220 protein-coding genes, 1 tRNA gene, 7 pseudogenes and 1 riboswitch (2 of these 229 cut by a window edge) are annotated in these 225,337 nt (G+C 64.8%); of the genes and pseudogenes, 121 read left to right on the top strand and 107 right to left on the bottom strand.

Going from position 1 to position 225,337, the window contains the following annotated elements:
• The 3 genes from PSC72_RS12140 to PSC72_RS12130 form a co-directional block, all read right to left on the bottom strand.
• Window positions 1–436, bottom strand: partial view of an NAD-dependent epimerase/dehydratase family protein gene (locus tag PSC72_RS12140; protein ID WP_274326134.1) — the 5' end (the start) only. 584 nt of this gene lie to the left of the window's left edge; the window shows 436 of its 1,020 coding nt (coding positions 1–436); it begins with the start codon at window positions 434–436; the stop codon falls past the left edge of the window.
• Window positions 433–1,461, bottom strand: coding sequence for an NAD-dependent epimerase/dehydratase family protein (locus PSC72_RS12135; protein ID WP_274326169.1), 1,029 nt, complete (start codon window positions 1,459–1,461; stop codon window positions 433–435). Before PSC72_RS12135 ends, PSC72_RS12140 begins: the two co-directional genes overlap by 4 nt.
• Before the next feature lie 155 nt (window positions 1,462–1,616).
• On the bottom strand, window positions 1,617–2,978 hold the full coding sequence (locus PSC72_RS12130; RefSeq protein WP_274326133.1) for a sulfatase: 1,362 nt from the start codon (window positions 2,976–2,978) through the stop codon (window positions 1,617–1,619).
• Between the two features lie 332 nt (window positions 2,979–3,310).
• Here PSC72_RS12130 and PSC72_RS12125 point away from each other — a divergent pair, with 332 nt between their 5' ends.
• On the top strand, window positions 3,311–5,080 hold the full coding sequence (locus tag PSC72_RS12125; RefSeq protein ID WP_274326132.1) for a hypothetical protein: 1,770 nt from the start codon (window positions 3,311–3,313) through the stop codon (window positions 5,078–5,080).
• Between the two features lie 36 nt (window positions 5,081–5,116).
• On the opposite strand, the gene PSC72_RS12120 is transcribed toward PSC72_RS12125, so the two are convergent.
• The 4 genes from PSC72_RS12120 to PSC72_RS12105 all read right to left on the bottom strand — a co-directional run bounded on the left by PSC72_RS12120 (window position 5,117) and on the right by PSC72_RS12105 (window position 10,467).
• Complete coding sequence (locus PSC72_RS12120) at window positions 5,117–6,622, bottom strand: oligosaccharide flippase family protein (RefSeq protein ID WP_274326131.1); 1,506 nt, start codon at window positions 6,620–6,622, stop codon at window positions 5,117–5,119.
• A gap of 115 nt (window positions 6,623–6,737) precedes the next feature.
• Window positions 6,738–7,841, bottom strand: coding sequence for a glycosyltransferase family 4 protein (locus PSC72_RS12115; RefSeq protein ID WP_274326130.1), 1,104 nt, complete (start codon window positions 7,839–7,841; stop codon window positions 6,738–6,740).
• A 1-nt stretch (window position 7,842) separates the two neighbouring features.
• Window positions 7,843–8,973, bottom strand: coding sequence for a glycosyltransferase (locus PSC72_RS12110; RefSeq protein ID WP_274326129.1), 1,131 nt, complete (start codon window positions 8,971–8,973; stop codon window positions 7,843–7,845).
• 180 nt (window positions 8,974–9,153) lie between these two features.
• Window positions 9,154–10,467, bottom strand: coding sequence for a glycosyltransferase family 2 protein (locus tag PSC72_RS12105; RefSeq protein WP_274326128.1), 1,314 nt, complete (start codon window positions 10,465–10,467; stop codon window positions 9,154–9,156).
• A gap of 994 nt (window positions 10,468–11,461) precedes the next feature.
• On the opposite strand from PSC72_RS12105, the gene PSC72_RS12100 reads away from it, so the two are divergent.
• Window positions 11,462–12,106 (top strand): hypothetical protein, encoded by a 645-nt coding sequence (locus tag PSC72_RS12100; RefSeq protein WP_274326127.1) that lies wholly within the window; start codon window positions 11,462–11,464, stop codon window positions 12,104–12,106.
• A gap of 62 nt (window positions 12,107–12,168) precedes the next feature.
• Window positions 12,169–13,233: an NAD(P)/FAD-dependent oxidoreductase gene (locus tag PSC72_RS12095; protein WP_274326126.1), complete on the top strand. Its 1,065-nt coding sequence runs from the start codon at window positions 12,169–12,171 to the stop codon at window positions 13,231–13,233.
• Window positions 13,234–13,341: 108 nt separating this feature from the next.
• On the opposite strand, the gene PSC72_RS12090 is transcribed toward PSC72_RS12095, so the two are convergent.
• The 5 genes from PSC72_RS12090 to PSC72_RS12070 all read right to left on the bottom strand — a co-directional run bounded on the left by PSC72_RS12090 (window position 13,342) and on the right by PSC72_RS12070 (window position 18,272).
• Window positions 13,342–13,707 carry a PIN domain-containing protein gene (locus PSC72_RS12090; protein ID WP_274326125.1) on the bottom strand — a complete coding sequence of 122 codons (366 nt, stop codon included), beginning with the start codon at window positions 13,705–13,707 and terminating at the stop codon, window positions 13,342–13,344.
• Entirely contained in the window at window positions 13,708–13,938 is a 231-nt protein-coding gene (locus PSC72_RS12085) for an AbrB/MazE/SpoVT family DNA-binding domain-containing protein (RefSeq protein ID WP_274326124.1), read from the bottom strand. It lies immediately after the preceding gene.
• A gap of 123 nt (window positions 13,939–14,061) precedes the next feature.
• A complete protein-coding gene (gene melA / locus PSC72_RS12080; RefSeq protein ID WP_274326123.1) occupies window positions 14,062–15,381 on the bottom strand; it encodes an alpha-galactosidase in 1,320 nt (439 codons plus the stop codon).
• A 90-nt stretch (window positions 15,382–15,471) separates the two neighbouring features.
• On the bottom strand, window positions 15,472–17,538 hold the full coding sequence (locus PSC72_RS12075) for an alkaline phosphatase PhoX (protein ID WP_274326122.1): 2,067 nt from the start codon (window positions 17,536–17,538) through the stop codon (window positions 15,472–15,474).
• Window positions 17,539–17,834: 296 nt separating this feature from the next.
• Window positions 17,835–18,272 carry a hypothetical protein gene (locus PSC72_RS12070; protein WP_274326121.1) on the bottom strand — a complete coding sequence of 146 codons (438 nt, stop codon included), beginning with the start codon at window positions 18,270–18,272 and terminating at the stop codon, window positions 17,835–17,837.
• Window positions 18,273–18,579: 307 nt separating this feature from the next.
• Here PSC72_RS12070 and PSC72_RS12065 point away from each other — a divergent pair, with 307 nt between their 5' ends.
• The 6 genes from PSC72_RS12065 (at window position 18,580) to PSC72_RS12040 (ending at window position 30,588) form a co-directional block, all read left to right on the top strand.
• Window positions 18,580–20,358 (top strand): type II/IV secretion system ATPase subunit, encoded by a 1,779-nt coding sequence (locus PSC72_RS12065; protein ID WP_274326120.1) that lies wholly within the window; start codon window positions 18,580–18,582, stop codon window positions 20,356–20,358.
• Between the two features lie 3 nt (window positions 20,359–20,361).
• Window positions 20,362–22,548 (top strand): type II secretion system F family protein, encoded by a 2,187-nt coding sequence (locus PSC72_RS12060; protein WP_274326119.1) that lies wholly within the window; start codon window positions 20,362–20,364, stop codon window positions 22,546–22,548.
• A gap of 2 nt (window positions 22,549–22,550) precedes the next feature.
• Entirely contained in the window at window positions 22,551–24,194 is a 1,644-nt protein-coding gene (locus PSC72_RS12055; protein ID WP_274326118.1) for a hypothetical protein, read from the top strand.
• 579 nt (window positions 24,195–24,773) lie between these two features.
• Window positions 24,774–27,446: a sugar-binding domain-containing protein gene (locus tag PSC72_RS12050; protein ID WP_274326117.1), complete on the top strand. Its 2,673-nt coding sequence runs from the start codon at window positions 24,774–24,776 to the stop codon at window positions 27,444–27,446.
• A 96-nt stretch (window positions 27,447–27,542) separates the two neighbouring features.
• Window positions 27,543–29,462, top strand: coding sequence for a glycoside hydrolase family 127 protein (locus PSC72_RS12045; RefSeq protein ID WP_274326116.1), 1,920 nt, complete (start codon window positions 27,543–27,545; stop codon window positions 29,460–29,462).
• 169 nt (window positions 29,463–29,631) lie between these two features.
• A complete protein-coding gene (locus tag PSC72_RS12040) occupies window positions 29,632–30,588 on the top strand; it encodes an aldo/keto reductase (RefSeq protein WP_274326115.1) in 957 nt (318 codons plus the stop codon).
• 182 nt (window positions 30,589–30,770) lie between these two features.
• Here PSC72_RS12040 and PSC72_RS12035 read toward each other — a convergent pair whose 3' ends face one another.
• From PSC72_RS12035 to PSC72_RS11970, 14 genes and pseudogenes are all read right to left on the bottom strand, one after another.
• Window positions 30,771–31,535 carry an IclR family transcriptional regulator gene (locus tag PSC72_RS12035; protein ID WP_274326114.1) on the bottom strand — a complete coding sequence of 255 codons (765 nt, stop codon included), beginning with the start codon at window positions 31,533–31,535 and terminating at the stop codon, window positions 30,771–30,773.
• Window positions 31,536–31,771: 236 nt separating this feature from the next.
• Window positions 31,772–32,632 (bottom strand): fumarylacetoacetate hydrolase family protein, encoded by an 861-nt coding sequence (locus tag PSC72_RS12030; protein ID WP_274326113.1) that lies wholly within the window; start codon window positions 32,630–32,632, stop codon window positions 31,772–31,774.
• Window positions 32,633–33,382: 750 nt separating this feature from the next.
• On the bottom strand, window positions 33,383–34,063 hold the full coding sequence (locus PSC72_RS12025) for a hypothetical protein (RefSeq protein ID WP_274326112.1): 681 nt from the start codon (window positions 34,061–34,063) through the stop codon (window positions 33,383–33,385).
• The gene (locus tag PSC72_RS12020) at window positions 34,060–34,926 is read right to left on the bottom strand and encodes a carbohydrate ABC transporter permease (RefSeq protein ID WP_274326111.1); all 867 of its coding nucleotides are present in this window, start codon (window positions 34,924–34,926) and stop codon (window positions 34,060–34,062) included. Before PSC72_RS12020 ends, PSC72_RS12025 begins: the two co-directional genes overlap by 4 nt.
• Window positions 34,919–35,860 (bottom strand): carbohydrate ABC transporter permease, encoded by a 942-nt coding sequence (locus tag PSC72_RS12015; protein ID WP_274326110.1) that lies wholly within the window; start codon window positions 35,858–35,860, stop codon window positions 34,919–34,921. The genes PSC72_RS12020 and PSC72_RS12015 overlap by 8 nt, the downstream gene beginning before the upstream one ends.
• A 35-nt stretch (window positions 35,861–35,895) precedes the next feature.
• Window positions 35,896–37,290 (bottom strand): extracellular solute-binding protein, encoded by a 1,395-nt coding sequence (locus PSC72_RS12010; RefSeq protein ID WP_274326109.1) that lies wholly within the window; start codon window positions 37,288–37,290, stop codon window positions 35,896–35,898.
• A gap of 146 nt (window positions 37,291–37,436) precedes the next feature.
• Entirely contained in the window at window positions 37,437–38,588 is a 1,152-nt protein-coding gene (locus PSC72_RS12005; protein ID WP_274326108.1) for an ABC transporter ATP-binding protein, read from the bottom strand.
• A 76-nt stretch (window positions 38,589–38,664) separates the two neighbouring features.
• The gene (locus PSC72_RS12000) at window positions 38,665–40,263 is read right to left on the bottom strand and encodes a GMC family oxidoreductase (RefSeq protein ID WP_274326107.1); all 1,599 of its coding nucleotides are present in this window, start codon (window positions 40,261–40,263) and stop codon (window positions 38,665–38,667) included.
• Complete coding sequence (locus tag PSC72_RS11995) at window positions 40,260–40,817, bottom strand: gluconate 2-dehydrogenase subunit 3 family protein (protein WP_274326106.1); 558 nt, start codon at window positions 40,815–40,817, stop codon at window positions 40,260–40,262. The genes PSC72_RS12000 and PSC72_RS11995 overlap by 4 nt, the downstream gene beginning before the upstream one ends.
• Window positions 40,818–41,442: 625 nt before the next feature.
• Window positions 41,443–41,757, bottom strand: a pseudogene (locus PSC72_RS11990) (RtcB family protein); the annotation flags it as partial.
• A 13-nt stretch (window positions 41,758–41,770) separates the two neighbouring features.
• Complete coding sequence (locus PSC72_RS11985; RefSeq protein ID WP_274326104.1) at window positions 41,771–42,595, bottom strand: hypothetical protein; 825 nt, start codon at window positions 42,593–42,595, stop codon at window positions 41,771–41,773.
• Between the two features lie 35 nt (window positions 42,596–42,630).
• Window positions 42,631–42,993, bottom strand: a complete 363-nt coding sequence (locus tag PSC72_RS11980; RefSeq protein WP_274326103.1) for an RtcB family protein — start codon at window positions 42,991–42,993, stop codon at window positions 42,631–42,633.
• Between the two features lie 279 nt (window positions 42,994–43,272).
• Window positions 43,273–44,952, bottom strand: coding sequence for a PKD domain-containing protein (locus tag PSC72_RS11975; RefSeq protein ID WP_274326102.1), 1,680 nt, complete (start codon window positions 44,950–44,952; stop codon window positions 43,273–43,275).
• Window positions 44,953–45,284: 332 nt separating this feature from the next.
• Window positions 45,285–46,307 (bottom strand): hypothetical protein, encoded by a 1,023-nt coding sequence (locus PSC72_RS11970; protein ID WP_274326101.1) that lies wholly within the window; start codon window positions 46,305–46,307, stop codon window positions 45,285–45,287.
• A 43-nt stretch (window positions 46,308–46,350) separates the two neighbouring features.
• On the opposite strand from PSC72_RS11970, the gene PSC72_RS11965 reads away from it, so the two are divergent.
• Both PSC72_RS11965 and PSC72_RS11960 read left to right on the top strand, forming a co-directional pair.
• The gene (locus PSC72_RS11965; protein ID WP_274322795.1) at window positions 46,351–47,343 is read left to right on the top strand and encodes a transposase; all 993 of its coding nucleotides are present in this window, start codon (window positions 46,351–46,353) and stop codon (window positions 47,341–47,343) included.
• A 41-nt stretch (window positions 47,344–47,384) separates the two neighbouring features.
• Entirely contained in the window at window positions 47,385–47,813 is a 429-nt protein-coding gene (locus tag PSC72_RS11960; protein WP_274326100.1) for a tyrosine-type recombinase/integrase, read from the top strand.
• Between the two features lie 254 nt (window positions 47,814–48,067).
• Here PSC72_RS11960 and PSC72_RS11955 read toward each other — a convergent pair whose 3' ends face one another.
• On the bottom strand, window positions 48,068–48,715 hold the full coding sequence (locus PSC72_RS11955) for a hypothetical protein (RefSeq protein ID WP_274326099.1): 648 nt from the start codon (window positions 48,713–48,715) through the stop codon (window positions 48,068–48,070).
• Window positions 48,716–49,472: 757 nt separating this feature from the next.
• Here PSC72_RS11955 and PSC72_RS11950 point away from each other — a divergent pair.
• The 6 genes from PSC72_RS11950 to PSC72_RS11925 all read left to right on the top strand — a co-directional run bounded on the left by PSC72_RS11950 (window position 49,473) and on the right by PSC72_RS11925 (window position 51,847).
• Window positions 49,473–49,643 carry a hypothetical protein gene (locus PSC72_RS11950; RefSeq protein WP_274326098.1) on the top strand — a complete coding sequence of 57 codons (171 nt, stop codon included), beginning with the start codon at window positions 49,473–49,475 and terminating at the stop codon, window positions 49,641–49,643.
• Between the two features lie 29 nt (window positions 49,644–49,672).
• Window positions 49,673–49,897, top strand: a complete 225-nt coding sequence (locus PSC72_RS11945) for a hypothetical protein (RefSeq protein WP_274326097.1) — start codon at window positions 49,673–49,675, stop codon at window positions 49,895–49,897.
• The gene (locus PSC72_RS11940; protein WP_274326096.1) at window positions 49,890–50,153 is read left to right on the top strand and encodes a hypothetical protein; all 264 of its coding nucleotides are present in this window, start codon (window positions 49,890–49,892) and stop codon (window positions 50,151–50,153) included. Before PSC72_RS11945 ends, PSC72_RS11940 begins: the two co-directional genes overlap by 8 nt.
• Window positions 50,153–50,839, top strand: a complete 687-nt coding sequence (locus PSC72_RS11935; RefSeq protein WP_274326095.1) for a hypothetical protein — start codon at window positions 50,153–50,155, stop codon at window positions 50,837–50,839. The genes PSC72_RS11940 and PSC72_RS11935 overlap by 1 nt, the downstream gene beginning before the upstream one ends.
• Window positions 50,840–50,912: 73 nt before the next feature.
• Window positions 50,913–51,554 (top strand): hypothetical protein, encoded by a 642-nt coding sequence (locus tag PSC72_RS11930; RefSeq protein ID WP_274326094.1) that lies wholly within the window; start codon window positions 50,913–50,915, stop codon window positions 51,552–51,554.
• Complete coding sequence (locus PSC72_RS11925) at window positions 51,551–51,847, top strand: hypothetical protein (protein WP_274326093.1); 297 nt, start codon at window positions 51,551–51,553, stop codon at window positions 51,845–51,847. The genes PSC72_RS11930 and PSC72_RS11925 overlap by 4 nt, the downstream gene beginning before the upstream one ends.
• 1,137 nt (window positions 51,848–52,984) lie before the next feature.
• On the opposite strand, the pseudogene PSC72_RS11920 reads toward PSC72_RS11925, so the two are convergent.
• Both PSC72_RS11920 and PSC72_RS11915 read right to left on the bottom strand, forming a co-directional pair.
• Window positions 52,985–54,025 (bottom strand): annotated as a pseudogene (locus tag PSC72_RS11920) (ABC transporter transmembrane domain-containing protein); the annotation flags it as partial.
• Window positions 54,026–54,126: 101 nt separating this feature from the next.
• Window positions 54,127–54,642, bottom strand: coding sequence for a DUF192 domain-containing protein (locus tag PSC72_RS11915; protein ID WP_274326092.1), 516 nt, complete (start codon window positions 54,640–54,642; stop codon window positions 54,127–54,129).
• Between the two features lie 89 nt (window positions 54,643–54,731).
• Between PSC72_RS11915 and PSC72_RS11910 the strand changes: the two genes are divergently transcribed.
• From PSC72_RS11910 to PSC72_RS11865, 10 genes and pseudogenes are all read left to right on the top strand, one after another.
• A tRNA-Val gene (locus PSC72_RS11910) sits at window positions 54,732–54,805 on the top strand.
• Window positions 54,806–54,998: 193 nt separating this feature from the next.
• A complete protein-coding gene (locus tag PSC72_RS11905; RefSeq protein WP_274326091.1) occupies window positions 54,999–55,235 on the top strand; it encodes a hypothetical protein in 237 nt (78 codons plus the stop codon).
• Entirely contained in the window at window positions 55,232–55,432 is a 201-nt protein-coding gene (locus PSC72_RS11900; protein ID WP_274326090.1) for a sigma factor-like helix-turn-helix DNA-binding protein, read from the top strand. Before PSC72_RS11905 ends, PSC72_RS11900 begins: the two co-directional genes overlap by 4 nt.
• A complete protein-coding gene (locus PSC72_RS11895; RefSeq protein ID WP_274326089.1) occupies window positions 55,429–56,298 on the top strand; it encodes a deazapurine DNA modification protein DpdA family protein in 870 nt (289 codons plus the stop codon). Before PSC72_RS11900 ends, PSC72_RS11895 begins: the two co-directional genes overlap by 4 nt.
• A complete protein-coding gene (locus PSC72_RS11890; RefSeq protein WP_274326088.1) occupies window positions 56,295–56,438 on the top strand; it encodes a hypothetical protein in 144 nt (47 codons plus the stop codon). Before PSC72_RS11895 ends, PSC72_RS11890 begins: the two co-directional genes overlap by 4 nt.
• Window positions 56,439–56,440: 2 nt before the next feature.
• On the top strand, window positions 56,441–58,081 hold the full coding sequence (locus PSC72_RS11885; RefSeq protein WP_274326087.1) for a DUF7845 domain-containing protein: 1,641 nt from the start codon (window positions 56,441–56,443) through the stop codon (window positions 58,079–58,081).
• Between the two features lie 524 nt (window positions 58,082–58,605).
• A complete protein-coding gene (locus PSC72_RS11880) occupies window positions 58,606–59,031 on the top strand; it encodes a hypothetical protein (RefSeq protein ID WP_274326086.1) in 426 nt (141 codons plus the stop codon).
• A 551-nt stretch (window positions 59,032–59,582) separates the two neighbouring features.
• The gene (locus tag PSC72_RS11875) at window positions 59,583–59,831 is read left to right on the top strand and encodes a hypothetical protein (protein WP_274326085.1); all 249 of its coding nucleotides are present in this window, start codon (window positions 59,583–59,585) and stop codon (window positions 59,829–59,831) included.
• 418 nt (window positions 59,832–60,249) lie between these two features.
• Window positions 60,250–60,837 (top strand): hypothetical protein, encoded by a 588-nt coding sequence (locus PSC72_RS11870; RefSeq protein ID WP_274326084.1) that lies wholly within the window; start codon window positions 60,250–60,252, stop codon window positions 60,835–60,837.
• A gap of 235 nt (window positions 60,838–61,072) precedes the next feature.
• Window positions 61,073–62,069 (top strand): annotated as a pseudogene (locus tag PSC72_RS11865) (transposase).
• Between the two features lie 57 nt (window positions 62,070–62,126).
• Here PSC72_RS11865 and PSC72_RS11860 read toward each other — a convergent pair.
• Window positions 62,127–62,405 carry a hypothetical protein gene (locus PSC72_RS11860; RefSeq protein ID WP_224338373.1) on the bottom strand — a complete coding sequence of 93 codons (279 nt, stop codon included), beginning with the start codon at window positions 62,403–62,405 and terminating at the stop codon, window positions 62,127–62,129.
• Between the two features lie 182 nt (window positions 62,406–62,587).
• Here PSC72_RS11860 and PSC72_RS11855 point away from each other — a divergent pair, with 182 nt between their 5' ends.
• Window positions 62,588–63,463, top strand: coding sequence for a hypothetical protein (locus tag PSC72_RS11855; RefSeq protein WP_274326083.1), 876 nt, complete (start codon window positions 62,588–62,590; stop codon window positions 63,461–63,463).
• A 157-nt stretch (window positions 63,464–63,620) separates the two neighbouring features.
• Here PSC72_RS11855 and PSC72_RS11850 read toward each other — a convergent pair whose 3' ends face one another.
• From PSC72_RS11850 to PSC72_RS11830, 5 genes and pseudogenes are all read right to left on the bottom strand, one after another.
• Window positions 63,621–64,847 carry a phage integrase SAM-like domain-containing protein gene (locus tag PSC72_RS11850; protein WP_274326082.1) on the bottom strand — a complete coding sequence of 409 codons (1,227 nt, stop codon included), beginning with the start codon at window positions 64,845–64,847 and terminating at the stop codon, window positions 63,621–63,623.
• Complete coding sequence (locus tag PSC72_RS11845) at window positions 64,844–65,302, bottom strand: hypothetical protein (protein WP_274326081.1); 459 nt, start codon at window positions 65,300–65,302, stop codon at window positions 64,844–64,846. Before PSC72_RS11845 ends, PSC72_RS11850 begins: the two co-directional genes overlap by 4 nt.
• A gap of 3 nt (window positions 65,303–65,305) precedes the next feature.
• On the bottom strand, window positions 65,306–65,887 hold the full coding sequence (locus PSC72_RS11840) for a DUF7342 family protein (protein WP_328518191.1): 582 nt from the start codon (window positions 65,885–65,887) through the stop codon (window positions 65,306–65,308).
• 505 nt (window positions 65,888–66,392) lie between these two features.
• On the bottom strand, window positions 66,393–68,006 hold the full coding sequence (locus PSC72_RS11835) for a transposase (RefSeq protein ID WP_274326079.1): 1,614 nt from the start codon (window positions 68,004–68,006) through the stop codon (window positions 66,393–66,395).
• A gap of 112 nt (window positions 68,007–68,118) precedes the next feature.
• Window positions 68,119–68,340, bottom strand: a pseudogene (locus PSC72_RS11830) (low molecular weight phosphatase family protein); the annotation flags it as partial.
• A 53-nt stretch (window positions 68,341–68,393) separates the two neighbouring features.
• Here PSC72_RS11830 and PSC72_RS11825 point away from each other — a divergent pair.
• Entirely contained in the window at window positions 68,394–68,969 is a 576-nt protein-coding gene (locus PSC72_RS11825) for a plastocyanin/azurin family copper-binding protein (protein ID WP_274326078.1), read from the top strand.
• A gap of 101 nt (window positions 68,970–69,070) precedes the next feature.
• Window positions 69,071–69,847 carry a DUF7260 family protein gene (locus tag PSC72_RS11820; protein ID WP_456071269.1) on the top strand — a complete coding sequence of 259 codons (777 nt, stop codon included), beginning with the start codon at window positions 69,071–69,073 and terminating at the stop codon, window positions 69,845–69,847.
• 118 nt (window positions 69,848–69,965) lie between these two features.
• On the opposite strand, the gene PSC72_RS11815 is transcribed toward PSC72_RS11820, so the two are convergent.
• Both PSC72_RS11815 and PSC72_RS11810 read right to left on the bottom strand, forming a co-directional pair.
• The gene (locus tag PSC72_RS11815) at window positions 69,966–71,120 is read right to left on the bottom strand and encodes a multicopper oxidase domain-containing protein (RefSeq protein ID WP_274326076.1); all 1,155 of its coding nucleotides are present in this window, start codon (window positions 71,118–71,120) and stop codon (window positions 69,966–69,968) included.
• Between the two features lie 209 nt (window positions 71,121–71,329).
• Window positions 71,330–72,079 (bottom strand): CPBP family intramembrane glutamic endopeptidase, encoded by a 750-nt coding sequence (locus PSC72_RS11810; protein ID WP_274326075.1) that lies wholly within the window; start codon window positions 72,077–72,079, stop codon window positions 71,330–71,332.
• Window positions 72,080–72,228: 149 nt separating this feature from the next.
• Between PSC72_RS11810 and PSC72_RS11805 the strand changes: the two genes are divergently transcribed.
• From PSC72_RS11805 to PSC72_RS11790, 4 genes are all read left to right on the top strand, one after another.
• Window positions 72,229–73,197, top strand: coding sequence for a transcription initiation factor IIB (locus tag PSC72_RS11805; protein ID WP_274326074.1), 969 nt, complete (start codon window positions 72,229–72,231; stop codon window positions 73,195–73,197).
• 99 nt (window positions 73,198–73,296) lie between these two features.
• Window positions 73,297–73,674 carry a winged helix-turn-helix domain-containing protein gene (locus PSC72_RS11800; protein WP_274326073.1) on the top strand — a complete coding sequence of 126 codons (378 nt, stop codon included), beginning with the start codon at window positions 73,297–73,299 and terminating at the stop codon, window positions 73,672–73,674.
• On the top strand, window positions 73,671–73,949 hold the full coding sequence (locus tag PSC72_RS11795; RefSeq protein WP_274326072.1) for a DUF7521 family protein: 279 nt from the start codon (window positions 73,671–73,673) through the stop codon (window positions 73,947–73,949). Before PSC72_RS11800 ends, PSC72_RS11795 begins: the two co-directional genes overlap by 4 nt.
• A complete protein-coding gene (locus PSC72_RS11790) occupies window positions 73,946–74,524 on the top strand; it encodes a hypothetical protein (RefSeq protein WP_274326071.1) in 579 nt (192 codons plus the stop codon). Before PSC72_RS11795 ends, PSC72_RS11790 begins: the two co-directional genes overlap by 4 nt.
• Before the next feature lie 87 nt (window positions 74,525–74,611).
• On the opposite strand, the gene PSC72_RS11785 is transcribed toward PSC72_RS11790, so the two are convergent.
• The 7 genes from PSC72_RS11785 to PSC72_RS11755 form a co-directional block, all read right to left on the bottom strand.
• Entirely contained in the window at window positions 74,612–74,794 is a 183-nt protein-coding gene (locus PSC72_RS11785; protein WP_274326070.1) for a hypothetical protein, read from the bottom strand.
• A gap of 52 nt (window positions 74,795–74,846) precedes the next feature.
• On the bottom strand, window positions 74,847–76,262 hold the full coding sequence (locus PSC72_RS11780) for an aryl-sulfate sulfotransferase (RefSeq protein WP_274326069.1): 1,416 nt from the start codon (window positions 76,260–76,262) through the stop codon (window positions 74,847–74,849).
• A 44-nt stretch (window positions 76,263–76,306) separates the two neighbouring features.
• Complete coding sequence (locus PSC72_RS11775) at window positions 76,307–77,764, bottom strand: aryl-sulfate sulfotransferase (RefSeq protein ID WP_274326068.1); 1,458 nt, start codon at window positions 77,762–77,764, stop codon at window positions 76,307–76,309.
• 127 nt (window positions 77,765–77,891) lie between these two features.
• On the bottom strand, window positions 77,892–79,088 hold the full coding sequence (locus PSC72_RS11770; protein ID WP_274326067.1) for a hypothetical protein: 1,197 nt from the start codon (window positions 79,086–79,088) through the stop codon (window positions 77,892–77,894).
• Between the two features lie 342 nt (window positions 79,089–79,430).
• Window positions 79,431–80,354 (bottom strand): cation diffusion facilitator family transporter, encoded by a 924-nt coding sequence (locus PSC72_RS11765; protein WP_382261729.1) that lies wholly within the window; start codon window positions 80,352–80,354, stop codon window positions 79,431–79,433.
• 7 nt (window positions 80,355–80,361) lie between these two features.
• Window positions 80,362–82,953, bottom strand: coding sequence for a heavy metal translocating P-type ATPase (locus tag PSC72_RS11760; RefSeq protein WP_274326065.1), 2,592 nt, complete (start codon window positions 82,951–82,953; stop codon window positions 80,362–80,364).
• Window positions 82,954–83,640: 687 nt separating this feature from the next.
• Entirely contained in the window at window positions 83,641–83,901 is a 261-nt protein-coding gene (locus PSC72_RS11755) for a hypothetical protein (RefSeq protein ID WP_274326064.1), read from the bottom strand.
• A 127-nt stretch (window positions 83,902–84,028) separates the two neighbouring features.
• On the opposite strand from PSC72_RS11755, the gene PSC72_RS11750 reads away from it, so the two are divergent.
• Together PSC72_RS11750 and PSC72_RS11745 are read left to right on the top strand one after the other, a co-directional pair.
• Window positions 84,029–85,420 carry a hypothetical protein gene (locus tag PSC72_RS11750; protein ID WP_274326063.1) on the top strand — a complete coding sequence of 464 codons (1,392 nt, stop codon included), beginning with the start codon at window positions 84,029–84,031 and terminating at the stop codon, window positions 85,418–85,420.
• Between the two features lie 475 nt (window positions 85,421–85,895).
• Window positions 85,896–87,098 (top strand): hypothetical protein, encoded by a 1,203-nt coding sequence (locus PSC72_RS11745; RefSeq protein ID WP_274326062.1) that lies wholly within the window; start codon window positions 85,896–85,898, stop codon window positions 87,096–87,098.
• Between the two features lie 161 nt (window positions 87,099–87,259).
• On the opposite strand, the gene PSC72_RS11740 is transcribed toward PSC72_RS11745, so the two are convergent.
• The 3 genes and pseudogenes from PSC72_RS11740 to PSC72_RS11730 all read right to left on the bottom strand — a co-directional run bounded on the left by PSC72_RS11740 (window position 87,260) and on the right by PSC72_RS11730 (window position 90,144).
• Window positions 87,260–88,594 (bottom strand): aryl-sulfate sulfotransferase, encoded by a 1,335-nt coding sequence (locus tag PSC72_RS11740; protein ID WP_274326061.1) that lies wholly within the window; start codon window positions 88,592–88,594, stop codon window positions 87,260–87,262.
• Between the two features lie 79 nt (window positions 88,595–88,673).
• A complete protein-coding gene (locus tag PSC72_RS11735) occupies window positions 88,674–89,027 on the bottom strand; it encodes a hypothetical protein (protein WP_274326060.1) in 354 nt (117 codons plus the stop codon).
• A 120-nt stretch (window positions 89,028–89,147) separates the two neighbouring features.
• Window positions 89,148–90,144 (bottom strand): annotated as a pseudogene (locus tag PSC72_RS11730) (transposase).
• Window positions 90,145–90,182: 38 nt separating this feature from the next.
• Between PSC72_RS11730 and PSC72_RS11725 the strand changes: the two are divergent.
• A complete protein-coding gene (locus tag PSC72_RS11725; RefSeq protein WP_274326059.1) occupies window positions 90,183–92,093 on the top strand; it encodes an Eco57I restriction-modification methylase domain-containing protein in 1,911 nt (636 codons plus the stop codon).
• Between the two features lie 18 nt (window positions 92,094–92,111).
• Window positions 92,112–93,143 (top strand): PDDEXK family nuclease, encoded by a 1,032-nt coding sequence (locus tag PSC72_RS11720; protein WP_274326058.1) that lies wholly within the window; start codon window positions 92,112–92,114, stop codon window positions 93,141–93,143.
• A gap of 247 nt (window positions 93,144–93,390) precedes the next feature.
• Here PSC72_RS11720 and PSC72_RS11715 read toward each other — a convergent pair whose 3' ends face one another.
• Window positions 93,391–97,200, bottom strand: a complete 3,810-nt coding sequence (locus PSC72_RS11715; RefSeq protein WP_274326057.1) for a helicase-related protein — start codon at window positions 97,198–97,200, stop codon at window positions 93,391–93,393.
• A 31-nt stretch (window positions 97,201–97,231) separates the two neighbouring features.
• Window positions 97,232–97,516: a hypothetical protein gene (locus PSC72_RS11710; RefSeq protein WP_274326056.1), complete on the bottom strand. Its 285-nt coding sequence runs from the start codon at window positions 97,514–97,516 to the stop codon at window positions 97,232–97,234.
• A gap of 105 nt (window positions 97,517–97,621) precedes the next feature.
• Here PSC72_RS11710 and PSC72_RS11705 point away from each other — a divergent pair, with 105 nt between their 5' ends.
• The 5 genes from PSC72_RS11705 (at window position 97,622) to PSC72_RS11685 (ending at window position 99,249) form a co-directional block, all read left to right on the top strand.
• Window positions 97,622–97,906: a hypothetical protein gene (locus PSC72_RS11705; RefSeq protein ID WP_274326055.1), complete on the top strand. Its 285-nt coding sequence runs from the start codon at window positions 97,622–97,624 to the stop codon at window positions 97,904–97,906.
• Window positions 97,907–98,022: 116 nt separating this feature from the next.
• Window positions 98,023–98,373 (top strand): hypothetical protein, encoded by a 351-nt coding sequence (locus tag PSC72_RS11700; protein WP_274326054.1) that lies wholly within the window; start codon window positions 98,023–98,025, stop codon window positions 98,371–98,373.
• Window positions 98,374–98,482: 109 nt separating this feature from the next.
• Window positions 98,483–98,713 (top strand): hypothetical protein, encoded by a 231-nt coding sequence (locus PSC72_RS11695; RefSeq protein WP_274326053.1) that lies wholly within the window; start codon window positions 98,483–98,485, stop codon window positions 98,711–98,713.
• A gap of 136 nt (window positions 98,714–98,849) precedes the next feature.
• Entirely contained in the window at window positions 98,850–98,993 is a 144-nt protein-coding gene (locus PSC72_RS11690; protein ID WP_274326052.1) for a hypothetical protein, read from the top strand.
• Entirely contained in the window at window positions 98,980–99,249 is a 270-nt protein-coding gene (locus PSC72_RS11685; RefSeq protein WP_274326051.1) for a hypothetical protein, read from the top strand. Before PSC72_RS11690 ends, PSC72_RS11685 begins: the two co-directional genes overlap by 14 nt.
• Before the next feature lie 136 nt (window positions 99,250–99,385).
• On the opposite strand, the gene PSC72_RS11680 is transcribed toward PSC72_RS11685, so the two are convergent.
• Entirely contained in the window at window positions 99,386–100,036 is a 651-nt protein-coding gene (locus tag PSC72_RS11680; RefSeq protein WP_274326050.1) for a tyrosine-type recombinase/integrase, read from the bottom strand.
• A gap of 379 nt (window positions 100,037–100,415) precedes the next feature.
• Window positions 100,416–100,670 carry a hypothetical protein gene (locus PSC72_RS11675; RefSeq protein WP_274326049.1) on the bottom strand — a complete coding sequence of 85 codons (255 nt, stop codon included), beginning with the start codon at window positions 100,668–100,670 and terminating at the stop codon, window positions 100,416–100,418.
• A gap of 1,048 nt (window positions 100,671–101,718) precedes the next feature.
• Here PSC72_RS11675 and PSC72_RS11670 point away from each other — a divergent pair.
• From PSC72_RS11670 to PSC72_RS11660, 3 genes are all read left to right on the top strand, one after another.
• Entirely contained in the window at window positions 101,719–102,369 is a 651-nt protein-coding gene (locus PSC72_RS11670) for a helix-turn-helix domain-containing protein (RefSeq protein ID WP_274326048.1), read from the top strand.
• Window positions 102,370–102,429: 60 nt separating this feature from the next.
• Window positions 102,430–104,196 (top strand): hybrid sensor histidine kinase/response regulator, encoded by a 1,767-nt coding sequence (locus tag PSC72_RS11665; protein ID WP_274326047.1) that lies wholly within the window; start codon window positions 102,430–102,432, stop codon window positions 104,194–104,196.
• Between the two features lie 269 nt (window positions 104,197–104,465).
• Window positions 104,466–105,458 carry a transposase gene (locus PSC72_RS11660; RefSeq protein ID WP_274322795.1) on the top strand — a complete coding sequence of 331 codons (993 nt, stop codon included), beginning with the start codon at window positions 104,466–104,468 and terminating at the stop codon, window positions 105,456–105,458.
• Between the two features lie 29 nt (window positions 105,459–105,487).
• On the opposite strand, the gene crcB is transcribed toward PSC72_RS11660, so the two are convergent.
• Window positions 105,488–105,838 (bottom strand): fluoride efflux transporter CrcB, encoded by a 351-nt coding sequence (crcB, locus tag PSC72_RS11655; protein WP_274326046.1) that lies wholly within the window; start codon window positions 105,836–105,838, stop codon window positions 105,488–105,490.
• The gene (locus PSC72_RS11650) at window positions 105,838–106,248 is read right to left on the bottom strand and encodes a fluoride efflux transporter FluC (RefSeq protein ID WP_274326045.1); all 411 of its coding nucleotides are present in this window, start codon (window positions 106,246–106,248) and stop codon (window positions 105,838–105,840) included. Before PSC72_RS11650 ends, crcB begins: the two co-directional genes overlap by 1 nt.
• Before the next feature lie 5 nt (window positions 106,249–106,253).
• Window positions 106,254–106,318: riboswitch (Fluoride riboswitch) on the bottom strand.
• Window positions 106,319–106,455: 137 nt separating this feature from the next.
• Between PSC72_RS11650 and PSC72_RS11645 the strand changes: the two genes are divergently transcribed.
• From PSC72_RS11645 to PSC72_RS11610, 8 genes and pseudogenes are all read left to right on the top strand, one after another.
• Window positions 106,456–107,454: a transposase gene (locus tag PSC72_RS11645; protein WP_274321708.1), complete on the top strand. Its 999-nt coding sequence runs from the start codon at window positions 106,456–106,458 to the stop codon at window positions 107,452–107,454.
• Window positions 107,455–107,473: 19 nt separating this feature from the next.
• Window positions 107,474–107,917, top strand: a pseudogene (locus PSC72_RS11640) (ABC transporter substrate-binding protein); the annotation flags it as partial.
• Window positions 107,918–107,919: 2 nt separating this feature from the next.
• Entirely contained in the window at window positions 107,920–108,870 is a 951-nt protein-coding gene (urtB, locus tag PSC72_RS11635; protein ID WP_274326043.1) for an urea ABC transporter, permease protein UrtB, read from the top strand.
• Window positions 108,860–110,002, top strand: a complete 1,143-nt coding sequence (locus tag PSC72_RS11630; RefSeq protein WP_274326042.1) for an ABC transporter permease subunit — start codon at window positions 108,860–108,862, stop codon at window positions 110,000–110,002. The genes urtB and PSC72_RS11630 overlap by 11 nt, the downstream gene beginning before the upstream one ends.
• Window positions 109,999–110,799 (top strand): ABC transporter ATP-binding protein, encoded by an 801-nt coding sequence (locus tag PSC72_RS11625; RefSeq protein ID WP_274326041.1) that lies wholly within the window; start codon window positions 109,999–110,001, stop codon window positions 110,797–110,799. Before PSC72_RS11630 ends, PSC72_RS11625 begins: the two co-directional genes overlap by 4 nt.
• On the top strand, window positions 110,796–111,497 hold the full coding sequence (locus tag PSC72_RS11620; RefSeq protein WP_274326040.1) for an ABC transporter ATP-binding protein: 702 nt from the start codon (window positions 110,796–110,798) through the stop codon (window positions 111,495–111,497). The genes PSC72_RS11625 and PSC72_RS11620 overlap by 4 nt, the downstream gene beginning before the upstream one ends.
• Window positions 111,498–111,629: 132 nt before the next feature.
• Window positions 111,630–111,851, top strand: a complete 222-nt coding sequence (locus PSC72_RS11615; RefSeq protein ID WP_274326039.1) for a phage terminase large subunit family protein — start codon at window positions 111,630–111,632, stop codon at window positions 111,849–111,851.
• Between the two features lie 88 nt (window positions 111,852–111,939).
• A complete protein-coding gene (locus PSC72_RS11610; protein WP_274326038.1) occupies window positions 111,940–113,868 on the top strand; it encodes a PINc/VapC family ATPase in 1,929 nt (642 codons plus the stop codon).
• Between the two features lie 231 nt (window positions 113,869–114,099).
• Here PSC72_RS11610 and PSC72_RS11605 read toward each other — a convergent pair whose 3' ends face one another.
• A complete protein-coding gene (locus PSC72_RS11605; RefSeq protein WP_274326037.1) occupies window positions 114,100–114,945 on the bottom strand; it encodes a formate/nitrite transporter family protein in 846 nt (281 codons plus the stop codon).
• 243 nt (window positions 114,946–115,188) lie between these two features.
• Window positions 115,189–117,408: a PQQ-dependent sugar dehydrogenase gene (locus tag PSC72_RS11600; protein ID WP_274326036.1), complete on the bottom strand. Its 2,220-nt coding sequence runs from the start codon at window positions 117,406–117,408 to the stop codon at window positions 115,189–115,191.
• 251 nt (window positions 117,409–117,659) lie between these two features.
• On the opposite strand from PSC72_RS11600, the gene PSC72_RS11595 reads away from it, so the two are divergent.
• The gene (locus tag PSC72_RS11595) at window positions 117,660–118,790 is read left to right on the top strand and encodes a hypothetical protein (protein WP_274326035.1); all 1,131 of its coding nucleotides are present in this window, start codon (window positions 117,660–117,662) and stop codon (window positions 118,788–118,790) included.
• Between the two features lie 60 nt (window positions 118,791–118,850).
• Here the strand turns inward: PSC72_RS11595 and PSC72_RS11590 are convergent, their stop codons facing one another.
• A complete protein-coding gene (locus PSC72_RS11590) occupies window positions 118,851–119,117 on the bottom strand; it encodes a winged helix-turn-helix domain-containing protein (protein ID WP_274326034.1) in 267 nt (88 codons plus the stop codon).
• 260 nt (window positions 119,118–119,377) lie between these two features.
• Between PSC72_RS11590 and PSC72_RS11585 the strand changes: the two genes are divergently transcribed.
• Together PSC72_RS11585 and PSC72_RS11580 are read left to right on the top strand one after the other, a co-directional pair.
• Window positions 119,378–119,680, top strand: coding sequence for an EMC6-like membrane protein (locus tag PSC72_RS11585; RefSeq protein WP_274326033.1), 303 nt, complete (start codon window positions 119,378–119,380; stop codon window positions 119,678–119,680).
• A gap of 2 nt (window positions 119,681–119,682) precedes the next feature.
• The gene (locus PSC72_RS11580) at window positions 119,683–121,512 is read left to right on the top strand and encodes a ribosome biogenesis/translation initiation ATPase RLI (protein ID WP_274326032.1); all 1,830 of its coding nucleotides are present in this window, start codon (window positions 119,683–119,685) and stop codon (window positions 121,510–121,512) included.
• 43 nt (window positions 121,513–121,555) lie between these two features.
• On the opposite strand, the gene PSC72_RS11575 is transcribed toward PSC72_RS11580, so the two are convergent.
• Entirely contained in the window at window positions 121,556–122,182 is a 627-nt protein-coding gene (locus tag PSC72_RS11575; protein ID WP_274326031.1) for a hypothetical protein, read from the bottom strand.
• A 222-nt stretch (window positions 122,183–122,404) separates the two neighbouring features.
• Between PSC72_RS11575 and PSC72_RS11570 the strand changes: the two genes are divergently transcribed.
• Window positions 122,405–123,358, top strand: a complete 954-nt coding sequence (locus PSC72_RS11570; protein WP_274326030.1) for a TIGR03557 family F420-dependent LLM class oxidoreductase — start codon at window positions 122,405–122,407, stop codon at window positions 123,356–123,358.
• Window positions 123,359–123,413: 55 nt separating this feature from the next.
• Here PSC72_RS11570 and PSC72_RS11565 read toward each other — a convergent pair whose 3' ends face one another.
• Window positions 123,414–124,166: a hypothetical protein gene (locus PSC72_RS11565; protein ID WP_274326029.1), complete on the bottom strand. Its 753-nt coding sequence runs from the start codon at window positions 124,164–124,166 to the stop codon at window positions 123,414–123,416.
• Window positions 124,167–124,393: 227 nt separating this feature from the next.
• On the opposite strand from PSC72_RS11565, the gene PSC72_RS11560 reads away from it, so the two are divergent.
• The 4 genes from PSC72_RS11560 to PSC72_RS11545 all read left to right on the top strand — a co-directional run bounded on the left by PSC72_RS11560 (window position 124,394) and on the right by PSC72_RS11545 (window position 128,232).
• Window positions 124,394–125,347: an ABC transporter ATP-binding protein gene (locus PSC72_RS11560; protein WP_274326028.1), complete on the top strand. Its 954-nt coding sequence runs from the start codon at window positions 124,394–124,396 to the stop codon at window positions 125,345–125,347.
• Window positions 125,344–126,183 (top strand): ABC transporter permease, encoded by an 840-nt coding sequence (locus tag PSC72_RS11555; protein WP_274326027.1) that lies wholly within the window; start codon window positions 125,344–125,346, stop codon window positions 126,181–126,183. The genes PSC72_RS11560 and PSC72_RS11555 overlap by 4 nt, the downstream gene beginning before the upstream one ends.
• Before the next feature lie 186 nt (window positions 126,184–126,369).
• Window positions 126,370–127,167 carry an SDR family NAD(P)-dependent oxidoreductase gene (locus PSC72_RS11550; protein ID WP_274326026.1) on the top strand — a complete coding sequence of 266 codons (798 nt, stop codon included), beginning with the start codon at window positions 126,370–126,372 and terminating at the stop codon, window positions 127,165–127,167.
• Window positions 127,168–127,248: 81 nt separating this feature from the next.
• Window positions 127,249–128,232 (top strand): WD40/YVTN/BNR-like repeat-containing protein, encoded by a 984-nt coding sequence (locus tag PSC72_RS11545; protein ID WP_274326025.1) that lies wholly within the window; start codon window positions 127,249–127,251, stop codon window positions 128,230–128,232.
• A gap of 12 nt (window positions 128,233–128,244) precedes the next feature.
• On the opposite strand, the gene PSC72_RS11540 is transcribed toward PSC72_RS11545, so the two are convergent.
• Both PSC72_RS11540 and PSC72_RS11535 read right to left on the bottom strand, forming a co-directional pair.
• The gene (locus PSC72_RS11540; protein WP_274326024.1) at window positions 128,245–129,573 is read right to left on the bottom strand and encodes an ATP-binding protein; all 1,329 of its coding nucleotides are present in this window, start codon (window positions 129,571–129,573) and stop codon (window positions 128,245–128,247) included.
• Between the two features lie 94 nt (window positions 129,574–129,667).
• Window positions 129,668–131,032, bottom strand: a complete 1,365-nt coding sequence (locus PSC72_RS11535) for an aspartate aminotransferase family protein (protein WP_274326023.1) — start codon at window positions 131,030–131,032, stop codon at window positions 129,668–129,670.
• 207 nt (window positions 131,033–131,239) lie between these two features.
• Between PSC72_RS11535 and PSC72_RS11530 the strand changes: the two genes are divergently transcribed.
• The gene (locus PSC72_RS11530; RefSeq protein ID WP_274326022.1) at window positions 131,240–132,007 is read left to right on the top strand and encodes a PHP domain-containing protein; all 768 of its coding nucleotides are present in this window, start codon (window positions 131,240–131,242) and stop codon (window positions 132,005–132,007) included.
• A gap of 12 nt (window positions 132,008–132,019) precedes the next feature.
• Here PSC72_RS11530 and PSC72_RS11525 read toward each other — a convergent pair whose 3' ends face one another.
• Both PSC72_RS11525 and PSC72_RS11520 read right to left on the bottom strand, forming a co-directional pair.
• Window positions 132,020–132,220: a hypothetical protein gene (locus PSC72_RS11525; protein WP_274326021.1), complete on the bottom strand. Its 201-nt coding sequence runs from the start codon at window positions 132,218–132,220 to the stop codon at window positions 132,020–132,022.
• 135 nt (window positions 132,221–132,355) lie between these two features.
• Window positions 132,356–132,877 (bottom strand): archaemetzincin family Zn-dependent metalloprotease, encoded by a 522-nt coding sequence (locus PSC72_RS11520; protein ID WP_274326020.1) that lies wholly within the window; start codon window positions 132,875–132,877, stop codon window positions 132,356–132,358.
• Window positions 132,878–132,917: 40 nt separating this feature from the next.
• Here PSC72_RS11520 and PSC72_RS11515 point away from each other — a divergent pair, with 40 nt between their 5' ends.
• The 3 genes from PSC72_RS11515 (at window position 132,918) to npdG (ending at window position 135,038) form a co-directional block, all read left to right on the top strand.
• Window positions 132,918–133,307: a UPF0146 family protein gene (locus PSC72_RS11515; RefSeq protein ID WP_274326019.1), complete on the top strand. Its 390-nt coding sequence runs from the start codon at window positions 132,918–132,920 to the stop codon at window positions 133,305–133,307.
• 113 nt (window positions 133,308–133,420) lie between these two features.
• Window positions 133,421–134,299 (top strand): TIGR01548 family HAD-type hydrolase, encoded by an 879-nt coding sequence (locus tag PSC72_RS11510; RefSeq protein ID WP_274326018.1) that lies wholly within the window; start codon window positions 133,421–133,423, stop codon window positions 134,297–134,299.
• A 70-nt stretch (window positions 134,300–134,369) separates the two neighbouring features.
• Window positions 134,370–135,038, top strand: coding sequence for an NADPH-dependent F420 reductase (npdG, locus tag PSC72_RS11505; RefSeq protein WP_274326017.1), 669 nt, complete (start codon window positions 134,370–134,372; stop codon window positions 135,036–135,038).
• A 20-nt stretch (window positions 135,039–135,058) separates the two neighbouring features.
• On the opposite strand, the gene ribH is transcribed toward npdG, so the two are convergent.
• Together ribH and PSC72_RS11495 are read right to left on the bottom strand one after the other, a co-directional pair.
• Window positions 135,059–135,463: a 6,7-dimethyl-8-ribityllumazine synthase gene (ribH, locus tag PSC72_RS11500; protein WP_274326016.1), complete on the bottom strand. Its 405-nt coding sequence runs from the start codon at window positions 135,461–135,463 to the stop codon at window positions 135,059–135,061.
• Between the two features lie 142 nt (window positions 135,464–135,605).
• Complete coding sequence (locus tag PSC72_RS11495) at window positions 135,606–135,872, bottom strand: thioredoxin family protein (RefSeq protein ID WP_274326015.1); 267 nt, start codon at window positions 135,870–135,872, stop codon at window positions 135,606–135,608.
• A gap of 140 nt (window positions 135,873–136,012) precedes the next feature.
• On the opposite strand from PSC72_RS11495, the gene PSC72_RS11490 reads away from it, so the two are divergent.
• From PSC72_RS11490 to PSC72_RS11480, 3 genes are all read left to right on the top strand, one after another.
• Window positions 136,013–136,171, top strand: a complete 159-nt coding sequence (locus PSC72_RS11490) for a preprotein translocase subunit Sec61beta (RefSeq protein WP_274326014.1) — start codon at window positions 136,013–136,015, stop codon at window positions 136,169–136,171.
• A gap of 102 nt (window positions 136,172–136,273) precedes the next feature.
• The gene (locus PSC72_RS11485) at window positions 136,274–136,648 is read left to right on the top strand and encodes a DUF7532 family protein (RefSeq protein WP_274326013.1); all 375 of its coding nucleotides are present in this window, start codon (window positions 136,274–136,276) and stop codon (window positions 136,646–136,648) included.
• Window positions 136,645–138,162 carry a DUF402 domain-containing protein gene (locus tag PSC72_RS11480; RefSeq protein ID WP_274326012.1) on the top strand — a complete coding sequence of 506 codons (1,518 nt, stop codon included), beginning with the start codon at window positions 136,645–136,647 and terminating at the stop codon, window positions 138,160–138,162. The genes PSC72_RS11485 and PSC72_RS11480 overlap by 4 nt, the downstream gene beginning before the upstream one ends.
• A gap of 9 nt (window positions 138,163–138,171) precedes the next feature.
• Here PSC72_RS11480 and PSC72_RS11475 read toward each other — a convergent pair whose 3' ends face one another.
• Window positions 138,172–139,764 (bottom strand): LVIVD repeat-containing protein, encoded by a 1,593-nt coding sequence (locus PSC72_RS11475; protein WP_274326011.1) that lies wholly within the window; start codon window positions 139,762–139,764, stop codon window positions 138,172–138,174.
• A 46-nt stretch (window positions 139,765–139,810) separates the two neighbouring features.
• Window positions 139,811–141,547, bottom strand: a complete 1,737-nt coding sequence (locus PSC72_RS11470) for an LVIVD repeat-containing protein (protein ID WP_274326010.1) — start codon at window positions 141,545–141,547, stop codon at window positions 139,811–139,813.
• 172 nt (window positions 141,548–141,719) lie between these two features.
• Here PSC72_RS11470 and engB point away from each other — a divergent pair, with 172 nt between their 5' ends.
• Window positions 141,720–142,337, top strand: a complete 618-nt coding sequence (engB, locus tag PSC72_RS11465) for a GTP-binding protein EngB (RefSeq protein ID WP_274326009.1) — start codon at window positions 141,720–141,722, stop codon at window positions 142,335–142,337.
• Between the two features lie 361 nt (window positions 142,338–142,698).
• Here the strand turns inward: engB and yciH are convergent, their stop codons facing one another.
• The 6 genes from yciH to PSC72_RS11435 form a co-directional block, all read right to left on the bottom strand.
• Window positions 142,699–142,992, bottom strand: coding sequence for a stress response translation initiation inhibitor YciH (gene yciH, locus PSC72_RS11460; RefSeq protein WP_274326008.1), 294 nt, complete (start codon window positions 142,990–142,992; stop codon window positions 142,699–142,701).
• 164 nt (window positions 142,993–143,156) lie between these two features.
• Window positions 143,157–145,409: a transglutaminase TgpA family protein gene (locus PSC72_RS11455; RefSeq protein WP_274326007.1), complete on the bottom strand. Its 2,253-nt coding sequence runs from the start codon at window positions 145,407–145,409 to the stop codon at window positions 143,157–143,159.
• Window positions 145,406–146,446 carry a DUF58 domain-containing protein gene (locus PSC72_RS11450; protein ID WP_274326006.1) on the bottom strand — a complete coding sequence of 347 codons (1,041 nt, stop codon included), beginning with the start codon at window positions 146,444–146,446 and terminating at the stop codon, window positions 145,406–145,408. The genes PSC72_RS11455 and PSC72_RS11450 overlap by 4 nt, the downstream gene beginning before the upstream one ends.
• Window positions 146,446–147,414, bottom strand: coding sequence for an AAA family ATPase (locus PSC72_RS11445; protein WP_274326005.1), 969 nt, complete (start codon window positions 147,412–147,414; stop codon window positions 146,446–146,448). Before PSC72_RS11445 ends, PSC72_RS11450 begins: the two co-directional genes overlap by 1 nt.
• Window positions 147,415–147,658: 244 nt before the next feature.
• Window positions 147,659–148,090 carry a DUF7573 domain-containing protein gene (locus PSC72_RS11440; protein ID WP_274326004.1) on the bottom strand — a complete coding sequence of 144 codons (432 nt, stop codon included), beginning with the start codon at window positions 148,088–148,090 and terminating at the stop codon, window positions 147,659–147,661.
• A gap of 76 nt (window positions 148,091–148,166) precedes the next feature.
• Window positions 148,167–148,817 (bottom strand): bifunctional 4-hydroxy-2-oxoglutarate aldolase/2-dehydro-3-deoxy-phosphogluconate aldolase, encoded by a 651-nt coding sequence (locus tag PSC72_RS11435; protein WP_274326003.1) that lies wholly within the window; start codon window positions 148,815–148,817, stop codon window positions 148,167–148,169.
• A 96-nt stretch (window positions 148,818–148,913) separates the two neighbouring features.
• On the opposite strand from PSC72_RS11435, the gene PSC72_RS11430 reads away from it, so the two are divergent.
• Entirely contained in the window at window positions 148,914–150,776 is a 1,863-nt protein-coding gene (locus tag PSC72_RS11430; protein WP_274326002.1) for a S9 family peptidase, read from the top strand.
• Between the two features lie 69 nt (window positions 150,777–150,845).
• Here PSC72_RS11430 and PSC72_RS11425 read toward each other — a convergent pair whose 3' ends face one another.
• The 3 genes from PSC72_RS11425 to PSC72_RS11415 form a co-directional block, all read right to left on the bottom strand.
• The gene (locus PSC72_RS11425) at window positions 150,846–151,229 is read right to left on the bottom strand and encodes a cupin domain-containing protein (RefSeq protein WP_274326001.1); all 384 of its coding nucleotides are present in this window, start codon (window positions 151,227–151,229) and stop codon (window positions 150,846–150,848) included.
• A gap of 59 nt (window positions 151,230–151,288) precedes the next feature.
• Window positions 151,289–152,197: an AEC family transporter gene (locus PSC72_RS11420; protein ID WP_274326000.1), complete on the bottom strand. Its 909-nt coding sequence runs from the start codon at window positions 152,195–152,197 to the stop codon at window positions 151,289–151,291.
• A 130-nt stretch (window positions 152,198–152,327) separates the two neighbouring features.
• A complete protein-coding gene (locus PSC72_RS11415; protein WP_274325999.1) occupies window positions 152,328–153,299 on the bottom strand; it encodes a hypothetical protein in 972 nt (323 codons plus the stop codon).
• Between the two features lie 136 nt (window positions 153,300–153,435).
• On the opposite strand from PSC72_RS11415, the gene PSC72_RS11410 reads away from it, so the two are divergent.
• The 7 genes and pseudogenes from PSC72_RS11410 (at window position 153,436) to PSC72_RS11380 (ending at window position 162,909) form a co-directional block, all read left to right on the top strand.
• Window positions 153,436–154,146 (top strand): twin-arginine translocation signal domain-containing protein, encoded by a 711-nt coding sequence (locus tag PSC72_RS11410; protein WP_274325998.1) that lies wholly within the window; start codon window positions 153,436–153,438, stop codon window positions 154,144–154,146.
• Window positions 154,147–154,334: 188 nt separating this feature from the next.
• The gene (locus tag PSC72_RS11405; RefSeq protein ID WP_382261858.1) at window positions 154,335–156,107 is read left to right on the top strand and encodes a spermidine synthase; all 1,773 of its coding nucleotides are present in this window, start codon (window positions 154,335–154,337) and stop codon (window positions 156,105–156,107) included.
• Window positions 156,104–156,715, top strand: coding sequence for a hypothetical protein (locus tag PSC72_RS11400; RefSeq protein WP_274325996.1), 612 nt, complete (start codon window positions 156,104–156,106; stop codon window positions 156,713–156,715). Before PSC72_RS11405 ends, PSC72_RS11400 begins: the two co-directional genes overlap by 4 nt.
• Window positions 156,716–156,783: 68 nt before the next feature.
• On the top strand, window positions 156,784–159,030 hold the full coding sequence (locus tag PSC72_RS11395; protein ID WP_274325995.1) for a pentapeptide repeat-containing protein: 2,247 nt from the start codon (window positions 156,784–156,786) through the stop codon (window positions 159,028–159,030).
• A gap of 152 nt (window positions 159,031–159,182) precedes the next feature.
• A pseudogene (locus PSC72_RS25620) lies at window positions 159,183–159,371 on the top strand (LLM class F420-dependent oxidoreductase); the annotation flags it as partial.
• Window positions 159,372–159,541: 170 nt separating this feature from the next.
• Window positions 159,542–161,218, top strand: a complete 1,677-nt coding sequence (locus tag PSC72_RS11385; RefSeq protein ID WP_274325993.1) for an alpha-amylase family protein — start codon at window positions 159,542–159,544, stop codon at window positions 161,216–161,218.
• A complete protein-coding gene (locus tag PSC72_RS11380; protein ID WP_274325992.1) occupies window positions 161,215–162,909 on the top strand; it encodes a glycoside hydrolase family 13 protein in 1,695 nt (564 codons plus the stop codon). Before PSC72_RS11385 ends, PSC72_RS11380 begins: the two co-directional genes overlap by 4 nt.
• Window positions 162,910–162,930: 21 nt before the next feature.
• Here PSC72_RS11380 and PSC72_RS11375 read toward each other — a convergent pair whose 3' ends face one another.
• The gene (locus PSC72_RS11375) at window positions 162,931–163,998 is read right to left on the bottom strand and encodes a phosphotransferase family protein (RefSeq protein WP_274325991.1); all 1,068 of its coding nucleotides are present in this window, start codon (window positions 163,996–163,998) and stop codon (window positions 162,931–162,933) included.
• A 169-nt stretch (window positions 163,999–164,167) separates the two neighbouring features.
• Between PSC72_RS11375 and PSC72_RS11370 the strand changes: the two genes are divergently transcribed.
• The gene (locus tag PSC72_RS11370) at window positions 164,168–164,287 is read left to right on the top strand and encodes a hypothetical protein (RefSeq protein ID WP_328518190.1); all 120 of its coding nucleotides are present in this window, start codon (window positions 164,168–164,170) and stop codon (window positions 164,285–164,287) included.
• 27 nt (window positions 164,288–164,314) lie between these two features.
• On the opposite strand, the gene PSC72_RS11365 is transcribed toward PSC72_RS11370, so the two are convergent.
• Window positions 164,315–165,859: a Coenzyme F420 hydrogenase/dehydrogenase, beta subunit C-terminal domain gene (locus tag PSC72_RS11365; RefSeq protein WP_274325989.1), complete on the bottom strand. Its 1,545-nt coding sequence runs from the start codon at window positions 165,857–165,859 to the stop codon at window positions 164,315–164,317.
• Entirely contained in the window at window positions 165,849–167,555 is a 1,707-nt protein-coding gene (locus PSC72_RS11360; protein ID WP_274325988.1) for a nitrite/sulfite reductase, read from the bottom strand. The genes PSC72_RS11365 and PSC72_RS11360 overlap by 11 nt, the downstream gene beginning before the upstream one ends.
• A 431-nt stretch (window positions 167,556–167,986) precedes the next feature.
• On the opposite strand from PSC72_RS11360, the gene PSC72_RS11355 reads away from it, so the two are divergent.
• The 3 genes from PSC72_RS11355 (at window position 167,987) to PSC72_RS11345 (ending at window position 169,288) form a co-directional block, all read left to right on the top strand.
• A complete protein-coding gene (locus tag PSC72_RS11355; protein ID WP_274325987.1) occupies window positions 167,987–168,142 on the top strand; it encodes a hypothetical protein in 156 nt (51 codons plus the stop codon).
• A 46-nt stretch (window positions 168,143–168,188) separates the two neighbouring features.
• Entirely contained in the window at window positions 168,189–168,854 is a 666-nt protein-coding gene (locus tag PSC72_RS11350; RefSeq protein ID WP_274325986.1) for a helix-turn-helix domain-containing protein, read from the top strand.
• Window positions 168,855–169,015: 161 nt separating this feature from the next.
• The gene (locus PSC72_RS11345) at window positions 169,016–169,288 is read left to right on the top strand and encodes a HalOD1 output domain-containing protein (protein WP_274325985.1); all 273 of its coding nucleotides are present in this window, start codon (window positions 169,016–169,018) and stop codon (window positions 169,286–169,288) included.
• A gap of 39 nt (window positions 169,289–169,327) precedes the next feature.
• Here the strand turns inward: PSC72_RS11345 and ftsY are convergent, their stop codons facing one another.
• Genes ftsY through rpl18a form a run of 3 tightly spaced genes read right to left on the bottom strand, consistent with a single transcriptional unit; the run spans window position 169,328 to window position 171,246 of the window.
• Window positions 169,328–170,605 carry a signal recognition particle-docking protein FtsY gene (gene ftsY / locus PSC72_RS11340; RefSeq protein WP_274325984.1) on the bottom strand — a complete coding sequence of 426 codons (1,278 nt, stop codon included), beginning with the start codon at window positions 170,603–170,605 and terminating at the stop codon, window positions 169,328–169,330.
• A 6-nt stretch (window positions 170,606–170,611) separates the two neighbouring features.
• The gene (pfdA, locus tag PSC72_RS11335) at window positions 170,612–171,076 is read right to left on the bottom strand and encodes a prefoldin subunit alpha (protein ID WP_274325983.1); all 465 of its coding nucleotides are present in this window, start codon (window positions 171,074–171,076) and stop codon (window positions 170,612–170,614) included.
• On the bottom strand, window positions 171,073–171,246 hold the full coding sequence (gene rpl18a / locus PSC72_RS11330) for a 50S ribosomal protein L18Ae (protein WP_274325982.1): 174 nt from the start codon (window positions 171,244–171,246) through the stop codon (window positions 171,073–171,075). Before rpl18a ends, pfdA begins: the two co-directional genes overlap by 4 nt.
• 170 nt (window positions 171,247–171,416) lie before the next feature.
• Here rpl18a and PSC72_RS11325 point away from each other — a divergent pair, with 170 nt between their 5' ends.
• Window positions 171,417–171,767, top strand: coding sequence for a DUF7344 domain-containing protein (locus PSC72_RS11325; RefSeq protein WP_274325981.1), 351 nt, complete (start codon window positions 171,417–171,419; stop codon window positions 171,765–171,767).
• Window positions 171,768–171,789: 22 nt separating this feature from the next.
• On the opposite strand, the gene PSC72_RS11320 is transcribed toward PSC72_RS11325, so the two are convergent.
• Genes PSC72_RS11320 through PSC72_RS11310 form a run of 3 tightly spaced genes read right to left on the bottom strand, consistent with a single transcriptional unit; the run spans window position 171,790 to window position 172,885 of the window.
• Window positions 171,790–172,455: a translation initiation factor IF-6 gene (locus tag PSC72_RS11320; RefSeq protein ID WP_274325980.1), complete on the bottom strand. Its 666-nt coding sequence runs from the start codon at window positions 172,453–172,455 to the stop codon at window positions 171,790–171,792.
• Window positions 172,456–172,457: 2 nt separating this feature from the next.
• A complete protein-coding gene (locus PSC72_RS11315; protein WP_274325979.1) occupies window positions 172,458–172,736 on the bottom strand; it encodes a 50S ribosomal protein L31e in 279 nt (92 codons plus the stop codon).
• The gene (locus tag PSC72_RS11310) at window positions 172,733–172,885 is read right to left on the bottom strand and encodes a 50S ribosomal protein L39e (protein ID WP_274325978.1); all 153 of its coding nucleotides are present in this window, start codon (window positions 172,883–172,885) and stop codon (window positions 172,733–172,735) included. The genes PSC72_RS11315 and PSC72_RS11310 overlap by 4 nt, the downstream gene beginning before the upstream one ends.
• 203 nt (window positions 172,886–173,088) lie before the next feature.
• Between PSC72_RS11310 and PSC72_RS11305 the strand changes: the two genes are divergently transcribed.
• Entirely contained in the window at window positions 173,089–173,595 is a 507-nt protein-coding gene (locus tag PSC72_RS11305) for a hypothetical protein (RefSeq protein ID WP_274325977.1), read from the top strand.
• 36 nt (window positions 173,596–173,631) lie between these two features.
• On the opposite strand, the gene PSC72_RS11300 is transcribed toward PSC72_RS11305, so the two are convergent.
• Window positions 173,632–174,459 carry a ZIP family metal transporter gene (locus tag PSC72_RS11300; RefSeq protein WP_274325976.1) on the bottom strand — a complete coding sequence of 276 codons (828 nt, stop codon included), beginning with the start codon at window positions 174,457–174,459 and terminating at the stop codon, window positions 173,632–173,634.
• A gap of 211 nt (window positions 174,460–174,670) precedes the next feature.
• Between PSC72_RS11300 and PSC72_RS11295 the strand changes: the two genes are divergently transcribed.
• A complete protein-coding gene (locus PSC72_RS11295; RefSeq protein WP_274325975.1) occupies window positions 174,671–174,946 on the top strand; it encodes a hypothetical protein in 276 nt (91 codons plus the stop codon).
• A gap of 28 nt (window positions 174,947–174,974) precedes the next feature.
• Here PSC72_RS11295 and thpR read toward each other — a convergent pair whose 3' ends face one another.
• Window positions 174,975–175,532, bottom strand: a complete 558-nt coding sequence (gene thpR, locus PSC72_RS11290; protein WP_274326168.1) for an RNA 2',3'-cyclic phosphodiesterase — start codon at window positions 175,530–175,532, stop codon at window positions 174,975–174,977.
• An 81-nt stretch (window positions 175,533–175,613) separates the two neighbouring features.
• On the opposite strand from thpR, the gene PSC72_RS11285 reads away from it, so the two are divergent.
• The 9 genes from PSC72_RS11285 to PSC72_RS11245 all read left to right on the top strand — a co-directional run bounded on the left by PSC72_RS11285 (window position 175,614) and on the right by PSC72_RS11245 (window position 180,166).
• Window positions 175,614–175,862, top strand: a complete 249-nt coding sequence (locus PSC72_RS11285; RefSeq protein ID WP_274325974.1) for a hypothetical protein — start codon at window positions 175,614–175,616, stop codon at window positions 175,860–175,862.
• Between the two features lie 61 nt (window positions 175,863–175,923).
• Window positions 175,924–176,214 carry a hypothetical protein gene (locus tag PSC72_RS11280; RefSeq protein WP_274325973.1) on the top strand — a complete coding sequence of 97 codons (291 nt, stop codon included), beginning with the start codon at window positions 175,924–175,926 and terminating at the stop codon, window positions 176,212–176,214.
• Window positions 176,215–176,294: 80 nt separating this feature from the next.
• The gene (locus tag PSC72_RS11275; protein ID WP_274325972.1) at window positions 176,295–176,579 is read left to right on the top strand and encodes a hypothetical protein; all 285 of its coding nucleotides are present in this window, start codon (window positions 176,295–176,297) and stop codon (window positions 176,577–176,579) included.
• A gap of 46 nt (window positions 176,580–176,625) precedes the next feature.
• A complete protein-coding gene (locus tag PSC72_RS11270) occupies window positions 176,626–177,354 on the top strand; it encodes a tetratricopeptide repeat protein (protein ID WP_274325971.1) in 729 nt (242 codons plus the stop codon).
• Between the two features lie 3 nt (window positions 177,355–177,357).
• A complete protein-coding gene (locus tag PSC72_RS11265; protein ID WP_274325970.1) occupies window positions 177,358–177,648 on the top strand; it encodes a DUF424 domain-containing protein in 291 nt (96 codons plus the stop codon).
• A gap of 58 nt (window positions 177,649–177,706) precedes the next feature.
• Window positions 177,707–178,036 carry a hypothetical protein gene (locus PSC72_RS11260; RefSeq protein ID WP_274325969.1) on the top strand — a complete coding sequence of 110 codons (330 nt, stop codon included), beginning with the start codon at window positions 177,707–177,709 and terminating at the stop codon, window positions 178,034–178,036.
• 40 nt (window positions 178,037–178,076) lie between these two features.
• On the top strand, window positions 178,077–178,376 hold the full coding sequence (locus PSC72_RS11255; protein WP_274325968.1) for an AbrB/MazE/SpoVT family DNA-binding domain-containing protein: 300 nt from the start codon (window positions 178,077–178,079) through the stop codon (window positions 178,374–178,376).
• A complete protein-coding gene (locus PSC72_RS11250; protein WP_274325967.1) occupies window positions 178,373–178,852 on the top strand; it encodes a type II toxin-antitoxin system VapC family toxin in 480 nt (159 codons plus the stop codon). The genes PSC72_RS11255 and PSC72_RS11250 overlap by 4 nt, the downstream gene beginning before the upstream one ends.
• Window positions 178,853–178,930: 78 nt before the next feature.
• Window positions 178,931–180,166 (top strand): aminotransferase class V-fold PLP-dependent enzyme, encoded by a 1,236-nt coding sequence (locus PSC72_RS11245; RefSeq protein WP_382261857.1) that lies wholly within the window; start codon window positions 178,931–178,933, stop codon window positions 180,164–180,166.
• A gap of 243 nt (window positions 180,167–180,409) precedes the next feature.
• Here the strand turns inward: PSC72_RS11245 and PSC72_RS11240 are convergent, their stop codons facing one another.
• Window positions 180,410–182,185 (bottom strand): site-2 protease family protein, encoded by a 1,776-nt coding sequence (locus PSC72_RS11240; RefSeq protein ID WP_274325965.1) that lies wholly within the window; start codon window positions 182,183–182,185, stop codon window positions 180,410–180,412.
• 346 nt (window positions 182,186–182,531) lie between these two features.
• Here PSC72_RS11240 and PSC72_RS11235 point away from each other — a divergent pair, with 346 nt between their 5' ends.
• The 3 genes from PSC72_RS11235 (at window position 182,532) to PSC72_RS11225 (ending at window position 185,177) form a co-directional block, all read left to right on the top strand.
• Window positions 182,532–184,547: a heme-binding protein gene (locus tag PSC72_RS11235; RefSeq protein ID WP_274325964.1), complete on the top strand. Its 2,016-nt coding sequence runs from the start codon at window positions 182,532–182,534 to the stop codon at window positions 184,545–184,547.
• A 110-nt stretch (window positions 184,548–184,657) separates the two neighbouring features.
• Window positions 184,658–185,014, top strand: coding sequence for a VOC family protein (locus PSC72_RS11230; RefSeq protein ID WP_274325963.1), 357 nt, complete (start codon window positions 184,658–184,660; stop codon window positions 185,012–185,014).
• Window positions 184,995–185,177, top strand: a complete 183-nt coding sequence (locus tag PSC72_RS11225) for a hypothetical protein (RefSeq protein WP_274325962.1) — start codon at window positions 184,995–184,997, stop codon at window positions 185,175–185,177. The genes PSC72_RS11230 and PSC72_RS11225 overlap by 20 nt, the downstream gene beginning before the upstream one ends.
• A 1-nt stretch (window position 185,178) precedes the next feature.
• Here PSC72_RS11225 and PSC72_RS11220 read toward each other — a convergent pair whose 3' ends face one another.
• Complete coding sequence (locus PSC72_RS11220; RefSeq protein ID WP_274325961.1) at window positions 185,179–186,459, bottom strand: MFS transporter; 1,281 nt, start codon at window positions 186,457–186,459, stop codon at window positions 185,179–185,181.
• A gap of 324 nt (window positions 186,460–186,783) precedes the next feature.
• Between PSC72_RS11220 and PSC72_RS11215 the strand changes: the two genes are divergently transcribed.
• Window positions 186,784–187,113: a hypothetical protein gene (locus tag PSC72_RS11215; RefSeq protein ID WP_274326167.1), complete on the top strand. Its 330-nt coding sequence runs from the start codon at window positions 186,784–186,786 to the stop codon at window positions 187,111–187,113.
• A gap of 71 nt (window positions 187,114–187,184) precedes the next feature.
• Here PSC72_RS11215 and sufU read toward each other — a convergent pair whose 3' ends face one another.
• Window positions 187,185–187,616: a Fe-S cluster assembly sulfur transfer protein SufU gene (gene sufU / locus PSC72_RS11210; RefSeq protein WP_274325960.1), complete on the bottom strand. Its 432-nt coding sequence runs from the start codon at window positions 187,614–187,616 to the stop codon at window positions 187,185–187,187.
• 191 nt (window positions 187,617–187,807) lie between these two features.
• On the opposite strand from sufU, the gene PSC72_RS11205 reads away from it, so the two are divergent.
• Entirely contained in the window at window positions 187,808–189,061 is a 1,254-nt protein-coding gene (locus tag PSC72_RS11205; RefSeq protein ID WP_274325959.1) for a PH domain-containing protein, read from the top strand.
• A gap of 94 nt (window positions 189,062–189,155) precedes the next feature.
• Here PSC72_RS11205 and PSC72_RS11200 read toward each other — a convergent pair whose 3' ends face one another.
• From PSC72_RS11200 to pyrH, 4 genes are all read right to left on the bottom strand, one after another.
• Complete coding sequence (locus PSC72_RS11200) at window positions 189,156–189,923, bottom strand: SAM-dependent methyltransferase (RefSeq protein WP_274325958.1); 768 nt, start codon at window positions 189,921–189,923, stop codon at window positions 189,156–189,158.
• A gap of 61 nt (window positions 189,924–189,984) precedes the next feature.
• Window positions 189,985–190,674, bottom strand: coding sequence for a ferredoxin Fer (fer, locus tag PSC72_RS11195; RefSeq protein ID WP_274325957.1), 690 nt, complete (start codon window positions 190,672–190,674; stop codon window positions 189,985–189,987).
• A gap of 689 nt (window positions 190,675–191,363) precedes the next feature.
• Window positions 191,364–193,235 carry a lysine--tRNA ligase gene (lysS, locus tag PSC72_RS11190; protein WP_274325956.1) on the bottom strand — a complete coding sequence of 624 codons (1,872 nt, stop codon included), beginning with the start codon at window positions 193,233–193,235 and terminating at the stop codon, window positions 191,364–191,366.
• A gap of 16 nt (window positions 193,236–193,251) precedes the next feature.
• Entirely contained in the window at window positions 193,252–193,971 is a 720-nt protein-coding gene (gene pyrH, locus PSC72_RS11185) for a UMP kinase (protein WP_274325955.1), read from the bottom strand.
• Window positions 193,972–194,363: 392 nt separating this feature from the next.
• On the opposite strand from pyrH, the gene PSC72_RS11180 reads away from it, so the two are divergent.
• Both PSC72_RS11180 and PSC72_RS11175 read left to right on the top strand, forming a co-directional pair.
• Entirely contained in the window at window positions 194,364–194,612 is a 249-nt protein-coding gene (locus PSC72_RS11180; RefSeq protein WP_274325954.1) for a DUF7123 family protein, read from the top strand.
• A 346-nt stretch (window positions 194,613–194,958) separates the two neighbouring features.
• On the top strand, window positions 194,959–196,137 hold the full coding sequence (locus PSC72_RS11175; protein ID WP_274325953.1) for a site-2 protease family protein: 1,179 nt from the start codon (window positions 194,959–194,961) through the stop codon (window positions 196,135–196,137).
• Between the two features lie 22 nt (window positions 196,138–196,159).
• Here the strand turns inward: PSC72_RS11175 and thiL are convergent, their stop codons facing one another.
• Window positions 196,160–197,071: a thiamine-phosphate kinase gene (thiL, locus tag PSC72_RS11170; RefSeq protein ID WP_274325952.1), complete on the bottom strand. Its 912-nt coding sequence runs from the start codon at window positions 197,069–197,071 to the stop codon at window positions 196,160–196,162.
• Window positions 197,072–197,224: 153 nt separating this feature from the next.
• Between thiL and PSC72_RS11165 the strand changes: the two genes are divergently transcribed.
• The 4 genes from PSC72_RS11165 to PSC72_RS11150 all read left to right on the top strand — a co-directional run bounded on the left by PSC72_RS11165 (window position 197,225) and on the right by PSC72_RS11150 (window position 200,049).
• Window positions 197,225–198,247 carry a lysylphosphatidylglycerol synthase transmembrane domain-containing protein gene (locus tag PSC72_RS11165; RefSeq protein ID WP_274325951.1) on the top strand — a complete coding sequence of 341 codons (1,023 nt, stop codon included), beginning with the start codon at window positions 197,225–197,227 and terminating at the stop codon, window positions 198,245–198,247.
• Window positions 198,248–198,374: 127 nt separating this feature from the next.
• A complete protein-coding gene (locus tag PSC72_RS11160) occupies window positions 198,375–198,836 on the top strand; it encodes a 30S ribosomal protein S19e (protein WP_274325950.1) in 462 nt (153 codons plus the stop codon).
• A gap of 227 nt (window positions 198,837–199,063) precedes the next feature.
• Window positions 199,064–199,420, top strand: a complete 357-nt coding sequence (locus PSC72_RS11155) for a DNA-binding protein (protein ID WP_274325949.1) — start codon at window positions 199,064–199,066, stop codon at window positions 199,418–199,420.
• A complete protein-coding gene (locus PSC72_RS11150) occupies window positions 199,420–200,049 on the top strand; it encodes a DUF7411 family protein (RefSeq protein ID WP_274325948.1) in 630 nt (209 codons plus the stop codon). Before PSC72_RS11155 ends, PSC72_RS11150 begins: the two co-directional genes overlap by 1 nt.
• Window positions 200,050–200,068: 19 nt before the next feature.
• Here the strand turns inward: PSC72_RS11150 and galT are convergent, their stop codons facing one another.
• From galT to galK, 3 genes are all read right to left on the bottom strand, one after another.
• Window positions 200,069–201,052, bottom strand: coding sequence for a galactose-1-phosphate uridylyltransferase (galT, locus tag PSC72_RS11145; protein ID WP_274325947.1), 984 nt, complete (start codon window positions 201,050–201,052; stop codon window positions 200,069–200,071).
• Entirely contained in the window at window positions 201,045–201,182 is a 138-nt protein-coding gene (locus tag PSC72_RS11140; protein WP_274325946.1) for a hypothetical protein, read from the bottom strand. Before PSC72_RS11140 ends, galT begins: the two co-directional genes overlap by 8 nt.
• Window positions 201,183–201,250: 68 nt before the next feature.
• Window positions 201,251–202,423 (bottom strand): galactokinase, encoded by a 1,173-nt coding sequence (gene galK / locus PSC72_RS11135; protein ID WP_274325945.1) that lies wholly within the window; start codon window positions 202,421–202,423, stop codon window positions 201,251–201,253.
• Window positions 202,424–203,061: 638 nt separating this feature from the next.
• On the opposite strand from galK, the gene hisS reads away from it, so the two are divergent.
• From hisS to PSC72_RS11115, 4 genes are all read left to right on the top strand, one after another.
• On the top strand, window positions 203,062–204,372 hold the full coding sequence (gene hisS / locus PSC72_RS11130; RefSeq protein WP_274325944.1) for a histidine--tRNA ligase: 1,311 nt from the start codon (window positions 203,062–203,064) through the stop codon (window positions 204,370–204,372).
• A 4-nt stretch (window positions 204,373–204,376) separates the two neighbouring features.
• Window positions 204,377–205,192, top strand: coding sequence for a tRNA pseudouridine(38-40) synthase TruA (gene truA / locus PSC72_RS11125; protein ID WP_274325943.1), 816 nt, complete (start codon window positions 204,377–204,379; stop codon window positions 205,190–205,192).
• Window positions 205,193–205,291: 99 nt separating this feature from the next.
• Window positions 205,292–206,029: a class I SAM-dependent methyltransferase gene (locus PSC72_RS11120; RefSeq protein WP_274325942.1), complete on the top strand. Its 738-nt coding sequence runs from the start codon at window positions 205,292–205,294 to the stop codon at window positions 206,027–206,029.
• Window positions 206,030–206,099: 70 nt separating this feature from the next.
• Window positions 206,100–206,999 carry a hypothetical protein gene (locus PSC72_RS11115; protein WP_274325941.1) on the top strand — a complete coding sequence of 300 codons (900 nt, stop codon included), beginning with the start codon at window positions 206,100–206,102 and terminating at the stop codon, window positions 206,997–206,999.
• 8 nt (window positions 207,000–207,007) lie between these two features.
• Here the strand turns inward: PSC72_RS11115 and PSC72_RS11110 are convergent, their stop codons facing one another.
• Entirely contained in the window at window positions 207,008–208,378 is a 1,371-nt protein-coding gene (locus PSC72_RS11110) for a M28 family metallopeptidase (RefSeq protein WP_274325940.1), read from the bottom strand.
• A gap of 134 nt (window positions 208,379–208,512) precedes the next feature.
• Between PSC72_RS11110 and PSC72_RS11105 the strand changes: the two genes are divergently transcribed.
• From PSC72_RS11105 to PSC72_RS11095, 3 genes are all read left to right on the top strand, one after another.
• Complete coding sequence (locus PSC72_RS11105; protein WP_274325939.1) at window positions 208,513–209,856, top strand: TIGR00341 family protein; 1,344 nt, start codon at window positions 208,513–208,515, stop codon at window positions 209,854–209,856.
• A gap of 74 nt (window positions 209,857–209,930) precedes the next feature.
• A complete protein-coding gene (pepF, locus tag PSC72_RS11100) occupies window positions 209,931–211,721 on the top strand; it encodes an oligoendopeptidase F (protein WP_274325938.1) in 1,791 nt (596 codons plus the stop codon).
• 91 nt (window positions 211,722–211,812) lie between these two features.
• Window positions 211,813–212,151, top strand: coding sequence for a hypothetical protein (locus tag PSC72_RS11095; RefSeq protein WP_274325937.1), 339 nt, complete (start codon window positions 211,813–211,815; stop codon window positions 212,149–212,151).
• Between the two features lie 17 nt (window positions 212,152–212,168).
• On the opposite strand, the gene PSC72_RS11090 is transcribed toward PSC72_RS11095, so the two are convergent.
• Both PSC72_RS11090 and PSC72_RS11085 read right to left on the bottom strand, forming a co-directional pair.
• Window positions 212,169–212,462, bottom strand: a complete 294-nt coding sequence (locus PSC72_RS11090) for a HalOD1 output domain-containing protein (RefSeq protein ID WP_274325936.1) — start codon at window positions 212,460–212,462, stop codon at window positions 212,169–212,171.
• Between the two features lie 112 nt (window positions 212,463–212,574).
• On the bottom strand, window positions 212,575–213,033 hold the full coding sequence (locus PSC72_RS11085; RefSeq protein WP_274325935.1) for a DUF5812 family protein: 459 nt from the start codon (window positions 213,031–213,033) through the stop codon (window positions 212,575–212,577).
• 132 nt (window positions 213,034–213,165) lie between these two features.
• Here PSC72_RS11085 and PSC72_RS11080 point away from each other — a divergent pair, with 132 nt between their 5' ends.
• A complete protein-coding gene (locus PSC72_RS11080; protein WP_274325934.1) occupies window positions 213,166–213,597 on the top strand; it encodes a hypothetical protein in 432 nt (143 codons plus the stop codon).
• Between the two features lie 25 nt (window positions 213,598–213,622).
• Here the strand turns inward: PSC72_RS11080 and PSC72_RS11075 are convergent, their stop codons facing one another.
• Window positions 213,623–214,180, bottom strand: coding sequence for a hypothetical protein (locus PSC72_RS11075; protein ID WP_274325933.1), 558 nt, complete (start codon window positions 214,178–214,180; stop codon window positions 213,623–213,625).
• Window positions 214,181–214,392: 212 nt separating this feature from the next.
• Here PSC72_RS11075 and PSC72_RS11070 point away from each other — a divergent pair, with 212 nt between their 5' ends.
• The 3 genes from PSC72_RS11070 (at window position 214,393) to PSC72_RS11060 (ending at window position 216,771) form a co-directional block, all read left to right on the top strand.
• Window positions 214,393–215,688 (top strand): glucose-6-phosphate isomerase, encoded by a 1,296-nt coding sequence (locus PSC72_RS11070; protein ID WP_274325932.1) that lies wholly within the window; start codon window positions 214,393–214,395, stop codon window positions 215,686–215,688.
• Window positions 215,689–215,785: 97 nt separating this feature from the next.
• A complete protein-coding gene (locus tag PSC72_RS11065; RefSeq protein WP_274325931.1) occupies window positions 215,786–216,541 on the top strand; it encodes a CPBP family intramembrane glutamic endopeptidase in 756 nt (251 codons plus the stop codon).
• A gap of 83 nt (window positions 216,542–216,624) precedes the next feature.
• Window positions 216,625–216,771: a CopG family transcriptional regulator gene (locus PSC72_RS11060; protein ID WP_274325930.1), complete on the top strand. Its 147-nt coding sequence runs from the start codon at window positions 216,625–216,627 to the stop codon at window positions 216,769–216,771.
• A gap of 200 nt (window positions 216,772–216,971) precedes the next feature.
• Here PSC72_RS11060 and PSC72_RS11055 read toward each other — a convergent pair whose 3' ends face one another.
• Both PSC72_RS11055 and PSC72_RS11050 read right to left on the bottom strand, forming a co-directional pair.
• Complete coding sequence (locus PSC72_RS11055; protein WP_274325929.1) at window positions 216,972–217,436, bottom strand: NOB1 family endonuclease; 465 nt, start codon at window positions 217,434–217,436, stop codon at window positions 216,972–216,974.
• Window positions 217,437–217,676: a PRC-barrel domain-containing protein gene (locus PSC72_RS11050; protein WP_274325928.1), complete on the bottom strand. Its 240-nt coding sequence runs from the start codon at window positions 217,674–217,676 to the stop codon at window positions 217,437–217,439.
• 260 nt (window positions 217,677–217,936) lie between these two features.
• Here PSC72_RS11050 and PSC72_RS11045 point away from each other — a divergent pair, with 260 nt between their 5' ends.
• From PSC72_RS11045 to PSC72_RS11030, 4 genes are all read left to right on the top strand, one after another.
• The gene (locus tag PSC72_RS11045) at window positions 217,937–218,482 is read left to right on the top strand and encodes a plastocyanin/azurin family copper-binding protein (RefSeq protein WP_274325927.1); all 546 of its coding nucleotides are present in this window, start codon (window positions 217,937–217,939) and stop codon (window positions 218,480–218,482) included.
• Window positions 218,483–218,585: 103 nt separating this feature from the next.
• Window positions 218,586–219,161, top strand: a complete 576-nt coding sequence (locus PSC72_RS11040; protein ID WP_274325926.1) for a plastocyanin/azurin family copper-binding protein — start codon at window positions 218,586–218,588, stop codon at window positions 219,159–219,161.
• Window positions 219,162–219,307: 146 nt separating this feature from the next.
• Window positions 219,308–221,122: a translation initiation factor IF-2 gene (gene infB / locus PSC72_RS11035; protein ID WP_274325925.1), complete on the top strand. Its 1,815-nt coding sequence runs from the start codon at window positions 219,308–219,310 to the stop codon at window positions 221,120–221,122.
• Between the two features lie 88 nt (window positions 221,123–221,210).
• Window positions 221,211–221,432: a hypothetical protein gene (locus PSC72_RS11030; protein WP_274325924.1), complete on the top strand. Its 222-nt coding sequence runs from the start codon at window positions 221,211–221,213 to the stop codon at window positions 221,430–221,432.
• Between the two features lie 46 nt (window positions 221,433–221,478).
• On the opposite strand, the gene PSC72_RS11025 is transcribed toward PSC72_RS11030, so the two are convergent.
• Together PSC72_RS11025 and PSC72_RS11020 are read right to left on the bottom strand one after the other, a co-directional pair.
• On the bottom strand, window positions 221,479–221,832 hold the full coding sequence (locus PSC72_RS11025; protein WP_274325923.1) for a DUF5811 family protein: 354 nt from the start codon (window positions 221,830–221,832) through the stop codon (window positions 221,479–221,481).
• A gap of 96 nt (window positions 221,833–221,928) precedes the next feature.
• The gene (locus PSC72_RS11020; RefSeq protein WP_274325922.1) at window positions 221,929–222,414 is read right to left on the bottom strand and encodes a pyruvoyl-dependent arginine decarboxylase; all 486 of its coding nucleotides are present in this window, start codon (window positions 222,412–222,414) and stop codon (window positions 221,929–221,931) included.
• Window positions 222,415–222,525: 111 nt separating this feature from the next.
• Between PSC72_RS11020 and PSC72_RS11015 the strand changes: the two genes are divergently transcribed.
• Window positions 222,526–223,101 (top strand): hypothetical protein, encoded by a 576-nt coding sequence (locus tag PSC72_RS11015; RefSeq protein WP_274325921.1) that lies wholly within the window; start codon window positions 222,526–222,528, stop codon window positions 223,099–223,101.
• Between the two features lies 1 nt (window position 223,102).
• Here the strand turns inward: PSC72_RS11015 and PSC72_RS11010 are convergent, their stop codons facing one another.
• Both PSC72_RS11010 and pan2 read right to left on the bottom strand, forming a co-directional pair.
• The gene (locus PSC72_RS11010) at window positions 223,103–224,005 is read right to left on the bottom strand and encodes an NAD+ synthase (protein WP_274325920.1); all 903 of its coding nucleotides are present in this window, start codon (window positions 224,003–224,005) and stop codon (window positions 223,103–223,105) included.
• Window positions 224,006–224,285: 280 nt separating this feature from the next.
• Window positions 224,286–225,337: the 3' portion of a proteasome-activating nucleotidase Pan2 gene (gene pan2, locus PSC72_RS11005; protein WP_274325919.1), read on the bottom strand. It continues 169 nt past the right edge of the window; only the last 1,052 of its 1,221 coding nucleotides appear in the window; its start codon lies off the right edge, out of view; the stop codon is at window positions 224,286–224,288.

Here is a 225,337-nt window from a genome sequence, read left to right as displayed (position 1 = left end):
AGCTGACCATGTCTTCGCTCAAACGCTGCTTCTCCTGCTGGATATCCGTCGGATAGGTGCAGGCACTCGAGGCGAACGTGATCCGTTCGACGCCGTTCTGTGCCGCCGCCTCGTAGACGACGTTGTCGAGCGCCATGTTCGTGGCGCAGTTAGCGGGGTAGTTCGAGATATATCCGCGTCCGCCGTGGTCCGCAGCGAGGTGGAAGACGGTATCGATGTTTTCCGTCGCCGTCTCGGCGAAAGACATCCGTTTGAGATTGCCCTCTACGATCTCGATCTCGTCATCCACAGCCGCGAGGTTTTCCGGTTCGCCGCTGGAGAGGTCGTCAGCAACGCGGACGTCAGCTCCCTCTGCGACGAGATCTTCGACAAGGTGGCTCCCGATGAAGGAAGCGCCACCCGTAACGAGGACGCGTTCGCCGGACCACCCGCTCATTGCCGCTCACCCCCGTCGGCGGTAGCGGTGGGAGCTGCCGCATCGAGTTCTGTCTGCGCGTACTCGTAGACCTCGCGGAGTCCATCTTCGAGCGATACCTCGGGTTCCCAGTCGAGTTCGTCTTTCATCTTGGCCATGTCGCACGCGTACTTGTCCGTCCCGGTCGGCTTCGAGAGGTCGTGTTCGATCGAGAGATCTTTGCCCGATATCTCGATGATCTGCTCCGCGAGCTCGTTCATGCTGACGACCTCCTTCGAGTTGCCGAGGTTGATCGGTTCGCCGTCGGCCTTCTGTTCGATAGCGACGAGCATCCCCTCGACGAGATCCGTCACGTGAATGAACCCGCGTTCCTGCGTTCCATCACCGAACAGTTCGATAGACCCACCGGGTGGTTCTTCGATAGCTTTCCGGCAGAGCGACGGGATGACGTGACTGCTGTCTGGGTCCAGGCTCTCTCGAGGCCCGTAACAGTTGAAAATGCGGACACTGCTCGTTTGCAGGTCAGTATCCGTCTGGTATGCGTCACAGGCTACCTCGCCGAGTACTTTCGCCCAGCCGTACGTGCTGTGCGGGTTCGCCGGGATCGCCTGATCCTCGCTGAATAGGTTCAGGTCGTCGTGTTGTTGGCGGTAAATACAGGCGCTCGAAGCGAAGAGGAAGCGGTCCACGTCGTTGATGCGGGCCGCTTCGAGCATGTGCTGGTTCATCAGCACGCTCGGAGTCAAGCCGTTCACATTCTCTCGTTTGATGTAATGGATGCCTCCCACACTGGCCGCGAGATGAAAGACGTAGTCCACGCCCTCCGTCGCTTCGACACAGCCTTTGTGTGTCGTCAGGTCCAGCGACCGGAATTCGATATCGTCGAGCAGGTGTTCGATCTTCTCTAACCCGCCACGTGAGAGGTTATCCGCGACAACTACGTCCGCGCCTCGATCGACTAGTTCCTCAGTGAGGAACGAGCCGATAAAGCCCGCACCACCGGTGACGAGGACGGATTTATTTGTCCAATTAATGTCCATTCGCACAGATAGCAAATCGCGGTCGGCTTTGTAATAGTTTTCTATCTGAACGAATTTCTATACATCCTGAAATACCAATAGAGAAGGGTTTGGGGGCGAGGGTAATTAAGTATGAGGGCTGCTCGACCTGCCCAGTGAATACACTACACAAGAAGAGACCCTCATTCTATATACCCCAGATCAGACAGTTTCGACTCCATCTGCTCGTCCATTTCCCTGTGAATATTCTGCTTATCTTCGAGCCAAGCAATCTTTTCTTCCGAGAGCTGCCGGAGTTCGTCTAGGATCTCCGGTTTTTTCCCGGCGACGTCTCGCTCCATTCTTGGATCGTTTTCTATATCGTACAACTCAGAGTTCTCAACAGTATCACCGTCACTGTCATACCTGTGGATGTACCTCCATTTCCCTTGCGTGACACTAACTGAATGGATGGGGTCCATCCTATTCATCGTCCAGAGGTCACGTCCCTGGAAGTCGCGTACTTCTGCGTCCAACAGCGAATCGCCCATACATTCGCTCGAGACGTCGACATCGAACCAGTCTCCGATAGTCGAGACGATGTCTAAATGACTAGACGGAACGCCGCCCTCAATATCGGTAGAGGGTGCCCGCAGAATACTTGGAATGTGAGTGGTCTCAGCATAAAGGTTCTCAGGGGCACCTAAGTGACTGTGTCCGATGAACCCCCTCTCCCCCAATTCTTCGCCGTGGTCGGCAACGATCCACGTGAGCGAATCATCGTAGTAACCGTGCGAATCGAGTAGATCGAGTATCTCTCCGATATGCTCGTCCGTAGATTCGACCCGAGATCTATAAAGTCGGCTCACGAATTTTCGGTCTTCTTCGGATAGCTTCTGCTGGTTCGTCTCTAAAATCCCGTGTATTTTTGCTACCCTGAGATCGTTGTACTCGTCTCTCCTAGATACAGGAAGGAACGGAGAATGCGGATCCATCAGATGTACCCAAACGAAAAACGGCGGAGATACGCCGCTAAGAACGTCATCCAGCTTCGGAACAATGACGTCCGGCTGCGGAAACGGGAGCTCGCCCTGTTTCATCGAACGATACCGGTCGATAGTCCTCACCAGCTGATCGAACGACGTCGGCAAATTTCTCATCAACTTAGCAGCACGCTCTCGGAGATGAGAGTTCGAGACACCACTATCAGTCTCCGTAAGATCTATAAACTCGTCCCACCCGCGATCCCAGCCGTTTGCTTCGGAAGTGTGTATATTTGTATTTATCCCCACCGTGGTCACGTCGTCCCCTAGAACAGATGGCAAATAGGGGAGTTCGGATGGCAACGGGCCATAGTCGTAATGGGATTGATCGTAGACCCCCGTCAGTGCGACTTTCATCGACGGGGTGGTAGAGACACCGCCACTCCAGAAGGAGTTTAACACCGTGGCATCGTTGGAGAATTCCGCGATGTTTGGAGTCTCTGCAGGCGATTTCTCACTATAGGGAGTGAGATGATCTCTCCGCAACGAATCGACTGTGATTAGGACGGCATTCTCTTTCATGGCGTGTGCCCTTCCTGATATTTATCCATCAGAATTCATTACCACACTCCAAGAACATAAATTCGTTGTCCTTACGCCCCATAATTATAATACAAGATGTATAAACTGGAGCGGCCCACTATAGGCAATTCTCTCCTCGGTCAGAAACGGATATACGATACAGAGAAGCAGCCAATCAGTTCACCTATCCAGACAATCACGTACGCTTATGTTCTCCGGACCACATATTCCGCAAAGATAGGCTGCATGCGGGGGGTAACTGGCGATATGACCGGGGATGAGCGAAGTCAGCGACCGTCTAATTTCGGAATTCCATTCGCCCGACTTCACCGATGAGACGTGCAAAGTGGTTTTGGAAACTTTGTGTGATCTGTTCAGGGCTGTTTGTAACTTCTGTCGCGCTAACACCGGATGCAAAGGCGTTCGATGTATCCATTTACGCAGGGGTTCCATCGGTAACGCTGGTTCTATTCGGATTGCTAATTTTCCTGTCAATAGCGGCGATATCTACTTCCATAGTCGAAGGGAGCAGATCACACCTCTGGAAGGGGCTGTCGATAGCTGCGGTCGCTTACGCTGGCTTCTTTCACTTACCACTCGCTCGTGGATACGTTCTTGCCACTGGCTTCGGCGCAGACACGCTCGTTCACCTGGGATATATCAAAGACATCATATCGTCAGGTGCGCTCACGCAGTTCGAATATCCGGCGACCCACCTACTATTCGCAGAAGGAACACTGCTGACCGGACTTCGGCCAAAGACCATCATGTGGCCGATTTCCTGGATGTTTTTTGTAGTCTTCATGTTGTCGACCGTCGTGTTTGCACAAAGGATGTCTGGGAGCCGAAGGCTGGCCGCCGCTACCGGGCTTGCCTCGCTGACCCCAATATTCGGGGTCTACCGCGTTTCAATCATGCCGTGGTTATACTCCCTCTCACTCCTGTTTCTCGCGCTGACCGCTTTGGAATCGTACGTGCGCGATCGGCGTGAGTGGTTCTACTGCCTTCTCTTTCTCGTTCTTAGTATCTCGATTTACCACCCCTACACGTCCGCCATCGTCGGGATCACTTTCTTCTGGTACGCGATTTTCAAGAAAAACCAGTCTCCTTCTACCCACACCCACGATCCAACGATCGCTGTGGCCTTTGCATTTCTCGTCTTAGTGGGTACGCATCTACTTCTCGGGACCGTCGATGGGTACATAAGCGCAGCAGTTCTGAACTTGCTTACGACCGACGGGGGCGGAGTGACTACAGCTCAACAGGCTTCGACGACGAGTTATTCTCTTCTACAGTTAGTAACCCGATTCGTCATACAAGTCTGGGGAGTTTTGCTCACCTACTTTGTTTTTGCCGGCTTCACTGTATTGTATTTGAGCTTCAAGTGGCTGAGGAGCGACACGGGATTTTACGAGAAGTACATCTCCTTCCAATTCATATTCGCGGGACTACTCAGCTCTGGGATCCTCGTCGTCGGCATATTTGCCGATAACATCATTCGAGTGACGCAGTATCTCATCATATTCAGTGTACTCGCTGTCGCAATCGGAATCGCGAGATCCAGCGAGAAACTCCAGAGTTACACGTCTCCTCGGATTGCCTTAACTATCGTCGTTCTGTTGACTCTACCCGTTATCGGGCTAGACCTATCAACTACGTACCAGCCGAACGACCATATAACGGAAAAGACTGCAACCGGGTACGAATGGCATCTCGACACGAAGGACATGGATAGAGAGACGGCCCTCAATAGCGGTCGAGACAGGTTCGCTGATTACGTCTATGGGCATTCGAATACCGATAGCGCGATAGAAAGTGGCGATCGTATTTTGAGTACTCTTCGTCCCCCAAGGATGCTCGGTTACGAGGAACACGAGGAGGTATCCAACGCGTTCAGGACCCGAAGGGCGCTGTACCTCGTGACACGAGTTTCAGATCGGCGGTGGCACCGTTCAGAACCAGCGTGGCGTTACGCGGATTTAAATTACCACACGACGCAGCAACTCGAGTTGCTACGGAACGACAAAACCGCCGACAGGGTCTACAACAACGGCGGGCTTTCGATCTGGTCTGTTGATGCAGCAAATCGGAGCGCGAACTAAACCCGGTTCCTGTCGTATATTCGGGAGTTCGCCTACTTACTTCGCTGCGTTTGAAGAAAACAAGGTTGTAATTCGAGAGGGTACATATTCCCATACCGACGAAACGTCGTCAGGATCTACAATTCGAAGGCGGTATGCGAGGTAAGCGTAGATGATCAATCCGGTTGGGGGAACGAGCAGGAGAGAAACGATCTTCCCGTCAATGATCTCTGAGAGGCCGAAAATAGAGACCGAAGAGACGCCGCCCGCTACGAAGATACGGAGCAACCGCAGGTCCGCGAAGGGATTAAACCCGATTCGAAGGGCCGCGAAACCGTGGAATATCAGCATCGAACCGTAGCCGATGCTCGTTGCAATTGCCGCACCGACCATACCGTACTTCGGAATTAGTACTAAGTTGAGAACGATATTGATGAGAGCCGAAAGGCCTGACGCGAGTATCAACGGTTTCATGTCTCCTTTGCCTTGACTGATAGAATATATCGGTCGCGCTACCGCGAAGCCAAGACTGCCAGGAAGCAGGAAGAGGAGAGGTAGTATGGCGGAGGTGAATTCCTCACCGTAATAGAGGGGGATCAATTCATCCGCTAAAGCCCATAGTCCGAGTACCAATAACAACGTAAATAGAAGCGAATACCTGGTTACTCGACTAGCTACTTCGGTGACCCTGGAATTTTGACCCTTCGACCACATCTCAGAGGTCGAATGCAAAAGTGCGGTCTGTAACGCGACGGGTACGAACCAGAGGAACTCTGCGAGTTGGAGTGCGGCCTTGTAGTACCCTGTCTGTGAACTGCCGGCCAGGGGCTGCAACAAGAGAATATCCGTATGGTAAAGTGAAGCGCTGAGTAATATGAACCCTGCAGAATAGGAATTAAACTTCAGGAGATCCAATTTTGGGAACGATTGAGGTGTCGGCTTGATGGCGAAGCTAAGCTCGAATTTATTAGAGACGAAATAGAGGACGACAGCTGCAGCGAAGATAGTCGCGGCTAATTGCCCGATCAAGACGCCGATCGCGCCGTATTCGTAAAAAGCCAGGAGGAGGGCTAGGCTTGTAAATACGAATTTTTGCGCAACGTGGACCTTCTCCGAGATGTTTTCCAAACCTAGCCCCATCAACGAGTTGCGACCGATCGAATACAATTCTCTGGAGACGATTAACGGGGCCAATATAATGACGTAATTCGTAAAACGAGCGCCCAGAATTGCTTCAACGAGACCCGCGGCATCGACTGCTAAGTATAGTACTGCAGCAGTCACCGAAAGTGCGATTCCGAGTCTTAGATAGAATCCGAAGACGTGATCAGACCACGAAGGTTGGGATCTGTTTTCCGCAACGAACTTTCGGATTCCATCGTTGATGCCGAAGTTAACTACCATCATTGTGACTCCCAACAGAGAGACTACGAACGTGTATTCCCCATATTGAGAACTGCCGATCAGGCGAACCAGCAGTGGGTGGAAAATAATTGTGAGTGCGAGAATCGCGGCTTTTCCAGTTACGATAGAAAGGAATCCGCGGACTAGATTCGTCTGCATTGGTAATCCCCCATCTTGGCCACCGATCGTAGATCATAACTCTGTACTCGATAGTAGAGAATCGTTGATATGAACGGGATGGAATCGACTAACGCAGTACGGTTTCTCTTCATATTTACTCCTTGGATATCGAAGATCTATCTTCTCGCACTATTTCGTCGACAGCCGTCATCAGCTGCTCCCCGACCCGTTCATGAGAATTCTCAGTGCGGACCTTGGAATGGCCCTCTTTGCCCATCTTTTCCCGTTTTTCCGGGTCATCGATTAACTCGGTTAAGCGTCTTTCAATTTCACCATCGTCGGAAATATCCACCAGGAAACCCGTAGCCCCGTCGGTGACTTGCTCTTTCATACCAAAATCCGCGTTCGTAACGACCGGAAGGTTACAGAGCATCGCTTCCAGTACGACGTTCGGATATCCGTCGAGATACGAGAGATAGAGAAAGACATCGGACGAGTGATATTCTCTGCTGACGTCATCGACGTACCCCAGGAGATCGATCCGGGCTTGAACGTCCGATGGATATTCGGAATCTACGTGCCTCCGTAGCGAGGAGAAATACTTCCCGCCTCCCGCAACCCTGTATTCTACCTCCGGGTTTTCCTCCAGAACCGACGCGACGGCATCTAAAGACTTCTTGACACCCCTGAATTTCTCTTCAAAATCGAGATTTGTGACAGTCAAGACCGAGGTCCTGTCACTCGAGCGTGTTCGATTTGACTCGAGGAGGGATTCATCGAGCGGCACGCGGACTACTTTGATCTGGTCGTCGTTTACCGGTACCCTCTCTTCCAGATCCATCTTCAATTTGGTCGAAACAACGACGACCCCCGTAGATCTTTCCAAGATAAAGATAGTAATCTTGTAGAAGATCAGATATACGAGGTACTCAGAGATGCCCTCTTCTCGTTTGTCGTGTAGCTTCCCTTTCTCTACTTGATACGGATCTCCGCCGAGGCGGTAAATGAGTGGCAGGGAGAAGAGTTCTGAAAGCAAAAAAGCGAGGATTGCAGTAAACCCGTTTCCTGCTACCAGGACCGCGTCTATCTCTTTCCGGTGGAGAATCGGCAGACTTCGAGAGACGATGCGATGGACTCTCTTGAGTGTCCCGTCGATCGCGGAAACGTCCACGCAATACGTTTCCTCAGACACACGCTCCAACGGGGTGATCGTCTTTTCAGACCGGTTATCAGACAGGGCCAAGATCGTATTGGACATCTTATTCGACCTCGTATGCGGACAATATGGTGTCTGTATAATTCTCTAGAGAATACTGATGCAACGTTCGCTGACAAACGCCGCTCGGGTCCTCTTCGGTACAGGTCCTCTCTCCTTCGAGGTACGCTCGTTGAAGGGCCTGTGGAAGCTCAGCCAGTTCTGCTAATCGAAGCCGCTGGTGCTCGATATTGGGGAGTACCCCAACAGGCCTCGAAAAAACCGGAGTTCTTAGGCTCAAGGCCTCAAAAACCACGGTCGGGTACGATTCAGTTTTCGACGTCAGAATGAGTCCATCCGCTTCGGATATCGCTTTTAACGTATGGAGGTGCTCTCGCTCTCCTAATACGTGAACCCTCTGTTCAGATCGGGCCATCTGTTCGATCTCGTCTCTTAAGTGCCCGTCGCCGATCATCGTGAGATGGAATTCGTCGGGTAAGCCGGTTACTAGTTCGACGGCCGATCTTGGGGCTTTTACGTCGGCTAACCGACCTACGAAAACGAGTGAGATCCGATCGTCTGTCGCTTCGGGCAGGATCTGATCAGGGACCTCAACTGCGTTTTTGATCTTGCTTTTATTCACTACCCCGTGAATGAGCGCTACGTCTGAATTGGAGTTTGTTTTGGCGATGGTAGCTATGGCTTCATTCCGGCAGAAGACGTGCTGTCCCATGAAAAATTTGAAGCTGAGGGATTCTAACACACTCTCGGCGGTACTGTCACTATTCGGCTTCAACGAGGGCGTGAATCCGACGAAGTTCGTCAACGGAATCCCAAATATCACGGCCAGAGATTTTGCCACCCAGTTTAAAGTATGTGAGTCAGAATGGATGCCGTCCGGATCGTTTTTGACCATCCATACAAAGGCGGAGACGAATATCTTCACAGTGGTAAGGATCCTGGAAAACGGAGTGAGTAAGTCCTGGTTCTGTACTTCGACGAACGAGTCAAACCTCGCAGGACGAAATATTTGGACACCAGCCACCGTCTCTTTTTTCGGCTCTCCGCGTGCTCTGGGAGTGAAGACGGTGACGTCATGCCCTTTCGATTCAGCAAGCTTGCAAAAACGCCATCTCGCGTGAGCGCCCCCACTGGTGTTTGGATAGAAATCCCAAGCGAAGACAACTAAGTCCATAGAGAGTGATTTCAGGTCAACCAAAAGAACCTAACGGAAATGTATTATTTTCAGATTGGCGGTTTGAAGATACTATCTTACTGATTCTGGCTTTGATTCGTGGCTGAACGTTGCATCAACAAGAGACTTCAGCGTCGATGCGGCCGAACCGTTCCAGATGAAGATGGATACGCTGGTGAACTAGCCTAGATACTGGTTCAACGAATGGAGGATTATCCCGGTGAACGCCGAAAAGATGCCTACGAGAGCGAAGAAGACCGAGGCGACAGCAAGCCCGATCGGGAAGGTCCCGCTATTGATGAAGTTCGAAAAGGTCCAATAACCGAACCCGATGCCGACGATAGTACTGGTGAACCCGGGGACTCCGAGGACCGAGATAGGCCGCTGACGTTCGACGGTCTTCAGGATGTTGTTCACCAGGTTGAGTCCGTGCGAAACGGGGTTGTGCGAACTTGCGTCCTCGACCTCGTAATCGATCGTCGTCCCCACCTCTTCGATCTCGAAGTTGTTCTCGTGAGCGTGATACAGGATGTCTGTACTGGCGCTCATCTGGTCGCCGATCTCGTCGTCTCTTGCCAGCGATTCCAACAACTTCGAATCGTACGCCCTGAATCCACTCTGCGTATCCTCCACTCGCGAGCGTGAGCGCACGACACCCATGCTCAAATTCGTCAACGTGTTCACGACCCACAATCCAAACCGGCGATACACTGGCGCATTCGTGTCACCATCACCGGCGAACCGACTCCCGATCACCAGGTCCGCTTCGTCTGCTTCCATTTTTCGAGCTAGCCGGGGGATATCCGCAGGGTCGTGCTGCCCGTCGGCGTCGATGATCACCAGCACGCCGATGTTACGGTCGGCGGCCTCGCTGAACAGCGTCTTGAGCGCCTGCCCGTAGCCCTGGTTCCGTTCGTGTTCGATGACCACTGCGCCGGCCTCACGAGCCAGTTCGGGAGTCTCGTCGGACGATCCGTCGTCGACGACCAGCACGGAGTCGGCATGGCGCCGCGCCTCGTACACGACATCAGCGATCGACTGAGCCTCGTTGTACGCCGGGATGCCGACCACGGTTTCACCGGAGAGTTTGGCCGTCCGCTCGGTCACTGGATCGACCTGGACTCCCGTTTCGTCGAGATCCGAGAGTGTTTCGTCGTAGTCGATCCGTTCACAGTCGGGCGAGGGAACAATGATGCTCTCGAAGTCTCTGACCGACGCGGCGATGGCCAGCTCTTCTTTGTACCGCTCTAGGTCCCCGCTCGCGCTCGTCTGGACGACGTCAACGTCGAACTGTCTGGCGAGACGAGTCGTCTCCATCTCCGGTTCGCCCGGTTGGAGGACGAAGACGTCGTGTCCGCGCTCGTTCGCTCGCACGATCGTCCGGAGCGCGTTTTCCGTGTTGTCTTCGGTCGCGATCACGCCGACGGCGACCTGTTGCGGCTGTACCTCTTCTTGGGGTTGGCTGCCCACCTGTTCGATCTGGTCACTGCTCATAGATATCCTGGATTTCGTCGCCACGACTCCGGATACCCAGTGTCGCCCAATTCCGACCGCTGTGTCGCACCTCTCCCGCTACTGCAAGTGGGCAGTACGAGTCGTCGCCACTCGCGCCTGTCTGGCGACTGCCGTGGAGAGGGCTAATACCCCGAATATCGAAACGCATTCTATCACCCATTTCGTTTGTTCGTCCCGGCCGATCGCTACCCTGCGAGCGTCCGGTAACGTGGTTTCGGCACTTGGCTCCGTCAGTAATGTTAGACGCGCAACGGTTTTACTTAAAACCGCAGGTTCGCGATCCAAATCCTCCGCGTTAGACGTTCTTGACAGTAAAATTGTGAAATTTTACAGGGAGTATGATCACGTGATCCGACGTAACTGTGATCGTTTCCGAACATTTGAATGAATTATCGTGATGGATGTCGTGCCACGAGACAGACTAACAGGGGAGTTCGTTTGGATGATGCAGTTCTGGCCTCTTTACCAGACCACGATTACGAAATCGCGGTAGGACGAGGGATCAAAGTGGCAGATAAAACCCGCCGCCCGCTCCGGACACAGTCACTGATCAAACACGGGTTGAGCGCCAGTTTGGTCCAGCGCCAGACTAGCAGCTGATTCAATATCAGTGTCACAAATACAGCGTGGAATAGGAGATAGTAGCGAGGACCGAACGTGATCGATTGAGGGGTGAAACGTTACATGTTCGTCGTGTAACGGAGTGTTTCACGACAGCGACGGGACCATCCGAGAGGGATAGACACTGTTTCAGGGTGTTCGTCTTCGTCAGCCCCGTTTATGACCTTCGAAGACGCGGAGATCCCTGCGGCGAGGTAACTATCGCCCGGAAAGCGCTCACGTGTCCGACTGAACTGTTGTTACAATCGTAATGCGCACAACACAGGTAAGCGACACATGAGCTGATCGCAGGCGCGCCATTACAATTCCTGCAGCGATCGATCCGCACAGTACGAGGACTCCGACGCAACTAATGACTACACCAGACGAAGGGGACACAACGGACACGCATAGCGCATCGTTCGACCGGCGAACCGTACTCAAGATGGCCGGAGGGACGGCGCTGACCGTCTCGCTCGTCTCAGGCACGGCCAGCGCACACCGGTCGAAGTTCTTCGGCTGCGAGCGCGTTTCCACCGGGACCGACGGCGACTTCGCGGTCGTCAGCGTCGACGGCGGCTACGAGTGCCGAGAGATGGAAAATGAAGGGCCGCTCGAGGACGTGCCTTGGAACTGGGACGCCCACAGTTACGTCGCTACAGAAGGCGAAGCCGTCGTCGGGTTCATGGCCGAGAACGAGGTGAGGGGCGACGACCGGGCGAACGAGGGGTGCTGGCTCTGCGTCAATCCGAACGCCTGCGCCGAGGACCGCTACGACAGTGCCGAACAGATCCGCGAGGAACTCGACAACATGACCTGTGGCCCCTGCGGGAGCGACGTGAACATCTCCGTTGGGTGCGAGCCGGCCGCCGAACCCGGTGACGACGAGACCGGATCGGAACCGGGAGACGAGTCGGGGGCAACCGACGACGCGACGGACTCCCCGGACGAGTTCCAGGGGCTCGTCCGGCAGCTGGAGCACCTGTTCAGGCAGGTCGGTTTCGAGTTCCGACGCTGAGTCGTGAGCCACCGGCGACAGAAGGCCGAGCACTGACAACCAGGCCGGTCCTAGCCGGGCCGATGCGTGACCGACTGTCCTACGACGTGGTCGTGGTGGGGGGCGGACCGGCGGGAGCGACGGCGGCGCTGTACACGACACGACTCGGGCATTCGACTGCCGTCTTCGAGAAAGAGGGCGGACGTCACGCCGCGGTGAACCACGTCCACAACGTCTACGGCGTCTCCGAGGACGTCTCCGGACGGGCGCTGTCGAGCCACGCCGTCGCCCAGCTCGAAGCGTACGGCGCCGACTACTACCTGGATCCCGTCGCGAACGTCCGGCGAGCCGACGGTAACGGCGACGGGTCGACCGACGGCCGGTTCGTCGTCGAGGCCGAGCACGCGACAGTCGCCGCCGAACGGGTCGTCCTCGCGACCGGGTTCACCGATCGGGAGCCGAGCGTCCCGGGACTCCAGACGTTCACCGGCCACGGGCTCCACTACTGCCTGCACTGCGACGGCTACCTCCTCGGTGACGCCAGCGCGTACGTCCTCGGGCACGGCGACCACGCGGCCGGCGTCGCGATGATCCTGCTCAACTTCACCGGCGACGTGGACCTCCTGCTGGACGGCCGCGACCCCGAGTGGAGCGACGACCGCGAGCGCCAGATCCGGGCCCACCCCGTCGAGCGCGTCGACACCGAGGTCACCCGGGCGTTCGCCGACGACGAGGACGACGACCGGCTCGGCGGCCTCGAATTCGCCGACGGCAGGGAGCGAGAGTACCGCGGCGGATTCGCCGTGTACGGCAAGTCCTACAACACCGGCCTCGCGGAATCGCTTGGCTGTGCGCTGGCCGACGACGGCGCGGTCGACGTCGACGAGCGCTTCGAGACGAGCGTCGACGGCGTCTACGCCGTAGGCGATCTCACGCACGGGCAGAACCAGACCGTCGTCGCGATGGGCGACGGTGCAAAGGCTGGGATGGCGATCGACAAGGACCTCCGCCGCTATCCCCGGCCACCGGGCGAGGAAGTCGACGAGTCGGCCGTCCCCAGTGCGCCCGCCGACCTCCGGTCGCGGATGCGACTGGTGCGCGAGCGCGACTCCCATCCCGGACTCGGGGAGTCCGAATCGGTCGAGTGATCAACGCCCGCCTCACGCCGACATCGACGGCGCTCGTCACGAGCGTCATTCCGGAGACCGACCGAAGGAAGTCGACGACAGAGCCGTTCTGAATACGACGACCGGTAACTACGCGTCTTCGAGCGCGAAGCGGTCGCTGAATCCGTCGTAGGAGCCGTCACTAGAGACGATCGTGTCGTCACTCGACTGGACGAGGTGGATCGCATCGAAGGGCGTGAACCCGTGGTCGGAAACGTAGGTCGCGGCAGCGAGGATGTCGTCCGGGTCTCCGTGCACGTCGAGCAACTCGATGGCGTTCGCGATGACCCGCTCGACGTCGCGGTCTTCGCGATAGGCGACCAGCAGGAGTTCGGCGAGCGTGAACTCGGAGGTCCAGAGGTCGTCGCGATGATCGCGGTAGACCGACTCGGCGGCGTCGCCGAGCCAGTCGTCGTCCTTGATGAGTGCGAGGAGAAAGTCGGTTTCCGCGTACATCTACGAGCCAGCCTCGTCGAGTGCCTGCTCGCGGGCGTCGTCGCGGAGTTCGTCGGCGGACTTATCCACGTCAGCGAACTCGTCGCGCAAGGCTTCGAGCGGATCTTCGGCAACGGGAACGAGTTTGAGACCGTCGTCGAGGCGGACGACCTGAAACCGGTCCCCGTACTCCTCGCGGAACTGCTTCGGGAGGGTGAACCGACCCCGGTCGTCGAGGGAAACTTCGGTCATTGCTTCGTGAGTAGAGTGGGCACGAACAAAAGTATTCCCACAACCGAGAAAATCGTGGGCGGTTTCGGATTTGGTGGCCCGAGACGCCATCCTCATCGACGACGACCGATCCGCGTCGGCCGATCAGTTCAGGTCGGGCAGGTATTCGGCGTTCGCCGCTAACAGGTCGTCGATCATCTCGTCGATCGCGTCCAGGTCCAGCGCCGCGGCGGTCAGGGGATCGAGTTTGATCGCCCGCCGGAGCGCGTCTTCGTCGTTATCGAGGCCGGCGCGGACGGCCTGCTCCTGGACGTTGACGTTCGTCCGGTTCAGCGCCGCCAGCTGGCCGGGGAGGTCGCCGACCGTCGTCGGGTGGATGCCGGTGCCGTCGACGAGACACGGCACCTCGACGCAGGCGTCGTCTGGGAGGTTGGCGATCGCGCCGGTGTCGTTGCGGACGTTGAGGTTCATCCGACGGACCGTGTCCGTCTCCCGCGAGTGGATGATGTGCGAGCCGTACTCCGAGGAGCGCTCCAGCGAGAGGTCCTCCTCGGCGGGGTCGAACTCGGCGTCGAGGTCGGGCTGGTAGGACTGCCAGTGCTCGAAGTACCGCCCGGTGGGCATCCACTCGATCGTGTAGTGGCCGAACGCCTCGGCAGGGGTGTACTCGTCGATGATATCCTGGTCGGTCCGGAAGTACGGCAGGTACTCGCTGAGGTGGTGACTCGACTCGGTGATGAACGCGCCGAAGTGCTCCATCACGTCGAATCGAACGGGGTCCTGCTCCCGAATCTCGGGGTCGTCGGCCGCCTCGCGGAGCGCGGGGTAGAGGTCCTCGCCGTCGTGGGTGAGGTCGAGGTACCACGCCATGTGGTTGATCCCGGCGACCTGGTGTTCGATCTCGTCGGCAGGGACGTCCAGATACCGGCCGATGGCTTCGGTCGTGTGCTGGACGCTGTGGCAGAGGCCGACCACCTCGACGTCGGTGGCCTCGTCGACGGCCCAGCACAGGATCGCCATCGGATTCGTGTAGTTCAGCAGGACGGCGTCGGGGCACAGCTCCTCCATCTCGCGGGCCATCTCCAGCAGCATCGGCATCGTCCGGAGCGCCCGGAAGACGCCGCCGGGACCGAGCGTGTCACCGACGGCCTGCTCGACGCCGTGTTCCTGCGGGATCCGTACCTCGTTCTCGAACGGTTCCTCGCCGCCGACGTTGACCATGTTCAGCACGTAGTCGGCGCCGTCGAGCGCCTCCCGGCGGTCGGTCGTCGCGCGGATCTCGGCGGGGAGGTCGTGTTCGTCGACGAGCGCCTCGCCGACCGCGGCCGTCCGGTCGAGTCGCCGCTCGTCGATGTCCATCAGCGTGATCGTGGCGTCCTGTAGCTCCTCGAAGGAGAGGATGTCCGTCATCAGGTTCTTCGCGAAGACGATGCTTCCCGCGCCGACGAAGGCGATCTCTGTCACGGATCGGTAGTCTGCGAGCGGCCACAAAGAGATTCTGAAGCGGGCAACAGTGCGACGAGCCCGGGAGTCAGTCGGCGCCGGACGCGCCGACTACCCCTGTCGCAGGGCCGTGTCGTCGTCGCGGAAGACGTACAGGCAGTCGTTGCTGTACGAGCGGCCGAACTGGTCTGCGTCTTCACAGCAGAGGACGCGGCCGTCCTCCATGACGAGGAGGTTGTCGACGTTGATGAGCGAGTCGTCGGCCACGTCGGCCGGGTCGCTGGCGTCCGGGCCGACGATGACGGGTTCGAGCGTCGAGACGTTGTAGTCGGATTCGAGCGTCCCGCGGTAGACCACGCCGCCGTCGACGCGGTCGAGGCCGAGGTCGCCGGTCTCGTCGGCCATGTCGTCGTTCAGCTCGGAGATGGCGAAGTAGACGTAGTCGCCGGGCGTCGCCTTGTCGACGCTGTCGACACCCTCGGCCTTGTTGAACTCGATGGTCGCGCCGATCTCCTTGGCCGCGGCGCGCGTCTCCAGGAACGGCACCTTCCGGAGGTCCTCGTCGACGTTGTCGGGATCGTTGGCGCTCCACTGCTCGGCCCACTGGACGATCTCCTCGTTCGAAATGTAGTTCTTGTTGCCGTTCTCGACGACCTCGCGGTCGGCCTCCTCGAGGACGGCCGCGGTGACCTCGTCGCCCTCCTCCCACGAGGAGTGGGCGGCGAGGTAGTCGGCCTGGGTCACGTCGTCGTACTCGGCGATCCACGACTCGACCTCCGCGTTCGTCGCGCTGCCGAGCGGCCACCACTCGATCTCGAGGGCGACCTCGGCGGGCGACTCCTGCCGCGCGGCGTCGGCGTTGGTGATCTTCGGCGCGTAGAGCGTCCCTTCGACGTCCATCGGGTCCTCGTAGCTGTGGATCGGACGCTCGGCCTCGAACTTGTAGACGCCCTTGCTGTCGCCGTCGGAGCACTCGTAGACCGTCTTCTTGTTCTGCTGGACGTCGGGCGCCTCCCAGGCGGCCCGACCCATCACGTAGTACTTCACCGGCTTCGGCGTCTCCGCCGTCGGCTCGCGGATGTCGAGGTGATAGCCGTAGCGGTACGGGTTCGGGTAGACGTCGGCGATGGGCTCGGTGGTGTTCTGCTGGTCGGCCCCGTCGGCGTACGGCGGCGCCGACTGGTCAACGCGCTCGGCGCCGAGGTAGTACGCCAGGAACTCGACGCCGGTCAGCGCCCAGTACCCCTGCACGAACCACGAGTTGTCGCCGTAGTACTCGTCTATCGCCGACTGGATCGAACTCGGGTTCGGCCGATTCCAGAACTGGCAGGCGCCGATGCGGCCCTTGCCGGTGCCCGCGTCGACGATGTCGCCGACGGTCGCGGTGAGCGAGACGCGCGTGTGAGCGTAGTTCTCCTCCGAGGAGAGCATCGTGCCCCACGGGCTCATGTCGCCGTAGCAGTTGATGCGGGTCCCGCCGATCTCCCGCATCGCGTCGGTGTTGGCGAGGTTCATCGCGTTCTCCAGGTCGGCGTGCCACTCGCCGTCGCTGTCCTGGCTGAGCGGGATGCGCGAGACGTTCCCGGGGCTGTTCTCCCAGTTGGTGAACAGGTACCCCTCGGTGCGCGCGCCGTTCGTCGCGACGAACTGGTTGCAGTCCGGGTTGAACCCGGCGTCGCCGTACTGCGTGCCGGCGAAGTTGTCCTGCGCGAGGTCCCACCCGTCAGGCGTCTGGACGACGCCGAGGCGCTCGCTCCCGTCGCCGATCGGGTCCTGCTCCCGGACGAGGAACGTGTACTCGCCCGCCGCGGCCCGGACGCGCCCGCGTTCTTCCTCCGTCGCGGGCGCCGGTAGCTCCTCGAAGTCGTCGTTCGTCCCGTCGAACTCGAACGAGAAGCCGCTGAAGTAGCCGATGCCCGCGCGGTTGTACTCGCCGGGGTTGTCGCGGCTCGGGTGCTGGAGGCTGTACAGCAGCGACCCGTCGTCGAAGACGTACGGGCCGGTCACCTCCGCGCCGAAGGCCGTCGACGAGAACCGCTTGAGTTCCCCCTTGACTGTCGGTGCGCCGTCTGTCTGTCCGTCGTCCGCCGCCGCCCCGCTCGCGACGCCGGACACGCTCGCGCCCAGCGCCGCCGCCGCGGACGACGCCAGGAGCGTTCGCCGGTTGAGATCGACCATGCGTCCGGGTGGTCCGCTGTTCGGAAGGTGAACGCTTCTAATAGTGATATATCCCGGTCTGTTGCGGGACGAGTGATATTGCGTGCTATGTAGTCACCCGACCGTCGCCGACAGCCCCTGCCCGAACCGAACGGTCACTGGACCGGATCAGGCTGGACCGGGACCAGCCTCGCCGAAGTTCGTGGCCAGCGCCCACCGGGTGAGCACGTCGAAACGATGGGAGGAGCGCGGACAGCCTCGAACAGAAGGCGAGAACGTGCGCGGTCTCGAACCGGTTCCCTGGTACCGCGGGCGTCTCAGGCGGGATCGGCGGCCCGCTCGACGTCGTCCGTCTCGACCGCCGACCGGATCTCCGAAGCGCGTCGGCGGACTGCGCCGACGTAGCGTTCGACCTCGCTCGGCCGCTTCCCGTAGAACGAGGCGACCCAGTTCGTGTCCGTCCCCGGCATCGTCAGGAAGTAGGCGGCGAGCGTGTCACGGCCCGCCTGAACCACCTCGGGTGGAACCCCTCGCTCGCCGGTTCCCGCTTCCTGGAACCCGTTCGTATCGAAGTAGACGTCGGCGTACAGCGTCGCCGTCCGCGGGTCGTCGAAGGTCATCGCGACGTGTTCCGGCGCCTCGAACCGGTACCGCGAGTCCGCGCCTTCCTCGGTCGCGACCTCGACGACGCGAACGTCGAGGACGTAGTCTTCGTACACGGTCTCCGTTCCGTCGGCGTGTTCGGGTCCTGTCATGGTGAATCGGTCGACGTGGTCGGTCGGCGCCCCGCGGCGCAGGCCGCGGGACCCGGACGTACGGGAGGCCGGTACCCCCGCGGAAGTGAACGTTGCTAGTAGCGGTGTGTCCCCCTACGTACCGCTCGGGAGTGCTACCGAGAGACGGGCCGGCCCCCTGAGAGACCTCGTCGGCGCCACGGCAACACCGCGATACTGTCTCCGTGCCCGATACGTCTTTGTCAACTACTTACCGGGACCGTACGGAACTGTCGTCGGATACTGCACTGTCTTTTTGACGCTCGATTCGAAACGTAGGGGCGATCGAATGAGCGACGAACCCGCGCCGACGGACTCCCCGGACACGAGGGAGTCGTTCGTCCTCGACGACATCGACGAGGCGGTCACCGAGGAAGCGATCGACCACACCCTCGACAGCGGCGCGGGCGAGGCGACGGTGTCCCGCGAGGAGGTCGAGACGGAGATCATGGGCGACATCGTCGAGTACTTCGAGTCGGTCTACGAGCCGGAGGCGCTGGGGATCGACGCGCCGACCGAGGCGGCCGTGCGCCAGCGGTGGTTCGACTTCGACTACCTCGAGGAGTACGACCTGGTCTCGTGGCGCTGGTCGCGCCGGCCCTACTCCTACACGGCCATCGTCTACGACCCGGCGGAGAACGAACACCGCTACCACGTCGACGCGCCGACGCTGACGGAGTTCGAGCAGTACGTCCGCGAGGACCTGACGCGGATCCTCCGCCAGGACCTCATGCACCGGGACATCGGCGCCGAGGAGGAGCGCGACGAGATCTTCGAACTGGAGGTCCAGCGCGTGTTCGACGAACACGCCGCGGCCGTGCCGCCCGCTCCGCTCCTGCGGATCCTGTACTACCTGCGCCGTGACTTCGTCCGCTACGGGAAGATCGACCCGCTGATGGGCGACCCCGCCATCGAGGACATCTCCTGTGACGGCGTGGACGTCCCGCTGTTCGTCTACCACGGCGCCTATCGCGACCTGGAGACGAACCTCTCGTTCACCGAGGCGCGCCTCGACGCGTTCGTGACGCGACTGGCCCAGCGGGCGGGCAAGTCGCTGACCGCGGCGGACCCGCTGCTCGACGCCAGCCTGCCCGACGGCTCGCGGGCGCAGTTCACGCTCGGGTCGGACATCAGCCTCCGCGGGTCGACGTTCACGATCCGGCGGTTCTCGGAGGACCCGTTCACCCCGACCGACCTCATCGACTTCGAGACGTTCAGCCTCGACCAGATGGCCTACCTGTGGCTGCTCGTCGAGAACGGCAAGTCCGTCGTGTTCGCCGGCGGGACCGGGTCGGGCAAGACGACCAGCCTGAACGCCATCTCCTATTTCATCCCGCCGGGCAACAAGATCGTCTCCATCGAGGACACGCCGGAGCTACGGCTCCCTCACGAGAACTGGGTGCGCAACGTCACCCGCTCGTCGTCGACCGCCGACGGACAGGGTGCGGTCACCATGTTCGACCTGCTGGAGTCGGCGCTGCGCCAGCGGCCGGAGTTCCTGCTGGTCGGGGAGATCCGCGCGAACCCGCAGGTCGCGTTCACGTTCTTCCAGGCCATCTCGACCGGCCACACCGCCTACACGACGTTCCACGCCGACTCCGCGGAGGGCGCGATGCGCCGTCTGGAGAACGAGCCGCTGAACATCCCGCGACAGATGATCGGGAGCCTCGACGTCGTCTCCATCCAGCGGCAGGTCACCAAGGGCCCCCGGCGCGTCAGGCGCAACCACAAGCTGGTGGAACTGACGCCCGCGCCCGACGCGGACGGCGGCGTCAGGACCCGCGACGTGTTCGGGCGCGACCCCGCGAGCGACTCGATGGAACAGCGGGCGCCGTCGGCGCTCCTCCAGGAGATCAAGTACGAGCGCGGCTGGGACGACAGGCAACTGCGGCGCGAACTCTCCCTGCGTCGGGAGGTGTTGCGGTACCTCCTCCGCGAGGACATCCGCCACCACGAGAGCGTCGGGCGCGTGATCCACACCTTCTACCGCAAGCCCCAGACCGTCCTCGAACAGATCCGGGCCGACGAACTCGACCCGGCCGACCTCCCGGCCCAGCGGAGCGAGTGACCGATGCCCGACGACGAAGCCCGACCGCCCGGAGCGGACTCGGACGTCGAGGCCGACCCGCGGGAGGAGTGGACCGCCCGCCGCGAGGAGACAGACGACCTCGGTGCGGACCACCCTGACGGCCGCTCGGATCGGGACACGGCAGTCACAGCCGACGGGGAGGCGCTCGGCGACACGGACACGGAGGCGACAGCCGCGCACAACCCCGAGGAGTCGTTCCTGCGACCGAGCGGCGCGACCGCCGGGTTCGAGTCCATCGACCGGGAAGACCTGCGCGAGCATTACGGCCCGATCCGGACGTTCTTCAAGCGCCGCGCGGGCCGGTACCAGGCGTTCCAGCGCCGGCTCACCCAGGCGTGGCTCCGCGACACCTACGACATCTACCTCGCGGCGATGGTCGGTCACATGATACTGATCGTCGCCGCCGCGGTCGCCCTCGCCCTCGTGGCGAGCGTCGGCCTCCTCGCGGCGGCCCACTTCTGGACGCTCTCGGGGCTCACCGGCGCGACCGGGCTCTCGGTGCCGGCGCTGGCGGGGAGCGTCGCCGGCGCGCTCGTGGCGGGCGGCGTCGTCGCCGCGGGGTTGTATTACCTGTGGCGACGGGTCTACCGGGTTCGGATGCGCATCGACCGGCGCCGCCGCGAGATCGATTACAACCTGCCCTACGCGCTGACGTTCATGTACGCCCTCTCGCGTGCGGGCGTCAGCTTCGACCGGATCCTCGTCCGGCTGGCGGACGCCGAGGAGACCTACGGGGCGGTCTCCCAGGAGTTCGACCGCGTGGTCCGCGACGTCGAGGTGTTCGGCAACAACCTCTACATCGGGCTGGAGAACCTCCGGGCGGTCACGCCCAGCACGGAACTGCGGCGGTTCACCGACGACATCACGACCGTCCTGGAGAGCGGCGGCGACATCTCCGGGTTCCTGCGTGACGAGGTCGACGACCAGCTCGACGCCGCGGTCGAGGCCCAGGAGGCCTACGTCGAGCGCCTCGAACTGCTGAGCGAGGTGTTCGTCGTCGGGTTCGTCGCCGCGCCGCTGTTCCTGCTGGTCGTGCTGATCGTCGTGAGCTTCCTCGGCGAGGAGACGCTGGACGCGATCCGGCTGCTGATCTACGTCGCGATCCCGCTGGCGCTGACCGGCTTCGCGGTGCTGATCGACGTCGTCAGCCAGCCGTTCCGGTCGACGCCCGTCGAGTTCTCGCCCGGCCGGGCGCGCCCCGCGCCGCCGGCCCCCGGCGAGGCCGACCCCGACTGGCGAGAGGAGTACCAGCGCACCAAGCGCCTGCAGGGCATCCGCACCCGACTCGTGAATCAACTCGTTCAGGTGCGCGAGGCGCCCGAGCGGGCGTTCCTCTTCTCGGTCCCGATCGCCGTCGCGCTGCCGGCCGCGGGCGTGCTGACCGGCGCCGTCCCGCTGGGCGTGGACGCGATGGTCGCGAACCCGGTCGCGGTGTCGACCGAACTCGTCGTCGCGCCGCTGGTCGTCGCGACCGCGCCGGTCGCGGTCGTCTACGAGTACCGGGCGCGCCAGGAGGCCGCCTTCCAGCGGCGCTTCCCCGACGTCCTCGACCTGCTGGCGGTGAGCAACCGCCGGGGGCTCTCGCTGACCGCGGCGCTGGCGATCGTCGCCGACTCGACGTCGGGCCGGATCGGGGCCGAACTCGAACGGCTCCGCAACGACATCCGGTGGAACTTCGACACCGCCGAGGCGTTCGAGGCGTTCGGCGACCGCATCGCCTCGCCCGAGCTGACGCGGACGGTGAAGCTCGTCGCCGAGGGGAGCCGCGCCACCAGCGACCTCCACACGGTCCTCGACGTCGCCGCCGCCGACACGGCCGAGCGGGCGCGCCGCCGCAGCCAGCGCCGACAGGCCCTCCAGTCGTACCTCGCGATCATCGTCATCGGCTTCCTCGTCTACCTGCTGGTCGTGTTGATGCTGTCGACGAGCTTCCTCGACCCGATCGAGACCTACGCCGCGGAACTCCCGCCCGCGGTCGACAGCGGGCCGGTGAGCCTCGCCGCGATCCCCGTCGACCAGTACCGGACGGTCCTGTTCCACTCCGCGCTCATCCAGGGCTTCGGGAGCGGGCTGCTCGCGGGGAAGCTCGCCGAGGACAGCCTCTACGCCGGCCTCAAGTACGCCATCGGACTGCTCGTCGTCGCCGTCGTCGCGTTCACCATCGTCTAACCATGCGAACACGAAAGCACACGCCAGCGCGGTCGTCGGTCTCGCTCCGGGCGGACACCCGAGCCGTCTCGCCGGTCATCGGCGCGGTGTTCCTGCTCGCCATCGCCGTCCTCTCGATCGGCGTCTTCCAGACGACGGCGATCCCGGCGCTGAACTCCCAGGTCGAGTTCGAACACAGCCAGGAGGTGCAGTCGGACGTCGTCGGGCTCGCGGCGACGGCCGACCGCGTCGCCGACGGCGGCCGCGCCCAGCGTACGACGGTCTCGCTCGGCCTCCGATACCCGACGCGGCTGTTCTTCGTCAACCCGCCGCCCGTCAGCGGGACGCTCCGGACGACGGAAGCCGGCACGGTCGCCCTCGAAAACGTCCGGGCGGCCGGCGAGACCGGCGACTACTGGAACGGGACGACGCGCACGGTCCAGACGCGCGCGGTCGTCTACGCCCCCGACTACAACGAATACGGCGCGGCGCCGACGACCGTCTTCGAACCGTGGGTCGTATACGACATCGCCGGCGACCGGAGCCTGGCGCGGACGGCGACCGACCTCGTCGACGGCCGGCGGATCTCGCTCGTCGCCCTCGACGGCCGGTTTTCGCGGTCTGCCCCCGGCCGGGTGAGCGTCTCCGTCAGCCCGGCGAGCGCGCCGGTCGAGACAGTGACCGTCGCCAACGGGACCGATCCCGTTACGCTCACCGTCCCGACGCGGCTGCGGAACGACACGTGGGCGGAGCTGCTCGCCGACGAACTCGACCGGGCGGGCGCCGAGGACGACCGCTACGTGACTGCGTTCAGTTGCGAACGGGAGCCGCCGTCCCCGTGCGGGAACCTCACGCTGACGCTCGAACGGGGCACCTACGAACTCGCGCTCGGCGAAGTGGCCGTCGGGGACCACGCGAGCGAGCCGTCGGCCGCGTACCTCACCGACAGCGACGGGAACGCGTCGAGCGTCCTCGAAACCGGGCGCCAGCGGCTCGCGGTCGCGGCGCGCGACCGCTTCGACAACCCCGTCAGCGGCGTCTCGGTGACCGCCGCAGTCACCGAGGGACCGGGGACCGTGCGGCCCGTCTCACCGGTGACCGACGGCGACGGCCGGGCAGCGTTCGTCTACGACGCGCCCGACGACGTCGAGGAGACGCAGTCGGTCACCGTCACGGCGCAGTTCGGCGCCGGCGACGCGCGGCGCACCGCGACGTTCGACCTGCGACTCGTCGACCGAGGTGCGGGAACGACGGAGCCGGGAGGGGACGAACCCGATCCCGGCGCAGGCGGGGGCAACGAGTCGACGAGCGCCGCGGCGGTCAGCACGGTCGGTGGGACCGTCGACAGCAGCAACGTCGGCGGCCAGGGCCGCGGCCGCGAGGTGTCGTTCGCACTCCGGGCCGACCGCTCGGTCACGGTCACCGGGATCTCGGTCGCGACGCGGAACGACCTCGCCGGCCGGCAGTACGTGGACAGGGACACCACCGTCGGCGGTTCGGTGCCCTCGACGACGGTCTCCGGGCAGTTCTCTGTCGCAATCCGCGACATCAGCGGGAGCGGCGACCTCGGGGTGAGCGAGTTCGTCGACCCGACCAGCGACGGAGCAGATCTGGTGGTCACGGTAGAGTTCGCGGACGGCAGTTCCAGAACGATCGGCATCGGGTGATCGCGTCCCCGGAGCGCGACGCCGTTGCGCCGCCCGGTCGACGGCATCCCACGCGCGGACCCGGCGTCTGTAGTGTCGGACCCGGTCACGCCTCGTCGCATCAATTCTATTTCTTATATGTGAAGTAAACCGATACTATACGGGGCCGACAATCGACGGTCCGATCGCGCTCAGTCTCCATTTCGACGCGGAAAGCGGGTTCTGTCCGCCACAGACGGTGTACTGGAGAATCTCGTGACTGCTCACCCACCGGCCGCGTCCAGAGATTGTGAACATCGTCAGCACCACGCCAGACCGATGACTAGAACGGTCTCACCGGAAATCACGGATGGAGGACGGGCAGTCTCGTGCGAACGCCGAAAAACGGTTGAACGATTTACATTTCGATAGAACGAGAGAAATAATTGTATTCCATCATTTGTCGCCTCAGTAAACCGACCCGGATCCGGGCGCCCCGAAGGAGACGCGAGCGCCGCCGCGAAGATGAGAGTGGCCGATCCACCGTCGCCCCTCCCGACGGGCCCCCCGAGACCACGACCGACGGTAGTATTTTGGCCCGCGGACCAGAATCGTCGGGCCATGGAGACACCGAACGACGAGGGCCGCATCACGGTTTCGCTCGACGGCGAGTGGCTGTTCGCGACCGACCCCGACGACGGCGAACAGCGGGCGCTCGCCGACCCCGACGCGGACTGGTCGAGCACCGAGCGCGTGAGCGTTCCCCACGCCTGGCAGGAAGACGAGGCCTACCGCGAGTACACCGGGACGGCGTGGTACCGGACGACCGTCGAGTACGACGGGCGCGGCGACCGCGTCTTCCTGCGGTTCGGTGCCGTCGACTACGAGGCGACCGTCTACGTGGACGGCCAGCGGGTCGGGTCCAACCGCGAGGGGTACCTCCCGTTCGAGGTGGAGGTGACCGACGCCGTCTCGCCGGGCGAGACCGTCGTCGTCGTCGAAGTGACCGACCCCGAGGACCTCTCGGAGATCCCCCACGGCAAGCAGGGCGCGCCGTGGTACACGCGGGTCAGCGGCATCTGGCAGTCGGTCACGCTCGAATCCCGTCCCGAACGCTTCGTCGAGGACGTGGCGGTCACGCCGGATCTGGACGACGACACCGCGTCGGTGGACGTGGCGGTCGATGGCGACCACGAGGGGGGCCGACGCGACCTCGACGCCGCGATCACCGTCTCCCGAGATGGCGACGACGTCGCCACGGCGACATGCGAGATCGAAGACGGCGAGGGAACGTGCACGCTCTCGATCCCCGACGCCGACTACTGGACGCCGGACGATCCCTCGCTCTACGACGTGCGCGTCGAACTCCGGGACGGCGACGGGACGATCGACGCGACGGAGACGTACTTCGGGATGCGCAGCGTCGACGCCGACGGCAACCGCCTCTATCTCAACGGCGACCCGTTCTACGTCCGCGGCGCGCTCGACCAGGCGTACTACCCGGACACGCTCTATCGCCCCTTCGACGACGACCTGTTCGAGTACGAGATCCGGACCGCGAAGGACCTCGGGTTCAACATGCTGCGCAAGCACATCAAGCCGGCCCACCCCGACTTCATCGAGGCGGCCGACCGCCTGGGGATCCTCGTCTGGGAGGAGCCGGCGAACCCGACGGTCTACTCCGAGCGCTCGAAGCGGGAGGTCCGCGAGCAGTTGCGAGGGATGATCGACCGCGACTACAACAGCCCGAGCGTCGTCGCCTGGAGCATCTACAACGAGGAATGGGGCATCGGCCTCGACCAGTCGGACTTCTCCGACCACGAGGGCCGGCTGTGGAACGACGCGGAGAAACAGGAGTACCTGACCGAACTCTTTCACGAGACCACGGAGCGGGACCCGACGCGGCTCGTCTGCGACAACTCCGGGTGGGCCCACGTCGCGACGGAGATCAACGACTACCACGAGTACTACGTCAGCCCCGACCGCGCGGAACCGTGGGCCGACGCCCTCGACGACATCGCGGCGAACCCCGGAGACAACTACGCGACCGAGAACACGCCGGCCGAGGACGCCCCGATCCTGATCTCCGAGTTCGGGACGTGGGGGTTCCCGGACCTGCCGAAGCTCCGCGAGCACTACGACGGCGACCCGTCGTGGTTCTCCCACGACTTCCTCGACGACCCGCTCAAGCGGCCGGAAGGCGTCGACGAGCGCTACGAGGCGACCGACCTCCCCGAGGTCTTCGACGGGTACGACGACCTCGCGGAGGCGTGGCAGCGCCGCGAGTCCGTCTCGCTGAAAGGCGTCATCGAGGAGATGCGGACCCACGAGGCCGTCGCCGGCTACGTCCTCACCGAGTTCTCCGACATCGAGTGGGAGTTCAACGGCGTCCTCGACTACCTCCGCGATCCCAAGGGCTTCACCGACGAGTTCACCACCGTCAACGGCGAGGTGCTGGTCGCGATCGAACCTGACACCCACGCCGTCGCGCCCGGCGGCGAGGTCACCGCGGACGTCCGCATCGTCAACGACACGACCGAGACGCTGGAGGGCGAACTCCGCTGGGACGGCCCAGGATCGGAGGGAACGCGGTCGGTCTCTGTCGACGGGTTCGGAACGACGACCGTCGAGGAAGCGATCACGCTGTCGCCCGGCGCTGATGCCGTGACCCGTGCCCATACGCTCGACGTGACGTTCGAGGCCGCGGACCGGGAGGTCTCGAACGAGGAACCGGTGTTCGTCGTCGCGAGCGAGGCGCCCGACCGGACGGTCTACGCCGACGAGCCGCTGGCCGCTGCACTGGAAACCGAGGGCGTCGCCGTCACCGACGACCTCGGCGCGGCCGACGTGGCGGCGGTCACCGCTGTCGACGCCGCGGTCTCCGAGTTCGTCGAGGCGGGCGGCGCCGCGCTGGTCGTCCCCGGAACCGACGGGCGCATGGCCGAGTCCGACGCCGTCGACTACCGGAGCCTCCCCGCCGGCGAGAGCTGGAACCTCGTCTCGTCGCTCCTGTACCAGGACAGCGACCTCCTGGCGGACCTCTGTACCGACGCCCGGGTCGGCTGGGCGTTCGAGGACCTGTTCCCCTACGACCTGGTGGAAGACCTCGATCCAGCGGCCGACGAGATCCACGTCGGATCCGTCGAGGGCTGGATCGCCAACTGGGGGAGCCCCCTCGTGGTCCGCGGCCGCGGCGACGGCCGGCTCTGTCACTGCACGTTCCGGGTCACCGACCGGTACGGCGAGCAGCCGACCGCGACCGCGCTGGTCGACCGACTCCTCCGGTACCTCTGAGGAGAGCGAAGCGCCGGTGCCTCCGGCGATTCGGGGCCGCCCGCGGGTGGCGACCAGTACCGTTATTCCCCCCTCGGACGATGTGCGAGTCGACACATGACGGTCCCGCAGTATTCGGTCGACGTGGACGAGGTGGAGATCGACGACGAGTTCTGGTCGCCGTGGATCCGACGCAACCGAACGGAGACCATCGAGTACCAGTACGAGCAACTGGAGGAATCGGGAAGCCTCGAGAACTTCCGCCGCGTCATCGACGGGAAAGAGGGCGGTTTCAGCGGCATGTGGTTCCAGGACAGCGACGCCTACAAGTGGATAGAGGCGGCGAGCTACGAGCTCGCCAAGGCCGACGACCCCGACCTGCGCGAGCGCGTCGACGAGGTGATCGACCTGGTCGCCCGCGCCCAGCGCGATGACGGCTACGTCAACACCTACTTCCAGCTCGTCGAGCCCGACAAGCGGTGGACGAACCTCAACATGCTCCACGAGCTGTACTGCGGCGGCCACCTCATCGAGGCGGCGGTGGCTCACTACCGGGCCACCGGCGACCGGACGCTGCTGGACGTGGGGATCGGGTTCGCAGACCACGTCGACGACGTCTTCGGCGACGAGATCGACGGCGTCCCCGGCCACGAGGAGATCGAACTCGCCCTGATCAAGCTCTACCGCGTGACGGGCGAGGAGCGCTACCTCGACCGCGCGACGTACTTCGTCGACCGACGGGGCCACGACGACCGCCTCGCCTGGGAGTTCGAGCACCTCGACGAGGTCGCCGGCCACGAGTACAACGACGGCGACGGCGCCGCCGAGGGCGCGAAGGTCGTCTTCCTCGACGACGACGGCGAGTACGACGGTCGCTACGCCCAGGACCACGCGCCCGTCCGCGAACAGGACACCGTCGAGGGCCACTCCGTCCGCGCGATGTACCTCTTCGCCGCCGTCACCGACCTCGTCGAGGAGACCGGCGACGAGGAGCTGTGGGCCGCGATGGAGCGCCTCTGGGAGAACATGACGAAAAAGCGGATGTACGTCACCGGCGGCATCGGCCCGGCGCACGAACACGAGGGGTTCACCGAGGACTACGACCTGCCGAACGAGACGGCCTACGCCGAGACCTGCGCCGCCATCGGGAGCATCTTCTGGAACCAGCGACTGCTCGACCGGACGGGCGAGGCGAAGTACGCCGACCTCATCGAGCGGACGCTGTACAACGGCTTCCTCGCGGGCGTCGGCCTCGACGGGAAGCGCTTCTTCTACGTCAACCCGCTCGCGAGTTCCGGCGACCACCACCGCAAGGGCTGGTTCACCTGCGCCTGCTGCCCGCCGAACGCCGCGCGCCTGTTCGCCTCGCTCGGACAGTACCTCTACTCGAAGCGCGACGGCGAACTCTACGTCGACCAGTTCGTCGGCAGTCGCCTCGACACGACGGTCGACGGCGTGGACGTGACCGTCGAGCAGTCGAGTTCGCTCCCCTGGGATCCCGAGGCGACGCTCGAAATCGACGCCGACGGGCGCGTCCCGGTCAACGTCCGGATCCCCGAGTGGGCCACCGACGCGACCATCGAGATCGACGGCGATGAAGTCGACGTCGACGGCGACGGGTTCGTCCGCCTCGACCGCGAGTGGGACGGCGAGACCGTCGCGGTCACGCTCGACCGGGAGACGGAACTGGTCGCCGCCCACCCGGCCGTCGAGGACGACGCCGGCCGCGTCGCGGTCGAGCGCGCGCCGCTGGTCTACGCCGCCGAGGCAGTCGACAACGACCGCCCGCTCCACCAGTACGCCGTGCCGACGGGCGCCGATGCCGAGGCGACCCACGACCCCTCGCTCCTGGAAGGCGTGACGACGCTCGAAATGGACGCGACGGTCCCCGATCTCGACGGCTGGGAGGGGTCGCTGTACCGTTCAGCTAGCGAGACAGGATCCGAGGCGGCGGATCTCACGCTCGTCCCGTACTACGCCTGGGACAACCGCGACGCCGGCGATATGCAGGTCTGGCACCGCTCGGACCTGCCCTGAGACGCCGGCGACGGCGACTCCGCGGCCCCGCGACCCGGGCTTTGTCCCGCGCCACACTGCGCCACACCGTCGCACCACACCGCGTCACACCGCGCCACATTGCGCCACACCGCACCACCGCACTTCCTGGACCACGGGTGCTTTTGCCCCTCGCGCCGCCAGATCGGGCATGGACGAACTCCCGCTCGGCACGACCGGAGAGACGGTCAGCCCGCTCTGTCTCGGCGCGATGTACTTCGGCAGCCGGACCGACCCGGAGACCTCGCGGGCGATCCTGGACCGCTACTACGAGGCGGGCGGCCGCTTCCTCGACACGGCCAACATCTACGCGACGTGGGTCGACGGCCACGACGAGCCCGCGAGCGAACCGTTCCTCGGCGAGTGGATGGCCGACCGCGGCAATCGCGACGAGATGTTCCTCGCGACGAAGGTCGGGTTCGACTACGGCGACGTCCCGCAGTCGCTGGACCCCGACCTGATCGAACGGGAAGTTGAGAAGAGCCTCGACCGCCTCGGCACCGACTACGTCGACCTGCTGTACGCCCACGTCGACGACCGCGAGACGCCGCTCGCGGAGACGATGGCCGCCTTCGACCGGCTGGTCGAATCAGGGACGGTCCGCCACATCGGGGCCAGCAACTACCACGGGTGGCGGCTCGCTCGCGCGAACACGCTCGCCGAGGAGCGCGGGCTAACGGAGTTCAGTTGCGTCCAGCCGCGGTTCTCGTATCTCGTCCCGCACCGGAACGCGGACTTCGCGCCCCAGCGGCCGGCCACCGACGAACTCGTCACGTACTGCGACGACCACGACCTGACGATGCTCCCGTACTCGCCGCTCCTGCAGGGGTGCTACGGCCGCGACGACCGACGGATCCCCGAGGGGTACGTCACGACGGAGAACCGCCTGAAGATGGAGGCGGTGCAGGATATCGCCGAGCGGAAGGACGCCTCGGGCAACCAGGTCGCCCTCGCGTGGATGACCCAGCGGGATCCGCCGACGATCCCGGTCGTCGGCTATAGCTCGGTCGAACAGCTCGAGGAGAACATCGCGGCGCTGGACCTGGAGTTGAGCGACGCGGAGATGGAACGGCTGAACGGTATCGAGACGCTCGGCGGGTTGCAGTAGCGGCCCCGTCCGGCGGCGCGAGGAGGGCCCAGCCGTCGGTGTCTCACTGGGTCAGACGAACGACGGGTCCCCGACGGACTCGTCCACGGCGGTCTTCCAGAAGTGGTCCGGCGTCCAGCCCGCAGGCCGCTCGCGTTCTCCGTCGGGAACGCCGACTCGTCCCCGTCCAGGCCGCAGTCGGGCTACTTGTGTCGCATGTTGACTTCGATGATGTTGACGGTGCTGAGCACCTTCTGGGGGACGCGTTCGCGGAAGTGTTCGCCCTGCATCCGGCTCTTGATGCCGGAGACGCTGACGGCGCCGACGACCTCGTCTCCGGAGGTCCGGACCGGCGCTGCGACGCAGCGGATCCCCTCGAGACGCTCCTCGTCGTCGGTGGCGTAGCCGCGCTCGCGGATCGCGTCGAGTTCCGCGCGCAGTTCGTCCTCGTCGGTGATGGTGTTCTCCGTCACCGACGGGAGTCCGTGCTCCTCGATGATACCGTCGAGCCGCTCGTCGTCCATGTAGGCCAGCATCGACTTCCCCAGCGCGGTAGTGTGGAGGTGAACGCGCTTGCCCTCGAAGGTATCCAGCGAGAGCGCCTCGTCCCCCTTGCGCTTGAGGAGGAACACGCCGAGCCCGTTCTCCTCGACCATGAGGTTCGCGTGGTCGCCGACGTCGAGCGCGAGATTCTGGATCTCCGACTCGGCGATCCGGCACAGTCGCGAGCGCGTGCGGGCGTACCCGCCCAGTTCGAGTAACTTCATGCCGAGCACGTACTCGTCGTCCTCCCGCACGAGGTACCCCAGGTCCGTCAGCGTCTGCAGGTGGTCGTGGACGGTGCTGGTCGGCTTGTCGATCGCCTCGACGATCTCGGTCATCGTCATCCCGTCGTGGTCTTTGATCCGGTCGAGGATACGGAAACTCACCGCGGTGGCGTTTATCTTGGGGCCATCGCCGGGATCCATATCCCGCTACAGGCGTCGCGCGCGCTTAACGGTTCCGACGATATCGGAATTCAGCCCCGCCGATCTCGGGCGTAAACGGCGCCTTCGCGCGAAGACGAATCGATCGTCGCCCGGTCAGGAAGTGCCCGCTTCCCGTACGAAGTCGATAACAAACCCGAAAGAGACGCGACCGCCGATCGGCGTGCGGTCCCTGGAACGTCGACCCAGTTGATCTGTCAACGAAGGCGTTCACACGGTCAGACTTCGACGACGTCGTTCTCCAGCGTCCCGACCCCCTCGATGGTGATCTCGACTGTGTCCCCCTCGCGGAGCGTCACGTCGGCCGGCGGGATGATCGAGGTCCCGGTGAGCAGGACGGTTAGTTCGGGCACGTAGTTGTGGCGCCTGAAGTACGAGGCCAGTTCCTCGCAGGTGCGGACCATCTCCGCGGTGGAGGTCGACTCGCTGAACACCGACTCGCCGTCGCGCTCGATGGTCATCGACATCTCGAGGTCGTGCGGGTCGTCGACCAGCGCGACGGCGGGACCGATCGCACAGCTCCGGTCGTAGATCTTGCTCTGGGGGAGATAGAGCAGGTTCTCGCGCTCGATGGAGCGGCTACACACGTCGTTGCCGACGGTGTACCCGACGATCTCGCCGTCCAGGAGGACCAGCGATAGCTCCGGCTCCGGCGCGTTCCAGTCCGAGTCGCCCCTGATACCGACCGCCTCGCCGGGACCGACCGTCCGGGTGGGCGTGGCCTTGAAGTACACTTCGGGCCGCTCGGCCTCGTAGGCGTCGAGGTACGTCTCACCGAGCCCGCCTTCCTCCTGGCGGTCCTCCTGGCTGATAGCGTAGGTCACGCCGGCGCCCCAGATCTCGTCGGGCCGCACCGGCATGCGGAGTTCGCTTCGGACGGCCTCCCGCGCGACGGTCGGCGCGTCCTCGCACAGCGCGGCCGTCAGGTCAGTCAGCGACCGGTCTGCGATGGCGGCCGACCGGGCGAGCTCCCTGAACGAGTCGATCCCCACGGCCGCCTCGCTCAGGTCGTACAGCCCGTCGTCGTGCTCGACGACGACGGCTGGTTCCGTTCGGTCGCCTGTCTGGAAATATCTCATTCGTCCGTTTTTAGTAACCGCCTTTGAGGATAAATATGTTATCACCGCGCACACCCTCCGTTCGGCGATCGCCGAAACCGGGCCCGCGAACTGTCACTGCGGCGACCCTGAGAGGTTCGATCCCGCGTTTCCGTTCTGTTCCGAAAAGGCCGGAACGATCCGACCACCGCTGGAAGCGGGCCAGTCGCCTTTGGATTACAGCCATAATTTTGTAATCTGTTACTCCGAGTTAAACCAGTGATATTTGATACCGCATATCGCGTTACTGTTTGCCACAGCCGCATTCGACGGACAGGGAACGCACCGATCGTGTCCGGGACCTGTTGAATCGAATCCGGTGACAGGACAATCAAACAGCAGTCCACGCTACCCGCCGAACAGCGGCCGACGGTCTGATCTCGTGACGTCCGATACTATCGGAACTGGACGGGCCGCGTCGTCTGCGCTCGGATAGCGTCTCTCGACACTGATGAGGGGGAGACGTGGTCGAAACGAGAAGCGGCCGCAGGCAGGCCCGCTCTCGGTCTGGCGATCGACCGCGAGCGGCCCGAAGGCGTTGCCGAGAGAGATATCCGGACCGTCGGCGAATCGGGACGTGATCTCGGGTACGGACCGTCTGTAACAGATCGGTCGCTCGGGCGTCTCGTCGTCGGACTCGTCGTGACTGCCTGGGAGAGCACGCCCCCGGCGATGGCGGGCCGTTTTCCGGCACCGGGGAACCGTCGATTCCCGCCCGAGGTCCGTCGGGAGTCAGACGTTTCTGGAATCGCGGTACCCCGCGGTCGGGGGCCGGTCTTCTCCCGGGTGGCTCGGTTCCGTGTCGGCGGCGAAGACGTCGGACACCAGTTCCGTGTGGAACGCGGCGGCGAGCGCGGGGAAGACCACCACGACCGCGACGGTCAGCAGGGCCGACGCTACCAACAGCAGCGACGTGAGAACGAGCATCGAGACGGCGACGAGCGGCTGTGTGACCGTCCAGTAGTACCCACTCCTGACCGCCTCCGACAGGTCGGCGCCACTCGCGAGGCCGACGAACGCCGGCACCAGCACGAGTCCGACGTGGACTGACACGTAGATCCCGGCCACGCCGAGCACGCCGGCCAGCCGAGACCCCGTCGCGACGAAGCGGCCGAAGTACAGGAGGCTTATCGTCGACGTCACGATCACGACGACGCCCAGAAGCAGGGCGTCGAGTCCGTGTTCGCGCAGCGTCTGCAGGACGAATCCGGCGTCGACGCTGCCCTCCTCGCGGATCGATATGAGCGCGGCGTACGCGCCGAGCGTCGCCGGCCCGACCGTGACGACGGGCAGCGAAGCGAGCGACCAGGCGAGGCTCACGACGACGAACGAAACCGCGTGTCCGGGGAGGAGCTTGAACGCCGACCAGAGGGCGCGATGGGCCGATGGAACGCCGGTATCGTTCCCGCTCATTCCGTGACGCCCTGGAGCTCGACAGCGCGCACGAGGTAGCGCTGGAGCAAGAGGAACATCAGGATGAGCGGGACCGACGCGATGAGCGCCATCGCCATCGTCCGGCCCGGCCGGTATATCTGCGCGTTCAGCGTCGAGACGAGCCCGATCGGTAGCGTGTACGACGCGTTGTCCTGCAGGACGATGAGCGGCCAGAGGAACGCGTTCCAGTTGTAGACGAACATGAACAGCCCGAGCGCGGTCATCACCGGCCGCGACAGCGGCAGGACGATCCGCGTGTAGATCTGGAAGTTCGAGAACCCGTCGAGCCTGGCCGCTTCCTCGTACTCTTCCGGGATGTCCTTGAAGAACTGGTAGAGCATGAACACCCCCAGCGGACTGGCCACTGCCGGCAGGATGACGCCGAGGTAGCTGTTGACGAGGCCGAGGTTCGCAACGATGGTGAACAGCGGCACGATGTTCAGGTAGTACGGCACCATGAAGCTCGCGACGATTATCACCAGGATGACCGACTGGCCGGGCCAGTCCATGCGGGACAGCGAGTACGCGATCATGGAGTCGGCGAGCAGGATCAGCAGCGTCGCCGTCCCGGCGATCAGGAACGTGTTGAACGTCCACTTGACGATGAGAGAGTTCTGGAACAGGTACTCGTAGTGTTGAAGCGTGAACGTCTGGGGGATCCAGTGCGGAACGGGCTCGATGGCCTCGGACCGCGGCTGGAACGACACCGTGAGCATGTAGAAGTACGGCATCGCGAACAGGATCGCGAACCCGTAGAGGACCGCGTGGATACCCACGTCTTCGAGCGACCAGTCGTCTCTCAGCCGGTCGAGCCTCGACCGGTCGGCCCGGGCGTCACTCATCGGCGTCACCTCCGATGACGAAGTAGTTGATCAGCGAGATGCCCACCAGGATGGCGAAGAGGATGTACCCGATGGCAGCGGCGTAGCCGTACGCCTGCTGGTTGAACGCCGACTGGTAGAGGTAGTAGACGATCGTCCGCGTCGACTGGGCGGGACCGCCGCCGGTCATGATGTACGGCTGACCGAAGACCTGGAACTGGAGGATGAACTGGATGATGACCACGAACAGGATCGAGTTTCGCATCTGCGGGAGCGTGATGTCGCGGAACGCGCGCCACGTGCCCGCGCCGTCGAGCCGCGCCGCTTCGTACAGGCGCTCCGGGATGCTCTGGCGGCCGGCGAGGAGGATGATGAAGTTGAACCCCAGCAGCCACCAGATAGTCGTGACGGCGAGCGACGGCATCGCCAGCAGCCGCGACGTGAGCCACTGCGGACTGATGCCGAGGAGGATGCCGAGGTAGTAGTTGATCGGTCCGAAATCGACCGAGAGCAGTTCCAGCCAGACGATCGCGACGACCGCGATGGTCAACACGTACGGGCTGAAGAAGATAGTCCGCAGCACCTTCTTCCCCGCGACGTTGCGGTTGACGCCGAGTGCGAGCCCGAGGCTCAGTACGACCATCGTCGGCACCGTGAGCGCGACGAAGTAGATCGTGTTCCAGAGCGCGCTCCAGAAGAACGGGTCGTTCACGATCTGGATGTAGTTCTCCAGCCCGATCCACGTGGACTCGCTGGGGAACAGCGGATTCCAGTCGTGGAAGCTCATGTACAGCCCCTTCACCAGGGGCCACAGCAGGAACACCACGAACGCCGCCAGGTAGGGGATCGACCAGAGGTATCCCTCGATGGTCTCCCGGTTCACCGTGCCGATAGTCTGGCGCCTGCGCTCGTCCTCCCCTCTCCTGTACGACGAAATCTGATCTCGTATTGACATAGTGGAATGGGGTCGGTAAGTCCCCTCTCAGGGTGTCACTTGATCGCGTTCTTGATGGTCTTCATGCCCGATTCGATCGCCGGTTCGGGCTCCGTGTTGTGGGCCCAGACGTCGATCAGCCAGTTCCACCAGTTGGCGTTGTTCGGGTTCCCACTGGGGACCTGCGGGTGGAAGAAGTACGCGTCGTTCTTGGCCATCTCGAGGAACTTCGACAGCGTCTTGTCGTAGATCGGCGAGCTCTCGAGCGCGCCGGACTCGTGGATCTGCCGGGCCGCGGGCAGGTGACCCGCTTCGGACCCCCACTCCGGATTCTGCGTCGTGATCCAGTGGGCGGCCTCCGCCGCGAGCTGCGTCTTCTTGTCGCTGCGGTCGGGGTTCCGCGGCAAGACGATCGTGTGACCGTCGGCCCAGGCCTTCTTCTGCGTGCGGTTGGGCGCGACGAACGGCTTGAAGAAGCCCCAGTTGAAGTCCTCGAGTTCCCGCATGACGTTGACGTACCAGGTCCCGTTCGAGACCATCGCGAGGTTCCCGTTCTGGAACCGCTGGTTGGCCCAGTTCTCCGAGGACGACTGCTGCGTCCAGTTCATCTCACCGGTCATCCGCCAGTACAGCTTGGTCATCTTCCGCCCTGCCTCGTTGTTGAACACCGGCTCGTGCTGTTCGTTGAATATCTGACCGCCGGCCTGTTTGACCCAGCTACTCCACGCGCGGTACGCACCGACGCCGTCCATGTACGGCGTCGGTGCGTACACGTCGTTGTCGGTCTTCGAGGCGATCGTGTCCCCGGCGGACTTGAACTCGTCCCAGTTTTTGGGCGGACTCTCCGGGTCGAGACCGGCCTCCTCGAAGATGTCCTTGTTGTAGTAGATGCCCGCCGGGTGGAAGTCCAGCGGCAGCGCGTTGATGTTCCCGTCGATGGTCACGAAGTCGACGTACGTGCTCAGGTACTCGTCCTCCAGTTTGAAGTCGATCAGCGGTTTGTAGTTCGTGAGGACGTCCCCGTACCGGCGGAGGTAGGACCCGTGCATGATCGCCATGTCGGGCGCGGCGCCCCCGGTCATGGACGTGTACAGCTTGTCGTAGTACTGGTCCCACGGCACCCGCTGGCGCCGGATACCGACGCTCTCGCCGAGTGGTTGTTCCTTGTTGAACTTGTCGATGATCGATTTCATCACGACGCCGTCGCCGCCGCCGAACAGCGTCCAGTACGTGAGGACCGTCTCGGCGTCGGGCGGCGTCGCGGACGGCGTGCCGGTGGCCGTCTGCGTCCCGGCTCCGCCACCTCCGCCGCCGCCACCGCCGCCACCGCCTCCGTCGCCACCACCGTTGCCGGAACAGCCGGCGAGGCCGAGGACGCCGACGGCCCCCACGCCCTTGATGAATTTCCGCCGATTCCTGCGCTGTTCGACGCCTTTGCTACTGTCACGCATACCCGTACGTAGAAACGGATCATATTTAACCGCTCCGATTATTAATTATAAATCCAACAGTTATGCGCCCGTAATACGCGACGAAGGGGCAGCCTAGAGGCCTCAAGACGACAGTAACAGGGACGGCGATGACGGGGGCAGGCGGATCAGTTCTCTGCGGCAGCAACCGAATCGCCGCTGGCGGACGTCTCCGCAGCCACTTGCTCCGAGACGAGGACGTTCTTCCCGGTGTCCTGGCGGAACAGGTGGATGTCCGACTCGGCGAACTCCACCAAGACGTCCGTTCCCTCTTCGGGCTTGACCGATCCGGGGACGCGAACCCGGCACTCGTCCGCCCCCAGCGTGAGGTAGAGGTAGTTGTCGCTCCCGACGGGTTCGCGCACGTCGAGGTGCGCCTCGATCGTGTTCTCGGACGGCTCGTCGACGAGACGGATGTTCTCGGGGCGGATCCCCAGCGTCAGTTCCTCCCCGTCGTCCACGTACTGGTGGGCCTGTTCGAGGCGAGCGTCCGAGAGGCGATACTCAAAGGCGCCCCCGACGAGTTTGTTGCCCTCCAGCCTGACGGGGAACATGTTCATCGAGGGGCTGCCGATGAAGTCCGCGACGAACTGATTGGCGGGCTCGTTGTAGATCTGGTCCGGCGTCCCGATCTGCTGGATCGTCCCGTGGTTCAACACGACGATGCGGTCGCTCATCGTCATCGCCTCTTCCTGGTCGTGCGTGACGTAGATGGTCGTCGTGCCGAGCTCCTCCTGGATGCGCTGGAGTTCGGTGCGCATGTGGACGCGGAGCTTCGCGTCGAGGTTCGACAGGGGCTCGTCCATCAGGAACACCTCGGGGTCGCGGACGATGGCCCGCCCGGTCGCGACGCGCTGCTGCTGGCCGCCCGAGAGACTGCCCGGTTTCTTGTCGAGTTGCTCCTCGATGCCCATCATCTCCGCGGCCTCCTCGACCTTCTGCCTGATCTCGTCGTCGGGCAGATCCGTCGTGAGCTTGAGGCCGTAGGACATGTTCTTCCGGGTCGTCATGTGCGGGTACAGCGCGTAGTTCTGGAACACCATCGCCACGCCCCGATCCTGGGGTTGCACGTCGTTGATGACGGTGTCGCCGATCTCGATCGTTCCGTCGCTGATGTCTTCGAGCCCGGCGATCATCCGGAGCAGCGTCGACTTGCCGGACCCGGACGGACCGACGATCGTCACGAACTCGCCGTCCCGTATGTCCAGGTCCACCCCGTCGACCGCCAGGATTCCCCCGTCATACGTTTTCGTCACGTTATTTATGCTAACGCGTCCCATAGAAACTAATACGACAGTATGAGTTGAAATAACTTTGGCTGGCCGGGGGTTCGACGGACGGTCACCGTCTATCGGATCAGCGGTCTTCGTGGATGTGGTCCGCGGCTTTGAGCGAGAGGGCGGCGATCGTGAGTGTCGGGTTCATGGCGCCGCCCGTCGGGAACACGCTGCTGGAGGCGATCGTGAGGTTCGCGAGGTCGTGCGTCCGGAGACGCGAATCGACGACGCTCTCTGAGGGGTCCTCGCCCATTCGTGTCGTCCCCATCGGGTGACTCCCCGAAAGCGGCCGGTCGGGCGGGGTGGCGTAGTCGATGCTCGCGCCGGCCTCCTCGAGGATGTCGCGCTGGACCCGGATGGCTTTCTCGGCAGTCGCGCGCCCGTGGTCGCCGACCGTCCAGTGGACGTCCGGGACGGGGTTGCCGTGGTCGTCCGTCCGGGAGTCGTCGAGCGTGACGCGACTCGCCGGATCCGGAAGCTGTTCGACGAGCGCCTCCGTCCCGATGTGGCCCCCATAGGAGCGCCGGATTGCCGCCGTGACGTCGTCGCCCCACCCGCCGTCGCTCAGCGCGGCCTCGACCGGCGACGGGCCGGCGTAGTTGAGGAAGCCGACGAAGAAGCTTCCGGGGGACGCCTCCTCGTGGTCGTAGAACTGGTGGGTGACCGACGTGGAGAAGCCGACCTGGTGTTGGCCGGTAGGTTCCGTGAGTTGTCCGGTGACGAGGTACAGCAGGTGGTCCATCAGGTAGCGACCCACGGCTCCGGAGGAGTTGGCGAGTCCGTCGGGGTAGGTCTCGGACTTCGAGAGCAGGAGGAGTCGCGGCGTCTCGATGGCGCCGCAGGCGATCACGAACTGGCGGGCTTCCTGCCGGTGTTCGGTCCCGTCCGGCGTCGCGTAGACGGCGGCCTCGACGCGCTCGCCCTCGGTGTCGTGTTCGAGCCGCTGGACAGGGACCCGGTCGAGGACGCGGGCGCCCTCGGACTCGGCCTTACGAATGTGGACCGAGCCGTCGTACTTCGCGCCGGAGGGGCAGACCGGGTGGCAGGTGCCGTAGCCGACGCAGGCGCTACGGCCGTCGTACCCCTCGCTGTTGCGAGCCTGCGGGACGGAGTGGACGTCGATGCCCAGTTCCTCGCAGGCCGCGCCGAGGATCGAATCGGAGTGGCTCGGCGGGAACGCCTCCATCGGGAACGGCTCCTCCCGGGGCGGCGCGAACGGGTTGTCGTCGGCGCCCGAGACGCCCATCTCCGTCTCCGCCGCGGCGTAGTACGGTCGGAGGTCGTCGTAGGAGATCGGCCAGTCGGTGGCGAGGCCGTAGCGGCTCTCCATCTCGAAGTCCTTCGGGTGGAGCCGCGGCGTGTAGCCGATCCAGTGGAGCGTCGTGCCCCCGACGCCCTTGATGCGCGTCCTGTTGAGCGGATAGTCCACGTCACCCGTGGAGGTGTAGGCGTCGCGCTCGCCGCCCATCCCCCAGACGTCCGTCCAGTCGTGGGCCGGCCGCTGGTGGCGCTCCATGCGCGCCAGCCGTTCGTCCAGGGGAACGCGCGGGCCGGCTTCGAGGACGACCACGTCGTGTCCCCGCGTAGCCAGCGAGTGGGCGACGATGCCACCTGCGGGACCCGCGCCGACGACGCAGACGTCCGCTCGCTCCGACGGCGTGCGGTCGGTCGCACTCATCGGCCTGGCTCCTGCTGGTAGGCCTCCAGCCCTCCGGGGTGGCCCGGCGGGTTCTCGATGCCGGCCAGTTGACCGCCCTTCGGCGAGCGCAGCAGCCCGTAGAGTAACTCGTTGACGAGGTAGTACCGGATCCGCTGGCGCTCGTCGCCCTCCGGATCGGGGTCGACTCGTGACATTCCGAGGGTTTCCAGGAGCGCGTTCCCCTCCTCGGGTTTCAGTTCGCGGAACGGCGTGCCGTACTCCGAGTGCGCCCGGTCGTCCAGCGCGTTCGCGGCGTCCATCATCGCCGCGCGGCGAGCGTCGTCGCTCTCGACCCGACCGGAGACGAACGTCCGGACGAACGACTCGACCTCGGTGACCTCCGTCGGGTAGACGACTTCGGCGAGTGCCACCGCCGTCTCCAGCAGCGCATCGGAGTCCCCGGTTTCCGACGGCGTTCCGTCCGACCCGCCAGGTCCGTCCCTGCCTGCGAGCTCGGACGCGCCGTAGGCCACGCCACCACCGACGCCGATCGCCGCAAGCGCCGCTATCGCGTCGCGGCGTGTCAGTTCCATGAGGCATCCAGCACGGAACTCCAGTTAACTCTTGTGCCGGCCCGGAGACGGTTCGCCGACGCCGACCCGGGTCGAAATTGGATCCGAAACTTCGCTTGGCCGAGTAGGGACCATACCCGTACACACAGCGACCATACGCATAAAAACTCGTAGATGTATTTTAAATTTATAGTATCGGTCGACAGACCGCTCGCTGGCCCAGGCACGGTCGAAACAACTTCGCGATCGATACCGTATCGAACTAGCCCCGAATCGAATCATCAATTTCGGGCCGGAACGGTGTCTCTCGGGACCTGATCGCGTTCCGGCGGATCAATTCTCCGTCAAACGAGACGTTTATTTCCATATTCACCGGAATATGCCAGTAAACCTCGATTTCTGGCGAGTATTGTCCCGCCACACTTCCGGCAGAGACAAGAAATCGACAGCATTGTCAATGTGTCTCACGACTTCGCAATTCTCGCAGCCACAGTATCTGGCATAACTGTGATTGCATCTATTTTTGATCGAGTATATGCCAGGTCTGTAACTGCAATTGAACTGGGATGCCGGTTGTCCGTCGAGTGAGTATCGGACGGGGTATTACAGAAATCGGGATTTCCGAACCCGGAACGAACTGCAGCACTCACTCCAGCGCCTTCAGGTTGTGTACCGGGTCCAGCCAGTCGACGACCTCGGCGGTCGGTTCGACGGCGTCGGCGATCGCCTCCGCGGGCTTGTAGGCCATCGGCGCCTCGTCGAGGACCTCGTCGACGACGGACTCGGAGTAGACGCCCTCCATCGACGCCTCGAAGTCCTCCAGCGAGAGCGACTCGTGAGCCTCGCGGCGTCCCATCACGCGGCCAGCGCCGTGGGGCGCCGTCTGGTGGTATTCGTCGTTCCCCCGCCCACGGGCGAGCAGCGATCCCTCGGCCATGTTGAACGGGATCACCAGTCGCTGGCTACTAACTCCGTTAAGGTGGCTTTAGTTCAGTGTACGCTTTATACGTATCTGCCCACTTGTATTCAAAACCAGGCGGCGCCCGCCCTGCCCATTCTAAGAGTTCCGAGGTATCTTCTACGTCGAATACAAATCTTCCATTTCGATGCGTTGGTTCGAAACCCACTTCTTGAAATAAGCTAGTGATGAATTCAGCTCGATCTTGTTCATTTTTACAGGTAATTGTTGCATGAGGATTCGCTGCTTTCGCTCGTATATTGAGTGTCCCATCACCACAATACCATTGCTGGAATATTGCTGGTGTCAATGAGAGATTGGATGGATACCGCTTTTGATAAGTATCATACCAGCCACGGAATCGGTTTAGCTGTGGTGACCGACGGGTGAGAAGGAGATAGGAGGGTTTCAGAACCGTCGAATTACGGATAGGATCTAAAGGTGCCTCTTTCGCTCTTTCCAATTGTTCCGACGAGCTATGTTTTAATTTCACCCCGGTAGAGAAGGGTTGCAGTCGCTGATCTAGCCACTCAAGGTATTCTCGATTTGCCATCTCAATGCCGATACAACAATTTGTCCCATCACGAAGTAACGTGCCATCCCCCATTAACACACCTGTCAGCAGTTCTAATTGCGTTGATGAAAGAGCTGGCCATCTACACGAAGAGTTATTCCAATGCTTTCCAATATGAGCAAATCTTTCTCCGCATCCCTTACATTCGACTGTTTGAGTTTCCCCAACTCCGGCTAATTCCTTCGCTCGCGTCCAGCTTCCAAACCGATTTACAGCGCCTGTATAGCTCGGGAATCTATCGTCTTCATTGAAAGTGGCTGGAGTCACCTTCCCATGCTCCTCATGACACCTCCGAAGTGAGCTCAGCCATTCTTCATCTGAATACGCCATTTTGATTTAAGATTGTGTATCGTATCGAGTCGCTCTTCAATATCTACAGTTGGCCGGATATTCTCTAATATCGAAGACGGATTTTTGTATGCGATAGGCACTTCATCAATTGGGACATGCTCTGTATAGACATTTGTCGTATTTACATATATATTTTCGTCCTTACGGGTTTCTTTCGCTTCTGTTCTTCCCATCTGCCGTCCAGCGCCGTGCGAAGCCGTCCTGTGCCACGAATCGTTCCCAAGACCTCTACAAATCACAGATCCATCCACCATGTTGAATGGAATAATTAACCGTTGATCTTCGCGAGCGGCAGTTGCCCCTTTGCGAATCACCAGCTGTTGAGTGATTCCGCGGCCACCCCGAGTAAGCCTTCGAGGACCGTGGGAGAGGGCGACAGTGCGTTCCTCTCCACTGACCGTGTCGAGTTCCGGGGTACACTCGGTATACAGTCGACCGGCAGACGGCCGCTCGCCGCAAGCACTAGATCATTATCGCGGTTATTATTATCCAGATAATGACCTTCTACGACAGGGACGATGAACTCGAGGCTCTGAGACCGTCCTTCCATCCGGTCAGAACGTCAGGGGGCGGTGAATTCAGCAGTATCCGAATTAACTATCGACCTCCTCGACGGCGATCTCGACCTCGTGAGTCGTCGAGTGGCCGGTGTTGTCGGTCGCAGTCAGCGCGACGGTGTAGGTCCCCGTGGTATCGTAGGCGTGGGAAGCCCACCAGCCCTCAGCCGTGGTTCCGTCGCCGAACTCCCAGGCCAGCGCGTCGATCCAGCGGTCGTTGCCGGAGGTGTCGCGGGCCTCGAACTCGATAGTTTCGTCGACGGCCAGCGCGGTCGTACTCGGCTCGGCCTTCGCGAGCTTCTCGGTCAGCTCGGAGACCGTGATCGCCAGCCCGTGGGTGGTCGACTCCCCCTCGTTGTCGGTGGCAGTGAGCCGGATCTCGTACTGGCCGGGGTCGTCGAACGCGTGACTGACCGACCAGCCCTCGGCGGACTCGCCGTCGCCGAACGTCCACTCCAGCGAATCGATCCAGCGGTTGTCGGGCGTGGTCTCGTGGGCCTCGAACTGGACCGTATCGCCCTCGGTGGCCTCGGTCTTGCCCGGGCGCAACAGGGCGAGCGGTTCATCGGAGGTCTCGGCGAGCCACTGCCTGATGAACCCGCCGTGTTCCTCGGGCGCCGAGCGCAGCGTCCACTCGTCGGCGCCGCCCGCGCCGGGCGAGTCGAACATCGCCGGCGCCCAGGAGTCGTCGAAACACCAGGCGGCCCACCCCATGTTGTCGTAGCCCTCGACCCACTCGCGGAACGGCTGGCCCCAGTCGGTGTTGGTGCCGTGGTCGAGCCCGTCGCTGTAGGGGTCCCAGCCGAACTCGGTGACGAAGACGGGCACGTCCTCGGCGGGCGCGCCGTAGGTGTCGTCGAACTCCTCGGGTTGTCCGTTGTCCGGGTAGATGTGGGCGGCGTAGATCAGGTTCTCGCCCTCGAAGGGGTACTCCGGGGCGAAGTTCGTCCGGGAGGTCCAGCTGGGCGACCCGATGACGATGGGAGTCTCCGGCGCCTCCTCGCGGACCATGTCTACCCACGGCTGGGCCGTCTCGCGCCACAGCAGCCACTCGTCTTCGGGGCTCTCGACGCTCTCGCCGTTGTCGCTCCAGAAGATCGGGTACGTCGGTTCGTTGAACAGCTCGTAGAGGACGTGGTCGTCGTCGGCGAATGCCGGCGCGACGCCGCTCCAGAAGTTCCGGACGATCTCGTCCGGACTGGTGTCGTAGTCGGCGTCGTCGGCGGCCGCCTCGGTGTAGGGGTGGACGAGGTGATAGTCGATCAGCGCGTAGGTGCCCCGCTCGGCCAGCAGATCGACGACAGGCCGAAGCACCTCGTCGACCAGCGCGTCGACCCCAAGCTGGTCCACGTCCCACTGGGTGACAGGCAAGCGGACCACGTTGGGGTACCAGCCCCGGGCCGGATTGCTCGCCCAGCCGACGACTTCCGTGGGCGTCTTCGGGTGGATCCCCTCGACCTCGTAGAACCCCATCGACGCCGTCGCGAGCCCGCGCAATCTGACTTCCTCGCCGTCGGCGTCTCTGACCCACCTGCCGTCGGTGTGCAGCCGCGACGGCGTCTTCCCGTCGGCCGCCGCGGTCCCCGCAAGCCCCCCGAGGGCGACTCCGGCCACGCCCGCACCGGTCGCCCGGAGGACGCCCCGACGCGTCGCCGTTCGTTCCCGTGTGCCCGTTCCCCGCTCGTCTGATCCGTGCGAATTGGTGTCTGGTGCCATTCCACTCTATCATCGGAACAACATGATTTAATACCCTGGTTGAATGAAACGTCGATGATCTAATTATCAGTGGATTTCACGTTCTGGAACGCCCCCGTCCGGGCGGACCCCTGGGGGAACAGTCGATAGCGTCAACTGCGCGATCTATCTGTCGACAACACGGTCGCTTTTGGAGAAAGTGATCACCGCGACGTTCTGGTCGAAAGGTCGCGGTCGGACGTAGCGCTTCCCGCGAGGGTAGCAGTGGACTTTGGCAGTGCCGTCTGTCCGCTGTGGGCGTTCAGATCGGACCGCTTCCGCGACGAGCAGCCGAATGCACCCGACCGCTCACGTCAGTCGAGACTGGCGAAGAGGTCCCCCAGTTGCGACACCGCGGCGTCGAGTGTCGCTCTCGCCTCCGCCAGTTCGTCCGTCGCCTCGGTCGGTGTCTGGGCCGCCGCGACACCCGCCGTTTCAGTCCCCGTCTCGGTCGGCGTCGCTGTAGCGGTCTCCGTCGGGGACGGAGTCGGTGCCGGCGTCGGCGTCGCGGTCGGCGTCTCAGTTGGGTTTTCTGTCGGCGTCGCTGTCGGTGTCTCCGTCGGGGTTTCTGTCGGCGTCGCTGTCGGTGTCTCCGTCGGGGTTTCGGTCGGCGACGCGGTGGGCGTCTCTGTGAGCGACGCGGTGGGCGTCTCGGTCTCTGTCGCCGTCGCCGTGTCAGTAGCCGTCGCAGTCGCCGTGTCTGTCGGCGTCTCCGTCTCGGGACCCGTCGTCGTCTCGGTGGGTGACGAAGTGGCCGTCTCGGTCTGGGTGTCAGTCGCCGTCTCGGTCGCGGTCGAGGTGGCCGTCTCGGTTCCCGTCGGGGCGGCGGTCGTGCCCACGGGCGTCTCGGGGCGCTCGAACGCGAACGTCAGGTTCCACTCGCCGTCGACGGGGACGCTGCGGCCGTCTGCAGACTCCGCAGAGGCGGTGTAGTTGCCCGTTTCGAGGGTCGTCCCGTCGATCTCCGCCGTCGAATCGGCCCCGACCGCGAGTGTCGTCACGACGCCCGACTCGTTCGCGACGGTCAGGTCGACCGACTGATCGTTGGGATTCGTCGCGGTGAGGTTGTCCTCGACGGACAGCGTGACCGAGTCGAGATCCGGCGGGAGTTCGAACGGCCACTCGGTCTCGCCGTTGACTGGCACGGACTCGCCCGCTGCGGTCCCGGCGGTCAGCGTGTACGCGCCGGGGTCGAGCCCGGTGATCGACTCGTTCGCACCGGCGGCGACCTGGAGCGTACGGACCGGTCCGGTATCGTTCGTGACGGTCACCGTGAGTTGCTCGTCGGTCGGGTTCTCCGCCCAGACGACGCGGTTGCCGACGGTCGAGGGTGTCATAGAACGATTAGCACACCAAAGAGCAGGGTGAACGCTGAGGTGGATGAGTTCAGCGACCCTGCAAGATGATCCTTCGGTAGAGTCGTTCTTCAATGTCGTGGAGACAGAGACGCTAGCGCTGTTCGAGCACCTCTCCTTCGAATTTCTCGAAGAGTTTGACGTGTTCGCCCCGGCGCAGACGGGGCGAACACGAGACCACGAACCACCAGAGCTGATGCGTGGCTTTCTCCACTGCTACTACAAAGATATCTACGGCATCCGCCCCGTCGAACGAGAGCTTCGGAACACGGTCGTCTGGTTGAGCTGTGGCTTCGATCGACCGCCGTCGAGAGACGCGGTCGATCGCTTCCTCACCGACCTCGAACACGTCGCTAACGAGGTGTTCGATCACCTCGTCGAGCAGGCCGCCCGCCGCGGCCTGCTCGACTTGACCTACTGTATCGATTCGACCGACGTGAGGGCGATGCCAGCCGACCCAGATGCGTCAAAGTGCTACGATCCAACCAAGGACGAGTACTACTACGGCTACGGCTGTACAATCGTCTCGACCGGGCAAAAGATACCGATCGCAGCGGAGTTCACCGAGAGCAAACAAGCACCAGAAGAGACGGCGATGCGCGTCACCCGTGACGCGCTCGCCGTCGAGCAACCGATCTGGATGGTCGGTGACAGCGCCTACGACACGCTCGACTGGCACGACCACCTGCTGGCCGCAGGGGTCGTGCCAGTCGCTCCGTACAACGCGCGAAACACCGACGACCCGCTCGATATCGAGTACAGGGTCGAAGACCGCATCGAGGAACACAGTGAAGACGTTCAGCTGAAGCAACCGACGCTAGATGAGACGTACAACCGCCGCACGGGAGTTGAACGAACCAACGAATCAGTGAAGGACTGCGGCCTCGGGCGCACCCACGCCCGAGGCCGCGTCCACGCACGAGCGCAGGTGTTCCTCGCGCTGTGCCTTCGCCTTGTCATCGCGATCACCAACTACGAACGTGGAGACAATCCGGGAAGCACGATCATCACGGTGTGAGAAGAGTTCTATGACACCCTCGCGACGAACAGACTATCAAGGTGTGGACGGAGAAATCGGGGGACGCGCGGACGGTCCCATACCCCGATTCCCTCCGCCAACAGTTGGCGAACTGGATGGACGTAGGGCGCGGGATGGTCTACGGCGCGGACGAATCCCCGTACCTCTTTCCGACCCGCCAAGGCGAGAGAATATCGGGCGAAACCGTCCGCTACGTGGTCACTCAAGCCGCGGAGGAAAGCGGGCTTCAAGAAGTGTACGGGACCGACGTGGAAGGCCGTGAGCGGGCGCTTGTCACGCCTCACACCCTCCGCCACAGTTTCGCCGTTCAATGCGCCAAGAACGGGATGCGCGCCCCGTTCCTGCGGGACCTGTGTGGACACCACGACATTAACGTCACTGAGATTTACCTGAATCTCGCCAACGACGACGCGGTGGACGCGGGGCGGAAGTACGGACCCCAAGCCTGAACGACGCTCGAAGCGCGGACGGACCTACTTTTGACGACGCTACCCCACACCTTGGACAGTGGAAACACCGCTCCACGGGACTGAGTGACCGCCACCGCCCCGCGTGTCGGGAGCGGTCGGGCTGACGCCCTCCCTCCACCCCGCGGGCTGGCTACGCGCGTCGCGTCGCGTCTAATCGGAATTGAGGGCGTCGGGACAAGTCCCGACTCTCAAGCCCGACCACTGTCGGGCGAGGACCGACCGCCACCGCCCGCTTATCCCAGTTGAATCGGGTCCGCCACGTCACTGAGTGACATACCCACCCATTCGAGAAGGTCCACCGCGTCGTAGTGAGGGACCACTACCACGTCGGGATGCCAGTGGTAGCGGGCGGTATGGGTGTCCTCCGCATACCCCTCCCCGTCGTATTCGACCGTGGCGACGCCCTCACGGGCCAAGAGACGGCGTAAGTGGTCGCCGTCCACGTCGAAGCCTCGCAGGTCCACGTGGAGCGACCCGAACAGGTCGCCCACCCACGTCGCCCGCTCCACGACTATCAGACGCGCCGTGAGCGGTCGCAGTCGCGCCACGTCCGTGGGTCCGCCGTAGGCCACGGACGGGTGGGGGACGGACGTGAGCGCCCACATATCGCTACTGTGGGGGTCGGTCGCCTCGACGTGGCGACGCGGAGAGTTCGCCAACCACCCGAGCGCGTCCGCCACGGACGCCAACCGCCACCGCTTGGTCGAAAACACCTCTAATCGAGGTTCTGTGTTATCCTCACGGACGTTCGCCCCGAGTAGTATCAAATATTCGACTATCGCCCGCTGGCGGTCGGACAGGTCGGGGCGGTCACACCTCCCGACGGCGTAGTGTTGCCCAAGTCTCTCGAATCGGTCGCCACACTGCGGACACCTGTTCATAGTTTTGACGTAACTCGCGGGAAAACGCCCCCGCTATGAGACGACTTTCCGACATTTTGATATAATTCGCAAAGCCGTTCGACACCATTCACACCGCTGGATTCGTCCCACGGCGGACACCGCTGGCGCGTGATTCGTTCTTTGATTCGCTTGATTTTGTCGTACATTTTTCACGTCCGTATCCGTGGGGACGTATCAGTTCACGGAGGTATCTCGACCGCCAGCATAATCCCCGCGCGTGGCTCCACGTCGGTGGACCGCTCCGCCACCGACCTGACCGCTCCACGCCCACGTCCCCAACGGGCTTACCCAATACTATTCCGAGCGGACAGAGAACGCTTGAGACGGCGGTTTTCGTTTAGGCGGGTGTGAGGGGGTCGTCCCGTGTTGAGGCGTTGGGGCGGAGTTATTAACTCGGGTTGGGGAATATCAACTTTCCAACATTGGCGTTGGGGCGTCTCGCGGGGGAATAGGGGCGTCTCACGATATAACGGCCTTAGAATCGCTTAGAGCGTGTTAATAACGACTGACTCTAATTACGATGGACATAGAGCGGTGGCCCCGAGGGGCGAACCGCTGAGGACTGAATTATGGCCCGACGACAGAACCGAGTACGACTTTCCGACGACGAACTGAAACAAGTAAAGAAAACCCGTGAGCGCGTCTATGGGGACGAACGTGTCCCTATGGGCGTGGTCATTGACCAAGCGTGTGAGGAAATGGTCAAGAACCGAAAGAAGGCCAGTAACGTCCGCCTATGAACGCGGAAACCTGCGAAGCGGACGGGTGTGAGGGCTGGCCGCAGTATCCCGACGACGACGGCCATTACTACTGTCGTGGCTGTTACGACGGCGACACTGAGTTTCGCCACGTCCCCGACGAACCGACTGGATACCGAACCGACCTGATAGCGAGGTACAAGGCTTGAGCCGTTCGTATCAGACGAGAAAGGTTAGCGTGGATTCGTCCGCCCTCACGCGGTTAGAAGCCCTCGCCAGTGAGGTAGGAATCTACGACAGTCGAACAGACGCGACCCGAGACAACTACGAAGAAATCATCAATTTCCTTATGGAATACTACAACGAAAACGACATCCCCGACGAACTGAGCGACGACGAACAGACAACGACCAAATACACCGTGGCGGGCGAGAGTGAACCCGCGGAGGGCGGCGATGAGTAACGATTTCACGGTCAAGAACCGTCAGAACGTGGACGCCTTCGACCGCCTCACCCTGAACGCCGACCACCGCCTCACTTTCGAGGACGGGACGCTTACGGCGGTCTACCCTGCGGGAGCGGACGAAACGGAGTACGTGGTAGCATTGTTCCCCGTGGAGGACGGGGCGGTTGAACTCCCCGACGGCGCGGTGGTCCTCGAAGCGACGGACACCGTGGTCGCCCTTACGCCCGCCACGGCCTACGGAGGTGGCGAGTAATGTACGACGTGGCGACGGCGCGGGACCGCGACGGCGACCGCGTGGAGGACCGCAGTGAGCGCGTGGAGGACCTACTGAACGGCGACCGACTTGGGTACGGAGAAGGCGACCCGCTGGCGGCGGATTCGTACCAGAATTATCCGACCGAACCCACCCAACTGAGCGCCCCCAAGTGGCGCGACTGGGTGGAGGCGCTACTGAGCCATCCCGCGGTCGGGTCCTACGACGACGCGGTGGCGGAGGCGACGCCCACCGCGGACAAAGTGAGCCGTAACAAGTGGCGAGAAGCCATCCAGAACGCCGCAGGCGCGTCCCAGTTGGACGCGGGGGAACTGTTCGACCTTGGCGACGACGGCGAACAGAACGCCACTGAGGACGCTCTGAGCGTTCTCACGGAGGCGTGGCCCGACGACGCGGTACGGTCGGATAACCCGCTCGTGGTCGCCAACCTGTATGCGGGGCGCGGACTGTCCACGGCGGAAATCGCCCGACTGTTCGACTGTTCGGAGGACCACGTTCGTGGCGTTCTCCGCCAGTGTGGCCTACTCGAAGGCGCGGAGAACGGGACCGTGGACCCGACGGACGTGAAGGACCTGCGACTTGGCGGGACCACGGTGTCAAATCTGGATAATGTGGAGCGGTCCAGCAGTGGCGGGCTGAGCGTAGATACCCGAGACTTCGAGTAACAGACGGTAACTGAACGGTTTTCGGTCGGGGTGGTAGTCGTTCCCCGCTTGGTCCACGTGACGGACTTCTTATATGACGACCACCACCCAACAGCGGTACGATTGGAAGGATGAACAGGAAATCAAACAACAAGAGTTCGCAGACGGCTACCACGTGGAGCGGGACCGACGGACTCCCGAACGCGACGGGTCCGACGACGCCCTCACCCACGACCAGAACGAGGGAAACCCGAACGCCACCACGCTTTACGGGGGTCGCCACGCGGACGGCTACGACCCGAACGAGCGACTCCCCGACTGTGAGCGGTGGGCGACCAAGGGGGACAAGTTCGCCACCCTGTGGGCGCGGAACGCGGGGGTGGATTCCCACCGCGCGCCACGCCGCAGTCGGGCGGACTGTAACAAGGCCGACGAACTGACCAAAGACCGCCAGCGGTTCGTTCAGTCCGTCGCCAACACGCTACAGTTGGGGGAGAGCGCGACGGAGCGGGCCAAGGAACTGGCGACCCTCCCGACCCCCAAGACCCTGAATTTCATCGGGGGTATGGATACGTGGATTCTTGCGGTCGCCCTCCACGCCGCCAACGAACAGCGGTGTATCCTCCGCGTGGACCGTGACGCCCTCACGGACCTTCGAGCGGACTGGGGTGTGTCCACGGACCAACTGGCGACCGCCACGGAGAAGGTGGCTACCAAGGTGGGTGAGGGGGCGTGACCTACGTCGAGCAGTACGACGTGAGGATTCCCGACGACGACGTGGCGCGTCGTATGGTCCGCTTGGAGAAGCCCCACCGCGACGAACAGGTATTGAAATATCTACACTTCGAGTTAGGTTTGTCCTCTGGCGACATCGGGCGACTGTTCGGTGTGAGACGCCAGACGATTCAGAAAGTGGTCCGCGAGTTCGACTGGGAATTTCACCGACGGCGTGGGGGCGACTACGCCGTGGGGGAGGAACAGCGGACGCTTGGCGAGTTCGAGCGGACCACGCTTGAGGACCTGATTTAGCCGCGATAGCGACCCTCTCTTTTTCGACGTATCAAAAACGGTGTAGCAGTGGCTCAGTCGGTTGAAATCGTACAAAAACGAAAATGGGAAAAGGTCGTGGCGGGCCACCACCCAAGTGACCAAACCGTAGACATAGGCGTCCCGACAAGGACGATTCCGACAACGACAGCAACGGTGGACGACACCACCGATTGAGGCGGTCATCAAGTCCCCTCTCGCGCCTCGCCCTTACCTATGCCGAGCGGACAGAGACGGCCTGAGACGGCGGTTTTCAAATATAGGGGGCGTCCGCAGTCGCCACCGAACTGAGCGGGTCGCTCGCCACACGAACGGACCCCCGTGTGAGGGCGAAAACGGATTCGGGCGGTACAAGCGTTCTGAGTCCGCTCGGAATAGTATTAGGTAGGCCCGTGAGGGGGAAGGGCGTGGAGTAGTAAAGGCGGTGGCGGAGCGGTCCACCGCCGTGGAGTGAGCGCGGGGATTTTGCTGGCGGTCGAGATACCTCCGTGAACTGATATGTTTGCCGTGGTCGGTCGTTTATATGGCATAAACACACCAAACCCGTGAGCCGTCGCGCCGTCCCGTGGTTTCATCCAACGACGGAGGGCGGGTCACGTTCGTGGCGGGGATACCTCGGTTATCTGATACGACCCACGACTCACGTGGGTGGAGCGGGCGACCGACGTGGAATCCACGCCAGAACGGTGGCGATTCGAGGACGAACGTGGAGCGGACGCGGGATTGTTGGCGGGGCGGGCGCGGTGGCGGTGGGCGGTCGGTCCTCCCGACGGGCGGAGCGGTGGCGGTCGCCGTCGCTCGAAGGGCGTGGAGTAGGGTTCTCCCCGCTCGAAGGGTGGGGTTCGGGCGCGGGAAATCGGGTTCTCACTGAAAAAACAGAAAATGAGGCTCAAAGACGGGTGTGGGGTCGCCCATATATGCGTCGTGGTTATTTTCATTCACGTGGCGGGCGCTCACCCACCCCTTACACTACGCGAGTAGGGACCCGATTCGTGTGTAATCTTGACGGGAGGGATGGAATCGGTCGCCGTCTGGCGGTTTCGAGGCGTTCAAGAAAAGTGTAGATTCGTAGATGTATCAGAACGCCAGAGACATTTCGGGGGTTCGGGGGCGAAACCCCGCCGTTCCGTGTGTACGACTGTGACCACACTTCTTTCCGAACTGCGCCATCGGCCAGATGAACCGCTGGGTCAGCAGGATGAACAGGACGAACTCGCCCGCCTGGAGGTCGCCGGAGAGCGGTCCGAGCGGCTGGTCGATCACCCAGAGCCCGCCGATGACGAACGTGACGACGAACCCGATCCCCGACAGCAGGCGCAGCCCGGGGAAGAACTTGATCCGCGTGTCGATGGCGTCCCAGTTGGCGTCGAAGTAGTCCTCGCTCACGTCGTCGACGCGGTCGGACTCGAAGCTCTCCGTGTTGGCCGCCTTGATCACCTGGATGCCCCCGAGGTTGTTCTCCAGCCGGGAGTTGAGCTGTCCGACCGACGAGCGGACCTCGGCGTACTTCGGCTGGATGACGTCGATGAACTTCTTCGTGAAGAGCGCGATCAGCGGGACGACGCCCAGCGCGACCAGCGCCAACTGCCAGTTGGTGTTGAGCAGGATGACCGCGATCGCGACCACCATGATCGAGAGGCGGAAGAAGGAGTTCATCCCGTCGTTGAGGAACCGTTCGAGCCGGTTGACGTCGTTCGAGAGGATCGACATCAGCTCGCCGGTCTGCTTGTCGGCGAAGAACTCCATGTTCAGCCGCTGCATCTTGTCGTACGTGTCGGTCCGGACGTCGTGCTGGATGTTCTGGGCGAAGGAGTTCCACCCCCAGTTGCGCGTCCAGTGGAACGCCGCGCCGACGAGGAACGCCGCCGCGATGATCCCGACAGTCAGCCACAACTGCGCCCCCCGATCCGACGGGAGCCACGCGTCCGGAACGAGCCACAGACTGTACGATTTGTTCTGGAGAAAGATCGCGTCGACGGCGACGCTCAAGAGTAACGGAGGGACCAGGTCCAGGACCCGTGCGCCGATACTGCTGACGAACCCGACCACGAACTGGAACGCGTTCTCGCGACCGTATTCGGCGAACAGGCGACGCATCGGGTCGTCCACGCGCTCGCGGACGTCCTCGAAGACCTCCTCCTCGTCGAGGTCTACACTCATCGAGTACGCTCAGGGTATCGACCCGCAAAAGAGCGTCGAAGCCCTGCGAATCGTTCCCGTACCGAAACCGGCCGCTCGCTCGTGGAGCGCCCCGATTCGGATCAATCGCTGGCGTTGTGTGCCGCGGACGGAACCGCGATCCGGTCGCCCGCATCGACGCCCGTCTCGTTCGCCCACCCGCGCGGAACTTCCAGCACCCACTTGGCGCGGCCGCTGTAGGTCTTCTCGGGACTGCCCTCGGGGACGCCCGCGTGATGGACCGCAGTCACCCGCTCGTCGGCACTGACGAAGACGATGTCCAGCGGGAACGCCATATCGCGCATGACGTACCCGTAGTTGTCCGCCTCCGGATGGACGAACAGCATCCCCTCCCCCATCGCGAGGTCCGAGGTGTTGCTGAGTCCGAGCCACCGCTTCGGCCGCGTGTCGGCGACGCGCACAGCGACCGTCGCGAGTTCCGTCCCGTTCTCGTCATATGCGGTGACGGTCACCCGCTCGTAGCTGTCGGGGTCCGGCGGGTTGATCTGGTAGATCAGTCCCGACTGGCTGGCGTAGACGCCCCCGAGGAAGAAGAGGAGAAAGACCGCGAACCCCCAGACGATGCGGCTGTCGACCATGTGGTCCGCCAGGAGCGGGGCCGGCGTAAGCGTACGGGTTCGACCGAGAGAGAAAGGGTTATTCCGAGGCGGTGGAAACTTTCGTGCGAGGGTTCGTGGTCTAGTTGGTTATGACGCGGCCTTTACAAGGCCGAGATCGGTGGTTCAAATCCGCCCGAACCCATCCAATATATAAGGAAAGCGGGCAATTCTGCCGCCTTCCTTACCCCGGTTCTAACCCCGATAGCGTGCCGTGAATCCGGGTTCACTCTCCACTATCGGACTGGCACCGATAGCGGGAATTGTCTATATTCGATCATAGCCACAGAGGGTAGGATCTCGGGCTGGTTCTCACTCGGCTCTGGGGGGTGGTTGGCGTGAGCCGTTCCCACCCCGACGCGGACGGCAGGGACGTTCCGGAGACTGCCGTGCGGAACCGCTCGCAGTACGCAGACACCCTTCATCGCCCGGACCCGGACGCCGACGAACCGGAACCGGCGTGCGTCGAGGCAGACTACCGCGGGGACGCAGACTTCACGGACGTTCCTGTCGCGGCGTATCCGCACTACAAGCTCTGTGAGAATCCGGAGTGCTTCGGGAGTGAGTGGTGGTGAGGTACCAGTCGTCTCTCTTCGAGTACGAAGAGGATCTGTCGGCGCTTTCGGAAGCCGAGCGAGAAGTGTACGAGGCGGTCGAGCAGGACGGCTACGGGATGCGGGAGTACGCCCGCAAGACCGGTCGGTCGGCTGGCACCGTCGGAAACCTACTCCGCCGCGCTCGCCGCCGCTTGGATGGGGGTGAAGGGTCGTGACCGATGACCGAGATCGGGCGACGACCCAGCAAGAGTTCTGGGCCGGCGCGGCCAGCGGGTCATCGCGGAAGATGCTGGCGCGTGCCCAGCGCTGGCTGGAGGGCCCGCGGCCGTCGCGGATCATGGTCAACTATCAGACCATGCTGAACGGTCGAGACTCCCGCTGGCGGGATTACGACCTGTTCATTGATCCCGGCGCCTACTCGATGTTCGCCCCACCGAAGCATGGTGGACAAGGGCTAGCCGAATATCCCGAATCGACGGAATTGTATCTCCAAGCCATCGGGACGCTCCAGCCCGCGAAGTACGCGTGGCGCGATTACGTCTGCGAGGACGACGTGCGGGAGTTCCACGGCTGGAGCGTCAAGGAGCAGCAACAGCGGACGTTAGAAGCGCATATCGAGTGTGCAGAGCTTCACGACATCCTCGATATCAGCGCTGAGCCGGTTGCGGTGGTCCAGGGTTGGGAGCCGGAAGACTACCAACGGCACGCTCAGCAACTCCGCGATCACGATCTGGTGACCGACCGGGTTGGTATCGGGACGATGTGCGGCCGCGACGACGTGGAGGTTTGCGAGGAAATCGTCGCTGCCGTTCGGGAGGTTCTCCCCAACGTAGATCTGCACGCGTTCGGGCTGGACAAGCGGTGCTATGACAGCGAGTTCATCATCGGCGAGATCGCCTCGACGGACTCGCTGGCGTACTGCTACCGCTATCAGCGCCCTGCCGGGTGGACCCGCTGGGAGTACATCTTCAAGCTCTACCTGGACCACCGTGCCGCGTGGGACGACGCGGTTGGTGGAACGGAGTACCAGTCTCATGAGAACCGCGATCGCGTCCAGTCCTCACTGGAGGGATTCGCGTGATCGAGTTCGTCCGTGCATCTCGCCTCTACGACGTGGAAACAGGCGAGCGCGTCCGCTGGGACTGGGGCGGGAATCAGCCAGTCGCAGAAAGCGAGGCGCGAGTCCAGCGCGCCGTCGCCGAAGCCGAACAGGAGGGGTAAGCGTGCGAGCCATCGAACCTGGGTGGCACGAGTACGCGGCGAATCTCCTGTTCGCCGAAGACGGCTTAGCGCCGTACTTCGCGGCGGATTCGCAAGTCAAAGCGGGCGGAGGCAGTCAGCAAGCCCGCTTCGATGTTGCCGGCGAATCATGGAACGTGAAGCTGTATTATCAAGATTCGGGTATCGTCCACCCCGGCCCATCTACGCCCACAGGGACGGACTTCCGGTTGGACGAGATCCGCGAGTTCCGGCTGCACGTCGCCCGCGTCTCCGATGAGGACCCGGTCGGGGAGCAGAGCTTTAACGCGCACCTGGCACCGCGCTGGCAGGGGATGCAAGTCGAGAGTGATGACGGGCAACGCTTCGAGATGGACATTCCCGACGAGATGGACGAAGGGATCAACGTTCGCATCCAGGGGAGCAACATCAACGCGCTCCGCTACTCGACGTTGCTCAAGCGGGCCGCGGAGGCGGTCGGTATCTCGATGGGGTACTTCGAGAACCCGATGGAGTTCTCGAATACTCAAGACGCCGAGCGGTACGTCCGGGTCCACAAGGACGAGAGCGGACCGGTCCACGCCCGCGACGGCCCGATCGCGACGATGGGGCACCTACTCGAAGACGACCGAACGGGCTACCGGAAGGTGGTTCAGAACGACGACGACGAGCATGGACGGAACTTGCCGGGCTATTACCACACGGTTACTCTCGGGCCTGAGCGAGTCCGTGAGGCGTTCCCCAGCCACGAGTTACCCGTGGAGGTGAAGCACTACTATTCCCGCGAGGCGCTTGCGAGGGACCCGGACGACCCGCTGGCGCATCCGAAGGTGGGTGTCTCCTATCAGGTGAGTCGCTGGGATGACACCCTCGGCGCTGATCAGGAAGCGCTGGCACAGCTCGAACGCGAGTTGGACCGGGTACTCCACGCGGTACTCATCGATGCCGGCCTGGACGTAGCCCCGGAACATGGGAGCGGCCCGTTCGTCGAGGATGCCTACTTCGGCGCGAAGGTGACCGACGGCTTCGAGGAGCCGCCGACGCTGGACATGGCGCACATCCACCACGAACAGGAGTCGGTAGTTCTCAAGCACGTCAAAGACGGCCTCTCGCCCGTAGAGTGGGAATCACTCGAAGTCTTGGTCACCGACGGCGGTGAAGTCGCTCCGGCGGACATAGCGGAAGAGAAGGGCCGCCACGTCGATAGCGTCCGGGAGGCACTCCGGCGGATGGACAATCTCGTCCAGCGGGAGTACGGGAGTGTGTCGCTCCGGTCTACTTACGTAGCCGAACTGGTCCACGACGCCGTACAGCGCGCCGAGGAAGCGGTGAGAGATGCGGCGTCAGCGAGCGCGAAGGCACTGGAGGCCGCGGAGCGCGGGCTGGACGAGCGGACGAGCGCGCTGTTGGCGTTCTGCGACCGCTACAACATCGACTATCGAGACAAAGGCGATGCGCGGATGAAAATCCGGTTCGGGGAACTCGACCCGGACGCGGACCCCTCACCGGCGTTCCTGGCGAAGCGAGCGTTCGGTCTGTGGACGGATGCGAAACAGGATGCCGAGCGGTTCCGCTCTGCGGTCGTGAAGTGGTCACGCCCGGACGGCGAGCGGTGTAGAGTCGACGCCTGGAGGCTGCTGGCGTAGCGGTCGCCTGCCCGCGGACTGGGAACGTCCCGGTTCGCGGGTAGTGGCGACACTCTCGATTCATGCTATTTTCCGGGTAATTTCGCCTCTGTTGCGGGTTTCACCCCACGGTGAGGTAGGAGATCGAGGACGTCGAGCCGGGCGCGATGGGCTGTGGGCGATGGGCTGAAGCCACCGCCCGAGCGGAAACGCGACCGCCCCGGTCGCGTTTCCACTTAGGGGTGTGGCTAAGGCCACATCATCAAAATACACAGCACCGCATCTCAGAGCGTCAAGTCGAAACCTGCCCTCTTGTAGGGTGCACAAAGTATTGAGGGTGGGTAATTGCCTGATTCTGGTCCGACAGATGGATTTAGATGAAAACCCAACGTTTTTGAATGATTATGTACTGAACAGTCTTCTTTTCCTCCATATATATCTCAATCCTTGCAGTTGCCGGGGAAGTTTCCAAGGAATCCACAGAGAACTGCCCATACGGCGGTATCCCGATGTCGAATGGAAGCCGCCGCACGGAGGAAACATCCATGGAAGACAGCGAAAAAGAATCACAGCCGACTCGTCGATCAGTGTTACAAAGAGCGGGCGGTGCTGTAGGTGCGAGTCTTGGGATAGCAGCCTCAAGTGGGGCGGTTAGTGCAACCGGTGACGACGACGTCTTAAAAGATTGCCCTAAATGCGACGAGGAGAAAGGTGGGCCGACCAGATACAAGATCGCGCATCGGCCACCGGGGAATCCAGACAAATGTATCGAGCTCTGTCTACCGAAGCCTGCCGCGAAGAGTCATTTGAAAAACCACCCTGATGATACCTGTGGGCCGTGCAAGAAGAAAAAGAAGCGCAAGAAGAAGGGCAAGAAGAAGAAAAAGAAGCGCAAGAAGAAGGGCAAGAAGAAGAAAAAGAAGCGCAAGAAGAAGGGCAAGAAGAAGAAAGATGAGGAGAAGGAGGATTAACAAGTCGTGTTCATTCCAAGGAACGGATACTTCAGGACGTAGAAATCCCTGCCGAGAATCAAAATTCAAGACCGGAACGGGGATATCCGTCTTTTTTCAAAACGCGCTGTCCTACAGGAACGAGGGGAGCAGTTGACGAATACGTTCACACGTACTCAGCGGCCTGTACCCGCTCGTCGCGCGTCTTATATATAGACTCGGCCGGCCGCTCTCACAACGCGGCCCATGGCGTGCGTCGCTCGCCATCGAGGCGAGCGGGCGCGATGGGCTGTATAGTATAGGGGGTGGGTTTCGGTTTCCACTTTACAACCCGTCGCAGTCGGGCGGTTTGGGTGGACGCGCTGTAAAGCAATCTAGCACCCATGTGAGTGAACCGAAGGAAATAGCACTCAATTTTCCCGAATCTATGGCTCTGTCGTGTGAAATACTGGGTTTCACTGTCGGGAAATCTGCGTGAATAGAGTGCAGTAGAATTGAGTATTGCTCAGTAAGGGAACGCAGGTATCACACCGACCAACAGAGACAAACAGTAAGAGAGCGGTTAAATTAATATGGGTGATTCTGACGATTTGCCGGGTTCTGACTCTGATTTAGCAATTGAGCATGGCGAAACGTATGACCATTCAGAACATGGCCAAGTCAAAGTCACGGGCATTTGGAAGGGGGTTGAGCAAGTAGACAAGGCTCACCACGCTAACGAGAAGGACACGTTCATCGTCCGCTATTCTGCTGAAATCAATGGAGAAGAAGTTGATGGACTCACCGATACGTTGGACGAATTCGTAGCTGCTGTAGAATAATTGTCCGTACAAACCCCTCTCTTATCCTTCATTCAGTACCAATCTCGGGCTATGGGTAGAGCGGTTAATTGGCATTCAGACTGAGAAGGAATATTCGAGATCTCTATAATTTCCTGAGCGGACCCATCTCGGTGTGACCCCCTGCGGTCGCACGTCAAGAGAAACGTTCGGCGCGATATGCACACAAGCGAGATCTGGCCGTGTGTATACTCAGGTGAAATCGAGTCTCGATGCGGTCGATTCTGACGCGATGGGCGATGGGCTTTGGGCTTCTTTATACTGGGATGCCGTCTTAGTCACCTGAGTAAGACGGTTTACGCCGGTCGTGTTCACGAGACTGAAGCGCTGAGTTTCACTTTTACTTTCACTCCACACTAGGCTGGCATCTTTTTACCAACCCTCTCTGGTCCCAGATGCGATGTCCACTAACAGGCAAGTCGAATTGAGCGAATCGTGGTCCGGAGATAGAGTGGTGTCGGAAGATTTGCGAAAGCAGATTCAGTCGACCCTTCGCTCCCTACTGTCCACCAGGGACCCGGACGGAGAGGTGGTAGAGATTACCGAAGATCTCCCGTTCGAGGTGACGCAATTCAACATCACCCACTACGTCGACCAGTCTCTCGGGTTCGAACTATTCGTGAACCATTCAGACGATGTGACGTTGGTTACCGACGACGTAGTTGATTGCGTCAACCACGCGGAAGGTCACCCGCTTTCGACACTCGCGGAGCTGAGCGAGGACTATGAAGCTCTAGAGAAAGACCTACTCGAAACGATCGCTGTGATGGTTGACCTCCCAGAGCATCCCGACGAACGCGAACAGTACATCTACGGAGATCTCAATTTCTGCAACACAGCTTGCTACGAGGGGATGCTCATCTTCACATTCATCTACGAGCCTGCGAAATACGTCCGTCAAAGTTACCAAGATGCGGCTTTCCAACTCGGACGAAAGGTGGGTATTCCAGTAGATCCGAATGTAGAAGAACTGGTGGAGGATCCCTAGGATAGTCAAGTTTCTGAACTACTTGGTGGCCTATTTAGGTCATATACTAACGATAGCCCACTCACCCATAACGAGACCAATACGAATAGACTGATCAACAGGCCGACTCTCTGATATCTATTGTTAACTAACTCACCTTCTGAGTACACAGTTTGGACACTCGTTCTCCCACCTTTACTCTCAAATGAGGGTGTCATAGAAAGCCTCACACACGAGGACGCAGGGTGTTGGAACTGTGTCTACGAGCGCCAGCACCCTGCAAGAAGAGGGTTCTATCGACGAGTTCTTCAATGTCGTGGCTACCGAGACGCTCGCGTTGTTCGAGCATCTTGAGTTCGACTTTTTCAGCGAGTTCGACGTGTTCGCCCCCGCTCGCCGGGGGCGAACACGAGACCACCACCCACCAGAACTCTTCCGAGCGTTCCTCCACTGCTACTACAAGGACATCTACGGCATTCGCCCGGTCACACGAGAACTCCAGAACACGGTCGTCTGGCTCAGCTGGCTTCGATCGACCGCCCTCAAGAGACGCGGTCGATCGCTTCCTCACCGACCTCGAACACGTCGTCGACGAAGTCTTCGACCACCTCGTCGAGCAGGCCGCCGCCCGCGGCCTGCTCGACATGACCTACCGAATCGATTCGACGGACGTGCGAGCGATGCCATCCGACCCAGATGCGTCGAAGAACTACGACCCAACCGCTGAGGAGTACTATTACGGCTACGGCTGTACGATCGTCTCAACCGGCGCAAAGATCCCGATTGCAGCCGAGTTCACCGAGAGCAAACAAGCCGCAGAAGAGACGGCGATGCGCGTCACCCGTGACGCGCTCGCCGTCGCCCAGCCGATCTGGATGCTCGGTGACAGCGCCTACGACACGCTCGACTGGCACGACCTCCTGCTGACCGCAGGAGTCGTGCCAATCGCCCCGTACAACCCGCGAAACACCGACGATCCGCTCAATATCAAGTACAGAGTCGAAGACCGCATCGAGAAACACAGTGACGAGATTCAGCTCAAACAGTCGATCCTAGACGAGACGTACAACCGCCGGAGTCAGGTCGAGCGAACGAACGATGCGGTCAAGGACTGCGGCCTCGGGACGCTACGCGCCCGAGGCCGCGTCCACGCCCGAGCGCAGGTGTTCCTTGCGCTCTGCGTTCGACTCGTCGTCGCCGTCACCAACTACGAACGAGGTGACAATCCGGGAAGCACCGTCATCACGGTATGAGATGGATTCTATGACACCCTCTCTAGAAAAGCTAGCGGAACCAATCTTTCTGATCACTCAGCAGGACGGTTGATCAAGTAGGTTTTTGTCAGGTGTTCCGGGTTCAGTCCGTACGTGTTTCTTGGTTTCACCATCAACAGCTACTAGATCAGCTGTATCACCATCATACTCTACATATGCTCGGCCACCATCATTCTCAATGAAGTCATACATTTGCTGGGGAGACGAAGAGCCTGTTTTACCGGATGAAGGGTTCTTCCACCCAATGGTAGTAATACATTCACAGCCATCTAAGTGAGAGTCGTCTTTCGTAACGCAGGTGACTCTAACTGCCATAGATCTACATCAGTCATTATATGGTATAAATCTGGCCAGTGAATTCACGGGCATCGCCTGCTGTTCAGGCTGTTCGCTTCGGCACCTCCAGTGGAGTTTAATGGTAGTTCACCAAATCTTCGATGAGAGTCTCGCTCGTGAACTTGATTAATAAGTACAGATGAGTAGTAATACGCACGCAGATGGGCCACGTCTACTACCACCACCCCGGCGACAAGCAGTTCTCTCTTGACTTCGTCCATCCAGATCCTGACGAAATCGTCTCGCAGATCGTCAGCTACGACGATGATGTCGCGATAAAGCTCCTAGAATACGACCTCGACGAACCATTCTACGTCATCTACACGTCCCGCATCGGCGGTGGACCCGTGAAGGAGATTGACTTTAACCTGAAAGAGTCGCTCTCAGAGATGAGTGCTGACAACAGCACCATCGTCGTTCGTCTCCTCGAGATTTATCGCGCACTTCTCGCTCAGAACGAAGAAGAGGAGGGAGTGCCTGTCGAGGCGTACAAGAATATCGACATCGATGCGCTGCCGGATGTTCTCGATCGGACGTCGTGGGAAGGATCAGCGACAGACGTAGCTGGTCAACTCGCCTCGAACCTGATCCTCAAACACGCGCTTCCGAATGCCAACCATCGAACCGCTGTTGCGCTGATTCAGTTCTACCTCCGGCGCCTGAATCCGGACTTCGCCATGCCGGAAACCTCAGTAGAAACCGACTCAAATTCCTACGACTGGCGAGAATGGGTGAACGAGTACATCAACGAATCGAAGCGGCTGTTGACCGTTCGACGGAAGAACGTCCTCTTTAAGCACCTGTATAGCTTCGGCGCGAGAACACTTGAGCGAAAACACGCAGTCGAAATCGACCTGACTGAATACGAGCTGGATATGTACCCGAGTGAGGCGAAAATCGTCTACGCGGAGAAGCACGAAGATCTCTGGGTAACGTTCGTTGAGGAGGCTGTCAAACGTGCCAGCTATCCGGAGCTAAAAGAGACGCCAGGACTCTCGAAAGCAGAATTCACGGAAAAGATCCGGGATCTTGACTAAGTGGCCTTTTCAGTCTTGGAGCGTAGCGACTGTTCGGCCCGCTTCCTCGGCCTCTTCGCTCCGCGACATATTGTATGTCGCGAGCGCTTCGTCAACCGCTTGGTCAAGACTCATTGATCAACCGAATCTAGGTTCTGCTCCCGTATAAACGCTTGCGTCAATCGATCTGTTCTAGTGCTTCGGTAGCCACGTCACCGAGTTCCCCCGCCTCGATGTGTGAGTACCGTTCCCGGACCATCTCTTCGGAGTTATCGAGATATCGGGCCGCCACCGTGTATCCAAACGCGCGGACAAGCACCTCACCCATCCCACGTCGACCACCGTGAGGGGCGAGATAGTCGTGTTTCGGATGGTCGATGTCGATCTCTGCGGCCTCCGATAGCCGTTGGAGAATCGACCGTGCGCCGTCCGTCGTAATCGACGGCGGCCGAATATCCTCATCGAGCGCCAGCAGTAGGTCGCGAGCGTATTCTTCACGGCGCTCAGTAATTGCCTCTGAGCGTTCCCCTCGTTCGGCTAGCTCATCCTGGACGAGGCCTGCAAGTGTCCGTTGGTCGAACGTCGAAAACACCGGCCAGCGGTCCGTCGGCGGGTCCATCAGCTTGCGGTAGCTCCGCAGCGGCGAGATCACCGGGTCGGGGAGACTCGCGGCGTCCCACTGCTGTTTCTTCCGGTAGACGTCCATACTCCCGTCGTCGAGGGAGAGGTCCTCCCAGCGGACGCCGCGCCGGCGCGGGTCGTTCGGGTCCCGGAGGAGTTCACCGACGCGGACGGCCGTGTACGCGAGGACGAACACGAGAGCGCGGTCACGAGCCGCCTTCAGCGCCGCGTAGCGTGCTCGCTGCTTGTCGAGGGGGTCAGTATCCTCCGGGAGTGTCGTGTACGTCTCGATGGCGTCGCGGGCTCGCTCGTCGACGTGGCGGGTGAGCGCGTGGCGCTGCTCGGACGTCCAGGCCTGCTGGTCGCCGGGCTTGCGGCCGTCGTCCTCCGGCAGCGGCGCCATCGCACTCGCTCGCTGCGCGTAATGGGCTTCGAGATATCCCTCGTTGACGCACCACCCGCACCACGCAGAGATATAGCGGTAATAGGTTTGTACCGTATTCTGCTTGAGTCCTCGATCTCCGCCGAGATGCCGGGCGTACTCCCGGAAAACGCGTTCGTCTAGATCGTCGAAGGTCGGCTCCCGGTCGACGTCGTCGGGGACGATCCCGGTCCAGTCGTCGTCGCCGCGGTCGCCGGCGGCCCACTCGGCGAATCGCTCGAGCTCGCGCCCAGCGTTTCGTCGATAGTTCCCACCATCGCCACCGCGGCCTTTCCCCTTATCCTGGAGGTAGCGATCGAAGGAATTCGTGAGTGACTGATCGGCGCGTTCTCGGGGTGTCATGGTTCCTCGTTCGCGTACTGGTAGGTCGGACGGACGTCCTCGAGGAGCTCTTCGACGATTTCCCAGAGAACCAGGGAAGGGGTCTCGTGTTCGAATGTAATCCCCCAACGGTCCTCCGTATCGGCGACTGAGTACTGGAAATGCGCCCGTCCGAGATCGGGATGGTCCTCATCCTGGTGCCAGCCGGCGTGAAAGCCCGTGTTCGGGTCGGTGTAGTTGATACGGAACCAATCGTGAGGGTCCTGCCGATACCACTTGACGGTCAGTTCCGGCGAATCAGGGCCTGTCGGGGGATCCAGACGGGCCGGATCGAAAATCGCCCGCAGCTGCTTGGCCTCGATATCGTCAGGAACGTACTCGACGGCCGTGATCTGGGGAACACGGTCGAGGACGTCCCGCTTCAATTGGGCGTAGAGGTTCGCGTTCGGATCACCACCTGGATGCGGGACCGACATTCGTTAGCTGCTGGCCTCAGCGGGCTCTGTCGTCGGAGCGAGGAAGTCCCATTCGCGGATGGCGAAGCCAACGATCTGGATACGCCGCTGAAGGTGCTCCCACTCGCGGGCAATCTTACGGCGACGGTCTTCCTCCTCAGCGTCAAGAGACTCGTCAGCGAGCGTCCCGCGAAGCTGGTTCGGTGACTCGACCTCGAATTCATTCTCCCAGTCGCGGATCTCCGCCTTCATATCGGCGAGACGGTCCGTGAGCTCTTCGACAGTGTGTCCGCTGTCTCGAAGCCGCATCGCCTCCTGCATCGCTTGGCGGCGGTAATCAGGGTAATATGTGGTGTGAGTCCCGCTTTCGTCACGGTGGAGGATGCCATCATCGACGAGCCGATCGAGGACGCGTTTGGTCGGCTCGTGTGACCAGCCCGCTTCCGAGGCGATCCAGTTAGCCGTCTGAGGCTCCGAAAGCTGCCGGGCGGTCATCCTCACGCGGTCTTCACCTGTGGTCTGGCGTTCCATCAGGTCCTCGGAGTTCGATTCGTCTTCGGACATACAACACCGTTCGCGCTTTGTCTTAATATAGGTAGAGGTCATTAGTTCTATATCGAATGCGTTTCTTCGCCATCGCCTCGACCTCGGCTGAGGAGAGTCAGAGAAATCTCGAACCCCCTTCTTGGCAGTTCTACCCCGGGGGAAGCGCCGTCGTGAGGCGGTTGCAGCATTCGTGCTTCACCGACGGCGGCGGGGTACTTCAAAGTGGTCGTGATTATTGGCATAATCAGGACCACTTTCTGTATTCGCACCTTCGGGAGAATTCGGGAGTCTAGAGTCTCTTACGGTTGGAATACCGCACTACAGGAATTTGTATATCGTATATCGCTATACAAAATCTCGGGCCTCGCTCTGCCCACAGTTTCGGAGGATGATGAAATTCAACGGCTTATTCAGAAATGAACGCTCGAAAACCACCCCAAATTCAAACTGTATCACTGCCTAACCATGACATTATACTATATTCGTCAGAAGATGTGTTGCCTGACGACCCGTTAGACAGCGTCGCCACTCACACCGATCACGAGCGTTCGAGCCCGGAACCGGATTAATCAGCCGGTATGAGGTCTGCGGACACTAATTCCACGACCTCGCCGGCAGTCAATACAGGCGCATAATCCATCGGCCCGTCGACGGCGGCCTTCAACAGGAAGTCGGTGAGCCGCCAGATGTTGTGTAACAACACCGCGAACACGAAGTAGAACAGCCTCACGCGGTAATCCTTCGAGGAGGTCTTCGCCAAGAAGTCGTTCTTGATGGACTTGTACTCGGTTTCGATCTGCCAGCGGCGGCTGTACCGGTGACAGAACGCCGCTGCTTCTTCGGGCCCGACGTTCAGATTCGTCGCGAACACGGCGGTCCCATCCGTTTTCGTCGACGGCACGTACAGGAACCGCATCGAGTGCGACCCGATATCGACGTCGACCGACGCCCGTTCGACCGCCACCTCCCGACCGTCTGCCTCCATCGTCTCGATAGCGTCTTGCTCAGTGCTCGTGATCCGCTTCGGGATCAGGTAGTTCACGTCCAGGTTCGAGAGCGTCTGGTACACGTCCATCGAGTCAAATTCCCGATCACAGAGCACCGTCTCGATGGGCACATGTTCCTTCGCTCGCCGGACCAGCAGCCGGACGACGCGGTGGATCTGGTTGGACTGGTTATCGTCCCAGGCCGAACTCTCACGGATGGGTTCGATGGCCAGCACCAGCGGGATGTTCTCACCGACGATCGAAAGCGTCGCGAATTTGAACGCCCGCTCGTCCTCTTCCTGTACCCCGCTGACCATCGGCATTTCCTGAACCTCCCCGTAGTAGGGGATGGTCGTGATATCGATAGCCGCTGTTACCGGCCGGCGAAACGAGGCTTCCTCGGCGATGACCGACACCAACCGGTCGCTCGCCTGATCGAACCCCTCGATCAAGTCGTCCGTATCGAACTGTTTGACCGCCCGCAAGTGCGTGTCGCCGTGGGGCCCGTACTCTTCGCCGCGCCGGTATTGGAAACGAGTCGCACCCTGTGGCGCTCCACAACCGACCATCCCCATGAACGTCTGCAACTCGAAAAACTGCGTATCATCGTACGTCGCGTTCTCCGCCCGCCCGGAGTCGAACCCGTCGAACCCGTGATAACGGGCCAACCGTGTCGTCCGCTGGATCTGCTCGTCAGTGAAGCAATCTTCAGATTCGTCCGCATCTCGGTCAGATTTGTCAGAGAACGCACTCGGGTCCCGTTTTGGTGTCACCACCTCGGCTTTGGGCCGCACTTCAGGCACAGACAGGTCGCGATCGTGGATTTCCTTGACGACGTAATGTGCAGCCGTCCTGATGAATTCCCGAGTCATCTCGTCAAAACGGTTGCGCCACGTCCGCGAGAGCACCGACTCGGTGGGAATCTTCTCCAAGCCGAAGACATCAGCGAGTTCGGGATACCGTCCGAGGGCCCGATAGCTCTCGCCGGTGAGTTCGCGGTAGAGAAACAAGCGAACCATTCCCTCAAACGAGCGCGGCCCTGGATGCCACTCGGGATAGCCATCATCGAGGAGATCGAACGGCACGTCAACGGTTCGAAGCGCCGTGCAGAAGGACTGGTCGGTGTCGAGTGCCGCTGTGAGTTCTATTCCGACGAGGTAGGCGTTGGTCAACCAGGGCTTCTGGGACACCATGTGTGCGATCTCGATATCCAATCAAACAAGCAATACAATCTGCGTCCGTCACGAAGTTTCATCGGCAACCCAGTCGGAACCTCCCACCGGTGAGAGCATCGCTTCGGACGATCTACGGGAGTTCTCGGTCGATTTCGTCGAAGAGACCATTCACTCGCGTTCGAACCTCGTCACGAATCTCGCGTACCCGGTCGAGGTCCTGTCCGTCGGGGTCGTCAAGGGCCCAGTCACGGACGTCGACGTCGTCCTCGTCCGCATCCAATTCGAGCGTCGAGCACCCCATTGTCATAACGTAGTCACACGTCAACGCTACGTCAAATGAAGGCGGTGTCCTACGTAGTGGGAATCCGCCTTTACCCCTTATACCGGGGGCTTTGATACATAAGTATGGAGCGTCGACGAATACTCAAGACAGCCGGAATTCTCGCTACAGGTGGCGTAACCAGTCTCGCAGGATGCAGTAGTTCAGGGAACGGAGACGGTGGTGACGGTGAGCCGACCACGACCGAGACGGAGGAGACCGATGGCTCGGGTGGCTCCAATGCAGGTTCGAATACGGTTATGATGGTCACCGAGGGCAGCGAGTATTATTTCGATCCGATCGGCCTGTTCGTCGAATCCGGGGAGACGGTCACGTTCGAAATCCAAAGTGGGAGCCACTCGGCAACAGCCTACAAGAAAGGGACGAGTTCAGCATCGGTAACTCGGATTCCTGAAGGAGCGGAAGCATTCAATAGTGAGATTCTGAGCGAACAGGGTGCGACGTACGAGCATACGTTCGAAACCACGGGAACATACGATTACTTCTGTATTCCACACAAGACTCTGGGGATGGTCGGCCGAATCGTCGTCGGGGAGCCAGGTGGCCCTGCCGAAGGAAGTATGCCGCCGGATGGAGAGGTTCCCGAGAGTCAGACCATCGTCGACCAAGGTAGCGTCTCGTACAGCGAGTTCTCTGGATAGATTAGTAGTCGCAGGCGTGGTCTGGGACACGCCTTATCCGTGAACCCTATGGCCGAAACTGACTGTACTGCAGACATAATACATGATCTGACCTGCTGGCTATGACCCTTGGATGCCCTTCTTGGCCGGCGTATCTGAAATCTGCTATCGAGAGCGTTCGGCGTGAGCGACGCGAGGTTGAATGCGAGTGTCGGGCTTTTCGACGGTTTCGCCAGCGCATCCAGAGCCTCGAAACAGCCACTCCACAGATCGAACAGCCATCCGTTGGAATGCAACAGGGACTCTCGTACGCGCAGCGGTCTGTCCGTGACGAGATAGAGCCGCATTATCGTGAGACCGTGATGGCAGTCGATCACTACGACAATGTCTACGATGATTCGTTAGAAGCGAGTATCAGCACGGAATTCGGGGCCGATGTTCTGCTCTTGATCTCGAAGGCATCGTCTTTTTCGCCGGTTATCAAACAGCGACTACTTGGTGCTGCTCAGCGGTGTATCGATAACCGTCGGCTCTTTTTAGAAACGCTTGAGAACGAATTTTCGACGCTCACGGATGCACAGTCCACAGTCCGGGGGATTCGAGACACGATTATAGAGATTGACGACGACGAATTACAGGATCTCTCGGCCACTCAATTAACCAGGCGATTTGAGAGGCTCCAATCACTGACCGACGAATGCGAGGAGTGGCTCCAACGACGACAAGACCAACTCCATACTCGCCATTCTGAACGGTCATCAGATGAACGTGGCTGCCCCGGTCTCTGTTCGTACCTGTACGAAACTTTGGAAATCAGTTATCCAGTATTAGCTACATTCACCAAAGTTATTGAGATCATTCACCGATATGAGCAACAGCTTCTCCGTATCCTGGCTTAGTCACCATCCTCCTCGAAGACGCATTCCAAGATATTCCTTGGAAAGGGTGACCTCAACTGTGGTCACAACTGAAATCAGTTCACCCGATTTCTATCATTTTCACGTTTGATGTAGGTATTTACTCGGAGTAGCCCGCGTACTCCATGAGCTGTTGGAAGATGTCCGTATCCATAACGGACCGATAGACCACTCCGGTGAGCATACCGCCGGGATAGAAGGTCCCGTTCATAACGTGGTTGACCTTGTGACAGTGCATGAGATAGATGCCGGGGTCCGCATCGGCTGTGAATTCGATCGTGTGTCGTTCAGCAGGGGCGACGTTCGTGACGTCCATGTCGTGTCGGGCAGCCTCCGGAATCGTCCCGCCGTCCTTTTCGACGCGCTGGAAGCGGTGGTTGTGGATATGCATCGGGTGAGACATGTATCCACCGTTGACGAGGTGGACACGTACAGAATCACCCTCCTCGACGATGATTGGTGAGCCCTGTTCGGGGTGTAGCGTCCGTGGCGCGCTCTTCCCGTTGACGGTGAACACGTCAGAATTTCGACTGGCCGAGTCATACGTGAAGTCTGCCTCACCGGCCCACTTCCTCGGGACTCGGGAATCCCAGTCTTTGATCGTCATGAAGTATTCGCGGTCGGCTGGTTCGTAGCCTTCGGGGTCTACCCGGTAGATCCCGTACATCCCCATGTCGATGTGGCGGTGGGTCTGGAAGTGACAGTGGTAGAAGTGTGTTCCCGGGACGTTGGCTGGGATCTCGTAGGTATGCGACTCACCTGGAGGGACCTGGATTCCCGTCGTCGTCGGAACGCCGTCGTTCTCCCATGTCTTGCGGACACCGTGAAAATGAATTGTGTGCGGGCGGCGGCCGTCGGTGTTGTCGAGTGTGACTTCCATTGCGTTGCCTTCCGTCGTTCGTAGGATGGGACCTGGCACGCTGGGATCGTTATCATCGGCCTGGAATGCCCAGACACGGGGGAACTCGACTGGGCCACCCATCGTTTCGAGCGGGTGGAGGGCGTGTTGCGCCTGCTGAGTTCGCATCGTCACCTCGCCTCCTTGCTCGTCGACGTTGACCACCGTTGGAGGACTGGTGTAGGGGAGGTCAGCCGATGTTGCCTGTGTTTCAGTTGGAGTGTCCGAAGTTGCTGCTGGTTCGTCAGCGCCGCTTGTCTGACAGCCCGCCAGCGCCGACACGCTGGTCACGCCGGTTGCAGCGAGAAATTCCCGTCGCGACAGCCCGGTTCCGGGGGCACCGAAACGTTTAGTCATGATACGTTCGACGTTTTGTAAAGCCCCAACATAGGGGAATGGCGGTGTCCTAATTCACGGGACAGCGCGTGGATATGTTCGGCAACAGCCGGATGGACATCGCAGGTAAATCTCTAATTTCCGAGGAAAGATTCTCACCATTCACTGCGAGAAGTATGTCATTCCGCGGTGGTGAGAGTAATTTTGCCGCCCGTATAATTGTCGAGCTATCACGTTCCGCCTGTCGCCGTCAGATATGCGCTCGCAAATTGTACCGCATTGTACGCACCGTGAATCACGGCCGGGACAGCGAGGTTGTCGGTGTACTCGTAGGTCGCGCCCAGTACCAGGGCTAGAGCGAATGCGATACCGACGTACACTAGTTTCCCTTCCCCGGTCAGCGAGAAGAGATGGATCGACGCGAAGAGGGCGCTTGCGAGAACGATCGCACGGGCCGGATGCAGCGTCTCTCGAAGCGTACCCTGAACCAATCCTCGATATAACAGTTCCTCGCCTGGACCGACTACCAGAAACGAAAGAGGGATGAGCAGCAGAAACACCGTTGGATTCTGTTGACCAATCGTGACGATTCGATTCTGTGCGGATTCGATTCCTAGCGAGGAGATGATCGTCGACGCCACCACAAGCAGGCCTAGGAGCGTAACTATTCCGGCGACTGTCACAGCAACATCGCGCCTGTCCGGAATCGTGAACGAGACGAAGTCGAAGCCAGAATCGTGAAATCTGAGATAGAGGATAGAGAGCCCTCCAAAGGTAACTCCTTGCAACAGGATTGTACTCAACACGAGGCGCAACGACGGACGAGCTGTGATATCGAGTCCAAACACGGCCAACAGCGTGGTCGCGACGGCGACGACGATCGAGCCGATGATCGTGGAGCCGTACGTGAGTCCAATCGCAGTCGCGACAGAGCGAACTCGTGAAAATGCTTCCGTCTCACCCTTTGTAGGACTGAACACTGATACGTGCGATTTGGTCATCTACGCGTAATAATAGCTCGCTGGCGCATTCCCAACAACTGGGACATCGCCCATTACTCATTTTGTAGACCCCCGATACTGGTGGTAACAGGGAACAAAGCCCGTGCAACCTCTCCTGGATCACCAGAATGACACAAACAAAATACGATTCCAAAAACGGACGAACACGTCAGTCTAACACGTTCCAAGAATCACTAGCTGGAACGACATGCCCGGAGTGCCAGGGGCGGGTTGTCCAGCACGAAGACCGTGGAGAAGCGACCTGTGCGGAATGTGGCCTCGTTCTAGACGAAGATACGATCGACCATGGTCCCGAGTGGCGTGCCTTCGATAGCGAAGAAGGTGACGAGAAGAGTCGAGTTGGGGCACCGACGACCCAACTCATGCACGACAAGGGGCTTAGTACCAACATCGGCTGGCAAGACAAAGATGCGTACGGGGAACGGTTATCCTCTCGGAAGCGGACCCAGATGCAGCGATTACGCACCTGGGACGAACGGTTCCGGGCGAAGGACGCTCAGGAACGTAACCTCAAACAGGCGTTCGGTGAAATCGATCGGATGGCGTCGGCACTCGATCTATCGGAACCGGTCCGTGAGACCGCTGGCGTTCTCTATCGCAGAGCGGTCGAAGAAGAATTGGTGATCGGTCGGTCCATCGAGGGAATGGCAACGGCGGCGCTATACGCATCCGTACGCCAACACGGGGCTCCTCGACGGGTAACTGAGTTCGCGGAGGTAAGTCGGGTTTCAAAAAAGCGGGTCCAGCGAGCGTATCTGTACCTCAAGAAAGAGTTCGAACTAGCGATAGAGCCAGAAGACCCAACTCAATATATTCCACAGTACGCGTCCTCGCTCGAAATCAGCGACGAAGCAGAGCACCTGGCCAGAGAGATACTCGATGTCGCGAAACGTGACAAAATCCACAGCGGCAGGAGTCCAGCCGGATTGGCAGCAGCAGCCATCTACGCCGCGGCCAATCTGACAAACGAGAAACTCACGCAGGACGCCGTCAGTACCGCTGCAGACGTATGTCGAGTGACGATTCGTGATCGGTACCAGGAACTGCTTGACGTGTACGCCGATCACGAGGGATGAGTTTCTGTCGACAGGAGTGCCCGAGATATAAGAAAGGGAATCAAATGCGACCCGTAAGAAATCGGATAGCATATTCGAGAGCGGATGCAAGATCGAATGATGGAGGACAATTCAGCGCTGTCGCCGGATGATACGTCTCTGACGGACGTACTCGATGCGCTGGACGACCCCGAATGTCGGGCGGTTCTCCGGGAAACAGCTGAACCCATGACTGCGACCGAACTCATCGACGCCTGCGATATCCCCAAATCGACGCTGTATCGGAAACTTGATCTCCTCGGTTCAGCGGACCTCCTCCGTGAGCGGGACATCATCACTCCGGGGGGCGGACGGACGACCAAGTACCAGCGAGATTTCGACAACGTAATGATATCGATAGACCAGAACGATTGTATTTCGGTCACAATTGATCGACCCCAACGCACTGCTGACGAACGGCTCGAGGACATCTGGTCTGCAATGGGGGATGAGCTATGAACGATATATTGATCGCGATCGCCGTCGTAAAGTCCGTCATCCTTCTGTTAGGTGGCGGAATTACTATAATCGCATTTAGAGCCTATCAACGGGCGAGAGACTCATCGCTTGGAGTCCTCGGCGTCGGGTTCGGTGTCATCACACTCGGCGCACTCGTCTCCGGCGCCGCAAACCAGTTCTTCGCCGTCTCACTCGAAACTGGCGTCTTCATCAATAGTCTCTTCTTGGCTGTCGGTTTAGCAGTCATCATGTATTCACTGTACATGCAGCGATGACAGCCGATCAGCCGCAAATCCCCCAATCAAGTCCGGCAACTCGTCGCCAGTGGAACCGTGCCTGGGATCCCATGGAGGGACTGGTTCAGTACTTTCTCGCAAGTTTTCTCTTGGCCTTCGTCGCGTTGATTCCGTTGGGATGGCTCGTCGGAGTGTATGCGCTCGTTAGTATCGTTGTGTTTCCGATCCTCGGAACACTCCTTGGATTGGTGGTCTGGAAACGTGCCTGTTCTGTCGTGGATGACTCCTATCGGGACGTCCTCGCTGCAGTCATTGAACTGAATACAAAGTCTGCGGATGGCTCCCAAGTCTGGGTATCTGGAACCCGTTGTGCTGGCGAACAGTATGGTATCGAGCCCGCACGAGAATATACATTCACCCGGGTCATACGAACCGATGACTACATTTCCATTGACGAAATCATGATAAGCCTTGCCCGGATGGAAACGGTGGTCCAGTCGGAGCAGATACCGATGGACAGGATTACCACCCTTTCGTTTGAACAAGGAGTACTCACTGTCAATTCTACGCGTGGTGTCTGGAATCTCTGTGATCTTGAACGTGTGGATAGTTAGTGGAATGGGATCAAATAAGCCGTTTGAGCGTGCCGAAATGCCATTTTAGACGTAGCCATCGGCAGAAACATCATCCGACTATCCGTGTCACTGGCTATAGGTGTAGATCGCTAATTCGCTTGCTCCATAACTTACTGCTCCGAGGATCCCCACGTAATACCACTCAAGCCCAAAAACTAGGCCAGCAATGAGAACAGAAACAACACCCAAGAGCAAACTGGCCCAGTGATCGTCTCCGACCAACGTATCCAACTGCTCTGAAAGGGGCATACTCGCTGTAATCGCGTCTGACACAAAAATCTCAGAGTTGGGATAGGGGGCGTTAAGCATCCTTTGTACTTGCTACTGCACGGCGCAGAAGGGCGACGATTGTTCGTCTCTGAAGAGTAATTTCGGTAATTGTCCATCCAATCAGGACCACCGCAGCCCCCGTCGCCGCTGCGAATGCCCACGAACCCATCCAGACAGGACGAATCCACGGCGTGATGTGCGACCATCGAGCAGCGAACCACCCACTGATACCAGCGAACGGAGTCCCAGCAGATGTCGACTCGACCCACTGTGCGAACGTCTGCTGGTCACCAGTCCCGGGGGTGAGCCCTGCACTACCCGAGATGTTGTACGACCCGGTCGCGTCCTGTTCGCTGACTGCCGGCCCACCGGGTTCGTCACCCAGCTGCATTCGCTCGGCCTCGTAGGTCCCCCAGGGGGCGTAGAACTCCCAGACGACCTCACCGTCTTGCGTAACCTCGATCACCCGGTGGTTGAGGGTATCCGTAACCAGCGTATTGCCGTTCGGCAGGCGGTCTGCATCGCGTGGCCAGTCTAACGATTCGATAGAGCCGAGCGTCCACGTTCGGGTCCACGACCCATTCTCACGGGCGTACTCGACGATGCGATCGTTCTCACTGTCGGCGACGAGCATCGTCGGAGTGCCGTCTTCCCCGCGGAGATACTGCGGATTGTGCTGTTCGTAAAGCGTCTCGAGGTCCCCGTCGGAACCGAGCTGCATCGAAACGTTCCCGGTCGAACGGTTCACCACGATGCTCTGGTCGAAATTACGCGGTGAGACGAGGTACCTTCCCTCACCGATCTTGTCGACATCGTTGACGTGCGTCCAATCTTCAGTGTAGTCTCCACCACCGCTCCGATTATAGCCGTGATTACGGAATCGCCATTCCCAGACGGTCTCGTTCTCGGAGCGGTCGTAGATGAAGATCCGGTCGTTGTTTCGCCCAGTCGTTTCGTTGTAGTTTCGCATGTTGGCGACGAGGAGTTGGTCGCCGTTGATCAGGTCGACGTCGTGTGTATCTTCGATATCGAATCGTTCGGTCCACAACGTTTCACCTGTCTCTGGATTCCAGGCTTCGACGATAGTCTCTCCCGGGCGGATCCCTGTGATTAGGAGGGTTCCGTTGCCAAGCGGATCGACGTCGTAAAACCAGGCGATTCCTTCGTCACTTCCATCGCGAACCCACTCGACGCTGCCGTTCGGCCCGACACCGACGAGTCGGGCGGGCTTCTTTGCGCTGCTCTGGTTCCTCATCTTGAAGCCCTGGACCGAGATGACTGTCGTACCGTTTGCCGGACGCTGGACCGTCCCCTTCTCGAGGTTCGGCCTATCGGGTGGCGTAACAGCCGCGACCCCCGTCGGGGTAAGGAGTGCGAGAACGACCACTCCGACGGCGAATCGAGCAACCCAGCGCCGGGTTCGAAATCGAGCGGGGAGATGTTGCATCAGAGTCCCTTGAATTTGGGTCATACTGTTTTTGATCACCGAGGTTAGTGACGTCGTGTGAACGCGTACCCGCCGAGAGCGACGATGGCCAGGAGTACTAGCACACCACCACCCAGCAGGAGCGGTGTCGGCACACCAGCGTCTGGAGTCGGCGTCCCGAGCGCGCTCTCATCCGACGGTAATTCTCGATTGTCGCCGGGATCGGAAGCGGTCCCGGCGGTGGCCGGCTCAGACCTGTCGGTCGGTGTGCCCACATTGGACGGGAGCAATCGACCACCGTCTTCGAGACGTATGAGATAGTTGTAGCATTGTGCCGCTCGTGTGTCGTTGACGCCGACACTGCCCGTCATCTCGTGGATACCTGTCGCGTTCAGTTGTCTGGCGCTCGGCCCAGACGATTCGTCACCGGTCCCGATGCGTTCGGCGTCGTACGGTTGCCAGGGTGCGTAGAACTCCCAGACGACTTCCCCCTGGGGAGTCACTTCGAGCAGTCTATCTCCGCGGCGGTCCGAGACAAGCGTGTTCCCGTTGGGCAGTCGATCCGCGTCTCGTGGTTCGTCCAACCCACCGCCTCGGAGTACCCACGTTTTGTTCCACGTACCGTTCTCGCGGGCGTATTCGACGACACGATCGTTGCGACTATCGGCAATGATGATCGACGGTCGCCCGTTCGAGCCCGTGAAGTAGTCCGGATTGTGCTGCTCGTTGAGAGTCGTGTAGTTACCGTCCGCTCCGAGTTGCCACTCCAGTTCCTTCGTCGAGCGGTTGATCGCGACCACCTGGTCGAAGTTCCGAACTGACACCATGAATGTCCCGTTGTTGATCTGCTCGACATCGTTGTTGTGCGTCCAGTCACCGCCATACTCTCCGCCGCCGTCCTTGGGGAACCGGTCCGAGTGATTGGCAAACCAGTACTCCCACGTGATCTCCTCTCTGGTGAGGTTGTAGACGAACACACGGTCCTCGCCGTCCTGACTCATGTCGTTGACGAGCAGCTCGTCGCCGTTGATCAGGTCGACGTCGTGGGAGTCGAGGACTTCGGGAAACTCCCGTATCGAAACGTGCTCTCCAGTGGACGGGTCGCTCTCTTCGATTACGGAGATCCCCGGTTTCGTCGTCGATAGCAGGAGATTTCCGTTGGCGAGCCGGTCGACGTCGTAATACCACCAGCGGTTGTTGGCCGAGCCATTGTGGACGCCGACCACCGATCCGTTCGGTCGGATTCCGAGTACCATCGCATTCGCCTTCTCGCTGCCGCGAGCACCCTGTATCGAGAGGAGCGTCGTCCGCTCGGGTCGGGTCTCCATCGTTCCGACGCAGGGATTTGATACCTGATTCGAAACCGCTCTCACCTCCGAGCGGTCTACTGGTAGTGTACTATCCGAGACACCGGAAGCGAAACCTGCGGAATGTCCGGTCTGTCCCGAGGCGATGACGGGGACCACGAGTATCTGCGCGACGAGGAACATGGAAAGCACCGCAGATAGCCGAGCTCGGTCCATCAGTTGAGCCACCCTACTAACGCTGAAATATGTTTTCTGGCCGTCCATCGAACGACCGACGAGAATCGCCTATCGGCACTACCCATCGCGTTCTGCCAGTTTTGGACAGGATTCTGACTCATTGGCTTTAGATAAATCGACCGACCAATTTTCTCGCGCTGGTACGGAAACCGTATCGAGACCAGCGAATTTCGAACCCACACCAGGTGAGAAGGCTCAGTACAGCGACGACGATGAAGCTCAATTCGGCAAATCGGACCCACGAAGGCCCGGCGTAGAGTGCGCCGTTGACGGGCAAACTGGGCATGAAGCGCTTGATCGACAGCCAGACCGACGAGTCGATCCCACGATCTCGATGTGTGATAGTGCCGGGAGAACCTCGTAGTTCTTGCATACTTTGACCGCCGGCACTCTCGTCGCCAGTCCCGAGTCGCTCTGCTTCGTATGGCATCCCCACCGTGACACTCCAGACGACCGTTCCATTCGGTGCGACTTCCGCAACGCGGTCCCCGTGTGTATCGGAGACCAGCGTGTTCCCGCTCGGGAGTCGGTCTGCGTCGCGGGGCCACTGGAGCCGACTGTCGTGCCACCCCCAACTGCGCGTCCACGAGCCGTTCTGTCGCTGGTACTCCAGCACTCGAGAATTCTCGGAATCGGCGACCGTTATCGCGGGGCCACCGCGACTAGCGGGGATATAGTCGGGATTGTGTTGCTCGTAAAGGATACTGTAGTTGTTCTCTTCGCCGAGCGTCCAGTCGGACTGGACGCCTTCACCTGGTTCGACGAAGACGACCCGATCCATATTCCGGACGCCGACCGTGAACCGGCCGTCATCGAGTACTTCGACATCGTTGATGTGCGACCAGTCTCCCTCGGCACCGCCGACGTTCGGAGGGAAATACGACGAGGCGTTCCACTCCCAGACCGTCTCGTCGCTCGTCGTATTGACAACCCGGACGCTGTCTCGAAGGATGTCCGCGATAGCAACATGCGTCTCGTTGATCCGGTCGACGTCGTGCCAGCGTCCTGAGAATATCTGCGGCGTCACTTCGCCATAGATCTCCCGTTCTTCCCCGGTCGAGAGATTGAGCCGTTTGTAAACGTTATATGTACACCGTTCAGTACGCACGGTTCGGCAGTCGTCTCCGTTGAGATGCTTCGACGCCAAGTACTCGACGGTGTACTGGGTGCCCGGGACCGGATCGACGTCGAAGTACACGCGATAGGTGCTGTTGTAATACAGGACTCGACCAGTCTCGGAGAACGCGACGAGTTCTGCCTCTTCGTCGGATACGTAGAAGCCTTGCGTACTAACCACGGTCACGGTACCAATGTCGTCACTGACTTCACGTGTCGAGTTGTTTGCTCGTGCTCGTAACGACGAGTGAGCCGCGTCATCTGATTCCGAACGGCCCGTTTTCTCAGACGCGACCGACGTCGTTCCGTCTGCCGGGGGCGCGGTATACCCCGAAATGTTTGCGGATGCGGGTGAGTGAGTTTCCGCGAGGTTGGGTTTCGCCGTGGCATAGCTGACTGCAACACTACCGATGGAAAGAACGACGAGGAGGGCGAAAAATAGCCGGAGGAACTGCTTACGGGACCCAATCATATGTTATCGAGATGATTCCAATATAATATAGACTTTAATATTCTTCGTGGGATGTGCTCAATGGGCGTGGCGATCATCGGTATTCAGTTGATCGCGGGAGTCGAGTACCTCGACGGTGACGTGTTCGATCCCGTGCTCAGCGAAGCGGTCGTGGATTCGCTGCTGGAGGACACTCCGCGAATTGGCGTCCGGGGAGTCACTAACCACCCGAACGGTACCGACGGTAAGTTGGCTACAGACTTGCCAGACGTGAAGGTCGTCGACAGTGTCGACCCCGTCAATCTCGGTGAGTATCTCTCGCAAATCCGCCGGCGACGTCGGACTTCGTTGCAAGAGGATGGACGTACTCTCCCAGAGCACTTTCCCGGCCGACCAGAGCACGAGCAGTCCGATAAGCACTGCCGCGGCGGGATCCGCAACGGGTAGATCGAATACTGCAACGGCGATCGTCGAGACGATAACCGCTACTGAGCCACCGGCGTCACCGAGCAGGTGGTAGAACGCGCCGCGTTCGTTGAGACTCATCTCGCCACCCTGCAAGACGTACACCGAACCGAGATTCACGAGCAGGCCACCTGTCGCAATGACGAGTGTCAGCCTGGCGTTAATCGCGATGGGGTCGAGAAAGCGCTGATAGGCCTCCCAGACGATGTACCCAACCATCGGGACGAGTAAAATACCGTTCAGAAACGCCGCGATCGGTTCCAGGCGGTGTAATCCGTAGGACCACCGCTCGCCACCTTCGAACCGTTCCGCCGTGTAACCCGCGCTGAAGGCCATCACGTACGCGAGCATGTCGAACAGCATGTGAAACGCGTCGCTGATGAGCGCGACCGACCCGAAGAGGAGACCGCCAGCTAACTCCACGACGAATCCCACGAAGTTGATGACTGCGACGAGCGCGAGTTTGCGCGTACTCGTCCCCTGATCCGCCGTCGACTCGCCAGCGCCGCTCTCGTGGCTGTGGTCTGCGTGTGCCATCACTCGATCACGCCGTTCCGGTATCGGCTGTCTCAGTACGGTCGTCTAGCAGCTCATCGGGACGTATCCGTGAGAGTCGCATTGCGTTGCCGGTGACGCCCAGCGTCATGCCCGCATCACCGATCAGGACGGCCGCCCAGATTGGGACCAGCCCGAATGGAACACCGGCTGCGAGGGTCGCCTTCGCTGCGAGACTCGTCCAGATGTTCTGCCGGATAACCCCGTTCGCGTCGTGCGAGAGTTCATAGAGGTACGGGAGCCGCGAGAGGTCGTCGCCCATCAGCGCGATGTCTGCGGTTTCGAGGGCCGTGTCAGTTCCGGCGGCGCCCATCGCGATGCCGACACTGGCTGTTGCGAGCGCGGGGGCGTCGTTGACACCGTCGCCGACCATTGCGACGCCGCCTTCCGTGTCCGCATCGAGTTCCCGGATCGCTTCGACCTTTTCGTCGGGGAGTAGTTCGGCACGGTACTCGTCGACGCCGACCTGCTCGGCGATGGCCTGGGCCGTCCGCTCGTTGTCGCCAGTGAGCATCACGACTCGGTCGATACCGAGTTCGCGAAGGCGGGCAACGGCACGCTTCGCCTTCGGACGGACCTCGTCAGCGACAGCGATGACGCCCTCGAGATCGTCCTCGGTGCCGACAAGCACGACCGTCTTGCCTTCGGCCTGCAGGTCGGGGACGACGCTCTGGAGGAGGTCGAGACAGCGGTTTTTCTCACAGAGCTGCTGGGTCTTTTGGGTGACGAGCCCGCCGTCGGTCGCCGCGTGGACGTGGTCCAGATCGAACCCGAGTTCGTCGAAGAATCCGGGCTTGCCGGCGTAGTGGGTGACGCCATCGAGGTCGGCTTTGACGCCTTTCCCGGTGATACTCTCGAAGTCGTCGACCTCACGGTCGCTAGCTCCCCGTTCGGTTGCTCGCTCGACGATGGCCTCTCCGATAGGGTGTTCACTCCGGGATTCCAGCCCTCGCGCACAGCGAAGGACGTCCTCCTCGGTGTTGTCACCGAGCGGGATGACGTCGGTCACAGTGAGTTCGCCTTTGGTGAGTGTCCCGGTCTTGTCCATGGCGACGGCGTCGACTTCGCCCATCGCCTCCAGGTAATTGCCGCCCTTGATCAGAACCCCGTTTTTCGCTCCGCTGGTGATCCCGGAGACGACGGAGACCGGCGTCGAGATGACGAACGCACACGGACAGGCGAGCACGATGAGCGTGAGGCCGTGGACGAACCACGTCTCCCAGGCGCCCGTGAACGTGTAGGCGAACCCGGCGAGTTCGAGCGTGGCACTTCCGTCGATGACCAGTGGCGGCACGGCGGCCGTGAGGACGGCAAGGGTCACGACGACCGGCGTGTAGTACGCGGCGAAGCGCTCGACGAACTGCTCGCGCTCGGTCTTGTTCGACTGTGCGTCTTCGACCATCTCGACGATTCGCGAGAGCGTGTTGTCACCGGCCGCGGACGTGACCTCGACTTCGAGATAGCCCTGTTCGTTGATCGTGCCCGCGTAGACCTCGTCGCCTGGCGTCTTGTCGACGGGGACGCTCTCACCGGTGATCGGCGCCTGGTTGACGGCGCTCTCGCCCTCGACGACTTCGCCGTCCATCGGGATCTTCTCGCCCGGTTTAACGACGACCACGTCGCCGAGCTGGACCTCGTCGACGGGGATGGTAACTTCCTCACCGTCGCGACGGACAGTTGCCTCGTCGGGTGAGAGGTCCATCAACTCCTGGAGCGAGTTGCGAGCCTTGTCCATCGAGTACCGCTCTAAGAGTTCTGCGACGCTGAACAGGAAGGCGAGCGTCGCCGCCTCCATATAGAGTTCCTCGCCGAAGGCGAGGCTGACCAACACAGCGCCTGCGATGGCGATACTCATCAGGAGGTCGATGTCGAGGTTCCGATTGCGCAGTGAATAATACCCCCCGCGGATGATCTCCTGCCCGCCGAACGCGACGGCCACGAGGAAGAGCAGGTCCGCGACCGACAGTGAGATGAGCGACGTCGTCACGATACCAGCGTCGAACCCCGTGAGGAGAAACTCGACGAGGAGACCGAAGACTGTGAACCCGCCGCTGATCCAGGTCTTGAGCGCCCGACTGCTTCGCCAGATACTGTCCGATGTGGCGACATCGCCCCGCTCGTCCGTGTCCTGACCCGTAGCGTCCGTGACCTCGTATCCAGCGCTCTCGATCGATCCGGTAACGCCCTCGGTCGTCTGTTTCGAGCGGTCGTAGGAGACGACGACCGTCCCCGTCGTCGGCTGCGTCTGATAGGAATTGACGCCAGCAGTGGATTCGAGCGCGTTTTCGACTTTGCCAGCACAGGAGGCGCAGTCCATCTCGGGCACTGTGTAGCGCTCTGTCACCTCATCGAGACCCGACTCGACGGTGTATCCGGCTTTCTCGACGCGTTCGGCCACTGCCTCGGCGCTCGTTGCCTCCCCGTCGTAGGCTACGGTGAGCGTGCCGGTCGTGACCTGCGGATCGATCGATTCGATACCCGCAAGTTTCCGGACGCTGTTTTCGACCTTGCCTGCGCAGGACGGACAGTCCATCTCGGGGACCGAGAGCTGCACCGTCGACTCCGCTTCGAGTTCCCCCATCGGTTCGGAATCGGCATCGGCACTGTGACCGTCGTCATGTCCATGTTCGTGGTCGTGGTCCCCATGGTCATGTCCATGATCGTGGTCGTGGTCTCCGTCGTCATGTCCATGTTCGTGGTCCTGAGACGAATTGACATCGTCCTCGAAAGAAGTGTCCTCGGACGTATCGGTCATTATTATCAGGTCAGCCCTCGAAATATATTAATGCCGCTGCTACAATACCGCCCAATTTTAAGATTTATTAATACCAGAGTGCGGCTCAATTATTAATTTGTGCGTAGTCTGGGTACGAGCCACTCCAGAGAGACGGCGGGGCGGGCCGTCGATAGATCAGTCGCTCATTCGAATTTCGTGGTACGATCCTGTCTCACGTTGAGGTGGTCATGGCATCTCGTATCGCGAGGCAATCGACGAATAGAGAACCAATGCGAGCGTAAGAAGACCGACCGAACCAGCACCGAAGAGTGCCAGCCACCCCACCGATGGCTGAAATCGGAAGACGAAGAGGTCGATTCGAGCGTTCCCGGGAGGAATGACGAAACCGATCAGCGCACCCAGACAGACTATCACAATGAGGACGCCCGAAAGAAGGTAAACGACCGCCCGTTTACCAGATCGCGTCGTTCGAGAGTCCGTTTCGTCACTGTCGAGCGCGGATCCGTGGTTTCCAGCTTCCGTCATCCTCGATTATTCTCCCTCGGCAGACCGTTCTTGAGCGTCAACGGTTTCGGTCTCCCAGACGGTTTCTTCGCTACTATCGGGTGCCTGAAAGTCTAACGGGCTGAACCAGATGTACCACGCCGTGATGATAGCAGTCCCGTAGCCGACTGGCCAGACAAAGGCACTAAGCGTCGTCAACCCCGCTGACTGGAACATGTTCTCGAGTATCCCGGCAAGAATGATCAGGACCACCAACGCGAGTCCGGTTACAAGGTCCACGCGATCCATTTTTACACTGTTAATTTACGCTGTCTCGGTTGTAAATGGCTCGGAACCGAGATCAAGGGGGATCAATGGGGTTCAGGTCCACCATATATCGAAACATAGAGGACCGATTGGAAGATAGGATCGGATAATGGATCAGGGCAAGCGGATAGCAGTCCAGACCACAGGATTTGCGGTCGTTCTCACAGCCCTGATTACGGCATTTTCAGGCGTCGTGGCGGCACATGGAGGTGCCGTTGCTGGCGCACAACGCAAGCCGTTGCAGATCCCGTTCTGGTTGTTCGTCTCTACGGGCGGGGGTGTCGTGGGAGCGTCGTTTCTCCTCGCAAGTTTCGTGACGGATAGGGCGTTTATCGACCGCATCCATGACGCCCGACAGCTCGTCACGATTCCGATTCGGTTGCCGGCGGTCAAACGACGCCTGACGGGAGCGATCGGGATTCTCTTTTTAACGGTCACGGTAGCCGCTGCATTTCTCGGCCCACAGGAGTCGATAAACTTCGCCATTCTCTTCGTATGGGTCGTCTGGTGGACCGGGTTCACGATGCTCACGTACACGGTCGGGAACGCATGGCCAGCGCTCAACCCGTGGCGTGCCATCCTCGGGGAAACGCACGGGAAGTTCGACTACCCTGACGAATTCGGCGCATGGCCGAGCGTCGCCGGTCTCCTCGCGTTCGTGTGGCTGGAGGTCGTTAGTCCAGTGAGTGAGAATCCTCGGGTTCTCGGCCTCTTCGCCATCGGCTATACCACGTTCACGCTCCTTGGCGGCTATCTGTTTGGCGCAGACGCCTGGTTCGAGAACGCTGACCCGATCTCGAACGTGTTCCGATACTTCGGTGCCGTTGCACCGGTCGCGACACGTTCTGACGGGGTGGAGTTCACGTGGCCTGGTGCGCGGCTGTCAGAAGTGGGGCTCATCGACGGAGCTGACGACGCGGGATTCGTACTTGCGCTCTTGTGGGTCACGACGTTCGACGGTCTCGTCTCGACTCCGACCTGGACGTCAGTGACGCGGGCGGCCGTTGAGCGAGGTGCCCCACCGCTCCTGTTCTACCTCGCGACCCTCGTGGTTGGCTATACGCTGTTCCTGTGGGCGTACTTCTGGGCGAGTCGGTTGATTGCGAAGTACGCGGAGACGTACCGCTCCCCGACGTATCTCCGGGACCGGTTCGCCGCGTCTTTGCTTCCGATCGCCGTCGGCTATCATCTCGCACACTACCTCGGCTACTTCCTCTCACTCATTCCGACGTCCCTGGCCGTCTCGGTGAATCCATTCGGAAGTGTTTCTAATCCACAAGTACTCGTCATTCCGCCTTGGTTCGGTGGCCTCTCGATTGCGTTCGTCATACTCGGCCATCTGGTCGCGATATGGGTCGCTCACGCGACGGCATTCGATATCTTCCCGGACCGACTCCAGGCGATCCGGAGTCAGTATCCGATGGTCGGCGTCATGGTTTTCTATACCATGTTGAGTCTCTGGATAGTCACTCAGCCGAGTACCGCTCTTCCGTACCTATGACGATGGACGAGAGAGAGACCGACAATCAGTGCTCGTACTGTGAACGGCGATTCAAACGAGAGCGACATCTGGCGCTCCATCTGGGACTCTATCACGAAGAATCGCTCACTGATACACAAGCGGAGGCCTATCGAGCTGCAAGGGAAGCAGAACGACACGAGCTTCGCCTGTTTCGACTCAAGGCACTCGTGACTCTCGTCTTGCTATATTTCGGCCTCTTGATGGCGTTCGCTGCATTCGCGTGAGCGGCCGTTCGCCTTCGATGTCCGAGATTTCAGATTTTCTGTGAAGTACCTCGGTACAAGCCCCGAGGCAGTCCATTTACTACTGATAGAGAGCCGGTCTCGGGCGACTCCCGAAATTCGCACGTCTGGAACGAAGAACGTGCTGGTCGTGGTGGCAAGGTTCGTTTGCTGTCCGGCAAGTCGCGGCCCGATCAAGCCACTCAAGACGGAGGAAATGGAAGGTCCGAGCGATGGGAGGACCAGCAGACCACGACACAAAACGTGAGACAGGAAAACGGGAGTATTCCTCCCGTCGCGGATCCACCCAACTCCTTCTTTGTGGCTCATTGGCCCTGCTCGTTCTCTCGCAGACACCCGTGGTGTCGGCCCACGGCGCGACTGCGACCGGCGGCCTTTCGCAGAGTCACGGGCTTCTCGTGGCACTCGTCGGCGTCGCTACCGTCTGCCTGGGTATCGTGCTCAAACGAACAGACCGACTCACACCCACCTCTGCCCTCTCAGTGGTATTTCTGGGCCTCGCTGTCACGGTTCTCGGAACGATACTTTTCGAAGGACTGTCACCGGACCTGACATATAGTGCCAACTCAATGCCGTTTTCGCGGTCACTGTATCCCGTAATCGGACTCTCGACTGGGATGGTCATTGCCATAGGAAGCTTCGTCATCGGATGGCTCCGCTGGCCGGATCGGCCTCAGTATACGTTTCTCGGTATACTCCTCGGACTCTGGATTTCCTACCCCTATCTGCTTCCCGAACCTGCCAGCTATACGCATCCACTCGGATACGTGATCGTACTCGCGACCCCACTTCTGGTCGGCTATATCCTCTGGACGGACGCGGGGCACATACTCCGTGCAGTCTGGCGTGACCCGGTCGCTCGTCGCTTTGGGGTCGGCGTCGGATTACTACTGGGGGGATTCTTCCTCTCTGTGACTGGGTACCTCTCGTTTTTCCCCGATGAAAATGTCCCACACCAGACCAACGTCGAAGTGCTTCCAACGGTATATCAACTCGTCAAGTGGCCCACGCTCGAAATTCTGATGCCCCACGTCCCGTTCTTCCTGGCGCTGTCTCCCGGACAGCTCATCATCGTCGGGTTATTGAGCGCACTCATCAGTGTGAACGCGATGCTCATTGCTCGACAGTGGCATCTCGAGGAACGAGCCGGTATGACCGAAGGGACGGCTGGCAGTGCTGCGATAGTGGGAACGTGTACGTGTGGCTGCTGTGGGCCAATTGTCGCCAAAATAGCCGTACTCGTTGCTGGCCCCTCTCTTGCGGCGCCGCTTTACTGGGTGTTCGTCGATACGGCATCACCACTCAGTGCACTGTTTCTCGTCGGGAGCGTCGTGTTGTTCACCGGAACGCTCCTCTATTCGGTCAACACGCAAAGGCAGGGCAACTGGTCTCCGACACCTGCCCCGTCTGACTGATTTGATGGAACAACGACCGCAACCGCTCGGATGGAACGTTGGCAGCCGCTGCGAACCAGTTCATAAATCAGCCACTCACCGACATTGTTGAGGTCAGGAGGAGACTTCTCATACAAGGACAGTCAACTGCTGTTCCGCTGAAGTCGTTGTTTTATCCAGTATTAATCTCTGGTTCGCCAGCGATCGATACCGCCACCTATGACGAGTCCCAGTGACACGAGAGTTGCCGCGAGATGGAGCTCTGCGAACCAGTACGGAACCACACCGACTGCCCCTCGAATACCGGTTATCGCGACTGTCAGTACCGGAATGTCCGACCCTGTGTCTGCTTCGTTGATCTGACCGGTGGCATTGGCAATCGGAACTCGACGGTCAGAGTCAGATACGTTTGTGGTATTGAAACCACCAGCATATTCGCCGACCGGAAGCCGATCGGCTTCGTATGGGATATCACTCTCGGTCCCGATCCCCCAGACAGCCTGACCGGTTTCGTCGACTTCGACGACGCGTTTGTTGAGCGAGTCTGTGATCAGTGTGTTGCCATCCGGGAGACGGTCCGCATCTCTCGGCCAGTCAAGAGGGTTTTCAGCTGTTTTTCGAACGACCCAGACAGGTTCCCATGATTTGTTCTCTGTTTGTTGAAGTTCGACGACGCGGTCGTTTTCGCTATCGGCGACGAGCACAGCATCGGAACCGAGCCACTGTGGGTTGTGCTGGTGGTTGAGGACTGCCGGATCACCACAGCGGACATCCTCGTCACCGTCGAAATCCGACAGCTCTCCATCCTTGGTGCAGGACTCATCACTACCGCCATCGTCTTCGTTGATCACTTCAACGACGCCCTGGCCACGTTCGACCACGACCAGTTGATTCGCGTTTCGGACCGACACGAGGAACCGATTCTCGTCAATAGCGTCGACGTCGTTAATGTGCAACCAGTCTCGTGAGGTCGGGTCATCGGGCGCGTCGTAGAACGATGACGCACGCCACTCCCAGACCTGCGTACCGTTGTCGACGATAGCGATCCGTTCCGCATCCATGTCGGTGAAGGCGTACGTCCCGTTGTCGATCCGGTCCACGCCGTGGACTTCGCTATTCGTCAGCGATGCCACGGGGAAACTGTATTCGGAGATGACCTGTGGACCTGACGACCCCGATGGGTCGATGTGACGAAATCCTGTGCGGGCACAGGGTGACTCGAGGTCACCACACTCTGTCGAGCTCTCGTTTGCAAAGGCGGCCAAGACCGTCCCGTCGGGTAATCTCGAGACTTCGAAATAGCCGTCTGCGCTCGATTCGCGCCACACTTCATCGCTGCCGGCGTAGAAACGAACGTTCCCTCCGGTGACCCATCCACCCTGAACGCCGACGAGCGTCTCGGACTCATCGCCAGTCGTGATCTCGCGGTCGGGTGCGGTGACAGCACCGGCGCTCAGCGTCACCAGAAGCAGACCGGCACCCACGAGTGCGAGAGCGGTGCCACGGTCGATGGTCATTAGCGAGACACAGATCGAACAGGTTGTAAGTTTTCGGGTATAGATTCCGAAGCGACGAACGGTCGCTTATTGACGGTCCTCACCAGTCGCTGTCATCGAATTCATCGCGACTGAGCGCGAGCAAGATGACGACCAGAATGTCGACCGGTACTGACACCTGAAGTAGAACCATTCCACCGAGAGTAACAGCGACGATTCGAAAGAGTGGGCGTCTCTTGCGGGTCCAGATCCCTGCGAGAAGGTGTGCGATACCACCGGCCACCCCGAGCACGGCCAGCAGAATCTTGTAATTAGCTGGCAAGACCGATACCAGTCTCGATGGGGGTGGAATAACGAAGACCGCGATACTGAAGACGAACGCCAGTATCCCGACTGCTATCAGGAGACTCGTGGCAACCCGCGGAAGACGCTGACCGTTGACGGCCCACTCCATCGCTCTGTTTCGGCCAATAGCCCCAGATGATATATCGGTACCGCTCACGGGGACCCGTCCCGATCGTCATCGACCATCGATCTCTATTGTTCACGACGCGAGGGTGTCATAGAATCCATCTCATACCGTGATGACGGTGCTTCCCGGATTGTCACCTCGTTCGTAGTTGGTGACGGCGACGACGAGTCGAACGCAGAGCGCAAGGAACACCTGCGCTCGGGCGTGGACGCGGCCTCGGGCGCGTAGCGTCCCGAGGCCGCAGTCCTTGACCGCATCGTTCGTTCGCTCGACCTGACTCCGGCGGTTGTACGTCTCGTCTAGGATCGACTGTTTGAGCTGAATCTCGTCACTGTGTTTCTCGATGCGGTCTTCGACTCTGTACTTGATATTGAGCGGATCGTCGGTGTTTCGCGGGTTGTACGGGGCGATTGGCACGACTCCTGCGGTCAGCAGGAGGTCGTGCCAGTCGAGCGTGTCGTAGGCGCTGTCACCGAGCATCCAGATCGGCTGGGCGACGGCGAGCGCGTCACGGGTGACGCGCATCGCCGTCTCTTCTGCGGCTTGTTTGCTCTCGGTGAACTCGGCTGCAATCGGGATCTTTGCGCCGGTTGAGACGATCGTACAGCCGTAGCCGTAATAGTACTCCTCAGCGGTTGGGTCGTAGTTCTTCGACGCATCTGGGTCGGATGGCATCGCTCGCACGTCCGTCGAATCGATTCGGTAGGTCATGTCGAGCAGGCCGCGGGCGGCGGCCTGCTCGACGAGGTGGTCGAAGACTTCGTCGACGACGTGTTCGAGGTCGGTGAGGAAGCGATCGACCGCGTCTCTTGAGGGCGGTCGATCGAAGCCAGCTGAGCCAGACGACCGTGTTCTGGAGTTCTCGTGTGACCGGGCGAATGCCGTAGATGTCCTTGTAGTAGCAGTGGAGGAACGCTCGGAAGAGTTCTGGTGGGTGGTGGTCTCGTGTTCGCCCCCGGCGAGCGGGGGCGAACACGTCGAACTCGCTGAAAAAGTCGAACTCAAGATGCTCGAACAACGCGAGCGTCTCGGTAGCCACGACATTGAAGAACTCGTCGATAGAACCCTCTTCTTGCAGGGTGCTGGCGCTCGTAGACACAGTTCCAACACCCTGCGTCCTCGTGTGTGAGGCTTTCTATGACACCCTCATCGGAGGCCATTAAAAAACACCGTGAGGCTGATACGAGCAAAGAAGCGACTAAGTGGAGGAACAATGCCGAGGAGCTGATTGAGAAATACAGAGAGGACTTCGATAGTGAACTCCAGTCGGAGTTCCACTCAGCAGGACTTGATAAAATCGGCAAAGATGAGTTAAGTGACTTCTCTCCTTTCCACTGGCCACTTGAATTCCCATACGTCTGGGATGACGGTGGGTTCGACATCATCATTGGTAACCCTCCTTGGGAGGTTCTTACGTCCGACCGAGACGAGTACTTCACAAAGCACGACCCCGAGTTCAGGACTCGAAGTAAGTCAGAAAAGGACTCGAAGCAAGAGGAACTCCTGGAAGACGAGAGTATCGCACAAGGTTGGGAGGAACATCAGGAACAGAGAAACACGCTGTCAACCTTCATTACGAAAAGTTCCCTCTACCAACTCCAATCTCCAGATATTGGTGGACAAGGGAAGCACGATCTTTCAGCGCTTTTCCTTGAACGAGTATTTAAAATTTCGAAGGATGAATCCTACGTATCCCAGATACTTCCGAACAAAATTTTTGTTGGTACCAATTCTCGCGATCTACGTGAACAACTCCTTACTAAAACTGCCTTGAGCAATATCATCACGTTTGAGAACAAGGGGATATTTGACATCGACGACCGGCACAAGTTTGGAATCATCACATTCAAGAACTCCGGTAATACCGATGTCCTTCACGGGAAGTTCCTTCAACGAAATACCGACGTCCTTCGAGATATTGACCAGAATGCACTAAATATCCCGCTGGACGTTCTGAAAAAGTACTCCCCTAGAGTTCGTATCTTCCCACAAGTTCAGAGTCAAGAAGAACTGGAGTTGATTAAGAATATCATCAAGCATCCGAGTATGAGCGATAGCTCGGAGGACGGGTGGTATATCGACATCTACAAGGAAGAATTGAATCGCACACGTGATTCCGACAGGTTTGTTGAATCCGAAGAAGAGGGGGACTATCCGGTCTATGGCGGTGGGAATTTTTGGCAGTACGAGTACGACAATAGCCTACGAGATGACCTCAGCGACCCTTCATTCTGGAGCGTCGAGGAGGATGTCAATCCGGAGCTAAGTGCGAAACACCGTATTCGGAAGAAGGACAGGAAGCGGCTCAAGACTACGATATATAACCGGTTCGATGGCACGGGATCGCAGGTAAGCTTTGTCGATGATCTACTCGAGGAACATGGTCGAGGGCCACTATCGGTTGATGATGTTTTACTCGACTGTGCCAAGCCACGGCTAATCTTCCGTGAGATCTCGAACACGACCAACGAGCGGAGTTTCATCTCTACCGTAATCCCCGAAGGTATCGTCTGCCATCACAAGGCGCCGGTAATTCGCCCCCATGAAATGAACCCGGAAGAAGAGAATCTCCCTGAAGAACCGCTTCACAGCGTATACGAACCCATATTCGAGGGCAAGGAACTGTTCGTCGCCCTCGGACTCCTGAATAGTATCCCGTTCGACTACTTGGTGAGGACTAAGTTAGACACGAGTATGTCGATGAACGTAATTGAAGAGGCACAACTCCCACGCCTCACAGACGGTGATGAATGGTTCCATTTCATTGCCGATCGCGCGGCCCAACTCAATTGTTACGGGGAGGGTTTCGAGGAGATCCGGGGACAGTTAGGCGATATTGAACCGGTAACTGAGTCTCAAACACGGCGTGAGCTTCAGGCAGAAATCGACGCTGGTGCGTTCAAGGCCTATGGGTTAACTGAGAGAGAAGTCCGATTTGTTCTCGACGATTTCCACCGCGTCAAAGATCCCCGGATCATGACTGAAGACTATATTGAGATGGTATTCGAGAAATTCGAACAGTTGGAAGAGGAAGATCCCAAACCATAACAGATCTGACTGAAACAGATGGTCTATCACATTGATGAGAACGGTGTTACAGCTCTCGAGCCCACCAGCTTCGATTCCCTCAACTTAACCGAGGCGGAGATTGAGGAGTGGATTGTCGAAACGCCATCGATACTGGGGGAAGATCTTCTCGTTGTCGCGTCCCAGTACGCTAAGTTTGATCGCACAGCCGAACGCCCCGACGTGTTGGCGCTTGACCCCGATGGGAAGCTCGTCATAATCGAACTGAAGCGGGATAGCGCAGACAAGACGACCGACCTCCAGGCTATCAAGTACGCAAGCTACTGTTCAACGATTAGTGCAGAGGAACTCCAACAGGATTACCGAGCGTTCTGGAACAATCGCCGCGACGAAGACGACCAACTCACGCCTGAAGCCGTCGGCGAGCAATTCAGTGAATTCCTTGGCGAGGACGTCGCCACCACAGAAGATGGCTACGCGGACTTCGTCCTGGATGACAGGCCACGGATTTTACTCGCCGCGGGCAGCTTCGGCCCGGAGATTACAACCCCAGTCGTATGGCTCGAACGTGAGTACGGAATGGGCATCACCTGTATCGAACTGGATGTCCACCAACGTGGCGAGGAGGTGTTCGTGAGTGCCCGACAAGTGCTCCCCATCCCAGAGGCCGAGGAGTACATGGCCAAGCGCCGGCAGAAGGAACGTCAGCAGAGTCGGTCGTCAAGTCGTGCTGAAAGGGCGATCACAGTTCTGCTCGAGGCTGGACTGGTAGCGGAGGGGGACATCGTCCTGTTCGACGAGGAAAGCTTACCAGACGATGCTGAGCGCGAGTTCGACCCAGAGGACGAATTCTGGCGAGGTCGGATTACCGGGAAGACGGGACGTAGTGACAATGTGGAGTGGCTGGAGAACGGTGCAGAGTACTCGTTCACTGCTTTAGCTCAGGAGGTACTCGAACAAGCGACCGGTCGTGAGTTCAACGTTAATGGATACCCGTACTGGCTACACCCGGAACACGAGATGAGCCTGTCCGAGCTCCGTCGATCGAAGGTCGGCGATATTGATTGGTGAATGTGTGTATGCAGTGTGCTGAAATAGGAGACAGAGTTCGGATCGATATCCCAGACAAAGACGACCCAGACTATCGATACCATGGCGAGCACGGCGAAGTTGTTGACGTGAGACGTGACGATGCAGGTGAATCTACCGGGGACGATCGAGACTCCTTCCTCTATCGTGTTCGGCTAGCATCCGAGGAACAAATTGATGTGCGGTGGCGAGATCTCCGACCGCCAATAGAGTAGACTGGAGGACTCGATTATTGACCGATGACGCCCCAGCAGATGAGCCGAGCCTGGACGGCGCTCTCATCCACAAGAGTGGTCTGATACTCCGCAGATGCCTCGATATTGCGCTCGATGAATGCCTCTAGTTCGACGAGGAACTCATCAACCGGCCAGTCGCCGAGCGAGGTGTAGTCCTGGTGTTCCCGGAAGGTCTCTCGCAACACACGGTCTTCATCTGTGTGTTTAAGCTTCACTCTATCCAGCTTATCGAACAGGGTATTCGCCCACTCTCCGACCGTTTCATGCCCGTCTACAGGTGCGGGCTGGTCACCGTACTGTGGGAGGATTCTCATCTGCATCATGTCGAGTAGCATCTCCTGTGTGGCCGACTGGCCACCGCCACTGAACACCTCCTCGACCTGCCCTTCACGTATCTTCTCTAACCGCTCGGAGAGGTGCTCCTCGATTGACTCCCTGTTCGCTATTACCCTCTCGGTGTTCCCGGAAATTTGTTCACCCTGTGTTTCCGGTGCGATGGCGAGTGAACCAACGGGTCGCTCTTTCAGGTCACCACTGAATGGTTTGTAGTACAAGGCTCGCCGTACACGTCCAAGCGGCGCATCTTCGGGTTCGCCTGTCTCGTCGTTCTCGAACCAGAGGTGGACGAGGCCAAACACACCCGGACGCGGGCCTGTATCGTGGCCAATCGCGTTCGTGTAGAGGAACTCGCGCTCGTCGGTCTGTTCCTCGAAATAGTCCTCCGCGAACTCGAAGTCCTCTGAAGAGAGCCCATAGTCGTCGTTCAGTTCTTCTTTGAGTAGAACGCGTTCGAATGCCGCGTTCTCGTCACTACCAGCGTTCCGTAGCAGAGGATTCTTCGAGGTGTCGTCCAGCTCGTTATAGTCGGTCACATCACGAGACTCTCGTATCGACGACTCGATCTCATCGATCTCCAGTTCCCCGATAGTCTTCTCCGTCTCGACCCCCGCCCTCTCCAGCACTGCATCTTCGTTCGGATCAAGGATGTTATTCTCTTTGCCGACAATAAGTGCGATATCGTTGATTTTCGCCTGCAAGCGCTCTAGGAGTTTGATTGCAGCCTCTATGTCACCATCAGGGTAGAAATTGTGTACGTACTTGTCCGCCGTTGAACCGATGCGGTCAATACGCCCGACACGCTGGACGATGCGCATTGGATTCCAGGGTAAGTCGTAATTTACGACTACTGAGATATCTTGTAAGTTGACTCCTTCGCTAAGGGTGTCCGTGGCCACAACGTACTGCAACTCTGTTTCATCACTTTCGGCTAGCGTCTGCTGGTATCCCGACGCCTCTGGAGCGAACCGTTTGATGATGTCTTGCTTGTTCTCGTCTCCACCCTTTACGACCGCACTGTTCTCCATCGTCATGGGTGATGACTCGTTGTCGACGAGTGTCCGGTGGACGTAGTCTGCGGTCGCGCGGTACTGAGTGAAGATGAGTACTTTCTGGTCGTATCCGTTCAGAACTTCGGCCAGCCGGTCAATCTTGGGATCGCGGAACTCTCGGAGCGCGAATACGGCTTCGTAGAAGGCCAGTGTAGCGCTGTCGGCTTCGCTTAAATCGTGCTGGGGATAGAGGATAGGATTCGGGTCATCCTCCGGTACATCCGGAAGAACTGCTGCACCGTGGTCAGCGAGCCACTGTTCCAGTTCGACTTCCAAGTCCGCGATAGATCCGGAGTCCCGGGCGACACGACCGATGAACCGGGAGAGGAAGTACGCAAGGAGCGTCAGGTCTTCGCGGATGTACGTTTTCACCTCTCCCACCGTGGCATCGGCTAGTTCGTCGTCTGCATCACCCCCATCTGCTTGAAGGGCACCAGTGTCGAACCCGAACTCTTCAAGCGTTTGCTCAAGGTCTTCAGTCGCGTCCGCTCCCTCAACGAAATCCTCCAATGTCGTTCCTGTTCCATCGCTACCTATTGTACGTAGTACATCGATATTTTCGTCCTCGGGGAGTCCGTCAAGGAATCCAAGGAGTGAACGCTCACTCTCATGTAACGTCTGAACTGACTGGACGAAGGCATAGGTGGAGGACTCGAGACGCTTCAGTAGGTTTAGTTTGTACAGTGCTTTCAGAGTCCCACCTGCCTGTGGATTCTTGATGGTGATGTGTGGGAGGTGGAGTGCATCCATCACGTCCGGGAGCATACGATAAATGGGCTGATAGGCGGGTGGGAGCGAGTACTGCTCCTTGTTGAGCTCTGGCGGCTTGAAGCTCATCTCGAATTCATCTTGATCGGTCAGCGTCTCCTTGACATGCTTTCGAGTTCGGAGCACCATCACTTCGTTGAGTATCTCGGAAATCTCGTCAGAGTGGCGCTTGAGCTGCTCTGTCATCTGACGCTGCTCCTCCTCAGAAATCTCCTCTTTACCGGCAGCAACTTGCTTACGCTCCGCAGCGAGGTCGATGTACTCGTCGAAGGCGCTGAATTTCAGCGATGCCTTGTTCATCAGCTCGTTTTCATCGGTGAACAACCCAATGAGATTCTTGAGATCGGTAGCTGAGTTGTTGATTGGCGTCGCAGTCAGCATAATCATCGTGTTGTTCCGGAGGAGGCGAGCGTTTGCATGTCGCCGGGTTCCCGTGTAATCGTCGTCGTCAACCGGATTTGGATTCCACTTCCCGTGATTTCGGAATCGGTGCGCCTCGTCGATGAGCACCACGTCAAATTGGTCGTCCAGAGAGTTCACCTCCTCGTATGTGAGGTTCTGGAATTTGCTGATGCTCATGACCTGCAAGTGTTTTCCGTCAACCTCGAGGCCGAAGAACGGGTCTCCGTCTTCGTCTGTCGCGTCTTGGAGGAGATCACGCCACTGGTCGGTTAGGTTGGCTGGGACGATGAGGAGACAACGGTCACCTTGCTCTCGGTAGTCGTAGAGAAGTTCGCTTCCAATGAACGACTTGCCTAGACCGACCGAATCGGAGATTATGCAGCCATCATATTGTGACAGCTTTGTCTTTGCACTCTCGTAGCCGAGTGTCTGGAAATAGTACAGAGGGCTATCACGAACACTGACGTTGCCGTTCAGCTCATCATACGCCAGCAGTTTATACATCTCGAACGGTTCGAGATACGTTCCGAGATCTGTCTCACCTTCGACTTCATCATCGTCCTCGTCCTGCTGTTCCTTCCACTGCTTGTAGCGATCGGTCTCCTCGATGATGTTGATGATTTCCTCAGAGAACTCCTCGCCGTTGGCCCATTGGTTGTCGTACCATTCTTCAAACGCTTCTGCGTCGCTTCCATTCTGACTGGTCAGGTTCAGTTCAACGTTGTGACGGTGGCCTGACTGTGAGAAGTTCGACGATCCGACGATAGTGACCGCGCCTCGCTGATCGCGATCACCGTTGCGTAGACTCGGGTCATCCGTCGCACCGCGGAAGCAGGCGCCTTTCGCGTGAAAATATCCCGAGTCGGGATTTCGAATCCGAACGTCAACGAGCCCCTCTGCAATGAAGTCACGTAGTCGGTCAAGTCGCTCAATCTGTGCGTTGTTCAGCTCAGCAACATCGTCCTTAACTTCCTGCTCAAACTGCTCGCGTAGCGTTTGGCCTTCGCTGACTTCTTTGACGGTACGTTGATCGGTCTTTCGCCCCATTAGGATGCGAAATGGGGCTTGTTCGAGTCCTTCCGGGTCGCGAAGGTTCTCAAGATCTTCTTTGAACAGGTCAAAGCCGGACAGATAGAAGTAGCCGGTTGCAATACGAATTTCCTCGCATTCGGGGACGACGGTCTTGTAAACGTCTTCGAGGGTGTTATTCGAGTTATCTACAAGCGCGTCAAGCGAGGGTAACATCAGATATAAAATCAAACAGATTATGGCATATTCATACTTTCCCTGTCTCGTCGATCAGTTCACTACGTAACTGTCGGATTTCCTCGCGCAACTGTTCAAGCATGGGTTCGGGGCCGCAGGCTGCTCTACGTGCGTCTTCGGCTAGTTCGCGTTCTTTTTCGTCGAGTATTGTGATGTCGGTTTCGAGGTTTTTGATTCGTTTGCGTACGCGGGTGCGGATTTTCTGCCTGTAGGCTTCGACGTTGGAGATTTCTTCGATGTTGGTTCCGTGAAGGACTTCTCGTTCGCGCTTGGTGAGGAGGGCTCGTTGTTCCATACTGGCATTTTGGAGAGGTTTGTAATAAAAGACACGACGCATAATATCAGAACTTCCCTTATCTGCCAAAGGTTTTTATTACACTATCACTAAGTATGCATTGTGATGCCCCTCCAACAGACAGACATCGACGGTCACATCGGCAACAAAATGCGACTCGCCGTCAAAATCGCTAACCGGAACCCTCTCCCATCGAAGCATCAACTTGCCAAAATCGTCGGCGCAATCGGATCTACGGACTACGGCTACCAACCCGTCAACCGATGCCTTCGCCGCGACCTGATCACAGTCGATCCCAACCACCCTGACGCCGAACCACGCGGCCAAGGAGCAGTCGTCATCACTACCAAAGGACGCGAATTCGTACGCACAACGGAGCGTGACGAGTAATGCCGCGCGGCTGGAATTCTCTGATCCCCCTTGCGGACACGTGGGAACTCCAAACGAAAACGTCAGAGAAACGTGTTTACGAGCACGCTGAACGCGTTGCTCGCATCGAGCTTGAAATGGATGACGACCTGGTGACCTTTGCGAGTCTGCAAGAGCGACGTGACGGCGAATGGGAACAGTGTGCGCGTGTCCCCAGCCGGGACTGGGCCAACGCAGAGTCGGATGATCATAAAAACGAGCTCGTCATCCATCTCGAACGGTCATTCTGTATGAGCCGCGACGAGTACTCACTCAGAGAGCCTGAAACGTCCGAGAACGACGACGAAACGGACGTTGAGGTTGTTGAAGAAGATGATGCGGTGGTGATCGACAACACCCCGGAATCGACACAAGCCACGCTCGATGAACTCCTTGAAGCGTCCGATATCATCGACCGTGACGACGACGCTGAAGTTCTGGCTGACTAGCCGAACAGCAGTTGCAGTTGCGGTCACGGCCCTCCTGGTGGACTGGGCGTGGGTTTGATTCCACGCAGGGTACTCCGACGAGCGTCCCCGCGTTCGTCACCCCTCCAATATGAACCGAACACTCAATCCAAACACGAAAAACGCCGTCAACGAGCGTCAGAAGCAGGACTTCTGCCACGACTGTGAACGCTACAAAGCGTTCTGCGAGGGCAAACGAAACTGGCTCGATGATGACGACTACTGGGTCTGCGAACGCTGCATCAAGAACGGTCGGCCAGAACAGGAAGAACAGAACGAACAGCATTCGATTCTCCAATTCATCGGAGGTGACTCGCAGTGACGTTCGTTGTCGAGCAGTCTGTGAGCGTCGATCCCCGGGTTCGAGCGTGCGGTCAGTGTAATCCGACGGTCGGTTGGTCGTTACGTGTGGTGGTCGGTCGGTTACATTTGCTACCTCCGGTGGGGTTACGAGAGTGGTGGCCGACACCCACCAGCAGTCGGCTAGCGCGACCGAGATTCCGGACGACGTGCGCGACCACGTCCTGACGACCGGCTATCGAATCTACGGTAACGCATCCGGTGATGGTGCCTTTGAGCTCCTCTCAGGTGATTCTCGATGAGTTCGACGTCCATCCTCGTAGCGTCCGGATAAAATCGCAGTTGGCCGACCGCTCGACTCTGTTGACGCCCGGCCAGCGGGAGGCAGTGAAACAGACGATCAACTACTGTTCAGTCGTCGATTCGAGTATTGCTAGCCTCGAATCATTCCTCTCGAAGGTCGAGAACGGCTATGTCTTTTCGAGGGGAGAACGGCGTCGATTGCAAGACGTGCTAAACAAGCACGGCAAGCAGCGTCTGCCGTCCGAGGAGCGCTGACTGAACGGAACGCATAGGCACGAAGTGACCTGTGGGACGCACACCGACCATAGCGGATACGGTGCGGAGAGAACCAACGTTCGCTACCAGTGTTGCCACTGTCCTGTTTCTTGAAGTTGAATTCCCCTAGTAGAATTCAGCGCCGCTGGAAATGGTCGTAAACGCGTTCTGTCGTCGATACACTGCGGTGCCGAAGCCTGTTCCGTACGTCCATGAGCCGAATATTCTCGGTATCACTAGAATCACCCAACATATAGTTCGACAGTGAGTGTCTGAGTGCGTGTGGGTGGAATTCTGACGGATCAGCTGGCTCTCCATCGCTCCGGTGAACCGTGATATCTGCATGCACTGCGAGGTCTTCGACGACGTTGCGCATCGACTCCGTCGTCATCTGGTCTGACTGCCGTGACGGGAAGACGTAGTCGCTCTCTCGCTCCTGGTACCATTCCGAATTGAAGTAGCTGCGGAGAAGGCGGATGGTTCCGAAGTGGCCGAACGGATCGAGTCGCATCGTGACGCTCCCCGGAGAGAGGTTTTCGTTGGGGTAGTCTTTCTGTGCGTGTCCGGGAATGGTCACCTCTCCTTCCGAGAGTCGGAACATCGATTGCTTGAGTCCACGGAGTTCGTTGGCGCGCAGGCCGAGGTCGATTCCGAGGATGATGAGTAGCTCGTCGCGGAGGCGGCGACCGAGGCTATCGTAGCGGAGGGGGCGGTCGTGTGCTGCGTCGCGGAGTGGGTCTACTTGTGTGAGGTCGATGTACCTGTGCACTGTTTCTTGTTTGCTCATATTATATGTTGTTTCTGAAACAACTTAACTAGTGGGGTCAGCTTTGGAATCCGTGAAATGGGGTGTTTGACCCCCTGGTTTGACTCGATATAGGCCCGAATTCGGCGTTCAGTTTTGGATTCTGTTAGGAGAAACCCAAACTGAATATCGCCCTAGCCGTTCGAGCGACGGTCGACGACGTCGTCTTTTCCTTGATACTCGGGAATATCGACACACAGGGGTGTCTATCCCGACCACTGACCATGATTACCCCACCTTCGGGACTGCCAGACCTGCCTTTGCAACAGCGTCCCTGCCTTCTACGACACAGCAGCGATGCTACTGCGGGAGTTGTCCTGAATGGCGAATCCACCTTTGAAAACGTATATTGGGCGACGTGCTATTGGACGTCACTGGCCAGACCGGCCATCTCTGCACTACGTTTTGTCACTTCGAGGTCTTCAAGACTCCAGCCTTGGTCAATATGCCATTGAATAAGGCCGGCAATTGCAGCACTATCCAACTTGCTCAGGTCGATATTCACGCACATATAGTCACCACTGTGATAAGTCAGTTTTGTGTCGCTAAACGTCCATTCGTCGAGGTCATTAAGAACGGTCAAAACGTTCTCGTTTGGGGCTGATTCTGTTGTCATTGGCTTAGATTGTTTGACATTACCGACTGCCAGAGAACCTTCCACTCTCATACCCGGATTTTCAAAGGTAGAGGGCGGGCATATTCAGTCACGAATGGAAGGCACGTTCTGCTTTCCAACCTGACTTGACCATCAGCAAGTTAAAAGGGTTTGTAATGACACAAGTTAACAATGCACAGAAATCATAATACAAGTATCGAGACTTCCCTCCGAATCTTTCACAGAGCTCTTTCGGCGGAGACACACCGCTGTGAGTGTTCACCTACCCCTCAGTGTGGGTGATTAATACCCAGCCCATTCGTCTTTAGCTAATACTCACAGTAATACCGAATAGCCGCGTTTCGGAGCTGAATTGCGTCGTAACACGCCTGCTACGGAACGAAAACACGGTTTCCAAACATCGTGAATCGTCTATTCTTAGTATCAAGAGCGCCTCAGTCGCTGATTCCGTCTGTCTAATACTATTGGGTATAATATTGCCTCAGAAGATTACCGCCAGTCTTAGCTAAAGACGAATGATACCCAGCCATCACAGCCACACGTCACGTTCTCGAATCACACTGTCAGGTCACAGTCAGATGTGGCCTTCACAGGCTCGGCCCGCAGACACACCGCACAAGCAAAACCGTCGGCTATAGAGCTACCGCCAGAATTCCCACGCCCACTTCTCTTTCTCCTTTGTCGGACTATCTGGACTAATCGTCATCACCTTGTACTTCCAACGGCGACGAGCAACATCGCCCAGATAGGTAGTTAGCAGTCCGATCAGCACGGTCAGACGCTGGATAGTAGGTTCATATTCCGGAATTAGGAGTTCTGTTGAAATCCTCTTCTTTAGACATATCCTCGCCTGAAACAGCCGGTCGATGAGAGTTGTGAATTGATTACCGAGATTTCTATTAGCTCTGAGAGATGTTATGATAGCCGTGCAAGATACAACGCGTATATCGATTGAATTTGGCTTTTGCCCCTGGGTACGGTAGAGAGTGGATGTCGGCGACAGTGATTTTGGCGATACATCTTTTCACCGGTCGCTCGTATGGTGGCTATGACAATTGAAGCGACATTCACTGCGACTGGCGATGAATTTCCACTGGCCGCCGTCTTCTCAGAGTTTCCCACCGCCGAAATCGAACTAGACCGCGTCGTTCCGACGGACGAATTTATCATCCCGTATTTCTGGGTTCGTGATGCCGAAATCGAGAACATCTCGATGGAGCACGTTACACACCCGGGCATCCACGACATTCGGGTGATCGATAACGTGAACGGGGCGGCGTTTATTCGTATCGACTGGGACTTAGCGTACGAGAGCGTCTTGACCGCAATTATTGAAACGAAGGTAAACCTCATTTCCGCGCTCGGGAGCGAAACCCAATGGTCGTTCGAACTTCGGGCTGAATCACGACAGGTGCTGGCCGACTTCCAGTCCTATTGCAGAGACCACGACATTCCGCTCGAACTGACGACGCTTCACACGCTGTCGCCGTTTGAGTCGGGCCAGGAGTACGACTTGACGAATGCACAGCGCGAAGCAATGACGATCGCGTACGCGCTGGGTTATTATGATTCGCCGCGAGAGGCGACTCGTCAAGACGTTGCGAACGAACTTAGCATTTCACCGCAGGCTGTTGGGTCTCGGCTTCAGAGAGGAACTCGACGATTGATCGCAAGCACGCTCACGCGCCTCGACGAGTAGTATACATAACCCGTTCCTATAAAAGGCAATAGGTATCCCGCTGGCTCTCGTATTTAGAGTATGGAACGCACACTCGCTACTGGTGATACGCCCGTAGCCGAATCAGAACAAGCAGTGGAAACGTTCCGCGTTCTTCACGTCGATGACGAGCCTGATCTCTCGGAGCTGGCTAGCATATACCTTGAGCGTGCAGACGACCGATTCGTTGTTGAGACGGCGACCAGCGCCAGCATCGCCTTAGACAAACTTTCTGAGGAGCAATTCGACTGCGTTATCTCCGATTACGAAATGCCCGGCTGTAACGGTATCGAGTTCCTTGGGCTGGTTCGAGAGCAGTATTCTGATCTTCCATTCATACTATTCACTGGGAAAGGCACCGAGGAAATTGCGAGCGACGCGATTTCAGCAGGCGTCACGGATTACCTCCAGAAGCAAGCGTCCACGGATCAATACTCCGTGCTGGCCAATACCGTTTCGAACGCCATCGAACATTACCAGTCCAACCAGACGGTTCAACAACGCAATCAACAGCTCCAGGCCGTCATCAAGCGCGTCACGGATGCCATCGTCGAGGTAGATGCAGACTGGCAGTTCACCCTCGTCAATCCCCAGGCCGAAGCACTCTACGACATGGACGAGGAGGATTTGCTCGGTCGGGACTTCTGGGAAGTCTTCGACGGCGCGCTCGACACGCGATTCGAAGCAGAGTATCGACAGGTCATGGACACACGAGAACCCACCTCGTTCGTTGAACACTTCTCCCAGCTCAACGGTACGTTCGATATCGAGGCGTATCCGATGGACAACGGCGGCATTGCGTTCTATTTTACTAAGGTCTCGGAAAAACTTCAGAAACGCACCAAACAGCTTCAGGATATTATCGATACCGTTGAGGGGGCGGTGTGGATTCGGAACGCAGAGTACGAGTATGTGTATATGAATCAGTATCATCGAGACTTGTTCGGTATTCCTGACGATGTGGATGTTGCTGGAAAGCAGTTCGCGGATTTGCTTCCAGCAGAAGTGGCGGCGCAGTTCCGAGAGAACGACGACAAAGTCTATGAGACCGGGGAACCGATTGAGATCGAAGAAATCGTCATGATAGACGACGAGCCGCGGGACTATCTTACCCGAATTACACCGCTATTTGAGAATGGCTCCGTCTACGCCACCTGCGGTATCGCTACCGACATTACCGGGCAGAAAACCCGCGAGCGGCAATTAGACCAGTTCACCGGTATCGTGTCTCATGACCTACGGAATCCGCTGAACGTCGCTACGGGCCGCCTCGAACTCGCTACTGATGAGTGTGATAGCGAACATCTAGAGCACATCTATCGTGCCCACAACCGGATGGCTGACTTGATAGACGACCTTCTCACACTAGCCCGCGACGGTTCGGTTATCGCTGAAACAACCGCCGTTGATCTCGACTCACTGATAAACGGCTGTTGGACTAACGTTGCGACGGCTGATGCGTCGTTGGTCGCCGATATCGAGCGACCGGTGCAGGCAGACGAAAGCCGCCTGAAACAGGTCTTCGAGAACTTGATTCGGAACGCCATCGAACACGGTGGCAACGACGTAACGGTGACCGTCGGCGCGCTGGCCGACGGCTTCTACGTCGAAGATGACGGGCCCGGCATCCCGTCGGACGCACAGCAAGACATATTCGAGGCCGGATACTCGACGACCGAAGACGGGACTGGGTTCGGGTTGAGTATCGTCAAACAGATCGTAGACGCACACGGCTGGAGCCTCCGTCTGACGGAAGGAGCCATGGGCGGCGCACGATTCGAAATTACCGGCGTCAAGTTTGCTGCGTAGAAGGCAGTTCTACTGACCGGCTGATTTATCCGGATCGGTCTGAAACCAATAATAGTTGACTGCTGACTACAGCCTCTAAATTCAGCAGTTGTCGAATTAACTTGTTCGACACACGACATAATTCTGAGTGATGAATACAACGCGCGTATCTTGCAATACGTATCTTCGAGTTCAGGTAGCCACTCAAGCGAGGCAAGGTTAGCTATCCTGAGGTTGAGGGTGTCATAGAACGATTAGCACACCAAAGAGCAGGGTGAACGCTGAGGTGGATGAGTTCAGCGACCCTGCAAGATGATCCTTCGGTAGAGTCGTTCTTCAATGTCGTGGAGACAGAGACGCTAGCGCTGTTCGAGCACCTCTCCTTCGAATTTCTCGAAGAGTTTGACGTGTTCGCCCCGGCGCAGACGGGGCGAACACGAGACCACGAACCACCAGAGCTGATGCGTGGCTTTCTCCACTGCTACTACAAAGATATCTACGGCATCCGCCCCGTCGAACGAGAGCTTCGGAACACGGTCGTCTGGTTGAGCTGTGGCTTCGATCGACCGCCGTCGAGAGACGCGGTCGATCGCTTCCTCACCGACCTCGAACACGTCGCTAACGAGGTGTTCGATCACCTCGTCGAGCAGGCCGCCCGCCGCGGCCTGCTCGACTTGACCTACTGTATCGATTCGACCGACGTGAGGGCGATGCCAGCCGACCCAGATGCGTCAAAGTGCTACGATCCAACCAAGGACGAGTACTACTACGGCTACGGCTGTACAATCGTCTCGACCGGGCAAAAGATACCGATCGCAGCGGAGTTCACCGAGAGCAAACAAGCACCAGAAGAGACGGCGATGCGCGTCACCCGTGACGCGCTCGCCGTCGAGCAACCGATCTGGATGGTCGGTGACAGCGCCTACGACACGCTCGACTGGCACGACCACCTGCTGGCCGCAGGGGTCGTGCCAGTCGCTCCGTACAACGCGCGAAACACCGACGACCCGCTCGATATCGAGTACAGGGTCGAAGACCGCATCGAGGAACACAGTGAAGACGTTCAGCTGAAGCAACCGACGCTAGATGAGACGTACAACCGCCGCACGGGAGTTGAACGAACCAACGAATCAGTGAAGGACTGCGGCCTCGGGCGCACCCACGCCCGAGGCCGCGTCCACGCACGAGCGCAGGTGTTCCTCGCGCTGTGCCTTCGCCTTGTCATCGCGATCACCAACTACGAACGTGGAGACAATCCGGGAAGCACGATCATCACGGTGTGAGAAGAGTTCTATGACACCCTCTGAGGTTGCTAAAGAAGAAACGCGAGCCCAGCAGCAAGGCTCGCTGCGGCCAGACAGAGAACCAACGTTCCGCCTGCGTAGATAGCTCCTCGTAGTCTGTCGCCAGTTTCCCATAATCGAACTGTCTGTACAGAGAACGAGGAATACGTCGTAAACGACCCACAGGCACCAGTTCCAATCAAGAGGGCAGCATCCTCGGGAAGGCCAATAAACACCACTAACGCAAGGACAAAACTCCCGATTACGTTTACTCCAAGTGTCCCAACTGGGAACCGGTCGTGTTGGAGCCTCATCCCAACATAGTGTCGTAAGACAGCACCGATAGCTCCACCTGTCCCGACGAGATGTGCTGGCTCCATCAGTCGCTCACCTCCAATGGCAGCTGGTTACTCGCTGTCACTCTACGGGCACTCGCCCGACCGACAACGACTGCTGTGAACCCGAGCCCATAACTCGTAATGACATACCCAACACCTACCAGCGGTGTAGTGCTGATCGCGTCAATAATAAACGTACTGTAGGTGGTGAACGAGGAAATAAATCCAGTTGCCATGATAGCCCGACCGGACTCCGAGATCGTGTCACCGAGGATGTTTTCGTAGAAGAGGAACCCGAGAGCCATAGACCCGAGGACATTGACAGTCATCGTTGCTGCCAATGAGGAAGGAAGCGTCAGCTCAACAAAATAGCGGAGGTTTGCTCCGGCGAAGCCACCGACGGCGATGATTAGAATCGTTTCGACGTGTTCAAGCGGATGTGTCTGTCTCATTGTAGGGCATGGTAGGAGTCATCAGCCGTGTAGGCGGTTGGGACAGGCGGACTCCATCGCCCGAATCAACCCACAAAGGGATACTGACAGATTTTGAGGGTTGCTGTATGAGAATTACGATACGATATGTAAGCTCTATATCTTGCACTGCCTTCTATGAGGGTGTCATAGAAAGCCTCACACACGAGGACGCAGGGTGTTGGAACTGTGTCTACGAGCGCCAGCACCCTGCAAGAAGAGGGTTCTATCGACGAGTTCTTCAATGTCGTGGCTACCGAGACGCTCGCGTTGTTCGAGCATCTTGAGTTCGACTTTTTCAGCGAGTTCGACGTGTTCGCCCCCGCTCGCCGGGGGCGAACACGAGACCACCACCCACCAGAACTCTTCCGAGCGTTCCTCCACTGCTACTACAAGGACATCTACGGCATTCGCCCGGTCACACGAGAACTCCAGAACACGGTCGTCTGGCTCAGCTGTGGCTTCGATCGACCGCCCTCAAGAGACGCGGTCGATCGCTTCCTCACCGACCTCGAACACGTCGTCGACGAAGTCTTCGACCACCTCGTCGAGCAGGCCGCCGCCCGCGGCCTGCTCGACATGACCTACCGAATCGATTCGACGGACGTGCGAGCGATGCCATCCGACCCAGATGCGTCGAAGAACTACGACCCAACCGCTGAGGAGTACTATTACGGCTACGGCTGTACGATCGTCTCAACCGGCGCAAAGATCCCGATTGCAGCCGAGTTCACCGAGAGCAAACAAGCCGCAGAAGAGACGGCGATGCGCGTCACCCGTGACGCGCTCGCCGTCGCCCAGCCGATCTGGATGCTCGGTGACAGCGCCTACGACACGCTCGACTGGCACGACCTCCTGCTGACCGCAGGAGTCGTGCCAATCGCCCCGTACAACCCGCGAAACACCGACGATCCGCTCAATATCAAGTACAGAGTCGAAGACCGCATCGAGAAACACAGTGACGAGATTCAGCTCAAACAGTCGATCCTAGACGAGACGTACAACCGCCGGAGTCAGGTCGAGCGAACGAACGATGCGGTCAAGGACTGCGGCCTCGGGACGCTACGCGCCCGAGGCCGCGTCCACGCCCGAGCGCAGGTGTTCCTTGCGCTCTGCGTTCGACTCGTCGTCGCCGTCACCAACTACGAACGAGGTGACAATCCGGGAAGCACCGTCATCACGGTATGAGATGGATTCTATGACACCCTCGGAGGAGGTCCCGACCGAGAGCAACACCCGCGACGGCGGGTTCGTCGACCGCTACTACCAGAAGTACCCCGACGAGGGCGAGTACGTCAACGAGGAGGCCGAGACCAACTACTTCTCGACGTACATGTACAAGGAGGCCGTCGAGCAGGCCGGCACGACCGAACAGCCGGAAGTCATCGAGGCGCTCGAATCGGGTATCAGCCTCGGCACCGAGCGCGCGCCGGAAGCCCCGAAAGGCGAGACGATCGAACTCGACGGCCCGACCCACCACGTCGACCACCACATGTGGGTCATGCGCGCCGACGAACAGCACAACGTCGAGGCGGTAACCGACCGCAAGATCCCCGAGCAGTTCCTCTCGGAGACCGTGGGGTGTGACCTCACCCAGGAGGACGAACAGACGCAGTACACGCCGGTCGACTACTTCGAGGAGGCCAAGTAAGCATGGTCAACGGCCTGAACCTCGCGTTCCAGGTCCTCGATAGCTTCGCGTTCGTCGTGCTGGCGGCGGCGGGGCTGGCCGTCATCTTCGGCATCATGGGCGTCATCAACCTCGCCCACGGCGAGTTCATCCTCGTCGGGGCGTACGCGACGACCCTGTCGGTCACTAAACTCGGGCTGCCGCTGCCCGTCGCGATAGTCGTCGGGTCGCTCGTGACCGCCGTCTTCGGCGTCGCCGTCGAGCGGACGATCATCTCCGGGTTCGTCCCCAACTGGATCGGCCAGCGGACCGTCGGCCGCGATCTGGTCGAACCGCTGTACGACCGCCTGGCCGACTCGATGGTCGCGACGTTCGGTCTGAGCCTCGTCATGGTCCAGGGCGCCCGGATCATCTTCGGGAACAACCTCGATACGGTCGGGACGCCGTTCGGGAACGTCTCCTACGGCGCGTTCTCCTACTCGACGTACCGGCTCGTGCTCGCGGGCGTCAGTATCGCTGTCCTCGTGGTGGCCTACCTCGTGTTCACGCGCACGACCTTCGGTACGCGGGTCCGCGCGACGATGGCCGACGAGCAGACCGCCAAGTCGCTCGGCGTCGACACCGAGCGGACGTACATGCTCACCTTCGGGATCGGATCGGGACTGGCCGGCCTGACCGGCGCGCTGTTCGCGCCGGTGCTGTCGATGCAACCGACGCTGGGCGACCAGTTCCTCATCGAGGCGTTCGTCGCGGTCGTCGTCGGCGGCCCCAGTGTCGTCCTCGGCACGGCGCTGTCGGGCGGTGTGCTCGGCGCCATCAGCGCGACGGTCACGAACCTTACCGACTCGACGACCTTCGGCCGGATCGCCCTGCTACTGGCCGCGATGCTCGCGCTCCGGTTCCTGCCGGGTGGGATCACCGGATTCATCGAGCGAGTACGGAGCCGCCGACGGGAGGCGACCGATGGCGACTGAATCGACCGGAGCCGGCGGGACCGACCGCGGCCCCGTCGCACGCGTTCGCGGCCGCCTCGAAGGTCCGAACACCATCGGCAATTCGCGGGGCTTCTGGGCCGGCTTCGCCGTCGCCGTCCTCGCGCTCGCGGCGTTGCCGGTGTTCGCCAGCGGCGAGCAGTTCTCGCTGTTCCTCGTGCTGGCGATTCTGGGGCTGTCGCTATCGCTCGTCTGGGGCTACTCGGGCGTGCTCAGCTTCGGGCAGGTCGTCTTCTTCGGCGTCGGTGGCTACACCTTCGGCGTCGTCTCGATCAACCTGCAGGACGCGACCGGGATCACCGCCGGCGCGATTCTCGGTGTGGTGCTCGGCGCCGTCGTCGCCGCGCTGATGGGCTACTTCATGTTCTACGGCGGCGTCCGCGACGTCTACGTCACCATCATCACCCTCGTCTCGACGATGGTGCTGTACACGTTCATGTCCCAGACCGCCGGCTCGGAGTGGACCATCGGCGAAGCGCCGCTCGGCGGGTTCAACGGGATGCCCGGCATCCCGCCGCTCAGGCTGGGCGTCGAGGGGCTGTTCGCCTTCCAGTTCCGGTACAACGAGATGACGTTCCTGGGCCTGTTCGAGTTCGAACCGTTCTACTACCTCGCGGTCGTCGTCCTCGTGGCCGCGTATCTCGGCCTGCGCGCGCTGGTCAACTCCGACTTCGGCCGCATGATGGTCGCCGTCCGCGAGGACGAGGACCGCACGCAGATGTTCGGCTACGACGTCAAGCGGATCAAGCTGCTCACGTTCACGCTCGGCGGCGCGCTCGCCGCGCTGTCGGGCGTGCTCTTCACTGCCCGCAACGTCTACATCAGCCCGAGCGTGTTCGAACTGTGGTTCGCCACGCTGCCCGTCATCTGGGTGAGCGTCGGCGGCCGCAAGAGCCTGCTCGGCGCCGTGATCGCCACGATCGGCATCGAGTACTTCCGGCTCTCCGTTCAGGGCGAGATGGCGCTGGTCGTCCTCGGGGCGCTCCTGCTCGTCTTCATCCTCGCGCTGCCCGGCGGCATCGTCCCGTGGATCGCAGACCGGTTCGCGGGTAACGCCGTTCCGGTCTCGGAGATCGACGACGCGGACGCACCGCGGGAGGTGACCGACTCGTGAGTGAAGCCGACACGGGCGGCGAGGTCAGCGACCCGAACGTCCGCGAGACGCCGGCCGGGAAGGCCACCGGCGAGCGCACCGACACCCTGCTGCAGACCGACGACCTGGTCAAGCGCTTCGGCGGGTTCACCGCCACCGACTCGGTCGACTTCGCCGTCGACGAGGGCGAGCTGCGCTGTCTCATCGGCCCCAACGGCGCCGGGAAGTCGACGCTGCTCAAACTCATCGTCGGGACGCTCAGCCCCTCGGAGGGCAGCGTCTACTACGACGGCCAGGACGTCACCGACCTCGACCCGGACGAGCGCGTCCAGCGGGGGATCAGCATGAAGTTCCAGGTCCCCTCCGTGTACGGCGACCTCTCGGTCCGCGAGAACGCCCGCCTGCCGATTCAGCAGTTCGCCGACGGGGAGGAGCGCCGCCGGCGCGTCGACGAGGCCATCGCCGACGCCGGCCTCGCGGGCTACGAGGACGTCGAGGCGAGCACCCTCTCGCACGGCCAGCAACAGCAACTGGAGATCGGCATGGCCGCCGCGCTCGAACCGGATCTCCTCCTGCTGGACGAGCCGGTCGCCGGCCTCTCGGTCGACGAACGCGACGAAATCGCCGAGCGGATCCAGCGGCTCAACCGCGAGGAGGGCATCGCCTTCGTCGTCATCGAGCACGACACGGACTTCGTCGCGGAGATCGCCGACACGGTGACCGTGCTCCACCAGGGCGACGTCTTCCGCGAGGGCTCCATCGAGGAGATCGAGGCCGACCCGGAGGTCAGGCGGATCTACCTGGGGGGAGAGCAGTGACGCTCCTCGAACTCTCCGGGGTGACCGCCGGCTACGACGCGCCGGTGCTCCGGAACGTCGATCTGTCCGTCGAGGAGGGCGAGATCGTCGGCGTCGTCGGGAAGAACGGCGTCGGCAAGACGACGCTCATGAAGACGGTCGTCGGCCTCCTCCGCGCGGACGAGGGAACCGTCTCCTACGACGGCGCCGACGTGACCGGCCAGTCCGCGGACGAGCGCGCCCGCGCCGGGATGGGCTACATCCCGCAGGGCCGGGACATCTTCCCCGGACTGACCGTCGAGCAGAACCTGAAGATGGGCGAGCACGTCAACGCGAGCAGTTCGGCGACCCGCTACGAGGAGGTCTACGACCTCTTCCCCGTCCTCGAAGAACGGGCCGATCAGGACGGCGAGACGCTGTCGGGCGGCCAGCAGCAGATGCTCGCCATCGCGCGGGCGCTGGTCGCCGACCCCGACCTGCTGTTGCTCGACGAGCCCTCGGAGGGCGTCCAGCCCTCCATCGTCGACCAGATCAGCGAGGACATGCGCGCCATCAACGAGGAGTTCGGGACGACGATCCTCTTCGTCGAGCAGAACCTCGGCGTCATCCGCTCGATGGCCGACCGCTGTTACGCCATGGAGCGCGGCGAGATCGTCGACGAACTCGGCGCGGAGGCGCTGGCGGACGAGGACACCATCGCGAGTTACCTCGCGGTCTAGCCCGGTCCGAGGACCCGATCACGCGCCCGTCTCGGCCGCGAGTGTGAGACACAATTCCACGCTTTCGCGGTCTCTACCGAATGATAATGGGCAAAAGGCGTTATCCGTGTCCGGTCGTTACTTGAAAGTACCATGAGCGCACACGCCTCCTCCACTCCCGACCGCGACCCGCCGCCGAAGGCGGTGTTGTTCTGCCCGGAGTGTGGACACGAGAGCGCGACGACCGGCGACTGGATCGTCCGCGAGAGCGAGGAACCGAGCGACGAACGCGCGAGCGGCGCCGCCTACGAGTGCCCCGACTGCGAGACCGTCATCACGACCCGCAGTCGAGCAGAACTCCCGCAGTACGCCTGACCGAGCGGCCGCAGTACGCTCGACCGGTCGGGGGTGCCCACCCCCGCACATCAGGGGCCTTTTCACGGCGGGACGCCGTACGAACGGTATGAACATCGTTCCGGACACGAGCGTGGTCATCGACGGCCGCGTGTCCGAGCAGATCGAAGCCGACGCCGACCCCGACTCCGAAGCCGTCGGCGAGGGATTCGCCGGTGCCACCGTCTACGTCCCCGAGGCGGTGGTGGGCGAACTCGAAGCGCAGGCCAACGACGGCCGCGAGAGCGGCTGGGACGGGCTCGGGGAGCTCCAGCGGCTCGCCGAACTCCACGACGACGGCACGGTGACCGTCGAGTACGTCGGTCGCCGCCCCGCCGAGGTCGAACAGCGGGAGGCCGGCGAGGGGAAGATCGACGCGATCATCCGCGACCTCGCCGAGGAACACGACGCGACGCTCGTCACCAGCGACGTCGTCCAGAGCGAGGTCGCGAAGGCCAAGGGCCTCGACGTGGTGTACCTCGAACCGCGCGGCCGCGACGCCGAGTCGCTCGACATCGAGCAGTTCTTCGACGAGACGACGATGAGCCTCCACCTCAAGGTCGGCGTCGCGCCGATGGCCAAGCGCGGCGAGATCGGCGACATGCACTACGAGACCATCCGCGAGGAGGTCTCGACCGAGACCGACCTCAAGGAGTGGGCCCAGGACATCGAGAACTCCGCGCGCGCCAGCGCCGACGGCTTCGTCGAACTCGACGAACCGGGGATGACCATCGTCCAGTTCCACCAGTACCGCATCGCCATCGCGCGCCCGCCGTTCTCGGACAAACTGGAGATCACCGCCGTCCGCCCCATCGTCAAGACCGACCTCGACGACTACGAGCACGCCGACGAACTCCGCGAGCGCCTGCTCGAACACCAGCGCGGCGTCCTCATCTCCGGCGCGCCCGGCGCCGGCAAGTCCACCTTCGCCCAGGCCGTCGCGGAGTTCCTCGCCGACTCGGACTTCGCGGTCAAGACCATGGAGAAGCCCCGGGACCTCCAGGTCGGCGACAACATCACCCAGTACACGGAACTTGGCGGATCGATGGCCAAGACCGCCGACTCGCTGCTGATGGTCCGGCCGGACTACACCATCTACGACGAGGTCCGGAAGACCGACGACTTCGAGGTGTTCGCGGACATGCGCCTCGCGGGCGTCGGCATGGTCGGCGTCGTCCACGCGACGCGCGCCATCGACGCGCTCCAGCGGCTCGTCGGCCGCGTCGAACTCGGGATGATCCCGCAGGTCGTCGACACCGTCGTCTACATCGAGGCCGGCGAGGTCGACACCGTCTACGACGTGACGACCGAGGTCAAGGTCCCCGAGGGGCTGATGGAGGAGGACCTGGCGCGCCCGGTCATCATGATCCGGGACTTCGAGACCGGGCAGCCGGCCTACGAGATCTACACGTTCAACCGCCAGGTCGTCACCGTCCCGCTCGGCGACAACGCCGCCGACGGCGGCGCCGGTCGCGAGAGCGGCACAGAGCGCATCGCCAAGCAGGAGGTCGAGCGCGAAATTCGAGCCATCGCCCACGGCCACGTCGAGGTCGAGATCAAGAACCCCAACACCGCCGTGGTGTACGTCGAGGACGACGACATCTCCGCGGTCATCGGCAAGGGCGGCGGTCGCATCTCCGACGTGGAGAACCGCCTCGGCATCGACATCGACGTCCGCACGCTCAGCGAGCGCCCGCAGGGCGCAAGCGGCGGTCCGGGCGGTGCCGGCGGTGGTGGCGCCGGCGGTGGGAGTGCGGGCGGCCCCGGCGGTGCGGGCGGCGGCGAGATCGTCTCCCCCGAGATCACCTCCCGCCACGTCGTCATCCCGATGGACGGCTACGAGGGCGACACCGTCGAGGTGCAGGCCGACGGCGAGTACCTCTTCACCGCGACCGTCTCCCGCGGCGGCGAGGTGCAGGTCTCGCGCGGCTCTGCGATCGCCGAGGAACTCGAACGGGCGATCGACCGTGGGAAGACGATCACCGTCTCGCCGTCGTAGTCGGCTGTTCACGTCCGACGACCGAAGCGAGTCGGTTCTCCGACGGTGAGGCCGCAGGCCGAACCGTCGGCCGTTTTCGCCCACGCTTTTGCGCGAGCGGGTTCCCGCAGGGCCGAAGGCCCGAGGAAACCCCGAGCGGAAAAAGGTGGTTGAAGACGATCACGGTCTCGCCGTCGTAAGGTGTCCGCCGAGCGCCGGCGGCGCGAGGCGGTTCGCGCGAGCGACCGGCGGTCAGGGACCGCGACCGCGAAGCGAGACCTCTTCGGGTTCCGGCCCGGCGCGGACGACGTGGGAGTACTTGAGGAGGCCGACGAAGAAGACGCCCCCGATCACGTTCCCCAGCGTCGACCACAACAGGAAGCCGGCGTAGTCGACGAGACCGATGCGCGGACTGGAGAAGACGCCGAGCAGGACCTCGACCGTGCCGGCGATGGAGTGGGGCAGGTGGGCGAAGCCGATCGCGCCGGTGATGAAGACGACGACGAGGATGACGCTGGTCGTGTCCCGCGCCGCGACGACAAGCCAGGAGAGCAGTCCCATGAGCCAGCCGGCCAGCACGGCGCTCAGCAGGGTCGCCCACCAGGCATAGCGCACGAACACGTCTGCGATCGCGACGAACGCGCCGGGTTCGACGATGTCGATGGACGGGCCGACCAGCACGGCGAGCCCGGTGAACACGACGCAGCCGGCGATGTTCGAGACGTAGACGGTCACCCACATCCGCAGCAGGTCCCGGAGCGACGACTGCCCGTCGAGCACCGGAAGCAGCGACAGGACGGTGTGTTCGGTGAACAGGGCCGACTGCCCGAGGACGACGAAGATGAACCCGATCGCGTAGGCGCCGGCGACGACTAGCTGCTCCGCCAGCGCGCTCGTCTCCGGGCCGGAGTGGCTCAGGACGACCGCCATCAGAAGCGGGCCGAACCCGATGTCGAGGCCGGCCGACAGTCCCGAGAGGGCGATGCCGCTGGTCGGCCGCCGCAGCTCGGCGATCCCCTCTTCGATCTCCTCTTCGAGGATCGTCTCCTGTGACTTCTGCGCGGCGTCGCCCACGTCCGACTCGGTGTCAGAACTCACTGTCGGTAGACTCTCTCGGTCGGGGCCGACCGCGCCGCGGTTCGCTGGCCCGGCGCCGGATCGGGCCCCGGTTTCGACTGGTCCGTCGGCCGGTGCGTCGCTCGCGTCGGTGCGGCGCTCGTCGGATGGTCCGCGGGGACGACAAAAAGCATCCGCGATCGTTCGACCGTAACCGACGACCAACCGGCGATAGGGGCGACCTATCTGCGGGACGGCGAGTCGGTCGGGCGCCGGCCGACGGCGCTACTCGCTCGACTCCGTCGCGGTGCCGGTCGCTGTCCCGGTGCCGGTCTCCGTCTCGGCGCCGGGTTCGGTCCCGGTCTCCGTGCCGGCGGCCGCGGTCCCGGTCCCCTCGTCGCCTTCGCCGGGCGGAACGATCTGCAGGACCGCGCCGGTCTCGCCTTCCGGGACGCCGTTCTTGCTGACGAGGACGTAGATCGCCCCGTCGGCGTCCTGGCCGAACGCGCGGACGTACCAGCTGAACTCCCCCTGGACCTGCAGTTCTTCCATGTCCCAGAGCTCGTCGCGGGGGACGTTCTCCGGGCCGATTTCGGGCGGCTGATCCGTCCCGGTCCCGGTCTCGGTCTCGGCGGCCGTGTCGGTCGCGGTCGCCGTGTCGGTGGCCGTCCCCGTCTCGGTCGCCGTTCCGTCGTCCGGCACGTCGAAGTCCTCGGGCACGGTGGCGGCGAGGATCCGGCCGTTCGGGCCGGCGACCGTGGGCTGGCTGTACTCGCCGAAGATGTACTTGCCGCTGAGGTCGGCGATCGCGTCGTTCTCGTAGCGGTGGCCGCCGACGATGACCTGGCCCACGGGCGTCCCCTGGTAGACGTGGGGGTACTCGACGACGGGGTCGATCAGCGGGCTCCCGTCGTACGGCGCCTCGTTCGGCTCGGTCTCCGGGCAGTCGGTGATGGCGCTCACGTCGCTGGGCTGGTCGGTGCTGAAGCAGTGGGTCCCCTCCTTGACGTTCCAGCCGTAGTTGCCGCCGGCCTCGACCACGCTGGCCTCCTCCCAGAGGTTCTGCCCGGCGTCGGTGACGAAGCAGTTGCCCTGCGAGTCGAAGGAGATGCCGTAGGGGTTGCGGAAGCCGTAAGCCCAGATCTCGTCGTAGGCGCCCGGCTCGTTCACGAACGGGTTGTCGTCGGGGATACCGTAGGGCTTCTCTGCCTCCTCGTCGCCCTCGCCCGCGGGCGTCGCCGTCCCCTGCGGCGTGCCCGTGCCGTCGGCGGTCGGTGTGGGCGTCGGCGTCCCGCCGGGGGTGGCCGTCTCGTCGCCGGCGTCCACGTCGATGCGCATCACGTCCCCGAGCAGGTTGTGGTGGAGGTCCTGGCCGTTGCCGCCGCGGTTGCGGTCGTACCAGTCCGGGACGTGACCGTACATGTCGTCGTTGGCGCCGCCGCCGTCGCCCATCGGGACGTAGAGGTACCCGTCGGGTCCGAACGCCATCGGACCGGCGTTGTGGTTGTACTGGGGGTGCGGGATGCGCAGCAACTGGTTCTCGGAGTCCGCCTCCGCGGAGAGCCCGTCCTCGCTGGCGGTGAACTCGGAGACCACCTCGATGTGGTCCCAGTTGATCGACTTGAGTTCGTCCGTCGGCGGTGCGCTGTAGTGCAGGTAGAACCGACGGTTCTCCGCGAAGTTCGGATGGAAGTCGAGGCCGAGCAGCCCTCGCTCGTCGTACTCTTGGTCGGAACTGGCGTACAGGCCGTAGAACCGCCCGAGCTCGACCATCCGATCGCTGACGTCGATCATCGGTTCGTCGCGGAGGCCGTCCTCGGTGAGGACGTACACCTGTCCGGTCTGGTCGGAGACGAACGACCGCGGGTCCTCGGGCGGCCCGGTCGCGTGGTCGGTCGGCGCCGTCAGCGGCCCGTTCGCGACCTCGCGGACACCGACTTCGGTACCCTCGTCGAAGAAGCCCGCGTCGACGCCGGGCGCCGCGGTCCCGGTCTCCGTCTCGGCGCCCGGCGTGGCTGTCGTCGACCCGGAGATTTCGACGTCGCCGACCATCGTGGTCGGGTGGATGGTGCAGATGTACTGGGCCATCTCCTGGGTCGCCGTGAACGTCAGTGAGAGTGTGGCTCCCTCCTCGGACGTCGTCTCCGTCGAGACGATGGCGTTCCCCTCGTCGTCCTGGATCGTGAAGTTGTGGGGGAGGCCGTCGAGGTTCTCCCAGACGACCTCGTACTGGGCACCGGCGGTCAGTTCGATCGTCGGGTTCTCCTCGCCGTCGATGGCCGGCGGCGCGCGCCCGATCCACGCTTCGACTTCGCCGCCGAAGCGGTAGGTCTGCTGTTGTCGGCCGAGCGCCATGCTCCCCAGGCCGGTCAGCGCGCCGGTCGCCGCGCCGACCTGGAGCAGGCGACGGCGTGAGGGACGCCATTCGCCGACTCCGGTCGATCGTTCGCCCTCGGTACCGCGGTTCGTCCCCGTCGCTCGGGGGTCTGTGTTCTCGTCTGTCATTTCTCGGTCCATCTGTAGCTCCGCTAGAGCGGTGAAAAGTGCAGAGCATCGTTCTCGCGGTATCCGCCGCGAACTCGGGATAGAGCGCGCTTATTCCGGATCTGGGCGCTCGTTACTCGCGGAAACCTCGGGTTTCGAGCGCGCCCGACCGCCGGTCGATCATGCGGAATCTGAACTTACTCGCCGTCAGTGCTCGATCCGCGCACAAACGGTCTCCGCCAGTTTTTCGTGCGCGGCCGGAAGGGCCGGCGATGGCACCAGACAGACGAACGGTCCTCAAGGCGGGCGGTATCGCTGCCCTCGGCGCGCTCGGAGGCAAGTACGTGCCCGACGTCCCCGTGAACGTCGCACGCGCCCAGTCCGACGTGTCGACCGAGTACCCCGAGATCCGGTTCGCGGTCCACCAGGACCCGGGCCAGGCGGTCAACTGGGTCCTCCCGGCGAAGCGCCGCATCGACGAGTTCGTGTTCGGCACCCCCGACGAGCCGATCAACACGGGCCAACACTGGGTGAACGTCGCCGACGGGCCGGTCGCCGACCTCCTGGGCGAACAGACCTACCAGGTCGGGCTCCCGCTCGACAAGCGGCGGACGACCGAGGACGGATCGGCGTACACGGTGACGACGTTCAACACGTTCGCGAGCCCCTCGCGTCGGGAAGTCAGCGGCGAACTCGACCTCACCTACGTCGACCGGCGACCGTGGGACGAACCGGGCGCGGGCACGGACACGCCAGACACGGTCGAGCTGACCGCCGAGTTCACCGACCCGGCGGACAACCAGTACCGCCTGGAAGTCGGACAGGTGTTCCAGCCGCCGATCCCGCCGTGGCAGACGGGCGGCGGCGTCGTGACGAACTCGTGGCTCCACGGCGTGACCGGGACCGGGTCGCCGCTGCTCCCGACGGAGTTCGCCTACGGCGCGTTCTGGGGGGTCGGGAACGTCGTCGTCAACGGCGAGGTACGCAACGAGCGGCAGGTGATCCACTTCATGACGACCCAGATGATCCGGAAGTCCGACTACACGCTGGCGATCGACCCGGAGCTCCCGCTCTCGCCGGACGAGGCGTACCTCGGCAACCTCCACCAGACCCACGCGGTCGTCGCGCCGATCCGCGTCACGCCAGACGGGCCCGTCCCCTCGCCCGTCGAGACGGCCTTCGAGTTGCCGAACGGCAACACGCAGCCGTTCATCCACGTCATGTGGGACGAGGAGACGATCGACGGCTACACCGTCGTCGAACCGGAGGAGGGCGCGGAGACGGCTACGCCGGGTACGGGAACGACCGCGCCGGGCGACGGGACGGCGACCGCGACCGAAACGGCATCCACCGACGCCGCGACCGGGACCGAGACGCCGACGGAGACCGAGACCGACGGCTGAGCGGCGGTCGGACGGGGCCACGGGCGGGGAAGTCGGCGGGAGAACGGCGAGAAACGGTCGTCAGTCGGCAGAGGCGGGGGCTTCGCACTCGCAGTCGGCCTTGTCGATCTCGTAGAGGTTCTGTCGCGCGTCCGCGAAGTAGACGTCTTCCTCGACGACGCCGATCTCTTCGAGCCGTTCGAGGGCGTAGCGGACGGTCCGTGCGGAGAGCATCGACTCCTCGACGATCCCTTTCTGCGTCAGCGGACCGTCGTACTCCAGTACTTTGTAGACGAGTTTCGCGCTCGGCGGCAGATCGCTGAGGTCGTCCCCGTCTGTGTCGGGCATCGATAGGAGGGTAGGGCGCGCGTACAATAAAGATTGACACTGGAGTTAGCCAAGATCGGTGGGAAACGCCGGATCACCGCCGGAATCGGCGTTCGGGATCACCGCCGAAATCGCCGTTCGGGATCACCGTCGGAATCGGCCCCGGGCCCGGGGCCGGCCGGCGACTGATCGGGCGGGTCGCCGAGCGCACTTCCGACCGGTCGCCGACGCTCGGAGAGGGGAACGAACGGCTTTTTAGCCCGCGTGGCGGAAACAGACGTATGGCTACCGAAACCGCCGAGGGCTGGGACGACCACCTCCGGGGGCTGACGGTGACGACCTTCGCCTCCCTGCTCGGGATCGGCGCCGGCGTCGCCGCGGCGGCGCTCGCGGCCGGTCCCGGCGACCGGCTCGGGCTCTACCTGCTCGGGGCGGCCGTCCTCGTCCAGTTCCCGGTCTACATGGCGATGGGTATCGACGTGGACGACTTCGGCCCGAAGGAGTACCTCTACGTCGCGTTCATCACCTTCTCGCTGTGGTTCGTCTCCTGGGGAATCCTGCTGACCGCGGGGACCCCCCTCTAACCATGGCCGACGACTCCATCGCGGTCGTCGACCTCGACCGCTGTCAACCCGACCGCTGTAACTACGAGTGTGCGAACTTCTGCCCGCCGAACCGCTCGGGCAAGGAGTGCATCGTCACGCGCGAGGAGCGCTTCGGCGACGAGCCCTACGAGGGCGGCCCCGACCAGATCCACATCTCCGAAGATATCTGTCTCGGCGAGTCCTGCGGCATCTGCGTCAACAAGTGCCCGTTCGACGCGATCGAGATCATCAACCTCCCGCAGGAACTGGACGACGACCCCGTCCACCGCTACGGCGAGAACGCCTTCGCCCTCTACGGCCTGCCGGCGCCCCAGGAGGGCCAGGTCACGGGCATCCTCGGCCCGAACGGCATCGGGAAGACCACCGCCGTCCGCATCCTCGCCGACGAGATGGCCCCCAACCTCGGCCAGGTCGCCGGCGACCCGCCCGGCTGGGAGGCCATCATGGACGAGTACCGCGGGACGGAACTGCAGAACTACCTCGAAGAGCTGCGCGCCGGCGACGTGACCGTCGCGCGCAAACCGCAGTACGTCGACCAGATCCCCGACCAGTTCGACGGGACGACCCGCGAGCTCTTAGAGCGGACCGACGAGCGCGGCGCGCTCTCGGACCTGATCGAGCGAGTCGGCATCGGCCCGGTCGTCGACCAGGACATCGACACGCTCTCCGGCGGCGAACTCCAGCGCGTGGCGCTCGTGGCCTGTCTCGCCCGCGACGCCGACTTCTACTTCCTCGACGAGCTGACGCCCTACCTCGACATCGGCCAGCGGATGACCGCCGCGCGACTCGTCCGCGAACTCGCCGACGAGGAGGACCGCTCGATGCTCGTCGTCGAGCACGACCTGGCCATCCTCGACCTGCTCGCCGACACCATCCACGTCGCCTACGGTTCCTCCGGCGCGTTCGGCGTCATCACGAGCCCCAAGTCCACCAAGAACGGCATCAACGAGTACCTCGGCGGGTTCCTCGAGAACGAGAACATGCGCATCCGCCAGGAGTCGATCACCTTCGAGGAACACGCCCCTCGCCAGACCGCCGAGGGCGACGTGGTCGTCGAGTACCCCGACCTCACCAAGTCCTACGGCGACGGCGAGTTCTCGCTCGAAGTCGAGGGCGGGGAGATCCAGGAGAACGAGGTGCTGGGCGTCGTCGGCCCGAACGGCATCGGGAAGTCGACGTTCGCGCAGCTACTGGCCGGCCGCCTCGAACCCGACGAGGGGGAGGTCGACGCCGACCTCGACATCGCCTACAAGCCCCAGTACGTCGAGATCGACCAGCCGATGCGCGTCGACGCCTTCCTCGCCTCCATCACCGACGACTTCGGGACCTCCTACTGGAACACGGAGATCGCCGACCCCCTGCAACTGGACCGCGTGATGGAACAGAACCTCACCGACCTCTCGGGCGGCGAGCGCCAGCGGGTCGCCATCGCGGCCTGCCTCTCCGAGGACGCCGATCTGTACCTGCTCGACGAGCCGTCGGCCCACCTCGACGTCGAACAGCGGGTGCGCGCCACGAGCGCCATCCGCCGCTACGCCGAGAACCACGACGCCACTGCCCTCGTGATCGACCACGACATCTACATGGTCGACCTGCTCGCCGATCGCCTGCTCGTCTTCGACGGCGAGCCGGCCGAACGCGGCCACGCCTCGCCGCCGGTGGGCATGCGCGACGGCATGAACGAGTTCCTCGCGAACCTCGACATCACCTTCCGCCGCGACGAGCGCACCGGCCGTCCCCGGATCAACAAACCGGGCAGCCAGCTCGACCGCGAGCAGAAGAACGCCGGCGAATACTACTACAGCGACTGAGCGGTGGCCCGGTTCTGATCGGGTCGCAACCGTTCGCCGCGGGTCACTTTTCTGCTGACGCGAGCACTCGCGCGACGTAGCTCTGACGCCAGAGCAGCCACCCGCCGAGACACACCGCCAGCAGGCCGAGAGCGGTAACGGCGACGGCACCCCAGTGGGTCTTCGCGAGCGCGCACGACAGCGTCTCTCGCGCACACGCTCCGAACAGGGGCTGGGCGACGGCGCCGAAGTACACCAGGCCGCTACCGGTCACCACGGCGGCGACGCCCGCCAGCGCCTTCAGCAGCATTTCTCGGCCGCTCGGCGGATCGGCGAGGATCGCTTCTCGGGCGCCCGCGCGCGGACCCGCCGCCTGTGAGAACCCGGCGGCCAGGAGCAACAGGAGCGCGACGGGGGCGACGAACAGGCCGATCGACATCATCCCGACGATCGCCAGACCCGTCGTCAGGAGGGCGGCTACCCAGACGAGCGGCGTCCGGTTCGTCCACGCGCCGACCGCGGCGACGGCGGCGAGTCCGACGACGGCGAGCACCCACCCCGCGAAGAACGCGTCGGCGAACGGGTCCGGATAGAGCAGGGCGAACGCGGCCGCACTCGCAGCGCCCACGGCGAGCGCGCTCGCCTGTCGACTGGCCGTCTCGGGTGACGGGACGCCGATCGCGAGCGTCACGGGGACTGGCTCCTCCGGCGTTCGCCGTGCGGTTCGACGGTCGGGCTCACGTCCGATGACGACGTCACGACCGATACTTCGCGGAACGGGACCGTTACGTCACCGCCGGTCGCCGGCGCCACCCCCTGTCGGTCCGGACAGCCCCACCGTCCGACGCGCCCTTCGTACGCCGGCATCGGGCTTACCGATCCGACGGGAGTAACAACCGCAGAGCCCTCGATTATGCCCGAAATCGGATACACCTTGTCGAGCGAGGAGCACCACCCGAACGACCTCGTCGAGTACGCCGGCCGCGCCGAGGAGGTCGGGTTCGACTTCCTCTCGATCTCCGACCACTTCCACCCGTGGAACAGCAACCAGGGCGAGGCGCCGTTCGTCTGGTCGACGCTGGGCGGCGTCGCGGCGGCGACCGACGACGTCGACGTCGGCGTGGGCGTCTCGGCACCGATCATGCGGATGCACCCCGCGATCTACGCGCAGGCGGCCGCGACGGCGGCGGCGATGTTCGACGGCCGGAACTTCTACGCCGGCGTCGGCACCGGCGAGGCCCTCAACGAGCACGTTCTCGGCGACCACTGGCCGGAACACGAGGTCCGCCTGGAGATGCTCGAAGAGGCCGTCGAGGTGATCGACGACCTCTGGACCGGCGAGAACGTCTCCTTCCACGGCGAGCACTACACCGTCGAGAACGCGAAGCTGTTCACGCTCCCCGAGGAACGGCCGCCGATCTGCGTCTCGGCCTACGGCGAGCAGGCCGCGAAGGCGGCCGCCGACTTCGGCGACGGGTTCTGGTCGGTCGGCCCGCAGGACGCCATCGAGACGTGGGAAGCGGAGGGCGGCGATGGGCCGCGCTTCTGTCAGCTCCAGGCCTGTGTCGCCGACAGCGAGGACGAGGCCGTCTCGACCGCCCACGAGCTGTGGCCGAACTCGGGACTGCCCGGCGAGCTGAGCGCCATCCTCCCCACGCCGAAGCACTTCGAGCAGGCGACGCAGATGGTCTCCGAGGACGACATCAGGGACGGCAGCATCCTGACTGGCCCCGACGCCCAGCAGCACATCGACAGCATCCAGGAAGCTATCGACAAGGGGTACGACCACGTCTACACCATGCAGATCGGCGACGACCAGGAGGCGCTGTTCGACCTCTATCAGGAGGAAGTCCTGCCGTCGTTCTGACCGGACGAGAACGTCGGTACGGGGCGGAGAGGGCCTCGCGAGAGCTATCGGATCGTCACAGCTCTTCCCACACCGTCTGGAGGGTCTGTCCCGGGCGGCGGATCAAGGCGAGGGCGCTCCGGGCTACGGCCGTCGGGTCCCGCCGGAGCGACCGGCCCGCGGGGATCACGTTGTACTTCAGGCCCTGCGCCGCTTTGATGCAGAAGACGCCCGACAGCGCGGCGAACAGGACGAGCAGCGACAGGTAGAGCGCGGCGACCGTGGCGGCGCTGCCGCTGAGCAGGGCCCGCGTCGTCACCCACTCCGCGACGGCGACGGCCAGCACCGGCGCGGCGGCGCCGGTCGCGAGTTTGAGTAACGCGTCGGCGCGGCGGTCCCAGCGGTTGGGTTCGAACTCCTCGCGGAGCGCCTCCTCGGCCTCGCGGCGGATCTCGGCCCGCGTCCGCAGGTCCAGGCCGTCGAGGCTCGCGCAGTCGGCCGACTCCTCGGCGACCCGGTCGGCGCGTCGTCGCGCCCGTGCGGTCACGTCGTCGGGGTCGACGCCGCGGAGTTCCCCGACGCGTTCGAGCACCAGTCGTCCGTCCGCCAGTGCCGCCCCGAGTTCCTCCTCGGACACGTCGCCGAACGCGAGTTCGAGCTGCCGGTCGGGATAGTCGGCGAGCACGTGGAAGTCGAGTAGCCCCGACCGGAGCCGGTCGCGAATTCGCTGCTGATCCCGCCGGATCTTCTCCTCGCTCATCTCGTCGAACCCCTCGCGGATGCGGTCTCGCTGTTTCTTCGTGAGCAGCGAGGCGGATCTACCACCCATGATTCCGACACGTCGCCTCGAATCCTTAATACCCCGCTTCCGTTGGCTCGCCGGTCGGACGGGTGTACGGGGATACACCGACAGAACGCGCGTATGCCCCTGATTCTTCCGCCGTCCGCGCGGCGATCCGCCCCCGATCGAACGCCGGTGTACGCCGATACAGCGAACCTACCAGATCGTGAACAATGGTCGGTGCTTAATCGGGGTCCGGAGGTAGCCGCGAGTGCATGACCGCCATCGAGACGACCGCCCTGACGAAGCGACACGGCGACGCTCGGGCCGTCGACGGCCTCGACCTCACCGTCGAGTCCGGCGAGGTCTTCGGCTTCCTCGGTCCGAACGGCGCCGGGAAATCGACGACCATCGACCTGTTGCTGGGGTTCCAGCGGCCGACCGCGGGGTCGGTGACGGTGCTGGGCCGCGACGCGACGGACGAGGCGCGGGAGGTCCGCGCGCGAACCGGCCTGCTCCCAGAGGGGTACGACCTCTACGAGAACCTGACCGCTCGCGACCACCTCCGGTCGGCCATCGAGGCGAAGGACGCCGACGACGACCCCGACGCGATCGTCGAGCGGGTCGGCCTGGATCCCGACGACGCCCGCCGAGCGGTCGGCGAATACTCGAAGGGGATGACCCAGCGGCTGGCGCTCGGCGTCGCGCTCGTCGGCGACCCGGACCTGTTGATACTCGACGAGCCGTCCAGCGGGCTCGACCCCTCGGGCGCCAAGCGCCTCCGCGAGATCGTCCGGACGGAGGCCGAGCGCGGCGCGACCGTCTTCTTCTCCTCGCACGTGCTCGGGCAGGTCGAGCGGGTCTGCGACCGCGTGGGGATCATGGCCGACGGCGAACTGGTCACCGTCGACGCCCTCGACGATCTGCGCGCATCGATGGACGCGACCACCGTCGTGGAGGCGACCGTCGACGCGTCCCCCGAACCCGACGCAGTCGCCGGGATCGAGGGGGTCAGCGGCGTGACGGTCGACGGCCGCGTCGTCCGCGCGGCGTGTGCGACCGACGACGCGAAGGTTGCGGTGCTCGACCGGCTGAACGACGCGACGACGGTCCGGGACTTCGACACCGAGGCCCCGTCGCTCGAAGCCCTTTTCGAGGCGTACACGAGCGAGCGGGCGGTCGACGGACCGGACGGAAGCGTCGCGGTCGCCGGGGGTGAGTCGCGGTGACGGCCGTCGCCGTCGCCCGCGACGACCTCCTGAACGCTGTCCGGTCCCGGGTTGCGCTCGGGGTCGTCGCCGCGTTCGTCGGGACGGTCGGCCTGCTCTTCCTCGCCGAGTCCGGCATCCACCCCCACCCGTACCGGACGCTCTACGACGTGGTCCGCGCCTACATCCTGGTCGCGCCGATCCTGCTGGCGCCGCTCGCGTACGCGGCAGTCGCGGGCGACCGCGCCAGCGGCCGGATCCGGTTCGTGCTCGGTCTCCCGCGGACCCGCGGCTCGTACGTCGCCGGGCTGGTCCTCTCCCGGACGGTCGTCGCAGTCGGTGCCACGCTGTGTAGCGTCCTCGTCGGATTCCTCGTCGCGCTCGCGACCTTCCAGCATTCGCCGGACCCCGTTCGGTTCGCCGTCTTCTCCGGCGTCTCGTCGCTGTACGCCCTCTCGTTCGTCAGCCTCTTCGTCGCCGTCTCGGCGGTCGCGCGGAACCGGTCGACCGCGATGCTCGGCGCGGTCGGCGCCTACTTCGTGCTCGTCCCGTTCTGGATCGGCATGTTGCCGCCGGTCGGGCTGGACACGGCGCTGACCGCGGTCGGCGACCTCCTCGGGACGACCGTGCCCGAGTCGACCCGGCAGTTGGTCCGGTCGCTGTCCCCCTACGGCGCCTACGGCCGCGCGAGCGAACCGGTGTTCGCGGGCGCTGCCGACCGGTACGAGTTGCTCCACGACTCGCCCGACACGGAACTGTCCCAGTACCTCTGGTTCAACGTGGCCGTCCTCCTGGCGTGGTCGGTCGGGTCCGCGGGGCTGGCGCTCGCCCAGTTCCGCCGGACTGACCTCGTCTGAGCGGCGATTCGAGACGAGCCACTCCCCGCGCCTTCGGCCCTCCACACTTCGCTTTGCCGCTCCCCCCGGCGCACTTCGGCCCTCCACACTCCGCTTCGCCGCGCTCCCCGCGCACGTCGGACTCCCGTCCTGGCTGTCGGCCACCCGCTCCGAAACCCCGTTGGCCCTGCGGCCCGAGACGCCACCATGGGAACCATCAGCGCGGACTTCTCCGAGGACACCGTGATCGTCACCGGCGCGAGTTCCGGCATCGGCCGCGCGGTCGCGGTCGGGTTCGGCGAGGCGGGCGCGACGGTGATCAACGCCGACGTGCGCGCGGACCCGAAAGACCGGAACGCCGAGGCCGCGGCGGGCGACGCCGAGACGCCGACCCACGAACTGATCGACGCGGAGACGCCGGGCCGCGGCGAGTTCGTCGAGACGGACGTTTCGGCGTACGACGACCTCGCCTCGGTCGTCGAGGGCGCCCGCGAGTTCGGCGGCGTCGACGTGATGGTCAACAACGCGGGGATCCACGTCAGCCGCGAGTTCCTCGACGTCACGCCCGATGAGTACGACCGCCTCCACGCCGTCAACGCCCGCGGCGCCTTCTTCGGGACGCAACTCGCCGCCCAGGACATGATCGACCGCGACGAACCCGGCGCCGTCGTCAACACCGCGTCGACCACCAGCGAGCACGCCGAGTGGGAGCACTCCCACTACGCGACGACCAAGGGCGCGGTGAAGATGCTGACCCGGAGCGCAGCGCTCGAACTCGCCCAGCACGGCGTGCGAGTCAACGCCGTCGCGCCGGGCCCCATCGCCACCGAGATCACGGAGGGCTGGTCCGAGCGCGCCGAAGACTCCGTCGGCGACGGCCGCGAACCGCCCACCAGAGCCGGTCGCCCCGGGGACCTGAAAGACGCCTACCGCTACCTCGCCAGCGAGGGCGCCGACTACGTCACCGGGGAGGTCCTCTGGGTCGACGGCGGCAGCACGCTCTGACGGCGCGTCCGGAAAGGTAATGTCGGTTACAAAAACGCGGTTCAGCGAGCGCTTTTGGGTGGCTCCGCCGTGGGTCCGGGTATGCTCCTCGCCGGCAGCGACGACGGCGTGTATCGCCTCCCGGATCTCGATGGGTCGGCCGAGCGGACGGCCGAGCAGGAACTCTGGAGCGGCCGCGTCGTGCGCCTTCGCCAGTTCGACGCGATCGACGGAGTATTCGCCGCGTCGACGACGGCGCTCTGCCACTCCCCCGACGGTGAGACGTGGATCGGCTTGGGGGTCCCTCGGGAGCAGACGTACGCCGTGGGCGCGCTTCCCGACGGTCGACTCTACGCCGGGACGCGTCCGGCCCACGTCTACGCGGGCGAGTTCGAGTACGGCGCGCGAGCGGGGCCGACGGACGACGTCGGTCCCTTCGTCGACTGGGTCGAGTGCGAGGGCTTTCAGGACCTCCCCGCTCGCGACGAGTGGCGGCTCCCCCGCCACGAGAACCTCGCGCAGGTCCGCGACCTCCACCACGACCCGGCCGCTCCCGAGCGACTCGTCGCCGGCGTCGAGGTGGGCGGGGTCCACGTCAGCGACGACCGCGGCGAGACCTGGGAGGAGCGACGGGAGGGGGTGGACGACGACATCCACGAACTCCACGTGGTCGGGCCCGGCGAGTACGTCGCCGCGACGGGTTTCGGGCTCTTCCGGACGACCGACGGCGGTGAGTCGTGGACGCGGCTGGACGAAGGGTTCGACCAGCGGTACTTCCGGACGGCGTTCTCGTTGGACGGGACGGTCTACGCCGGGGGCGCGCTGGCGAACTCCTCGACGTGGGAGGACGACGACGCCGACCCCGAGTTGTTCGCATTCCGAGACGGCTCGCTGGAGCGCGTCGACTTCCCGAAGCCCGACGAGACGGTCACCGGGATGACCGCAGTGGACGGCGACCTCGTCGTGGCGACCCACCGCGGGTCGGTCCTCGCGGACCGCTCGGACGGGTGGACCGCCGTGGGCGAGGTGCCCGTGACCGACGACTTCACGGGCCGGTACACGCCGCTGACGTGGGTCGAGGGCTGACCGCCGTCGCGGTCACTCGCGGAGCGGGCGCGGGTCGGCCGTCGAGGCGTCCCGGTCGGCGGTGGCGCTCGGCAGTTCGACGACGACAGTGGCGCCGTCGTCGTCGCGGACCCGGAGGTCGCCGCCGTAGCGTTCGACGAGCGTCGCGGCGATGCGGAGGCCGCCGCCGTCGGTCTCTCCGCCGGGGCGAAACGCGGACGGGCGCTCCTCGCGTGGGATGCCGGGGCCGTCGTCGCTGACGACCAGCCGCGTCGTCTCGTCGCCGCGCTCGACGGTCAGGGAGATGCACGGTTCGTCCGGGTCCGCGCGGGTCTGCGAACGAGGGCTCGTCGAGCCGTGCTCGACCGCGTCCTGGCGAGCGTGGGAGCCAGGGCTCGTGGAACCGTGTTCCACGGCGTCCTCGTGAGTCTGCGAACGAGGGCTCGTGGAACCGTGTTCCACGGCGTCCTCGTGAGTCTGCGAACGAGGGCTCGTGGAACCGTGTTCCACGGCGTCCTCGTGAGTCTGCGAACGAGGGCTCGTCGAGCCGTGCTCGACCGCGTTCTCGACGAGGTTGTCGACGACCGAGCGGAGGCCGGCGTTGGCGACGACGGGGGCGCTGTCGGGCAGGTCCGTCCGGACGGCGACGTCGGTCGCCGTCGCGGCCGCGGTGGCCACGTCGTCGGTGATCGCGGCCAGGTCGACCGGTTCGTAGTCTGCCTCGCCGGCGACGGTCTTCGCGATCGACCCCGCCGACTCGATGCGTTCGAACGCCTCGTCGGTCTTCTCGCGGACGGTCGTGGCGTGGTCGGCCAGCTCCCCGTCGATCTCTGGATCGGCAGCCTCTAGCTCCGCCGCGTAGGCGCGGATGACCTGCATGTCGTTGCGAAGGTCGTGGCGGACGAGGTCGTTGACGAACGCGAGCGTCTCGCTCGCCCGTCGGGCGCGGCTGGCGTCGGCGAGCGCTCTCGCCCGGTAGTACCCGGCGACGACGCCGGCGACGCCGCCGGCGGACGCGGTGACGAGCAGCGTGAACCACGCCTCGGCGACCGCCCGCCCTTCGATCAGTCGCACGAGGATGGTGAGTCCGAGAACGCCGGTGAAGACGACGAGCCCGCCGAGACACCACACCGCGGCCAGCCACCGGTACTCGGGGCCCAGCTCCGTCTCGCCGAGCCGGTAGCCGGCGTAGGCGAGCAGGAGCGACGGGACTCCGTCGAGCAGGAGCGCGACGAACGGGCCCCGGATAGACCCGAGTGCTGCGGCCTCTGCCGCGTGGTGCGCGAGGGAGGCCAGCGCGAGCGCGGCGCCCGCGCCGACGACGACGCGCGTCCCCGCGTCCCATCGGCGGATACTCTCCATACCCCCCGCCTACGGGATCGTCTTTTTTTAAATGGATACCTAACGGAATCAACGGCGAAAACTGTGCGGCCCGCTCGCAGGGGACCGGTCGCGCTCAGATCCGCTCGTCGGCCGTCGCCTCGATGGCGTCACAGACGATATCGAGGCCGGTTTCGGCCTGTTCGCGGGTCATCACGAGCGGCGGGAGCAGGCGCAGGACGTTGTCGTCGCGGCCGCCGCCCCACGCGAGGACGCCCCGCTCCATGCAGCGCTGGCGCACCTCGCTCACGGCGTCCGAGGCGGGGCGCCCGTTCCGGTCGACGAACTCGGCGCCGACGAACAGGCCGAGGCCCCGGACCTCGCCGACCAGCGGGCTGTCGACGTCGCGGAGCCGTCCGCGGATGTACTCTCCGAGTTCGGTGGCGTGGTCGAGCAGGTCGTGGGCCTCGATGTACTCGATGGAGCGCAGCGCGGCGCGCATCGCGACGTTGTACCCGCGGAAGGTGCCGGTGTGACCGCCGGGCCCCCAGGTGTCCAGTTCCTCGCGGTAGACCGTCGCCGAGAGGGGGTGGCCGTTACCGATCCCCTTCCCGACGGTCATCGCGTCGGGCGTCACGTCGAAGTGGTCGCTGGCCCACCACTCGCCGGTGCGGCCCATCCCCGTCTGGATCTCGTCGACGATCAGCGGCACGTCGTAGTCGTCGCAGAGGTCGCGCAGGCCGGACATGAACCCCTCGGGCGGGACGACGACGCCGCCCTCGCCCTGGATCGGTTCGACCCACACGCCCGCGGGGTTCGGCATCGCGCCGTAGCGGTCGCCCAGCAGCGTCTGGACGTCGTCGAGCGCCCGATCGACCGCTTCCTCGGGCGGGACGCCCTGCCTGAAGGGGTAGGGGTACTGGGCGTGTTCGACCTCCGCGAGCAGGGGCGTGTAGTCGCGCTTGTACTTCCCGTCGGCGCTGAGGCTGAAGGCGCCGGAGGTCTCCCCGTGGAACGCCCCGTAGAAGGCGACCATCCCGCGGTTGCCCGTGTACTGCTTGGCGAGCTTGATCGACCCCTCGACGGCGTCGCTCCCGGTCGGACCGCCGAAGACGACGCGGCTCGCACCGGCCAGCCCGCCCGGCGCGATCGATTCGAGTTTCTCGATCAGGTCCAGCCGGGGTTCCGTCGGGAAGTCCAGCGAGTGCGGCAGGGTGTGGGACTGCTCGGCGGCCGCCTCGGCGACGTAGGGGTTGGCGTGGCCGACGTTGAGGACGCTGATGCCGGCGAAGAAGTCCAGGTACCGGTTGCCGTCCACGTCCTCGATGGTGGCGCCCTTGCCCTCGCGGAACCCGATGGGCATCTCCGTCGGGTACAGCACCGCGGAACTCTCCGCGGCGCGCTGGCGCTCGCGGAGCCGTCGAGACCTGGGACCGGGGACCTCGTCGACGTTCGGCGCGTCGTCGAAGTGAAGCTCCTCGATTGGTGGGGGCGCGGTCATGCGCGCCCTAGGGTCGTGAATGGTTTTTCAGTTGGTTTCCCCGACTGATTTTCCGCTTCTCCGTCGCCGAGCCATCGCGCCGATCGGGGCGTCCGGCGGAGTGTCAGCGGCGCTCGCAGACGGAGCAGTGACGGCTCCCGGCAGAGACACGCGAGCGGCTCCCGCGCCCCCGAAAGGTCCTTCGCCGTGGCCGACGGATAGGCGCCCGTGTACGACTACCACGTCCACTCTTCGTACTCCGACGGCGAGTTCCTCGAGGGCATGGTGGAGGCGGCGGCCGACGCCGGTCTGGACGGCGTCGGGTTCGCCGACCACTGCAACGTCTCCGAGCGCGAGCACCTCAAGCGCTACAAAAAGCGGTTCGGCTTCAATCTGGACCTGACCTACGAGCGCCGCCGCGACGCCATCGAGGAGCTGCGCGAGGAGTACGACCTGCGGATATTCGACGCCGTCGAGGTCGACTACCACCCGGCGGACGAGGCCGAGATCCGGGCGTTCCTCGCCGAGGCCGACTTCGACTACGCCGTCGGGAGCGTCCACGAGGTCGAGGAGGCCAACGTCCACTGGGACTACTTCGCCGACCGCACCGACGAGCAACAGCGCGCCGCGGTCGACGAGTACTTCGACCGGGTGGTCGCCCTGGTCGAGTCGGGGCTGTTCGACGTGGCGGCGCACCTCGATATCGTCGAGCGCAACCCCGCCCTCCGGGGGTACGCGACCAGCGACCACTACGAGGCGGTGGCCGCGGCGCTGGCCGATTCGAAGACCGTCCCGGAACTCAACGCCGGCCGGATCCAGGCCGACTACGGCGAGTTCCATCCGGGTCCCGACTTCCTGTCGGTCCTCGCCGAGCACGACGTGTCGGTGACCGTCGGCTCGGACGCTCACTCGCCGCGGGAACTGCGAGAACGGGTTCCGATCCTCTCCGACGGACTCGACGCCGCCCCCCTCGACGTCGTCGAGCTTTCGGTCTGACCGCTCGCCCCGTCACTTCGACGCCGCGTCGAGGTCGGCGTCGATGGCGCCGTCGAGGCCGTCGTCGCTCACCACGTACTCCTCCTCGTCCGCCTCGTCGGCGACCTTCTCGCCCTCGGGCTCCTGGGACTCCGTCACCGTGTCGTCGCCGGTGACCGAGACGAACAGTTCACCGAGCTCGCGCGTGCGTTCGTTCTGCTGGGATTCGCTCATTACACCCGTTCTTGCGCCGGACCGAGGATAGCGCTGGCGCCTAACTATGTTGGTCCGATCACGAGTCGTCACGGGATCGGGAGGAGCGCTGTCGGGAGCGCCCCGTATCGGTGTTTCAGAAGCGGCCGGAACGGGTCACATGACCTCTCGCTGGCAGGTGCCGCAGAGCGCCTCGTCTTTGATGTCGACCTCGCGGACGGTCGGCGAGAAGCTCATGACGCAGCGCTTGTTGTCGCAGTGTTCCAGGCCCATCGTGTGGCCGATCTCGTGGATGACCTCCTTGCGGACGCGGTCGGAGAAGACGTCCTCGTCCGAGCGCCGCGAGATGCCGCCGTCGGAGGAGGTGTTGAGCCGGTAAGTCGAGATGACCGACCCCTTGCCGTCGAGGTAAGCGAGGCCGAACACGTAGTTGCGGCGGTGGTAGAACAGGTCCTTCGGGGTGATGGCGATGTTCTTGTCGCCGTCGCCGATTCGGGTGGCGAGTTTGATGAACGCTTCCGCGCTGTACTGGTCGCGACTGCGGTCGTACGCGCCGGAGGGGATCGACTGGGTGTCGTGCATCGTCACGTCGCTCTCGTAGACGGCCCGCAGGCTTGCCGAAGCCTCCCGCTTGACCTCGGCGCGGACGTCACCCACCGGCACGATGTCGACGTGCATACGGGATGCTTATGGGAGCGGACGTGATAAATACCCCGACGTGATCCCCGAGACGCTGGACGCGCTCGTCGATCGGTTCGCCGCCTACGACGCCGCCGTCGAGGTGGGCATCGGCCGGCGGACCGTCGTCGCCGAGGCGCTCGTCGACGCCGGGACCGACGTGGTCGCCACCGACCGCCGCACCAGGCCCGTTCCCGAGAGCGTGCGGTTCGTCCGCGACGACGTGACCGACCCCGACTACTCCGTCTACGCCGACGCGGACCTCCTGTACGCGCTGAACCTCCCGCCGGAGTTGCATCGGCCGACGCTGGCCGTCGCCCGCGAGGCCGGCGCGACGTTCGCGTTCACCACGCTCGGCACCGACCAGCCGCTGGTGGCCGTCGACCGGGAAACGCTCCCGGCGGAGACGCTGTTCGTCGCCCGCGGCTGACGCGTCGGCCGTTCGGCCGACCGATCTCCGCCGCCGGCTCTCCGGCGTTCGAGCGGGGACGAGATGGCGAGTCGGAACGGATTTTTAGGAGGAGTGCTTCCCCGGAGACACTCATGAACGCGGACGCGGTCGTGCTCGACGTCGACGGGGTGCTCGTCGACGTCGCCGACTCCTACCGCCGTGCCATCGTCGAGTCCGTCGCCCAGGTCTACGGCGACACGATCGAGAAGGCGGACATCCAGCAGTTCAAGGACGCGGGCGGGTTCAACAACGACTGGGAACTCACCGACGCGGCGGCGCTGTACGTCCTCGCGCGCCGCGAGGGGCTGGAACTGTCCCTCTCGTCGTTCACCGACCGGGTGGCCGCGACCGGCGGCGGCGTCGCCGCGGCCGAGACGGTCGTCCTCGACGCCCTCGGCCCCGCCGAGCGCGAGCGCGTGATGAGCGAGTGGGACCCCGACCGCCTCCGCGGAGTGTTCCAGCAGCTGTACCTCGGGAGCGACCTGTATCGCGACCTCGAAGGCGCCGAACCCGACATGGACACGTCGGGGTACATCAACGACGAACCGCAGATCCTCGAAGCCGAGACCGTCGACGCGCTGCGCGCGAGCCACGACCTGGGCGTCCTGACGGGCCGTCCCGCCGCCGAGGCCGACATCGCCCTGGAGCGGGTGGGCCTCGACGTGCCCGACGAGCACCGCTTCACCATGGACGACTGGGACGAGGGCAAGCCCGACCCGCACGCGCTCGTGACGCTCGCCGAGCGCTTCGGCGCCGACTCGGTCGTCTTCGTCGGCGACACGCTCGACGACGTCCGCACCGCCGTCAACGCCGCCGAGGCCGACTCCGAGCGGACCTACCGCGGCGTCGGCGTCCTCACGGGCGGGCTGACCGGCGAGGACGGTCGACGGAAGTACGAGCGGGCCGGCGCGGCCGCCGTGGTCGACTCCGTCAACGACCTGCCCGCCCTCCTCGGCGCGGACGGCGAGTAGCTCGGGGACCGACCGCCCCGCGCGCCGCCGAATCGGCAACGCTTATCCTGATATCGTCCGAGGCACCGATATGGACATCGCACTGCTGGGCGGCACGGGCGACATCGGCGAGGGACTGGCCCTGCGCTGGGCGTATGACACGTCACACACTGTGATCATCGGCTCGCGCGACGCCGAGCGAGCCGAGAACAAGGCCGAGGAGTACGTGACCGAACTGGACAGCCGCGGCGTCGAGTCGTCGGTCGCCGGCTACGAGAACGGCGAGGCCGCCGCGCGCGCCGACGTGGTCGTCTGCGCGGTCCCGGCCTACCACCTCACGGACACCATCGAGGCGGTCGCCGCCGACCTCGACGCGGGGGACGTGCTCGTCTCGCCCGCTGTCGGGATGAAACGCGACGAGGACGGCATGCACTACAACAAGCCCGGCACGGGCAGCGTCACCGCGCTCGCGGCGGACGCGGCGCCGGACGACGTCTCCGTCGTCGGCGCGTTCCACAACCTCGCCGCCGACCGCCTCGCCAACCTCGACGCAGAACTCGACGTGGACACACTCGTCGTCGGCGACGACGAGGACGCCGTCGACACCGTCTCCGAACTCGCCGACGAGGTCGAGGGCCTGCGGGCCGTCTCCGCCGGCGGCATCGCCAACGCCGCCGAGGTCGAGGCGGTCACGCCGCTTGTGATCAACATCGCGATGAACAACGAGGGCATGCACGACGTGGGCGTCAAGTTCCACTGAGGCGGCCGTTTCTCCGTTCGTTACGGGAGTGCTTCGATCGTATCGAGCGCCGAGTGGACGGCGTCGGCTCCCTTGTCAACCCGCGCCCGAGCCTCGGGTCCGCTCATGTTCGGCCCCTGAACGCCGAACGCGACGGGCGTATCTCGTTCGAGACTCACGCGACTCAGTTGCCGGGCGGCGGCGTGCGCGACGACCCGGTCGTGATCGGTGTCTCCCGTGATGACGACGCCGAGGACTGCGACGGCGTCGACGTCGTCGCGGCGGGCGAGGCGGTCGGCGGCCAGGGGCGTGTCGTAGACGCCGGGGACGGCGACTCGTTGCGACACGCTCGCGTCGCGTTCGTCAACCGCCGCCCGCGCCCGCGCTTCCAACTCCGCTGCGAGACCCTCGTAGAACTCCGCGACGACGAGTCCGAGTGCGGACATGTCCGGCTGTTCGGCCATCTGTAACAAATGAGTTATCGTTAACGGATATGTTATGGTTCTCCGTCCGGAACCGCGCCGAGCGTCGCGACTGGGGAGTCGACGGACGGAGAGCGGGGACGAAGAGCGGAGAACTGCTGGCGGTTCAGGCGGAAGCCTGGGTGAGCGCGTCCTCGATGTCGTCGGCCTGCGTGACGCCGACGAAGCGCTCGACGATGCCGTCGTCGTTCTCGACGATGAGCGTCGGGAGCGAGCGGACGTGGTACTCGTTGGCCACGTCCTGCTCCTCGTCGACGTTGATCTTCTCGAATTCGACGTCGCCCCACTCCTCTTCGAGGTCCTCCAAGATAGGGTCCTGCGTCTTGCAGGGGCCGCACCAGTCGGCGTAGAAGTCCTTGAGCGTGACTGTCATGCGTCAGTTGAAATTGCGAATCCGGGGGGATAAGGGTTTCCACTACCGGCGTACGGGCCGTCCGCGGGTCGGCTCGACGACACGTCGCCGCCCCGCCACAGGACGAAAGGCTTACGCGGGCGGCCACGAGACAGGTTCGTATGAGCAGCAGCGACAGCGGCGGACTGATGTCCAGTGCCGGCCTCGTCCGGTACTTCGACGCCGAGGACCGCAACGCGATCCGCATCGACCCGCGGACGGTCATCGCGTTCGGCGCCATGTTCGGCTTCCTCGTGCTCGTCCTCCGCGCGACGATCTGAGGCGAGCCCACGCCCGAACCCGCGAGCCCGCCCGACCGGCGCGAACCCGCATCGCCAGCCGTGACCGCGACGTTTTCAAGCCCCGACCGCGAACCCGCGAGCATGCACTTCGACCAGCGGACGCAGGCGGCGCTGCGCGACGCCGGCCTCTCGACCGACGAGATCAGGGAGGTCTCGGAGGCCGTCGTCGAAGCCACCCGCGAGGACGCCGACGCGCTCGAATCGTTCTTCGACGGACTCGACGCCGTCTACTCCGACATGGACCGGGCCCACTCCAGCGCGGAGTTCCCCGAACACGCCGTCGAGTACCTCGACCTCTTCACGCACGCCGACGACATCCGCGGGTACCTTCGCTTCGACTCGTGGGGCGTCCCCGTCGAAGGCGGGCGCGTGCTCAGCGACGACGTGGTCGAACTGCGTCTCGGGCCGACGGTCGACGACCGGGTCCGGTTCGCCGCGGACCGCGACGCGCTATGAGCGACGACGAGGGCGCGTCGCGGAGCGGCGCGGGCGAAGGCGCCGACACGACCGCGGGGGGCGATGCCGTCGACGGCGTCCCGACCGTCCGCGTCCGCGGCATCTACACGACGGCGCTGACCCGCCTGTTCGAGGACGGGGGGCTGTCGGTCGTCCAGGCCTCGCCGCCGATCCGCGACCGCTTCGCCGACGAGTTCCCGCTCGCGCCCGCCGACGCGATGGTTTCGACGACCGACGACCGGCAGGGAGTCGGGATCACCGGTGACGCTGCGGCGGTCGCGACCGCGACGACCGAGGCCCGCGCGGTCGGCCGCGACGCCATGGCCTGGCGCGACCCGACGCCCCGCGGCGCGGTCTACGCCGGCGAAGTGACCGAGACGCTCGGGAGCGGCGCGGTCGTGCAACTGGCCGACGGCGCCGCGGACGGCGACAACGACCTTCCGCCGGTCGCCGGCACCGACCGCGAGGGGTTTCTCCCTTACTCGAAGACCGCGGCCCACGTCGAAACGGGCGACCGCCTGCGCGTCCAGGTGAAAGAGGCCGCCCCGCCGTGGGGGAACGGCCGACCGGTCCTCGACACGACCGTCCGCGTGCAGCGCGGCCTCGCCGCCCTCGTCCGCGGGTCGTCGCCCGACAGCAACGGACCGGAACTCGCGGACCTCCTCCCGGTCGATCCGCCCGAGAGCTGGGGGATCGACTGGGACCCGGCCGCCGACGACGCCGACCTCGACGCGCTCGGCGACGCCCTCGACGGACTCCGCGAGCGAGCGCTCGCACTCGACGAGGCGTTCGCCGACGCGCCCGCGCCCGACGACGCCGCGCCGCACTGCTACTGGCCGGGCGAGTCGACCGTCTGGATCTGGTTCGGCCGCGAGTCCCGCTTCGGCCTCGACGAGCGGCGGCGGGCGGTCACGGCGACGATGAGCGGCCACCACCGCGTGAAGGCCGCCACCAACAGCGCCAGCGCCGCCGTCGACTTCGTCGAGGCGGTCTGTCCCGACGCGGGCGGCGAGGCGGAGTTCCCGTTCGACGCCGTCACGCGGCAGTTCGGCCCGACGGAGGGCGACCGTGTCCGGATCGACCACGGCAAGCCCGACGGCCGCATGTTCTCGCTCGGCACTGGCGAGGTGACCCGCCGCGATCCGGACGGAACGGTCGTCGTCGAGCGGGAGATGTCCGGCCGGGGAACCTACGACGCACTCGGCGTCGACCAGCAACCCGGCGACGTCGCGGTGACGAAACTCACCGAGGGCAAGTGGTGGTACCCGACGGTCTACCGGGGCGAGGACGGCGAGAAACGCGGCACGTACGTCAACGTCTGCACGCCGGTCGAGGCGTTCCCGTCGGCGGTCCGGTACGTCGACCTCCACGTCGACGTGGTCAAACACGCCGACGGGCGGGTCGAACGCGTCGACGACGACGAGCTCGACGCCGCCGTCGACGCCGGCCACGTCCCCGCTGAACTGGCGGAGAAAGCACGGAGCGTCGCGTCCGCGGTCGAGAACGCGCTCTGAGCGCCGGTTTCAGTCCTTGTCTTCGCCGCGTTCCTGGAGCAGTCGCCACGTGCCCAGTCCGACGCCCGCCAGCGCCGCGAGCGGGCCGAAACCGGGGCCGTCCTCGTCGGTCGCGCCCCCCGTTTCGACTGCGTCGGTCCCGTCCCGAGTCGGTCCGCCCGCGGCGGTTTCCGTCGGCGTTGGTGCGGTCGTCGGCGGGGTCGCGGTCTCGTCCGGCGACCCGGTCGTCGAGGTTGCCGTCGGCGTCGCCCGCGGCACGTCGGGGAACGTGTAGAGCCTCGATTCCGCGTCTGTGAGCGAGGGATCCCCGTAGCTGGTTGCGACGACCGCGTCGCCGGGCGCGGCGAGTTGCGCCGTCCAGAAACTCGTCTCCGACGAGCGACGGAAGTACCGCACTCGCTCGGGGTTCGCCGGGTCCGAGAGGTCGTGGACCGCCACGCCGCCGCGGTACCACGACGAGTAGAGGTGGCCCGCGGCGATCTCGAAGTTGTGCGCGGTCGTCCACACGCCGTTGACGTTCGGGTCGGCGGTCGGCGGCGGGTCGACGGTCGCCAGGTGGGCCGGCGACGCGGGGTCCGACAGGTCGTAGAGGTCGATCCCGCTCGGGCCGCCGGGATCGTCCGGCCCCGGCGTCGTCCCCTCCTTCCCGAAGTTCGAGTTCCATGTCTCCCTGCCGACGGCCAGGAGCGAGCCCGACGGGTCGACCGCGGCGTAGTGGTCGTTGCCCGGCGGTTCCTTCTGCTCGCGGGAGACCGCGAGTCCGTCCAGTTCCGCCAGGTCCGCTGGCGAGAGCTGGCTCACCTCGCCGACGTACGCGGGGGCGGTGGGGTCGGAGACGTCGAGGATCCAGGTGCCCGCGTCCCAGTGGGCGAGATAGGCGCGACCGTCGCGGACGAACACGTCGTGGAGCGTCCGGAGCGCGACGGGGACGGACTCCCAGACGGGATCGTGGTCGAACAGCGACCAGCGGGCGACTTCCGCGGGCTCGTCGCGGTCGACGTCGACCACGACCAGCGGGTTGTCGTCGCGGTTGTTCCCGGTGAGGTAGGCGTACCCGCCCGACAGGTCGCAGTTGTGGATCGGGTAGGCGGTCTGGTAGGCCCGCAGGAGTTCGGGGCTGGCCGGATCGGACACGTCGTAGAGCGCGATCCCGTGGAAGCCGTCGGGGTCGTAGTTCGCCGGCCCGGCGACGAGCAGACGCCCGTCGTCGTACTTCACGTCCTGGATCCCCGTCATCACCTGCGTGGTCCCGGGCGGGGAGATGTCGCGTTTCTCTGCGAGGACAGTGGGATCCGCGGGATCGGCGAGGTCCACGGCGGCGAACCCGTCGAGCGCGGCGACGAAGGCCGTCTCGCCGTCGGTGGTCGTCACGGCCTCGGTGGCGTCCTCGACGGCGACGCTCCCGAGCGGTTCGTAGCCGGAGGTCGGCGTCGCGGCGGCCTCGGTCGGCGTGGGCGTCGGGGTTGACGTTCCGGTCGCCGTCGTCGCGTTCGACTCGGAGGGCTCGGTCGGGTGGGCCGCGCCGTCGCGGGAGGACAGGGCGCCGACGGCCGCCGGGACGCCCAGCCCGACGGTCGCGCGGAGGAACTGGCGTCGGTGCACGTCACCCGCCTAGCGGCCGGCGGGTATCAGTCTCCCGGTGGGGCGATTACTCCCCGTCGTCGGACCCGCGGAGCCGCCACGCGCCGATGCCCAGGGCGGCGAGCCCGGACAGGACGCCCAGACCGGGTCCGTCCCCGCTGGTTGTGTCCGTCGCGGTGGCGGTCGATTCGTCCGTCGGTGCGTCCGCCCCGGGGTCGGTCCCGCCGGCCATCGGCGTCTGGGTCGCCGTCGCCCGTGGCGTCGCCGTCGGGGTCGAGGCGTCCGTCGGCGCGGCCGTGTCAGTGGCCGCCGGTGCGGCCGTATCGGTAGCAGTTGCCGTCGACGTCTCGGTCGGGGTCTCCGTCGCGGTAGGACCGGCCGTCGTACCGCTGGCGGTCCCGGCGTCGACCGACCCGCCCGACGGCGTGACCGTCGCCGTGTTGTCGGTCGGGTCGGGGAAGGTGTAGAACCCGCCGGGGCCGTCGTCTTCGGTCGGATGGGTGTAGCTCGTCGCGATGAAGTACTCGCCCGGGATGCCCGTGCGGGCGGTCCAGAAGCTCGTCTCGTCGCCGTCCGCCCAGTGGGCGAGTTCCTCGGGGTTCTCGGGGTCGGAGATGTCGTGGACCTTCACCCCGCCGCGGTACCACGACGAGTAGAGGTAGTCGCCGGCGATCTCGAAGTTGTGCGAGGTGGTGTAGTAGCCGCCGCGGCGGCGCGTCGTCTCCCCTTCCGGGGGCATCGGCGGCTCGATCTCCGACAGTTCCTCGGGGTCGGCCGGGTCGGAGATGTCCCAGAGGACGATCCCGCTCGGTCCGCCCAGGTCCGCTTCCTCGGGCTCGTCGGTCTCGATCGTCTCGTGTTCGAGGTCCCAGCTCTCGCCGCCGACCGCGAGCAGGTCGCCGTCGTCGTCGGGCTGGACGTAGTGGTCGTTGCCCTCGGGCTCCAGCGCGTACTCGGACAGCTCCGCCCCGCTCAGGCCCGCGAGGTCCTCTGCGCTGTAGTCGGTCGCGTGGCCGACGTGGCTCGGGTTCGCGGGGTCGGAGACGTCGAGGATCCACGTCCCGGCGTCCCAGTACGCCAGGTACGCCCGCCCGTTCTGGACGTACAGGTCGTGGAGGTTGCGGAGTCCCCTCGACACGTCCTCGTAGGCGTCGTCGTAGTCGGTGACCGACCACGTGGCGACGGACTCCGGTTCGTCGGGCGTCACGTGGACGACTTCGAGTTCCGACCCCGTCGTCAGGTAGGCGTACTCGCCGTGCAGGTCCGCGTTGTGGATCCGGTAGGCCGTCTCGTAGGTCTTGAGCGGCTCCGGATCGGTGGGGTCGGAGACGTCGAACAGCGCGATCCCGCGGAACTGGCTCCCCCCGTCGGTCGCGAGCATCAGCCGACCCTGGTTGTACTTGAGGTCCCTGAACGACCCCATCTCCCGTCCGTCGGGCGCGGTGATCCCCGTGTAGCTGCCGACGATCTCCGGGTTCTCGGGGTCGTCGCAGTCGACGACGTAGAAGCCGTCGAACCGCGACGCGAACGCGTATCGACCGGACGGTTCCATCACGGCCTCGGTGGTCTTGAACCGGGGGTCGTCGTTCGTGACGTCTATCCGTGCGAGCGGCGAGAAGCCGTCGCCGTCGTCCGTATCGGTTCCGTCGGCGGTCGTCTGCGGGGTCGACGTGGAGGACGCGGTGGTCGATTGCGTGGAGGGCGATACGTTGTCGTCGCTGCCGGCGGCGGAGAGGGCGTTCCCTGCGATCCCCACCAGGCCGGCGGCGCCGACTGCGGAACGGAGGTATTCACGGCGGCGCATGCGCCCCTACCTCCGTCCGGCGGTCGTTTAGTCCTGCTGATTGACGGGAAACGCCCGGACGCTTCGGCGACCCTCGGCGGGGACCGGCGCGACGCCGACGGCGCAGGTCCGGGGAGACCGCGCCACGGCCCAGAGCGCGTCGCTTTTCCACGCCCGCGCTGTAGGGCGGGCCATGTTCGAGTCACGACCGGACCGCGACGCGGAGGTGGCGCTGGTCGGTCGGTCCAACGTCGGCAAGTCCACGCTGATGCGCGAGCTCACCGGCCACACGTTCGACACCGGGCAGCGACCGGGAGTCACCCGCTCGCCCAACCACTACGACTGGGCCAGCGAGGACTTCGTCATCACCGACCTGCCCGGCTTCGGCTTCATGGAAGGCGTCCCCGAGGACGTCCGCGAGCAGACCAAGACCGACATCGTCCGCTACATCGAGGAGAACGCCGAGAAGATCCTCGTCGGCGTCCTCGTCGTCGACGGCAAGGCCGCCATCGACATCATCGACCGCCACTCCGGCCCCGACGAGGTCCCCTACGACGTCGAGATGTTCCACTTCCTCCGCGACGTGGGCATCCCCACGGTCGTCGCCGTCAACAAGATGGACAAGGTCGACGACCGCGACGAGCGCCTGAACGAACTCTGCGAGCGCCTCGGCCTCCCCACTCCCTGGCAGCAGTGGCGAAACACCGTCGCTCCCATCACCGCCAAGCGCGGCTCCATCGAACCCATGAACGAGGCCATCCGCCACCACCTCCACGAACAGGGCCGCGACGACCTGTTTCAGTTTTTCTAACCCATCTTTCTCGCCGGGGGGTCGCGCTGCGCGCGATCCCCTGGCCAAAAACATGGGTGAAAAAGCGCGGCCTCACTTCGTTCGGCCGCGTGAACCGCGCTCGCTCCGCTCGCGCGGATGCTACACTTCTTCTGAGATGCTTCACGGTTTGCATCGACGCCACCTCTCGGCAGTCGGAACCTCGAACTTCGAAAGATCGGGGAGCGGGGACGGAGACCCGCCAGGACGCGACTACCGTTCGCTCACATCGACGCCGATATCGGCGGACTGGCCGCCCGTCCGACGGCAGCGCGGCTCTCTCCTCGATAGAGGCGCTAAAAAACGCTCTTCACGCGGGCGTTCGACGCCGTGGTCGGGGGGATCAGGCGACGTTGAAGCCCTTGTCTCGGAGGAAGTCCTCGACGCGACCCGTGTGGTTACCCTGGAGTTCGATGGAGCCGTCTTCGACCGTCCCACCGCACGCGAACTTCGACTTCAGGTCGGACGAGAGCGTGTCCATGTCGACGTCCTTCGGGTCGAATCCTTCGATCACCGTTACCTCTTTTCCGTAGCGGCGCTCGTCGATGCGGACGCTGATCTCCTGGGAGTCCTTGGCGACGTCTTCACAGACGCAGAGCTCCTGGGGGAGCCCGCACGTCGAGCACACCTCAGACATCGTCACCCGAACGGCTCGTTGCGGCGGTCACCTGTCTGACGGCCCTGACTTGCGGCGTACTCGCCTTGGGGAGCGAGCAGACTTCCGACATTACGCATCGGCATACGAAATCGACCTATTAAACACTGTCGGGACTCCCCACGGCCGCTCGCGTCTGCGGCCTGTCAGGCGCCCCGCCAGCCGACGATGTCGTCCACCAGGGCGACCGCCTCGTCTGCCTCCTCGCGAGTGACCTCGCCGGCGTAGCGGGCGCGTTCGCGGACGTACGCGACCTGCGTCGCTCGCTCGTCGGCGCCGATCGCCTTGAGGTACTGCCGCGGCGTCTCCTCGGGCCTGCGCGGCCGGTGGCGCTCGGCGAGGACGTACTCCAGGCGCTCGAACGCCCGCTCGGCGTCGGTCTCGGGGTCTTTCGTCGGCTGATAGCGCACCCAGACCGCCCGGTACGCCCGGCCGGTCAGGCCGCTCCGGCGGAGGCCGACGACGAGACCGAGCAGGACGATCGCGCCCAGCGTCGCCTCCTCGCGAGTCGGCGGCCGGCCCCCGAACGGCCCCGTCGACTCGTCGCCGCCCCCGCCGGCGCCGCCGGAGCCGTTCGTCGATGTGGCGGTGACCGACGGGCTCGACAGCGTCACGTTCGGCGCGGGCGTCCCGCCGGGGCGCGTGATCCGGTCGGGGATGGTCATCGGGCCGGGCGCCTCCTGGACGGGCTGTTCGGCCCGGGGCGTCAGCGGCGCCGGCGTCGCGGTCGGCGTCGCCGTCCACTCGCCGCCGCCGGTGTCGTTGAGGTCGACGTCGGTGCGGTTGTTCTCGCGGGCGCGCGTGAGTTCCTGCTGCTCGGCGCTGCGTCGCGGGCCGGCGGGCGTCGGATCGAAGCGGACCCACCCCACCTCGGGGAAGTACACTTCGACCCACGAGTGGGCGTTGTACCCGCGGACGACCCACTCGTCCTCGGCGACCCGCTCGCCCGGCGTGTAGCCGACGGCCAGGCGCGCGGGGATGTCCTGGGTCCGCAGCATGACGACCATCGTCGTCGCGAAGTAGGTGCAGTAGCCGGCGTCCATCTCGAAGAGGAACTCGTCGGCGACGTTCTTCCGGGGCCGCCGCACGTCCAGCGAGTACCCCTTGTTGTTCTTCAGCCACCGCTCGACGACGCGCGCGGTGTCGTAGGTGGTGTTGGCGCGAGCCGTGATCCGCGCCGTCCGCTCGGCGACGCGGTCGGACGTGCTCGACGGGAGCCGCGTGTAGCGCTCCTCGACCGACGATGGGTAGTCGGTGCCGGCCGCGCGCAGTTCCTCGGCGCTCGCGACGGGTACCTGACTCGTGACGGAGAACCGATCGCCCTTCGAGACGCTCCCGTCGAGTTCGAGGCCGTCGAGGTCGTTGACCGTCACGTCGTCGGCGACGCTCCCGCCGACGGAGACGGGCTTCCAGGCCGCCGGGACGACGTCCATCTCGTCGACGGCGGTGTAGGTCTGGCTCACCGTCTGGCTCCGGCCCGGCGGCCCGTCCAGGTTGCCGCGGTAGGAGTCGGTGCTGCCGGTCCGGACCCACCCGTCGCCGGTGTAGCGGTCGTAGGTGCCGACCTGCCAGTAGGACTCGGCGTCGCTCTCGACGCGGAAGCGGACGTCGGGCGACAGCGAGAGGTTGCCCGCGATCCCGAGCTGGTTGTCGGCCTCGAGGAGGTTCGCCTCGACGGTCCCGCCGCCGGCCGCTCCGCCGGTCTGGAACCGCGACCACGTGTCGGCGGTCCGCGAGGGACCGCCGGGCACGATCGGCGCGACCGCCGAGAGGACGATGAGGACGGCGAGCAACACGGCGAGCGGCTCGGCGGCCTTCAGCGAGTCGCCGCGGCGGTCCATATCGCCGACGGCGACGGCGACGATGGCGCCGACCACGCCGAGCAGCGTCGTCACCGTCGAGGCGTCGGTGGTCAACACCAGGAAGCCGAGCGTCCCGCCGCCCGCCAGCACGCCAGCGACGTAGCGCCGGCGCATCGCCAGGTACCACGTCAGGAACAGCGGCCCGGGCGAGACGCCCAGCACCCAGAGGTCGACGTTCGTCACCTGCAGCAGCGACCGCCCGGTCATCAGCGCGATGGCGTCGGTCACCAGCGGGACCAGCGGCGGCTGGCGCGGCAGGCTGAGGACGTACAGCGTCAGTCCGGTGGCGAGCAACCCGACGGCGACGACCGCCGCCCAGCGGAACCGGATCGAGTTCGACAGCGACGTCGCCGCCGCCAGCGCCACGGCCGCGACGAGGAGGTACAGTATCGGCTCGCCGGTCACGTCGACGAAGTGGTAGAAGACCGAGCCGTACGCGGAGATGAGCAGCGCGATACCGCCGAGGGCGACGGTCCTGACGGGGTCGACCTCGACCACGCCCAGGGACACGCCGCGAGAGCGCGTCTCGGTGCTCACGACTCCACCTCCCGACGGGTGATTGGGTTCTCCCGACGGGTGATTGGGTTCTCCCGACTGACGGTGATGTCCTCGAACGAGCGGTCGTCGCTCCCGAAGGCGACGCTGACGCCGTCGGCGTCCCCCCGGATCACCACGTCAGCGTCCTCGGTCGCGCCGTCGGGCAGCGAGTAGGATTTGAACGGCGACGTGAAGTCCGTGTCCGTCACCGCCAGCGCGCCGAGCAGTCGCTGGCGGTGGTCGTCACCGCGGCCCATCGGGACCGTCTGCTCGGGGATCCGTAACTCGACGGCCAGCCCCGCGTCGAGGGCCATGACGGCCACGCTCGCCGCCGCGGCGGCCATCTCGTCGACGGACCCGGCGTCGGCCGTCGCCGCGACGACGATCTGGTCGTCGTCGACGCGGTTGTCCGCGAACTCGGCCACGTAGATCTCGTCCTGGGCCTTCGCGGTCGACTTCCAGTGGACGTCCCGGAGCGGGTCGCCGGGGACGTACTCCCGCAGCGTGTCGAACTCCTGGCGCTCGACCTCCGAGCGCTCCAGGACGTGCCGGAGGATCACGTCCCGCCCGGCGACCTGGTACACCGGCGGGTAGACGAGCACGCGCGTCGTCGGCCCCACCTCGTAGGTCGTCTCGACGAGCCCCAGGAGGTCGCGCATCCGGACGTCCAGCGGGCCGAGCGAGTGTCGGCCGCGCTCGGCGCAGGTCAGCGTGTACGTGAACGTCGTCGGCAGCGTCGCTTCGGCGGTCGCGTCCTCGACCGTGAGGCCGTCTGGGACCGTCTCTTCGATCCGCGCGACGCCGCTGCCCTCGACCTCGACGGTCACCTCGCGCGTGTCGCCGGGGAACGCCGCCGGGACGTAGTCGCGCTCGGCCGTCGGGACCTCGGCGCGTCGCAACTGGACCACGGAGGCGACGAGGGCGACCACTGCCGGCGCGGCGATGGCGTTCAGCGCTCGGGCGCCGTAGGTGAGCGCCAGCACTTCGGCGAGGACGACGATGCCCAGGACGGCGTAGCCACGTCGTGTCAGCTGCATCACTCGACGCGGACGGATTCGAGGGCGTTCTCGACGACGGCCCGCGGCGTCGTCTCGTCGGTGCTCGTCCGGATCCGGTGCGGGAATACCACCTCCGCTTCCGTCTGGACGTCGTCCGGGATCACGTACTCCCGCCCTTCCAGGACGGCCCGGCCCTGCGCGGCCCGCAGGACGGCGAGGCCGCCCCGGGGGCTCACACCGAGTTCGGCGTGGCGTCTGGTGAACTGCGAGAGCCGCGTGACGTACTCGCGGACCGACCGCTCGACGGTGACGCCCGCGGCGGCGTCGCGGGCGGCCCGCAGGTCGTCGAGCGTCGCCACCGAGTCGAGGTCGTCGATGGGATGGTGGCCGACCATCCGGTCGAACATCTCCGTCTCCTCGTCGGTGTCGGGATAGCCCAGACGGAGTTTCTTCATGAACCGGTCGAGTTCGGCCATCGGCAGCTCGTAGGTCCGGTCGCGCTCGACGGTGTTCTGCGTCGCGATGACCGTGAACGGATGGGGCAGGTCGTGGGACTCGCCGTCGACGGTGACCTGCTGTTCCTCCATCGCCTCCAGCAGGGCGGACTGGGTCTTCGGCGGCGCGCGGTTGATCTCGTCGCCGAGGACGACGTTGGCGAACACGGGGCCGGGGCGGAAGTCGAAGGCCTCGGTCTTCTGGTTGAAGACGTTGACGCCGGTCACGTCGGAGGGGAGGAGGTCCGGCGTGAACTGGACGCGCTTGAACGACCCCTCGAACGACCGGGCGACGGCGCGGGCGAGCATCGTCTTCCCGACGCCGGGCACGTCTTCCAGCAGGATGTGACCGCGGCCGAGCAGGGCGGTGATGATGTGTTCAATCTCGTGGTGGTGGCCGACGATCACCTCCTCGACGTTCTCGACGACGCGCGCTATCACGGCCTGCGCGTCGTTGACGTCCTCGACCGTGCTCTCCTGGCGACCGGAGACTGTGGTGTCTGTGTCTGTCATAGGTGGCTACGGCTCCGACGCGCCGCCTCGTGTGACTCCACTCGCGACGACCGGTGATGCGTGGGAACTGATCGCACGGGGCGCTCGTCCCGTTGCTAATGGCCGGAGAACCGTAACTTTGCTGGCTGTGCGCACGCCGTACACGGACACTACCGCCGTCGCGTCGCCCGATCGCATCCGCTACTCGGCGGCAGACCCGACGGGACCGCTCTTGGTCGCGGTTACCGCGCTCGACAGCCCGGACTTACCACTCCTTGCAGTCCGGACAGACGAGCGCGTCGTCCTGTCGCCACCGCCGGTCGACCGTCTCGCCGCAGGCCTCGCAGACGCCGCCGTCACCGCTCCACGTGTACGTCGCCGCGGCCGGTTCGACGGCACTCGGGTCGACGGCCGGCCCGTCGGCGGCGCCGGTGTCGTCGTCGGCGTCATCACTCGCCAGTTCGGCGTCGTCCGCTTCACCCTCGTTCGCCGCAGCGTCGCCAGCCTCGTCGGCCGTCTCTTCAGTCGCCGTCGGGTCGCCCGTCCCCGAACTGGTCGAGTCAGTCTCAGAACTGGTCGCGTCTGCGTCGGCCGCGTCTGCGTCGGTCGCGTCGCTCGCGCCGTCGTCCGCCTGCTCGTCGTCGGACTCGTCGGCGTCGTCACCGCCCAGAAAGTCGTCGAGCGACCGATTTCCCATGGGCCTCACTGGTCGTTCGCTCCCCTTATCGGTGACGGGACGCGCCGGGCGGCCGCCGCGGCGCCGGTCCGCGCGTCTACGACCGCGCGTCCTCGACGGCTTCGACGAACTCGGCGGCGGACTCGCGGACGCCGTCCCAGTCCTCGCGTTCGATCGCGTCGTAGTCGACCAGCGCCGACCCGGCGCCGACGCCGACGGCGCCCGCCTCGAAGTAGTCGGCGACGTTGTCCGTCGAGATGCCGCCGGTCGGCATGATCGGCACGTCGCCGAGCGGTCCCTGGAGCGCGCCGATGTGGCCCGGACCGACCGTCGAGGCGGGGAACATCTTCAGGATGTCCGCGCCGGCCTCCATCGCCTGGGCGGCCTCGGTCGGCGTCATGACGCCCGGGATGGCGACGACGCCCTCGCGGTTGCAGACGTCGATGACGTCCTCGTTCAGGTTCGGCGCGAGGACGAACTCCGCGCCGGCCTCGATGACGTTGCGCGCGGCGGCGGCGTCCATCACGGTACCCGCGCCGACGACGGCGTCGGTGCCCTCCATCGCGCGGTCGACGTCGGCGATCATGTCGCTGCAGCGCTTGGCGTCGGCCGTCACTTCCAGGGCCGTGACGCCGCCCTCGTGGATGGCCTCGGCGACCGGCACGATGTCGTCCTCGTCGATCCCGCGCAGGACCGCGGTCACGCCGCTCTCGACGATCTGCTGTCGCACGTCGTCTTTGTTCGTCATGGCTCTCCCTGCGACCGGCGGGCCCTAAAGGGTATCCAGTCGGAGCGCTTCCGGGCGGCGCAATCGATTTGTAACGTCGCTAAGTAGTCTCCGGGGATGTCCGACCCCATCCCCCTGGAGGAACTCGCGAGCCTGCCGACCCTGAACCACCCTCGCGTCTCCCCCGACGGCGACCGCATTGCGTGCTTCTACGACGGGAGCGGACGCAACGAGCTCTGCCTGGTCGACCCCGGGACGGGCGAACTGGCCCAGGTCAGCGACGGCGAGGTGCCCCGTGAGGCGCGCTACCCGATCGAGTGGGCGCCCGACGGCGAGGCGGTCTACTATCACCGCGACGAGGGAGGCGACGAGCAGAACGACGTCTACGCCTACGACCTCGGGACCGACGAGATCCGCCCCGTCGTCGAGAACGACGGCCAGACCGTCCTGCAGGACGTCTCGCCGGACGGCCGGAACCTCCTGTACGCCAGCGACGCCGGCGAGCAGATGAACCTCTACGAGTTCGACCGCGAGCGGGGAGAACACCGCCAGGTGACCGCCTACGAGCGGCCGGTCTTCGGCGCGATGTACGATCCGACCGCCGAGCGGATCGCCTACGTCGCCAACGAGCGCGACGACCTCGAAAACCGCGACGTGTACGTTGCCGACCTGTCCCGGGGCGGCGACCGCGACGGCGGAGCAGCGGCCGTCGGCGGCGACGGCGTCGACGGCACCGCTCGCCGCCTCGACGTCAACGGCGAGGGTTACCAGGCTGGCGTCACGGACTGGACGCCAGCGGGCGACGCCGTGCTGGTCACCGACGACGAGACGAACTTCTCGCGGTGGGGCGTCTACGACCTCGCGACCGACGAAACCGAGTGGATCAGTGACGGGACCTGCGACGAGTGGGCCTACTGCGTCCACCCGGAGGGGTACGTCCTCGCCGGCCGCCACGACGGCGCAACCCAGCCGCTCGTCGTCTACGACCGCGACTGGAATGAACTCGCCGAACCTTTCGCCGAGGGCGTCTCGTGGGTCCACGGCGACCGCCGCAGCGGGATGCTGCCCGACGGCCGGATCCTCGCCGGCCAGACCACCCCTACCTCCCGAGACGACCTGCTGGCCTACGACCCCGCGGCCGACGAGACGACGGTGATCAGGGAGGCCGAGTACGGCGACATCGACCCGGACGCGTTCGTCGACGCCGACTACGTCACCTACGAGTCGACCGACGGGACCGACGTCGGGGCGGTCCTCTACGACAGCGGCGAGCGACCCTCGCCGGTCATCGTCCTCGTCCACGGCGGCCCCCACGGCCACGTCGACCACACGTTCAACGCCCGGGTGCAGTTCCTCGTCGACCGCGGCTACACCGTCCTCGCGCCGAACTTCCGCGGGTCGACCGCCTACGGCCGGGAGTTCAAGAACGCCATCCACGGCGACTGGGGCGGCAAGGAGCAGGAGGACATCGCCGCGGGCGCCCGCTGGATCGCCGAGAAGGAGTGGGTCGACGAGGACGACCTGGCCGTCTTCGGTGGCTCGTTCGGCGGTTACTCTGCCTACTGGCAACTCGTCCGGTACCCCGATCTGTGGGACGCCGGCATCGCCTGGGTCGGCATCACCGACCTGCCCGGACTGTTCGAGGAGTCGATGGCCCACTTCAAGACGACCCTGCGCGAGCAGATGGGCGACCCCGAGGACAACGCCGACCTGTGGCGCGAGCGCAGCCCGATCACCCACGTCGAGGACATCGAGGCGCCCCTGCTGATGCTCCACGGCGTCAACGACCCGCGCTGCCCCGTCTCGCAGGCCCGCGAGTTCCGGGACGCCCTCGAAGAGCGCCGGGGCTGGACCGAGGGCGAGGAGTTCGAGTACGTCGAACTCGGCGAGGAGGGCCACGCCTCGACGGACATCGACCACAAGATCCGGGTCTACCGCGAACTCGCCGACTTCCTCGACGAGCGGTTCCCCGCGGCGTGAGCGAGGCGCGAGTGGAGCGAGCGGCGAAGCCGCGAGCAGCGGACGACCGCCGGCCGACGCCTTCGGCGCTCACTCCGCTGATTCCTCGGGCTCGTACGGATGGGCGATGTCGGACTTCGGCGCGCCCGTCCCCAGCACGCGGACGCTCTCGTCGGCGCTCTCGGGGTTGTACGCGCGGTGGGGACTCTCGGGCTCGGCGACGAACACCTCGCCGGTCTCGACGACGTACTCCTCGTCGGGCGTCTCGACGTGCAGCGTCCCCGAGACCACGTAGAACGCTTCCTCTCGGCGGTCGTGGTAGTGGTAGACCCGCGGCAACTGCTCGCCGGGTTCCATCTCGTAGGTCGCGAGGTGCAGCGCCGCGAGTTCGGCCGCGTCTGAGACGCCACGGCGGTCGCAGGGGTAGTCCGGCGTCGCGTCGAGGTCGTCGGGGTCGATCTGGTGGTAGCCCATGCCCGTGCGTGCGTGGTCGTGGCTGATAAAATCGCGCGAGTCCAGCGGACGGCGTCGGCCTACCCCATCACTTCGAGGATGAGCGCGACCGTGGCGAGAGACGCGAGCGTCGTGGCGAAGACGTTGAGCGAGGCGAGTTGCGAGTCGCCACCGAGTTCCGTCGAGTAGACGTATGTCGAGACCGCCGAGGGCATCCCGAGCATGACGACGACGGCCGCGGCGGCGGTCGCGTCGACGGAGAGCAGCGTGAAGACGACCCACGCGAGCGCGGGCATCAGTCCGATCTTCATCGCGACGACCGAGCCCGTCAGCCCGTAGTCCACGTCGGCGTCGACCACCTGGAGCGAGGCCCCGACGCAGAGCAGGGCGATCGGCAGGGCGAGCGTAGAGACCCAGCCGAGGCCGGTCGCGACGGCGCCCGGGACGCCGAGCCCCGCGGTCGACACGGAGAGGCCGGCCGCGAGCGCGATGAGGACCGGGTTGGTGGCGACGCCGCGCAGTTCCGTCGCGACGTCGGCGTCGGCGTCGTTGATCGCGATGAGCGAGCAGACGGTCAGCGGCGTCTGGACGAGGATGCCGACGCCGAGGACGACGGCGGCGGTCCCGCTGGCGGCGTCGCCCAGCGTCGCCTGGACCAGCGGCAGTCCGAGGAAGCCGAGGTTCGAGTGGTACGACTGGACCAGCGCCACGCTCCGGCGGGCCCGCGACGGCCGGCGCCGGTGGACCAGCCACGCGAGCCCGATTACCGTCGCGAACACGACGAGCACGCCCGCGACCAGCGCCGGCGAGACGAGTTCGCCCAGCGCTCGATTGTACGTCGAGGAGAACACGAGCGCCGGGAGCGCGACGTAGAACGCGGCGTCGTTGAGCCAGCCCGTCCGCCGGTCGTTCAGCACGCCGGCACGGCGGGCGGCGACGCCGACGCCCAGCAGCGCGAGCAGATAGCCCAGCCGCACGAACACCTCCATGTCCTGTCCGAACCGATCTGTCCCTTTGAGCGTTCGGATTCGGGCGCGTTTCGCCGGCAGCGTCCCTGTGGCGTGCGGTATCAATCCTCACGACCGCCGACCGCTCACCGCAGTGGGTCCACCCGTACGTTCACCGCAGCGCGTCCTTGCGCTCCTGCTCGGAGAGGTCGACCCCGCCGGCGACGTGGCGGCTACAGCGCTCGCACTCGTAGGAGACGCCGCCGCTGTCGTAGGTGCGGACCGCCGAGCCGAACAGGAAGAAGGCGTCCTTCTGTCGGCGAGCGATGACGGCGTCGGCGTTCTCACCGCAGTTGGGGCACCAGTCCTTGTCGGCCGCGGGCTCCTGCCAGGTGATCCGGTGGCGACCGAAGGTGGTCCCGCTGTGGGCTTCCTCCTTCGAGGTCTGGATCACCGCCTCGGGCGGGACCGGGTCGGCGTCGAGGGCGTTGTCGTAGCCGCTCTCGGAGGCGGTCGTCGCGGAGACGTACGGGCCGACGCTGACGCGGTTGTCCCGGCCGACGAAGAAGACCGTGACGTCGAGGCCGCGCCCCTCGACGCGGACCTCGTTGTCCCAGCCGACGACGTACACCGTCAGGTCGTGTTTCGCGTCGGTGACGGTGACCTCGTTTTTCGCGCCGCGGACCGACACGCCGTCCCGGGGGTCGCGCGCGTCGCGCGAGTGGTTCCACCCCGTCACCGTCACGTCGTAGCCGTCGGGCGAGCCGGTCGGCGCGGCGGCGTCGTCGTGGAAGACCTGCTCGGCCCCGGCGGCGTCGAGCGTCTCGGCGGCGTCGTAGGCAACGAACACGTCTTCGACGCCGCTGACGACGACGTCGCCGTCGACGTCTTCGACGTACCCGTCCTCCAGGTCGCCGGTCACCTCGGTCGCCACGCCGTCTCCCGCGGCCGTGCTGTCGCTGTCGCCGTCCGGGACGTCGGTGAAGACGTACTCGACGTCGGCCAGCCGGAGGGTCCCCGCGACCGCGTCCGGGCCGACGAAGACGTCCTCGGCGCCGCGGAGGCCCACCGGTGCCTCGTGGCTCCCGGCGAGTCGCACGTCGCCGGAGTACTCCTCGGTCCGCGCGTCCCATGTGTCGCTCATGTGTGACGAACTCCGTTACCCCGCCCCTACCGGGGGTCGGTACTTGAATGTCGCCCAACGCGCCCGCCGCGAACGAACCGCTCAGCTGAAACGATAATGTAAAGATACTTGTCTGGCGCGACTCGCGCTACAGGGTATGCAGCGCCGACGCTTCGTACAGGGGAGTGCGGGATTGCTGGCAGGAATGGGTCTCGCCGGGTGCCTCGGCGGGAACAACTCGCCGCCGCCGCGGAAAGCGACTGTTTTCCAGGACGTGTCTCTCCAGAGCGGGCAGTTGCAGATCCAGTTGCACTCGGACGTGGAGGTCGAGTCGCGCCAGGAGAATCAGGGCAACCTCGACCCGGGCGGCGCGGTCGCGTCGCTCGCACCGGTCGGCGTCGCCAGGGCGGCCAAGGGCGCGGGCGGCCGCGGGACCGGCGGTTACTCCTCGGCGCCGAAGCATCCGCGCCACGGCTGGGCGGTCTGGCACGGCGGCTCGTACTCGGACGACTGGCGCGACGACCACCGCGACGAACTCCGGATGTACGACGCCACCGTCGCCACGCTCGCCGTCGCGTACCTCGGCAGCAACAGCGACTACAAGAACGACCCGCCGGGACCCGGTCCCGGCGAGGTCTCGTGGGACAAGACGTGGGAGAACCCGGAGAACGGGGTGGAGAAGACCGTCGACATCGGCGCGGTCTCGCCCGGGAGCGACCCCCGAGAGGGATGGTACCGCGTCGGGACGGAACTGGTCTCCCGAGACGGCTCCGAGGACTTCGGCTGGCAGGCCGCCGACTTCCAGGTCGACAACGACACCGGCGGCTGGGAGACCGAGAAGGCCTGGTACGTCAAACCCCGAGTGTGAGCGCCTGACCGCCGATGGCCCGTGACAGCGACGACGCCCGCGGGGACGGCGCACCCCGGGAGGCGCCCCCGGCCGATCCGGCCGGCCGCCCTCCCGAATCCCGCCGCCCGCCGATCCGGAATCCGACCGCCGAGGAGCCGTCGCTGTCGGCCGCTGCGGACGGGACCGAGCCGCCCGGGCCGGTCGCGATGACCGACGGCGGATCCGAGGTCGCACCGGCGTCCCCCGCGGCGGTCGTCACCGACCGGCGCGTGATGCTCGGGCTGACGTTCGTCGTCGCCTTCTGTTCGATCGCCTACGAACTCGTCTACTCGGAGCTGCTGACGGTCTTCTACGGCGGGACCGTCCTCCGCTACTCGATCACCATCGGCCTCTACCTGTTCTCGATGGGCGTCGGCGCCTTCCTCTCGGCGCACCTCGACGACCCCGAGGGGAACTTCCTGCGGACGGAGGTGTACCTCGCGTTCGCGGGACCGGCCGGTGCGGCCTTCGTCATCGCCCTCAATTCGTTCCCGGACGTCGTCTTCCCGATGAAAGGGGCGATCACGCTCGCGCTCGCCCACGGGCCGATCCTGCTGGTCGGCCTCCTCTCCGGGTTCGAGATCCCGCTGCTCAACGAACTCGTCGAGCACCGCGAGGAGACGCTGTTCGCCACGCTCGGGGGCGTCTACCCCCGGAGAGTCGTCCGCGGCGTCCTCGGCGCGTTCTTCTCGGTCTCCGAGGCGGAGGGGCGGTCGTTCTCCGAAGTGCTGGGCGTCGACTACCTCGGCAGCCTGGCGGGGACGGTCGTCTACGCGCTCGTCCTCTACCCGCGCTACGGGCTCGTCGTGACGGTGCTCGTCCTCGGCCTGCTGAACGGGCTCGCCGCGCTCGCGTTCGCTGTGTGGTCGGCTCGCGCACCGACCGCTCGCGGCGGCGACCGGTCGCTCTCGCTCGCCCGCTGGCGCGGCGTCGTCCTCGCCGGCCTGCTGCTGACGGGGACCTACGGGGGACTGGTCGCCAACGCCGGCGCCGTGGACCGGGCGGTCACCGGGGCGTACATGGGCGACCGCATCGAGAGCGAGTACCAGCCCGGCAAGGCCGACGTCACGGTCACCGGGTTCGAGCGGACGGCCTACCAGCGGGTTACGACCTACCAGCGCGACGTGGCGGGCAACGCCGACACCGATACCTGTCTCCGCCTCGACCAGGCGATCCAGCTCTGCGACAGCTGGGTCGACTCGTACCACAGCGGCCTCGTCGACGTCCCGACCTCGGCGTACCTGAACGAGTCGGGCGCCGTCTCCGGCGGAAACGAGTCGTTCGACGTACTGCTCGTCGGCGGCGGCGACTACATCGCCGTCGACCGCCTGCGCGACTACGACGTGAGCGTCGACCAGGTCGACATCGACGGGGAGTTCCTCGACTACTCGAAGAACGAGTCGGCGTTCGCCCGCTACCACGACGACGCCCACGAGTACGACCGCCTGAACACGACCGTCGGGGACGCCTACCGCTACCTGCGCCACACCGACGAGCGCTACGACCTGATCCTGCTCGACGTGCCGGGCGCCCGCAGCGACGACTCGCTGGCGCTGTATTCGACGGAGTTCTACACCCTCCTGCGCCAGCGCCTCAGCGACCGCGGCGTCGTCGCGACGTGGGTGTACTCGCGGTACTACTACTCCCAGCACCGCGCGGTGCACGTCAACACCCTCCGCGAGGCGGGCTTCGACCGCTACCTCCCCTACTCGGTGTACAACGACCCCGACGGCGACGGCGAACTGGAGCGCGGCGAGCGCTTCTGGCTCCTCTCCGACGGGCCCCAGCCCGTCCCGAACGTCACGCGGGCGCGCAGCGACTACCTCGACGCCGTGGCCGAGCGCTACGAGCGCTGGGAGTGGCGGGCGCTGCCCTCCTATCGAAACGTCGAACCGAACAGCGTCTTCGACCCCAACTACGGCGTGATCGTCGACCCATGACCGAGAACACCCTCCACTTCGTCCACAGTGCCAGCCCGCCGGCCAGCGACGTCCGCGTCTTCGACTCGCTCTCCCGTCGCCTCCTCGGCGCCGAGTTCACGTTCCGCGTGATCGGGAGCTCTCACTACGTCAGCGCGCCCGCCTACGAGTTCCACGAGCTGTCCTCGTGCGAACCCGTCGACTGCGACGGCGTCACGGCGCTCCGACTCGACGGGCCGACGACGGCGGGTACCGCGGCCGACGCCGGCGCCGACGAGTCCGCGACGCCGTCGCCGGAGGGCGGCACGGGGTCGCGGCGTCGGATCGACTACGCGGCCGACGGGCTGCGCTGTTCGACAGTCGTCGAGCGGCGGCCGCTCTCGGCCTTCCCGGTGGAAGCGGCGTTCGATCTGTCCTACTGGTTCGGTCCGGACGCCGTCACGACCGTCGACGTGCGAGCGGACGGCTACGAGACCTACCACACCTATCCCGAGTTCGACCTCGCGCTGTTCACGCGGACGGTCTTCGAGTCCGTTCCCGACGGGGTCGTCGCCGGCGAACCCGCCGAGAGCGGCGCCGACGACCCGACGGACCACAGCGCCGACCGGGCGGGACAGCCGACGGACTGACGCCTCGCACCGGCCGCGTCCGGCGCACAGCAGTACCTTTTTAGTCGGGGGTTACCGTGTGGGGAGATATGACAGACAGGCGGCATGGGGGTGCCGACGAGACGAGCGGCGACGCGGGTCCCGGTGAGGCCGGCGGCGGGAGCGCCGATACCGACGGGACGAGCGGCGACGGCGGCGCGGCGTCCGCGGTGTCGCAGGACCGGCCGTCGACGGGGGACGGCGCCGACGCGTCCGTCCTGCACCTCTCGCCGGACGCCCGCGCGGAGCGGGGGATCACTGACGACGACGTTCGGGAGGCGTTTCTCGACGTCGCGCACAACGGCGACGCCGACGAGAAGGACCTCCGGGGCGTGACGCTGCCGGCGCTCGACCTCGACCGGCAGACCGTGGAGGGGCCGGATAGGCACCCGATCGACTTGCGCGACGCGACGATAGAGTCGATCTCTGCGACGTTCGCGACGATCCGGCTGCCGATCCGCCTGGAGGGAGCGACCGTCGGCGACCTGACGTTCGACGAGTCCCACGTCGAGGAGGCGCTGCTGGCCGACGGGGCGACCGTGACTGGCGACCTCTCGGCGTTCGAGACGGAGTTCGCGGGCGACGTGGAGTTCCCGGACGCGAGCTTCGAGGGGCGCGTCGACCTCGACGAGGCGACGTTCGCCAACGACGTGAGCTTCGACGGCGCGACGTTCGCCGACGAGGTAGAGGCCCGGGCCGCCGAGTTCTACGGCGACTCGAACCTGCTCGACGACAACACGAGCTTCACGGGCGCGGCCTTCGCGGCGCGGGCGGACTTCCGGCAGGCCGACTTCGGGTTCACTCACTTCGAGCGGGCGACCTTCGCCGCCGAGGCGACCTTCCAGGAGGCCACCTTCGACGGCGACGCCGAGTTCGACGAGGCCCGCTTCGAGGGGTTCGCCGACTTCGACGAGGCCCGCTTCGACGGCGACACCGGCTTCGCCGACGTCGAATTCCGCGGCGACGCCGACTTCCGGGGCGCCGCCTTCTCCGGCCGCGAGCGCGCCCTCGACGACGACGCGACCTTCGCCCGGTCGACCTTCGGCGGCGACGCCGCCTTCCAGCACGCGCGGTTCCGGTACGTCTCCTTCGCGGAGGCCGCCTTCGAGGGCCAGGCCCACTTCGAGGAAGCGACGTTCACCGCCGACGCGGACTTCCCGGATGTCCGATTCGGTGGCGAGACCGACTTCGACGAGGCCCGGTTCCACGAGGACGCGGACTTCTCGGCGGTCGAGTTCGCCGACCGCTGCGTCTTCCGCGGCGCCGAGTTCACCGGGGGCGCCAACTTCCTGGAAGACGACCTGACCTTCGAGGGCGCCCACTTCGGCGACGACGCGGACTTCCACAACGCCGAGATCACGTCGGCGAACTTCGAGGACACCTCCTTCGGCGGGCGGATCGACTTCAGCGGCGCCGTCTTCACCGACCGAATCGACTTCGAGGCGACGCAGGTCGCCGAGGACGCCTTCGCCGATTTCACCCGCGCGAAGATCAAGAGCGGCCGCATCGCCCAACCGGCCGAGCGGTGGGTCCGCTACGACCTCACGCTCGCCAGCCTCGGCGATGTCGAACTCACCGCGGCGACCGACGAGGACTACCGGCGCCTGCTCGATTTCTTCCGCTTCTGCCGCACGGAGTTCACGGAGTTCGACGGCCACGAGTTCGACTTCAGCGCCCACCGCGAGTACCTCGACCGCAACGCGTGGGCCATCCACGAGTTCCACGAACCGCCGGACGCCGACCCCGACTACGCCCTGGAGATGACGCCGGAGGTGGTCGAGACGACCTACCTCAAGGCCAAACAGAGCGCCGCGGCCGTCGGCGACATGAAGGTCGCCGGCGAGTTCCGCGTCAAGCGCCAGCAGCACAGCCGCGCCAAGAACCTCGAAGTGGTCCGCGACGGCACGGCGCCGCTGTGGACCCGCGTGAAGAACCTCGGCCGGGCGACGGAGAACTACTTCCTCGGCGTCACCTGCGGCCACGGGATGCGCCCCATCCGGATCGGCTTCTCCTTCCTCCTCGCGCCGCTGCTGTACGTCCCGTTCTACGCCTTCGGCGGGTCCCTGTTCGAGACGCAGGCCGGGCAGGTGCCTCTCGGCGACGCGCTGACGACGAGCGGGCTGGAGACGCTCTTCGAGATCGCCCGGTTCAGCTACGTCTCCTACACGACCATCGGATACGGGTTCATGGGTCCGGTCGGTCCGGTCGCGGAGGTCGCGGCCGCCAGCGAGGCGTACCTCAGCGTCGTCCTCTCGGCGCTGCTGGTCTACGCGCTGGTCAAGCGCTCGGAGATGTAGCCGCGAGCGGTCCCGGACAACCCTTTTCCGCGTGAGCGCCCTAATTTACGGCCACGGAACGCCGCCGAGCGCACCGCGTCTCTGGGGGGGAAGTGCGCGCGCGATACGACCGTCGAGAGCGCCGAGTGCCGGCGAACCGAGGGGGAACAGGAATGACCGAGATCGGCTACCACGCGTCGCACGAACAGTTCCAGCCCGGGGCGCTGCTGGAGTCCGTCCGGCGGGCCGAGAGCCGGGGGTTCGACGCGGTGCCCGCCTCCGACCACTTCCACCCGTGGAGCGAACGCCAGGGGAGCGCCGGCTTCGCCTGGTCGTGGCTCTGGTCGGCGATGGAGGCGACCCGCGAGCAGGTGCGCGAGAACGTCCACGTCTCGGCCGACCTCGACGAACACACCGAGCGGGCCCGGTCGCTGTGCGACCTCGACGCCGAGGCGGTCTACCTGCACGACGTGACCAGAGACCAGACGCGCTTCGTCGATCGGTTCGGCGATCACGTGCTCCCAGCACTCCCATGAGTCCCGACGAACCCACCGCTTCCGACCAGGAGACCGTCCTGCAGAACCAGACCGGCGACCGCTGGTACGAGAACGGCCTGATCTACGGCGTCGACGTGAAGTCATTTCAGGACTCCGACGGCGACGGCGTCGGGGACTTCCCCGGCCTGACCGACCGGCTGGAGTACCTCGACCGGCTCGGCGTCACCTGCGTCTGGCTGCTGCCCTTCTACCCCTCGCCGGGGCTGGACAACGGCTACGACGTGACGGACTACTACGGCGTCGACGAGCGCCTCGGCACGCCGGGGCAGTTCGTCCGGTTCGTCCGCGAGGCCCACGAGCGCGGGATCAAGGTCCTCGTCGACCTCGTCGTCAATCACACCTCCGACCGGCACCCGTGGTTCCAGCGGGCCCGGGAGGACCCCGAGTCGACGTACCGCGACTACTACGTCTGGGCCGAGGACCCCCCCGAGCCCGAGAAAGAACCCATCTTCCCCGAGGAGGAGAGCGTCTGGACGTACGACGAGGTGGCCGACGCGTACTACTACCACCGCTTCTACGACTTCGAGCCCGGCCTGGACCACTCGAACCCGGCGGTCCGCGAGGAGGTCTGCGAGATAATGGACTTCTGGCTGCAACTGGGCGTCGACGGCTTCCGCATCGACGCGACGCCGATCATCGTCCAGAAGAAGGGCCTCGACTCGACGGAGCTCGACGACCCCCACCGGATCCTCAAGCAGTACCGGGCGTTCGCCTCCCAACGGAACGCCGACGCCATCTTCCTCGGCGAGGCCGGAGGCGAGCCGGACGCGGTCCGCCCGTACTTCGGCGAGGGGACCGGCGACGAGATGCAGCTGATATTCAACTTCACGCTGACGGACTACCTCTTCCTCGCGCTCGCGACCGAGCGCGCGGGAGCGCTCGACGCCGCCGTCGACCAGCTCCACCTCCCGCCCGAACACGGCCAGTGGGCGAACTTCCTGCGGAACCTCGACGAACTCAACCTGGAGTGGCTCTCCGAGGGGGAGCGCGGGACCGTCCTCGACCGGTTCGCGCCCGACGACGAGATGCAGATCTACGGCCGCGGGAGCCGTCGACGCCTCGCGCCGATGCTCGACGACCGCCGCCTGCTCGAACTGGCCTACAGCCTCCTGCTCTCGATGCCCGGGACGCCGGTGATCCCCTACGGCGACGAGATCGGGATGGGCGACGACCTCTCGCTCGACGGCCGCGACGCGGTCAGGACGCCGATGCAGTGGACCGACGGACCGGCCGCGGGCTTCTCGACCGCGGACCCCGACGAGCTGATCCGGCCCGTCGTCTCCGACGACCGGTTCGGCCCCGACGGAGTCAACGTCCGCGACCAACGGAGCGACCGCGACTCGTTCCTGCGGTGGGTCACCCGCGCCGTCCGGACGCGGCGGGAGTACCCCGTTTTCGGCCGCGGGTCGGCGACGTTCGTCGAGACAGCGCCCGAGTCGGTCCTGTGTCACCGGATGGACGGCGACAGCACCGTCCTCGCCGTCCACAACCTGGCCGACCAGCCGGCGTCCGTCTCCGTGGGGACAGATGTCGACGGCCTCGCACCGATCTTCGACGACGAGCGGTCGGAACTCACCGCGACGGACCCGCTGTCGCTCGACCTCGCCGGGTACGGCTACCTCTGGCTCCGCGCCGGCGGAGGGCCGCTGTGACGACCACCGACCGCTCCTGGCGGCGGGGTGCCGTCGTCTACCAGATCTACCCCCGGAGCTTCGCCGACTCGGACGGCGACGGCGTCGGGGACATCCCCGGCATCACCGAGCGCGTCGACTACATCGCCGACCTGGGGGTCGACGTCGTGTGGCTCTGCCCGGTGTACGAGTCCCCGCAGGTCGACAACGGCTACGACATCAGCGACTACCGGTCGATCCACGGCGAGTACGGCACCCTCGCGGACTGGGAGCGCCTCCGCGACGCGCTCCACGAGCGGGACGTCCGGCTCGTGATGGACCTGGTCGTCAATCACACCTCCGACGAACACGAGTGGTTCCGCCGTTCCCGCCGGGAGGAGGGCGAGTACGCCGACTACTACCACTGGGTCGAGGGGTCGCCCGACGAGCGGCCGAACAACTGGGAGTCGATGTTCGGCGGCCCGGCCTGGTCCTACGACGACGAGCGCGAAGCGTGGTACCTCCACCTCTTCGACGAGCGGATGCCGGACCTGAACTGGCCCAATCCCGCGGTCCGCGAGTCGCTCTACGAGATGATCGAGTGGTGGCTGGAGAGGGGGATCGACGGCTTCCGGCTGGACGTGATCAACCTCCTCTCGAAGGCGGAGGGGTACCCGGAGGGCGACCCGACGGCCGACCCGGTCGGCGGCGAGTACTTCCTCACCGGGCCGCGGATCCACGAGTACGTCGGGGAACTGGTCGACCGGGCGTTCGCCGGCCGGGACGTGGTCACCATCGGCGAGACGTTCGACGTGACGCCGGCGGACGCCCACCGGTTCGTCGTCGAGGACGGTCTCGACATGGTGTTCCCGTTCGAGCACATGGATATCGACGCCGGCGGGAGCGGCCCGTGGGACGTCGTCGACTGGGAGCTCGCCGACCTCAAGGCCGTCACCGAGCGCTGGCAGACGGCCGTCGGCGAGGGGTGGATCGGCCTCTACCTGACCAACCACGACCAGCCGCGGATCGTCTCGCGGTTCGGCGACGAGGCCTACCGCCGCGAGTCGGCGACCATGCTCGCGACCTACCTGTTCACCCTCTGCGGGACCCCCTTCGTCTACCAGGGGCAGGAACTCGGCATGACCAATCCCGACTTCGAAAGCCTCGAACAGTACCGCGACCCGGCGACGGTCGACCGGGTCCAGCGCGCGCTCGCGACCGGTGACATCGAACTCTTCGAGGAGATCAGCGAGGCGGTCAACTACTGGAGCCGGGACAACGCCCGCACGCCGATGCAGTGGAGCGACGACGAACACGCGGGGTTCACGGCCGGCGAGCCGTGGATCAAGGTCAACGACAACTACCCCGAGATCAACGCCGAGCGCGAGGCGGCGGACGACGAGTCCGTCCTCGCGTACTACCGGCGGCTGATCCGGTTCCGGAACGAACACCCCCTCGCCGTCTACGGCGCCTACGAGCCGCTCCTCGCGGACCACTCTCAGGTGTTCGCATACCGCCGCACCTCCGACGGCGACGGCGACTCGGACGCGCTCGTCGTCCTCCTGAACTTCGCCGACGAGGTGGTATCCGTCGAGGTTCCACCCGACGCGGCCTCCGGCGACACGGAACTCCTGATCGGAAACTACGAGGGCGGGTCCGACGGCCTCGCCGAACCCGTCGACCTCCGACCGTACGAGGCGAGGGTGTACCGGGTGTCGTCGGATCGGACGTGACCGCACGGGCGGACGCGCCGTTCACAGCAGTTCGGCGACGAACTCCCGGTAGTCCCGTTCCACCCCGTCGGCGGTCTCGGGCGTGACCCAGGCGGAGACCCAGGTCATGTTCGACGCGATGAACACGAGCTGGTAGAGCCGCCGCCGCGCTTCGAATGCGCCGTCAACGCGCCGTTCGTGCGTCTCGTCGTACCCCTCGTAGAGCGCGCTCCGAAGCCGTTCCCGCCGGTCTGAGTCCAGCGAATCTGTCCCGCAGAAACCCTGCTCGGCGCAGACGAGGTCGTACTCCGGGTCGGTCGTGCGGACGAGACCCCAGTCGAGTAGCCCCGTCACCGACCGGGATCCGCGGTCGACGGCGAGGTTCCCCGGATGGTGGTCGATGCGCGAGATCACTGGCCGTCCGGGCAAGTCGAGGCGTTCGTATCGTTCCGTGATCGCGTCGTCGAGCGCCGGGACGAGGTCGCCGAACCGCGTCTCGCCGACCCGCTCCAGCATCCACTCGGCCGTCGCCGGCACCCTCGCCGCCCACGAGTCGTGTGGGTCGGCGAGCGCCAGCCCGTACGCCCGAGCGAGCGGCCGCGCTCCGCCGGCGTCCGCCGGATCGACTCGATCCGCGTCCGCGACCGGGCCGTAGCCACCGAACGCGTCGACACTGTGGATCTCGCCGAGCGAGCGGCCGACCTGCCGGACGTACGCGGCCATCTCGTCGTTCGGGATCGCCGACGCGTCCGCCGGAAGCGGCTCCCCGTCGGTCCGTCCCATCAGGAACAGCGGCGTCGGCAGGTCCGGGTGGTCGTCGACGACGCCGTACACCTCGGGGACGGGCACGGACGTCTCGGCGCCGAGCAACCGGAGGAGCTTCGCCTCAGCGGCGAGGTTCCCACCTCCGTGCTCCTCGTCGGTCGCCTTGAGGACGCACTCGCGGACGCCGTCGTCCGTCTCGACGGTGACCGCGACCGTCTCGTTGCCGCCCTCGGATATCTCGGTTGCGTCCAGCACGGTCCAGTCCCCGTCGACCGCCGTGACCATCCGCTCGACCGCGGACCTCGCCTCTCCGTCCAGCTCGTCCACCTGTTCGTCCGTAGTCACGTGTCGACCGAGTCCCCCTCGGGAAATAGGTCTTGGCCCATGTTGGGTCGACCCAGCATTTAGGTTCGCACACATGCGACTGTGTATTGCCGATGAGGACGGTTTCACTCGATGAGGAGGCGTACGGCGCCTCGCAGCGGAAAGACGCGAGAGGGAGACCTTCAGCGACGTGGTGAAGCGACTGACCGGCGAGCGGTCGTGGCACGAAGTCGCGGATATCTGGGGCGACGAGATCGACGACATCGAGGCGGCGATCGAAGCAGGAAGAGACCGGGCTCACGATCGATAGCGAGCGTTTCGAACCGGGTGACTCCGCTCAGTGCCCCGATTCGTGGGGGTTCAGCTCGGTCCCGTAGTTCTCGGCGTGGTCGGTGTAGTCGATGAACCGCGGCGCGTCGGGGTCGAAGGGCCGCTGCAGCGAGTCGAAGGCCTTCTTCTTGTCCCAGGACTGCAGGCCGCCGATGGCCGAGCGGTCCTCCAGGTCGTGGTAGTCGAGGTCGTCCTTGGTCAGGTTCCAGGCGTCGAGGCCCTGCTCGGTCCGGACGATGACCGAGGAGTACTCGTCGCTGGAGCCGACGGAGCCGACGGTCAGGTCGGCGCAGTAGCCGGTGAAGTCCGCGCACTCGTCACAGCCCTTGAGCGCGGCGTCGTGGAACTCCTCGACGTCCTCGTCGACGATGAGTTCGCCCTCGTGGTCGTAGGCCATCATCCGGCCGTCGAGGACGTCCATCTTGCCAACGTTATCGAGGTCGATGTCGCGCTCTTCCTCCAGCTTCTCGCCCATGAGCTTCTCGTAGTTGAAGTTCTTCGTACACATCAGGGCGATGGCGTAGTCGATGGCGCGGACGCCGTTCTCCTGGCTGGCGTAGTCCCACTCGAAGTCCTGCAGGGCGCGGATGCCCTCGATCTCACAGGGCGTGCCGACCAGCGCCAGGGAGGCCTCCTCGACGGGCACGTCGAGCTTGTGCTCCCACCGTTCGAGGTCGAGGTTGCCGAGGGCCATCGTCTGGTTGTAGAAGCTCCCGGCGTTCTCGATGCACTCCTCGGGCGTCGTGGCGAGGAACGACTCGGCCTTCCAGGGCTCGTCGTCGCTCTCGGTGGCGATGAGCGCGCCGTCGATCTCGCCCTCTTCGAGGAGCTTGCAGAGGACGGCGGTGACGAGGCCGCCGTCCTGGGCGTTCTCGCGCCAGTCGTCCTCGACCTTCGCGGAGAACTCCGTGATCGGGTCGCCGGCGCCGGAGACGTTGTCGTCGCCGCCGGTGATCTTCCACTGGCGCTCGTAGCGCAGACCGCCGCGGGGACAGAAGTCCCAGCACATCGAACAGCCCGTGCACATCTTGACGAGTTCGGGCAGGCCGTCGTCGCCGATGCCGATGGAGTCCGAGGGACAGGAGGCGACGCAGGTGCCACACTGGATGCAGCGGCCGGCGTCGATGACCCCCTCGTCGAGTTCCATGAACCACGTCTTGCTGTCCGGCGTCTCGATGTCGTTCATCTGCGACCGGATCTCGTAGGAGGGCGTGTCCAGCGCCAGGTCCTCCTCGCCGGGCCGCTGGACGCGCTGGTCCGGCGCCGTCTCGTAGACATCCTGGCTCTTGCCCTCCGCGGGCGCGGTGAACTCGACGTTCCGGAGGTTGCCGTTCTCGTCGACGTTCGCGGGCGTCGCGCCGCCGTCAGGAACCGCGGGCGACTGCCCCCCGTGGCTGTGCGAGTGACCGTCACCGTGGCGATGCGAGCGGCCGCTCTCGGAGTGACCGCCGCAGCCGCAGGAACTCCCGCAGCCGCAGTCGTCCGCCTCGTCGCTCCCCACGTCGGGGACGCCCGGCATGGGCTGGTCGCGCTCGCTCCCGTCAGTCCCCATGGGCGACACCTCCCGAGACGTTGGCGTCGGCGCGCTGCATGATCTTCCGGAGGCGGTTGTTCCCGACGCGGCGGGTCCACTCGTAGAAGCGCTCGCCCTCCTCGCGCTCGTCGACGTAGGCGTCGAACAGCTGCTCGATGGCCGGGATGACGGCGCTGGCGGGGACGGCGTTCTCGACCCAGTCGATGAACTCGTTGTCGGCGCCGAGCGCGCCGCCGAGGCCGAAGTCCATCCCCTCGACGATGTTGTCGCCTTCCTCGTTGGTGGTCGTCTCGGGGTCGTCGACGTTGACCGTCTCGCCGCGGAAGCCGATGTCGGCGATCTGCGGCTGGGCGCAGGAGGCCGAGCAGCCGGACATGTGCATCCGGACCACGTCCAGATCGTCGGGCGTGTCGATGCGGCGGTCCAGCGCCTTCGCCCAGCGGTAGACGCGATTCTTCGTCTCGATGATGCCGTAGTTGCAGAACTCCGAGCCCGTGCAGCCGACGGCGCCCCGCGAGAACGGGCCGGGGTCGGGCTCGTACTTGCGGGCGAACGGCTCGTTCAGCAGGTCGCCGACGTTCTCCTCGGGGATGTGCGTGATGAGGAAGTTCTGGTCGGTCGCGAGGCGGATAGACGCGTCGTCGGTGCCGTACTGCTTCGCCGCGCGGGCGGCCTCGGCGAACTCGTCGCCGCCCATGCGGCCGGCGATGACGTTGAAGCCGACGTACTTCAGCCCCTCGCCCTTCTGGTCGTGGACGCCGACGTGGTCGCCGGTGTACCCCTCCGTGAGGTCGACGCCCGCGTCGGGCAGGTCGACCTCACAGCGGGTGCGGACCGCTCGCTCGAACTTGTCGGTGCCAAGCTGTTCGACCAGGTAGCGCATCCGGCAGACGCCGCGGTTGTTGCGGTCGCCCAGTTCCTTGAACGTCTGGGCGATAGCGCGGCAGAACTCGACGGTGTCCCCGGGCGGGACGAACACGTCCATCTGTGTCGCCATCCGCGGGCCGTCCGAGAGGCCGCCGCCGACCTTGCAGTGGAAGCCGTAGATCTCCTCGCCGTCGACTTCCTTGCGGGCCGGCGTCAGCCCCACGTCGTTGATCTGGGACTGGCCGCAGTCGTGTTTGCAGCCAGTGATGGTCATCTTGAACTTCCGGGGCAGGTTGGCGTACTCGCGGTTGCCCGTGAAGTAGTCGGAGACGGCGTCGATCACGGGTTGCGCGTCGAAGCACTCGTGGCCGTCGAGGCCGGCAGCGGGGCAGCCCAGCACGTTCCGGGCGCCGTCGCCGCAGCCCTGGATCGTCGTGAGGTCGACCTCGTCGTAGGTGTCCCAGATCTCGGGCACGTCCTCGACCCGGATCCAGTGCATCTGGATGTCCTGGCGGGTCGTGATGTCCATGAACGCGTCGCCCCAGATGTCGTTTTGCTCCTCGCCGCCCCACTCCTCGGGGGCGACGGCGTACTCCTCGGCGACCTCGCCGATGACCTCGGCCTGCTCGGGCGACAGGTAGCCGCCCGGCACCTTGGTCCGCATCATGAAGTAGCCCTCCTTGCGGCCGTGGGAGTACATCCCAGCCCACTTGAGCCGCTCCCACTCGCCGCTGCCGGCCCGCTCCTCGATCTCCTCGAAGGAGAGGCCCTCCTCGGCGTACTCCTTGACGTCCTCGATCACGTCCAGCGGGTGTTTCTCCTGTTTGTGCTGTTCGACCGTGTTCATGCCGGATCCCCCCGAGTGACGGAGGCGTGTGTGTCTGTCCCGTTCATGAGTGAAAGTTCACGCGACGAGCGCGTGCGTGTGTCACGGCCACACGGTCCACCACCCTGTATCTCCCCGTCACGGACAGGTCTGCCACGACTGCGGGAAACCCTCCGCCGATTGCCGCTATCTGTGATACCCGACCCGGGCGACGACCACCCCCGTTTCACCTGCAACGACCCGGTGGTGTCGGTTCCACCGGGGTCTCTCGCGGATGCGGCGTCATTTGCCGACGGTTCCGCGGATCGCCCTCGTGCCGGCGCCACGTGCCGGATACGGCGGTTCGGTGGGATCCGTGAACCGGAGATAATTGTCGCTTTCGGGCAGTGACGGCGAGGGGTGCGCGGATGGGGGCCTTTATACCGAGTGGGGCCTTGGAACTGAACAACCAAATGACCGACACGGCAAACGTGCAGGCCGACGAGGAAGCGCAGGTCGAATCGGACGAACGAGAGCGCGAGGTCGACACCTCGCACCTGGACGACGTCGAGGACGGCTGCGGTTGCGCCGAGGTGTGGGAGCACCTCTCGGACGAGCGCGACGAGTGACCGTCGCCGGCAGGGACTTTATTCTCCGGCGAACCGAAGCGACGCTATGACCGTCATCGGCGAGTTCACCGTCCCCGCGGGGGCGTTTCTGCTCGGTGACGCGCTCGGATCGGTCGACGGGACGGTCACCGTCGAGCGCATGGTCGTCGACGGCGGACAGGTGGTAACGCCGTACGTCTGGGTCGCGACGGGCGACTTCGAGGCGTTCGAGTCGGCGCTCCGCGGCGACGCCTCCGTCGGCGAGTTCGCCGTGGTGGAACGCCACGAGGACGAATCCCTCTACCGAATCGAGTGGGACAGCGACCACACCGACCTGTTCGCGGCGCTCGACGGCGTGGCCGCGACGGTGTTGAACGCCGAAGGAAGAGACGGCGTCTGGGTCCTCCGCGCCATGTTCTCCGACCGGGGAGCCGTCTCGACGTTCGACGACCGATTTTGCGCCACGCACGAGGGGGTCAAACTCGACCGACTCTACCGGTACGAGGACCCCTCGTCGTACGGGAAATACGAGGTGACCGAGAAGCAGCGCGCGGCGCTGACGGCGGCCCGCGACGCCGGCTACTTCGCCGTCCCGCGGGAGTGCTCGCTTCAGGACGTCGCCGACGAACTCGGCATCTCCCGGAACGCGGCCTCGGCGCGACTCCGGCGGGGCCAGGACGCGCTCGTCGGGAACACGCTCGACCACGACCACCGCGACCTGCGGCCCTCCTGACGGGCTCCGATCGGTCGACTGTCACTCCCGCGGCCGCCACTTAGTACCCGTGACGCGTCACACCGAAGAGTGACGGCCGTGCCGGCCCAATGCGGCAGTGGTGATACTGTTCGTGCAGCGACTGCGATCGGTGCGCCAGTCGCGCCAGTGGAGGCGAGTTCATGGTTCGTGATCAGCAGCCAGACAGCGAGCGATCGGGGGAGCCGTCCGCCGGCTTCGACACCGTTTCGGTCGCGGTCGTCGAGCGGCTCGCAGCGGCGAACGGCTGCGACACCGACGCGCTCCCGCCGCTGTTCCGCTCGGTCGATCCCGACGCGCTCGAACGGCTCGTCGCCGGCGGCAGCGGCGACGGCGGGCTGTCGCTCGTCTCGTTTTCCCACGCCGGGTACGAGGTGACGGTCACCGGCGACGGCGACGTGACCGTCTCCGAGTAGCGGCCGCTACCCGCACAGCCGACGCGGACGGGAACCGACTCACTCCTCGCCGATGAGTCGGTCGACGATCTCCTCGGGGTCGAACCGTTCGAGGTCGTCGTAGTCCTGTCCGGTGCCGAGAAAGAGGATCGGCTTGCCGGTGACGTGCGCGATGGAGATGGCCGCGCCCCCTTGCGGGTCCGCGTCGGCCTTCGTCAGCACTGCGCCGTCGATCTCCGCCGCGTCGTTGAACTCGCGAGCCCGGTTGACCGCGTCCTGTCCGGCGACCGCCTCGTCGACGAACAGCGTCAGGTCCGGGTCGGTCACGCGGTCGATCTTCGAGAGCTGGTCCATCAGCCCGTCGGAGGTGTGCAGCCGGCCGGCGGTGTCGCCCAGCACGACGTCCACGTCGTGGGCGTCCGCGTACTCGATGGCGTCGTAGATGACCGCCGCCGGGTCCGAGCCCTGCTCGTGGGAGATGACCTCCCTGTCGAGGGCGTCGGCGTGTTGCTGCAGTTGCTCGTTGGCGCCCGCGCGGTAGGTGTCGCCGTTGGCGAGCACCGACGAGAGCCCGCGCTCCTCGAAGTACCGCGAGAGCTTCGCGATGGTCGTCGTCTTCCCGACGCCGTTGACGCCGGTGAAGACGATCACGACGGGCTTGTCGGCCTCGGCGACCCGCTCGTCGAAGTCGAACTGCCCGACGCTGATAACGTCGTACAGCGCCTCGCGGAGCGCGTCGCGGACGAGGTTGCCCGTCGAGGACAGCCGCCGCCGCGTCTCGCCGACGAGGTTCTCCTCGACGCCGTCGAGGATCTCCTGGGCGACGCCCATCTCCACGTCGCTCTGGAGCAAGGCGATCTCAAGGTCGTCGAGATGGTTCTCCAGGTCCTCCTCGTCGATGACTGTCTTCCCGGTCGCGAGGAGCTTCGCCCGCTCGCCGAGGCTCCGGCCGGCGTCGTCGGAGTCGGAGTCCTCGTCGTCTCCGGACTCGTCGTCGGCCGCCGCTTCCTCGTCGGCGTCGTCGATGTCGTCCTCGGCGGCTTCCTCGGTCCCGTCTTCTTCGGACTCGTCCTCGTCGACATCGTCCTCGTCGACATCGTCCTCGTCGACCTCGGGCTCGTCCGCTTCGGTTTCCTCGGGTTCCGAGGCGGCGTCGGTCTCGGCGGACGCGTCGCTCGCTTCGGTGTCGGCCGTCCCGGCGTCGGCCGTCTCGGCGTCGGTCTCGGCCGCCTCGGCCTCGGCCGCGTCTTCCGGCTCTTCCTCGACCGCCTCGTCGTCGACGTCCTCCTCGACGTCGTCGCTGAAGCGGCCGAGTTTCTCTTTCAGTCCGTCGAACATCGGGCCTTACTCGTCTTCCTGCTGCTGCTGCATCTGCTGCATCTGCTGCATCTGCTGTTGCTGCATCTGCTGGGCCTGCTGTTCGAGCTCCTCGCTCTCGGTCTCAAGCTCGGCGATGTCCGAGCGGATCTCCTCGATGCGCTCGTCGAGCGTGTCCTGCTTGTTCTCGAGGATGTCGATGGCGTCGTTTTGCTCTTGCTCGGCGGCGTAGCCGGCGCCGAACTCGACGATGACCTCGTCGATGTCCTGGACCTCGGCGCGGACGTACGCGTCGCCGCCGAGCGGCACCTGGACCGTCGAGCCGGACTCGAGCGCTTCGATGGCCTCCATGGCCTCGTTCATCTCCTGTTTCTCGTCCTGCAGTCCGCTGATCTCGCCCTCGAGGGCCTCGATCTGTTCTTCGATCTGCTCGATCTCCTGGGCGATCTGCTGGAGTTGCTGCTGGGCGCCGCCGCCACCACCGAGGCTCATGCGTCGACCCCCTCGATGTCGACCTGCGTGCGCTTGAGTCCGTGCTTCGAACCGAACTCGGCGAGGACGTGCTCGCGGGCGACGTCCTCGTTCTCGGCGTCGATCTCCTTCTCGAAGGCCTGCCAGCCGTCGCGGGCTTTCCACTGCCCGGTGACTGTGAACTCACTCATGTGTCTCGCTGGGAGAGCGAGCGGGAAGTACCTTCCGCAACGAACTCTCCGTCTGCCGCGAGTGCCGCCGACTCCGAAGCGGTGACCCGCTCTGCCGTGACCGTCGCCCGGGCGATCGCGGATCTGACGACTAGATAACAGTTATGTGTCAGCCAGGTGTACCCGCGAGTATGCTCGGGGCCTCGACGGTGTTCGGACTACTGGCGAACGACGTGCGACGGCGGCTGTTGTTGCGACTGCGCGAACGCGAGCCGGTACAGGTACCCGACGCGGTACTGGAACGCGACCCGGACTCGGCGGAATCCGATCCGGTCAGCGACGGGTGCGGCGGGCCGGACCACCAGCGGCTCACCGCGGTCCGGTTGCACCACGTGCACCTCCCGAAACTCGCGGACGCCGGCGTCGTGGAGTGGCACCGCGACCGCGACGTCGTCACTCGGGGGGCGCGGTTCGGCGACGTCGAGCCGACGCTGGCCGTGCTCGCCGAGAACGCGCCGAGACTGCCACAGAACGTCTTCTGACGCCGCGGCCGACTCCCGTCGGTCAGTCGATGTAGCCGAGGGCGGACTCGATGCGGCCCAGCTCCGGGCCGGTGGTGTCCTGACCGACGACGTAGCCGTAGTCGTTGGCGACGAGCCCGGAGCCGACCAGCGGGGCGCCGTAGTTCACGGTGCCGATGTCGGCGGGCACGCCCAGCAGGTCCTCCAGGAAGTCCAGTTCCGCGTCGGTGGCGTCCGGGTGGCAGAGGACGCCCGCGTTCGTGGCGACCGCGGCCGTCCCGACCGTCCGCGAGCCCGCGAGCACGCCCTGCTCGACGGGGACGTCGAGGGCGTCCTCGACGGCGCGGACCGCCTCGGCCGAGAGGTCTGGGTGGACGTAGGCTCCGTTGTCGTTGGCGAGGACGACGTTCCCGGCGGCGTTGATCCGGCCGGGCAGCTCGCCGATGGTGACGTCGGCCGCGTCGGCGATGCGGTCGCGCTCGCGCTCGCGAACGCGGCTGCTCACCAGGAGGCCGTTCCCGTTGCCGGTCGCCAGGGCGCCGACGGTCCCCGACCCGCCGACGGTCGTGGGGACGACGGGGACCTCGAGCTCCTCGCCCAGGTCCTCCCGGAGGTCCGCGTCGACGTCGGGGCGCACGAGCAGACAGTCGTCTGTCGCGCGTGCGAAGACACCGACGTACGCCGAACCGGAGAAAGCCGCGCGGAGCAAGTTTACTCTGCCGTCTCTGCTTCGACGATGCTCTCGCCGTCTTCCTCGAAGCGGGCGGCGCGGACCCGCAGCTTGCGCGGCGGGTTCTGCCGGCCGTTCGCCCAGACCGCCTCGTTGATCGAGGGGTCGAGCCTGATGGCGTCCTCGTCGACGGCGAAGTGCTTGGCGAGGTGCTCGCGGACGATGGACATGGCCTTGTCGGCCTCTTCCTGCTTCGGCGCGGCCTTCGTGTCGCGGAGCGGGACGGTGACGACCCGTTCCTCGAAGTCGCCGGCGCTCATTCGTCCGTGTCGCTACGGCGCCAGTGACGCCGCTTCGGGTTGCGTTCGACGTTGCGGTCGGTCTTGAGCATGACCCACGGCGGGACGCGCGTGTTCTGGCGCTCGAGTTTCCCCAGGCGCTTCTTCTTGGCTTTCGACTTCTTACCCATAGTGTCAGCCCCTTCCGCGTCGGCGCTTAAATTCCTGTTCCTTTCGCCCGGGGTCGGGTTTCGCCCGCGTTCTCGCCCGACTCGCCGTCCCCGGCCGCGCCCGAGGCGTCGCCGCTGGCTGCACGCTTGTCCGCGCCGTGAGTGGTATCAGGATTGATTCTCCGGCAGGTGGCTCTATATAGGACTATTCGACACCGATCGCTATGGACCGCCGAGCGCTCCTGTCGACGGCCGCACTGGGTGTCGCGGGCGGGTTCGCCGGCTGCATCGGCGGCGGCGGTGAGGTGGTGACGACCGTCCAGCGGTCGGTGACGGTCCAGCCCGGAGAGGGCTGGATCAAGGAGATCCCCGACGTGTCCGACCCGGGCGGCGCGATCCGGTATCGCGCCAAGGCCGACCGTCCCTTCGACGTATACTTCTTCTCGACCGAGGAGTCGTTCATGTTCTACGACACGTACACGGACGGCGACGAGCCGGCGCTGACGCCCGCGGGCAGCACGGACGTGAGCACGACCGCGGAGAAGGTCGCGGAGGACGCCTACGAGGCCGAGACCCAGAAAGGCGGCGCGCGACAGCCCATCGACGGTTCCGGCCCGTACTACTTCGTCGTCGACCACTCCGACTACCGCGGCGACGCCGGGCCCGGCGACGAGCCCAGGCCGCTCGACGTGTTCGTCGACCTCACCGTGACCCAGCGGAAGTTGCTCTGAGGGGCCAGCCCCCGCGGCGGACGGGCAGCAGGCCGTTCAGGCGAACGCGAGCGGAATCATCACGAGCACGCCGGCCGCGACGCCGCCGACGAGCTCGCGCCGTCCGCCCCCGGGAAGGTCTTCCCCGCGTTCGAGCGCCTCGGGGACGAACTCGGTCGCGACGAGATACACCATCGCGCCGGCGGCGAAACCGAAGCCGAAGGGGAGAAACTGTTCGGCCAGCGTGACGAAGTAGTAGGCGATCACCGCGCCGATCGGCTGCGGGAGACTGGAGAACACGGCCCACCAGACCATCCGCCACTCGCCGACGCCCATCGCGCGCAGCGGGATGGAGACGGCGACCCCTTCGGGGACGTTGTGGATCGAGATGGCGACGGTCATGAACACCGCCAGCACCGGCAGCGAGAGGCCCGCCAGCGAGACTGTCGCGAGGCTCGGGTCCTCGATCCCCAGCTCCGCGAAGGAGACGCCGACGGCCACGCCTTCCGGGAAGCTGTGGACGGTCAGGATGCCGAGGATGAGCACCAGTTTCCGGAAGTCCGCCTCCTCGTACTCCCTCGCGTCGAACTCCGCGTCCGCCAGCACCGCGTGGCCGACGACGACGAGCGCCACCCCGGCGAGGACCCCCGGCCCGATGGCGACCGCCGCCGCGGCGACGCCGCCGTCGACCACCGCCAGCCCCTCGCCGATCAGCCCGAACAGCGACGCCGCCACCATGATCCCGGAGGCCAGCCCCCAGAGGACGACGTTCCACCGGTCCGAGATATCCTCGACGAGGAAGAAGGGGACCGCGCCCAGCCCGGTCGCCAGCGCCGTCAACGTCCCCGCGACGAACACGAGCGCCAGGTTCGCGACTGCGGCCATGCCCGTGGTAGTCGGGGCTCTGGCCCCCTAAGTATTATCACGAATCTGATTGGTTTCGGCAGACCTAAAGCCGATGGAGTGCGACGAGCGGCCGGATTCCGGCGGGGCGGCCGCGCCGTGGCAACGACTGGTTAATGGTCCTTATATGCACTATGAATGTTCTCCTTCCTATGCGGTGAGATATAAATACTGCTCGCGCGAATAAAACAGTATGTCAACAACCACGCGCACGACCGAGGCCGATGCGGCGGAGAGCGGGATCGTCTCCCACAGGATCGTCGACCCCCTGGACGGGTCGGGCCGGATGACCGTCGAGACGCCGGGCGGCGAAGAGCGGACGGTCGTCGACTGTCTGGACGGCCTCGTCGCGGAACGGCTGTCGGAGCGAGGGGCTGGCTCGACTGTCCGCCTGGAGCTCTCGCCGACGCCTGCGGACGACGGCTACGTCGCGGCGCGGGTCCTGCCGGGCGGTCTCCCCGCGCTGTGAATCGGTCACAGGGGGTGAGGGGCGCGGTCTAGAGCGGAAACCGCTCGACCGTCTCGTAGGTCGGCCCGTCGGGGCCGAGCGTGCTCTCTTTCAATCTGATTTCCTCGACGGCCAGCGTCCCGACGTCCGGGTCGCGCCCGCGGACGACCTCCTGAACGAGGCTCTTGTCGCCGGCGTGTTCCATCCGCGCGACCGTGACGTGCGGCGTGAACTCGTGGTCTTCCGCGTCGAAGCCCATCGCTGTCGTCCGCTCCTCGACGGCCTCGTGGAGCCGCGTCAGCTCCTCGCCGCCGGTGCGCGTGCCGACCCAGACCACGCTGATGTAATCGAGACTCGGGAAGACGCCGAGGCCGCCGAACTCCGCTTCGAAGGGATCGACGCCCGCGTCCTCGACCGCCGCGTCGAGTTCGCCGACGAGGTCCTCGACTCGCTCGGAGTCGGTGTCGCCGAGGAACTTCACCGTGACGTGGGCCTGTTCGGGATCGACGAAGTTGAGGCCGGAAGCGTCCTCGAAGTGGTCCTGAACGGCCGCGATCTCGTCGGCCAGTCCGTCGAGGTCGACGCTGACGAACAGTCGCTTGCCCATGTCCGCCCGTCGGACCGCCTCGCCCTTCGGTGCTGTGGCCGGGCCACCAGACATTTACTGCGTGGCTGCGGACGAACAGGTATGTCGTCCGACGCCCTCCAGCGGACGGTTCGACGGTGTACGGCCCTCGTCGTCGCCGTCCTCGGTATCGGGTTCGGCGAGGTGAGTTCCGGCTTCGACGGGACGCCGCTCCTCGTCGGTGCGCTGATCTATCTCGTCGCGAGCGCCCTCTTCGGCGTCGCGAGACTCTACAACGAGCGCGCGGCCGTCGTCGACGTCACGCCACCGGGGGAGACTGAATCCGACGCAGACGGCCCGCGGTCGTCCTGACGGGCGGGCCGCGCTCGTCGGACCGTCACCGTTAGTGTCCCGCCCGGGTTCATCGGTGGGTATGGACGACGCCGCCGCCCTCCGCGTGACCCTCCGTCGCTGCACCGCCGTCCTCGTCGTCGGACTCGGGATGATCGTCGCGAACACCGACCCGTACGATCCGAGCAGCAGCCTCGGCTACCCGCTCGCGTACCTCGCCATCGGATACCTCGCCGCGAGCCTGCTCGCCGGGCTCTTTCGACGGCCCGACAGCCCGAGCGACATCGGTGACGAGGGCGACGCCGACGACGGGGAGTCAGACGACGGCGGGGACGACCGCCCGCCGGTGGGGGCGTACGGCGGACCCTGGTAGTCGGTGCGGCTCCCCTCGTGATCGCGCCGCCGCTCGCGTCGACCACCAGACTTAGCGTCTCACCGGTCTCGCAGAGAGACATGGATGACGCCGCCGCCCTCCGCCGGACCCTCCGCCGCTGCACGGCCGCCCTCGTCGTGACGCTGACTCCGGCCCTCCGACCGATCAGCGACTACCAGTACGACGGGACGCTCGCCTTCGCTATCGCACTCGGCTATCTCATCGTGAGCGCTACCGTCCAGTTCGACGAGTTCACCGTCAGGAGAGAGGAGGGCGGGGATACTGCACCGGACGACGCGGTCGACGCAGAGCAGGGCGGGGATTCGGCCGACGGCTCCCGCGCCGGCTCGGACGCGGACGGGTAACGACTGTGACGTAGCCCTTATCCATCTTCCTCGCATATTCCGGGGTATGACTGACGACCGGGACGACCACGAGTTCTCCTCCGGGCAGGGATTCGGCGACCCCTACGAGGGGTTCGACATCGATCCGCCGGAGTTCGAGGTCGACCCAGACCAGGTCGACCCCGTCGACTCGCGCGTTCTCGCGGACGAACTCGACGAGCGGAACATCGCCGCGAACGAGGTCGACGCCGAGGAACTCCTCGACGTGGGCCTGAGCTACATCGGCATCAACCGCTACGAGCAGGCGACCGACGCCCTCGAACGGGCCGCTCGCTTCGCCGACGACGAGAAGATAGAGCAGGAGGCCTGGACGAACAAGGGCGCCGCCCACGCCGAACTGGAGGAGTGGGACGCCGCCATCGGCGCCTACCGCGAGGCCCTCAACATCGACGACGACTCCGAGCACGCCGCGACGGCCGAGACCAACCTCGCCTTCGCGTTCTGGCAGTCCGGCCGCACCGAGCAGGCGCTCGAACACGCCGAGCGCGCCGTCGAGATCGACCCCCGGTTCGCCCAGGGCTGGTACAACCGCGGTTTCTTCCTGCTCGAACGCGGCCTCGCCGAGGACGCCCGCAACGCCTTCGACAACGCCATCCGCCTCGGCTTCCGCAACGCCGAGGTCATCGAGGAGAAGGCCCGCGCGCTCGAAGAACTCGGCGAGGACGAACGCGCCGAGGAACTGGCCGAGGAGGCCGACGAACTCCGCCAGCAGGCCGAAGCGGAGATGATGGAGTAGGCGATGCTCCTCAACGAACGCGACACCGACGAGGGGCTGCTCGTCTCCGTCTGCGACCCGGAGGACCTGGGCGAGACCTACGAGAACGGCACCGTCTCGCTGACCGTCGAGCCGGAGTTCTACGACGGCGACGAGGCGACCGAGGAGGAGGTCGTCGACAGCCTCTCGCGGTGCTCGACCGCGAACATCGTCGGCACCGAGGCGGTCGAACTGGCCATCGAACACGGGTTCGTCGACGAGGAGAACGTCCTCGAACTCGACGGCACTCGCCACGCGCAACTGCTCTGGATGTAAGCGCGGCCCGGCCGCGTCGACCGGAACACTTCTGAACTCGTACTGAGACGACATATCCATGACCGACCGCGATAGCGACGGCGACGGGCCGGCGGCGTTTCCGGAGGGGTCCGATCCGCGGGTCTCCGACGGCGGCGTCTCGCCCGGTATCGACGAAGACGAACTCTACGAGATCGTCCACGACGCCGTCGAGGACGCGATCCTCGGCGCCGTCGGGACGCTGTTACTGGTGGGGATCGGCGTTCTCCTCTTCGCCTCGGGCGCGGCCGCGGTGGGTCAAGCGGAGGGCACTGCGGCGGTCGCCGTCGGACTGGGAGTGGCGCTTCTCGGCGGTGGGCTCGTAGTCACGACGCTCACGGACGTCTTGCCGGTCGATCGGTGGTTCTGAGACCGATCCAGTCGAAAATCCTTTTAATATCAACGTAGTAGTGGGATTCAGAGGGATCAAAATGGGTATCCGAACGCACGAAGGGGACGAAGAGGGGGAGCAAGTGACGCTCCGCGTCGACGACCGCGGTCGGATCACGATTCCCAAGTCAGTGAGGGACCGACTCGGTATCGAACCTAACGACGAAATACCGGCGCAGTTGCGAGGCTCCGTCCTCGAAATTGACCCAGCTCCGAGCGCGAGACTGGAGACCGCGACCGCTGGTCGGAGCGACTGGTCGAACAGTACGCCGACCGACGCGGGCGAGGCCTTGTTCGGTCCCATAGAGACGGACGAATGAGCGGTGAGATTCCCGCCGAAGTTTCGATTCTTACGGACGTGAACGTCGTTGCGATCGGGCTGACCGACGATCACCCGGTCCACGACGAGGTGTTCCCGTGGCTCCGTGATGCGCTTGACGGACCGAACACATTGCTCGTCCCGGATTACTATCCACTCCGGGCACAGTACATCATGACTCGAAACTTCGAGGTCGAAACGGTGGCGGCGAGAAATGCCGTCCAGTCGTTGCTTGCGAGCCCCGCGCGAATCGTGGGGGCAACTGACACTGTTCTCTCGGAAGCGTACGACATCAATGCCGAGAAGGACCACGACGTATACGACTCGTTCGTCCTCGCAATGGCACGGGCTCACGACGCGGACTATCTCGTAACGACCGACGACGACTTCGAACTGCTCTGCGCGGGCGAAGACGTCAAGTATCGAAATCCGATCCCTGAGAACGAACGCGATCGGCTCTCGCTCGCTGACGGATAGCTTTCGGAAAGCGCAAAACAGAGTTCGCGCGAACCGAAGGAATGTTAGCCGTCGAGTGCGTCCGTTCTCCCAATGGGACTGTCAGAATCGGAGCCGCTCGACGTCGAGCGCATACGGGAGGACTTCCCGATCCTCGAACGGGAGTTCAGGGGCGAGCAGCTCGTCTACCTCGACAACGCGGCGACGAGCCAGACGCCGGACCCCGTCGTCGACGCCATCTCGCACTACTACCGCCACACCAACGCCAACGTCCACCGCGGTCTGCACCACCTCAGCCAGGAGGCCTCCATCGCCTACGAGGAGGCCCACGACCGCGTCGCCGAGTTCATCGGCGCCGAGGGGCGCGAGGAGGTCGTCTTCACCAAGAACGCGACCGAGGCGGTCAACACCGTCGCCTACGCCTGGGGACTGGCCGAACTCGGTCCGGGCGACGAAATCGTCCTCACCGAGATGGACCACCACGCGACGCTGGTCACCTGGCAGCAACTCGCCAAGAAGACCGGCGCCGACGTGAAGTTCATCCGGGTCGACGAGGAGGGCTACCTCGACGTGGACCACGCTCGCGAGCTGATCACCGACGACACCGCGATGGTCAGCATGATCCACGTCTCGAACACGCTCGGGACGATCAACCCGGTCGAAGCGATCGGCGAGATCGCCCACGACCACGACGCGCTGTACTTCGTGGACGGCGCCCAGTCGGTCCCGCACATGCCCGTCGACGTCCAGGCGATGGACGCCGACTTCTTCGCGTTCTCCGGGCACAAGATGTGCGGCCCGACGGGCATCGGCGTCCTCTACGGGAAAGAGCGCCTGCTGGAGGAGATGCAGCCGTACCTCTACGGCGGCATGATGATCGAGAAGGTGACCTACGAGGACTCGACGTGGCACGACCTCCCCTGGAAGTTCGAGGCCGGGACGCCCGTCATCGCGCAGGGCATCGCCCTCGCGGAGGCGTGTGACTACCTCGACGACATCGGGATGGAGAACGTCCAGCGCCACGGCGAGGAACTCGCCGAGTACGCCTACGACCGCCTCTCGGAGTTCGAGGACATCGACATTCTGGGGCCGCCCGGTGACGACCGCGCGGCGCTCGTCTCGTTCAACCTCGACGGCGTCCACGCCCACGACGCCTCGGAGATCCTCAACGAGTACGCCGTCGCGGTGCGGGCCGGCGACCACTGCACCCAACCGCTCCACGACAAGCTCGGCATCCCCTCCTCGACCCGGGCCAGCTTCTACATCTACAACACGAAAGCGGAAGTCGACAAGCTCGTCGCGGCGCTGGACGAGGCGCGTCAGCTGTTCGCGTAGGACCGTGGCGTTCGGCACCGAAGGCGCCGGTTCACCGTCAGAGCAAGCTCTGACGAGCCTGCGGTCGTTCGCGGTGCTCACTCCCGCAGACACCGAACTCGCGCTCCGCGCGAGTTCGGCCTTTTTCACCCATGTTTTTGGCGGAGGGGTTCCCGCAGCGAGCGCGAGGCTCGAACGAAGTGAGAGCCTCGATGCGAACGGCGCGAAGCGAGCGAGGAAACCCCCTCCGCCAAAAAGATGGTTTCAGAAGATCTGCGGGCCGAACAGCATCAGGAACAGGCCGGCGAGCATCAGGAGGCTGATCGACGCGGTGACGGCGGTGGTGGCGCGGCGGCCGTTCTCGATGGGGAGGCGGGCGACGACGGATTCGGCGGAGGATCTGAGGATGTGGCCGCCGTCGAGGGGGAAGGTGGGGACGCAGTTGAACACGCCGAGGTTCAGGTTGACCCAGGCCGTCCAGAAGAGGACGTTGGCGATCATGAAGACGCCGCCGCCGAGCGCCGAGAGCGGGCCGGTGACGGTGTAGAAGTTCGCCACGTCCGGGAGGAACCCGGCGAAGTTGTAGCCGATGCCCGGCGCGATGGTGCTCAGGAACGGCACCAGCAGGACGACGAACATCTGCTGGAGGAACTGCCCGGAGAACAGACCGCCCCACGGCCCGCTGAACCCGCCGAGGTACGCGAGGAACTGCGCGGCCGGGTACACGTCGATGCCTGTGTCGACCACCGCGATGCCGCTGAAGCCCTGCTGGGTCCGCAGGCCGAGCGCGTCGCCGCGCCCGCTCCAGCCGACGGTCACGTTGTACGTTTGGCGGACGTCGCCCACCGACGCCCGCACGGTCACCGTCTGGCCGGCGTCGAGGCCGCTCACGACGTCGCTGTAGACGGAGGCGTTGGGCGTCCGTTCGCCGGCGACGTGCGTGACGATGACGTCGGTCCCGTCAGTCGGGACGGAGGCGTTGGCGATCGGGCCGTTCTCGACGGCCAGGCCGTAGGCGCCGACCGCGAAGGTGGCGTTCCCGCGGTTCGTCCGGATCGTCGCCGTCTCACGTCCGGTTAACGCCTCGACGAACCCGCGTTCGGTGTAGACGGCACTGCCGTTGATAGCCCTGACAACCGTCGGATCCTGCTGATTTGGTTTGATACCGCCGATCACTGACGGGACCGACCGCATCAGCATGAGCTTCCGCTCGAGCGTCGTCGTCTCACCGCTCTTCAGCGTGATCGTCACGTTCCGGTCCTCGATGTCCGCGAGGGCCGCCTCGAATTCCGAGACGTTTGCAACCTGCTGGCCCTCGACCTGGGTTATCACGTCGCCGTGGCCGAGACCGGCGGCCTGGGCGGCCGACCCCTCGGCGACGTTGCCCACCGGAACGCCCGAGGCGACGGCGATGGCGCCAGAGACCGGGCCGAAAAGGAGGAGGAAGCCGACGAAGGCGACGAGGAAGTTGTTGGTCACGCCGGCGGCGAACATCCGTGTCTGGCTGCCGCGGGAGGCGCGCAGCCGGTTCTCCTCGTCGGGTTCGACGAACGCGCCGACGGGGATGAACGCGAAGAAGGCCAGGCCCATCGAGTCGATGTCGATGTCCTCGACGCGACAGAGGAGGCCGTGGCCGCCCTCGTGGACGACGAGGCCGATGAGCAGGCCGAGGATGATCTCCGGGGCGGCGGCGGGCGGGAGGAAGTCGTTGAGGCCCGGGATGACGAGCACGTTCTGGGGGTTCTGGACGGGCTGGGCCTCGGGCTGTTGCATGGCCTGCCAGCCGGCGTTGAAGACGGCGGCGAACATGCCGACCATCGTGACGAGCGCCATCCCGACGCCGAAGTTCCCCCACGCGCGCCACAGGCGCTTGGGCGCGGCGAGTTTCGTGAGGAATGCGCGACCGCGGCCGGTGTGGAGCGTCATGATCGGGCCGGAGATCCGGACGGACTCGGGGAGATACCCCCTCGCCTGCAACGCCATCGCCCCCACCGTGTAGACGACGATCCCGGCGAGTACCCAGTACAGCGGGCGTACCATTACCCGGAGTGATGGGCCTGCCCATCAAGAGGGTTTGGTTACCATCTTTTTCCCGGCCGGGTGTCCTCGGTCGCTGCGCTCCCTGCGGGCACCCGACCGGCAAAAGCATGGGTGAAAAAGGCCGAACTCGCGCTCCGCGCGAGTTCGGTGTCTGCGGGAGTGAGCACCGCGAACGACCGCAGGCTCGTCAGAGCTTGCTCTGGCGGTGAACCGGCGCCTTCGGCGCCGGACGTTCGACCGCCCCGCCGCCGCTCCGCTACTGCTACTGCTCCGCTACCGCCTTCGCTCCACTGGTGCCCCGTCCCGGAAAGGCAAGCTTCCTTACCGACGACTCGCTAGTTCCGGTATGGTCAGACGCGAGCCGCCGCAGACGGAGGAGGGCTGGTACGCACTCCACGACCTCCGGACTGTCGACTGGGAGGCCTGGCAGGACGCCCCGGAGCGCGTCCGCGAACGGGCGCTCGGCGAGGTCGTCGATCACCTCCAGTCCGCCGAGGCCGTCGCCGACGCCGAGGAGGGGGACTCCGCCCTCTACGCGGTCGTCGGACACAAAGCCGACCTCCTGATCGTGCACCTCCGCCCGACGCTGGCGGACGTTGAACGCCTCGAACGCCGGTTCGAGCGCACCGAGTTCTCACAGTTCACCGAGCAGACCTACTCGTACGTCTCCGTCACGGAGGCGTCGGGCTACAGCGAGCGCGCCCGCGAGTACTTCGACGGCGAAGTCGACGACGACTCCGGCCTCGCCCAGTACATCGAGTCGCGGCTCCACCCGGAGATCCCCGACAGCGAGCACGTCTCCTTCTACCCGATGTCCAAGCGCCGCCAGCCCGACCAGAACTGGTACGACCTGCCCTTCGAGGAGCGCGCCGAGCACATGGCGAGCCACGGCGACATCGGCCGCGGCTACGCCGGGAAGGTCGAGCAGATGATCACCGGCTCCGTCGGCATCGACGACTGGGAGTGGGGCGTCACCCTCTGGGCCGACGACGTGACCGACGTGAAGGAGCTGCTCTACGAGATGCGCTTCGACCCGTCCTCGTCAAAGTTCGCCGAGTTCGGTCCCTTCTACGTCGGCCGCAAGTTCCCGCCCGCGGATCTCGACGCCTACCTCGCCGGTGAGCACGTCCCCACTAGCGACGCCGCGGCAGAAAGCGACGGCGAACGGGCCGCACACGCCAGCGCGTCGACCGCCAGCCACGCCAACGGACACGGCGGCGACGCCGGACAGAGTACGCACGGCGACGGCGCGGCGGCGTCGCCCGATGCGGCCGCTGCCGACGACGCGGCCGCATCCGCCGAGGCCGTGTCCGAATCGAACGACGGTGGCGCAAGCGGCGGCCCGCCGGCGGCCGTCCAGCAGGAGACCGACGACGACAGCGTCGACGGGCTCGACGCCGAGGAGATGGGTCGAACGCTCGCGAACTTCGGCGTCTACCCCGAGGAGTACGACGGCGGCGACTACGGGCTGGTCTGCTACGCCGACGCGGACGCCGAGGCGCTCGTCGACGAGGTCGACGGCCTCCGCGGGAACTTCGAGCACTACGACACGCACGTCCTGACGAGCGTCCGCGCCAACCAGGGCCAGACCGCCGTCGTCAGCGTCTGGGCGAACGAGCGCGCCGCCGACACCGCACTGGGCTTCCTGACGGACATCGACGCGGTCACCAACAGCGCCCGCGGCCCGCTCGGCGACGCCGACGCGGCCGCCGACTCCGGGGCGAGCGAAACCGGGACCGACGCCGAAATGCAGTCCAGCGACGACACTACCGCCGCCGACATCCGCGAGGAACTGGTCGACGAGGGCGTCTACGCCGGCCAGCCTCACGGCGAGGACGTCTACGCGCTCGTCCTCTACTCCGAGGCCGACCCCGAAACGCTCGACGCGGAGGTCTCGGACCTGCGCGACGGCTTCGACCGCTACGACACGCACGTCAAGACGGCGGTCTACACGGACCGCGCGGGCGACTCCGGGAAGACGGCCGTCGTCAGCCTCTGGGACACAGAGAGCGCCGCCGACACCGCCGCGGACTTCCTCACCGACCTGCCGGGCATCGTCGGTCGCCCGCAGGACCGCGACGGCTTCGGCACGATGGGGATGTTCTACACGGTCAAGCCCGACTACCGCGAGGAGTTCGTCGACACGTTCGGCGAGGTCGGCGAGGCGCTCGCGGCGATGGACGGCCACCGCGAGACCGCCCTGCTGGAAAACCGCGAGGACGACACCGACATGTTCATCGCCAGCCGCTGGGACGCGAAGGAAGACGCCATGGCCTTCTTCCGCTCCGAGGACTTCCGCGAGACCGTCGCCTGGGGCCGCGAGGTCCTCGCCGACCGCCCGCGACACGTCTTCCTGGCCTGACGGTCGATTCCCCTCCCGTACCGTCCGACGCTGCCCGTTTCTGACACCGATTTTTCACTATTCGCCGGTATCGACAGCTGCTTTCCGCGGCCGAGTGATGAGCGAGTTGCATGATCGAGTTAGAACATATTACCTTCGCTTGTGAGGACCCGGAGGAACTCGCGACGTTCTGGCAGCGGGCGGTCGACGGCGAGCGGCGCGACCTCCCGTCGTTCGACTCGGAGATCGTCGACCGGGAGCGCGGTCCAGCGCTCCTGTTCAAGGAGATGCCGAAAGGCACCGAGCGGGACCTGCCGATCCACCTCGACTTCGCCGCCGCGGACCGGGCGACGGCCGTCGAGCGCCTCACCGAGTTGGGAGCGTCCGTCCGCGAGACGAAGACCGAATCCGGCGAGGGCTACACCGCGACGTGGACCGTGCTGGAGGACCCGGAGGGCAACGGGTTCTGTGTCACCGAGTACGAGTGAGGCGCCGGTAGCTACAACACGCGGACGGCCGAACCACCGGAGGTCGCGGACGCCATCGCCCCTGGCCTCCGAGGAGGCGTCGTTCGTGGCGGGCACGACCCTGCGCGTTGACGGCGGCGTCGCCGCGGTCGGGACCGGCCTGGCGTGGGACGACTACGAGTAGACTACCGACCGAGCGCCCAGAGCACGAGCGACAGCGCCGTCGCCGCGACGAGCGCGGCCGCGAGCAACTGGAACGCGGTACCGAAGCCGGCCGTCTCGGAGAGGTATCCCACGATAGCGGGCGAGACGGCGCCGGCGGCCATCAGGAGCGTCCGGACGACGCCGAGGCTCCCGCCGGCGACCGACTCGGGGACCACCGACATCATGTACGCGCCGCGGACGGGCCGGTAGCCGTGGGCGCCGAGGCCGAGCAGGACGACCGCGCCGCCGAGGACGACGGGGCCGCCGGTCGCCGAGAGCGCCAGCACGGCCAGCAGCCCGGCGGTCGCGACGCCGAGCGTCAGCGCGAGGATGGCCTCGACGCCGACCCGGTCGCTCGCCTCGCCGGTGACCAGTTGCACGAGGCTGACGACGAAGAGGACGCTGAACAGCAAGTTCGCCGTCGCCTCCGAGACGGCGGTCTCCTCGGCGAGGTACAGCGGCAGGAAGGCGACCGCGCCGTTGTACGCGAACGAGAAGCAGATCGTGACGACGACGAACAGCGCGAACCGGCGGTCCCGGAACAGCGCGACGTAGGCGCCCAGCGGGACGCCGCCGTCCCCGGATCCGTCGGCGGCCGACCCGGTCACGTCGTCGGCCGACGCGGGCTCACCGTCGGCCGGACCGGCGCCGTTCGCGGCGGCGCCGGCGGGCTCGTCGGGCAGCCGCCTCGGGACGACGCGGGCGAATCCGACGGCGAGGCCGACGCCGACGACGCCGGCGGCGAGGAACAGCGAGCGCCACGGGGCGCCGAACGCCGCGGGGAGTCCCGAGGCGACGACGACTGCCGCGGGCGCCGCGACGCCGCCGAACGTCCCGAACGTGTCGAAGATGCCGAGCGCCCGACCCGTCCGGGCGGGGTAGGCCCGCGAGAGCAGGCTGACGCCGACCGTCTTGTATGTCCCCGTGCCCGCGCCGACGAGCGCCATCGCGCCGATCAGCACCCACAGCGGGGCGTCGACGGCGAGCGCGAGCGCGGCGGCCGCGGCAACCAGCGCCCCGGCGGTGATCACCCGCACCGACCCGAGCCGGTCGGCCAGCAGTCCCGAGGGGAACTGCATCGCCGCGTAGACGAGCATCAGCCCGGTGAACGCGCTCCCGAGGACGGTCCGTGAGACGCCGTAGGTCGACCCGAGCGTTCCAAATAGCGGCGGGAACGCGTACCGGAGGAACTTCCCGAGGAACCACACCAGCGCGGTCAGCGCGAGCGCGTCGAAGCGCGCGTACCGGTCGGGGACTACCACGGTCGCCCTCCCGCTCCGGTCGCTCGTCGGGCCGGACCCGGGGCTCGTCGGGCCGGTCCCGCCGCTGCGCGGCGTGGGGGCTCGCGCGCGTCGCTTCGGGCGAACGGTCGCGTCATCTGCGTCGTTGTCGGTGGAGGCGCGTTCGCGGGGAAATACGTCCCGGTTTCGGCCGACCCCAACAGAGACAAGGCCGTCGCGGCACAACGGTCGGCCGTGCCAGACGATACTCACGGCGGGGACGGCGATCCCGACGAGGGACGGGGTGGCCCCGGACCCGGTCGCGACGGCCCCGATGACGGCGATCCCGAAGGCGGCGCTCCGTCGGTGACGGAGCTCGACGACACGCCGACGGTCAGTTGCTCGCGCTGCGACCGAGAGTGGGACCTCGGTTACGAACTCGACGACCTCGGCGTCGGGAACCAGGCGGTCGAACAGTTCGCGCTCGACCACAAGCGTCACACGGGCCACTTCCCCGACGACGTGACCACCTGGCTCGCGGAGTGTCGCCGCTGTCCGGAAGGCTCCGAACACCTCGTCCGCCACGCCGCCGAGCGCTGGGCGAAGATCCACGCCAGACACACCCGCCACGCCGTCGAGATCGACCACGGCATCGACGACGAGACGACCGTGGTCGAACCCGACGACGTGAGCTGAGGGCTCCGCCTGAAGAAATCGCGTCCGCGGCCGGCGATTCGGCCGGAAAATATCCGAGTGCTCGCGCCGGCTTATTCCTCGTCGTCCTCGGTCGTCGTCTTGTCGACGTTTTTCTCGCCGAAGTAGATCTCCGCGCCGTCCTGTGCGACCTTCTCGGCGAGGACGGCGCACTTGACGCGCATCGGCGAGATATCGACGCCGAGCATGTCGATCACGTCGTCCCTGTCCATCTCCTCCAGATCCTCGACGGGCATGCCCGTGAGCTGCTCCGAGAGCATCGAAGCGGACGCCTGCGAGATGGCGCAGCCGTCGCCGCGGAAGGCGACGCGCTCGATGACTTCCTCGTCGTCGTCGAGCACGACGTCCATCTCGATGGTGTCGCCGCACATCGGGTTCTCGCCGACGTGGGTGAACGTGGCGTCCTCGATCTCCCCGAAGTTCCGGGGGTTCTTGTAGTGGTCGAGGATCTGCTGTCGGTACATGTCCGATCCGCCGATGCCCATTGTTGCCAGACGATATGCTCTATCCGCGGAAAAGGATTCCGAGGGAGCGCTTCGCACGGCCGCGCCGGTCGGGCCGGCGTGGACTCCGAACAGACGTCCGCCACAGCCGATCAAGCGGTTGTTTCACGTCGTGAACCTACACCGAAGTTTATTACCTACCCTCGCAGAAATAGGGGCAAGGAAACAGGGCAATGTTCGACCGAGTCAACGACGCCATATCCGGTGGGTCCGGGTCGGGGGACGCCGACGCGGAGCATCTGGGGGACATGTTGCGAGAGGGCGAGCAGTTAGCGCACGCGCTCGCTAACGACGGGACGATAGAACACACGCAGGACGGTCGAACGACGACGATCGAATCGAGCGGCGACCACGGCGCGTACATGCTCGTCACCGACGAACGGGTGCTGTGGATCCTCGGCGACAAGCCCGAGGAGCCCGAGATCGCCTTCGAGCTGACCGACCTCGAGACGAGCCACGTCCGCAAGGGCCTACTCAACAGCAAGCTCGAGGTCCAGACCGACGACGAGACGGTCGTCTTCGACCCCGACGAGGGCGACGTCGAGGAAGCGGAGGACTACATCGATGCCGTCGGCTCGTCGTGGTCCGACATGGCCGCGGCGCTCGCGCACGCCCGCGACGCCATCGCCGCCTATGAGGACGCGTGCCAGCGGGGCAAGGACCCGAACCAGCACGCGCTCTCGGCGCGCTCGCAGTTCTCGCAGGCCCGGCGCTGTGCGACCCGCGAGGACCGCGCCCCCGAGCAGAAGATCCGCACGGAGGTCAACGCGGTCGTCGAGGAGCTCGAACACACCACAGTGACCGCGTGGCTCGACCGCGCCGTGTCCGCCTACGAGACGGTCGAGACGGCGCTCGAAGACGGGGACTACGGCGAGGCCTGCGAGGCCTACGTCGACGCCGCCGAGGCCATCGAGGAGGCCCGCGAGTCCCTCGACGACGTCGACCACCCGCCAGAGGGCGCCGCGGACCGACTGGACTCCCTCGAGTCCGACCTCCGCGCGGCCGGGGAAGGGTTCCTCGACGACGCCGCGGGGCGCTGCGAGACGGCGCTCTCGGCGGAGGATGCGACGGTCGCCGTCGACGCCTGGGAGGAAGCGTTCGACCGCTACCGCGCCGCGACCGACGCGGGCTGGAACGGGTACGCGCCCGTCTCCGAGGACGCCCTCGAATACCAGCTGACGTGGGTGACGGCGGGGCTGCTCGAAGCGATGAGTGCACACGCCGCCGCCCTCGAACGCGAGGGCGACGACAGCGCCGACGACGACGAAGCCGGCGACCGCTACGAGGACGCGGAGGCCTGGTTCGAGCGCGCCCGCGACCTCGCGGCCGAGCGGCCGCACCACGAGGCCGACCCGTACGAAGAGGCGCTCGACCGCGTCGAGGAGAAACGCCTCGAGAGCGCCGGCTGGGAGTTCGGCGGCGGGTGAGCGGGCGGCTCCCGTCGCGCTGTCGCGCCGCGACTGCTCACCGTACTCCCGGACCGTCCACCGCGCTCCCGCCCGACTGCACCGTTCCGAACGTTCACCGCGCTATCGTCACGACCGTCTCCGACTCCAGCGACAGGTCGCCCCCGTCGAACCCGCCGAACAGTGCCACGTCCTCGAATCCCGCGTCCTCGCAGAGCTCCCGGAGCACCGGCGGCGCGTAGAGCCTGTTCTCCCACTCCATCCGGTCGACGTAGTCGTACCCTTCTCCCGCCGCGTCGAAGACGTCGATACGCGTCGAGAACCGGCCGGTCTCGACGTCGAACTCCTGGCGGTACACCGAGAAGCGGTCGTCGTCCTCACTGACGGTCGCCGCGTCGAAGTTCCGCAGGAAGAAGTCACGGTTCGACTGCTCGACGACTAGCACGCCGTCCTCGGCCAGCAGCTCGCGAGCGTCGGCGAGGACCTGCAGGTCCGTCTCCCGCCCGTAGTACCCCAGCGAGTTCCAGAAGACCGTGATCAGGTCGTACGAGCCCGACCACTCGCCCAGGTCGCGCATGTCGGCCACGTGGAACTCCGTCCGGTCGCCCAGCCCGCGGTCGCTCGCCCGCTCGCGCGCTCGCCCGACGAACTCGGCGGAGAAGTCGAGCCCCTCCGCGTCGACGCCGCGGTCGGCGAACGCGAGCACGTGCCGGCCGACGCCGCAGGCGATATCCAGCGATTGCTCGGGATCACAGTCGTATTCTTCGGCCAATAGGTCGAGCAGCGCGTCGACCGCTTCGTCGGCCGCCTCGAACATGTCCTCGAAGCTATCCGCGAACAGGTCCGCCTGCTCGCGAAAGAGCCGGTCGGTCCAGTGTGTCACGTCGGGCGGGTCGCCGCATCGGCACAAAAGCCTCGTGGTGGCGTGCCTCTCCGTCCCACACTCAGTCGTCGTGCGCTTGTTCCCACGGCCGCGGCGGGAGGAGCAACTCCTCCAGTTCCGGCATGTGCTTGACGTTGTAGAGTACCTGCAACTCGTCGGAGACCGGCATCCCGTTGCACGAGAGCTGGAATCCCTTGTCGAGCATCTCCGGCGGGAGCACGTGATCGACGCGGGTCCGCATCTCCCCTTCGAGGATGATGATCGCGCAGTTGGCGCAGGCGCCCCCCCGGCAGGCGAACGGCCAGGCGAACCCGTGTCGCTCGGCCGCTTCGAGCAGCGACTCGCGCGGCCGCACCCAGAACTGGCCGTAGTCTTCCCTGTCCAGCCCTCCGTTCGCCGCCTCCTCGAAGAGGTCCTCGTCGTCGATGTCCCAGCCGTGGTCGTCCAGCACCTCGTAGTTGAGGTACTCGACTCGACAGCGCTGGGTCCGCCGCGGCTCCTCGCGCTCCGGTTCGCGGGCCTCTCCGTCCGCGGCCTCGCCGGTGATTCCCCCGTCACCGCCGTCCGCTTCGCCGTCAACCGCGGCGTCTCCGTTCTTGATCTCCTCGTAGGCGGCCCTCACGAGCTGGAATTCGCGGGCCGATCCCCCGTGGTCGGGGTGCGCCTCTTTGATCCGCTCCCGGTAGGCCTCCTTTATCTCCTCCTCGTCGGCGTCGGGGGCAACCGAGAGAACGTCGAACGGCGATTCCACGCGCCCGTCTAGCGGTATCACGCCAATAAACCCCTCCATCTTTTTCGCTGGGGGGGTCGCCGTAGGCGACCCCCCCCAGCCAAAAACATGGGTGAAAAAGGCCGAACTCGCGCGGAGCGCGAGTTCGGTGTCTGCGGGAGTGAGCACCGCGAACGACCGCAGGCTCGTCAGAGCTTGCTCTGACGGTGAACCGGCGCCTTCGGCGCCGGATGCTCAACACAGCCCAGAGAGTGAACAACTGCGGTGGCGCGCGCTGTCGCGGGTTTCATCCCGCGACAGCAGTCGCGCGAGGGATGAGGAGCGCAGCGGAGCGAGCACCGCAGTCGGTTGGGGAGGTGTGAGGCTGTCTGCGGTGCTGTGCGGCCGCGGTTCTGCTGTTCCTGGTGGACTGAAAGGGCGAGGCGGGCTCGCGTTTATCTAGTCGCCTAAGCGGGCTCTATTCGAGCGAGCGCAGCGAGCGAGAATATCCCGCTCAGCGACCGCGAGTGCGAGGCGCGACCGCAGGGAGCACCTCGACACGCGAACGGGGAGCGGAGCGACCCGTGAGCGAGCGCGCCGAGGGCTTTCAACGCCTGCTGTTGGCTGCGGTCGCTCCAACCCGGCTTATTTCCACACCGATCTGATCAGAAACAACCGCTCAACAAGCATACCCACTGAGCACTGCCGGGCCTCGAAAACTGACGACCAGTCTACCGCTCTCGCCGCAACCGCTCGACGACGAACTCGCGGTCGAGGTCGCCCAGGAAGTGCCCCAGCTGCGGCCCTTCCTCGACGCCGAAGAACAGCTGGTAGCCGACGGCGAAGAAGTCGCCGACCTCCAGGTCGTGGCGGCGCGCGGTCTCGTAGATCTCGCCCTGGATGGCTTCGCCGTCGTGGCCTTCGGCGACGAAGTCCGCCAGGTCGTCGAGCGCGGCGGCGGTCGCCTCGTCGACGGAGACGTCGGGCATCTCGGCGCGGGCGACGGTGTAGTTGTACTCGTTGTCTGTTCGGTCGGCCCACTCGCTGGCGAGGTCGACGCGGCCGAAGGCGTCCTCGACGGCCCAGGCGGGGTCGTCGTCGGCGACGTGGCCCTCTTTCCGGGCCGTCTCCGCGCGCGCTTCCGCGTCGTCGAACATCCCCAGTACCGCGGCGAACGTGTAGGGGAGGCGCACCCGGTCCGCGAACTCGCCGTCGACGAACTCGCGGCGGCGCTCCCTGTCCCGGGCGTCGTTGTGGTCGAAGGCGACGGCGTGGCCGTCCTCGCCGTCGGCGACCTCCTCGAACAGGTCGCTCGCGGCCAGCGCCTCCGGGGGCACGTCGGCCAGCGAGAGTGCGAACGGGTAGGCGCGCTCGGCGCGCCGGGTCTCCTTGTCGGTGCCCGACTCCTCGCCGAAGTAGAGCCGTTCGACGCGGTCGAACTCGTCGACCAGCTGGTCGAGGCGCTCGATACTGAAGTCGCGGGCCTTGTTCGGGTCCTTCGCGAAGAAGTACCGGAGGACCTCGGGTTCGAGCATCTCCAGCACGTCGTGGACGAGGACGATGTTCCCCTCCGAGGAGGAGAACGGCTCGCCGTCGAGGGTGAACCACTCGTAGACCATCGGCTCCGGCGGCTCGATGCCGAGGACGTTCTCGGCGATGTCGACGCCGGAGGGCCACGACCCCTCGGCGTGGTCCTTGCCGAACGGCTCGAAGTCGACGCCGAGCACCTGCCACTGGGCGGGCCACTCGAAGCGCCAGGGGAGCTTGCCCTCGCGGAACGTGGCAGTCCCCTCGTGGCCGCAGCCCTCGATGGTGCGGTTGCCGGCCTCGATGTCGGTGCAGCGGTACTCGACCGTCCGGTCGTCGACGTCGACTGCAGTCACCGTCTCGGTCACCTTCCCGCAGTTCGAGCAGAAGGGGTTGAACGGGACGTAGTCCTCGTCGACCTTGTCCTGGTACTCCGAGAGAACGTCGCGGGCCTGCTCGCGGTTTCGCAGGACGTGTTCGACCACGTCGTCCATTCGGCCGGACTCGTACAGTTCGGTGGTCGAGACGACGTCGATCGGGGCGTCGAGCAGCTCTGCGGACTCGGCGATGAGCGTCGAGAAGTGCTCGCCGTAGGAGTCACAGCAACCGAAGGGATCGGGGATGTCCGTGTACGCGTGCCCGAGGTTCTTGCCCAGGGCGCCCGCGTTCACGTCGCCCAGATCCACGATGTTACCGTCCAGGTCGGCGAGTTTCCGCGGGAGCTTCCGCAGGGGGTCGCGGTCGTCCGTGGTGAACACCTGCCGGACCTCCCAGCCGCGCTCGCGCAGGACCTCGGCGACGAAGTAACCGCGCATGATCTCGTTGACGTTGCCGAGGTGCGGGACGCCCGAGGGGGAGATGCCGCCTTTGATCACGATGGGCTCCTCGGGGTCGCGCGCCTCGACGGCGTCGGCGACCTCGTCGGCCCAGAAGGCATAGCGGCTCTCGCCGTCGGTCCCGTCGGTGCGGGTGTCGTCCGCCGATTCGGTCTCGCTGGGGGCGTCGGTCCGGTCGGCGTCGGCCGTTCCGTCGGCGCTCGCGGTCGCGCCCGCGTCGTCGGGTTCGCTCTCGCTCATGCTGTCACCAGGTCGGTCATCGGTCGGTCCATTCGGCTGGCGGTTCACCCACGCCCTGGGGGACGACGTCGGTGCCGTCGTGGTCGCCCGTCCGGATCGCTCGCTCGACGCGTTCGGGGTCGTCGCCGTCGAGGACGATGGTCCGGATGCCCGAGCGCTGGACGATCTTCGCGGCGAGCAGATCGACGGGGGCGTTACTCCCGGCGTCCATCTCCAGGTCGGCGATCAGGTCGACCAGGTCGTCGGCGCTGATCTCCGCGAACTTCGAGGCCTCGGGGTCCTCGCCGGGGTCGGCCTCGTAGACGCCGTCGACGCTCGTGGCGTAGACGAGCAGATCGGCGTTGACGTACTCGGCGAAGGCCGCGCTGACGGCGTCGGTCGTCTGGCCGGCGACGGTCCCGCCCATGACGGGGATGTCGCCGCGGCGGATGGCCTCGCGGCCGGTGTCGTAGTCCTCCGGCGGCGTGGGCGCGGCCCGCTCGTCCAGCGCCGCGATGAGGAGTCGCCCGTTCAGGCGCGTCACGGAGATGCCGATCTGGTCGAGTTCGATCTCGTTTGCGCCCAGGTCGCGTGCGGCGGTGATGTACTCCCGCGCGGTCGGGCCGCCGCCGACGACTGTCCCGAGCGTGTACCCGTCCGCGTCCAGCGATTCGAGCGCGTCGGCGTAGGCCCGGACCCGCTCCGGACTCACCGACGGGACGAGGACGCTCCCGCCGATAGAGACGACTACTTTCATTGGCACGGCGTAACCGCGATGCCGTCTTAAGGGTTGTCAAGCCGCGACGGCCCGATCCGGTCACTGGTCGGGGCCTCCCGCTGGGCCCCATCCGACGGGGCACTCCCAGACCCGCACCCGGCGACACGTTCGCCAGTACCAGAAATTGTTGCCTCAATATCGGGCTGAACCGCCGTTCAGAAAGCGGTTCGAACCGCGGTCGTGCGCGCTCTTCACGGGTCCAGATAACGGGTTCTGAGTAGGTTATAAAACGTCTAAACGAATTAGAAAACGTTCTAAACGATCGAATTTACCCCGTTTTGGCCGGAAAGTCTGTGAAACGACACGAAGCGAACCGAAGCTTCCCGCCTTTATATGGATACAGGGGTCACAGAATGGAGCGAGGTGTCAACATGAGCTCGATACTACAGCCCTCCACCGAAGACGAGCCGTCGAAAGAAGAGCGACTCAAGGCCTATCTCGCGCAGAAGGCCGAAGACGGTGAGATGTACTTCAAGAGCAAGTTCATCGCGGACGAAGTCGGCCTGTCGCCCAAGGAGATCGGCGCGCTGATGGTGAAGATCCGCGACTCCGCGACGGAACTCGAAGTCGAGAAGTGGTCCTACACGAGCGCGACCACGTGGCGCGTCGAACGCGCGTAGTGAGTCGAGCCGGTCCGCCCGCGGTTAACCACTGAGACCCCGCCACGAACCCGCACGAACGCACGAACCCACACCGACCCCACTAACACACACGGCCCGCCACCACACTGGAACACGCGTCAACCACCACACGCGTACCCACCACACACCAAGCACGACCCCACTCCGACGTCACACACGTTCCCTGATACGCGGCGACGCGGTGGCCCGCTGCCACGGCGTCCCGGTTCCCCACTTCTCCGGCGGTCCGTCGTCGGGGCTCGCTTCAGTCACAGGGCGGGTCCCGATCCCGTTACCGTCCGTTTCTTCCCGGGATTTATACCCGGGTACGCCCAACCTCGCACCGATGGACGAGCGTCCCGAGCCGGCGGCCGGGCCGCCGGTCGATGCCGTGCAGTCGGTCTTCCAGGTGGCCGACGTTCGCGTCGGTGACGACGACACGATCTACTACCTGGGGACGCCGCTGGCGTCCGCGGAGGCGCTGGAGCGCGAGCTCTGGGAGCTGTTCCGCGAGGAGGGCTACGACGTGTCGCTGACGACGCGCGCCCAGTCGGAGGCGCCCTTCGGCGAGACGACGCTCGTCGAGGACCGCTTCGGGCCGTCGCGGCCGCAGTACGTCCTCGTCGCGGAGCCCCGCTCGCCTCACATCGACGGGATCCCGTGGGCGAACATCGTCTTCTTCGTGCTGACGGTGTTCTCGACGCTCCTGGTGGGGACGCAGTGGTACTACGTGGAGATCGACGGGCCGTTCTCCCTGCTGGAGGCGTGGCCGTTCACCGCGGCGATCCTGGGCGTCCTCGCGGTCCACGAGTTTGGCCACTACGTCATGATCCGCTACCACGACGTCGACGCGAGCCTGCCCTACTTCATCCCGTTCCCCTCGCTCATCGGGACGATGGGCGCGGTCATCCGGATGCGCGGACGGATCCCCGACCGCAAGGCGCTGTTCGACATCGGCGTCTCGGGACCGCTCGCGGGACTCGTCGCGACGGTCGTGGTCACCGTCGTCGGCCTGCACCTCGACCCGATCACGGTGCCAGAGCGGGTGATCGCGGGGTCGTCGACCTCGCTGCGGTTCAACGACCCGCTCTTGCTGGTCATCCTCGCCGAGCTGACCGGCCAGCCACTCTCGTACTCGGACCCGTCGTTGGCCGCCAACCCCGTCATCTTCGGCGGCTGGGTCGGCATGTTCGTCACCTTCCTGAACCTCCTGCCGGTCGGGCAGTTCGACGGCGGGCACATCGTCCGCGCCATCCTCGGCCCGCGCCAGGAGACGGTCGCCGCGGCGGTCCCGGCGGCGCTGTTCGGGCTCGCCGGTTACCTCTACTTCTCCCAGGAAGCGACGAACGCGGTTGTCCTCTGGGCGTTCTGGGGAGTGATCGCCGGCGGGTTGGCCTACGCCGGCCCGGCGACGCCGATCCGCGACGAGCCGATCGGCCGCCGGCGCCAGGCCGTCGGCGTCCTGACGCTCGGCCTCGGCCTCCTCTGTTTCACGCCCGTCCCCTTCGAGATCCTGGCGGCGTGACTGTCCGTCGGTTCTCCGGCGCTCAGTGCGTGTATCCTCGATCCGGGAGCGCATCGCCGTCCAGCGTGACGCGGTTCTCCGCGGCTCCGCCGCGCTGGTTCGAGGCGCCCAGCGCCTCGCGCTCGACGACGGTCCCGATCCGGGTCAGATCGACGGGCACGTCCTCGCGGACGGCTGCGAGTTCGTCCTCGGGGACCGTACAGACGAGCTCGAAGTCCTCGCCGAAGAACGCGCCGAGCTCCAGGCGGTCCGCGCCGTCCTCGGCGACGTCGTCGACGGACTCGTCGATGGGGAGGGGTGACTCGACGGCCATCCCGCAGCCGCTGGCCTCGGCGAGCTGGTGCAGCGAGCGGGCGAGGCCGTCGCTGGAGTCCATCATCGCCGTCGCGCTCCCGGCGAGCGCGCGCCCGGCGGCGATCCGGGGGGAGAAGCGGAAGAGGGCGTTCGCGCGCTCGACCTCGCCGCGTTCGAACAGGCGGAGAGCGGCCGCGCTGCGTCCCAGGGTCCCCGTCACACAGACCGCCTCGCCGGGTCGGGCGCCCGACCGCAGGACGGGATCGTCGGTCTCCCCGAGCGCGGTGGTGGCGACCGTGAACTCGACGTGGTCGTCGAGGTCGCCGCCGACGTACTCGGCGTCGACGGACTCGCAGACGTCGGCGGCGCCGTCGACGAAGTCGGCGAGTTCGGCGCCGTCGAAGGAGGGTGCGGCGTAGACGGCGACGGCTGCGGTCGCCGCGGCGCCCATCGCCGCGACGTCGGAGAGGGAGGCGCCGACCGCGCGCCAGCCGGCGGTGTAGCGGGTCGTCCCGTCGGGGAAGTCCGTCCGGTCGTGTAGCATGTCGGTGGTGACGACCTGCCCGTCGACGACGGCTGCGTCGTCGCCCGCCGACGGCAAGCGGTCGGCGAGCAGTCCCAGCGCGGTCCGTTCGTCCATAGGCGGCCTTGGCTCCCCCGGTCAAAACCCCCTGTGGTTCGGCCGGGGCGGTCCGCGACTCGCCCGCCTGGCCCGGAGGACTCTCTGGACGGTCGATCGGCCGCTCGGCGCCACTCCGGTGGGTTCAAACCGCGCAGGCCCCTCCTCGTGGACATGAACGGGGACAGGTGGGCGACGGTCGTCGGGTTCGCCGGTGCGCTGGTCGTCCTCGCAGCCCTCGTGTGGGTCGTCGGGATCGAGGACATCCTGACGCAGCTCCGGGGGATCGAGATCAAGTATCTCCTGGTCATCCTCGGGGTGGCGGTCGTCTGGCTGTTCCTCTGGGGGATGGCTCTCCGGACGGTCCTGGGCGCGCTCGACGCCCCCATCTCCGTCGTGATGAGCGCCCTCGTCTTCGCGGGCGCGGTGTTCTCGAACAACGTCACGCCGTTCGGACAGGCGGGCGGGGAACCCGTCAGCGGCTACCTCATCTCGCGGGCGACGGACCGCGAGTACGAGACGGGACTCGCGGCAATCGCCTCTGTCGACGCCATCCACTTCGTCCCCTCCATCGCGTACGCGCTGGTCGGCCTGACGTTCGTCGTCGCCGGCGCGGCGGAGTTCGGTCGCAACCTCGTGTTCGCGACGAGCGCGCTGGTCGCCCTCGCCGTCGGCATTCCGGCGGCCGTCTACTTCGGCTGGCAGTTCCGCTACGAACTCGAAGCGGCCGTCGTCCGCGCGGTCACGCCGATCGTTCGCTTCCTCGGGCGGGTGATCCCGCGCAAGTCGCCGCCGACGACCGCTGATATCGAGCGCCGCATCGAGGGCTTTTTCGCCGCCATCGACCGCGTCGCGGGCAGTCGGTCGACGGTGATCGAAGCGATCGGCTTCTCGGCGCTCGGCTGGCTCGCGCTGTGTACGTCGCTGTGGCTCTCCCTGTTCGCGCTCGGCCACCCCGTCGAGTTCTCGGCGGTCCTGCTCGTCGTCCCGATGGGCGCGGTCGCCGGGATGACCCCGCTTCCCGGTGGCCTCGGCGGCGTCGACGCCGTCCTGATCGCCCTCCTCATCTCAACCACCGGGACCGCGGGGGGAGTCGCGGGCGCGGCCGTCCTCGTCCACCGCGGTGCGACGTACGTCTTCCCGACCGTCGTCGGCGGCGGCGTCGCCTTCGCGCTCGGGGCCCGCAGCCGCGATTGACCGCGGAGCCTCGATCACCGGGCCGTATCCGATCCCCCTGTGTCGGTATCCGATCCCCCTGTGTCGCCCTGACGTGGGCGGGCGACGAACGATGCCCTTAAATGAGCCGCTCCGGAAGAACGTGGCAATGACGACACTCTACGACGTGCCCGCGGAAGCCCTGAACGAGGCGGTCGCGGACCGTCTCGCCGACGAAGGCGCAGTGGAAGAGCCCGACTGGTTCACCTTCGCGAAGACCGGCGTCGGTCGCGAACTCCCGCCCGAGCAGGAGGACTTCTGGCAGCTGCGCGCCGCCAGCCTCCTCCGGAAGGTCGCCATCGACGGGCCGGTCGGGGTCGGCGCGCTCCGCACCGCCTACGGCGACTCCAAGCAGGGCTCGAACCGCTACCAGGTCCGCCCGGACCAGACGACCGACGGGAGCGGCAAGGTCGTCCGCACCGCGCTCCAGCAGCTCGAAGACGCCGGCTACGTCCAGACCGCCGAGGGCGAGGGCCGCCGCATCACCGCCGACGGGCAGGCGCTGCTCGACGAGGTCGCGGGCGAGGTCCTCGAAGGCCTCGACCGTCCGGACCTCGAACGCTACGCGTAGACCGGTCTCTCACTTCTCCGCGCTCCCCCACCGGTAGCCGCGACTGCCGCGCGACTGCCGCGGTGACCGGGCTTTTGGGCCCTCTTTCGATCGCGTAAGCCGATTGTTCGGCAGCGGGCCGGGTTCGTAACCGGTGCGTTCCGCGGCCGATTCCGACTCGTAAGCCGCACGTTCGGGCGGTGGGCGGCTCCGAAATCGTTTTCCCGGCGACTCGACAACGTACGCCCATGAGCGGAGAACCGAACGACGAGGAGCTCGAGAAGCTCCGACAGGAGAAGATGGAGCAGTTGCAGGAACAGGGCGGTCAGGGCCAGGGCGTCGACGAGGAGGCCATGGAGGCCCAGCGCGAGCAGCGCGAGGCCCAGAAGAAGGCCATGCTGCGCAAGCACCTCACCGACGGCGCGCGAAAGCGCCTCAACACGGTGAAGATGTCCAAGCCCGAGTTCGGCGAGCAGGTCGAACAGCAGGTGCTCGCGCTCGCCCAGAGCGGCCGCATCCAGGGCAAGATCGACGAGGAGAAGATGAAGGCGCTCCTCAAGGAACTCCAGCCCGACCAGCAGAGCTTCGACATCCAGCGGCGGTAATGCCGACGGTCGCGACGCTGTTCTCCGCCGGCAAGGACTCGGCGCTCGCCGCCGCGCTCCTCGACCCGTTCTACGACGTGACGCTCTGTAGCTGTACGTTCGGGCCGGGTCTCGACGGGGAGGCGTCGGTGGCCGAAACCGCTCGCGAGGCGGGAGAGCGAGTGGGACTCCCCGTCGAGACGGTGGAACTGGACGAGTCGGTGGCCCGGGAGGCCGTCTCGCGGATGGTCGACGACGGCTATCCGCGCGAGGGGATCCAACTGGTCCACGAGCACGCGCTGGAGACGGTCGCGAGTCGCGCCGAGATCGGTGGGCGTGAGTTCGACGCGGTCGCCGACGGGACGCGTCGCGACGACCGCGCGCCGGTCGTCGACCGCCCGTTCGCCCAGAGCCTGGAAGACCGCCACGGGATCGACTACCTGCGGCCGCTCGCGGGCTACGGCCGGAGCGCCATCGACGACCTGGCCGCGCGGTTACTGGAGGTCGAGACAGGACCGAGCGAGGAGATACCGACCGGCGACTACGAGACGGAACTCCGGGCGCTGCTGGCCGCGGAGTACGGCGAAGGAGCCGTTTCGGACGTGTTCCCCGAGCACGTCCAGTCGCGGGTCGTCGGTCGCCGCTCCTGACAGCACGGGGCTCACATCGTCATTCGGCCCGTTCGGGGACGAGTTCGGCGAGTTCCGACGCGGCTTCCTCGGGGAGCTTGTTGTTGATGTAGGTGCCGGCGCCGAGCTCGCTCCCGGCGAGGTACTTCAGTTTCTCGGCTGTCCGGTACGGCGGGTAGAACTCCAGGTGGAAGTGGGCGTAGTCCTCGCCGGTCCCGTCGGTCGGCTGCTGGTGGGTGGCCATGACGAAGGGCATCTCGAAGCCGAACAGCGAGTCGTACGCGACCAGGAGTCGCTTGAGCAGCGACCCCAGATCGCGGCACTCGGCGACCGAGCAGTCGTCGAGCGAGGGACGGTGCTCCTTGGCGTAGACGTGGACTTCGTAGGCGTACCGCGCCGAGAAGGGGACGACGGCGGCGAACGAGTCGTTCTCCGCGACGACACGCTCGCCGGCGGCGACCTCCGCGGCGACGAGGTCACAGAACAGGCACGCCCCCGATTCCTCGTGGTAGGCCCGACTGGAGTCGAGTTCCCGCTCGATCGTCGGCGGGACGAAGGGGTAGGCGTAGATCTGCCCGTGGGGGTGCTGGAGGGTGACGCCCATCTCCTCGCCCTTGTTCTCGAAGAGGTACACGTAGTCGATCTCCTCGCGCGCCCCCAGATCGCGGTAGCGGTCCCGCCAGACGCGGACGAGCTTCCGGAACTTGGAGGCCGGGAGCTCAGACGTGACGGCCTCGTGGTCCGACGTGTAGAGGACGACTTCGCAGACCCCGTTCGCGGGCTCGACCGGACGGAGGTCGTCGCCGTCGACCGCCGGGTCCGGCGGGTTCTCCTGGAGCGAGGGGAAGCCGTTCTCGACGACGGCGATGTCGAAGTCCGACTCGGTCACGGCGGTCGGGACGCCGTCGTCGCGCGGCGGGCAGAACGGGCAGTAGTCCTTCGGAGGCTTGAACGTCCGGTCCTGGCGGTGGGTGGCTGTGATGACCCACTCTCGCCCGACCGGGTCCCACCGCAGTTCAGACATCGTCCCCGCCGCGTCCGGGATCGTCGCCCTCGGTCTCGACGCCCTGGGCCTCGTCCCCGCTGGCCTCGTCGTCGAACTCGTAGTAGATCAGCCGATTGCCGTTGTCGTTCTCGACGTCTCGGCGGCGCATCGTGTCTCGTCGGTGTCGCGCCAGCGAAATAATCCTCCCGACTGCGCGGCCGGCCGCGTCGCGGTCCCCTACTCGTGTCGGCGGACGCCGCCGTCGGGGTTGCACACGTAGACGTCGGGTTCGATCCCGGTCCGGTCGCGGTAGCGCTCGTCGATGGCGCTCGTCACGGCCTCGGCGGCGTCCGGTCGGACGAGCGTGACTACGCACCCGCCGAACCCGGCGCCGGTCATCCGCGACCCGAAGACGCCGTCGAGGTCGCCGGCGATCGACGCGACGGCGTCGAGTTCGTCGACGCTCACCTCGTAGTCGTCTCTGAGGCTGGCGTGTGACTCGTCGAGGAGCGTCCCGACGCGGTCGAGGCGCCCCTCGCGCAGCGCGGCCGCGGCGTCGCGGACCCGCTCGTTCTCGGTGACGACGTGGCGAACCCGTTTCCGGACCGTCTCCGGCAGCTCCGACTCGCGGGCTTCGAAGGTCTCGACGGAGACGTCCCTGAGCGACTCGATCGGTTCGTCGAGCGCGTCGTCGAAGAACTCGACGCCCTCCCGGCAGGTCGCCACGCGGTCGTTGTACGCGGAGTCGACGAGTTCGCGCTGGACGTTCGTGTTCGTCGCCACGACGGTCACCTCGTCGGACGGCAGCGGGACGGTCTCGTGGGACTCGTCGCGGCAGTCGAGGAACAGGGCGCTCTCGCGCTCGGCGTGGACCGCGGCGTACTGGTCCATGATGCCGCAGCTCAGGCCGACGAACTCCGTCTCGGCCTCCCAGCAGACCGCCACGAGTTCCTCGTCGTCGACCGAGAGGTCGTGCACCGCGGCCAGCGCCGCGGCGACCGCGACCTCGAACGCCGCCGACGAGGAGAGCCCGGCGCCCATCGGCACGTCGCCGACGACGGCCAGTTCGGTGCCGCCGACGTCGTACCCCCGGTCGACGAGCCGCTCGGCGACGCCCCGGACGTAGTCGCTCCACGGCGCGTCGTCGGAGTGGGAGATGGGGGAGAGATCGAAGGAGACAGTCTGGTCGAAGTTGGTCGAGCTGACGCCGATCGTTCGGTCGTCTCGCGGGCGGGCCGCGACCACGGTCCGGCGGTCGATCCCCGCCGGGAGGACGAATCCCTCGTTGTAGTCGGTGTGACCGCCGATCAGGTTGACACGGCCGGGCGCCGAAACGACATCTACTGGCTCGTTCGACTCGCCGAACGCCTCGTCGAGTCTCTCACGAGCGCGCGCTGACTGGTCGTTCATCACGGATACTCCTGACGTCGACTGCCAGGGCAATAAACGCTCACTGGTTGTGGCGAGCGGTGTTCAGGATCGTGTGCTTGTTGAGCGGTTGTTTCTGTGGAATGAGTGATGAGGAGAAGTGGATCTGGAGCGACTACAGGAGACAACACGCGATGAAAGCCCTCGGCGCGCTCGTGACGCCGCGACTCGCTGCGCTCCTCACTTCGTTCCGGTGCTTGCGTCGTCGGGGCGCCGACGAGCCCGTCTCGCCCTTTCAATCCACCAGGACAACGACCGCACAGCACCGTACCTCGTGCCGCCCCAACCGATTCCTTCGCTCGCTGCGCTCGCTCAGTCATCCACCGGAAGACTCGCTCCGCTCGTCTTCCGAGCCTTCGTTCACTCCGTTCACGAAGACCTCGCACGATGCTGTCGCGGCACGGAGGCCGCGACAGCGCGCGCCACCGCGACTGTTCACTCTGTGGGCTGTACTGAGCATTCGCGCCGAACGAAGTGAGGCGCGATTCACCGGACGCGAGCGAACCCAGTGAGCGAAGCGTCCGGCCTTTTTCACCCATGTTTTTGGCCGGGGTCGCCTGCGGCGACCCCCCCCGGCGAAAAAGATGGGTTTGAAGCGACCCCTGCCCGAACGTCGTGGTATGTACGAGGGACTCAAGGGATTCACTGATTTCTACCCCGACGAGATGGCCCCGCGCCGGGAGGTCATCGACACGATCGAGGACACCGCCCGGGCCTACGGCTTCCGCGAGACGTCGACGCCGGCGCTGGAGCCGGCGGAGATGTGGACCGACAAGAGCGGCGAGGACATCGTCGACGAACTGTACGACTTCGAGGACAAGGGCGGGCGCCACGTCACGCTCACGCCCGAACTCACGCCGACCGTCGCGCGGATGGTCGTCGCCAAACAGCAGGCGCTGTCGAAGCCAATCAAGTGGTTCTCGACGCGGCCGTTCTGGCGCTACGAACAGGTCCAGCAGGGCCGCTATCGCGAGCTCTACCAGACCAACGCGGACATCTTCGGGTCGAGCGAGCCCGACGCCGACGCCGAGGTGCTGGCGTTCGCGGCGGACTCGCTGACGAACCTCGGCCTCGACGGCTCGGAGTTCGAGTTCCGCGTCTCCCACCGCGACATCCTCGGGGAACTCCTGCGGTCGTTCGACGCCGACGTGGCCGTGCCCGACGCCATCCGCGCCGTCGACAAGCGCGCCAAGGTCGAAGACGAGGAGTACCTGGGCCTCCTGTCCGACGCCGGTCTCTCCTACGACCAGGCCCGGGAGTTCGACGACCTCCTGATCGCGGGCGACGACGACCTCTCGGCACTGACAGACTTCTCGGACAGCGACGAGTTGGCCGCGGCGGTTGAGAACCTGGAGAACGTGCTCGCCGCGGCCGAGGACTTCGGGGTTCGGCAGTACTGCGACGTGAGCCTGACGACCGCGCGGGGGCTGGACTACTACACCGGCGTCGTCTTCGAGTGCTTCGACGCCTCGGGGGAGGTCTCCCGCTCCATCTTCGGCGGCGGCCGCTACGACCACCTCATCGAGGAGTTCGGCGGCCAGTCCACGCCCGCGGTCGGCGTCGGCATCGGCGTCATGAACTCGACGCTCCCCCTGCTCCTGCAAGTTCACGACGCCTGGCCCGGCGAGGGCATCTCGACCGACTACTACGTCCTCCAGGTCGGGGACGTGCGGCCGGTCGCCTCGCGCATCGCCCGCGAGCTGCGCGAGCGCGGCCACGTCGTCGAGACGGACGTGAGCGGCCGGTCGTTCGGCGGGCAGATGAACTACGCCGACTCCATCGACGCCGAGACGGTCGTCATCGTCGGCGAGCGCGACCTGGAGAACGACGAGGTGACGGTCAAGGACATGGAGAGCGGCGACCAGACGAACGTGCCCGTCGACGAGTTCCCCGGCGACCGCGAGAAGCCGACCCACGACGACTTCGCCTGAGCGGATGCGCGCCTACCGGGTCGCCTACGACGGCCGGCCGTTCCACGGGTTCCAGCGCCAGCCCGACGTGCCCACTGTGGAAGACGCTCTCTTCGACGCGCTCCGGGACCTCGGGGCAATCGACGACGGAGCGGAGAAACCCGACGGGTATGCCGCCGCCGGCCGAACGGACGCCGGGGTCTCGGCCCGCGCGCAGACCGTCGCCTTCGAAGCCCCCGAGTGGCTCTCGCCGCGGGCGTTCAACAGCGAGTTGCCCGCGTCGGTCCGCGCGTGGGCCAGCGCCGAGGTGGGGTCGTCGTTTCACGCCACGCACGACGCTTCTTCCCGGGAGTACGTCTATCACCTGTACGCGCCCCGCGGAGCGGACGCCGAACTGGACGAACGGGGAGTCACCGAGGCGCTCGCTCGCCTTTCCGGCGAACACGACTTCCACAACCTGACGCCCGACGACGAGGGGACGGTTCGGGACCTCAATGCGTCGGCGGAGCGCGACGGCGACTTCCTCGTACTGCGGCTGGAAGCCGGCGGCTTCGCGCGGCAACTCGTCCGGCGGGTGGTCGGGCTGGTGGTCGAGATCGGTCGCGGGGAGTCGGACCTGTCGAAGATCGATCGCGTGTTCGGTGACGAAGCGGTGGACGGCCCCGACGGCGTCGCGCCGGCGGCGCCGTACCCGCTCGTGCTCTGGGACGTGCAATACGGCGTCGAGTTCGCTGTCGACGACGACGCCGTCGAGAGCGCCCGTGCGGTGTTCGGCGCTCGCCACGCCGAGTTCCGGACCGTCGCTCGCGTCTCCGGCACTATCCGGGACTCGCTGGAGTAGAGTCGGTCCGGCCGTCTCTCGCCTCCTGTACGCCGGCCCGTCGAGAACGCGTCTCATTCCCACACAAGACCTATCCGGACCGGCCGAAACCGGGCGAGTATGACCGAGGAAGTGCGCGAGTGGTGGGAGCTGACGGCCCGCTCCTTTCAGGAGGACATCGACCTCGACGTGGGGGTCAACTGGACGGGGACGACCACCGACGACGACCTGTCGCTCCTGCCCGACGTGGCGGGCGAGGACGTGCTGGAGCTGGGCTGTGGCGGCGGCCAGTGCTCGGTCGAGCTGGCCCAGCGCGGCGCGAACGTGACGGGGCTGGACCTCTCCGCGGAACAGCTGTCGTTCGCCCGCGACTTGGCCGCTGAACACGACGCCGACGTGGAGTTCGTCCAGGGTGACGTGACGGACCTCGGGACGTTCCCCGACGACGCCTTCGACGTGGCGTTCAACGCCTACGTCTTCCAGTGGGTCGGCGACCTGGCGGCCTGCTTCCGCGAGGCCCACCGCGTGCTCCGGACGGACGGCCGGTTCGTCTTCTCGATGCCCCATCCGGTCTACGGGCTGGCCGAACCCGAGTCCCACCGCGTTGAGGAGAGCTACTTCGACACCGGCCGACAGGTCACGGCGTACGACGACCTCGACGCCGACATGGTGACCTACCGCCACCGGGTCAGCGACGTGCACAACGCGCTCGTGGACGCCGGATTCCGCGTGGAACGCGTTCGGGAACCCGGCTCCGACGACCCGGCCGACTACGAGGAGGGGCCGTGGGGCGAGCGCAGGCCCGAACTGCTGGCGAAACTGCCGTCGACCCTCATTTTCGAGGCCCGACAGGAGTGAGAGACCACGGGCGCGCCGCCGTCCGTGTCAGCGCGGAAGACATATGCCGCGGGGCGGCGATTTCACGGCGATGCCCTCCAGATTCGACCGCGCGGTCGAGGTCACCTCGGAGTCGCTTCCCCTCGCCTGGGTTCCGGTCGCGGCGACGCTGCTGTCCGGGTCGAAGGTCGCCCGCGCGCTCGCGGCCGACGGTGGTGGCGGCGTCACGTTCCCGTTCCCGTCCGGCCTGCCGACGCTGTGGACGTACGTCTCGCTCCCGAACGGACCGGGCGGCGTCGGGATCACCGGCTTCCTCTCGGTGGTCGCGTTCGTCCCGCTCTTCCTCGCTGGACTGGTCGTCACCTCGGCGCTGGAAGCCGGCTTCCTCGGCGCGCTCGACAGTCGAATCGACGGCGGACCGCTCGCGTTCGCCGACGGCGTCCGGCGGTTTACCGTCCGCATCGTCGGCGTCAACGTGATCCGGTTCACGGTCGTTCTCGCGGCGTTGCCGTTTCTGATACTGCCGCCGCTCGCGATGCTCGTCGTGATCGTTCTCTCGTACCTCGTCTACGGGCTCCCGTTCGCGGTCGTGGTCGGCGACAGCGACCTCTCGACGGCGCTCGAATCGACCCTCGAACACGCGAAGGCGGGCGACCGGTACGCGGCGTTCGGACTCACGCACCTCGCCGCCGGAGCGCTGGGGTCGTTCGTTCTCTCCGGCGCCGTGCGGAACCTCGGTGGCTTCGGCATCCTCTTCGGGACCGCGGTCGTGGCGGTCCCTTCAGTCGTCGTCGCGGCCTACGGACTCCTCCTCTTCCGCGAGTTCGACCCGGACTCGGGTTGGAGCGGGCGCGCGCCCGGCGACGACGGTCCGCGGACGCTCGAAGCCGACGACCCGTCGACGCCGGCGTTCGTTCGCAGGCCGTCCGACACCGAGCCCGAACCGCGGACCGAGTGCGCAACCGGCGAGCGCGGCGACGCCGACGACTGAGATCCCGCTCAGTCCCACCCGTCGGGCCAGATGCCGGCAGCCCGCATCCCCTCGTCGGCGCCGGATTCGCGCAGCGACTCGCGCACCCTGTCGGTGTCGAGACGCCCCACGTCGGTCGCGGCGATCTCGCGGACGAACAGCGCGGCCAGCATCGCGTGCTCGCGGAGGTTGCGCCGATCGGCCTTGTCGCGGGTGTCCGCGCGGGTGTGAGTCCACCCACGGTCCCACGTCCCCTCGGCGTCGGGCGCCTTGCTGTGGAGCTGGAGGGCCGGGACGCCCTCCCGGAGGAACGGCCAGTGGTCGCTGTAGGGATGCGGACGCTCCTGCACGGCGACCGGGTGACCGGCGGCGTCGGCGACTCGGTCGACGAGGTCGGCCATCGCCTCCGAGGCGTGGACGAGCGCGTTCAGGTCGCGGTAGCGGCCGGCACCGTCCACGTTGACGACGGTGTGGACCCCGTCGAGATCGAGCGCGGCCGCGAGCGCCTCGCTGCCCACCAGTCCAAGCTCCTCGCAGCTCACGCCGGCGACCCGGACGGGGCGGTCGAGATCCATCGCGGCGAGGATCCGGGCCATCCCGGCGACGGTCGCGATGCCGCAGCCGTTGTCGAGGGCGCCCTCGCCCACGTCGTGAGCGTCGAAGTGCGCGAGGACGACCACCTCGTCCTCGGCGGCCGCCTCGTCGGGGTCGGGACCGACGACACCGACGACGTTCCGGCTGGTCCCCGGTTCGGTCTCGGCGTCGACGCGGACGTGCGCTCGGGCGCCCTCGGCCGCGTACTCGCGGAGCCACTCGCCGGTCTCCCTGCTCACGCCGAGGCCCGGGACGGCGGCCTCGGCGTCGAACCGGAGCGACCCGGTCGGCGGTAGCTGGCCGGGGACGTGATTGGTGAAGACGAAGGCCTCCGCTCCGGCCGCCGCGGCGTGACCGACCTTCTCCGCGCGGTGGTAGGGTCGACCGAAGTCGGGCGGCGTCGCGGTCTTCGTCACCGCCACCGCGCCCGCCACGTCGGCCTCGTCGAGTTCTTCGGGCGTCCCGTAGCCCACGTCGACGAGCGGTGCCTCGCCCTCGTAGGCCGGCGAGTACGGGAGCGCGACCGCGTCGAACGACCGCTCGACGCCGCGGTCGGGGACGGAGACGGCGAGTTCCGTCCGCCCGCGGCTCCAGCGGTTGACGTCGAAGGGCTCCTCGCGGACGTTCCGGACGCCGGTGGCTTCGAAGGCGTCGGCCACGAGTTCCGCCCCGCGGCGGTCGCCGGGGTGGCCGCCCAGCCGGTCGTCCAGTTCGGTCAGTCGGGTGAGCAGGTCCCACCCGTCGTCGGCCAGCCACGCGCGGCCCAGCGCCGCGGCGGTCGCCTCGTCCGCGTCGAAGTCGTCCATGGCGGGCCATCGGACGCCGCCGGCAAAAACTGTACAGCCGGACCGGGGTTCGTCCGTCGAGTAGCGACGGCCGGGATTCCGACGTTCGGAGGTGTGAGCCGGCAGTTAAAGGCGCTGGAGCGCGAACCTGTCGCATGCGCCTCGTCCAGCTGGCGGTCCCCGAGGAGTCGCTGTCCGCCATCGAGTCGGTACTCGACGAGGAGGGCATCGACTACTACTGCACGGACGAGCGGCGCCGCGAGCGGTACGACGCCATCGTCTCCTTCACCGTCGACTCGCCTGACGTCGAGCCGGTGCTCGACCGCCTCTACGAGGTGGGATTCGACAGCGACGACCACGGCGTCATCGTCGACATCGAGTCCGACCTCTTCGAGGAGATCGAGCGCGACCAGGAGTCCGAGTCGGAGATCGGCCACCACGCGCGCATCGCCGACGCGGAGCTGCGCGCGGAGGCGGGCAACCAGATCATGGACCCCTACTCCTTCGCGCTGATGACGGTCCTGAGCGCGCTCGTCGCGACGGTCGGGCTGATACTCGACTCGGCGGCGGCCATCATCGGCGCGATGGTCATCGCCCCGCTGCTCGGCCCGGCGCTGAGTTCCACCGTCGGCACCGTCGTCAACGACCAGGCGCTGTTCCGCAAGGGCGTCGCCTACCAGATCGGTGGCGGCCTCCTCGCCGTCGGGAGCGCGACGCTGTTCGCGTGGCTGCTCCGCATCACTCACGTCGCCCCGCCGGGCCGGGCCGTCGCCGACACGGCACAGATCGCCGCGCGGCTCTCCCCCGACATCCTCTCGCTGATCCTCGCGCTCGGCGCGGGCGCCGCGGGCGTGCTGAGCCTCGCGACGCGCACCAAAAGCGCCATCGTCGGCGTGATGATCGCCGCGGCGCTCGTCCCGCCGGCCGCGACGGCCGGCGTCGGCCTCGCGTGGGGACTCCCGGTCGTCGCCATCGACTCGGGCATCCTCGTCGTCGTGAACCTGCTGGCGATCAACCTCGCCGGGCTCGCCGTGTTCTGGTACCTCGGCTACCGCCCGCCGACGTGGATCGGCCTCGAACACACCCGGAAGACGCTGCTGAAGCGATCGGGCGTCATCGTCCTCGCGCTGCTGGTGATCTCGGTCCCCCTGTTCGTCACGACGGTCGCGAAGATCGAGGGCTCGAAGCTCGAAGGCCGCATCGAGGCCGACGTACAGGAGGCGATCGACCGGCCGCGGTACGACGAGGTCAGCGTCAGGAGCGTCCGGGTCGTCAAGGATCCCACGGACATCACGCACCCGCCCGACCACGTGGTCGTCACCCTCGATATCCCGCCCGGCGACCACTACGGCAACCTCTCTGGCGTGGTCGGCGACGCGGTCACCGACGTGTCCGAGCAGGACCTGGCTATCCAGGTCGAGTACGAACAGGTCGCCGAGCCCGACACCGGCGAGGAGGTCGCGACGACCGTCGTGGGACGGGGGTCGATAGAGCGGTGACTGCGCCACCGGAGCCCGCCCGCGAGTAGCGGGCTGATGAAACACTTACGGCGGTCGGTGGCCAACCGGGAGCCATGAGTTCGGTACCGGAACGGAGCGACATCGACGAGGAGTACAAGTGGGACCTGGCGTCTCTCTACGCCGACGACGACGAGTGGGAGGAGGCCTTCGACGCCGTCGAGGAGCGCCTCGACGACCTGCGGTCCTTCGAGGGCCGCTCGACCGAGGACCCCGAGACGCTCCAGGCGACGCTGGAGACCTACGAGGAGATCATGCGGGAGGTGGCGAACGTCGCCGCCTACGCCCGGATGCGCCGCGACGAGGACACGGCCGACAGCCGCTACCAGGCCCTGACCTCCCGCTCCCAGTCGCTCTCCTCTCGCGCGTCCAGCGCCGCGAGCTTCCTCGAACCCGAGATCCAGAGTCTCGACCGCGAGACGGTCGAGGAGTACGTCGAGGAGAACCCCGATCTGGAGGTCTACGAGCACTACTTCGACGACGTGCTCCGGATGAAACCCCACACCCGCTCCGCCGAGGTCGAGAACCTGCTGGCCGACCTCGGCGAGGTGCTCGGTTCGACCGGCGAGGTGTACAACATGCTCGCCAACGCCGACATCGAGTTCCCCGCGGTCGAGGACCCCGACGGCGAGCCCCGACGGATCACCCTCAACAACTTCACGACGCTCCAGGAGAACCCGGATCGGGAGTTCCGCCGCGACGTCTACGAGACCTTCTACGACGAGTGGGAGGAGTACCGCAACTCCATCGCCGCCGCCTACAAGAACAGCGTCAAGACCGACGTGAAACTGGCGCGGGCACGCAACTACGACACCGCCCGCGAGGCGGCCCTCGACGGCCCGAACATTCCGGTCGAGGTGTACGACACGCTCGTCGACACCGTCGACGAGAACCTCGACGTGCTCCAGCGGCACGCCGACCTCAAGCGCCGCTCCATCGACGCGGACGACTTGAAGATGTGGGACCTGTACGTCCCGATGGTCGAGGGCGAGAGCCCCGACGTGGAGTACGACCAGGCCCGAGAGTGGGTCACCGGCGCCGTCGAGCCCCTGGGTGAGGAGTACCAGTCCTGGCTCGCGGACGGGCTCGATTCGCGGTGGGTGGACGTCTACGAGACCGAGAACAAGCAGTCGGGCGCCTACTCCGGCGGCACCTACGACTCCCAGCCGTTCATCCTGATGAACTACCAGGACGACGTGGCCTCGATGTACACGCTCGCCCACGAACTCGGCCACTCGCTGCACTCGGAGTACACCAGCGAACACCAGCCCTACGTCTACAGCGGCTACGAGATCTTCGTCGCCGAGGTGGCCAGCACCGTCAACGAGACGCTGCTGACCCACCACCTGCTGGACGTCGTCGAGGACGAGACGCTGCGCCGGCACGTCCTCAACCAGTACCTCGAACGATTCAGATCGACGCTGTTCCGCCAGACCATGTTCGCGGAGTTCGAGCACCGGACCCACCGGCTCGAAGAGGAGGGCGAGGCGCTCACCGCCGACCGCCTCGACGAGGTGTACCGCGACCTCAAGAGCGACTACTACGCTAACGCCGACGTGGACGAGCGCATCGGCCGCGAGTGGATGCGCATCCCGCACTTCTACCGGGCCTTCTACGTCTACCAGTACTCGACCGGCATCTCCGCCGCCGTCGCGCTCGCCCAGGGCATCCTCGAGGAGGGCGAACCCGCCGCCGAGCGCTACCGCGAGTTCCTCGCCAGCGGCTCCCGCGAGTACCCGCTCGAACTCCTCGAGACCGCCGGCGTCGACATGACCACCTCCGACCCGATCCAGTCGGCCATCGACACCTACGACGAGTTCCTCGACGAGTTCGAGGACCTGATCTGAGACGCCACCGCTTCGGTCTGGGGCGCCCCCGTTTCCGCTCGAACTGCCGCTCGACAGAACCCGTTTCCGCGCCACGCCCCAACTGTGCTCGATGAACGCACAGGACCAGCGACCGGACGACGACGCGGCGACGACCGTCGTGATCTCCTACCCGTCGGACCTGAGCACGTGGGGGCGAGACAAACTCGACGGGCGGCCGTTTCGCGCGTACCTGCAGAAGACCCTCGGCGCGGTCGAGGCGGGACAGGTCACCGAGGAGTTCACGGGCGTCGGCTGCTGTGGCGACACGCTGGACGTGCCGCTCGCGATCGAATCCGTCGAGGGCGGCGACCGGGTCGACGAGTCGACCGAGATCGAGTACGCGGTCCGCGACTCCTGCGAGGTCGAGGGCGGCTGGCGCGTCCAGAGCGCGGCCGGCCCGACGGAGTGAGGGCCGTCGTCGCGGACTCAGGGCTCGTCGAGCCGGATCGTGTCGTCCGCTCGCACCTCGACCGCGTAGCCGTCGACGGAGAACTCGACGCTCACGTCGTTGTCCCGGTCTTCGGCGTGTTGGATGATGTTCTCCAGCGCCACGCTGTCGACGGACTCGTAGAGCGGGTCGAGGTCGCGTTCGTCGACGCCCTTGATCGCGGCGATGCTCCGCAGGAGCGTCCGGGTCGTCGACTCTTCTGTCTCGTTCTCGATCACGAGTTCCGTTCCGCCGTCGGCGATCCGCCCGTGGTGCTGGCGTGCGTGATCCATGACTCGATAAGACGGAGTGTTCCCTGCCGTTTCAACTCCTCACCTCTCTGTTTTGGCTGTGACGATGCGAGTGAAAACCGGCCGCCACCGGCATCTCTCGACGCCGTCGCCGTCAGGGCAGGTAGCGGACGCTGACGACGCCGGGCTCTGACCGGATCTCGACGCGCTCGACGCCGATGCGGGCGGCCCGCTCGACGGTCGCCTCGTCGTCGCGCACGTCGGCGACGGCGCTCTCCGTCGACTCCTCGGGGACGGTGAGGACGTGGACCTCGCCGGTGCCGGCGCGCTCGCGGGTGGTGATCTCGCCGACGGGCTGGTCGGCGGCGAGTTCGCGCGCCTGCTGGGTGGGCGGTTCGTCGTGCTCCTCGACGGAGACGGTGAACCGTCTGGTGATCTCCTCGACGGTCCAGACGACGTCCATCGGCGGCTCGGCGGCGAGCGTCGCCTCGATGGCCTCGCCGACCGAGAGGTCGGGGTTCGAGCCCAGCGTGTGGATCTGCCCGTCGCTCACGTCGCGCAACACCGCCGACTCCGCGTCGGCCTCCGTCACGACGAACGTCCCGGTTTTCATGGACGAGCGTAGTCAGTCGACCCTATTGGATGCCGCGGTCCCGGCCGACGGCTCCGCGCGACCGACGGCCCCGGCGGCCGCCCGATCACAACCGCTTTGGAGCGGCCCGGACCTACTGCCGACAATCGAACGATGCACGGACGCACGCGGTCGGCCGTCGTCGCCGTCCTGGTCGCCGCGCTCCTCGCGGGCTGTGGCACGGCGGTCACGCCCCCCGATAGCGTAGGCGTCGATAGCCCCGGCACCTACGCCGTCGAAGACGTCCACGTCTGGACCTCCGGGAGCACGACCGAGTACAGGTCCCAGGTCGTGGTGTCGGGGAATCTCCGCTCGGTCGACGCGACGAGCAACGTCTCTATCCCGCAGATCAACGTCAGCTTCGCGCTCGCTGGCGGCGAAACGCGGACCGTCCAGGCCGTCTACGAACTCGAAAGGCGTCAGACCGCGTACGCGGACCTGGGCAACGCGACGCTCGCCCCGGACGAACGGATACCGGTCCGCGCCGTCTTCGACCCCGCCGAGGGCGTGACCGTGCGAAACGCGACGATCCACGTGGCGGCGTGACGCCTCGATTCGGACGTTCTGGCGGTCACCCGCTCGCGGCCGCGCCGATCGGCGCCTCGGTCCGGAACCGCCGGTGGACGAGGATCATGGCACCGACGACGACCAGCGGCGGGACGACGCCGGCGACCGCCGGCAGGTCGTACAGCAGGGCGACGATGGGCCCGAGCGCCCCCGTCGGCGGGCTCTGTTGCTGGGCCGGAATGCTGATCACGAGCATCACGTACAGCGCGGCGAGGAAGCCGTAGCCCGAGAGCGCCAGCGCGCGGTCGTACCGGGTCGTCGACCCACTCCGCCGATGGCGCCGGGCCACGAGCAACACCGGCGCGACCAGCGGCGCGACGACCAGCAGCATCAGGAAGAGGAAGAAGGCCCGCGAGAAGGTGAACGAGCCGCCGGGCGCGCCGGCGGTCCCGCCGAGCAACACCACGATCGCGAACGCGAACAGCAGGACGATACCGGCCGAGCACAGGCCGCTGACCGCCGCGTACGAGCGGAACACGCGCGACTCGCTCGCCCGGAAGGCGTAGGGGAAGGCGGTCAGGATCCCGCTGTAGGCGCCTTCGCCGTTCGATCCGTCGCTCATCTGTCCGCTCGTTCGATTCGGTCGGGAATAAACCACCCGTTCGCTTCTCACGTCGGATCGCTCGCCGGTCCGGGTCGATCGGTAGCACCACCGAAAACGGCGTGGGCCCGGTGTCTCGGGCCGTCTCTTCCGCTCGATGCTTCTCCGGATCCGCCTCGAACTCCCCGTCCGCGTAGTAAAGGACTTTCCCGGCCCCGTTCGACCACCCGGACATGCGAGTAGACATCGGGAACGCGCTGGCGAGCGAGGCCGACCCCGGTATCGACCGGGACGCCCTCGACGACCTCGACGAGCGCGTCGCCGACGCCCACGACCGGATCGCGCGCGGCACGGCCGACGACGAGTTCGGCTACGCGTCGCTGAACCTACCAGAACGGACCGACGCGGCCGAGATCGAAGACGCCGTCGCCGGCTTCGACCCCGAGGCTATCCTCACGGTCGGCATCGGCGGGAGCGCGCTCGGTGCGATCACTATCACCGAGGCGCTGGCGGGGGACTCGCCGGTCGACCACTACGCGCTGGACAACGTCGACCCGGCGCACGTGAACCGCCTGCTCGACGACCTGCCGCTGGACGAGACCGCCGTCCACGTCGTCTCCCGCTCCGGGACGACAGCCGAGACGCTCGCCAACTTCCTCGTCGTCCGCGAGGCGATGGAGTCGGCGGGCGTCGACTGGGCGGAGCGGACCGTCGTCACCACCGGCGAGTCCGGCCCGCTCCGGGACCTCGCCGAGGCCGAGGACCTCCCGGCGCTCGACGTGCCCGAGGGCGTCCCGGGCCGCTTCTCCGCGCTCTCGACGGTCGGGCTCGTTCCGGCCGCGATGATGGACGTGGATCTGGACGCACTTCTCGCCGGTGGCCGAGCGGGCGCCGACGCGCTCACCGGCTCGCTGTACGACTGCCCGGCCTACGCCTACGGCGCGGTCGCCTACGCGCTGGACCAGCGGGGCGCGAGCGTGAACGCGATGATGCCCTACGCCGAGGGGCTGGAGTCGTTCGCCGAGTGGTTCGCCCAGTTGTGGGCCGAGAGCCTCGGCAAGGACGGCGGCGGGCAGACGCCCGCCCGCGCGCTCGGTGCCACCGACCAGCACTCCCAGCTCCAGCTCTACCGCGCCGGTCCGCGGGACAAGCTCGTCACCGTCGTCCGCCCGCGCGAGCGCCCCGACTCCCCGATCCCCGAGACAGACGTGGCCGACCTCGAATACCTCGGCGGGCAGGACCTGGGGACGCTGCTGGACGCGGAGTTCGAGGCGACCGAGGCCAGCCTCGCCGCGGCCGAGCGCCCGTCGGTTCGGGTCGAGATCGACCGGATGGACGCCGAGAGCGTCGGCCGCCTGCTGTTCGACGTGGAAGCGGCCTGTATCCTCGCGGGCGAACTGTACGGCGTCGAGACGTTCACCCAGCCCGCGGTCGAGTGGGGCAAGAAGGCCGCGCGCGGCCTGCTGGGCGGCGGCGACTTCGAAGAGGCCGACGCCGTCCGCGAGAAGACGGAACTGGTCGTCGAGTAGTCGGGGACGGGCGCCGGCGGTCGCTCCCGCTGTCGCGGTCGACCACCGACCGACCGGTGCAGTCAAACGGGAGGGACGCGAATTCGACGCCAATCAGATGGCTTCGGAGTACTACCGCGTCGCCGACCTGGAGACGCGCGTCGAGAGCCTGTTGCACTCGGTGGCGCTCGTCGTCGCCGCGTTCGTGTTCGGGACGCTGGTCTTCCTCAGCGCCGCCTCCGTCCTCCGCGCGGCCGGATTCGAAGTCGAGACGATGGCCTCCCTGCCGCCCCTGCTGTACACCGCACTGACGGCCACCCAGTTCCTCGGCTTCTTCGCCGTCATCGCGTTCTACGTCAGGTTTCACCGCGGGGGTGACCTGTTCGCCATCGAGGTGCCGTCCCTGCGGAGCCTCCTCTGGATCGCCGGCGGCTTCGTCGGCCTGTTCGCCGTCGCCGCGATCCTCTCGGCGGTCTTCCGGTACGTCGGCGTCGACACGGCGGTCAACCAGGTGACGCGGCAGATCGAACAGTACCCGGTGCTCGCGTTCTACATGATCCCCGTCACCTTCCTGTTCGTCGCGCCGGCGGAGGAGCTGCTCTACCGGGGGCTCGTCCAGGGGCTGTTCCGGCGGGCGTACGGCTCGGTCCCGGCAGTCCTGTTCGCCAGCCTGCTCTTCGGCGCCCCGCACTACTTCGCGCTCCTGGGCCCCGGGGACACGAAACTGCCATCGATCGTCCTCATCACCGTCCTCGGACTCGTCCTCGGCGCCCTGTACGAACTGACGGAGAACCTCGCCGTCCCCATCCTCGTCCACGCCTGCTGGAACTCGTTCAGCTTCCTCAGTCAGTACCTCGAAGCGGCGATGCTGTAGCCGTTCGCGCCACGTCGACCGCGCGAACCTGTCGGACGACTGTCTGACGGGTTATTAAGCCTGGTGGCGGGAAACTCGGAGATATGCCGACCCGCTACACGGTCGTCTGTGACGACGACCGCGCCCGGGAAATCAAGGCGATCGCCCGGCAGTACGACCTCACGGAGGAGGAAGTGCTCCGGCAGCTCGTCGAGACCGGGCTCGAACACCTGGAAGAGCACGCACCGTAGCGGGTGGGAGTGGGGACGACACGAATCGGAGGGTCGCAGCGAGGAGTCTCCGGTCCGACTCGCGACTACGGTCGGGCGGTCCGGCGCTCGGGCCGCTGCCGCCGGATCCAGTGGCGTAGCCGCCGGATCCGGTGGGCCGAACACGGCCGAGACTCGACGCTCGGCGGTGTCGAGGCGAGAAATCGAACGGCGGTGGCGAATCAGGCGCTGGAGGGGTTCTTGCGCGAGAGTTCGCTCCCGCAGATCGGACAGCGGTCGTGGTTGTCGTCGAACTCGCGGCCGCAGCCGGCACACTGGAACCGCCAGTCGCGCTGTTCGCTGATGCCCTCGCGAGCGATGAGTTCGACGGCGACTTCCAGCTTCTCGGCGACGTTCTGCATGGCGTAGTCGTCCGTGACGAGGTGGCCGTCGAGTTCGAACGCGGCGGCGACCAGCCGGATGTCGGTCTCGGAGAGGGTCTCGAGGTCGCCGGTCTCCCCGGCGGCGCGCTCGATGCGCTCGACGGTCTCCTCCTCGGGGATGTGAATGTGCATGCCCGACCCCTCCATGGCGTCGTAGCGGTAGGCGCTCTCGTCTTCGAGCTCCTCCCGGACCATGGGAACCGTCGCTTGCTGCTCGTCGGTGTGATACTCGTTGATAAAAGCTGACGCGTCGAGGACGTACATTTAGCGCTGGACGATCATGTGGTCTTTGACTGCCTGGACGCGGTCGACGGGAACGAGGAGGTGACCCTCTTCGTCGACCTCGAACTGCGTGGTGTCGAGGTGCTCGTTGGGGTCGATGATCAGGTCTCGGAGCCGCCCCGTCTCCAGATCCATCGTGATGTTGTACAGCATGCCCATCTCGGCGCCGTCGGTCCCGGTGACGGCCTTGCCGGAGAGATTCTCGGCGAGTATCTCGGCCATGCTCTCGACTACCGATTCCTGCCCTATAAACGCCACGGGGCCGTCTGACACCCGCGTGACGGTCGCGACGTGGTCGTACCCAGTACTGCGGCGCCGACAGGTCTCAGCCCGCGGCGACTGCCATCGGTCTCCGGGCCACTTCGCCTCTAGCGCTCGACGGCGGACCGATCGCTCCACGGAGACGGCGGCAACGTCGGCGGCGACATCCGGCATCTCTACCGGGCGAGCCGTTCTTCCGCGGGACCATTGGGACTATGGTGATGGTCCCCAACGAGTCGGTCATGGAACGCCGACGCTTCCTGCAGGTGGGTGCCGCGACGCTCGCGACCGCCGTCGCCGGCTGCGGGTTGGGCACAGGTGCGGAGACGCCGTCGGACGACGACCGATCGCCGACGACGACTCCCCGGGACACCGCGACACCGGAGCCGACGGCGTCGCCGACGCCCGAACCGACGCCGACGCCGACCGAGACGCCGACCGAGACGCCGACGCCGACCGCGACGGTCCCTCCGCAGGCCGCCCAGGTCGTCGCCGTCGCCGACGGGAAACGGACCTTCGACCCCCAGGTGTTCGAGATCGAGGCGGGCGAGACCGTCGCCTGGGTGTGGCACAGTAGCGGCCACAACGTCCGCGCGACGGCGCGACCGCGCGGGTCGGACTTCACCGGGACGGCCGGCGGTGACAAGGACTTCTACGACGAGGGCCACACGTTCTCGCACACCTTCGATGTCGCCGGCGAGTACGAGTACTACTGCTATCCGCACCGCAACGTCGGCATGACCGGGTCGTTCACGGTCGTCGAGTAGCCGGTCGGCGGCCGGTCCATCGCCGAGACGGGGCCCGTCGCGGAGTTTCCCCCGCGATGGTCGACCGCTGGGGGTTTATCCGCGGCCCGTCCGAATCCCTCACATGAACCGCCGACAGCTACTCCGGACGGGCGCCGCGGCGTTCGCGGCGACGCTCGCGGGCTGCGGGGAGGGCGACGGGACCGAGACAGCGGACCCTCCCGACGGTGCGGACGGCGAGTCGACGCCGTCACCGACGGCTACACCGACCGACGGAGCGGAGGGCACCGACCGGCCCGCCGAGACCTCCGCGCCCGAACCGACGCCCACCGACGAGCCGACGGCCACCGGGACGACGCCCACCGCGACGGCCACGCCGACCGCCTCGGCCACGGCGACTCCCCGGCAGGCCGCGCAGGTCGTCGCGGTCGCCGACGGCACCCTCGCGTTCGACCCCGAGTCCTTCGAGATAGTGGTGGGCGAGACCGTGGTCTGGGTGTGGCACAGCAGCGGCCACAACGTCCGCCCCGAGTCGACGCCGAGCGGGTCGGACTTCTCGGGGACGGCCGGCGGCGACGACCGACTCTACGACGAGGGCCACACGCTCTCGCACACCTTCGAGGTCGCCGGCGAGTACGAGTACTACTGCAACCCCCACCGGAGCGCGGGGATGACCGGATCGTTCACGGTCGCCGAGTAGCCGATCGGTCGCCGCGAGCGGTCCCGACGCGGCCGGATCGCGGTCCCTGCGCGGCCGCGCTCGTCGGGCGCACGCGCGGCGAGATGAATGCACTTATCCCGCCCGCAGGGCTGATCACAGACAACCGACCTTTCTCAGGTGATAGGATGGCAGACTCAGAACCGACAGACACCGACGACACGTCCGGGGCGACCCTCCGGACGCCGATAGTCGCCGTACTCGGCCACGTCGACCACGGCAAGACGAGCCTGCTCGACGAGATCCGCGGCTCTGCGGTCACCGAGGGCGAGTCCGGCGCGATCACCCAGCACATCGGCGCGACGGCCGTCCCGTTAGACGTCATCTCCGAGATCGCGGGCGAACTCGTCGACCCGACCGACTTCGACCTGCCCGGGCTCCTGTTCATCGACACGCCCGGCCACCACTCCTTCTCGACGCTGCGCTCCCGAGGGGGCGCGCTCGCCGACATCGCGATCCTCGTGGTCGACGTCAACGACGGCTTCCAGCCCCAGACGCTCGAAGCGGTAGATATCCTCTCTCGCACGCAGACGCCCTTCATCGTCGCCGCGAACAAGATCGACACCACGCCCGGCTGGAACCCCAACCCGCACACGCCCGCCCAGCAGACCATCGACGCCCAGACCGACCGCGTCGAACGGGACCTCAACGAGAACCTCTACGAACTCATCGGCGACCTCTCGGACAACGGCTTCTCCGCGGACATGTACTGGCGCGTCCAGGACTTCCAGAACAACATCGGGGTCGTCCCCGTCTCCGCCGAGACCGGCGAGGGCATCCCCGACCTGCTCACCGTCATGATGGGCCTCTCACAGCGCTACATGAAAGAGGAGATGGCCGTCGACGTGGGCGGGCCCGCCGCCGGCACGGTCCTCGAAGTCACCGACACGCAGGGCTTCGGGAAGACGGTCGACGCCATCATCTACGACGGCACCATCCGATCGGACGACCGGATCGTCGTCGGCGGCGTCGAGGGCCCGATCGTCACCGAGGTCCGCGCGCTGCTCCGCCCCCGCCCGCTCGAAGAGATCCGCACCGAGGGCCAGTTCGAGCAGGTCGACTCGGTCGCGGCCGCCGACGGCATCAAGATCGCCGCCCCCGACCTCGACGACGCGATGGCCGGCGCGCCGATCCGCGTGGTCGGCGACCGCGACGTGGACGAGGTCGTCGAGGAGGTGCAGGCCGAACTCGCCGACATCGCCGTCGAGACCCAGGAGGAAGGCGTCGTCGTCAAGGCCGACACCCTCGGCAGCCTGGAGGCGCTGGCGTCCACGCTCGAAGAAGAAGAGATCCCGATCGTCCGCGCGGAGGTCGGCGACATCGCGCCGCGCGACGTGCGCGTCGCCGAGACCGCCAACGAGGAGAAGCACCGGACCATCCTCGGGTTCGGCGTCGAGGTGCTCGACGACGCGGCCGACCTCGCCGAACAGGAGGGCGTCCGGATCTTCGAACACGACGTCATCTACCGGCTCGTCGAGGCCTACGAGGAGTTCGTCGAGGAGCGCGAGCGCGCCCAGCAGGACCAGGTGCTCGACAACATCACCCGGCCCGCGCGCTTCCACGTCCTCGACGACCACACGTTCCGCCAGTCCGACCCCGCGGTCGTCGGCGTCGAGATCCGGGGCGGGTCGCTGCGGCGCAACTCCCACGTCGTCAAGTTCGAGGGCGACGAGCCCGAACGCGTGGGGATGCTCAAGTCCATCCAGGACGAGGGCGAGGACGTCGACGAGGCCCGCACCGGCGAGCGCGTCGCCGTCTCCATCGACGGCCCGACGGTCGGCCGCCAGATCGAGGAGGGCGACGACCTCTGGACCGAGATCCCCGAGAAACACGCGAAGATCCTCGAACAGGAGCTCTCCGAGGACATCCCCGCCGACGAGGTCGAGACGCTGAACATGTACCTGGAGAAGCGCCGCAACCGCGACCCGTTCTGGGGCAAGTAACTCCCCCGGGGCTCTCCCCGCCGCCGCGGCTCGACGGCCGTCACACGCAGTAATAATATTTAATTACGTCGCGCTCGACGATTGACACGTGTTCCGACGAGACGAGTCCGACGCACGCGGGATGCTGTCGGTCCACGACGCGGTTCTGGCGCTGATCCCGGCGATCCTCGTCGCCGCGGCGGCCGCCGGAGCGGCGCTCTCGTGGTCCTGGGGGACCGCACTGGCCGTCGGGAGCGTCCCGGCCAGCGGAACTATCGGCTATGCGCTCTTCTACAATCCGCCAGCCGGCGGCAACGCCGGCGAACGCTGATCGAGCGGAAGAACGGACCGTCGGAAAGAACGGGGTCGTCGGGTAGTTATCGGGCGGTCGGGCTGGTGCTGCCGGAGAGGGCCTGCTTGACCTGCAGCGCCGCGCTGGCCGCGAGGCCCTGGGCGAGGTCGGTGCGTTCGTCCTCGGTGATCGTCGCGTCGGCTTCCTCGGGGGTGTACCCGGCCGAGACGACGGGGCCGACGGGCGGGCGGACGGCGACGGTCGCCTCGGGGCCGTCCGAGCCTTCGGTCAGGTCCGAGCCGACGACGAATTCCGCGGGGAGGAGTTTTCGGGTGTGTTGGGCGACGAGCGAGAGGTCTCGTTCCAGCTGGCGGCGCTGGTCGGCCGTCAGCGTCTCCGGATCCAACCCCTCGTCTCCGAACGACGTGTTTCCGTACATTGAGCTCTTCCCCCCTCGTACTCGTCGCAGGGTCTTAACCCCTGTGTGTCGAGAACCCGGCGGTCGCGCTGGGGACCGTCAACTGCCGCCCGTCGCTCAGTCGAGCAGCGACTCGCTGTCGCCGTAGGCGGCCACGACGACCGCGGTCGCGTGTTCCTCGTCGACCGCCGGAGTCGACTCGACGACGACCTCCGGTTCCTCGCGGAAGGTCCACTCGCGCAGTTCCATCCCGCGCCGCAGTCCCGCTTCGACGGCGCGCCCAACCGCGTCGGGGTCGGTCCCGCTGGCCTCGTAGAACAGGCCGCGGCCGGACTCGCTGCGGACCCACCCCAGGCCGGCGCAGGCTTCCCCGTCGACGCCGGGGATCAGCGTCTCGCGGCCGACGACGGCGTAGAGGGCTTCCCCGGCGGGGCCGAGGTCGGGCGCCGTGCCGACGGATTCGAGGCGAGCGTCGGCAGGGATGACCGAGGAGAGCGTCACGAGGTTGTAGTTGTGGACGCCCGCTTCGGCCAGCGCCGCGTCGAACGACGACATCGCGGTCGGGCCGGTGGCCGACCCCCACGCGACCCGGATGGTGCTCATACCTACGACTCGTCGACTCCGGCGCTAAGTGGTTTCGTTTCGGGTCGAACGCGGTCGCGGTAGAGCGGTCGGCGAGAAGACATTTACCGGCCCGGGCCGCGGTCGCTAGCGATGGCCCCGACTCGACGCTCACTCCTCCGGGCGCTCGGTGCGACGGTCCCGCTATCCCTCGCAGGGTGTCGCACCGCCGATACCGATGCCACCCCGACGAGACCGACGCCAGCGGACGAAGCCGCGGCCCCGGCGTCCGGATCCTCTTCGGGTACTGAGACGCCGTTGCCCGCTCGGCGGGCGCTCCCGGAGGCGGGCGACGGCTGGGAACTCGTCGAGGCCGAGCGGATCAGCGCGACGAACCTCGGCGGCCGGGCCGGATTCGTCGGCGAATACGAGGATCCGGAGGGGGCCCGTTTCCGTACCGTCGCCCTGGAGATGCGCGAGGGGTACGACGCTGCCGACAAGGCCGAACGGTGGGCCTGTATCGGCTGGGACGTGGCCGTCGCCTACGATACCTTCGCGTTCGCCGCGGGGACCGGCACCGAACAGCGGAACTACACGCCGGAGACGCCGCCGCACATGGACCGAACCGCGATCCCCGGGAGTGCCGAGCGCTCGCGGGAACTCCTCGCCCGCTCGCCGTTGCTCTCGACCGAGCGGGTCGACGGGAACGAAGTCGGCTGCGGGTCGTGACTCACAGCCCGTTCGCCATCGCGGCGAGGTGGAGCGGGTGCGAGCCGCCGCCGTCCCCGCCGCGGTCGTCGATCCCGGGCGTCGGCGGCACCGCGCGCTTGTGGAGCGAACCCACGTACAGCTCGGCGACCGTCTCGGCCGTCTCCGGGTCGACGTCGAGCGCTTCGACGGCGTTTTCGACGCGCTCGCTGCGGTCGACGACGCGCCGCAGGACCGGGTCGATGTCGGAGTAGCGCGCACCCAGGTCCTCGGCGTCGGTCTGGCCGGCCCACAGGTCCGCGGTCGGTTCCTTGGCGATGATCCGCCGCGGCACGCCGACGTGCTGGGCGAGCGCCTGGACTTCCGTCTTGTAGAGGTCGCCCAGCGGGAACAGGTCGGCGCCGCCGTCGCCGTACTTCGTGAAGTAGCCCAGCAGCAGCTCCGAGCGGTTGGCCGTCCCGCAGACCAGATACGAGCGGGCGTTCGCCGCGTAGTACAGCGCACACATCCGCAGCCGCGCGGCGACGTTACCAATCTCCCGGCGGCCCCCCGACGGCGCGACCGCCGCCGCGACGTGGTCCTCGAACACGTCCAGCAGCGGCCGCAGGTCGACCTCGCGGAACTCGATCCCGAGTCCCTCGGCCATGGTCCGTGCTTCCTGCACGTTGTCCGCGTCGGTGTGCGCCGGCAATCCGAGTCCGAGGACGCGCTCGCTCCCGAGCGCTTGCACGGCCAGATTCGCCGTCAGCGTCGAGTCGATCCCCCCGCTCAGCCCGACGACGACCCCCCGAGCGTTCGCCTCCGTCACCGTGTCCTTGATGAACGCGACTGCCTCCTCGCGTATCGCCTCCAGTTCGTCGCTGTCCGTCAGAAAGCCGGGTTCCCCCTCGCGTTCCGCCTCGGTGCCAGAGTGGTTAGATAACATTTGGCTCGATCACCGTATTACAATAAATGTAGACGGACGTGCTGTATTTAGTCCTAATCCTTAAACAGCTACTAGTGAATGGCTCGAAACGTGATCGTACCGGGCGGAAAGCCGTGGCCAGCGTTGCGTCGCAGTTCCCGGAGCGGAATGACGAACGTCCGGCGAGCGAACGGAGTGAGCGAGCCGGTCCGTCCGCGCCGAGCGCAGCGAGGCGTGGCCTTTTTCACCCATGTTTTTGGCCGGGGGTCGCCGCAGGCGGCCCCCGTCGAAAAAGATGGTCTCAGTAGAACGCGACCGGCTGCCCTTCGGTCTGGTCGCCCTCTTCGATCTTCTCGAGGGCCTCCTCGAAGTCCTCGGTGCGGACGTCGGTGCGGCCGTCGCGGATGGCGAACATGCCGGCCTCGGTGGCCAGCGAGGCGAGTTCGGCGCCGGAGAAGCCGTCGGTCTCGGCGGCGAGGTGCTCGAAGTCGACCTCGTCGGCGAGGCTCATGTCTTGGGTGTGGATCTCGAGGATGCGACGGCGGCCCTCGGCGTCTGGCTCGGGGACTTCGATGAGGCGGTCGAAGCGGCCGGGCCGGAGGATGGCGCGGTCGAGCATGTCGAAGCGGTTGGTGGCGGCGATGATGCGGATCTCGCCGCGGTCCTCGAAGCCGTCCATCTCCGAGAGCAGCTGCATCATCGTCCGCTGGACCTCGGCGTCGCCCGAGGTCTTGGACTCCGTCCGCTTCGCCGCGACGGCGTCGATCTCGTCGATGAAGATGATGGCCGGTTCGCGCTCGCTGGCGAGTTCGAAGAGGTCGCGGACGAGCCGGGAGCCCTCGCCGATGAACTTGCGGACGAGTTCGGACCCGGCCATCTTGATGAACGTCGCGTCGGTCTCGTTGGCGACGGCGCGGGCGAGCATGGTCTTCCCCGTGCCGGGCGGGCCGTGGAGCAGGACGCCGCTCGGCGGGTCGATGCCGACCTCGTCGAACTGCTCGGCGTTGACGAGCGGCTCCTCGACGGCTTCGCGGACCTCCTGGATCTGCGCTTCGAGGCCGCCGATGTCGTCGTAGGTCACCTCGGGCGACTCGTCGACCTCCATGGCCTGCGCGCGGGCGTCGGTCTCGGTTTCGAGCTGGGACTGGATAGAGAACGAGTCGTTGATGGCGACGCGGTCGCCGGCCTCGAGCGCCTCGCGGAGCTGGGTCGGCAACTCGGTGAGGACCTCCTGGTTGTTGCCGTGCTGTTTGACGACGACGCCGTCGTCGGTGATCTCCTCGGCGGTGGCGACGTACAGCGAGGAGGTCTTGAGCGTCTCGTTCTCGCGTTCGAGTTCGTCGACCTCCTCGG

Source organism: Halosimplex aquaticum, from assembly GCF_028747785.1.
In the GTDB taxonomy this organism is placed as follows: domain Archaea; phylum Halobacteriota; class Halobacteria; order Halobacteriales; family Haloarculaceae; genus Halosimplex; species Halosimplex aquaticum.
Note: the sequence above shows the minus strand (reverse complement) of the source record. Positions and strands in the feature narration are given on the sequence as shown.

Excerpts from the sequence above, each read along its gene's own strand:
- PSC72_RS12130 (WP_274326133.1), bottom strand. The coding sequence starts at position 2,978 with ATGAAAGAGAATGCCGTCCTAATCACAGTCGATTCGTTGCGGAGAGAT.
- PSC72_RS12125 (WP_274326132.1), top strand. The coding sequence starts at position 3,311 with ATGAGACGTGCAAAGTGGTTTTGGAAACTTTGTGTGATCTGTTCAGGG.
- PSC72_RS12120 (WP_274326131.1), bottom strand. The coding sequence starts at position 6,622 with ATGCAGACGAATCTAGTCCGCGGATTCCTTTCTATCGTAACTGGAAAA.
- PSC72_RS12115 (WP_274326130.1), bottom strand. The coding sequence starts at position 7,841 with ATGTCCAATACGATCTTGGCCCTGTCTGATAACCGGTCTGAAAAGACG.
- PSC72_RS12110 (WP_274326129.1), bottom strand. The coding sequence starts at position 8,973 with ATGGACTTAGTTGTCTTCGCTTGGGATTTCTATCCAAACACCAGTGGG.
- PSC72_RS12105 (WP_274326128.1), bottom strand. The coding sequence starts at position 10,467 with ATGAGCAGTGACCAGATCGAACAGGTGGGCAGCCAACCCCAAGAAGAG.
- PSC72_RS12100 (WP_274326127.1), top strand. The coding sequence starts at position 11,462 with ATGACTACACCAGACGAAGGGGACACAACGGACACGCATAGCGCATCG.
- PSC72_RS12095 (WP_274326126.1), top strand. The coding sequence starts at position 12,169 with ATGCGTGACCGACTGTCCTACGACGTGGTCGTGGTGGGGGGCGGACCG.
- PSC72_RS12090 (WP_274326125.1), bottom strand. The coding sequence starts at position 13,707 with ATGTACGCGGAAACCGACTTTCTCCTCGCACTCATCAAGGACGACGAC.
- PSC72_RS12085 (WP_274326124.1), bottom strand. The coding sequence starts at position 13,938 with ATGACCGAAGTTTCCCTCGACGACCGGGGTCGGTTCACCCTCCCGAAG.
- PSC72_RS12075 (WP_274326122.1), bottom strand. The coding sequence starts at position 17,538 with ATGGTCGATCTCAACCGGCGAACGCTCCTGGCGTCGTCCGCGGCGGCG.
- PSC72_RS12070 (WP_274326121.1), bottom strand. The coding sequence starts at position 18,272 with ATGACAGGACCCGAACACGCCGACGGAACGGAGACCGTGTACGAAGAC.
- PSC72_RS12065 (WP_274326120.1), top strand. The coding sequence starts at position 18,580 with ATGAGCGACGAACCCGCGCCGACGGACTCCCCGGACACGAGGGAGTCG.
- PSC72_RS12060 (WP_274326119.1), top strand. The coding sequence starts at position 20,362 with ATGCCCGACGACGAAGCCCGACCGCCCGGAGCGGACTCGGACGTCGAG.
- PSC72_RS12055 (WP_274326118.1), top strand. The coding sequence starts at position 22,551 with ATGCGAACACGAAAGCACACGCCAGCGCGGTCGTCGGTCTCGCTCCGG.
- PSC72_RS12050 (WP_274326117.1), top strand. The coding sequence starts at position 24,774 with ATGGAGACACCGAACGACGAGGGCCGCATCACGGTTTCGCTCGACGGC.
- PSC72_RS12045 (WP_274326116.1), top strand. The coding sequence starts at position 27,543 with ATGACGGTCCCGCAGTATTCGGTCGACGTGGACGAGGTGGAGATCGAC.
- PSC72_RS12040 (WP_274326115.1), top strand. The coding sequence starts at position 29,632 with ATGGACGAACTCCCGCTCGGCACGACCGGAGAGACGGTCAGCCCGCTC.
- PSC72_RS12035 (WP_274326114.1), bottom strand. The coding sequence starts at position 31,535 with ATGGATCCCGGCGATGGCCCCAAGATAAACGCCACCGCGGTGAGTTTC.
- PSC72_RS12030 (WP_274326113.1), bottom strand. The coding sequence starts at position 32,632 with ATGAGATATTTCCAGACAGGCGACCGAACGGAACCAGCCGTCGTCGTC.
- PSC72_RS12025 (WP_274326112.1), bottom strand. The coding sequence starts at position 34,063 with ATGAGCGGGAACGATACCGGCGTTCCATCGGCCCATCGCGCCCTCTGG.
- PSC72_RS12020 (WP_274326111.1), bottom strand. The coding sequence starts at position 34,926 with ATGAGTGACGCCCGGGCCGACCGGTCGAGGCTCGACCGGCTGAGAGAC.
- PSC72_RS12015 (WP_274326110.1), bottom strand. The coding sequence starts at position 35,860 with ATGTCAATACGAGATCAGATTTCGTCGTACAGGAGAGGGGAGGACGAG.
- PSC72_RS12010 (WP_274326109.1), bottom strand. The coding sequence starts at position 37,290 with ATGCGTGACAGTAGCAAAGGCGTCGAACAGCGCAGGAATCGGCGGAAA.
- PSC72_RS12005 (WP_274326108.1), bottom strand. The coding sequence starts at position 38,588 with ATGGGACGCGTTAGCATAAATAACGTGACGAAAACGTATGACGGGGGA.
- PSC72_RS12000 (WP_274326107.1), bottom strand. The coding sequence starts at position 40,263 with ATGAGTGCGACCGACCGCACGCCGTCGGAGCGAGCGGACGTCTGCGTC.
- PSC72_RS11995 (WP_274326106.1), bottom strand. The coding sequence starts at position 40,817 with ATGGAACTGACACGCCGCGACGCGATAGCGGCGCTTGCGGCGATCGGC.
- PSC72_RS11975 (WP_274326102.1), bottom strand. The coding sequence starts at position 44,952 with ATGGCACCAGACACCAATTCGCACGGATCAGACGAGCGGGGAACGGGC.
- PSC72_RS11970 (WP_274326101.1), bottom strand. The coding sequence starts at position 46,307 with ATGACACCCTCGACCGTCGGCAACCGCGTCGTCTGGGCGGAGAACCCG.
- PSC72_RS11965 (WP_274322795.1), top strand. The coding sequence starts at position 46,351 with ATGAGTTCAGCGACCCTGCAAGATGATCCTTCGGTAGAGTCGTTCTTC.
- PSC72_RS11955 (WP_274326099.1), bottom strand. The coding sequence starts at position 48,715 with ATGAACAGGTGTCCGCAGTGTGGCGACCGATTCGAGAGACTTGGGCAA.
- PSC72_RS11950 (WP_274326098.1), top strand. The coding sequence starts at position 49,473 with ATGAACGCGGAAACCTGCGAAGCGGACGGGTGTGAGGGCTGGCCGCAG.
- PSC72_RS11940 (WP_274326096.1), top strand. The coding sequence starts at position 49,890 with ATGAGTAACGATTTCACGGTCAAGAACCGTCAGAACGTGGACGCCTTC.
- PSC72_RS11935 (WP_274326095.1), top strand. The coding sequence starts at position 50,153 with ATGTACGACGTGGCGACGGCGCGGGACCGCGACGGCGACCGCGTGGAG.
- PSC72_RS11930 (WP_274326094.1), top strand. The coding sequence starts at position 50,913 with ATGACGACCACCACCCAACAGCGGTACGATTGGAAGGATGAACAGGAA.
- PSC72_RS11915 (WP_274326092.1), bottom strand. The coding sequence starts at position 54,642 with ATGGTCGACAGCCGCATCGTCTGGGGGTTCGCGGTCTTTCTCCTCTTC.
- PSC72_RS11880 (WP_274326086.1), top strand. The coding sequence starts at position 58,606 with ATGGAAGACAGCGAAAAAGAATCACAGCCGACTCGTCGATCAGTGTTA.
- PSC72_RS11875 (WP_274326085.1), top strand. The coding sequence starts at position 59,583 with ATGGGTGATTCTGACGATTTGCCGGGTTCTGACTCTGATTTAGCAATT.
- PSC72_RS11870 (WP_274326084.1), top strand. The coding sequence starts at position 60,250 with ATGTCCACTAACAGGCAAGTCGAATTGAGCGAATCGTGGTCCGGAGAT.
- PSC72_RS11860 (WP_224338373.1), bottom strand. The coding sequence starts at position 62,405 with ATGGCAGTTAGAGTCACCTGCGTTACGAAAGACGACTCTCACTTAGAT.
- PSC72_RS11855 (WP_274326083.1), top strand. The coding sequence starts at position 62,588 with ATGGGCCACGTCTACTACCACCACCCCGGCGACAAGCAGTTCTCTCTT.
- PSC72_RS11850 (WP_274326082.1), bottom strand. The coding sequence starts at position 64,847 with ATGACACCCCGAGAACGCGCCGATCAGTCACTCACGAATTCCTTCGAT.
- PSC72_RS11845 (WP_274326081.1), bottom strand. The coding sequence starts at position 65,302 with ATGTCGGTCCCGCATCCAGGTGGTGATCCGAACGCGAACCTCTACGCC.
- PSC72_RS11840 (WP_328518191.1), bottom strand. The coding sequence starts at position 65,887 with ATGACCTCTACCTATATTAAGACAAAGCGCGAACGGTGTTGTATGTCC.
- PSC72_RS11835 (WP_274326079.1), bottom strand. The coding sequence starts at position 68,006 with ATGGTGTCCCAGAAGCCCTGGTTGACCAACGCCTACCTCGTCGGAATA.
- PSC72_RS11825 (WP_274326078.1), top strand. The coding sequence starts at position 68,394 with ATGGAGCGTCGACGAATACTCAAGACAGCCGGAATTCTCGCTACAGGT.
- PSC72_RS11820 (WP_456071269.1), top strand. The coding sequence starts at position 69,071 with ATGACCCTTGGATGCCCTTCTTGGCCGGCGTATCTGAAATCTGCTATC.
- PSC72_RS11815 (WP_274326076.1), bottom strand. The coding sequence starts at position 71,120 with ATGACTAAACGTTTCGGTGCCCCCGGAACCGGGCTGTCGCGACGGGAA.
- PSC72_RS11805 (WP_274326074.1), top strand. The coding sequence starts at position 72,229 with ATGACACAAACAAAATACGATTCCAAAAACGGACGAACACGTCAGTCT.
- PSC72_RS11800 (WP_274326073.1), top strand. The coding sequence starts at position 73,297 with ATGGAGGACAATTCAGCGCTGTCGCCGGATGATACGTCTCTGACGGAC.
- PSC72_RS11795 (WP_274326072.1), top strand. The coding sequence starts at position 73,671 with ATGAACGATATATTGATCGCGATCGCCGTCGTAAAGTCCGTCATCCTT.
- PSC72_RS11790 (WP_274326071.1), top strand. The coding sequence starts at position 73,946 with ATGACAGCCGATCAGCCGCAAATCCCCCAATCAAGTCCGGCAACTCGT.
- PSC72_RS11785 (WP_274326070.1), bottom strand. The coding sequence starts at position 74,794 with ATGCCCCTTTCAGAGCAGTTGGATACGTTGGTCGGAGACGATCACTGG.
- PSC72_RS11780 (WP_274326069.1), bottom strand. The coding sequence starts at position 76,262 with ATGCAACATCTCCCCGCTCGATTTCGAACCCGGCGCTGGGTTGCTCGA.
- PSC72_RS11775 (WP_274326068.1), bottom strand. The coding sequence starts at position 77,764 with ATGGACCGAGCTCGGCTATCTGCGGTGCTTTCCATGTTCCTCGTCGCG.
- PSC72_RS11765 (WP_382261729.1), bottom strand. The coding sequence starts at position 80,354 with ATGGCACACGCAGACCACAGCCACGAGAGCGGCGCTGGCGAGTCGACG.
- PSC72_RS11760 (WP_274326065.1), bottom strand. The coding sequence starts at position 82,953 with ATGGGGGAACTCGAAGCGGAGTCGACGGTGCAGCTCTCGGTCCCCGAG.
- PSC72_RS11755 (WP_274326064.1), bottom strand. The coding sequence starts at position 83,901 with ATGGATCGCGTGGACCTTGTAACCGGACTCGCGTTGGTGGTCCTGATC.
- PSC72_RS11750 (WP_274326063.1), top strand. The coding sequence starts at position 84,029 with ATGGATCAGGGCAAGCGGATAGCAGTCCAGACCACAGGATTTGCGGTC.
- PSC72_RS11745 (WP_274326062.1), top strand. The coding sequence starts at position 85,896 with ATGGGAGGACCAGCAGACCACGACACAAAACGTGAGACAGGAAAACGG.
- PSC72_RS11740 (WP_274326061.1), bottom strand. The coding sequence starts at position 88,594 with ATGACCATCGACCGTGGCACCGCTCTCGCACTCGTGGGTGCCGGTCTG.
- PSC72_RS11735 (WP_274326060.1), bottom strand. The coding sequence starts at position 89,027 with ATGGAGTGGGCCGTCAACGGTCAGCGTCTTCCGCGGGTTGCCACGAGT.
- PSC72_RS11725 (WP_274326059.1), top strand. The coding sequence starts at position 90,183 with ATGACACCCTCATCGGAGGCCATTAAAAAACACCGTGAGGCTGATACG.
- PSC72_RS11720 (WP_274326058.1), top strand. The coding sequence starts at position 92,112 with ATGGTCTATCACATTGATGAGAACGGTGTTACAGCTCTCGAGCCCACC.
- PSC72_RS11715 (WP_274326057.1), bottom strand. The coding sequence starts at position 97,200 with ATGTTACCCTCGCTTGACGCGCTTGTAGATAACTCGAATAACACCCTC.
- PSC72_RS11710 (WP_274326056.1), bottom strand. The coding sequence starts at position 97,516 with ATGGAACAACGAGCCCTCCTCACCAAGCGCGAACGAGAAGTCCTTCAC.
- PSC72_RS11705 (WP_274326055.1), top strand. The coding sequence starts at position 97,622 with ATGCCCCTCCAACAGACAGACATCGACGGTCACATCGGCAACAAAATG.
- PSC72_RS11700 (WP_274326054.1), top strand. The coding sequence starts at position 98,023 with ATGGATGACGACCTGGTGACCTTTGCGAGTCTGCAAGAGCGACGTGAC.
- PSC72_RS11695 (WP_274326053.1), top strand. The coding sequence starts at position 98,483 with ATGAACCGAACACTCAATCCAAACACGAAAAACGCCGTCAACGAGCGT.
- PSC72_RS11680 (WP_274326050.1), bottom strand. The coding sequence starts at position 100,036 with ATGAGCAAACAAGAAACAGTGCACAGGTACATCGACCTCACACAAGTA.
- PSC72_RS11675 (WP_274326049.1), bottom strand. The coding sequence starts at position 100,670 with ATGACAACAGAATCAGCCCCAAACGAGAACGTTTTGACCGTTCTTAAT.
- PSC72_RS11670 (WP_274326048.1), top strand. The coding sequence starts at position 101,719 with ATGACAATTGAAGCGACATTCACTGCGACTGGCGATGAATTTCCACTG.
- PSC72_RS11665 (WP_274326047.1), top strand. The coding sequence starts at position 102,430 with ATGGAACGCACACTCGCTACTGGTGATACGCCCGTAGCCGAATCAGAA.
- PSC72_RS11660 (WP_274322795.1), top strand. The coding sequence starts at position 104,466 with ATGAGTTCAGCGACCCTGCAAGATGATCCTTCGGTAGAGTCGTTCTTC.
- crcB (WP_274326046.1), bottom strand. The coding sequence starts at position 105,838 with ATGGAGCCAGCACATCTCGTCGGGACAGGTGGAGCTATCGGTGCTGTC.
- PSC72_RS11650 (WP_274326045.1), bottom strand. The coding sequence starts at position 106,248 with ATGAGACAGACACATCCGCTTGAACACGTCGAAACGATTCTAATCATC.
- urtB (WP_274326043.1), top strand. The coding sequence starts at position 107,920 with ATGGTCAACGGCCTGAACCTCGCGTTCCAGGTCCTCGATAGCTTCGCG.
- PSC72_RS11630 (WP_274326042.1), top strand. The coding sequence starts at position 108,860 with ATGGCGACTGAATCGACCGGAGCCGGCGGGACCGACCGCGGCCCCGTC.
- PSC72_RS11615 (WP_274326039.1), top strand. The coding sequence starts at position 111,630 with ATGAGCGCACACGCCTCCTCCACTCCCGACCGCGACCCGCCGCCGAAG.
- PSC72_RS11610 (WP_274326038.1), top strand. The coding sequence starts at position 111,940 with ATGAACATCGTTCCGGACACGAGCGTGGTCATCGACGGCCGCGTGTCC.
- PSC72_RS11600 (WP_274326036.1), bottom strand. The coding sequence starts at position 117,408 with ATGACAGACGAGAACACAGACCCCCGAGCGACGGGGACGAACCGCGGT.
- PSC72_RS11595 (WP_274326035.1), top strand. The coding sequence starts at position 117,660 with ATGGCACCAGACAGACGAACGGTCCTCAAGGCGGGCGGTATCGCTGCC.
- PSC72_RS11590 (WP_274326034.1), bottom strand. The coding sequence starts at position 119,117 with ATGCCCGACACAGACGGGGACGACCTCAGCGATCTGCCGCCGAGCGCG.
- PSC72_RS11585 (WP_274326033.1), top strand. The coding sequence starts at position 119,378 with ATGGCTACCGAAACCGCCGAGGGCTGGGACGACCACCTCCGGGGGCTG.
- PSC72_RS11580 (WP_274326032.1), top strand. The coding sequence starts at position 119,683 with ATGGCCGACGACTCCATCGCGGTCGTCGACCTCGACCGCTGTCAACCC.
- PSC72_RS11570 (WP_274326030.1), top strand. The coding sequence starts at position 122,405 with ATGCCCGAAATCGGATACACCTTGTCGAGCGAGGAGCACCACCCGAAC.
- PSC72_RS11565 (WP_274326029.1), bottom strand. The coding sequence starts at position 124,166 with ATGGGTGGTAGATCCGCCTCGCTGCTCACGAAGAAACAGCGAGACCGC.
- PSC72_RS11560 (WP_274326028.1), top strand. The coding sequence starts at position 124,394 with ATGACCGCCATCGAGACGACCGCCCTGACGAAGCGACACGGCGACGCT.
- PSC72_RS11550 (WP_274326026.1), top strand. The coding sequence starts at position 126,370 with ATGGGAACCATCAGCGCGGACTTCTCCGAGGACACCGTGATCGTCACC.
- PSC72_RS11545 (WP_274326025.1), top strand. The coding sequence starts at position 127,249 with ATGCTCCTCGCCGGCAGCGACGACGGCGTGTATCGCCTCCCGGATCTC.
- PSC72_RS11540 (WP_274326024.1), bottom strand. The coding sequence starts at position 129,573 with ATGGAGAGTATCCGCCGATGGGACGCGGGGACGCGCGTCGTCGTCGGC.
- PSC72_RS11535 (WP_274326023.1), bottom strand. The coding sequence starts at position 131,032 with ATGACCGCGCCCCCACCAATCGAGGAGCTTCACTTCGACGACGCGCCG.
- PSC72_RS11525 (WP_274326021.1), bottom strand. The coding sequence starts at position 132,220 with ATGAGCGAATCCCAGCAGAACGAACGCACGCGCGAGCTCGGTGAACTG.
- PSC72_RS11520 (WP_274326020.1), bottom strand. The coding sequence starts at position 132,877 with ATGCACGTCGACATCGTGCCGGTGGGTGACGTCCGCGCCGAGGTCAAG.
- PSC72_RS11510 (WP_274326018.1), top strand. The coding sequence starts at position 133,421 with ATGAACGCGGACGCGGTCGTGCTCGACGTCGACGGGGTGCTCGTCGAC.
- npdG (WP_274326017.1), top strand. The coding sequence starts at position 134,370 with ATGGACATCGCACTGCTGGGCGGCACGGGCGACATCGGCGAGGGACTG.
- ribH (WP_274326016.1), bottom strand. The coding sequence starts at position 135,463 with ATGTCCGCACTCGGACTCGTCGTCGCGGAGTTCTACGAGGGTCTCGCA.
- PSC72_RS11495 (WP_274326015.1), bottom strand. The coding sequence starts at position 135,872 with ATGACAGTCACGCTCAAGGACTTCTACGCCGACTGGTGCGGCCCCTGC.
- PSC72_RS11490 (WP_274326014.1), top strand. The coding sequence starts at position 136,013 with ATGAGCAGCAGCGACAGCGGCGGACTGATGTCCAGTGCCGGCCTCGTC.
- PSC72_RS11485 (WP_274326013.1), top strand. The coding sequence starts at position 136,274 with ATGCACTTCGACCAGCGGACGCAGGCGGCGCTGCGCGACGCCGGCCTC.
- PSC72_RS11480 (WP_274326012.1), top strand. The coding sequence starts at position 136,645 with ATGAGCGACGACGAGGGCGCGTCGCGGAGCGGCGCGGGCGAAGGCGCC.
- PSC72_RS11470 (WP_274326010.1), bottom strand. The coding sequence starts at position 141,547 with ATGCGCCGCCGTGAATACCTCCGTTCCGCAGTCGGCGCCGCCGGCCTG.
- engB (WP_274326009.1), top strand. The coding sequence starts at position 141,720 with ATGTTCGAGTCACGACCGGACCGCGACGCGGAGGTGGCGCTGGTCGGT.
- yciH (WP_274326008.1), bottom strand. The coding sequence starts at position 142,992 with ATGTCTGAGGTGTGCTCGACGTGCGGGCTCCCCCAGGAGCTCTGCGTC.
- PSC72_RS11450 (WP_274326006.1), bottom strand. The coding sequence starts at position 146,446 with ATGCAGCTGACACGACGTGGCTACGCCGTCCTGGGCATCGTCGTCCTC.
- PSC72_RS11445 (WP_274326005.1), bottom strand. The coding sequence starts at position 147,414 with ATGACAGACACAGACACCACAGTCTCCGGTCGCCAGGAGAGCACGGTC.
- PSC72_RS11440 (WP_274326004.1), bottom strand. The coding sequence starts at position 148,090 with ATGGGAAATCGGTCGCTCGACGACTTTCTGGGCGGTGACGACGCCGAC.
- PSC72_RS11435 (WP_274326003.1), bottom strand. The coding sequence starts at position 148,817 with ATGACGAACAAAGACGACGTGCGACAGCAGATCGTCGAGAGCGGCGTG.
- PSC72_RS11430 (WP_274326002.1), top strand. The coding sequence starts at position 148,914 with ATGTCCGACCCCATCCCCCTGGAGGAACTCGCGAGCCTGCCGACCCTG.
- PSC72_RS11425 (WP_274326001.1), bottom strand. The coding sequence starts at position 151,229 with ATGGGCTACCACCAGATCGACCCCGACGACCTCGACGCGACGCCGGAC.
- PSC72_RS11420 (WP_274326000.1), bottom strand. The coding sequence starts at position 152,197 with ATGGAGGTGTTCGTGCGGCTGGGCTATCTGCTCGCGCTGCTGGGCGTC.
- PSC72_RS11415 (WP_274325999.1), bottom strand. The coding sequence starts at position 153,299 with ATGAGCGACACATGGGACGCGCGGACCGAGGAGTACTCCGGCGACGTG.
- PSC72_RS11410 (WP_274325998.1), top strand. The coding sequence starts at position 153,436 with ATGCAGCGCCGACGCTTCGTACAGGGGAGTGCGGGATTGCTGGCAGGA.
- PSC72_RS11405 (WP_382261858.1), top strand. The coding sequence starts at position 154,335 with ATGACCGACGGCGGATCCGAGGTCGCACCGGCGTCCCCCGCGGCGGTC.
- PSC72_RS11400 (WP_274325996.1), top strand. The coding sequence starts at position 156,104 with ATGACCGAGAACACCCTCCACTTCGTCCACAGTGCCAGCCCGCCGGCC.
- PSC72_RS11395 (WP_274325995.1), top strand. The coding sequence starts at position 156,784 with ATGACAGACAGGCGGCATGGGGGTGCCGACGAGACGAGCGGCGACGCG.
- PSC72_RS11385 (WP_274325993.1), top strand. The coding sequence starts at position 159,542 with ATGAGTCCCGACGAACCCACCGCTTCCGACCAGGAGACCGTCCTGCAG.
- PSC72_RS11365 (WP_274325989.1), bottom strand. The coding sequence starts at position 165,859 with ATGGGGACTGACGGGAGCGAGCGCGACCAGCCCATGCCGGGCGTCCCC.
- PSC72_RS11360 (WP_274325988.1), bottom strand. The coding sequence starts at position 167,555 with ATGAACACGGTCGAACAGCACAAACAGGAGAAACACCCGCTGGACGTG.
- PSC72_RS11355 (WP_274325987.1), top strand. The coding sequence starts at position 167,987 with ATGACCGACACGGCAAACGTGCAGGCCGACGAGGAAGCGCAGGTCGAA.
- PSC72_RS11350 (WP_274325986.1), top strand. The coding sequence starts at position 168,189 with ATGACCGTCATCGGCGAGTTCACCGTCCCCGCGGGGGCGTTTCTGCTC.
- PSC72_RS11345 (WP_274325985.1), top strand. The coding sequence starts at position 169,016 with ATGGTTCGTGATCAGCAGCCAGACAGCGAGCGATCGGGGGAGCCGTCC.
- ftsY (WP_274325984.1), bottom strand. The coding sequence starts at position 170,605 with ATGTTCGACGGACTGAAAGAGAAACTCGGCCGCTTCAGCGACGACGTC.
- pfdA (WP_274325983.1), bottom strand. The coding sequence starts at position 171,076 with ATGAGCCTCGGTGGTGGCGGCGGCGCCCAGCAGCAACTCCAGCAGATC.
- rpl18a (WP_274325982.1), bottom strand. The coding sequence starts at position 171,246 with ATGAGTGAGTTCACAGTCACCGGGCAGTGGAAAGCCCGCGACGGCTGG.
- PSC72_RS11325 (WP_274325981.1), top strand. The coding sequence starts at position 171,417 with ATGCTCGGGGCCTCGACGGTGTTCGGACTACTGGCGAACGACGTGCGA.
- PSC72_RS11315 (WP_274325979.1), bottom strand. The coding sequence starts at position 172,736 with ATGAGCGCCGGCGACTTCGAGGAACGGGTCGTCACCGTCCCGCTCCGC.
- PSC72_RS11310 (WP_274325978.1), bottom strand. The coding sequence starts at position 172,885 with ATGGGTAAGAAGTCGAAAGCCAAGAAGAAGCGCCTGGGGAAACTCGAG.
- PSC72_RS11305 (WP_274325977.1), top strand. The coding sequence starts at position 173,089 with ATGGACCGCCGAGCGCTCCTGTCGACGGCCGCACTGGGTGTCGCGGGC.
- PSC72_RS11300 (WP_274325976.1), bottom strand. The coding sequence starts at position 174,459 with ATGGCCGCAGTCGCGAACCTGGCGCTCGTGTTCGTCGCGGGGACGTTG.
- PSC72_RS11295 (WP_274325975.1), top strand. The coding sequence starts at position 174,671 with ATGTCAACAACCACGCGCACGACCGAGGCCGATGCGGCGGAGAGCGGG.
- thpR (WP_274326168.1), bottom strand. The coding sequence starts at position 175,532 with ATGGGCAAGCGACTGTTCGTCAGCGTCGACCTCGACGGACTGGCCGAC.
- PSC72_RS11285 (WP_274325974.1), top strand. The coding sequence starts at position 175,614 with ATGTCGTCCGACGCCCTCCAGCGGACGGTTCGACGGTGTACGGCCCTC.
- PSC72_RS11280 (WP_274325973.1), top strand. The coding sequence starts at position 175,924 with ATGGACGACGCCGCCGCCCTCCGCGTGACCCTCCGTCGCTGCACCGCC.
- PSC72_RS11275 (WP_274325972.1), top strand. The coding sequence starts at position 176,295 with ATGGATGACGCCGCCGCCCTCCGCCGGACCCTCCGCCGCTGCACGGCC.
- PSC72_RS11270 (WP_274325971.1), top strand. The coding sequence starts at position 176,626 with ATGACTGACGACCGGGACGACCACGAGTTCTCCTCCGGGCAGGGATTC.
- PSC72_RS11265 (WP_274325970.1), top strand. The coding sequence starts at position 177,358 with ATGCTCCTCAACGAACGCGACACCGACGAGGGGCTGCTCGTCTCCGTC.
- PSC72_RS11260 (WP_274325969.1), top strand. The coding sequence starts at position 177,707 with ATGACCGACCGCGATAGCGACGGCGACGGGCCGGCGGCGTTTCCGGAG.
- PSC72_RS11250 (WP_274325967.1), top strand. The coding sequence starts at position 178,373 with ATGAGCGGTGAGATTCCCGCCGAAGTTTCGATTCTTACGGACGTGAAC.
- PSC72_RS11240 (WP_274325965.1), bottom strand. The coding sequence starts at position 182,185 with ATGGTACGCCCGCTGTACTGGGTACTCGCCGGGATCGTCGTCTACACG.
- PSC72_RS11235 (WP_274325964.1), top strand. The coding sequence starts at position 182,532 with ATGGTCAGACGCGAGCCGCCGCAGACGGAGGAGGGCTGGTACGCACTC.
- PSC72_RS11230 (WP_274325963.1), top strand. The coding sequence starts at position 184,658 with ATGATCGAGTTAGAACATATTACCTTCGCTTGTGAGGACCCGGAGGAA.
- sufU (WP_274325960.1), bottom strand. The coding sequence starts at position 187,616 with ATGGGCATCGGCGGATCGGACATGTACCGACAGCAGATCCTCGACCAC.
- PSC72_RS11205 (WP_274325959.1), top strand. The coding sequence starts at position 187,808 with ATGTTCGACCGAGTCAACGACGCCATATCCGGTGGGTCCGGGTCGGGG.
- lysS (WP_274325956.1), bottom strand. The coding sequence starts at position 193,235 with ATGAGCGAGAGCGAACCCGACGACGCGGGCGCGACCGCGAGCGCCGAC.
- pyrH (WP_274325955.1), bottom strand. The coding sequence starts at position 193,971 with ATGAAAGTAGTCGTCTCTATCGGCGGGAGCGTCCTCGTCCCGTCGGTG.
- PSC72_RS11180 (WP_274325954.1), top strand. The coding sequence starts at position 194,364 with ATGAGCTCGATACTACAGCCCTCCACCGAAGACGAGCCGTCGAAAGAA.
- PSC72_RS11175 (WP_274325953.1), top strand. The coding sequence starts at position 194,959 with ATGGACGAGCGTCCCGAGCCGGCGGCCGGGCCGCCGGTCGATGCCGTG.
- thiL (WP_274325952.1), bottom strand. The coding sequence starts at position 197,071 with ATGGACGAACGGACCGCGCTGGGACTGCTCGCCGACCGCTTGCCGTCG.
- PSC72_RS11165 (WP_274325951.1), top strand. The coding sequence starts at position 197,225 with ATGAACGGGGACAGGTGGGCGACGGTCGTCGGGTTCGCCGGTGCGCTG.
- PSC72_RS11160 (WP_274325950.1), top strand. The coding sequence starts at position 198,375 with ATGACGACACTCTACGACGTGCCCGCGGAAGCCCTGAACGAGGCGGTC.
- PSC72_RS11155 (WP_274325949.1), top strand. The coding sequence starts at position 199,064 with ATGAGCGGAGAACCGAACGACGAGGAGCTCGAGAAGCTCCGACAGGAG.
- PSC72_RS11150 (WP_274325948.1), top strand. The coding sequence starts at position 199,420 with ATGCCGACGGTCGCGACGCTGTTCTCCGCCGGCAAGGACTCGGCGCTC.
- galT (WP_274325947.1), bottom strand. The coding sequence starts at position 201,052 with ATGTCTGAACTGCGGTGGGACCCGGTCGGGCGAGAGTGGGTCATCACA.
- PSC72_RS11140 (WP_274325946.1), bottom strand. The coding sequence starts at position 201,182 with ATGCGCCGCCGAGACGTCGAGAACGACAACGGCAATCGGCTGATCTAC.
- galK (WP_274325945.1), bottom strand. The coding sequence starts at position 202,423 with ATGAACGACCAGTCAGCGCGCGCTCGTGAGAGACTCGACGAGGCGTTC.
- hisS (WP_274325944.1), top strand. The coding sequence starts at position 203,062 with ATGTACGAGGGACTCAAGGGATTCACTGATTTCTACCCCGACGAGATG.
- truA (WP_274325943.1), top strand. The coding sequence starts at position 204,377 with ATGCGCGCCTACCGGGTCGCCTACGACGGCCGGCCGTTCCACGGGTTC.
- PSC72_RS11120 (WP_274325942.1), top strand. The coding sequence starts at position 205,292 with ATGACCGAGGAAGTGCGCGAGTGGTGGGAGCTGACGGCCCGCTCCTTT.
- PSC72_RS11115 (WP_274325941.1), top strand. The coding sequence starts at position 206,100 with ATGCCCTCCAGATTCGACCGCGCGGTCGAGGTCACCTCGGAGTCGCTT.
- PSC72_RS11110 (WP_274325940.1), bottom strand. The coding sequence starts at position 208,378 with ATGGACGACTTCGACGCGGACGAGGCGACCGCCGCGGCGCTGGGCCGC.
- PSC72_RS11105 (WP_274325939.1), top strand. The coding sequence starts at position 208,513 with ATGCGCCTCGTCCAGCTGGCGGTCCCCGAGGAGTCGCTGTCCGCCATC.
- pepF (WP_274325938.1), top strand. The coding sequence starts at position 209,931 with ATGAGTTCGGTACCGGAACGGAGCGACATCGACGAGGAGTACAAGTGG.
- PSC72_RS11095 (WP_274325937.1), top strand. The coding sequence starts at position 211,813 with ATGAACGCACAGGACCAGCGACCGGACGACGACGCGGCGACGACCGTC.
- PSC72_RS11090 (WP_274325936.1), bottom strand. The coding sequence starts at position 212,462 with ATGGATCACGCACGCCAGCACCACGGGCGGATCGCCGACGGCGGAACG.
- PSC72_RS11085 (WP_274325935.1), bottom strand. The coding sequence starts at position 213,033 with ATGAAAACCGGGACGTTCGTCGTGACGGAGGCCGACGCGGAGTCGGCG.
- PSC72_RS11080 (WP_274325934.1), top strand. The coding sequence starts at position 213,166 with ATGCACGGACGCACGCGGTCGGCCGTCGTCGCCGTCCTGGTCGCCGCG.
- PSC72_RS11075 (WP_274325933.1), bottom strand. The coding sequence starts at position 214,180 with ATGAGCGACGGATCGAACGGCGAAGGCGCCTACAGCGGGATCCTGACC.
- PSC72_RS11070 (WP_274325932.1), top strand. The coding sequence starts at position 214,393 with ATGCGAGTAGACATCGGGAACGCGCTGGCGAGCGAGGCCGACCCCGGT.
- PSC72_RS11065 (WP_274325931.1), top strand. The coding sequence starts at position 215,786 with ATGGCTTCGGAGTACTACCGCGTCGCCGACCTGGAGACGCGCGTCGAG.
- PSC72_RS11060 (WP_274325930.1), top strand. The coding sequence starts at position 216,625 with ATGCCGACCCGCTACACGGTCGTCTGTGACGACGACCGCGCCCGGGAA.
- PSC72_RS11055 (WP_274325929.1), bottom strand. The coding sequence starts at position 217,436 with ATGTACGTCCTCGACGCGTCAGCTTTTATCAACGAGTATCACACCGAC.
- PSC72_RS11050 (WP_274325928.1), bottom strand. The coding sequence starts at position 217,676 with ATGGCCGAGATACTCGCCGAGAATCTCTCCGGCAAGGCCGTCACCGGG.
- PSC72_RS11045 (WP_274325927.1), top strand. The coding sequence starts at position 217,937 with ATGGTCCCCAACGAGTCGGTCATGGAACGCCGACGCTTCCTGCAGGTG.
- PSC72_RS11040 (WP_274325926.1), top strand. The coding sequence starts at position 218,586 with ATGAACCGCCGACAGCTACTCCGGACGGGCGCCGCGGCGTTCGCGGCG.
- infB (WP_274325925.1), top strand. The coding sequence starts at position 219,308 with ATGGCAGACTCAGAACCGACAGACACCGACGACACGTCCGGGGCGACC.
- PSC72_RS11025 (WP_274325923.1), bottom strand. The coding sequence starts at position 221,832 with ATGTACGGAAACACGTCGTTCGGAGACGAGGGGTTGGATCCGGAGACG.
- PSC72_RS11020 (WP_274325922.1), bottom strand. The coding sequence starts at position 222,414 with ATGAGCACCATCCGGGTCGCGTGGGGGTCGGCCACCGGCCCGACCGCG.
- PSC72_RS11015 (WP_274325921.1), top strand. The coding sequence starts at position 222,526 with ATGGCCCCGACTCGACGCTCACTCCTCCGGGCGCTCGGTGCGACGGTC.
- PSC72_RS11010 (WP_274325920.1), bottom strand. The coding sequence starts at position 224,005 with ATGTTATCTAACCACTCTGGCACCGAGGCGGAACGCGAGGGGGAACCC.